This window comes from Enterobacter sp. 237C8, assembly GCF_034106865.1.
GTDB classification, from domain to species: Bacteria; Pseudomonadota; Gammaproteobacteria; order Enterobacterales; family Enterobacteriaceae; genus Enterobacter; species Enterobacter asburiae_B.
In genome coordinates, this window is sequence record NZ_JAWNDF010000005.1 from 1 (window position 1) to 230,686 (window position 230,686).

General features: G+C 57.5%; 203 protein-coding genes, 6 tRNA genes and 2 pseudogenes (1 of these 211 cut by a window edge). 125 read left to right on the forward strand and 86 right to left on the reverse strand.

The features are described 5' to 3' along the window. The 3 genes and pseudogenes from USF70_RS21755 to USF70_RS15115 form a co-directional block, all read left to right on the forward strand. A pseudogene (locus tag USF70_RS21755) lies at window positions 1-3,308 on the forward strand (hemagglutinin repeat-containing protein); the annotation flags it as partial. A 173-nt stretch (window positions 3,309-3,481) separates the two neighbouring features. Beyond that, window positions 3,482-7,048 (forward strand): annotated as a pseudogene (locus tag USF70_RS21760) (hemagglutinin repeat-containing protein); the annotation flags it as partial. Then, window positions 7,048-7,500: a hypothetical protein gene (locus USF70_RS15115; protein ID WP_033146464.1), complete on the forward strand. Its 453-nt coding sequence runs from the start codon at window positions 7,048-7,050 to the stop codon at window positions 7,498-7,500. The pseudogene USF70_RS21760 and the gene USF70_RS15115, both read left to right, overlap by 1 nt. 208 nt (window positions 7,501-7,708) lie before the next feature. Here the strand turns inward: USF70_RS15115 and USF70_RS15120 are convergent, their stop codons facing one another. The 5 genes from USF70_RS15120 to USF70_RS15140 form a co-directional block, all read right to left on the reverse strand. Next, the gene (locus USF70_RS15120) at window positions 7,709-8,779 is read right to left on the reverse strand and encodes an ABC transporter ATP-binding protein (protein ID WP_023333294.1); all 1,071 of its coding nucleotides are present in this window, start codon (window positions 8,777-8,779) and stop codon (window positions 7,709-7,711) included. Then, the gene (locus USF70_RS15125; protein ID WP_023309073.1) at window positions 8,772-10,541 is read right to left on the reverse strand and encodes an ABC transporter permease; all 1,770 of its coding nucleotides are present in this window, start codon (window positions 10,539-10,541) and stop codon (window positions 8,772-8,774) included. The genes USF70_RS15120 and USF70_RS15125 overlap by 8 nt, the downstream gene beginning before the upstream one ends. Before the next feature lie 80 nt (window positions 10,542-10,621). Beyond that, window positions 10,622-11,710: an ABC transporter substrate-binding protein gene (locus tag USF70_RS15130; RefSeq protein ID WP_023309072.1), complete on the reverse strand. Its 1,089-nt coding sequence runs from the start codon at window positions 11,708-11,710 to the stop codon at window positions 10,622-10,624. A gap of 168 nt (window positions 11,711-11,878) precedes the next feature. Next, window positions 11,879-12,574: a response regulator gene (locus USF70_RS15135; RefSeq protein WP_075202213.1), complete on the reverse strand. Its 696-nt coding sequence runs from the start codon at window positions 12,572-12,574 to the stop codon at window positions 11,879-11,881. Further along, entirely contained in the window at window positions 12,558-14,198 is a 1,641-nt protein-coding gene (locus USF70_RS15140; protein WP_232938769.1) for a sensor histidine kinase, read from the reverse strand. Before USF70_RS15140 ends, USF70_RS15135 begins: the two co-directional genes overlap by 17 nt. Window positions 14,199-14,374: 176 nt before the next feature. Between USF70_RS15140 and yjdI the strand changes: the two genes are divergently transcribed. Further along, the gene (gene yjdI, locus USF70_RS15145; protein ID WP_008499689.1) at window positions 14,375-14,605 is read left to right on the forward strand and encodes a 4Fe-4S mono-cluster protein YjdI; all 231 of its coding nucleotides are present in this window, start codon (window positions 14,375-14,377) and stop codon (window positions 14,603-14,605) included. Between the two features lie 10 nt (window positions 14,606-14,615). Continuing rightward, window positions 14,616-14,888 carry a GNAT family N-acetyltransferase gene (locus USF70_RS15150; RefSeq protein ID WP_008499687.1) on the forward strand — a complete coding sequence of 91 codons (273 nt, stop codon included), beginning with the start codon at window positions 14,616-14,618 and terminating at the stop codon, window positions 14,886-14,888. Window positions 14,889-14,915: 27 nt separating this feature from the next. Here the strand turns inward: USF70_RS15150 and USF70_RS15155 are convergent, their stop codons facing one another. After that, on the reverse strand, window positions 14,916-15,527 hold the full coding sequence (locus tag USF70_RS15155; RefSeq protein WP_217071794.1) for a LysE family translocator: 612 nt from the start codon (window positions 15,525-15,527) through the stop codon (window positions 14,916-14,918). Window positions 15,528-15,642: 115 nt separating this feature from the next. Here USF70_RS15155 and USF70_RS15160 point away from each other — a divergent pair, with 115 nt between their 5' ends. Next, window positions 15,643-16,113, forward strand: coding sequence for an Lrp/AsnC family transcriptional regulator (locus tag USF70_RS15160; RefSeq protein WP_023309067.1), 471 nt, complete (start codon window positions 15,643-15,645; stop codon window positions 16,111-16,113). A gap of 37 nt (window positions 16,114-16,150) precedes the next feature. Here the strand turns inward: USF70_RS15160 and USF70_RS15165 are convergent, their stop codons facing one another. Together USF70_RS15165 and USF70_RS15170 are read right to left on the reverse strand one after the other, a co-directional pair. Then, window positions 16,151-17,380 carry an amino acid permease gene (locus USF70_RS15165; RefSeq protein ID WP_033146458.1) on the reverse strand — a complete coding sequence of 410 codons (1,230 nt, stop codon included), beginning with the start codon at window positions 17,378-17,380 and terminating at the stop codon, window positions 16,151-16,153. 119 nt (window positions 17,381-17,499) lie between these two features. After that, a complete protein-coding gene (locus USF70_RS15170) occupies window positions 17,500-17,961 on the reverse strand; it encodes a multidrug/biocide efflux PACE transporter (RefSeq protein ID WP_032660189.1) in 462 nt (153 codons plus the stop codon). A 105-nt stretch (window positions 17,962-18,066) separates the two neighbouring features. Here USF70_RS15170 and USF70_RS15175 point away from each other — a divergent pair, with 105 nt between their 5' ends. The 7 genes from USF70_RS15175 (at window position 18,067) to USF70_RS15205 (ending at window position 25,954) form a co-directional block, all read left to right on the forward strand. Next, on the forward strand, window positions 18,067-18,933 hold the full coding sequence (locus USF70_RS15175) for a LysR family transcriptional regulator (protein WP_073001483.1): 867 nt from the start codon (window positions 18,067-18,069) through the stop codon (window positions 18,931-18,933). Window positions 18,934-19,026: 93 nt separating this feature from the next. After that, the gene (locus USF70_RS15180) at window positions 19,027-20,205 is read left to right on the forward strand and encodes an acetyl-CoA C-acetyltransferase (protein WP_038417283.1); all 1,179 of its coding nucleotides are present in this window, start codon (window positions 19,027-19,029) and stop codon (window positions 20,203-20,205) included. A 235-nt stretch (window positions 20,206-20,440) separates the two neighbouring features. After that, complete coding sequence (kduI, locus tag USF70_RS15185) at window positions 20,441-21,277, forward strand: 5-dehydro-4-deoxy-D-glucuronate isomerase (protein ID WP_320735760.1); 837 nt, start codon at window positions 20,441-20,443, stop codon at window positions 21,275-21,277. Window positions 21,278-21,340: 63 nt separating this feature from the next. Next, a complete protein-coding gene (gene kduD / locus USF70_RS15190) occupies window positions 21,341-22,102 on the forward strand; it encodes a 2-dehydro-3-deoxy-D-gluconate 5-dehydrogenase KduD (protein ID WP_064673498.1) in 762 nt (253 codons plus the stop codon). Between the two features lie 313 nt (window positions 22,103-22,415). Next, entirely contained in the window at window positions 22,416-23,831 is a 1,416-nt protein-coding gene (locus USF70_RS15195; RefSeq protein WP_032660200.1) for a sugar porter family MFS transporter, read from the forward strand. 218 nt (window positions 23,832-24,049) lie between these two features. Then, the gene (wzz(fepE), locus tag USF70_RS15200; protein WP_320735761.1) at window positions 24,050-25,174 is read left to right on the forward strand and encodes an LPS O-antigen length regulator Wzz(fepE); all 1,125 of its coding nucleotides are present in this window, start codon (window positions 24,050-24,052) and stop codon (window positions 25,172-25,174) included. 87 nt (window positions 25,175-25,261) lie between these two features. Next, complete coding sequence (locus USF70_RS15205) at window positions 25,262-25,954, forward strand: aspartate/glutamate racemase (RefSeq protein ID WP_320735806.1); 693 nt, start codon at window positions 25,262-25,264, stop codon at window positions 25,952-25,954. On the opposite strand, the gene USF70_RS15210 is transcribed toward USF70_RS15205, so the two are convergent. Further along, window positions 25,949-26,875, reverse strand: coding sequence for a LysR family transcriptional regulator (locus tag USF70_RS15210; RefSeq protein ID WP_320735762.1), 927 nt, complete (start codon window positions 26,873-26,875; stop codon window positions 25,949-25,951). The genes USF70_RS15205 and USF70_RS15210 overlap by 6 nt on opposite strands. A gap of 121 nt (window positions 26,876-26,996) precedes the next feature. Here USF70_RS15210 and lysA point away from each other — a divergent pair, with 121 nt between their 5' ends. Further along, window positions 26,997-28,259, forward strand: a complete 1,263-nt coding sequence (gene lysA, locus USF70_RS15215; RefSeq protein WP_047060034.1) for a diaminopimelate decarboxylase — start codon at window positions 26,997-26,999, stop codon at window positions 28,257-28,259. Here lysA and USF70_RS15220 read toward each other — a convergent pair. After that, window positions 28,229-29,266 (reverse strand): LacI family DNA-binding transcriptional regulator, encoded by a 1,038-nt coding sequence (locus USF70_RS15220; protein WP_320735763.1) that lies wholly within the window; start codon window positions 29,264-29,266, stop codon window positions 28,229-28,231. The genes lysA and USF70_RS15220 overlap by 31 nt on opposite strands. Window positions 29,267-29,495: 229 nt before the next feature. Between USF70_RS15220 and USF70_RS15225 the strand changes: the two genes are divergently transcribed. After that, complete coding sequence (locus tag USF70_RS15225) at window positions 29,496-29,972, forward strand: GNAT family N-acetyltransferase (RefSeq protein WP_069303922.1); 477 nt, start codon at window positions 29,496-29,498, stop codon at window positions 29,970-29,972. On the opposite strand, the gene galR is transcribed toward USF70_RS15225, so the two are convergent. Beyond that, window positions 29,933-30,949 (reverse strand): HTH-type transcriptional regulator GalR, encoded by a 1,017-nt coding sequence (gene galR / locus USF70_RS15230; protein ID WP_023309052.1) that lies wholly within the window; start codon window positions 30,947-30,949, stop codon window positions 29,933-29,935. The two genes, USF70_RS15225 and galR, sit on opposite strands and share 40 nt — an antisense overlap. Window positions 30,950-31,573: 624 nt before the next feature. On the opposite strand from galR, the gene aas reads away from it, so the two are divergent. Both aas and lplT read left to right on the forward strand, forming a co-directional pair. Next, window positions 31,574-33,733, forward strand: a complete 2,160-nt coding sequence (gene aas, locus USF70_RS15235; RefSeq protein ID WP_320735764.1) for a bifunctional acyl-ACP--phospholipid O-acyltransferase/long-chain-fatty-acid--ACP ligase — start codon at window positions 31,574-31,576, stop codon at window positions 33,731-33,733. Beyond that, the gene (gene lplT / locus USF70_RS15240; protein WP_047060028.1) at window positions 33,726-34,919 is read left to right on the forward strand and encodes a lysophospholipid transporter LplT; all 1,194 of its coding nucleotides are present in this window, start codon (window positions 33,726-33,728) and stop codon (window positions 34,917-34,919) included. Before aas ends, lplT begins: the two co-directional genes overlap by 8 nt. A 93-nt stretch (window positions 34,920-35,012) precedes the next feature. Here the strand turns inward: lplT and USF70_RS15245 are convergent, their stop codons facing one another. The 3 genes from USF70_RS15245 to mutH form a co-directional block, all read right to left on the reverse strand. Beyond that, entirely contained in the window at window positions 35,013-36,053 is a 1,041-nt protein-coding gene (locus USF70_RS15245; protein WP_023309049.1) for an NADP(H)-dependent aldo-keto reductase, read from the reverse strand. 131 nt (window positions 36,054-36,184) lie between these two features. Next, window positions 36,185-36,403 (reverse strand): YgdI/YgdR family lipoprotein, encoded by a 219-nt coding sequence (locus USF70_RS15250; RefSeq protein WP_008499668.1) that lies wholly within the window; start codon window positions 36,401-36,403, stop codon window positions 36,185-36,187. 128 nt (window positions 36,404-36,531) lie between these two features. After that, the gene (gene mutH, locus USF70_RS15255; RefSeq protein ID WP_045888654.1) at window positions 36,532-37,224 is read right to left on the reverse strand and encodes a DNA mismatch repair endonuclease MutH; all 693 of its coding nucleotides are present in this window, start codon (window positions 37,222-37,224) and stop codon (window positions 36,532-36,534) included. A 683-nt stretch (window positions 37,225-37,907) separates the two neighbouring features. Here mutH and rppH point away from each other — a divergent pair. The 12 genes from rppH (at window position 37,908) to recD (ending at window position 56,224) form a co-directional block, all read left to right on the forward strand. After that, window positions 37,908-38,438 carry an RNA pyrophosphohydrolase gene (rppH, locus tag USF70_RS15260; protein WP_013098553.1) on the forward strand — a complete coding sequence of 177 codons (531 nt, stop codon included), beginning with the start codon at window positions 37,908-37,910 and terminating at the stop codon, window positions 38,436-38,438. Window positions 38,439-38,450: 12 nt separating this feature from the next. Further along, on the forward strand, window positions 38,451-40,697 hold the full coding sequence (gene ptsP, locus USF70_RS15265) for a phosphoenolpyruvate--protein phosphotransferase (protein WP_023309047.1): 2,247 nt from the start codon (window positions 38,451-38,453) through the stop codon (window positions 40,695-40,697). 193 nt (window positions 40,698-40,890) lie between these two features. After that, window positions 40,891-41,766, forward strand: a complete 876-nt coding sequence (gene lgt / locus USF70_RS15270) for a prolipoprotein diacylglyceryl transferase (protein ID WP_023309046.1) — start codon at window positions 40,891-40,893, stop codon at window positions 41,764-41,766. 6 nt (window positions 41,767-41,772) lie between these two features. Next, window positions 41,773-42,567, forward strand: a complete 795-nt coding sequence (thyA, locus tag USF70_RS15275) for a thymidylate synthase (protein ID WP_214538918.1) — start codon at window positions 41,773-41,775, stop codon at window positions 42,565-42,567. A gap of 184 nt (window positions 42,568-42,751) precedes the next feature. Continuing rightward, a complete protein-coding gene (locus tag USF70_RS15280; protein WP_033146582.1) occupies window positions 42,752-43,216 on the forward strand; it encodes a prepilin peptidase-dependent protein in 465 nt (154 codons plus the stop codon). After that, window positions 43,207-43,767: a prepilin peptidase-dependent protein gene (locus USF70_RS15285; RefSeq protein WP_320735765.1), complete on the forward strand. Its 561-nt coding sequence runs from the start codon at window positions 43,207-43,209 to the stop codon at window positions 43,765-43,767. Before USF70_RS15280 ends, USF70_RS15285 begins: the two co-directional genes overlap by 10 nt. After that, on the forward strand, window positions 43,764-44,165 hold the full coding sequence (locus USF70_RS15290) for a DUF2509 family protein (RefSeq protein WP_087823252.1): 402 nt from the start codon (window positions 43,764-43,766) through the stop codon (window positions 44,163-44,165). Before USF70_RS15285 ends, USF70_RS15290 begins: the two co-directional genes overlap by 4 nt. Next, complete coding sequence (locus USF70_RS15295) at window positions 44,150-44,473, forward strand: prepilin-type N-terminal cleavage/methylation domain-containing protein (protein WP_047173533.1); 324 nt, start codon at window positions 44,150-44,152, stop codon at window positions 44,471-44,473. The genes USF70_RS15290 and USF70_RS15295 overlap by 16 nt, the downstream gene beginning before the upstream one ends. Before the next feature lie 12 nt (window positions 44,474-44,485). After that, on the forward strand, window positions 44,486-47,860 hold the full coding sequence (gene recC / locus USF70_RS15300; RefSeq protein ID WP_320735766.1) for an exodeoxyribonuclease V subunit gamma: 3,375 nt from the start codon (window positions 44,486-44,488) through the stop codon (window positions 47,858-47,860). A 140-nt stretch (window positions 47,861-48,000) separates the two neighbouring features. Next, the gene (ptrA, locus tag USF70_RS15305; RefSeq protein ID WP_167819065.1) at window positions 48,001-50,868 is read left to right on the forward strand and encodes a pitrilysin; all 2,868 of its coding nucleotides are present in this window, start codon (window positions 48,001-48,003) and stop codon (window positions 50,866-50,868) included. Beyond that, window positions 50,865-54,407: an exodeoxyribonuclease V subunit beta gene (gene recB / locus USF70_RS15310; RefSeq protein WP_221703011.1), complete on the forward strand. Its 3,543-nt coding sequence runs from the start codon at window positions 50,865-50,867 to the stop codon at window positions 54,405-54,407. Before ptrA ends, recB begins: the two co-directional genes overlap by 4 nt. After that, the gene (gene recD, locus USF70_RS15315) at window positions 54,404-56,224 is read left to right on the forward strand and encodes an exodeoxyribonuclease V subunit alpha (RefSeq protein ID WP_320735767.1); all 1,821 of its coding nucleotides are present in this window, start codon (window positions 54,404-54,406) and stop codon (window positions 56,222-56,224) included. The genes recB and recD overlap by 4 nt, the downstream gene beginning before the upstream one ends. 54 nt (window positions 56,225-56,278) lie before the next feature. Here recD and argA read toward each other — a convergent pair whose 3' ends face one another. Beyond that, entirely contained in the window at window positions 56,279-57,610 is a 1,332-nt protein-coding gene (gene argA, locus USF70_RS15320; RefSeq protein ID WP_039263334.1) for an amino-acid N-acetyltransferase, read from the reverse strand. A 227-nt stretch (window positions 57,611-57,837) separates the two neighbouring features. On the opposite strand from argA, the gene amiC reads away from it, so the two are divergent. Next, a complete protein-coding gene (gene amiC / locus USF70_RS15325) occupies window positions 57,838-59,091 on the forward strand; it encodes an N-acetylmuramoyl-L-alanine amidase AmiC (protein WP_029740496.1) in 1,254 nt (417 codons plus the stop codon). 87 nt (window positions 59,092-59,178) lie between these two features. Here amiC and USF70_RS15330 read toward each other — a convergent pair. Then, a tRNA-Met gene (locus tag USF70_RS15330) sits at window positions 59,179-59,255 on the reverse strand. A 208-nt stretch (window positions 59,256-59,463) separates the two neighbouring features. Here USF70_RS15330 and mltA point away from each other — a divergent pair. Then, window positions 59,464-60,561, forward strand: a complete 1,098-nt coding sequence (gene mltA / locus USF70_RS15335) for a murein transglycosylase A (protein ID WP_033146436.1) — start codon at window positions 59,464-59,466, stop codon at window positions 60,559-60,561. Between the two features lie 75 nt (window positions 60,562-60,636). Beyond that, window positions 60,637-61,443, forward strand: coding sequence for a tRNA cyclic N6-threonylcarbamoyladenosine(37) synthase TcdA (gene tcdA, locus USF70_RS15340; protein ID WP_033146435.1), 807 nt, complete (start codon window positions 60,637-60,639; stop codon window positions 61,441-61,443). Here the strand turns inward: tcdA and csdE are convergent. Together csdE and csdA are read right to left on the reverse strand one after the other, a co-directional pair. Then, window positions 61,434-61,880: a cysteine desulfurase sulfur acceptor subunit CsdE gene (gene csdE, locus USF70_RS15345; protein WP_033146434.1), complete on the reverse strand. Its 447-nt coding sequence runs from the start codon at window positions 61,878-61,880 to the stop codon at window positions 61,434-61,436. The two genes, tcdA and csdE, sit on opposite strands and share 10 nt — an antisense overlap. After that, window positions 61,880-63,085, reverse strand: a complete 1,206-nt coding sequence (gene csdA / locus USF70_RS15350) for a cysteine desulfurase CsdA (RefSeq protein WP_167819061.1) — start codon at window positions 63,083-63,085, stop codon at window positions 61,880-61,882. The genes csdE and csdA overlap by 1 nt, the downstream gene beginning before the upstream one ends. Window positions 63,086-63,277: 192 nt before the next feature. On the opposite strand from csdA, the gene USF70_RS15355 reads away from it, so the two are divergent. From USF70_RS15355 to rlmM, 4 genes are all read left to right on the forward strand, one after another. After that, window positions 63,278-63,505, forward strand: a complete 228-nt coding sequence (locus USF70_RS15355) for a YgdI/YgdR family lipoprotein (protein ID WP_008499648.1) — start codon at window positions 63,278-63,280, stop codon at window positions 63,503-63,505. 349 nt (window positions 63,506-63,854) lie between these two features. After that, complete coding sequence (gene gcvA, locus USF70_RS15360; RefSeq protein WP_023309032.1) at window positions 63,855-64,772, forward strand: glycine cleavage system transcriptional regulator GcvA; 918 nt, start codon at window positions 63,855-63,857, stop codon at window positions 64,770-64,772. A gap of 39 nt (window positions 64,773-64,811) precedes the next feature. Then, entirely contained in the window at window positions 64,812-65,207 is a 396-nt protein-coding gene (locus USF70_RS15365; RefSeq protein WP_023309031.1) for a DUF423 domain-containing protein, read from the forward strand. After that, entirely contained in the window at window positions 65,200-66,300 is a 1,101-nt protein-coding gene (rlmM, locus tag USF70_RS15370) for a 23S rRNA (cytidine(2498)-2'-O)-methyltransferase RlmM (RefSeq protein WP_023309030.1), read from the forward strand. Before USF70_RS15365 ends, rlmM begins: the two co-directional genes overlap by 8 nt. A gap of 62 nt (window positions 66,301-66,362) precedes the next feature. Here rlmM and xni read toward each other — a convergent pair whose 3' ends face one another. The 5 genes from xni to queF all read right to left on the reverse strand — a co-directional run bounded on the left by xni (window position 66,363) and on the right by queF (window position 72,796). Continuing rightward, entirely contained in the window at window positions 66,363-67,118 is a 756-nt protein-coding gene (gene xni / locus USF70_RS15375) for a flap endonuclease Xni (protein WP_167819060.1), read from the reverse strand. 112 nt (window positions 67,119-67,230) lie between these two features. Continuing rightward, on the reverse strand, window positions 67,231-68,598 hold the full coding sequence (locus USF70_RS15380) for an L-serine ammonia-lyase (protein ID WP_033146431.1): 1,368 nt from the start codon (window positions 68,596-68,598) through the stop codon (window positions 67,231-67,233). A 65-nt stretch (window positions 68,599-68,663) separates the two neighbouring features. Further along, the gene (locus USF70_RS15385; RefSeq protein WP_029741560.1) at window positions 68,664-69,959 is read right to left on the reverse strand and encodes an HAAAP family serine/threonine permease; all 1,296 of its coding nucleotides are present in this window, start codon (window positions 69,957-69,959) and stop codon (window positions 68,664-68,666) included. A 513-nt stretch (window positions 69,960-70,472) separates the two neighbouring features. Continuing rightward, a complete protein-coding gene (gene ppnN / locus USF70_RS15390; protein WP_047060004.1) occupies window positions 70,473-71,837 on the reverse strand; it encodes a nucleotide 5'-monophosphate nucleosidase PpnN in 1,365 nt (454 codons plus the stop codon). Between the two features lie 116 nt (window positions 71,838-71,953). Then, a complete protein-coding gene (gene queF / locus USF70_RS15395; protein WP_213730030.1) occupies window positions 71,954-72,796 on the reverse strand; it encodes an NADPH-dependent 7-cyano-7-deazaguanine reductase QueF in 843 nt (280 codons plus the stop codon). A gap of 69 nt (window positions 72,797-72,865) precedes the next feature. Here queF and syd point away from each other — a divergent pair, with 69 nt between their 5' ends. The 8 genes from syd (at window position 72,866) to USF70_RS15435 (ending at window position 81,179) form a co-directional block, all read left to right on the forward strand. Beyond that, window positions 72,866-73,411 carry a SecY-interacting protein gene (gene syd, locus USF70_RS15400; RefSeq protein ID WP_320735768.1) on the forward strand — a complete coding sequence of 182 codons (546 nt, stop codon included), beginning with the start codon at window positions 72,866-72,868 and terminating at the stop codon, window positions 73,409-73,411. A gap of 630 nt (window positions 73,412-74,041) precedes the next feature. After that, window positions 74,042-74,371 carry a YqcC family protein gene (locus USF70_RS15405; RefSeq protein ID WP_033146428.1) on the forward strand — a complete coding sequence of 110 codons (330 nt, stop codon included), beginning with the start codon at window positions 74,042-74,044 and terminating at the stop codon, window positions 74,369-74,371. Further along, window positions 74,368-75,144 (forward strand): tRNA pseudouridine(65) synthase TruC, encoded by a 777-nt coding sequence (truC, locus tag USF70_RS15410; protein WP_033146427.1) that lies wholly within the window; start codon window positions 74,368-74,370, stop codon window positions 75,142-75,144. The genes USF70_RS15405 and truC overlap by 4 nt, the downstream gene beginning before the upstream one ends. A 24-nt stretch (window positions 75,145-75,168) precedes the next feature. Continuing rightward, window positions 75,169-75,618, forward strand: a complete 450-nt coding sequence (locus tag USF70_RS15415) for a flavodoxin (protein WP_023333248.1) — start codon at window positions 75,169-75,171, stop codon at window positions 75,616-75,618. A gap of 295 nt (window positions 75,619-75,913) precedes the next feature. Then, window positions 75,914-77,269 carry a galactarate/glucarate/glycerate transporter GudP gene (gene gudP / locus USF70_RS15420; protein ID WP_023309021.1) on the forward strand — a complete coding sequence of 452 codons (1,356 nt, stop codon included), beginning with the start codon at window positions 75,914-75,916 and terminating at the stop codon, window positions 77,267-77,269. Then, complete coding sequence (locus USF70_RS15425) at window positions 77,269-78,609, forward strand: enolase C-terminal domain-like protein (protein ID WP_167819057.1); 1,341 nt, start codon at window positions 77,269-77,271, stop codon at window positions 78,607-78,609. Before gudP ends, USF70_RS15425 begins: the two co-directional genes overlap by 1 nt. A 15-nt stretch (window positions 78,610-78,624) precedes the next feature. Further along, entirely contained in the window at window positions 78,625-79,962 is a 1,338-nt protein-coding gene (gudD, locus tag USF70_RS15430) for a glucarate dehydratase (RefSeq protein WP_167819056.1), read from the forward strand. Between the two features lie 77 nt (window positions 79,963-80,039). Continuing rightward, window positions 80,040-81,179: a glycerate kinase gene (locus tag USF70_RS15435; RefSeq protein WP_033146424.1), complete on the forward strand. Its 1,140-nt coding sequence runs from the start codon at window positions 80,040-80,042 to the stop codon at window positions 81,177-81,179. Window positions 81,180-81,262: 83 nt separating this feature from the next. On the opposite strand, the gene barA is transcribed toward USF70_RS15435, so the two are convergent. Beyond that, entirely contained in the window at window positions 81,263-84,022 is a 2,760-nt protein-coding gene (barA, locus tag USF70_RS15440) for a two-component sensor histidine kinase BarA (protein ID WP_320735769.1), read from the reverse strand. Between the two features lie 57 nt (window positions 84,023-84,079). On the opposite strand from barA, the gene rlmD reads away from it, so the two are divergent. From rlmD to eno, 5 genes are all read left to right on the forward strand, one after another. Continuing rightward, on the forward strand, window positions 84,080-85,378 hold the full coding sequence (gene rlmD, locus USF70_RS15445; RefSeq protein ID WP_320735770.1) for a 23S rRNA (uracil(1939)-C(5))-methyltransferase RlmD: 1,299 nt from the start codon (window positions 84,080-84,082) through the stop codon (window positions 85,376-85,378). Window positions 85,379-85,429: 51 nt separating this feature from the next. Then, window positions 85,430-87,661 (forward strand): GTP diphosphokinase, encoded by a 2,232-nt coding sequence (gene relA, locus USF70_RS15450; protein WP_023309015.1) that lies wholly within the window; start codon window positions 85,430-85,432, stop codon window positions 87,659-87,661. Window positions 87,662-87,728: 67 nt separating this feature from the next. Beyond that, the gene (gene mazG / locus USF70_RS15455; RefSeq protein WP_023333241.1) at window positions 87,729-88,520 is read left to right on the forward strand and encodes a nucleoside triphosphate pyrophosphohydrolase; all 792 of its coding nucleotides are present in this window, start codon (window positions 87,729-87,731) and stop codon (window positions 88,518-88,520) included. A gap of 223 nt (window positions 88,521-88,743) precedes the next feature. Beyond that, window positions 88,744-90,381, forward strand: coding sequence for a glutamine hydrolyzing CTP synthase (gene pyrG, locus USF70_RS15460; RefSeq protein WP_023309013.1), 1,638 nt, complete (start codon window positions 88,744-88,746; stop codon window positions 90,379-90,381). Window positions 90,382-90,463: 82 nt separating this feature from the next. Continuing rightward, a complete protein-coding gene (gene eno / locus USF70_RS15465) occupies window positions 90,464-91,762 on the forward strand; it encodes a phosphopyruvate hydratase (RefSeq protein WP_023309012.1) in 1,299 nt (432 codons plus the stop codon). A gap of 53 nt (window positions 91,763-91,815) precedes the next feature. Here the strand turns inward: eno and USF70_RS15470 are convergent, their stop codons facing one another. Continuing rightward, entirely contained in the window at window positions 91,816-92,925 is a 1,110-nt protein-coding gene (locus USF70_RS15470; RefSeq protein ID WP_232938784.1) for an SDR family oxidoreductase, read from the reverse strand. A gap of 358 nt (window positions 92,926-93,283) precedes the next feature. Next, window positions 93,284-94,108, reverse strand: coding sequence for a MurR/RpiR family transcriptional regulator (locus tag USF70_RS15475; protein ID WP_029741550.1), 825 nt, complete (start codon window positions 94,106-94,108; stop codon window positions 93,284-93,286). A gap of 165 nt (window positions 94,109-94,273) precedes the next feature. Here USF70_RS15475 and USF70_RS15480 point away from each other — a divergent pair, with 165 nt between their 5' ends. The 3 genes from USF70_RS15480 to queE are packed head-to-tail and all read left to right on the forward strand — an operon-like array spanning window position 94,274 to window position 97,266. Then, complete coding sequence (locus USF70_RS15480) at window positions 94,274-95,833, forward strand: PTS transporter subunit EIIC (RefSeq protein ID WP_236902460.1); 1,560 nt, start codon at window positions 94,274-94,276, stop codon at window positions 95,831-95,833. Beyond that, a complete protein-coding gene (locus tag USF70_RS15485; RefSeq protein ID WP_058841067.1) occupies window positions 95,833-96,540 on the forward strand; it encodes an N-acetylmannosamine-6-phosphate 2-epimerase in 708 nt (235 codons plus the stop codon). The genes USF70_RS15480 and USF70_RS15485 overlap by 1 nt, the downstream gene beginning before the upstream one ends. Window positions 96,541-96,594: 54 nt before the next feature. Beyond that, the gene (gene queE / locus USF70_RS15490; RefSeq protein WP_023333236.1) at window positions 96,595-97,266 is read left to right on the forward strand and encodes a 7-carboxy-7-deazaguanine synthase QueE; all 672 of its coding nucleotides are present in this window, start codon (window positions 96,595-96,597) and stop codon (window positions 97,264-97,266) included. Window positions 97,267-97,294: 28 nt separating this feature from the next. Here queE and queD read toward each other — a convergent pair whose 3' ends face one another. Further along, window positions 97,295-97,657, reverse strand: coding sequence for a 6-carboxytetrahydropterin synthase QueD (gene queD / locus USF70_RS15495; protein WP_023309002.1), 363 nt, complete (start codon window positions 97,655-97,657; stop codon window positions 97,295-97,297). 306 nt (window positions 97,658-97,963) lie between these two features. Here queD and cysJ point away from each other — a divergent pair, with 306 nt between their 5' ends. The 3 genes from cysJ to cysH are packed head-to-tail and all read left to right on the forward strand — an operon-like array spanning window position 97,964 to window position 102,231. Continuing rightward, window positions 97,964-99,769 (forward strand): NADPH-dependent assimilatory sulfite reductase flavoprotein subunit, encoded by a 1,806-nt coding sequence (cysJ, locus tag USF70_RS15500; protein ID WP_320735771.1) that lies wholly within the window; start codon window positions 97,964-97,966, stop codon window positions 99,767-99,769. Beyond that, window positions 99,769-101,481, forward strand: coding sequence for an assimilatory sulfite reductase (NADPH) hemoprotein subunit (gene cysI / locus USF70_RS15505; RefSeq protein WP_048979255.1), 1,713 nt, complete (start codon window positions 99,769-99,771; stop codon window positions 101,479-101,481). The genes cysJ and cysI overlap by 1 nt, the downstream gene beginning before the upstream one ends. Window positions 101,482-101,496: 15 nt before the next feature. After that, complete coding sequence (gene cysH / locus USF70_RS15510; protein ID WP_320710970.1) at window positions 101,497-102,231, forward strand: phosphoadenosine phosphosulfate reductase; 735 nt, start codon at window positions 101,497-101,499, stop codon at window positions 102,229-102,231. Between the two features lie 116 nt (window positions 102,232-102,347). Here cysH and USF70_RS15515 read toward each other — a convergent pair whose 3' ends face one another. Further along, entirely contained in the window at window positions 102,348-103,391 is a 1,044-nt protein-coding gene (locus tag USF70_RS15515) for an aminopeptidase (RefSeq protein ID WP_221703023.1), read from the reverse strand. Between the two features lie 237 nt (window positions 103,392-103,628). Here USF70_RS15515 and cysG point away from each other — a divergent pair, with 237 nt between their 5' ends. The 13 genes from cysG (at window position 103,629) to rpoS (ending at window position 114,717) form a co-directional block, all read left to right on the forward strand. After that, window positions 103,629-104,987, forward strand: coding sequence for a siroheme synthase CysG (cysG, locus tag USF70_RS15520; RefSeq protein WP_414464679.1), 1,359 nt, complete (start codon window positions 103,629-103,631; stop codon window positions 104,985-104,987). Window positions 104,988-104,996: 9 nt separating this feature from the next. Next, window positions 104,997-105,905: a sulfate adenylyltransferase subunit CysD gene (gene cysD, locus USF70_RS15525; protein WP_010434549.1), complete on the forward strand. Its 909-nt coding sequence runs from the start codon at window positions 104,997-104,999 to the stop codon at window positions 105,903-105,905. Window positions 105,906-105,914: 9 nt separating this feature from the next. Continuing rightward, window positions 105,915-107,339, forward strand: a complete 1,425-nt coding sequence (cysN, locus tag USF70_RS15530) for a sulfate adenylyltransferase subunit CysN (protein ID WP_240608873.1) — start codon at window positions 105,915-105,917, stop codon at window positions 107,337-107,339. After that, window positions 107,339-107,944, forward strand: coding sequence for an adenylyl-sulfate kinase (cysC, locus tag USF70_RS15535; protein ID WP_010434543.1), 606 nt, complete (start codon window positions 107,339-107,341; stop codon window positions 107,942-107,944). Before cysN ends, cysC begins: the two co-directional genes overlap by 1 nt. A gap of 58 nt (window positions 107,945-108,002) precedes the next feature. After that, the gene (locus tag USF70_RS15540; RefSeq protein ID WP_008499610.1) at window positions 108,003-108,329 is read left to right on the forward strand and encodes a DUF3561 family protein; all 327 of its coding nucleotides are present in this window, start codon (window positions 108,003-108,005) and stop codon (window positions 108,327-108,329) included. Window positions 108,330-108,495: 166 nt separating this feature from the next. Continuing rightward, window positions 108,496-108,807, forward strand: a complete 312-nt coding sequence (gene ftsB / locus USF70_RS15545) for a cell division protein FtsB (protein WP_008499609.1) — start codon at window positions 108,496-108,498, stop codon at window positions 108,805-108,807. Between the two features lie 19 nt (window positions 108,808-108,826). Then, window positions 108,827-109,537 (forward strand): 2-C-methyl-D-erythritol 4-phosphate cytidylyltransferase, encoded by a 711-nt coding sequence (gene ispD / locus USF70_RS15550; protein WP_058841070.1) that lies wholly within the window; start codon window positions 108,827-108,829, stop codon window positions 109,535-109,537. Continuing rightward, window positions 109,537-110,016, forward strand: coding sequence for a 2-C-methyl-D-erythritol 2,4-cyclodiphosphate synthase (gene ispF / locus USF70_RS15555; RefSeq protein ID WP_029741541.1), 480 nt, complete (start codon window positions 109,537-109,539; stop codon window positions 110,014-110,016). Before ispD ends, ispF begins: the two co-directional genes overlap by 1 nt. Continuing rightward, window positions 110,013-111,062: a tRNA pseudouridine(13) synthase TruD gene (gene truD, locus USF70_RS15560; RefSeq protein ID WP_033146407.1), complete on the forward strand. Its 1,050-nt coding sequence runs from the start codon at window positions 110,013-110,015 to the stop codon at window positions 111,060-111,062. The genes ispF and truD overlap by 4 nt, the downstream gene beginning before the upstream one ends. Beyond that, complete coding sequence (surE, locus tag USF70_RS15565; protein WP_223561400.1) at window positions 111,043-111,804, forward strand: 5'/3'-nucleotidase SurE; 762 nt, start codon at window positions 111,043-111,045, stop codon at window positions 111,802-111,804. The genes truD and surE overlap by 20 nt, the downstream gene beginning before the upstream one ends. Then, window positions 111,798-112,424 carry a protein-L-isoaspartate(D-aspartate) O-methyltransferase gene (locus USF70_RS15570; protein ID WP_023333224.1) on the forward strand — a complete coding sequence of 209 codons (627 nt, stop codon included), beginning with the start codon at window positions 111,798-111,800 and terminating at the stop codon, window positions 112,422-112,424. The genes surE and USF70_RS15570 overlap by 7 nt, the downstream gene beginning before the upstream one ends. A 116-nt stretch (window positions 112,425-112,540) precedes the next feature. Next, complete coding sequence (nlpD, locus tag USF70_RS15575; protein ID WP_033146405.1) at window positions 112,541-113,665, forward strand: murein hydrolase activator NlpD; 1,125 nt, start codon at window positions 112,541-112,543, stop codon at window positions 113,663-113,665. Between the two features lie 59 nt (window positions 113,666-113,724). After that, complete coding sequence (rpoS, locus tag USF70_RS15580; protein WP_008499600.1) at window positions 113,725-114,717, forward strand: RNA polymerase sigma factor RpoS; 993 nt, start codon at window positions 113,725-113,727, stop codon at window positions 114,715-114,717. 52 nt (window positions 114,718-114,769) lie between these two features. Here rpoS and USF70_RS15585 read toward each other — a convergent pair whose 3' ends face one another. Both USF70_RS15585 and USF70_RS15590 read right to left on the reverse strand, forming a co-directional pair. Further along, the gene (locus tag USF70_RS15585; RefSeq protein ID WP_320735772.1) at window positions 114,770-115,150 is read right to left on the reverse strand and encodes a DUF4440 domain-containing protein; all 381 of its coding nucleotides are present in this window, start codon (window positions 115,148-115,150) and stop codon (window positions 114,770-114,772) included. Next, window positions 115,147-116,349, reverse strand: coding sequence for an MFS transporter (locus USF70_RS15590; protein WP_320735773.1), 1,203 nt, complete (start codon window positions 116,347-116,349; stop codon window positions 115,147-115,149). Before USF70_RS15590 ends, USF70_RS15585 begins: the two co-directional genes overlap by 4 nt. A 108-nt stretch (window positions 116,350-116,457) precedes the next feature. On the opposite strand from USF70_RS15590, the gene USF70_RS15595 reads away from it, so the two are divergent. Beyond that, window positions 116,458-117,345, forward strand: a complete 888-nt coding sequence (locus USF70_RS15595; protein ID WP_320735808.1) for a LysR family transcriptional regulator — start codon at window positions 116,458-116,460, stop codon at window positions 117,343-117,345. Here USF70_RS15595 and USF70_RS15600 read toward each other — a convergent pair. Next, window positions 117,342-117,749 (reverse strand): MarR family winged helix-turn-helix transcriptional regulator, encoded by a 408-nt coding sequence (locus USF70_RS15600; protein ID WP_023308984.1) that lies wholly within the window; start codon window positions 117,747-117,749, stop codon window positions 117,342-117,344. The genes USF70_RS15595 and USF70_RS15600 overlap by 4 nt on opposite strands. Before the next feature lie 172 nt (window positions 117,750-117,921). On the opposite strand from USF70_RS15600, the gene USF70_RS15605 reads away from it, so the two are divergent. Genes USF70_RS15605 through USF70_RS15615 form a run of 3 tightly spaced genes read left to right on the forward strand, consistent with a single transcriptional unit; the run spans window position 117,922 to window position 120,173 of the window. Next, the gene (locus USF70_RS15605) at window positions 117,922-118,524 is read left to right on the forward strand and encodes a non-oxidative hydroxyarylic acid decarboxylases subunit B (protein ID WP_008499595.1); all 603 of its coding nucleotides are present in this window, start codon (window positions 117,922-117,924) and stop codon (window positions 118,522-118,524) included. Then, window positions 118,514-119,941 (forward strand): non-oxidative hydroxyarylic acid decarboxylases subunit C, encoded by a 1,428-nt coding sequence (locus tag USF70_RS15610; protein WP_320735774.1) that lies wholly within the window; start codon window positions 118,514-118,516, stop codon window positions 119,939-119,941. The genes USF70_RS15605 and USF70_RS15610 overlap by 11 nt, the downstream gene beginning before the upstream one ends. Window positions 119,942-119,951: 10 nt before the next feature. Further along, window positions 119,952-120,173, forward strand: a complete 222-nt coding sequence (locus USF70_RS15615) for a non-oxidative hydroxyarylic acid decarboxylases subunit D (RefSeq protein WP_033146398.1) — start codon at window positions 119,952-119,954, stop codon at window positions 120,171-120,173. A 139-nt stretch (window positions 120,174-120,312) separates the two neighbouring features. Here the strand turns inward: USF70_RS15615 and mutS are convergent, their stop codons facing one another. Together mutS and USF70_RS15625 are read right to left on the reverse strand one after the other, a co-directional pair. Continuing rightward, complete coding sequence (mutS, locus tag USF70_RS15620) at window positions 120,313-122,874, reverse strand: DNA mismatch repair protein MutS (RefSeq protein WP_232938791.1); 2,562 nt, start codon at window positions 122,872-122,874, stop codon at window positions 120,313-120,315. 113 nt (window positions 122,875-122,987) lie between these two features. Beyond that, window positions 122,988-123,218: a SymE family type I addiction module toxin gene (locus USF70_RS15625; RefSeq protein ID WP_023333217.1), complete on the reverse strand. Its 231-nt coding sequence runs from the start codon at window positions 123,216-123,218 to the stop codon at window positions 122,988-122,990. A gap of 174 nt (window positions 123,219-123,392) precedes the next feature. On the opposite strand from USF70_RS15625, the gene USF70_RS15630 reads away from it, so the two are divergent. Continuing rightward, complete coding sequence (locus USF70_RS15630) at window positions 123,393-123,737, forward strand: nitrous oxide-stimulated promoter family protein (RefSeq protein ID WP_033146396.1); 345 nt, start codon at window positions 123,393-123,395, stop codon at window positions 123,735-123,737. Window positions 123,738-123,742: 5 nt separating this feature from the next. On the opposite strand, the gene USF70_RS15635 is transcribed toward USF70_RS15630, so the two are convergent. From USF70_RS15635 to hypA, 10 genes are all read right to left on the reverse strand, one after another. Next, a complete protein-coding gene (locus tag USF70_RS15635; RefSeq protein WP_033146395.1) occupies window positions 123,743-124,963 on the reverse strand; it encodes an MDR family MFS transporter in 1,221 nt (406 codons plus the stop codon). 16 nt (window positions 124,964-124,979) lie between these two features. Then, complete coding sequence (locus USF70_RS15640; protein WP_033146394.1) at window positions 124,980-125,741, reverse strand: ABC transporter ATP-binding protein; 762 nt, start codon at window positions 125,739-125,741, stop codon at window positions 124,980-124,982. Next, window positions 125,741-126,778 (reverse strand): FecCD family ABC transporter permease, encoded by a 1,038-nt coding sequence (locus USF70_RS15645; protein WP_033146393.1) that lies wholly within the window; start codon window positions 126,776-126,778, stop codon window positions 125,741-125,743. Before USF70_RS15645 ends, USF70_RS15640 begins: the two co-directional genes overlap by 1 nt. Beyond that, on the reverse strand, window positions 126,778-127,776 hold the full coding sequence (locus USF70_RS15650) for an ABC transporter substrate-binding protein (RefSeq protein ID WP_221703032.1): 999 nt from the start codon (window positions 127,774-127,776) through the stop codon (window positions 126,778-126,780). Before USF70_RS15650 ends, USF70_RS15645 begins: the two co-directional genes overlap by 1 nt. Window positions 127,777-127,929: 153 nt before the next feature. Further along, window positions 127,930-130,002 (reverse strand): formate hydrogenlyase transcriptional activator FlhA, encoded by a 2,073-nt coding sequence (gene flhA, locus USF70_RS15655; protein ID WP_320735775.1) that lies wholly within the window; start codon window positions 130,000-130,002, stop codon window positions 127,930-127,932. 63 nt (window positions 130,003-130,065) lie between these two features. After that, window positions 130,066-131,076: a hydrogenase expression/formation protein HypE gene (gene hypE / locus USF70_RS15660; RefSeq protein WP_320735776.1), complete on the reverse strand. Its 1,011-nt coding sequence runs from the start codon at window positions 131,074-131,076 to the stop codon at window positions 130,066-130,068. After that, window positions 131,073-132,194, reverse strand: coding sequence for a hydrogenase formation protein HypD (hypD, locus tag USF70_RS15665; RefSeq protein ID WP_320710947.1), 1,122 nt, complete (start codon window positions 132,192-132,194; stop codon window positions 131,073-131,075). Before hypD ends, hypE begins: the two co-directional genes overlap by 4 nt. A gap of 2 nt (window positions 132,195-132,196) precedes the next feature. Continuing rightward, window positions 132,197-132,469, reverse strand: coding sequence for a HypC/HybG/HupF family hydrogenase formation chaperone (locus USF70_RS15670; protein ID WP_023308975.1), 273 nt, complete (start codon window positions 132,467-132,469; stop codon window positions 132,197-132,199). After that, window positions 132,460-133,323: a hydrogenase nickel incorporation protein HypB gene (gene hypB / locus USF70_RS15675; RefSeq protein ID WP_039263378.1), complete on the reverse strand. Its 864-nt coding sequence runs from the start codon at window positions 133,321-133,323 to the stop codon at window positions 132,460-132,462. The genes USF70_RS15670 and hypB overlap by 10 nt, the downstream gene beginning before the upstream one ends. Window positions 133,324-133,326: 3 nt before the next feature. After that, window positions 133,327-133,677: a hydrogenase maturation nickel metallochaperone HypA gene (gene hypA / locus USF70_RS15680; RefSeq protein ID WP_320735777.1), complete on the reverse strand. Its 351-nt coding sequence runs from the start codon at window positions 133,675-133,677 to the stop codon at window positions 133,327-133,329. A 211-nt stretch (window positions 133,678-133,888) separates the two neighbouring features. Here hypA and hycA point away from each other — a divergent pair, with 211 nt between their 5' ends. The 9 genes from hycA to hycI all read left to right on the forward strand — a co-directional run bounded on the left by hycA (window position 133,889) and on the right by hycI (window position 141,697). Further along, complete coding sequence (hycA, locus tag USF70_RS15685) at window positions 133,889-134,353, forward strand: formate hydrogenlyase regulator HycA (protein WP_033146386.1); 465 nt, start codon at window positions 133,889-133,891, stop codon at window positions 134,351-134,353. A gap of 70 nt (window positions 134,354-134,423) precedes the next feature. Beyond that, on the forward strand, window positions 134,424-135,032 hold the full coding sequence (locus USF70_RS15690; RefSeq protein WP_023308971.1) for a 4Fe-4S dicluster domain-containing protein: 609 nt from the start codon (window positions 134,424-134,426) through the stop codon (window positions 135,030-135,032). After that, entirely contained in the window at window positions 135,029-136,843 is a 1,815-nt protein-coding gene (gene hycC / locus USF70_RS15695) for a formate hydrogenlyase subunit 3 (protein WP_320735778.1), read from the forward strand. Before USF70_RS15690 ends, hycC begins: the two co-directional genes overlap by 4 nt. Before the next feature lies 1 nt (window position 136,844). Further along, a complete protein-coding gene (locus tag USF70_RS15700) occupies window positions 136,845-137,768 on the forward strand; it encodes a respiratory chain complex I subunit 1 family protein (protein ID WP_284592852.1) in 924 nt (307 codons plus the stop codon). Window positions 137,769-137,783: 15 nt separating this feature from the next. Further along, window positions 137,784-139,493 (forward strand): formate hydrogenlyase subunit HycE, encoded by a 1,710-nt coding sequence (gene hycE, locus USF70_RS15705; protein WP_047059952.1) that lies wholly within the window; start codon window positions 137,784-137,786, stop codon window positions 139,491-139,493. 9 nt (window positions 139,494-139,502) lie between these two features. Further along, entirely contained in the window at window positions 139,503-140,045 is a 543-nt protein-coding gene (locus USF70_RS15710; protein ID WP_320735779.1) for a formate hydrogenlyase complex iron-sulfur subunit, read from the forward strand. Continuing rightward, window positions 140,045-140,812, forward strand: coding sequence for an NADH-quinone oxidoreductase subunit B family protein (locus USF70_RS15715; RefSeq protein ID WP_069303230.1), 768 nt, complete (start codon window positions 140,045-140,047; stop codon window positions 140,810-140,812). Before USF70_RS15710 ends, USF70_RS15715 begins: the two co-directional genes overlap by 1 nt. Continuing rightward, the gene (locus tag USF70_RS15720; RefSeq protein ID WP_033146381.1) at window positions 140,809-141,219 is read left to right on the forward strand and encodes a formate hydrogenlyase maturation HycH family protein; all 411 of its coding nucleotides are present in this window, start codon (window positions 140,809-140,811) and stop codon (window positions 141,217-141,219) included. The genes USF70_RS15715 and USF70_RS15720 overlap by 4 nt, the downstream gene beginning before the upstream one ends. Then, the gene (hycI, locus tag USF70_RS15725; protein WP_064673529.1) at window positions 141,212-141,697 is read left to right on the forward strand and encodes a hydrogenase maturation peptidase HycI; all 486 of its coding nucleotides are present in this window, start codon (window positions 141,212-141,214) and stop codon (window positions 141,695-141,697) included. Before USF70_RS15720 ends, hycI begins: the two co-directional genes overlap by 8 nt. 108 nt (window positions 141,698-141,805) lie before the next feature. Here hycI and USF70_RS15730 read toward each other — a convergent pair whose 3' ends face one another. Beyond that, complete coding sequence (locus USF70_RS15730; RefSeq protein WP_320735780.1) at window positions 141,806-143,230, reverse strand: 6-phospho-beta-glucosidase; 1,425 nt, start codon at window positions 143,228-143,230, stop codon at window positions 141,806-141,808. Between the two features lie 18 nt (window positions 143,231-143,248). After that, a complete protein-coding gene (gene ascF / locus USF70_RS15735; RefSeq protein WP_032660344.1) occupies window positions 143,249-144,700 on the reverse strand; it encodes a PTS cellobiose/arbutin/salicin transporter subunit IIBC in 1,452 nt (483 codons plus the stop codon). A gap of 214 nt (window positions 144,701-144,914) precedes the next feature. On the opposite strand from ascF, the gene USF70_RS15740 reads away from it, so the two are divergent. The 4 genes from USF70_RS15740 (at window position 144,915) to USF70_RS15755 (ending at window position 149,854) form a co-directional block, all read left to right on the forward strand. Then, a complete protein-coding gene (locus tag USF70_RS15740) occupies window positions 144,915-145,928 on the forward strand; it encodes a LacI family DNA-binding transcriptional regulator (RefSeq protein WP_045888102.1) in 1,014 nt (337 codons plus the stop codon). A 134-nt stretch (window positions 145,929-146,062) separates the two neighbouring features. Then, window positions 146,063-146,608, forward strand: coding sequence for an electron transport protein HydN (gene hydN, locus USF70_RS15745; RefSeq protein WP_023308960.1), 546 nt, complete (start codon window positions 146,063-146,065; stop codon window positions 146,606-146,608). A 5-nt stretch (window positions 146,609-146,613) separates the two neighbouring features. Next, on the forward strand, window positions 146,614-148,830 hold the full coding sequence (gene hypF / locus USF70_RS15750) for a carbamoyltransferase HypF (RefSeq protein WP_320735781.1): 2,217 nt from the start codon (window positions 146,614-146,616) through the stop codon (window positions 148,828-148,830). 1 nt (window position 148,831) lies between these two features. Beyond that, window positions 148,832-149,854, forward strand: coding sequence for a HoxN/HupN/NixA family nickel/cobalt transporter (locus USF70_RS15755; RefSeq protein ID WP_320735782.1), 1,023 nt, complete (start codon window positions 148,832-148,834; stop codon window positions 149,852-149,854). A gap of 450 nt (window positions 149,855-150,304) precedes the next feature. Here USF70_RS15755 and norW read toward each other — a convergent pair whose 3' ends face one another. Together norW and norV are read right to left on the reverse strand one after the other, a co-directional pair. Further along, the gene (norW, locus tag USF70_RS15760) at window positions 150,305-151,438 is read right to left on the reverse strand and encodes an NADH:flavorubredoxin reductase NorW (RefSeq protein WP_320735783.1); all 1,134 of its coding nucleotides are present in this window, start codon (window positions 151,436-151,438) and stop codon (window positions 150,305-150,307) included. After that, window positions 151,435-152,880, reverse strand: coding sequence for an anaerobic nitric oxide reductase flavorubredoxin (norV, locus tag USF70_RS15765; protein ID WP_033146374.1), 1,446 nt, complete (start codon window positions 152,878-152,880; stop codon window positions 151,435-151,437). The genes norW and norV overlap by 4 nt, the downstream gene beginning before the upstream one ends. A 186-nt stretch (window positions 152,881-153,066) precedes the next feature. On the opposite strand from norV, the gene norR reads away from it, so the two are divergent. Next, window positions 153,067-154,581, forward strand: a complete 1,515-nt coding sequence (gene norR / locus USF70_RS15770; RefSeq protein WP_320735784.1) for a nitric oxide reductase transcriptional regulator NorR — start codon at window positions 153,067-153,069, stop codon at window positions 154,579-154,581. Here the strand turns inward: norR and gutQ are convergent. From gutQ to srlA, 7 genes are all read right to left on the reverse strand, one after another. Then, window positions 154,578-155,543 carry an arabinose-5-phosphate isomerase GutQ gene (gene gutQ / locus USF70_RS15775; protein ID WP_320735785.1) on the reverse strand — a complete coding sequence of 322 codons (966 nt, stop codon included), beginning with the start codon at window positions 155,541-155,543 and terminating at the stop codon, window positions 154,578-154,580. The two genes, norR and gutQ, sit on opposite strands and share 4 nt — an antisense overlap. After that, complete coding sequence (gene srlR / locus USF70_RS15780) at window positions 155,536-156,309, reverse strand: glucitol operon DNA-binding transcriptional repressor SrlR (protein ID WP_032640855.1); 774 nt, start codon at window positions 156,307-156,309, stop codon at window positions 155,536-155,538. The genes gutQ and srlR overlap by 8 nt, the downstream gene beginning before the upstream one ends. A 63-nt stretch (window positions 156,310-156,372) precedes the next feature. Next, window positions 156,373-156,732, reverse strand: coding sequence for a transcriptional regulator GutM (gene gutM / locus USF70_RS15785; protein ID WP_023308952.1), 360 nt, complete (start codon window positions 156,730-156,732; stop codon window positions 156,373-156,375). Between the two features lie 67 nt (window positions 156,733-156,799). Then, window positions 156,800-157,579 (reverse strand): sorbitol-6-phosphate dehydrogenase, encoded by a 780-nt coding sequence (srlD, locus tag USF70_RS15790; protein ID WP_033146371.1) that lies wholly within the window; start codon window positions 157,577-157,579, stop codon window positions 156,800-156,802. A 14-nt stretch (window positions 157,580-157,593) separates the two neighbouring features. Further along, window positions 157,594-157,956 carry a PTS glucitol/sorbitol transporter subunit IIA gene (srlB, locus tag USF70_RS15795; RefSeq protein ID WP_023308951.1) on the reverse strand — a complete coding sequence of 121 codons (363 nt, stop codon included), beginning with the start codon at window positions 157,954-157,956 and terminating at the stop codon, window positions 157,594-157,596. A gap of 12 nt (window positions 157,957-157,968) precedes the next feature. Continuing rightward, window positions 157,969-158,928 (reverse strand): PTS glucitol/sorbitol transporter subunit IIB, encoded by a 960-nt coding sequence (locus USF70_RS15800; protein WP_023308950.1) that lies wholly within the window; start codon window positions 158,926-158,928, stop codon window positions 157,969-157,971. Beyond that, a complete protein-coding gene (gene srlA / locus USF70_RS15805) occupies window positions 158,925-159,488 on the reverse strand; it encodes a PTS glucitol/sorbitol transporter subunit IIC (RefSeq protein ID WP_023333189.1) in 564 nt (187 codons plus the stop codon). Before srlA ends, USF70_RS15800 begins: the two co-directional genes overlap by 4 nt. 252 nt (window positions 159,489-159,740) lie before the next feature. On the opposite strand from srlA, the gene mltB reads away from it, so the two are divergent. The 19 genes from mltB (at window position 159,741) to USF70_RS15900 (ending at window position 174,278) form a co-directional block, all read left to right on the forward strand. Further along, window positions 159,741-160,841 (forward strand): lytic murein transglycosylase B, encoded by a 1,101-nt coding sequence (gene mltB, locus USF70_RS15810; protein WP_221703041.1) that lies wholly within the window; start codon window positions 159,741-159,743, stop codon window positions 160,839-160,841. Window positions 160,842-161,110: 269 nt separating this feature from the next. Further along, window positions 161,111-161,764, forward strand: coding sequence for a metal ABC transporter ATP-binding protein (locus USF70_RS15815; RefSeq protein WP_087823292.1), 654 nt, complete (start codon window positions 161,111-161,113; stop codon window positions 161,762-161,764). Further along, entirely contained in the window at window positions 161,761-162,621 is an 861-nt protein-coding gene (locus USF70_RS15820; RefSeq protein WP_320735786.1) for a metal ABC transporter permease, read from the forward strand. Before USF70_RS15815 ends, USF70_RS15820 begins: the two co-directional genes overlap by 4 nt. A gap of 14 nt (window positions 162,622-162,635) precedes the next feature. Next, the gene (locus USF70_RS15825; protein ID WP_033146367.1) at window positions 162,636-163,514 is read left to right on the forward strand and encodes a metal ABC transporter substrate-binding protein; all 879 of its coding nucleotides are present in this window, start codon (window positions 162,636-162,638) and stop codon (window positions 163,512-163,514) included. Window positions 163,515-163,643: 129 nt separating this feature from the next. Continuing rightward, the gene (gene pncC / locus USF70_RS15830) at window positions 163,644-164,141 is read left to right on the forward strand and encodes a nicotinamide-nucleotide amidase (protein WP_023308944.1); all 498 of its coding nucleotides are present in this window, start codon (window positions 163,644-163,646) and stop codon (window positions 164,139-164,141) included. Between the two features lie 89 nt (window positions 164,142-164,230). Beyond that, window positions 164,231-165,289 (forward strand): recombinase RecA, encoded by a 1,059-nt coding sequence (gene recA, locus USF70_RS15835; protein WP_023308943.1) that lies wholly within the window; start codon window positions 164,231-164,233, stop codon window positions 165,287-165,289. A 68-nt stretch (window positions 165,290-165,357) separates the two neighbouring features. Further along, complete coding sequence (gene recX, locus USF70_RS15840; RefSeq protein WP_033146366.1) at window positions 165,358-165,858, forward strand: recombination regulator RecX; 501 nt, start codon at window positions 165,358-165,360, stop codon at window positions 165,856-165,858. Window positions 165,859-165,989: 131 nt separating this feature from the next. Next, complete coding sequence (gene alaS / locus USF70_RS15845; RefSeq protein ID WP_045888112.1) at window positions 165,990-168,617, forward strand: alanine--tRNA ligase; 2,628 nt, start codon at window positions 165,990-165,992, stop codon at window positions 168,615-168,617. A 241-nt stretch (window positions 168,618-168,858) separates the two neighbouring features. After that, window positions 168,859-169,044, forward strand: coding sequence for a carbon storage regulator CsrA (gene csrA / locus USF70_RS15850; RefSeq protein WP_000906486.1), 186 nt, complete (start codon window positions 168,859-168,861; stop codon window positions 169,042-169,044). 342 nt (window positions 169,045-169,386) lie between these two features. Then, window positions 169,387-169,479 (forward strand) — tRNA-Ser (locus USF70_RS15855). A gap of 4 nt (window positions 169,480-169,483) precedes the next feature. Beyond that, window positions 169,484-169,560: transfer RNA gene (locus tag USF70_RS15860), tRNA-Arg, on the forward strand. Window positions 169,561-169,624: 64 nt separating this feature from the next. Next, window positions 169,625-169,701: transfer RNA gene (locus USF70_RS15865), tRNA-Arg, on the forward strand. A gap of 29 nt (window positions 169,702-169,730) precedes the next feature. Next, window positions 169,731-169,807, forward strand: a tRNA-Arg gene (locus USF70_RS15870). Between the two features lie 161 nt (window positions 169,808-169,968). Continuing rightward, window positions 169,969-170,045, forward strand: a tRNA-Arg gene (locus tag USF70_RS15875). Window positions 170,046-170,170: 125 nt separating this feature from the next. Further along, window positions 170,171-170,737, forward strand: coding sequence for a fructose-1-phosphate/6-phosphogluconate phosphatase (gene yqaB / locus USF70_RS15880; protein ID WP_032648006.1), 567 nt, complete (start codon window positions 170,171-170,173; stop codon window positions 170,735-170,737). Continuing rightward, a complete protein-coding gene (locus USF70_RS15885; RefSeq protein WP_008499541.1) occupies window positions 170,734-171,162 on the forward strand; it encodes a YqaA family protein in 429 nt (142 codons plus the stop codon). Before yqaB ends, USF70_RS15885 begins: the two co-directional genes overlap by 4 nt. Before the next feature lie 83 nt (window positions 171,163-171,245). Further along, window positions 171,246-172,790, forward strand: a complete 1,545-nt coding sequence (gene gshA / locus USF70_RS15890) for a glutamate--cysteine ligase (RefSeq protein WP_058841097.1) — start codon at window positions 171,246-171,248, stop codon at window positions 172,788-172,790. A 153-nt stretch (window positions 172,791-172,943) separates the two neighbouring features. Further along, a complete protein-coding gene (gene luxS, locus USF70_RS15895) occupies window positions 172,944-173,459 on the forward strand; it encodes an S-ribosylhomocysteine lyase (RefSeq protein WP_014884972.1) in 516 nt (171 codons plus the stop codon). A 54-nt stretch (window positions 173,460-173,513) separates the two neighbouring features. Further along, window positions 173,514-174,278 carry a helix-turn-helix transcriptional regulator gene (locus USF70_RS15900; protein WP_320735787.1) on the forward strand — a complete coding sequence of 255 codons (765 nt, stop codon included), beginning with the start codon at window positions 173,514-173,516 and terminating at the stop codon, window positions 174,276-174,278. On the opposite strand, the gene leuA is transcribed toward USF70_RS15900, so the two are convergent. The 13 genes from leuA to USF70_RS15965 all read right to left on the reverse strand — a co-directional run bounded on the left by leuA (window position 174,265) and on the right by USF70_RS15965 (window position 189,112). Further along, window positions 174,265-175,920 carry a 2-isopropylmalate synthase gene (gene leuA, locus USF70_RS15905; protein WP_320735788.1) on the reverse strand — a complete coding sequence of 552 codons (1,656 nt, stop codon included), beginning with the start codon at window positions 175,918-175,920 and terminating at the stop codon, window positions 174,265-174,267. The genes USF70_RS15900 and leuA overlap by 14 nt on opposite strands. Before the next feature lie 182 nt (window positions 175,921-176,102). Then, window positions 176,103-177,650: a multidrug efflux MFS transporter permease subunit EmrB gene (emrB, locus tag USF70_RS15910; RefSeq protein ID WP_032660391.1), complete on the reverse strand. Its 1,548-nt coding sequence runs from the start codon at window positions 177,648-177,650 to the stop codon at window positions 176,103-176,105. 16 nt (window positions 177,651-177,666) lie between these two features. After that, on the reverse strand, window positions 177,667-178,839 hold the full coding sequence (gene emrA / locus USF70_RS15915; protein ID WP_023308934.1) for a multidrug efflux MFS transporter periplasmic adaptor subunit EmrA: 1,173 nt from the start codon (window positions 178,837-178,839) through the stop codon (window positions 177,667-177,669). Window positions 178,840-178,965: 126 nt separating this feature from the next. Further along, entirely contained in the window at window positions 178,966-179,496 is a 531-nt protein-coding gene (mprA, locus tag USF70_RS15920) for a transcriptional repressor MprA (RefSeq protein WP_023333174.1), read from the reverse strand. 313 nt (window positions 179,497-179,809) lie between these two features. After that, window positions 179,810-180,994 (reverse strand): MFS transporter, encoded by a 1,185-nt coding sequence (locus USF70_RS15925; RefSeq protein ID WP_320735789.1) that lies wholly within the window; start codon window positions 180,992-180,994, stop codon window positions 179,810-179,812. Window positions 180,995-181,208: 214 nt separating this feature from the next. Further along, entirely contained in the window at window positions 181,209-182,204 is a 996-nt protein-coding gene (gene proX, locus USF70_RS15930; protein ID WP_320735790.1) for a glycine betaine/L-proline ABC transporter substrate-binding protein ProX, read from the reverse strand. A 9-nt stretch (window positions 182,205-182,213) separates the two neighbouring features. After that, window positions 182,214-183,284: a glycine betaine/L-proline ABC transporter permease ProW gene (gene proW / locus USF70_RS15935; protein ID WP_320735791.1), complete on the reverse strand. Its 1,071-nt coding sequence runs from the start codon at window positions 183,282-183,284 to the stop codon at window positions 182,214-182,216. Continuing rightward, window positions 183,268-184,479 (reverse strand): glycine betaine/L-proline ABC transporter ATP-binding protein ProV, encoded by a 1,212-nt coding sequence (proV, locus tag USF70_RS15940; RefSeq protein ID WP_167818907.1) that lies wholly within the window; start codon window positions 184,477-184,479, stop codon window positions 183,268-183,270. Before proV ends, proW begins: the two co-directional genes overlap by 17 nt. Before the next feature lie 331 nt (window positions 184,480-184,810). Continuing rightward, on the reverse strand, window positions 184,811-185,770 hold the full coding sequence (gene nrdF / locus USF70_RS15945) for a class 1b ribonucleoside-diphosphate reductase subunit beta (RefSeq protein ID WP_023333169.1): 960 nt from the start codon (window positions 185,768-185,770) through the stop codon (window positions 184,811-184,813). A gap of 9 nt (window positions 185,771-185,779) precedes the next feature. Further along, window positions 185,780-187,924 (reverse strand): class 1b ribonucleoside-diphosphate reductase subunit alpha, encoded by a 2,145-nt coding sequence (gene nrdE / locus USF70_RS15950; RefSeq protein ID WP_320735792.1) that lies wholly within the window; start codon window positions 187,922-187,924, stop codon window positions 185,780-185,782. Then, window positions 187,897-188,307 carry a class Ib ribonucleoside-diphosphate reductase assembly flavoprotein NrdI gene (nrdI, locus tag USF70_RS15955; protein ID WP_021241965.1) on the reverse strand — a complete coding sequence of 137 codons (411 nt, stop codon included), beginning with the start codon at window positions 188,305-188,307 and terminating at the stop codon, window positions 187,897-187,899. Before nrdI ends, nrdE begins: the two co-directional genes overlap by 28 nt. Continuing rightward, complete coding sequence (gene nrdH, locus USF70_RS15960; protein WP_045889183.1) at window positions 188,304-188,543, reverse strand: glutaredoxin-like protein NrdH; 240 nt, start codon at window positions 188,541-188,543, stop codon at window positions 188,304-188,306. Before nrdH ends, nrdI begins: the two co-directional genes overlap by 4 nt. A 242-nt stretch (window positions 188,544-188,785) precedes the next feature. After that, a complete protein-coding gene (locus USF70_RS15965; RefSeq protein ID WP_023308924.1) occupies window positions 188,786-189,112 on the reverse strand; it encodes a DUF883 domain-containing protein in 327 nt (108 codons plus the stop codon). A gap of 160 nt (window positions 189,113-189,272) precedes the next feature. On the opposite strand from USF70_RS15965, the gene USF70_RS15970 reads away from it, so the two are divergent. After that, window positions 189,273-189,617: a DUF2002 family protein gene (locus USF70_RS15970; protein ID WP_023308923.1), complete on the forward strand. Its 345-nt coding sequence runs from the start codon at window positions 189,273-189,275 to the stop codon at window positions 189,615-189,617. A gap of 32 nt (window positions 189,618-189,649) precedes the next feature. Here the strand turns inward: USF70_RS15970 and alaE are convergent, their stop codons facing one another. Further along, entirely contained in the window at window positions 189,650-190,099 is a 450-nt protein-coding gene (gene alaE / locus USF70_RS15975; protein ID WP_246946573.1) for an L-alanine exporter AlaE, read from the reverse strand. A 495-nt stretch (window positions 190,100-190,594) separates the two neighbouring features. On the opposite strand from alaE, the gene stpA reads away from it, so the two are divergent. Continuing rightward, window positions 190,595-190,999 (forward strand): DNA-binding protein StpA, encoded by a 405-nt coding sequence (gene stpA / locus USF70_RS15980; RefSeq protein WP_320735793.1) that lies wholly within the window; start codon window positions 190,595-190,597, stop codon window positions 190,997-190,999. 38 nt (window positions 191,000-191,037) lie between these two features. On the opposite strand, the gene USF70_RS15985 is transcribed toward stpA, so the two are convergent. The 3 genes from USF70_RS15985 to USF70_RS15995 form a co-directional block, all read right to left on the reverse strand. Continuing rightward, window positions 191,038-191,217, reverse strand: coding sequence for a hypothetical protein (locus tag USF70_RS15985; RefSeq protein ID WP_023308920.1), 180 nt, complete (start codon window positions 191,215-191,217; stop codon window positions 191,038-191,040). Between the two features lie 79 nt (window positions 191,218-191,296). Then, entirely contained in the window at window positions 191,297-191,818 is a 522-nt protein-coding gene (locus tag USF70_RS15990; protein WP_320735794.1) for a rhodanese family protein, read from the reverse strand. Window positions 191,819-191,827: 9 nt separating this feature from the next. Then, complete coding sequence (locus USF70_RS15995) at window positions 191,828-192,127, reverse strand: ArsR/SmtB family transcription factor (RefSeq protein WP_029742056.1); 300 nt, start codon at window positions 192,125-192,127, stop codon at window positions 191,828-191,830. A gap of 179 nt (window positions 192,128-192,306) precedes the next feature. Here USF70_RS15995 and USF70_RS16000 point away from each other — a divergent pair, with 179 nt between their 5' ends. Next, window positions 192,307-192,465, forward strand: coding sequence for a YqaE/Pmp3 family membrane protein (locus tag USF70_RS16000; protein ID WP_023308917.1), 159 nt, complete (start codon window positions 192,307-192,309; stop codon window positions 192,463-192,465). Here the strand turns inward: USF70_RS16000 and USF70_RS16005 are convergent. Further along, entirely contained in the window at window positions 192,462-193,391 is a 930-nt protein-coding gene (locus tag USF70_RS16005; protein ID WP_033146353.1) for a LysR substrate-binding domain-containing protein, read from the reverse strand. The genes USF70_RS16000 and USF70_RS16005 overlap by 4 nt on opposite strands. Window positions 193,392-193,711: 320 nt before the next feature. On the opposite strand from USF70_RS16005, the gene USF70_RS16010 reads away from it, so the two are divergent. The 7 genes from USF70_RS16010 to USF70_RS16040 all read left to right on the forward strand — a co-directional run bounded on the left by USF70_RS16010 (window position 193,712) and on the right by USF70_RS16040 (window position 202,304). Further along, window positions 193,712-194,317, forward strand: coding sequence for an ankyrin repeat domain-containing protein (locus USF70_RS16010; protein ID WP_320717453.1), 606 nt, complete (start codon window positions 193,712-193,714; stop codon window positions 194,315-194,317). A 107-nt stretch (window positions 194,318-194,424) separates the two neighbouring features. Beyond that, on the forward strand, window positions 194,425-195,966 hold the full coding sequence (gene fdrA, locus USF70_RS16015) for an acyl-CoA synthetase FdrA (RefSeq protein ID WP_320735795.1): 1,542 nt from the start codon (window positions 194,425-194,427) through the stop codon (window positions 195,964-195,966). Beyond that, window positions 195,966-197,381 (forward strand): DUF1116 domain-containing protein, encoded by a 1,416-nt coding sequence (locus USF70_RS16020; protein ID WP_319876697.1) that lies wholly within the window; start codon window positions 195,966-195,968, stop codon window positions 197,379-197,381. The genes fdrA and USF70_RS16020 overlap by 1 nt, the downstream gene beginning before the upstream one ends. An 11-nt stretch (window positions 197,382-197,392) precedes the next feature. Further along, window positions 197,393-198,937, forward strand: a complete 1,545-nt coding sequence (locus tag USF70_RS16025) for a hypothetical protein (RefSeq protein ID WP_047173850.1) — start codon at window positions 197,393-197,395, stop codon at window positions 198,935-198,937. A gap of 117 nt (window positions 198,938-199,054) precedes the next feature. Further along, window positions 199,055-200,011, forward strand: coding sequence for a carbamate kinase family protein (locus tag USF70_RS16030; protein ID WP_047059377.1), 957 nt, complete (start codon window positions 199,055-199,057; stop codon window positions 200,009-200,011). A gap of 1 nt (window position 200,012) precedes the next feature. Further along, complete coding sequence (locus tag USF70_RS16035; RefSeq protein WP_320735796.1) at window positions 200,013-201,392, forward strand: amidohydrolase family protein; 1,380 nt, start codon at window positions 200,013-200,015, stop codon at window positions 201,390-201,392. A 177-nt stretch (window positions 201,393-201,569) separates the two neighbouring features. Then, on the forward strand, window positions 201,570-202,304 hold the full coding sequence (locus USF70_RS16040; protein WP_320735797.1) for a class I SAM-dependent methyltransferase: 735 nt from the start codon (window positions 201,570-201,572) through the stop codon (window positions 202,302-202,304). Here USF70_RS16040 and USF70_RS16045 read toward each other — a convergent pair. Beyond that, window positions 202,298-202,900: a short chain dehydrogenase gene (locus USF70_RS16045; protein ID WP_143346574.1), complete on the reverse strand. Its 603-nt coding sequence runs from the start codon at window positions 202,898-202,900 to the stop codon at window positions 202,298-202,300. The two genes, USF70_RS16040 and USF70_RS16045, sit on opposite strands and share 7 nt — an antisense overlap. A gap of 97 nt (window positions 202,901-202,997) precedes the next feature. On the opposite strand from USF70_RS16045, the gene USF70_RS16050 reads away from it, so the two are divergent. From USF70_RS16050 to USF70_RS16060, 3 genes are all read left to right on the forward strand, one after another. After that, entirely contained in the window at window positions 202,998-203,885 is an 888-nt protein-coding gene (locus USF70_RS16050) for a LysR family transcriptional regulator (protein WP_320735798.1), read from the forward strand. A gap of 19 nt (window positions 203,886-203,904) precedes the next feature. After that, complete coding sequence (locus USF70_RS16055; RefSeq protein WP_064673548.1) at window positions 203,905-205,086, forward strand: PLP-dependent aminotransferase family protein; 1,182 nt, start codon at window positions 203,905-203,907, stop codon at window positions 205,084-205,086. A gap of 85 nt (window positions 205,087-205,171) precedes the next feature. Continuing rightward, the gene (locus tag USF70_RS16060) at window positions 205,172-205,690 is read left to right on the forward strand and encodes a DUF6622 family protein (protein ID WP_064673549.1); all 519 of its coding nucleotides are present in this window, start codon (window positions 205,172-205,174) and stop codon (window positions 205,688-205,690) included. Window positions 205,691-205,692: 2 nt separating this feature from the next. On the opposite strand, the gene USF70_RS16065 is transcribed toward USF70_RS16060, so the two are convergent. Continuing rightward, a complete protein-coding gene (locus USF70_RS16065; RefSeq protein WP_064673550.1) occupies window positions 205,693-206,112 on the reverse strand; it encodes a nuclear transport factor 2 family protein in 420 nt (139 codons plus the stop codon). A 97-nt stretch (window positions 206,113-206,209) separates the two neighbouring features. Here USF70_RS16065 and USF70_RS16070 point away from each other — a divergent pair, with 97 nt between their 5' ends. Beyond that, window positions 206,210-206,941 carry a helix-turn-helix transcriptional regulator gene (locus USF70_RS16070; RefSeq protein WP_320735799.1) on the forward strand — a complete coding sequence of 244 codons (732 nt, stop codon included), beginning with the start codon at window positions 206,210-206,212 and terminating at the stop codon, window positions 206,939-206,941. Here USF70_RS16070 and nudI read toward each other — a convergent pair. The 7 genes from nudI to USF70_RS16105 all read right to left on the reverse strand — a co-directional run bounded on the left by nudI (window position 206,913) and on the right by USF70_RS16105 (window position 223,206). Then, complete coding sequence (gene nudI / locus USF70_RS16075) at window positions 206,913-207,338, reverse strand: nucleoside triphosphatase NudI (protein WP_033146340.1); 426 nt, start codon at window positions 207,336-207,338, stop codon at window positions 206,913-206,915. The genes USF70_RS16070 and nudI overlap by 29 nt on opposite strands. A gap of 44 nt (window positions 207,339-207,382) precedes the next feature. Then, on the reverse strand, window positions 207,383-207,730 hold the full coding sequence (locus tag USF70_RS16080) for a HigA family addiction module antitoxin (RefSeq protein WP_033146339.1): 348 nt from the start codon (window positions 207,728-207,730) through the stop codon (window positions 207,383-207,385). 10 nt (window positions 207,731-207,740) lie between these two features. Next, the gene (locus USF70_RS16085) at window positions 207,741-208,040 is read right to left on the reverse strand and encodes a type II toxin-antitoxin system RelE/ParE family toxin (RefSeq protein WP_033146338.1); all 300 of its coding nucleotides are present in this window, start codon (window positions 208,038-208,040) and stop codon (window positions 207,741-207,743) included. 251 nt (window positions 208,041-208,291) lie between these two features. After that, the gene (locus USF70_RS16090) at window positions 208,292-209,461 is read right to left on the reverse strand and encodes an HlyD family efflux transporter periplasmic adaptor subunit (protein ID WP_086374946.1); all 1,170 of its coding nucleotides are present in this window, start codon (window positions 209,459-209,461) and stop codon (window positions 208,292-208,294) included. A gap of 10 nt (window positions 209,462-209,471) precedes the next feature. Continuing rightward, window positions 209,472-211,670: a type I secretion system permease/ATPase gene (locus USF70_RS16095; RefSeq protein ID WP_320735800.1), complete on the reverse strand. Its 2,199-nt coding sequence runs from the start codon at window positions 211,668-211,670 to the stop codon at window positions 209,472-209,474. Beyond that, window positions 211,667-213,070 (reverse strand): TolC family outer membrane protein, encoded by a 1,404-nt coding sequence (locus USF70_RS16100; RefSeq protein ID WP_320735801.1) that lies wholly within the window; start codon window positions 213,068-213,070, stop codon window positions 211,667-211,669. Before USF70_RS16100 ends, USF70_RS16095 begins: the two co-directional genes overlap by 4 nt. An 80-nt stretch (window positions 213,071-213,150) precedes the next feature. Next, complete coding sequence (locus USF70_RS16105) at window positions 213,151-223,206, reverse strand: BapA/Bap/LapF family large adhesin (protein WP_320735802.1); 10,056 nt, start codon at window positions 223,204-223,206, stop codon at window positions 213,151-213,153. A gap of 761 nt (window positions 223,207-223,967) precedes the next feature. On the opposite strand from USF70_RS16105, the gene USF70_RS16110 reads away from it, so the two are divergent. Genes USF70_RS16110 through USF70_RS16120 form a run of 3 tightly spaced genes read left to right on the forward strand, consistent with a single transcriptional unit; the run spans window position 223,968 to window position 225,821 of the window. Then, complete coding sequence (locus USF70_RS16110; RefSeq protein WP_167818920.1) at window positions 223,968-224,495, forward strand: tetratricopeptide repeat protein; 528 nt, start codon at window positions 223,968-223,970, stop codon at window positions 224,493-224,495. 7 nt (window positions 224,496-224,502) lie between these two features. Next, a complete protein-coding gene (locus USF70_RS16115; RefSeq protein WP_087823324.1) occupies window positions 224,503-225,033 on the forward strand; it encodes a sigma-70 family RNA polymerase sigma factor in 531 nt (176 codons plus the stop codon). After that, complete coding sequence (locus USF70_RS16120; protein ID WP_320735803.1) at window positions 225,030-225,821, forward strand: hypothetical protein; 792 nt, start codon at window positions 225,030-225,032, stop codon at window positions 225,819-225,821. Before USF70_RS16115 ends, USF70_RS16120 begins: the two co-directional genes overlap by 4 nt. Here USF70_RS16120 and USF70_RS16125 read toward each other — a convergent pair. From USF70_RS16125 to USF70_RS16140, 4 genes are all read right to left on the reverse strand, one after another. After that, a complete protein-coding gene (locus USF70_RS16125) occupies window positions 225,813-226,370 on the reverse strand; it encodes a YceI family protein (RefSeq protein ID WP_033146331.1) in 558 nt (185 codons plus the stop codon). The genes USF70_RS16120 and USF70_RS16125 overlap by 9 nt on opposite strands. A gap of 174 nt (window positions 226,371-226,544) precedes the next feature. Continuing rightward, window positions 226,545-226,901, reverse strand: coding sequence for a hypothetical protein (locus USF70_RS16130; RefSeq protein WP_029740047.1), 357 nt, complete (start codon window positions 226,899-226,901; stop codon window positions 226,545-226,547). Between the two features lie 493 nt (window positions 226,902-227,394). Then, window positions 227,395-227,862 (reverse strand): hypothetical protein, encoded by a 468-nt coding sequence (locus USF70_RS16135; RefSeq protein WP_214539102.1) that lies wholly within the window; start codon window positions 227,860-227,862, stop codon window positions 227,395-227,397. A gap of 2 nt (window positions 227,863-227,864) precedes the next feature. Beyond that, window positions 227,865-228,587: a hypothetical protein gene (locus USF70_RS16140; protein WP_049015074.1), complete on the reverse strand. Its 723-nt coding sequence runs from the start codon at window positions 228,585-228,587 to the stop codon at window positions 227,865-227,867. 286 nt (window positions 228,588-228,873) lie between these two features. Between USF70_RS16140 and USF70_RS16145 the strand changes: the two genes are divergently transcribed. Together USF70_RS16145 and USF70_RS16150 are read left to right on the forward strand one after the other, a co-directional pair. Then, entirely contained in the window at window positions 228,874-229,092 is a 219-nt protein-coding gene (locus tag USF70_RS16145) for an ogr/Delta-like zinc finger family protein (protein ID WP_214539100.1), read from the forward strand. A gap of 28 nt (window positions 229,093-229,120) precedes the next feature. After that, window positions 229,121-229,684, forward strand: coding sequence for a phage polarity suppression protein (locus USF70_RS16150; RefSeq protein ID WP_320735804.1), 564 nt, complete (start codon window positions 229,121-229,123; stop codon window positions 229,682-229,684). A 342-nt stretch (window positions 229,685-230,026) separates the two neighbouring features. Here the strand turns inward: USF70_RS16150 and USF70_RS16155 are convergent. Next, the coding region annotated (locus USF70_RS16155; RefSeq protein ID WP_320735805.1) for a DEAD/DEAH box helicase crosses the window boundary (this coding region is incomplete at its 5' end): on the reverse strand, window positions 230,027-230,686 show 660 of its 2,014 nt. Its footprint extends 1,354 nt past the window's final position.

Sequence of the window (230,686 nt, forward strand, 5' to 3'; positions counted from 1 at the left end):
CGACATCATGGCGGGGAACAACCTGTGGATGCAGCGTGATGCGGCGGGGAATGCGAACAGCCAGGTGGTGAACACGTCGGGGAATATTGAGACGCAGAATGGGGATATTACCATCAGGACAGGAAGCCTGTTGAATGAGCGCGAGGGGATCAGTGAAACACGAAGCTATCAGGCCGCGACGGGCAGCCCTGCGGCAAGCGGCGCGACCTCCATTCGTGTAAAAGTCACAGACCTACCCCCTGATGAGTGGGGGTATATTTATACAATTTACAGTGGTGCGGGTGGCGGTAATATCTTCTCAATTGTCGCGCCGATGCCAAGTGGAGCAGTACAACGTTATCTGGTCGGATCGACCGTGGTCGATGTGACCGCAACAGGTGGCGTTGCGCGCATCGCCGCTAACCACGATCTGACTATCAATGCCGCTACGCTGAATAACCGTGCCGGTTATTTACTGGCCGGGAATGGGATGAACCTTTCCGGCAACAGCCTGAATAACCAGTCCTGGTTTGGTTATTCAGAGGATGAATATAAGGTCTATCGTTATAGTGGGAAAACAGGCAAGGTATCCAGCCTGAAAGGAAGCCCTGCCTCCGGCAACGATAACAACCGTCGTGTGACTTATACGCTGGATGGCGCGCCTCAGTACGAAACCCATACCACCGAACAAGCCCTCCGCGCGGTGATTCAGGCTGGCGGTCAGGTCACGGCGAATTTTACCAGTAATATCAGCAATACGGCGACGACCTCGAATGGCGGTGGAATAAGTCATTCGATACCTGCGCCGTCGCTGAACACCCTCAGCAACCAGAGTGTCGGCAGCGGCGTGCAAAAACAGGGGCTGAACACGACCGGCACCGTGGCGGTTAACTCGCCGCAGTGGAACGATCGGCTCCAGGGGGCGCTGCAGCAGCTTAACGGCGGCGGCTCGCTGGAAAACGGCGGCGCGTCCGGCACGCCTCTCAGCAACGTTGCCACCACGCAGAAAGGCAACGCGAACCTCGGCCAGCTGGGCGCACTGGCAAACGCCGGGGTCACCACCGCCGATCTCAGAACCGCTCAGGGTGGCGCCGTCGGGCATTATCAGGGCCAGCGCGTCGACACCAGCGCTTACCCGCTGCCGTCGGGCAACAACGGCTATTTTGTCTTCTCCGACAACCCGAAAAGCCCGTACCTGATCGGCATCAACCCGAAACTGAATGGTCTCGGACAGCTTGATCCCGCCCTGTTTGCCGATCTGAACGCGATGCTCGGGATCAAACCGTCGTCCACGGCGCCGCAGGAGACGCGGCTGGCGTTTACCGACGAGAAGCAGTTCCTCGGCTCGTCCTATATGCTCGGCCGCCTCAACCTGAACCCGGACTACGATTACCGCTTCCTCGGCGATGCGGCGTTCGATACCCGCTATGTCTCCAACGTGGTGCTCAACCAGACCGGTAACCGCTACCTGAACGGCATCGGCTCCGATCTGGATCAGATGCGCTATCTGATGGACAACGCCGCGGCGGCGCAGCAGTCGCTGGGCCTGCAGTTTGGCGTCTCGCTGACCGCCGATCAGATTGCCTCACTCGACCACAGCCTGCTGTGGTGGGAGAAAGCCACCGTCAACGGCGAAACGGTGATGGTGCCGAAACTCTACCTGTCGCCGAAGGACGTCACCGTCAACAACGGCAGCGTGATCGCGGGCAACAACGTCACCCTGAAGGGCGGCAGCATCACCAACGGCGGCAGCACGCTGCTGGCGAAAAACAGCCTGACGCTCGACAGCCAGAACAGCATCAGCAACCTCAGCAACGGCCTGATGAAAGCGGGCGGCGACCTGAACCTGAGCGCCATCGGCGATATCAATAACATCAGCTCCACCATCAGCGGCAAAACGGTCGCGCTGGAGAGCCTGGACGGCAGCATCAACAACCTGACGCAGGTTGAGCAGATTGATATCAACGCCGGCGGGAAGTACGGCAACATCGGCCTGAAGGACACCCTGCTGGGGAACGCTGCGTCGATTACCGCGCAGGATGGCCTGTCGCTTGAGGCAGGGAAAAACATCACCGTCACCGGGGCGAACCTGGCTTCCGGCGGCGATATGCTGCTGAACGCGTGGGGCGATATTGCCGTCAACGCGAATCAGATCAACGACGCATTCAGCTCCAGCCGGGAGAAAACCAGCCGTTCCTCCGTCACGTATCAGGGAAGTAACGTCAGTGCGGGCGGCAACCTGCTGGTGAATGCCGGGCACAACCTTGACGTGACCGCCAGCGACCTGAAGGCGGGCGGCAGCGCGGGGCTGAGCGCGGGCAACGATCTGAACCTGAACGCGGCACAGACAAGCGAAAGCAGCCGGAAAGGGAAAAGCGAGTCCCACAGCACCGGGCTCGACCGCACCACGATTTCCGCAGGCGATAACCTGGTCCTGAAGGCCGGGCAGGATATCAACGCCCAGGCCGCCGCGCTGGCAGCGGAGAAAAGCGTCGGGCTGCAGGCGGGTCGCGACGTGAATCTGGCTGCGGAAGAGACCACGCAGGGCGACAGTTATAAATCAGGCCGTAAAAAAGTGATTAACGAGTCGGTTCGCCAGTCGGGAACCGACATCACTGCGGGCGGGAATGTGACTGTTATCGCCGGACGGGATGTAACGGCACAGGCTGCAGATGTCTATGCCGCAGGCAATACAGCCGTGGCCGCCGGGCGGGATATCACCCTTTCCACTGCGACGGAAAGTGACTATACGTACCGGGAGGAGAAAAAGACGTCCGGTGGGTTCCTCAGCAAGAAAACCACTCACACCATCCACGAAGAGACGCATACGCGTGAGAAAGGTACGCAGCTTTCCGGTGACAACGTTGCTCTCCGGGCTGGTAACAACCTGACGGTGCAGGGCTCATCAGTTGCCGCTGAGCGCGATGTGGCCCTGAAGGCTGGAAATGATCTGACCGTGGAGGCAGCAACCAACACCGACACGTACTACGACATGAAAAAGACGAAGAAATCCGGCGTTTTCTCCAGCGGGTCGGGATTGGGTATCACCATCGGGTCGCAGTCTTCAAAAAGCACCCGACAGGGGGCAAATACAACGCAGAGCGATGCCCGCAGCACGGTGGGCACTGCTGGCGGTAATGTCATCATCAGCGCCGGAAATGACGTCCAGTTGAGCGCGGCAGATGTGGTTGCCGGAAGAGCGAAGGATGATTCCTCCCGCAAAACCGGCCATATCGATATCACTGGCGACAGCATTGCCATCCTTCCTGGACGGGATACGACCACTGAGTCCATGAAGCAGGAGTCCAAATCGTCTGGCGTCACGGTCAGTGTGAAAGCGCCATTTGAAGACACTGTGCGTAACGTGCGCGATATCGTTCGTGGTAAGGGCAACAGTGGCAACAGCACCGTCGATAAAGTGAAGGGGCTGGGGGCGGAAGGCGGTGCGCTCGCGCTTGACGGACCAGGCCAGATGATGGCCATTTCCGCAGGAAGCACCCGCTCTTCCTCTGAGTCGCACTACGAGGGCGAGTTTAACAGCGGCAGCCATCTTGCCGCCGCAGGCAATATCCAGATGACTGCCACCGGTAAACAGGGAGGCAGCAACAGCGGCAATATCCTGATTGCCGGGAGCCAGGCTAAGGCCGGTGAAACGGTGATCCTCGATGCGAAACGCGACGTTGATATCACCACCTCCACAGACAGCGAGAAATACGGCAGCAGCACTAAAAATAGCGGCTGGAATCTTTCGAGCGACCTGAGCGCCGGAAGTGCTGTTCGCGCCATCTCGGGTGGGGGTTCCCACGGCAATCAACTCCTGCCGGGTGGGATGAGCAAGGCGGAGAGCAACAGTAGCGGCACCCGGACCACACAAAACGCGTCGGTCATTCAGGGCTCAGATATTTACGTTAACAGTCGTGACGGCAGCGTGAATATCAGCGGCAGCCTGATGACCGCCACGGACGATCTTCTGCTGTCAGCCACAAATGGAGATATCTCCGTTTCTGCCGGACGCGATACATCGCGCAGTGAGAGCAGCGGCAGCAGCAAATTGCTGGGGACTCTGGGAGGCGATGGTTACAGCGCCACGGCAGGCTACCGCCATGAAAAAAACAGCAGTCGGGAAGATAGCAGCCTCGAAAACGGATTGCGCAGCCAGCTAAGCAGCAAAAACGGTAGCGTTGTCGCGCAGGCCGGTAACGATCTCTCCCTGTCAGGTACGGATATCCGTGCTGGTAAATCGGTCTCACTCAGTGGCGAAAATGTCCTCATGGGGGTGAGCCGGGATACCCGTGACGGTGAAAACCACAGCAGCAGCGCCCAGTATGGTGTGACGGCATCTGCTGGGGGCTGGGCTGTTGAGGCTGCTAAAGCCGCTGAGACGGCTGCCCGCAGCGCAGAAAACGGCGATGATCCACGGCTGACCGCCATCAGAACAGGCCAGTCGGCGGCAACCGCGGCGCAGGGCGCTATGTCGGACTCGTCGCTCATCAAGGCTAAAGTGTCTTTAACGGCGGGGACGTCATCTCAGGACAGTCGTTACCACAGTACCGACACGCAGGGCACCACCATTAATGCCGGCGAGAATGTCTCTGTTCGTGCCGGAAATGACATTGCCGGTATGGGGGTACAGATCGCGGGTAAACACGTGGCGCTGGATGCGGGGCGGGATATTCTGCTGTCTGCCTCCCAGAACACAACCCACTCTGAGAGTAAAAACAGCGGCAGCCAGTTCAGCGTCGGTGTCGGTGTGAGCCTGATTGGTGCGCAAAACGGCATCTCGGTGGAACTGGGAGCGTCACAGCATAAGGGCAAGGAAAACAGCCAGTCGCAGCGCAATACGAACAGCGTTGTCCATGCTGATGAACAGCTTACGGTGAACAGCGGACGCGACACCACCCTGAAAGGTGCGGAGCTGGAAGGTAACCGTGTGGTGGTCAACACCGGGCGCGATCTCACCATCAGCAGCGTGCAGGATACGGCCAGTTATGACAGCAAGCAGTCTTCGTCAGGCGCGTCCCTCAGCCTGTGCATACCGCCGCTGTGTTATGGTGCGTCTTCCGGTAGCGTCAGTGCATCGGGTGAGAATATCACCCAGAATGGTAAGAGCGTCGCTGAACAGAGCGGGATATTCGCAGGCAAGGGCGGCTTTGCTGTCACCACCGGAAATCATACCCAGCTTGACGGCGCGGTGATTGCATCCACGGCGTCTGCAGATAAAAATAGCCTCGACACGGGTACGCTGGGTTTCAGTAATCTCCACAACGAGAGCCAGACCAGCGGCAACGGCTATACGGTGGCGCTTTCCGGCAGCGCGGGCGGCAGCGGAAACGGTGAAAACCGCAATCTGGCACCGGCCATCGGTACGGGCCAGGCAGAAGAGAGCCACACCGGCACGACCTCATCAGCGGTGAGTGGCGGTAGCATTGTCATTCGCAACCCGGCGGGACAGAAACAGGATATTGCTGACCTGAGCCGTGATACGGCTGACGCCCACCACGGCGTGGACGTGAACGGTGATGTGCAGAAGGTCAGGGATAACCTGGCGGTCCAGAGCGAAGGCGCGGCCCTGGCTACCTCTGCGCTGGATGCTTACGGCAAGTATGCGGAGCAGAAAGCGCGGGAATCCAATGCGGCGCTGGGCGCGAAGCTGGCGTCAGAAGGAAAACTGCAGGGCGATACGCCGCAGGAGCAGGAAGCGTTCCTGAAGACGCAGCCCGGATATCAGAATACCGAATACGGTCCGGGGAGTGCCTTCTGGACGAAGGGCAGCGCAGCGGCAGGATTACTGGCAGGTGCGCTTGGCGGTAACCTGAAGGCAGGCGCGGCAGCGGGGGCGGCCCCTCTGCTGGCGACCCTGGTCAAGGAGCAGAAAGACCCGACAGCCCGTGCCGCGCTGCACGGTATTGTGGCTGCGGCGCTGACGCAGCTGAGTGGCGGGAGCACTGCGGATGGCCTGAAGGCCGGTGCTATAGGGGCCATTACGGCCTCGGCGATGACCGACCATCTGGTCAGTGCGCTGTATGGAGATAAAAAATCCAGTGACCTGACGCCAGAGGAGAAACGGCTGGTCAGTAGTCTCGTGAGTATCGCGGGTGGTCTGGCGGGCGCTGCGGTGACGGATGGTAGCGTCTCCATGGCGGCGATGGCGTCGGAAACGGCGAAGGTGGAGGTTGAGAATAACTCGCTGAGTGTCGTTATACAGGGCGGTAAACTGGCTGCACAGGGATGTCTGAAAATTTCTGCTTGCCGTGATCGCCTGGTTGCCAGTGGTCTGGGTGCTTTACTGGGGATTGGTGCATCCACATCAGCAATGGATACATTGTCACAAGATGAGCAGTTGCATCTGATCTATGTGGCCTCGCTCAATGATCCTTCCCAGCTCAGTCAGTTAAATGATGCTCAGAAAGCGGCCTATGAGTCCCTGACAGGTAAGACGATCACCAGTACTGGTGGTACGCAGGTCATCAACCCGGGACCATCAAACACTGGTGGAGACCAGACTGTAACCGGAAATACGCCCTCCAACACAGGGAATGATAGTGTAGCAACCGGAGGGATAAATCATACTGGTAATACCAACGGTGATGGAGCGTCAAACAATAATGGCTGGACGACAACTACGCCGGTTCCGGATTCTCCTTCAATGGATGATCTTTTCTATCAGAACGAGAAGATCCCCGGCCTTGAAAATGTTCGCCCTGAAAATCCCGGTTATCCAGCCAATCAGAGTGTTATTGAAAAAATGAACGAACCTAAGTTTATTGCCTGGATAGGCAATACAGATTGTACGGATTGCTCAGATATCGCACCTAAGCTTCTCGATGCAGCTGGCGGGCACGGGAAAATTATTGAAGCAAGGCCGACGACTCCGTACAATTTAAATGTGTATGAAAATGGAAAAATTGTACATGAACAAGCTTTCCATCAGGTTTATACCGATGGTCAGTATGTTTACGATCCAAGAGTGTCCTTAAAACCGATTCCTAAAGGAGATTGGGAAAAACATATCAAATCTATAAATCAGGGAAGTGTTACGATCTCTGATAAATTACAGGGGTTAAAATAATGTTTCCGATAGGTAAGAAAGAAACTATCTTGTTGGACTTCATTGGTTCTCTTGGAAAACTGGAGTGGTTACATTATCAGAGCCGTATCGAAGATGAATGGATAAATGACCATTTTGAAAAAATTGATCGCTCTAAGTACCCTCCTTATACCAGTTTTCGATTTGAAAAAGAGGTTCCAGAAGTTATTACCTTACTGGAAGATGCGATTCAATCATATAAAGGTAAAGTTGAGTGGTGTATGACCCATCATCCGAAAGAGTATGGTACTGGTGTTAATCATCGTATTTTGCCTACATTTGTTAAGAATCTCAGAGTCAGTGAAGGTATGGAAGATGTTAACGAGTATATTGAAAACCATTATCCTGATTTTGGCCCAATCGCCTATGAAGATCTTGTTGGACTGACGGAGCATGTTCAATCAGTTTTCAAAAATGCTGGATATGATGCATAAATTTTCTTTATATGCTCTGTAATAACATTTTGATATGGAGCCTTAACCCGTTATGCGTACGGACGGAAAGAAGTGTCAGGTGACTATTTTAATGAGAATGCCTTAACAATAATGGCTAGCGCCACCAATCCTGGCATCTGTCATTTCTCTATCCCGTCGACCCGGTAAGCGAAGCGCCACCGGGCCATGGCAGATTAATATTGACTCATCACCCTTTCGGGAACACCCAAACATGCTTCTCAGGCAACGAAAGATGGCAGTGCTGCGGATCCCGAACCTCATGCCCATACGCGCGGATCACAAAATCATCCCCCACCGTGCGGAAAAGGTACTCCCAGCGGTCGCCGAGATACATGCTGGTGAGCAGCGGCAGCTCAAGCTGATTTTCCCCTGGCCCCTCGACCACCGCCACGCGCTCGACGCGGATCACCGCCGTCGCTTCTTCACCGCTCTGCACCCCTTCACCGGCCTGGCCCCACAGCACCCAACCTTTTCCTTCGATACGCGCTTTGCCGTCGCGCACTTCGGTGACTTTGCCGTGCAGGCGGTTGTTGCTGCCCATAAACTCGGCGGTAAAAAGCGTTTTCGGCGAGCCGTACATCTCCTGCGGCGTGCCCTGTTGCTCAATTTTGCCGTTGTTAAGCAGCAGGATACGGTCGGAAATGGACATCGCTTCGTTCTGGTCGTGCGTCACCATCAGTGCCGATAGCCCGAGCTTAATAATCAGCTCGCGCAGGAACACGCGGGCCTCTTCGCGCAGCTTAGCGTCGAGGTTAGAGAGCGGTTCATCCAGCAAAATCACCGGCGGGTTGTACACCAGCGCCCGGCCAATCGCCACGCGCTGCTGCTGCCCGCCGGAGAGCTGGTGCGGGTGACGTTTGCCAAGATGGCCCAGACCAAGCTGGTCCAGCACGTCCTGCACGCGCTGCTGGATCTCTTTGGCCGGGACTTTGCGCAGCTTGAGCGGATAGGCCACGTTCTCAAACACGGTCTTGTGCGGCCACAGGGCATAGGACTGGAACACCAGCCCAAGGTTACGCTCTTCCGCCGGGACCTCGCTGCGCGGCGTGCCGTCGTAAACTTTATTATTGCCAATGACAATGGACCCCTGCGTCGGTTTTTCCAGACCCGCAACGGCGCGCAGGAGGGTGGTTTTACCGCTGCCGGAGGGGCCTAACAGTGAGACCACTTCGCCGCGCTTCAGGTTCATGGAGACACCTTTTAAAACAGGATTGTCGCCGTAGGTTAAGTGCAGATCGTCAACCGCTAATTCAATCATGTATTTTCACTCCGAAACGAAGGGCAATGCCCAGACCTACCACGACCAGCAGGATGTTAATGAAAGAGAGCGCCGCCACGATATCGATGGCACCCGCGGCCCAGAGGGAAACCAGCATCGAGCCGATGGTTTCCGTGCCGGGTGAAAGCAGGTACACACCCGTTGAATATTCGCGCTCAAAGATCAGGAACATCAGCAGCCACGAACCGATAAGACCGTAGCGGGAGAGCGGGATGGTGACGTGGCGGGTGATCTGCCCGCGCGTCGCCCCGGTGCTGCGCGCCGCTTCCTCAAGCTCCGGCCCAACCTGCAGCAGCGTGGAAGAGATCAGCCTCAGCCCGTAAGCCATCCACACCACGGTATAGGCCAGCCAGACGCTGAAAATGGTGCTGCGCAGCGAACGCAGCCAGACGATGACGTTTTCACGCATCCAGTCGGTCCAGGCGAACCCGGAAAGCCAGCCGGATTTCAGCGAGTTATCCAGCCACATCGGCAGGAACAGGAACACCCACAGGAACGCCAGACCCGCCAGCAGGCCAGGCACGGCGCGCGGCACCAGCACGCTGTAGTCCAGAAAACGCGTGGTGTTGTCCGGTTTACGGTGCATGGCAATGCCGACAAACAGGTAGCACACCACGGCCAGCGCGCCGCCAATCACGCCAATCGCCATGGAGTTGACGATGGCGCGCAGCAGGTTGGGCTGCGCCCAGATGGTGCGGAAGGTGTTCAGAGAAAGCTCGTCCCACAGCGAAACGCCCACGCCCCAGTTGGAGATAAACGCGCGCAATACCACGCCGAGCAGCGGAACGCCGATGGTGACGGTGAGCCAGAAGGCAATCACTCCGCCAGCCACCCAGCGCCATTTACCCAGCGGCAGCGCGCGGGCCTGCGAAGCCTTGCCCTTCATGGTGACGAAGCGGTTGGCGGTGCGCATCAGGCGACGCTGGAGCATCACCAGCGGGATGGTGATGCAGATCAGCACCACGGCAACCGCCGCCATCAGGTTATAGGATGGGGTGCCCATCTTGTTCGTCAGCTTATAGAGATAGGTCGCCAGCACCATGTTGCCTTCCGGGTCGCCGAGGACCAGCATCAGGCCGAACACTTCCAGCCCGAGGAAGAACAGCAGCACGGTGGCGTACAGAATGGACGGGCGCACCATCGGCAGGCTGACGGAGGTCATGACCTGCCAGGGCGACGCGCCCGCGGTGCGCGCGGCTTCTTCCACATCGGAGCCCACGCTGCGCAGCGCAGACGATATATACAGATAGGCGTGCGGGACGTGCGTCAGGCCGGCGATGACCACAATGCTCGACATGTCGTAGATATTCCACGGCACAAAACCAATCAGCGCCTGAGCCCACTGGGAGAGAAAGCCCACCGGACCGGCGGCCACCACGTAGCCAAAGCCCAGCACCATCGGTGAAACGAAAATCGGGACCAGGATCAGCGGCTCAATCAGCCGGCGGCCGGGCAGGTCGGTACGTACCATCAGAAACGCCAGCACGCCACCCAGCGGGATGGAGATAAAGACCAGCCCGAAAGCAAGAATAAAGCCGCTTTTCAGGGCCTTATAAAAATCAGGGTCGGTGAAAATAAATTCAAATGATTCAAAGCTCCACTCTTTTGACGGCGAAAAGAACGGGGCGGACAGGAAGCTCTGTATCACGATAAACGACAGCGGCGTATAGATAACCAGGGCGGTTATCAGCACGACGATGCCTCGCGGCAGGCTTTGCCACTTTCTGCGTAATGTATTCATGGGGTATCCCTGGTGTTGCGGCCCAGAAAAACGAACTCAGTCGATAAGGGAGCGCGGCGGCCTGCGCCGCGCTCAGACGCTTATTTACCGGCGGCGGTACGCCACTCTTTGATGTACTCCAGGCGTTTTTTCGGCTGCAGGTATTCCAGCAGCGTTTCATCAACCGGAATTGGCTTCAGCGCGTTACCGAGGATTTTGGTCAGGCCGTCGATATCATTTTTCCCTTCGATATCGTTACGAATGGAGGGAATATCCGCCTGATTGGCCAGAATGTTTTGCCCTTGTTCAGACAGCACATAGTCCAGCCACAGCTTAGCGGCGTTGCTGTTTTGCGATTGCTGGCTGATGAACGACACGCGCGACAGCACCAGGGTGTAATCTTTTGGATAGGAAATGCCGAGCGAAGGATCGTTCTTCGCGCGCGCTTCCGCGTAGGACCCGAGGATGTTGAAGCCGATCAGGTTTTCACCGGAGGAGACGCGCTCCATCATGGTGCCGGTAGACGACTGCACCGATAAGCCACCTTTGGCGACGTCGGCCAGGGTTTTGAAGTAATTAGGATCGGCGTTGTGATCCTGAACCGAGAGCATAAAGCCCAGACCCGATTTTTCGATGTCGTAGGTGGTGACTTTGCCCTTGAATTTGTCCGTCTGGCTGGCAATCAGCTTCGCCAGCGCGGCGTGAGAATCCGGCACGTCGCCAGCCGGGATCAGGCGCTTGTTGTAGATAAAGACCACCGGCTCATAGGTAGTGCCATAAGCCTTATCCTTCCAGACCGCCCATTTCGGCAGCTGGCTTTGCTCCGGCGATTTATACTCCATGGCGTAGTCGGTGGCGAGCTTCAGGCCGGTGTCCATAGAGGAGCTCCAGACCACGTCGCCGCTCACGCCACCGGAGGCCTGTTCGCTGATGAAGCGGTTGTACAGCTCGGTGCTGTTCATGTCGTTGTATTCGACTTTAATGCCCGGGTAGGTTTTTTCGAAGCCCTGGATCAGCGGTCCGGCGGCCTTGATGTCGGTGGTGGAGTAAATAACAACCTTGCCCTCTTTCGTTGCGGCATCAACAACTTTTTGATATTCAGCAGGATAGCCCTGCGGCAGGGCAGAGAGTGCAGAAGCAGAGAACAGTACAGTAGCGGTAAGCAGAGAAATTCGGAACGTGTTCGACATTATAGTTAACCTTTTAGTTACATTTGAGGAACTAATTGTCAACATAGCGTATCGGGCTCCACCCACAAGAGGGTGAAGCGGGCAATGATTCCGAAGTGTGATTGTCGCCGTCGTTTCAGCAATTAACACCATAAAATCCGCGAACGTTAGCCTGTGAACGATTCTGGATTACGGTTTATCGGGCGCTTTGCGGTATAACCTTCGCGGATGACCAATATTGCCATACAGCATTTCGACGCTGATTAACCCGCTCTCCACGCAGTATTCAAGGTAGCGACGCCCCGTGGTTTTGCTGATCCCCACGTTTTCCACCACCTCTTCAACCGACATCGCGGTATCGGGATGCTCGGCGAACAGGTTTTTAATCCGTTCCAGCGTCTGGGGTTCAATGCCCTTCGTCGACGGCGTAATGGAGGCTTCCGCGGCGGGAAGATTAAACAGGCGATCCAGCGCATGCTGGTCGACCACCTTCACCTGCTGCACGGTGTGGATGAAACGCATAAACCGCTCCAGCGAGGCGTGCAGGCGCTGGAAAAAGACGGGCTTAATCAGGTAGTCAAACGCGCCGCTGCGCATGGCGTGGCTGCAGGTCTGCATATCGCTGGCGGCGGTGATGAAAATCACCGAGCATTCGTAGCTTTTCAGTAGCGGATTATCAATTAACTCCACGCCTTTACCGTCCGGGAGATAGTTGTCCAGCAGGATCAGCCGCGGCTGATGCTGACGAATCAGGCTGCATGCCTGCTCAATCGACGCGGCGATGCCCACCACGCGCAGATGGAAATTCTGCTCGATATACTCGCGATGCAGCTCCGCCAGGTGCGGCTCATCTTCAACTATCACAACGTCAAGTGGTCGGGTCATGCTGTCGCCCATTCGGAATAAACACAGAAAAAATAGTGCCCTGCGGCGTGTTGTCGGCAATCTCAATGCTGCCGCCGGCCTTGTCGATATATCCTGCCACCAGGAACAGGCCAATACCGTGCTCGGTACCCACAATGTCGTTTTCGCTGTCCGGCTTGCTGCTGAATCCCTGGCGGAAAATGTGCGGCTTCAACGCATCGTCCACCCCGCAGCCCCGGTCAGCCACCTCGATCAGCAGCTCCTGGTTACGGTCAGAAATGTAGAGTTCTACCGGCGCGTGGACCGGCGCGTTGAGTGTCGCCTCCACGGCGTTGTCCAGCAGGTTACCAATAATGGACATCAGCTCCGTTTCACTCAGCGCGGCAGGCATCCGGGTGAGCTGGCAGGCGGGGTCAAACAGCAGCTCGATGCCTTTTTCGCGCGCGCTGACGTATTTTCCGAGCAGCAGCCCGCACAGCGCCGGGGAGACAAAATGGGCTGAGACAAAGTCCAGCACGCGCTGCGCGCCTTCTGACTGCACCTGAATGTAACGGATCGCCTCGTCATAATGTTTCATCTGCAGTAGCCCGACCAGAGTGGCGGTCCAGTTCAGCTGTTCGTGGCGCATAATGCGCAGGTTATCCGCATAGCGTTTGATCTGACTGAGCTGGCTGCTGAGCGTGTTGATGTCATTTTTGTCGCGAAAGCTGTATACCCAACCGCTTTCAACGCCCGGTTCGACCTCAATGGCTACCCGGTTGACGATCACCTCGCGCTGGTTCAGCACCGCAACCTGGTCGTGGCTGCCAGCGCTCACCGAGGCGTAGCGCTGGGATAAAAATCCCGGCGCCGTCTGCAGAATGTCTTCCAGCGGTTTCCCGATAAGTTCATTCTCACTTTGCCGAATATCCAGCATTTCGCGTGCCGCGCGGTTAATTAAAATCAGCTGCTTCTCGCCATTAACGGCAAATACCCCTTCGTACATGGCTTCTAATAGCGCGCGCTGCTGCAAAACCAGCTGAGCGATATCTTTCGGCTCCAGCCGGAACATCTGTTTTTTTAAATTGCGGGTAAACAGCCAGGAGAAAATAAAAAGCAGCAGCAGAAGCGCTGCGCCGTATAGTCCGGACTGCCAGAGAATGCGGGCGTTAATATTGGCAATATACGAGGTCAGATAGCCGACCGAGACAATACCAATCACCTGATGCTGCGCGTTGAAGATGGGCGCTTTGCTGCGTAGCGACACGCCAATCCCGCCCTGACGCACGGAAATAATGGTTTTGCCCTTTAACACCTCCGCATTATCGCCGCCGATCATCGGTAAATTAATACGCTCCGGCGATTCCGAATGATAAAGGTGCTGCTCCTCGGTATCGCCAATCACAATGTAGCTGGCATCGCTTTCGGCGCGCAGCGGCTGAATTAACCGGGCTATTCCCGGAATATCTCTGGCCGCTACCATTGTCGCCAGACCCGGCATCAGCGCGATCTGGCTGGCCTGAACCCGGGCGCGCTGGCCGAGATCGTGATGGAGCTGTCGGTCAATAAAATGGAACAGGATTGTTCCCAGCAGAACTAACAGCAGGCAGGAGAAGCACACCAGCGCTAAAAACAGCTTTACCTGAAAAGAGAGTCTGCGTTTCATTCAACCTGCGGAAGTTATGTAAAAGTGACATTTGCCGAGCCTGACATGGGCCAATAGCGGACGCAATCTGGCGAGAAAAGAGTTGTGACCTGGCTTTTCGTTTTCGGCGTTATAGCCATCAGGATCCCGTAAGGCTATGCTTCATTCAGCACGATAATAATTACAGAGGCAATGTCATGGATAAAGAACTACTGGATGCGGGTTACCGGGCCTATACCGGCGAGAAAATTGACGTTTACTTCAATACCGGGATCTGCAAACACTCAGGTAACTGCGTGCGTGGGAGCGCAAAGCTGTTTAATCTGAAACGTAAACCGTGGATCATTCCCGATGAAGTTGACGTTGAAACGGTTGTACGCGTGATTGATACCTGCCCGAGCGGTGCGCTGAAGTATCGCCAAAAATAAGCGAGGAACCATGGATATTCTGGAAGGCCATAACAAGTTTTACGTCAATGATGCGAACGGCAACCAGGTTGCGGAGATTGTCTTTGTACCGACCGGCGAGCACCTGAGCATTATCGAGCACACCGACGTGGATGAGAGCCTGAAAGGGCAGGGCGTCGGTAAACAGCTGGTGGCGAAAGTGGTGGAGAAGATGCGCGGTGAGAACCGTAAAATTATCCCGCTGTGCCCGTTCGCGAAGCATGAGTTTGATAAAACGCGGGAATATGACGATATTCGGGCGTAAATAACACCGGCGATGGCCGGTGTTTTTTTATCTTACCTGCTCAAACAGCAATACCATCGCGATCAGCACCATTATCCCTCCTGACGCCATGCTCACCATACGCGCCGCCTGTGGCCGGGTCGCCAGGACCGCTTTCGAACCATACCCCACCAGCAGATAGACCAGCGTACAGGTGATAAGGTGCATCACGCCAAGCGCGGACATCTGCATCGCTATCGACCAGCTTCCGGTCGGGTCTGTAAACTGCGGAAGCAGCGCCAGGAAAAGTAAAAACACTTTCGGGTTAAGGCCGCTAATGCAGAGCCCTTTCACCGCCCACTGTTTCCAGTTTTCCGCATGGTGGGTGGCCTTTTCCGGTGCGGCCGGGTGACGCAACAGTCCGATGCCAAGCCAGAGGAGATACACGGCCCCCGCAACGGTCAGCCCGGTTAACGCCAGCGGATGCTGAGCAATCACTACGCCCACGCCAGCCACCACAATCAGCGTAGCTAACAGATGCCCGGACATTAGCCCCATCACCGCCGGTACCACGCGTCGCCCGTTAATCCCGGCGCTAATGGCGTAGGCCCAGTCGGCGCCCGGCGTCATGATGAGCAGAAAAGAAACCACCCAAAAGCCGGCCACAATACTCATTTCCATCGTTCTGAAAACTCCCGCAGTACGTCAAACGTTGAGAAAAAGAATATCGCTAACCCTGCGAAATAGGCTTTCAATGTTATGCTCATAACACCGTGAAATTGAGAAAATCTTCCACATGGATAGCATCGATCGAAAAATTCTTGCTGAGCTACAGTCTGATGGCCGCTTATCCCTTACCGAGCTGGCGGAAAGAGTGAACCTGAGCCTCTCGCCGTGCCATCGTCGCGTGCGGGCGCTGGAGCAAAGCGGGGCCATAACGGGATACCGTGCCAGCCTCGACCCCGCCAAAATGGGATTCAACTTTCTGGCGATAGTGTTTGCGACGCTGAAGGAGGGGGACAGAAAGGCGGTTAGCGCGTTTGAAGCGGCGGTGGAGGAAATCCCGCAGATCGTGCTGGCACAGCGTCTGTTTGGCGATCCCGATTATCTGATGCACGTCGTGACCCGCGACCTGTCCGCTTTCCAGAAACTCTACGACGAGAAGCTCTCCGCCATGCCCGGCGTGCAGCACCTTCGCTCTACGCTTGTGATGAAAACGGTCGTGCAGGACAGACCTTTTCCGCTGGAATCAGCAGGGCGAGACTAAGAGGCCTGCCCGGCAGAGCGCCGGGCAGGAAAGGAAATTAGCCGACAAACATCACCGACACGCACAGCACGCCGACGATCAGCGTCAGCAGGTTGCCAATCGAGCGGTACTGTTTCAGGGAGGGGATCAGATACGTCGACAGCGTCGGCATGATAAACAGGATCATGGCGATAAGCGGGCCGCTGATGGCGTAAATCATCGAAATGGCGTTCGGGTTAATGCAGCAGACGGCAAAGGTGATTAACGACACCCCCATAATGGAAATCGCGCGGTTAAAGGCGCGGCTCTTTTTCACGCCCACCTGATTGAGCGACGACTTCACGATCTCCGTCGCCCCTTCAATCACCCCAAAATAGGTGCCGAGGAACGATTTCGACATCGCAATAATCGCCACGATAATCCCGGAAATGCCCAGCCACGCCGGAGAAGAAGGCATCATCGACAGCGCGGACAGGATCGTTACCCCTTGCTCTTTGGCGGCCACAATGTATGACGGCGGAATTGAGAGCAGGCAGCTGAAGACAAAAAACAGCACGCTCAGGCAGATGATCAGGTACGCCACCTTCATGATTTTCTTACATTTATCCATGGCGCCGTCGGCAAACTTCTCGCGACGGTCAACGGCAAACGTTGAGATAATCGGGGTATGGCTGAAAGCAAACACCATCACCGGAATCGAAATCCATACCTGATGCAGCGTATGACGATCGACGGCCATCTGGCTGGTCAGCAGCGAAGGTTGCCAGCTTCCGGTCAGATAGAGCGAGACAAACAGAAAATAGGCAATCAGCGGAAACACCAGGAAGCCCATCACTTTTATCGTGATATGGCGACCCATCAGGAAGATCAGATTCAGAACCAGCACCACGCCCAGGCTGACCAGCACGCGAACGGCGGTATCCACCGTCAGGTGTTTCGCCAGCTGCTCCGTGAGCGAGTTGGTGATGGCCACCGCATAAATCTGCACCACAACAAAGAAGGCGATGAAATAGAGCGTGGTGATCAGATTGCCAATCTTCCTGCCGTAATAGTGCGAGACGGCACCGGTGATCCCTTCGTTGCCTTTTGTTTTCGACGACAGGATAAATTGCGCCAGCGCCCGGTGCGGCCAGTAGGTTAAGGGATAGGCCACGAGGGCGGTAATAAACAGGACGATAGCGCCTGCGGAGCCCAGCTGAATGGGCAAGAACAGCGTTCCTGCGCCCACGGCCGTGCCATAGAGAGCGAAACTCCAGAGAGTCTCATCTTTTGACCAAATTTTCGACATTAGAGCAACGTATCAACTATCAAACCATCGGAATGGCGTGCAATTTACCATAGTTATGCCTGAAGAGCGCAGTTGCTTCGACGGAGTTTGGCCGGAACGGGCGTCCGGCCAGAGGCGGTTTAGCCTGCCAGGGCGCGCCGTTGCTGGCGACGCTTAAGAAATTTCTCGCGCAGGCAATCGTATGCCCAGTTATAGAACATGGTGTAGGGCAGGAAGAACAGGAAGAAACCTATTTCCAGCGTGAATGCCTGAAGCAGGGTAACGCCCAGCACGGCGGCGACAATCGACACACCAATCACAATAAACCCGCATTCGAACCCCAGCGCATGCAGCGCACGTACTTTTGCGGTACGTTTGACGCGCTGAACGGGCCAGAAACGGTCGAAGCCGAAGTTATAAAGAATGTTCCACAGCATGGCGGTGGTGGCCAGGATAATGGTCAACCCCCCCATCTCCACCACGGAACGCTGCATGAGCCACGCCGCCGTAGGGGCGAGGATCGCCGTAGCAATCCCTTCGAAACAGACAGCATGAAAGATCCGCTCCGGCAGTTTACGTTGGAGTGCATCCTGATGTTGCATAGTCATAGACCTCATTAATTCGCCGGTATGGGCGTTGATGCAGCCTATTTTTATCGCTAAAGCTGATATATTAAAGATGGTATCCATCGCTAAAGTAGATAGGTTATGCGCTATTCACCCGAAGCCCTTAAGGCGTTTGTCGAGACCGTTGCGGCGGGCTCTTTCTCTGCTGCCGCACGCCGGCTGCGTAAAAGCCAGTCGACGATCAGCACGTCGATTGCCAATCTTGAAGCCGATCTCGGTTTCGAGCTGTTTGACCGCTCGGCGCGCCAGCCGGTGTTAACGGTCCAGGGAGAACAGGTGCTGGGCTACGTGCAGGCGATCCTGGCCGCCAGCACGCGGCTGGATGAGCTGGCGGTGTCGCTAACGGCGCAAACGGAGGCGCGTCTGACGTTTGTCCTTTCCGATACCCTCAACCCGGACGTGCTGGAAGATATGATGAAGCAGTTTGACGCGCATTTTCCCCATACGGAATTCGAATGTCTGATTGGCGAGGAAGAGGACGTGATCGATCTGCTGCAAAAGGAGCGAGCGCAGATTGGCCTGACGGAAGCGCGCGACAGTTACCCTACGGATATTGGCGTCACCCGCCTGCCGATGCAGACCCGCATGGCGATCTACGTCGCGACCACGCATCCGCTGGCCGGACAACATGACGTTCAGCATGACGAGCTGCACGGCTGGCGAGAGCTGCGGCTCAGCACCTATCTTGAGCGCGAGGCTGAGATCGCGCGCGGGCCCGTCTGGTCAGCACCGAATTACCTGTTACTCTTGAGTATGGCGGTACAGGGATTTGGCTGGTGCGTGCTGCCGTGCGCGCTGGTGGATGAATTTGCCGCCGCGAAATCCCTGGTACAGCTCAATGTTCCCGGTTGGCCGCGGGCGATCGGCATCGATCTGCTGTGGAATAAACGATCCCCTCCCGGCGTTGCCGGCAGCTGGCTGCGGCAGTATCTGCAGGATGCGCGCTGATCCTTGTGATTAAACTCACTATTTTTAAACAATTAAGATAATTGCCAGTAACAATCCTCTACTATCGTCATGTCATTTAACACAGAGGTCGTGATGAAAGATGTCGTAATAGTGGGTGCGTTGCGTACAGCTATCGGCTGTTTTCAGGGAGCGCTCGCGCGTCACTCGGCGGTTGACCTGGGCAGCGTGGTGGTAAAAGCGCTGGTGGAACGCAGCGGGATCGCAGCACATGAAGTTGATGAGGTGATCCTGGGACAGGTCCTCACGGCCGGTGCCGGGCAAAACCCTGCGCGTCAGGCGGCGCTGAAGGGCGGGCTGCCCAATACCGTTTCGGCCATCACCATCAACGACGTCTGTGGTTCAGGATTAAAAGCGCTGCATCTCGCGACGCAAGCCATTCAGTGTGGTGAAGCGGACGTGATCATAGCGGGCGGGCAGGAGAATATGAGCCGCGCGCCGCACGTGTTGACCGACAGCCGGACCGGCGCACAGCTTGGCAACAGTCAGCTGCTCGACAGCCTGGTGCATGACGGGCTTTGGGATGCGTTCAATGACTATCATATGGGCGTGACGGCGGAAAACCTGGCGCGCGAGTACGGCATCAGCCGTGAGGTGCAGGATGCCTATGCGCTAAGCTCGCAGCAAAAAGCGCGTGCGGCAATTGATTCCGGTCGCTTTCGCGACGAGATTGTTCCGGTCAGCACGCAGCGTCAGAGCGGCGAGCGTATCCTCGTGGATACCGATGAACAGCCGCGCACTGACGCCAGCGCAGAAGGCCTGGCGAGGCTGAACCCCGCGTTTGAAATGCAGGGCTCGGTGACGGCGGGAAATGCTTCTTCCATTAACGACGGCGCTGCCGCCGTTATGATGATGAGCGAAAGCAAAGCCCTTGAACTCGATCTTCCGGTCCTGGCCCGCATTAAGGCGTTCGCCAGCGTAGGGGTTGATCCTGCGTTAATGGGGATCGCACCGGTCTACGCGACACGCCGCTGCCTGGAGCGCGCGGGGTGGCAGCTTTCGGATGTGGATCTGATCGAAGTGAACGAAGCCTATGCCGCGCAGGCGATCTCCGTCGGAAAAATGCTTGAGTGGGATCCTCTGCGGGTCAACGTTAACGGTGGCGCGATCGCGCTGGGCCATCCTATCGGTGCGTCCGGCTGCCGGATCCTGGTTTCGCTGGTCCACGAAATGAAAAAGCGCAATGCCCGCAAAGGGATTGCCACACTCTGTATAGGCGGCGGGCAAGGGGTGGCGCTGGCCATCGAACGCTAACCTCTTCTCATTAAAAATGACCTCCTCCGGGAGGTTTTTTTTCGCGTCCTTTTTCTCCCGGCGGTTGAATTGTGATCCGAACATCATTTTCGTTATAAACAAAAATAAAAATGAAACGTTGTTTTAAATGTAATTGAAAAGCCCACTTTATGCCGATAGTATGTGCTCATTATGAAAAACGGAACGCTGTTTCGTTTATTCCCGCCTTCGGGCATGATCACATCTGGAGGTTACCGTGGACGTCAGAGAAAGCATCCACAGTGCGCACGCCAAAACGCTGGATACTCAGGGGCTGCGCAATGCATTTTTAGTCGGGCAGGTATTCGAGGCCGACAGGTACACCATGGTTTACAGCCATATCGACCGCATCATTGTGGGCGGGATTCTGCCGGTCACGAAAAGCGTCTCCGTGGGCGGTGAGGTCGGTAAACAGCTGGGCGTGAGCTACTTCCTCGAGCGTCGCGAGCTGGGGGTGATTAACATCGGCGGGCCGGGCACCATCACCGTAGACGGAAAATGCTATGAGATTGGCCATCGCGAGGCATTGTATGTGGGTAAAGGGGCGAAAGACGTGGTCTTTGCCAGCATCGACGGCAGCAGGCCTGCGAAGTTTTACTACAACTGCGCGCCGGCTCACTCCACCTACCCAACCAAAAAAGTGACCACCGCAGACGTCGCACCCGTGACGCTGGGCGATAACCTCACCAGCAACCGCCGCACCATCAATAAATACTTCGTGCCGGACGTGCTGGAGACCTGCCAGCTCAGCATGGGATTGACCGAGCTGGCACCGGGCAATCTGTGGAACACCATGCCGTGCCATACCCACGAGCGCCGCATGGAAGTCTACTTCTACTTCAACATGGATGAGGACGCCTGCGTATTCCACATGATGGGACAGCCGCACGAAACGCGCCATATCGTGATGCACAACGAGCAGGCGGTGATTTCACCGAGCTGGTCCATTCACTCCGGCGTAGGGACGAAAGCCTACACCTTTATCTGGGGAATGGTGGGGGAAAACCAGGTCTTTGATGATATGGACCACGTTGCGGTCAGCGATCTGCGCTAGTCGCGGGCGGTGAAGCATAAACCTGCCTGTGAGTGACAGGCTCTGAAAGAGTAAGGAATAAACATGATTCTGGATGCATTCTCTCTGCAGGGGAAAGTGGCTGTGGTTTCCGGGTGTGACACCGGGCTGGGTCAGGGAATGGCGTTAGGCCTGGCGGAAGCGGGCTGCGATATCGTCGGAATTAATATCGTTGAACCGACTGAGACCATCGAACGCGTGACGGCCCTGGGCCGCCGTTTCCTGAGCCTGACCGCTGACCTGCGTAAAATCGATGCCATTCCTGAACTGCTGGACCGCGCAGTGGCTGAATTCGGTCATATCGACATTTTGGTGAACAACGCCGGGCTGATCCGCCGCGAAGACGCGATCGGCTTCAGCGAGCGCGACTGGGATGACGTGATGGATTTGAACATCAAGAGCGTATTTTTCATGTCCCAGGCGGCGGCGAAGCATTTTATTGCCCAGGGGAAAGGCGGCAAGATCATTAACATTGCCTCTATGCTCTCGTTCCAGGGCGGCATCCGCGTGCCGTCTTACACCGCGTCCAAAAGCGCCGTAATGGGCGTGACCCGCCTGCTGGCAAACGAATGGGCGAAACATAACATCAACGTGAATGCGATTGCGCCGGGCTACATGGCGACCAACAACACGCAGCAGCTGCGTGCTGACGAAGAGCGCAGCGCGGCGATCCTGGAGCGTATCCCTGCGGGACGCTGGGGTCTGCCGAGCGATCTGATGGGGCCGATTGTCTTCCTGGCCTCCTCCGCATCGGATTACATCAACGGTTACACCGTGGCTGTAGACGGCGGCTGGCTGGCGCGTTAATTCCACCTGTATTAAGAACCTCTGCCTGTGGGCGGAGGTTTTTTTTGCGCAATAATTGGCTTAGTCCATATCGATAAAGATGAAAAATCCATACTAAAAAATCGCAAATGACGGCAATCACACTTTTATTGCTTAAATATTAACTGATTAGTAAAAATACGTGATTATTCGCCACGAGTTGAAATTGTAATGTCCATCACAGAACCGTATGCCGTAGCGGAATAATCCATAACTTCGCGATTTCCTGCCTGACACTTTTCCTCGCTTTCTCGTAATTTCAGTTAACGAATTTTGCTGTTGAGGCAGGAAAAATATGACATCGATAAATGACTCTACCCTAATGCCCGCTGCGCTGCGTGATACTCGCCGCATGAACCAGTTTGTCTCCATTGCCGCCGCCGTGGCGGGCCTGTTATTTGGACTGGATATCGGCGTCATTGCCGGCGCATTACCGTTTATTACCGATCACTTTACCCTCAGCAGTCGCCTGCAGGAGTGGGTGGTGAGCAGCATGATGCTCGGCGCGGCCATCGGCGCGCTGTTCAACGGCTGGCTGTCGTTCCGCCTGGGGCGCAAATACAGCCTGATGGTCGGGGCGATTCTGTTCGTTGCCGGCTCCATTGGCTCGGCGTTTGCCGCTAATGTTGAAATCCTCCTGCTCTCCCGCGTGCTGCTGGGCGTGGCGGTGGGGATTGCCTCCTACACCGCGCCGCTTTATCTCTCCGAAATGGCGAGCGAAAACGTGCGAGGCAAGATGATCAGCATGTATCAGCTGATGGTCACGCTGGGTATTGTGCTGGCGTTCCTGTCTGACACCTACTTCAGCTACAGCGGCAACTGGCGCGCGATGCTGGGCGTGCTGGCCTTACCGGCGCTGGTGCTGATCGTCCTGGTGATTTTCCTGCCAAACAGCCCGCGCTGGCTGGCGCAAAAAGGGCGTCACGTGGAGGCGGAAGAGGTTCTGCGCATGCTGCGCGATACCTCGGAAAAAGCGCGCGAAGAGCTGAACGAAATCCGCGAAAGCCTGAAGCTAAAGCAGGGCGGCTGGGCGCTGTTTAAGATCAACCGCAACGTGCGCCGCGCGGTCTTCCTCGGTATGTTGCTGCAGGCAATGCAGCAGTTCACCGGCATGAACATCATCATGTATTATGCGCCGCGCATTTTCAAAATGGCCGGGTTTACCACCACGGAACAGCAGATGATTGCGACTCTGGTGGTCGGGCTGACCTTCATGTTCGCCACCTTTATTGCGGTATTCACCGTGGACAAAGCCGGGCGTAAACCGGCGCTGAAAATTGGCTTCAGCGTGATGGCGCTCGGCACGCTGATCCTGGGCTACTGCCTGATGCAGTTTGATAACGGCACGGCCTCAAGCGGGCTTTCCTGGCTTTCTGTCGGTATGACCATGATGTGTATCGCAGGTTACGCGATGAGCGCCGCGCCGGTGGTGTGGATCCTGTGCTCCGAAATTCAGCCGCTCAAATGCCGTGACTTTGGCATCACCTGTTCCACGACCACCAACTGGGTGTCGAACATGATCATCGGCGCGACGTTCCTGACGCTGCTGGACGCGATTGGCGCTGCCGGAACGTTCTGGCTCTATACGGTGCTGAACGTGGCGTTTATTGGCGTTACGTTCTGGCTGATCCCGGAAACCAAAGGCGTGACGCTGGAACATATCGAGCGCAAGCTGATGGCAGGAGAGAAACTGCGGAACATCGGCGTGTGATTGTTTTGCCTGTTCGAAGGCTTCACTCTATGCCGTAACTGGAAAAGAAAAAGGTGGCTTAGCCACAATAATAATGTGACTAAGATCACTACTAACTCTGGTAGGGAGTAGACACAGAGAGGGAACTGGCATTAGGATTTTTCTTAGATTGTTGAATTGTCGGGCCACCGCTATCAATTGAGCAAAGACGCGTTGCAGCCGGAAAAAGAAGAATCACTATGTCAGAAATGGATTTAAGAAAAAGCACGGACCTCGACTTTCCCCGTTTTGCCGCCCCGGCTGTAAGCGCAAAAGAGATAGATCTTCTGGGATTGTTTGAGGTCCTTCTGGCGGCGAAAAAACGTATCGCTGCCATTATCTTTACTTTCGCGCTGGTGGGGCTGGCCGTTTCATTTTTACTGCCGCAGAAATGGACCAGCAAAGCGGTGATCACCCCGGCAGAACAGCTGCAGTGGAACCCACTGCGCCAGATGATGGTGGCGTTACAGGTGCTTGATGTGGACGTGAAGATCACCCGTCCGCAAATTTTTGACCTGTTTATTAAAAAGTTCCAGTCTCAGTCATTACTCGAAGAGTATATGACAACCTCTCCTTACGTAACATCGAAGCTGCAAGGCACCACGGTGGATCCGCTTGAGCTGCATCGCGCGATAGTCAACATTTCAGATCGAATGAAAGCGGTGAATAACGCTCAGGGAAAAGAGGCGGATAAAACGCCTTATGTTTCCTGGACATTGAGCTTTACTGCGCCGACAGCTGACGATGCGCAAGCCGTCCTGGCGGGGTACATTGATTATATCGCGGCTATTGTAGAAAAAGAGACGGTGCAGAATATCCGCAACCTGATCGCCTTGAAAAAGAACGTCGTTGAGCAGCAGCTGGAACTGGATCGAGTTCGTCTGACCAATATTCACAATACCAACCTGCAGCGACTGAATTATTCGCTGGAAGTGGCAAATGCCGCAGGCATCAAGAGGCCGGTTTACAGCAACGGGCAGGCCGTAAAAGATGACCCGGATTACTCCGTTGCGCTCGGTGCTGACGGTATCGCGCAAAAGCTGCAGATTGAAAAAAATTTGAAGGACGTGACCGAGCTGAATGCGGATTTCCAGAACAGGGAATACTACCTCGCACAGCTGAAAAAGCTCTCCTTCTCCGATGTTAAACTTGAGCCATTCAGGTACCAGCTTTCTCCCTCCATGCCGGTGAAAAAGGATGGCCCGGGCAAGGCTCTGATTGTTGTTCTGGCGGCGCTTCTGGGGGGGATGTTTGCCTGCGGTAGCGTTTTACTGCGCGAGGCGATGCTCACCCGTACTTCGCCGCCAGAGCCGGTGGGGAAATAAGCTCTGCAGTTTAAAAAGGCGCTGAATACAGCGCTTTTTTTATGTACTTCGGTTGTGTTAAAAAAGAAACAAAGAAAAGGAGGGATGATGAAAACGATCGGCCTGTTAGGTGGAATGAGCTGGGAATCGACAATCCCTTATTACCGCCTGATTAATGAAGGGGTAAAGCAGCGTCTGGGTGGTCTGCACTCCGCAAGCCTGCTGCTGCACAGTGTTGATTTCCATGAAATTGAAGCCTGCCAGTCGAGCGGGGAGTGGGATAAAGCCGGAGAGATCCTGGCCCAGGCGGCGCTGGGACTGGAGCGTGCCGGCGCCGAGGGTATCGTGCTTTGTACCAATACCATGCACAATGTAGCGTCGCATATTGAGGACCGCTGCTCGCTGCCGTTTCTGCATATCGCGGACGCGACCGGGCGTGCGATTGCGGCATCCGGGATGCGCCGCGTAGCGCTTTTGGGCACACGCTACACCATGGAACAGGATTTTTATCGCGGGCGTTTGCACAGTGAATTTGGGATCGAGAGCCTTATCCCGGATGAAGACGATCGGGCGCGCATCAATCAGATTATCTTTGACGAGCTCTGCCTCGGTACCTTCAGCGAATCTTCCCGGGCGTATTACGTCAGCGTGATTGAAAAGCTGGCGCAGCAGGGGGCAGAAGGGGTGATCTTCGGCTGCACCGAGATCGGCCTGCTGGTGCCGGCCGATCGAAGCCCCGTCCCGGTATTTGATACCACCGCCATTCACGCGGCAGATGCCGTGGCGTTTATGCTGTCATGAGAGGTTTTGCAGGTCAGGTAAACGAAGCGCCACCTGACGCGCGTGCTCCATTAAGTGTTCGGTGAAAGCGTCCACCAGCGCGGAAGCCGGACGGTGCAGCGGGCGGATCAGGCTCACGGTGAACGGGACGGAGACGCTAAAGCGGCGGATGACGATCCCGCTTCCGGCATAGTCCAGCGCCGTGAGCGGATTCACAACCGCGACGCCGACGCCTGCACGCACCATCGCGCAAATCGAAGCCGCACTGTGCGTTTCCACCACCATTCGCCGTTTGACCTGATGCTCGGCAAACAGCGTATCCAGCAGCTGTCTGTAACTGTCTGTCTGCGAAAGGCTAATGTAGTTTTCCCCGTGGAAATCCTCCGGCGTGAGCACTGCCTTACCGGCAAGCCGATGTCCGGCGGGCAGAACGCACACTTCATCTAACGAGATCAGCTCCGTGCGTGCCGTTCCCGCTGGCGTGGAAAGGGTTTCGGTTAAGCCTAAATCATGGCGCTGGGCCGAAAGCCACTCTTCAAGCAGGGGGGATTCCTGAGGAACGATAGTGAGGCTGACCTCCGGGTATCGGGCCAGAAAGGGCTGCAGCAGCATCGGCAAAAAGGATTGCGAAAAGACGGGCAGACAGACGATCGACAGCTCGCCCTGGCGAAACTCGCGCAGGCTTTCCGCAGCACTCACTATTCTGTCCAGTCCGTACCAGGAGCGCTGGACTTCCTCGAACAGGCGCAACCCCTGCACCGTCGGGTGAAGCCTGCCCCGGGTGCGCTCGAACAGCTTCAGCCCCAGCACTTTCTCGAACCGGGCCAGCTCGCGGCTCACCGTCGGCTGCGAGGTATGCAGCATCTGTGCGGCTTCGGTGAGATTGCCGGTGGTCATCACGGCGTGAAAAATCTCGATGTGGCGTAAATTGACGGCGGGCATAGGGCACCTGAAAGCAGATAACTGTCCATATCATTTTTGCATAGACTCGCGATAAAACGATATTTTTTATTCTCTTCGCGCTGTGGCGTAATCTTCAAAACGCATTTACCCGGAGAAGACCATGCCACGCCCGCTGAACCAGACTGAGACCGATTTGAACGCCGACAACCTGCTGCGCCTGCCTGCCGAGTTTGGCTGCCCGGTGTGGGTCTACGACGCGCAGATCGTTCGCGAGAAGATCGCCGCCCTGCATCAGTTTGACGTGGTGCGTTTTGCCCAGAAGGCGTGCTCCAATATTCATATTCTGCGCCTGATGCGTGAGCAGGGCGTGAAGGTCGACTCCGTCTCGCTTGGCGAAATCGAGCGCGCGCTGGCGGCCGGATTCGATCCGAAAGCCGACGGCGACGCGATCGTCTTCACCGCCGATGTGATCGACGATGCGACGCTTGCGCGCGTCCACGAACTGCAGATCCCGGTGAATGCCGGTTCTGTAGATATGCTGGAGCAGCTGGGCCAGGTTTCTCCCGGCCATCGCGTCTGGCTGCGCGTGAATCCAGGCTTTGGTCATGGTCACAGCCAAAAAACCAATACCGGCGGTGAAAACAGCAAGCACGGGATCTGGTATGCCGATATGCCTGCCGCGCTGGAGGTATTACAGCGCTACGGCCTGAAGCTGGTGGGGATTCATATGCACATTGGCTCTGGCGTGGATTATGGCCACCTGGAGCAGGTGTGCGGCGCGATGGTGCGCCAGGTTGTCGACTTCGGTCAGGATCTGGAGGCGATCTCAGCCGGTGGCGGCCTCTCCATTCCTTATCGCGAAGGCGAAGAGGCGATCGATACCGATCACTATTACGGTCTGTGGAGCGCCGCGCGTGACCAAATTGCCGCGCATCTGGGCCACGCGGTGAAACTGGAAATTGAGCCGGGTCGTTTCCTGGTGGCGGAAGCCGGCGTGCTGGTTTCGCAGGTGCGCAGCGTCAAAGAGATGGGGTCTCGCCACTTCGTCTTGATTGATGCAGGCTTTAACGATCTGATGCGTCCGTCCATGTACGGCAGCTATCACCACATTACCGCCCTGGCTGCCGACGGCCGTGATTTAACGCAGGCGCCGCGCGTTGAGACGGTCGTTGCGGGGCCGCTGTGCGAATCGGGTGACGTGTTTACCCAGCAGGAAGGCGGTAAAGTGGAGACCCGCGCGCTGCCAGAGGTCAAACCGGGTGATTATCTTGTGCTGCATGATACCGGTGCCTACGGGGCGTCGATGTCATCTAACTACAACAGCCGCCCGCTGCTGCCGGAAGTGCTGTTTGATAACGGCAAGGCACGGCTGATCCGTCGTCGCCAGACCATTCAGGAACTGCTGGCTTTAGAACTCATCTGATGAAAGTACGGCCCCGTTGTGACCGAATCGCGTAACACCAGCGTGCCGGTAAACGGCGGGATAGCATTGACCGGCTGGTTTTTTGCCAGCCGGATCGCCTGATCGATGGCCGTGACAATCATATTGTCGATGGGCAGATAAACCGATGAGAGCGCAGGCTCCAGCCATTTCGCGCTTGGGGCATCGTCAAAGCCGAACAGTGAAATATCCTGCGGAATTTTAAGCCCCGCCTGGTGTAACGCTTTGGACGCCCCCAGGGCCATATCGTCGTTACAGGCAAACAGGGCGCTAAACGGCACACCGTCGGCAATCAACTCCTTGCACAGCTCGTATCCCCGCGTCATTCCCGCATCGCCGTACTTTATCCGACGCTCGTCCAGACGAATGCCGTGCTTTTCCAGCGCTTTACGGTAGCCCATCAGCCGCGCTTTCCCGGTTGGGGTATGGATCGGAACGGTGATACAGGCGATCTCCCGATGGCCCTGGGCGATCAGGTAATCCACGGCCTTAAATGCGGCATCCTGCTGTTCGAAAAACACGCAGCGATCCGGCGCCTGGCTCACTTCGCGGTTAATGACCACCAGCGGCGTTTTCACGGTGTTCATCAGTTTGACGATCGCTTTTTCGCTCATGTAGCGCGTGTAAAGCACGATGGCATCGCACTGGCGATCGGCCAGCATCTGCACCGCCTGTTCTTCCTGTTCCGGCGCGTCGTGACCGTCGGTGACGATCAGCTGTTTCCCGTGAGTTTCCGTCTGCCGCGACGCCTGCTGGAGAAGACGACCAAAGTAAAAGCCGTCGAAGGTCGAGACGACCAGGCCAATGCTGTTGCTGGTCTGGTTAGCCAGCGAACGCGCGAGAAAGTTCGGGCGATATCCCAGCTCTTCCATCGCAGCAAAGACCTGCTGACGCGTACTCTCTTTAACCTGACCTGTGCCGTTCAGCACGCGCGAGACGGTAGCCTTCGACACGCCCGCACGCAGTGAGACATCCAGCATTGTTGCCATTCTACATTCCTGCTTCCACGTAATGATTTGCAGTTTAACACAGACCTCACGGCGTATAAGCGATGCGGGAAGCGCAAAACTTCTGCCACGATCACGCTTTTTGGTCACGATTCGTCTGGCCTGCGTGAAGTAAAACTAAATAGTCTGACTCTGGTAAAATAATCGCCGAACCGAGCTGGGGCGACAGGCCAGCAAATACATGAGAAAACGCAGGTGAAACGTGAATAAGATAGCCATCCTCCCGCTTTACCAGGCACCGCACTATGCGGAGCAGGTCACCGACTGGCTCTGGCAGGCCTTTGGCGAAGGGCTTTCTCGGGAATTTTTCCACAGCATTGTTGAGCACAGCCAGACGCCGGGAGCATTACCGTTGACCTTTATCGCCGTAGAAGACGAACAGCTTGTTGGTACGGTAGGGCTCTGGCGCTGCGATTTGATCACCCGTCAGGATCTCTTTCCGTGGCTGGCGGCGCTCTACGTTGACGACGCGGCGCGAGGCAAGGGGCTGGCAGGAAAGCTACAGCAGCACGTTATTACCTGGGCCGCGCAGGCGGGATATGAAGAACTGCACCTCTGGTCTGCCTGCCGCGACTTCTACGAACGTTACGGCTGGCAGTATATCGGTGATGGGCTGGAATACCCCAACACCCGGGTTCACCTCTATCGCTATTCGCTCTGCGCTTCCGCAGGTGAAGCAACGGAGTGACGGCGAACCAGCGTCGGGCTAAACAGATGCGTAATATCCGGCGGCTGGCGCTGTTCAGCCAGCGCTAGCGCCAGCTCGGCGGCCTGCGTTGCCATGGTGATAATCGGGTAGCGCACGGTGGTCAGACGTGGGCGCACGTAGCGAGAGACCAGCACGTCATCGAAGCCAATCAGCGAAATTTCTGCCGGTACCTCAATCCCGTTGTCATTCAGCACCCCCATTGCCCCTGCGGCCATCGAGTCGTTATAGCTGGCAACCGCCGTGAAATTTCGTCCGCGACCGAGCAGCTCGGTCATGGCCTGTTCCCCACCACTCTCATCCGGTTCACCGTAGGCCACCAGACGGTCATTGCACGGCAGGCCGTTTTCGCGCAGAGCGTCGTAGTAGCCCTGCAGGCGGTCTTCCGCATCAGAAATCGGATGATTGGAACAGAGATAGCCAATCCGGGTATGGCCCTGTTGAATCAGATGACGGGTCGCAAGCCAGGCGCCGTAGCGGTCGTCGAGGGCCACACAGCGTTTTTCAAACCCGGGAATAATGCGGTTGATGATCACCATTCCGGGCATCTGCTTCATCAGGTGAATCAGCTCGGCATCCGGGATCATTTTGGCGTGAACCACCAGCGCGGCGCAGCGGTGGCGGATCAGCTGCTCGATGGCCTGGCGTTCTTTTTGCTCATTATGATAGCCGTTGCCGATCAGCAAAAAATTGCCCGTCTGATAAGAAACTTGTTCAACCGCTTTCACCATGGCGCCGAAAAAGGGGTCGGAAACATCACCCACTACCAGCCCAATGGTTTCGGTGGACTGCTGGGCGAGCGCGCGGGCATTGGCATTGGGATGATAATTCAGGGATTCCATGGCGGTTTGTACCGCCTGGCGCGATGCGTCACTGGCTTTTGGGGAGTCGTTAATCACACGAGAGACGGTTGCCACAGACACACCTGCCAGACGGGCCACATCCTTTATTGTCGCCATTCATTACCTTCTTATTGGGGGTAAGCGTTTACACACCAAATAGTGTTGCGGAAAAGCGGCGCGCATTCAAGGGGAGCGGATTTCCGCGCTCCACAAACGTGACGCAGGACAACCCTGGTAGTGTAATCGTTACACGCGCATTCGTGTCTGAAGAATGTCAATCTGAACCTTTGGTTACACTTTGCCTCAGGCTGTTGCGATTGGCCGATGGCGAGGGCGTTAAAGAGATTGATACAGTCAAAGTCCCAGAGGTATTGATAGGTGGAATCAACTCCGGTTGATTAACACGCTTTACACCAACCTGCGTTTTTACGCAGGTTTTTTTTTGCCTGATAGTTCAATCTGTAACAGCAACAGAGAATATTCACACCTGGTTGCACTTAGGCTCATTCCCTTGCGTTTTCCTGCTGGCGAAGCGCAGGACGAACGGCCACAATCAAGATCCCAGAGGTATTGATTGGTGAGAATTCTTAGTACGGTTTCGTACTCATCTCTTGCACCAACCTGCGCGGATGCGCAGGTTTTTTTTCGCCTCCACTTTTGCTGTCGCTCCCGTATCACTTCTCGTGTAATCTGCCACCATTTACTATCAACCCTCCACACTGGCTGGCAAAGGGAGTTGAGATGCTATTTGGGTTCTTCCGTACACTGTTCCGTATTCTTTTTCGCATCCGCGTCACTGGCGATGCCCAGGCGCTTCGCGGTGAACGCGTTCTTATCACACCAAATCATGTTTCCTTTATAGACGGCATTCTGCTGGCGCTATTTTTACCCGTGCGCCCGGTGTTTGCGGTCTATACCTCTATCAGCCAGCAGTGGTACATGCGCTGGCTCACGCCGCTGATTGATTTTGTGCCGCTCGACCCGACAAAGCCGATGATGATTAAGCATCTGGTGCGTCTGGTTGAGCAGGGGCGTCCGGTGGTTATTTTCCCGGAAGGGCGTATTTCAGTGACCGGTTCGCTGATGAAAATTTACGACGGCGCGGGGTTTGTTGCCGCGAAATCAAAAGCGATCGTGGTGCCGCTGCGCATTGAAGGCGCAGAGTTGACCCATTTCAGCCGCCTGAAGGGGCTGGTGAAGCAGCGCCTGTTCCCAAAAATCACGCTGCATATTCTGCCGCCCACGTCGTTACCAATGCCGGACGCGCCGCGTGCCCGCGATCGCCGTAAAATCGCCGGGGAAATGCTGCATCAGATTATGATGGAAGCGCGCATGGCCGTGCGCCCGCGCGAAACGCTGTACGAGTCCCTGCTTTCCGCGCAGCACCGCTATGGCGCGAAGAAAAACTGCATCGAAGACATCAACTTTACCCCGGATACCTATCGCAAGCTGCTGACCAAGACCCTGTTTGTGGGCCGCATTCTGGAGAAGTACAGCAAAAAGGGCGAAAAGATTGGCCTGATGCTGCCTAACGCGGGCATCAGCGCGGCGGTGATTTTTGGTGCGGTTTCCCGGGGGCGCATCCCGGCAATGATGAACTACACGGCGGGGGTGAAAGGACTGACCAGCGCCATCACCGCTGCCCAGATTAATACCGTCTTTACCTCTCGTCAGTTCCTGGACAAAGGCAAGCTCTGGCATCTTCCCGAGCAGCTCACCCAGGTGCGCTGGGTCTTCCTGGAGGATCTGAAAGCGGACGTAACCACCGGCGACAAGCTGTGGATTTTTGCTCACCTGCTGATGCCGCGTCTGGCGCAGGTCAAACAGCAGCCGGAAGATGACGCGATTATCCTCTTCACGTCGGGATCGGAGGGCAACCCGAAAGGCGTTGTCCACAGCCACAAGAGCATTCTGGCGAACGTTGAGCAGATCAAAAGCATTGCCGACTTTACCGCGAATGACCGTTTTATGTCGGCGCTGCCGCTGTTCCACTCCTTTGGCCTGACGGTGGGGCTGTTTACGCCGCTGCTGACCGGCGCAGAAGTGTTCCTCTACCCAAGTCCGCTGCATTATCGCATTGTGCCGGAGCTGGTGTATGACCGTAACTGCACCGTCCTGTTCGGCACTTCAACCTTCCTCGGCAACTACGCGCGCTTCGCCAATCCGTATGACTTCTATCGCGTGCGGTATGTGGTGGCCGGTGCGGAAAAACTGCAGGAGAGCACGCGTCAGATCTGGCAGGACAAGTTTGGCCTGCGCATTCTCGAAGGCTATGGCGTTACCGAGTGTGCTCCAGTGGTCTCGATTAACGTTCCGATGGCGGCGAAGCCGGGTACGGTGGGCCGAATTCTGCCGGGGATGGACGCGCGTCTGCTGGCCGTGCCGGGCATTGAAGACGGTGGCCGTCTGCAGCTGAAAGGGCCAAACGTGATGAACGGTTATCTGCGCGTGGAAAACCCAGGCGTGCTTGAGGTGCCGACGGCTGAAAACGTCAACGGCGAGGTTGAAACCGGCTGGTACGACACCGGTGATATTGTCCGTTTTGATGAACAAGGCTTTGTACAGATTCAGGGACGCGCGAAGCGCTTCGCCAAAATCGCCGGTGAAATGGTCTCGCTGGAAATGGTTGAGCAACTGGCGACGGCCGTGTCCGCGGATAAGATGCATGCGACGGTAGTGAAGAGCGATGCCAGCAAAGGCGAGGCGCTGGTGCTGTTTACGACCGACGCTGAGCTTAAGCGCGACAGGTTACTGAGCTATGCGCGTGAACACGGTATTCCTGAACTGGCCGTGCCGCGCGATATTCGCTACCTGAAGCAGCTCCCGGTGCTGGGTAGCGGGAAGCCCGATTTCGTGACCCTGAAAGGCATGGTTGAAGAGGCGGAACAGCAAAATGCGTGAGTCAGTACACACTAACACATCGCTCAGGTCGAAAGGCATGATGGCCGTCATCGCTGCGCAGTTTCTCTCTGCGTTCGGTGATAACGCGCTGTTGTTTGCTACGCTGGCGCTGCTGAAGGCCGAGTTTTACCCCGACTGGAGCCAGCCGATCCTGCAGATGGTGTTTGTGGGCGCTTACATTATCTTTGCTCCGTTCGTCGGGCAGGTGGCGGACAGTTTCCCCAAAGGCCGGGTGATGATGTTTGCCAACGGCCTCAAGCTGCTGGGGGCTGCCAGCATTTGCTTTGGCTTCAACCCGTTTATTGGCTACACGCTGGTGGGCATCGGCGCTGCCGCCTACTCTCCGGCGAAGTATGGCATTCTCGGAGAGCTGACCACGGGCGATAAGCTGGTGAAAGCCAACGGCCTGATGGAGTCGTCAACCATTGCCGCAATCCTGCTCGGATCCGTCGCGGGCGGCGTACTGGCCGACTGGCATGTCCTGGCGGCACTGGGCATCTGCGCGGTGGTGTATGGCGGGGCGGTTGTGGCGAACCTGTTTATTCCCAAACTGCCGGTGGCTCGCCCGGGGCAATCCTGGCGCTTTAAACCAATGACCGGCAGTTTCTTTACCGCCTGTCGCGTGCTGTGGCGTAACGGTGAAACGCGTTTCTCACTGATGGGGACCAGCATGTTCTGGGGCGCGGGCGTCACGCTGCGCTTCCTGCTGGTGCTGTGGGTGCCGGTGGCGCTGGGGATTACCGACAACGCGACGCCGACCTATCTGAATGCGATGGTGGCCATCGGTATTGTGGTGGGAGCCGGCGCGGCGGCGAAGCTGGTGACGCTCGAGACGGTAGCACGCTGCATGCCCGCAGGGATCCTGATTGGCGTCGTGGTGCTTATTTTCTCGCTGCAACATGCATTATTGCCTGCGTATGTCCTCCTCATCCTTATTGGTATTCTGGGCGGTTTCTTCGTGGTGCCGCTGAACGCGTTACTGCAGGAACGTGGCAAGCAGACCGTCGGGGCGGGGAACGCCATTGCGGTACAAAACCTGGGTGAAAACCTGGCGATGCTGTTAATGCTGGGGCTCTACTCGCTGGCGGTAAAAGTCGGTGTGCCGGTGGTGGGGATTGGCGTCGGGTTTGGCGGGCTGTTTGCGCTGGCGATTGCGGGTTTGTGGATCTGGCAGCGTCGGCGTTGATAAGTGCGGCCTGATGCCCTCACCCCGCCCCTCTCCCACAGGGAGAGGGAGCAAACCCTAAAAACGGCAACCTGCGTTGCCGTTTTGCTTTTATTACGGCGCAGGATACGTATAAACCTGATGCACCGCTTCAATCTCCGCTAACACCTCTTCACTCAGGTTCAGATGGAAACTCTCAATATTGGTTTTCAACTGTTCCATCGTTGTCGCGCCCAGCAGGGTACTGGCAACAAACGGCTGACGACGCACGAAGGCCAGCGCCATCTGTGCAGGGTCAAGACCGTGACGCTTTGCGATATCCACATAGGCTGCAACGGCTTTCTGCGTCTGCTCGCCGCTGTAGCGGGTAAAGCGGCTAAAGAGGGTATTTCTCGCCCCGGCCGGTTTCGCGCCGTTCAGGTATTTCCCCGTCAGCGTGCCAAAGCCGAGACAGGAATAGGCGAGCAGTTCCACTTCTTCATATTGCGTCACTTCGGCCAGACCCACTTCATAGCTACGGTTAAGCAGACTGTACGGGTTCTGGATGGTGACGATACGCGGCAGATCGTGTTTATCCGCCAGATGCAGATAGCGCATTACGCCAAAGGCCGTTTCGTTAGAGACGCCAATGTAGCGGATTTTTCCCGCGCGCTGGCACTCGGTCAGCGCTTCCAGCGTTTCCAGCAGCGTTACGGCGGGGGCGCTCTCATTCCAGCTGTAGCCGAGCTTACCAAAGCAGTTGGTTGGCCGCTGCGGCCAGTGCACCTGATACAGGTCGAGATAGTCGGTTTGCAGGCGCTTCAGGCTGGCGTCCAGTGCGGCGCGGATATTTTTGCGATCGAGGATCTGATTCGGGCGGATCCCGGTATCGTTGTTGCGCGCGGGGCCACTGACTTTTGAGGCAATCACCAGCTTTTCACGGTTGCCGCGTTTTGCCAGCCAGTTACCGACGTAGGTTTCGGTAAGTCCCTGCGTTTCCGGACGTGGCGGAACAGGGTACATCTCTGCGACATCAATCAGGTTAATCCCCTGGCTGACGGCGTAATCGAGTTGTGCATGGGCATCGGCTTCGCTGTTTTGTTCACCAAATGTCATCGTGCCCAACCCCAGTTGGCTTATTTCCAGAGCGCTGTGGGGGATACGGTGATAATGCATAGCCGGCTTCCTCAGTAGACTTATAGACCGCGTCAGGGCGTGCCCGACAAAGGAATATAAACATGGCAGAGGGGAAGCAAAAGGGGAAGAAAAAAATCAAAAAGGCCAGCAAGCGACTGACCTTTATCTGTTTATCGCTCGATAATTTGCGATACTTCGTCGCGATTGATCTGCATTTTATTGCCTTCCTGGTCGCGGTAGCTGACCAGGCCGGTATCATCGTCGACTTCGGGTTTGCCGTCGGTCAGGATCATTCGACCATCTTTTGTCGCCATAACGTAATCGCTGCTACAGCCCGATACGGCAAACGCTAAACCGACTGCTGAAACTAACACTGCCCATTTTTTCATCGTTATCGTCCTCATCTGGCGCGTATCAAATCATAATCTAGTATTAACCCGATAAGGCGACTTGAGGAAGCGGTAAAATCTTAAAAAGCAGTCGATTATGTTTGAGAGCTCGCAAAATAAGTAAAAAACTATGTTTTTAACAGGAAATGACGGGCAAGGAGCGCGCCGGTGAAATTCTTTTTGAGATAAAAACCGCGCGGCAACGTCAGTATCGGCTCACCCTTCGCGCCGATTGCCTCGGTAAGTGCTTTGCTGTTGGCCGCTTTCGGGCGCAACTGTAAAACTTCTCCGTGTCGGGCGGTGATGCGCTCTACCTGCCCAAGCACAATCATGTCCATCAGCTCCTCCCAGTCCAGACGCAGCTGTTGCTCCTCATCGTCGTTCGGGCTCCAGAGCAGCGGCGCGCCAACGCGACGCTCAGCCAGGGGGATCTGACGTTCACCTTCGACCGGTACCCACAACACGCGCTTCAGCTTGTGGCGAACGTGGCTGGTTTCCCACGTTACGCCGGTGTTGCCGGTTAATGGCGCAACGCAGACGAAGGTGGTCTCAAGGGGCTTGCCCTGGCTGTCTATAGGGATGGTTTTTAACTCCACGCCAAGCGCTGCAAAATCCTGCTCGGGTTTGCTTCCTGCGCTGGCACCCAGCCACAGCTCAAGCAGCATGCCGATCCAGCCTTTATCCCGTTTCAGATCCTTCGGGATCTGAAGCCCTGCCATTGCCGCCAGCTCGCCAAGCGAAAAGCCTGCAAGACGCCGTGCCTGCTGTAGCAACTGACCTTCGCTGGATGGCGGTGAGAGCAAGGGTGTAAGCGGATGCATGAAGGTAACCTTTTGATTAAAAAATAAACTAAGAAATTGTCCCCTGTGGATAGAGTTTAACTATTTCTGTACCAATATTCCATGTGTATGATTTATAGGTTTTTTTATTGGTTTGAAATCGTTTTGCCAGACTCAGAAAACCGGTTGTTCAAATCTGGTCACTGACAATGAACAGGATCTTACACCATGTTATCCACAGAAAAATGGGATAACTGGGCATAACCCTGACTACTGTTTCAATTTACAGCCTTGACGTGCGATGAAAATCGAATTTTCAAACAAATTGTGACTAACTTATTGGCACAATCTGTGGATAAAACCGACGCTGTTCGATCTTTCATCAGCATGACGATCCCTGATGTGACGATCGTCACGATATTCTGTTTTGTGCTCATGGAAATACATTTAACTATTTGAAAATAATTGAATTATATAATTAAGGTGAAAAAGGGGAAACTGCATAGTTTGAGGTTGTTCATCGGTAATCAGACACTTCTTCACAACTATATCCACAGAAAAGGTGAATAAAATTCCCTTCACCACCGCTCATCTGTTTATAACTCAGCACTTATTTGTGAGTTATTCAAATGTTATTAGGTTGCAGCCCTGTAAGAGAGTGGTTTACCGCCTCCCTGTAGTGTGAAACAATCATTCATATATAAGGTTTAGTTTGGGGTAGTCCGGTGATTGATGACGATGGCTACCGCCCGAACGTAGGAATAGTAATTTGTAATCGTCAGGGCCAGGTAATGTGGGCCCGGCGATATGGTCAGCACTCCTGGCAGTTCCCTCAAGGCGGGATCAATCCGGGAGAGTCCCCAGAACAAGCGATGTACCGGGAGCTTTTTGAAGAGGTCGGTTTAAGCCGAAAAGATGTTCGCATCCTGGCTTCGACCCGCAACTGGTTGCGTTACAAGTTACCGAAACGTTTGGTGCGTTGGGACACAAAGCCGGTTTGTATCGGCCAGAAACAGAAGTGGTTTCTGTTGCAGTTGGTGGGCAACGATTCAGACATCAATATGCAAACCAGCAGTACGCCGGAGTTCGATGGCTGGCGCTGGGTGAGCTATTGGTATCCTGTTCGTCAGGTCGTGTCATTTAAACGCGATGTTTACCGTAGGGTGATGAAAGAGTTTGCAAGTGTGGTAATGCAGCTTCAGGAGATCCCGCCTAAGCCGCAGAGCGCACCTGCCTGGCGACGTAAAAGAGGTTAAGCTACGCAAATCATGCTCACCCGCTTGCGAGAAATAGTCGAGAAGGTGGCCAGTGCTCCACGTCTGAACGAGGCGCTGAATATTCTGGTCACTGACATCTGTCTTGCGATGGAGACCGAGGTCTGTTCGGTGTATCTGGCCGACCACGATCGGCGCTGCTATTACCTGATGGCGACCCGTGGCTTGAAAAAACCACGTGGACGCACCGTCACGCTCGCATTTGATGAAGGTATCGTGGGCCTGGTTGGGCGGCTGGCTGAACCCATCAACCTTGCTGACGCGCAAAAACACCCCAGCTTTAAATACATCCCTTCCGTAAAAGAAGAGCGCTTCCGCGCTTTTCTTGGCGTGCCGATTATCCAGCGTCGCCAGCTGCTCGGCGTGCTGGTCGTCCAGCAGCGCGAGCTACGTCAGTACGATGAAAGCGAAGAGTCTTTCCTCGTCACGCTGGCCACGCAGATGGCGGCGATCCTCTCCCAGTCCCAGCTTGCCGCGCTCTTTGGTCAATATCGCCATACGCGCATTCGTGCCCTTCCGGCATCACCAGGCGTAGCGATTGCGGAAGGCTGGATGGACGCCACGCTGCCGCTGATGGAGCAGGTTTACGAAGCCTCAACGCTTGATGAAGCGCTTGAGCGAGAGCGTCTTACCGCCGCGCTGGAAGAGGCGGCGAATGAATTTCGTCGTTACAGCAAGCGCTTTGCCGCAGGCGCACAGAAAGAGACGGCGGCCATCTTCGACCTCTATTCGCACCTGCTCTCCGACGCGCGTCTGCGTCGTGAGCTGTTTGCGGAAGTGGATAAAGGCTCGGTCGCAGAGTGGGCGGTTAAGAAGGTCATCGAAAAATTTGCCGACCAATTTGCGGCATTGACTGACGGTTACCTGAAAGAACGGGCTGGCGATCTCCGCGCCCTGGGACAGCGTCTGCTGTTCCATCTTGATGACACCATTCAGGGGCCGAATGCCTGGCCAAAACGGTTTGTTCTGGTCGCCGATGAGCTCTCGGCAACTACGCTGGCTGAACTGCCCCAGGACAGGCTGGCCGGTGTGGTGGTGCGCGATGGCGCCGCCAACTCGCATGCCGCCATTATGGTGCGCGCGCTGGGTATCCCAACCGTTATGGGAGCGGATATCCAGCCGTCGGTACTGCACCGCCGTACGCTGGTAGTGGACGGCTATCGCGGTGAGCTGCTGGTCGATCCTGAGCCGGTTCTGCTCCAGGAATACCAGCGCCTTATCAGCGAAGAGAATGAATTAAGCAAGCTGGCGGAGGATGACGTTAACCTGCCCGCACAGCTTAAGAGCGGTGAGCGGATCAAAGTCATGCTCAACGCCGGTTTAAGCCCTGAGCATGAAGAAAAGCTTGGCAGCCGCATCGACGGTATTGGCCTGTACCGTACTGAAATCCCGTTCATGCTGCAGAGCGGTTTCCCCTCCGAAGAGGAGCAGGTGGCGCAATATCAGGGGATGCTGCAGATGTTTAACGACAAACCTGTCACCCTGCGAACCCTCGATGTCGGCGCGGATAAACAGCTGCCCTATATGCCGATCAGCGAAGAAAACCCGTGCCTGGGCTGGCGTGGGATCCGCATTACGCTCGATCAGCCGGAGATCTTTCTGATCCAGGTGCGTGCAATGCTGCGCGCCAACGCGGCGACGGGCAATCTCAGCATCTTACTCCCGATGGTCACCAGCATTGATGAGATCGACGAGTCCCGGCGACTGATCGAACGTGCAGGCCGTGAAGTGGAAGAGATGATCGGCTATGCGATCCCGAAACCGCGGATCGGGGTGATGCTTGAAGTGCCGTCTATGGTCTTTATGCTGCCGCAGCTGGCAAACCGTGTTGATTTTATCTCTGTCGGCACAAACGACCTAACGCAATATATTCTGGCCGTCGACCGTAACAATACCCGCGTCGCCAGTATTTACGACAGCCTGCATCCGGCGATCATTCGCGCGTTAGCGATGATTGCCCGTGAAGCGGAACAGTACGGCATTGATTTACGCCTGTGCGGTGAAATGGCCGGGGATTCAATGTGCGTTGCGATCCTGATTGGTCTGGGATACCGCCATCTGTCGATGAACGGTCGCGCTGTCGCCCGCGTGAAGTACCTGCTGCGGCATATCGACATCAACGATGCCCGCGAGCTGGCTGAACGCAGCCTTGACGCGCAGCTGGCCGCTGAGGTTCGTCATCAGGTCGCGGCGTTTATGGAACGGCGCGGTATGGGCGGCCTGATCCGCGGCGGCCGCTAATCATCTTTCTGCCTCTCCCTCCGGGAGAGGGCTCCAGCGTGCATAAAACCCTATACACATCTTTTACATCTCTGGCGCATCCTCCGCGCCAGCCTTGTGCTATGATTCGCAACTTTGGAGCCTCTGCTTACGGCAGAATCGCATTTCTACCGCTGTCCACTTTCAGCGGAATAACAACATCTTGTGGTGACAGATGAACAGTGGTTATCTGCATTTTCCGGAATTTGATCCGGTCATTTTCTCAGTAGGACCTGTTTCGCTTCACTGGTACGGTCTGATGTACCTGGTGGGCTTCATTTTTGCCATGTGGCTCGCTGGCCGTCGCGCCAGTCGTCCGGGCAGCGGCTGGACGAAAAACGAAGTTGAAAACCTGCTCTATGCGGGCTTCCTCGGCGTGTTCCTCGGTGGCCGCATTGGGTACGTGCTGTTCTATAACTTCCCGGTATTCCTGAACGATCCGCTCTATCTGTTCCGCGTGTGGGACGGCGGCATGTCCTTCCACGGCGGCCTGATTGGGGTGATCCTGGTGATGGTGATTTTTGCCAAACGCACCAAACGCAACTTCTTCCAGGTTTCAGATTTTATCGCACCGCTGATCCCGTTTGGTCTCGGCGCTGGCCGTCTGGGTAACTTTATCAACGGTGAGCTGTGGGGTCGCGTCGACCCGAGCGTGCCGTACACGATGCTCTTCCCGGGCTCCCGCGCAGAAGATATCGCGCTGCTGCCATCACACCCGGAGTGGCAGTCCATTTTCGATACCTACGGCGTTCTGCCGCGCCATATGTCTCAGCTGTACGAGCTGGCGCTGGAAGGCGTTGTGCTGTTTATCATCCTCAACCTGTTTATCCGCAAACCGCGTCCGATGGGCGCTGTCTCCGGCCTGTTCCTGATTGGCTACGGCGCATTCCGTATTATCGTCGAGTTCTTCCGTCAGCCAGACGCACAGTTTACCGGCGAGTGGGTGCAGTACATCAGCATGGGGCAGATCCTCTCCATTCCGATGATTGTCGCGGGTGCCATTATGATGATTTGGGCGTATCGTCGTCGTCCACAGCAACAAATTTCCTGAGGAACCATGAAACAGTATCTTGAATTGATGAAAAAAGTGCTCGACGAGGGCACGCCGAAAAACGACCGCACCGGCACCGGTACGCTCTCCATTTTTGGCCACCAGATGCGCTTCAACCTGCAAGAAGGCTTCCCACTGGTGACGACAAAGCGCTGCCATTTGCGCTCGATCATTCATGAACTGCTCTGGTTCCTGCAAGGCGATACCAACGTTGCGTATCTGCACGAGAATAACGTCTCAATCTGGGACGAGTGGGCAGATGAAAACGGCAACCTGGGCCCGGTTTACGGCAAGCAGTGGCGCGCCTGGCCAACGCCTGATGGCCGCCATATTGACCAGATCACCACCGTGATGAACCAGCTGAAAAACGATCCGGACTCGCGCCGAATCATCGTTTCCGCCTGGAACGTCGGTGAGCTGGATAAAATGGCGCTGGCACCTTGCCACGCGTTCTTCCAGTTTTATGTCGCTGACGGCAAGCTCTCCTGCCAGCTCTATCAGCGCTCCTGTGACGTGTTCCTCGGCCTGCCGTTTAACATTGCCAGCTATGCGCTGTTGGTCCACATGATGGCGCAGCAGTGCGACCTGGAAGTGGGTGATTTTGTCTGGACCGGTGGGGACACCCATCTTTACAGCAACCATATGGAACAGACGCATCTCCAGCTGACCCGCGAACCGCGTGCTCTGCCAAAGCTGATTATCAAGCGCAAACCGGCATCAATCTTCGACTATCGCTTTGATGATTTCGAGATTGAGGGCTATGACCCGTATCCGGGCATCAAAGCGCCCGTCGCTATCTGATGCGATAAAGCGTGACACAACCGGTGCTCTTTAGCGCCGGTTTTTTTTCGCCTTTATCCCGTTTCCCGAAGCGCTATCCAGAAAGCGTGCAACGCGCTGCAACACTCCTGATTCTCCGGATAACGCCTCGTAAAACGAGGATCCGTCGCTCGTCATGTTCACCGCGCTTCGCCACACTCCCGATATGAAAAAAGAGAACGGTTTTACGCTTATCGAAACGCTGGTCGCGATTTCGCTTGTCGTTATCCTCAGCGCCTCAGGTCTTTACGGCTGGGACAGCTGGCAGCGGCAGCAGCGGCTGTGGCAAACCGCCAGTCAGGTACGAGATTACCTGCTGTTTCTGCGCAATCATGCCAACCGCTACAACCGCGACCATCAAATTACCCATCAGCGGGTGGGAGGCATGGATTGTCTGCTGAGCTCTGCCGCGCAAGGCTGTGAGAAGGGCAATCCCTTTGTGCTGATTCCGCTCTGGCCTGAGGTCGCGATCGGCGAGGTAACGCCGTCGCTCGCGTTCTATGGATTAAAGGATACGGCTTGGGCTGGGCGGATACGCGTTCAAAGCCGCGCAGGAGAATGGCTGATTATTGTCTCAAATGGAGGACGCATCAGGATGTGTAAGGTCTCTGCGGGAGGTTCATGTCGATGAAGCAGCGAGGTTTCTCACTGACCGAAGTTCTGATTGCCACGGCGATTAGCAGCCTCCTGCTGATAAGCGCATCGCGTTTTTTACCCGGCTTGCAGCGGGCGGTCTTAGCGCAATCCGGCCAGAGACAACTTGAGGAAGAAGTCTGGCACCATCTGTTCGCCCTGGGCAAACAGCTCCAGCGTGCGGGATACTGCGCGGGAAACTGTCAGGGACAGGCGCTGGTGACAGCCAGGCAAGGAAGTTGCGTCATTGTGCGGTGGGATGCCAACAGTAACGGCAGCTGGGATAACAGCGCATCAGAAAATGACAGCACCGGTTTTCGACTGGAGTCTGGTGCGCTTGAAACCCAGCGTGGAGCGACCTCATGTGAAGGAAAAGGATGGGAAAAGCTCACGGACCCGGACAGGCTTACTATCGCGCATTTTGTGGTGAGGACAGTGGAACATGCCGGTTTTACGCCCGAGGTGAATATCGAACTGGCGGCGATTCGTAAAGGCGAGCAGGGGGAGCCCTGGCAGGCGTTGTATACGGTCACGGGGTACAACCTGTGAATCGTCAACGCGGCATGTCTTCGCTGGCGATGGTTCTGCTTTTACTGGTGCTCGGTACCCTGATCCTCACCGGTCTCAATCAGCAGCTCACAACGTTTAGCGCGCTCGTCGGCGGTGAGAGCCGTTCGCTTCAGCAGCAGGCGGCGGTGCAGTCCGCGCTTGAGTGGGGACGGGTTCAGAGCTGGTCGTCAGAGCCACAGGTTCAGTGCAAGAAGACTCCTGCGTGGCGAGCGTGTTTGCGCCCGCTGAGTGGGGCGCGTGTGCTGCTGATTGCCGGAGACAGCGACCTGCTGCTCTGGCGCTCAGGAGAGATTGTCGACGGGAACGTTCGCTTTTCGCCTCATGGCTGGAGTGATTTTTGTCCCCTTAAGGAGAGCGCGTTATGCCAGCTGCCGTGAGCAGAGAAAAAGGGTTTAGCATGGTTGAGGTACTGCTGGCGATGATGCTGCTGGTGATCGTCGTGACGGCTTTGTCCGGCTATCATCGGGCGTTGGCGGCTCGGTTTACCCTGTTTAACCAGTATCGACAGCTCTGGCATCATGCCTGGAATCAGTCTCAGCTCTCAACAAATGTTCTCCCGGCTGGCTGGCAGGCCAGTCGGGGGCAGACAACGCACGCAGGATGTGTCAGCATCACGGTCACACTTATTTCTCCTCTGGGGCGGCGCGGTGAGATAACGCGCCTGCATTGCCCGGTTAGCCAGTAGTCGGGAGCGTCTATGTTAAGGGTCTACCACTCAAATCGTCTGGATGTGCTGGAAGCGCTGATGGAATTTATCGTTGAGCGCGAGCGGCTTGACGATCCTTTTGAGCCTGAAATGGTGCTGGTGCAGAGCACCGGTATGGCACAGTGGCTGCAAATGTCGCTTTCCCGTAAATTTGGTATAGCCGCAAATATTGATTTCCCGCTGCCCGCGAGCTTTATCTGGGAGATGTTTGTGCGCGTGTTGCCGGACATCCCGGAGCAGAGCGCCTTCAACAAGCAAGGCATGAGCTGGAAGCTCATGGCCCTGCTGCCGGAAATGCTGCAGCACGATGAATTCGCCATGCTGCGCCACTACCTCAATGACGATACCGATAAGCGCAAGCTGTTCCAGCTGGCGTCGCGCACCGCCGATCTCTACGACCAATACCTTGTTTACCGTTCTGACTGGTTAATTCGTTGGGAAGCGGGCGAGTTGGTTGAAGGGCTACCGGAGGCGCAAATATGGCAGGCACCGCTGTGGAAAGCACTGGTAGAGCATACGGAGAAACTTGGGCAGCCTCAGTGGCACCGTGCCAACCTGTACGATCGGTTTATCTCCATACTCGAGAATGCGTCGGAGCGCCCGGGCCGACTGCCGTCACGCGTTTTTATCTGCGGGATATCCGCATTACCGCCTGTTTATCTGAAGGCGTTGAACGCGCTGGGTAAACATATTGATATTCATATTTTGTTCACCAACCCTTGCCGACAGTATTGGGGGGATATCCTCGACGAACGTTGGCTTGCGCGGCTGGTGACTCGCCAACGAAAGCGCCTTTTTGAAGAACGTTCCGTCCCGCTGTTTAAAGACGGCTCGACTGCCGGGCAGCTTTTTGATGAAGACGGCATCCAGAACCTGCCCAATCCACTGCTTGCCTCGTGGGGGAAGCTGGGGCGTGACTACATTCACATGCTTTCAGACATCACCTCATCAGGTGAAGGCGACGTAGATGCCTTTGTCGATATTACCCCGGATAGCCTGCTGCATCATATTCAGCTGGATATCCTCGATCTGGAAAACCGTGCCGTGATGGGCGTGACGGCGAACGAGTTCGAACGCAGCGACAGCAAGCGGAAGCTGGATGCTGACGATCGCAGCGTCACGATCCATGTTTGCCATAGCCCTCAGCGTGAGGTCGAAGTGCTTCACGACCAGCTGCTGGCGATGCTGCAGGACGATCCCGAACTCACCCCGCGCGATATCGTGGTGATGGTGGCGGATATCGACAGCTACAGTCCCTTCATTCAGGCCGTTTTTGGCAGTGCGACGGGCGAGCGATATCTGCCTTACGCTATCTCTGACCGTCGTGCCCGTCAGTCGCATCCGGCATTGCAGGCCTTTATCACTCTGCTTTCACTGCCGGATAGCCGCTTTATCTCCGAAGATGTCCTGGCGTTACTGGATGTTCCCGTGCTGGCTGCACGCTTCAACATCAATGAAGAGGGGCTGCGCTACCTTCGCCAGTGGGTGAATGAATCTGGCGTACGCTGGGGGATCGATGACGATAACGTTCAGGAGTTCGAACTTCCTCCAACCGGGCAGCACACGTGGCGTTTTGGCCTGACGCGTATGCTGCTGGGCTACGCCATGGAGAGCAGCCAGGGCGAGTGGAATGAGGTGCTGCCTTACGATGAGTCCAGCGGGTTAATTGCTGAACTGGTGGGGCATTTAGCGTCACTCCTGATGCAGCTCAACCGCTGGCGACACGAGCTGATGCAGCCGCGTCCGCTTGAAGCGTGGCTTCCGGTTTGCAGGGCATTGCTTAATGATTTCTTCCTGCCAGACAGTGACACCGAAGCGGCAATGGCACTGATTGAAACGCAGTGGCAGGCGATCGTCGATGAAGGCGTGAATTCCCACTATCAGGAGGCCATCCCGCTGTCGCTGTTGAGGGATGAGCTGACGCAGCGGCTCGATCAGGAGCGAATCAGCCAGCGTTTCCTGGCAGGCCCCATCAATATCTGCACCCTGATGCCAATGCGTTCTATCCCGTTTAAAGTGGTCTGTCTGCTTGGCATGAACGACGGCGTTTATCCGCGCGCACTGGCGCCGCTGGGGTTCGATTTGATGAGCGCAGATCCCAAGCGGGGTGACCGTAGCCGCCGCGATGATGACCGCTACCTCTTCCTTGAGGCGCTCATTTCCGCCCAGAGTAAGCTCTATATCAGCTATATCGGCCGTTCCATTCAGGACAACAGCGAGCGTTTTCCCTCCGTACTGGTGCAGGAGCTGGTGGACTATATCGGCCAGAGTCACTATCTGCCGGGGGATGAAGATCGCAACTGCGATGAAAGCGAGAAGAGGGTGAAAGCCCATATCACCTGTTTCCACAGCCGCATGCCGTTTGACCCGGTGAACTACACGCCCAGCGAGCGCCAGAGCTATGCGCAGGAGTGGCTGCCGGCGGCGAAAAAGGAGGGGAGTGCGCATACCGATTTCATTCAGGAGCTTGACCCGCGCCCTGTCGACACCCTGACCTTCGAACAGCTTCAGCGGTTTTGGGCGCATCCGGTGCGCGCCTTCTTCCAGCAGCGATTGCAGGTCAACTTCCGTTCTGAAGAGAGTGAAATTCCTGATGCAGAGCCTTTTACGCTGGAAGGGCTGGAGCGCTACCAGTTAAACCTGCAGCTGTTGAATGCGCTGGTTGAAGAGGAAGATGCGGACAAACTTTATCGCCGCTACCGTGCTGCAGGGCAGCTGCCCTATGGGGCATTCGGGGAAATTGTCTGGGAGGCGCAGTGTCGGGAGATGACCGCCCTGGCAGAGCGCGTAAGAGCGTGCCGACAGCCAGGGAAAAGCATTGAAATCGATCTCAACTGCAATGGTGTACAGCTTACGGGCTGGTTAACCCAGGTTCAGCCGGACGGGCTGCTGCGCTGGCGGCCTTCTATGCTGAGCGTTTCACAGGGTTTGCAACTCTGGCTGGAACATCTTGTCTACAGTGCGGATGGTCATAAAGGTGAAAGTCGGATTTTCGTGCGCAAAGAGGGCGAATGGCGCTTCCCGCCGATGGAGTCTGAGCAGGCGTTACGGTATCTGTCTTTGTACATTGAGGGCTACCGTCAGGGAATGAACAAACCGCTCCTGCTGTTGCCGGAAAGTGGCGGGGCCTGGATAAAAGCCTGTTATGACGCACAGAATGATGCGATGTTAACGGATGAGGCGTCACTGCAGAAAGCGCGCAGTAAATTTATGCAGGCCTACGAAGGAAACATGATGGTGCGGGGCGAAGGAGAAGATGTCTGGTATCAGCGCTTATGGCGAACGCTTGAGCCAGAGTACTTTGAGGCCATCACGGAAGAGGCGCAGCGCTACCTGCTGCCGTTGTTTAAATTTAATCAGTCCTGAGCGCTGTATAAAAATTGCGCAGCATGGGGTGTTCAATTATGATGCACTTCTTATCACGGACTGATGTACCCAATAAAGAGATGTTGGCGTGTCCAGCACGCAATGTGTTAATGATGTAGCCGTGATAAAGAGGTAGCACCTTGTTTAAAGCGTTTGTTTTGTTTTTCGCCCTCTGGGTACCTGTCACTCAGGCAGACTCCGGTTGGCAACCCGTTCAGGAAACTATTCGTAAAAGCGAAAAAGATACCCGTCAATATCAGGCTATTCGTCTTGATAACGGCATGACCGTGCTGCTGGTTTCCGATCCGCAGGCGGTGAAGTCCCTCTCGGCATTAGTGGTGCCGGTTGGATCGCTGGAAGATCCTGACGCGCATCCTGGGCTTGCACATTATCTGGAACATATGACGCTGATGGGGTCAAAAAAATACCCGCAGCCGGATAGCCTGTCCGAATTTTTGAAAATGCATGGCGGCAGCCACAATGCCAGTACGGCACCGTACCGCACGGCCTTTTATCTTGAAGTCGAAAATGATGCGCTGGAAGGCGCGGTCGATCGCCTTGCTGATTCCATCGCCGCCCCCCTGCTGGATAAAAAATATGCCGACCGTGAACGCAATGCCGTCAATGCTGAGTTGACCCTTGCCCGCACGCGAGACGGTATGCGCATGGCCCAGGTCAGCGCCGAAACCATCAACCCTGCGCACCCGGGTTCGCGCTTCTCCGGCGGTAACCTTGAGACGTTAAGCGACAAACCGAACAGCCCGGTGCTTGATGCCCTGCACGCGTTTCGCGATAAATACTACTCCGCCAACCTGATGAAAGCGGTCATCTACAGCAATAAACCGTTGCCAGAACTGGCAGGCATGGCGGCTAAAACGTTTGGCCGGGTGCCGAATAAAAATATCGACCTGCCGCAGATAGACGTACCGGTGGTCACGGATGCGCAAAAGGGCATCGTGATCCACTACGTGCCTGCGCTGCCGCGCAAAGTGCTGCGCGTGGAATTCCGCATCGATAACAACACCGCACAGTTTCGCAGTAAAACCGATGAGCTGGTGACCTATCTGATAGGTAACCGTAGCCCGGGTACGCTTTCTGACTGGCTGCAAAAACAGGGGCTGGTGGAAGGTATTCGCGCCGACTCCGATCCGGTTGTGAACGGCAATAGCGGCGTGCTGGCGATCTCCGCCACCCTGACCGACAAGGGCCTGGCAAACCGTGACGAAGTGGTGGCGGCGATCTTCAGCTACCTCTCTTTACTGCGTGAGAAAGGCGTCGATAAGCGCTACTTTGATGAGCTCGCCCACGTGCTGGATCTCGATTTCCGTTACCCGTCCATTACCCGCGATATGGATTACGTTGAGTGGCTGGCGGATACCATGATCCGCGTGCCGGTGGAACACACCCTCGATGCGGTCAATATTGCCGACCGCTATGATGCCGATGCGGTAAAAGCCCGCCTGGCGATGATGACGCCGGAGAATGCCCGCATCTGGTACATCAGCCCGAACGAACCGCATAACAAGACGGCGTATTTTGTCGATGCTCCTTATCAGGTGGAAAAAATCAGCGCGCAGACCTTCGCCGACTGGCAGAAGAAGGCCGGGGAGATTGCGTTAAAGCTGCCGGAGCTGAACCCCTATATTCCGGATGACTTCTCGCTGACCAAAACGACTAAAGATTACCCGCACCCGGCGCTCATCGTTGATGAACCGACGCTGCGCGTGGTGTACACCCCCAGCCGCTACTTCGCAAGCGAGCCAAAGGCCGATGTCAGCGTGGTGCTGCGTAACCCGAAAGCGATGAACAGCGCCAAAAATCAGGTGATGTTCGCGCTCAATGACTATCTCGCCGGGATTGCGCTCGATCAGCTCAGCAACCAGGCGGCCGTGGGCGGGATCAGCTTCTCCACCAACGCCAACAACGGTTTGATGCTCAATGCAAACGGCTATACCCAGCGTTTGCCTCAGCTGTTCCAGGCACTGCTGGAGGGCTATTTCAGCTATACGCCGACGGAAGAGCAGCTTGAACAGGCTAAATCGTGGTATGCGCAGATGATGGATTCTGCGGAGAAGGGCAAAGCTTACGATATGGCGCTTATGCCGGCGCAAATGCTGTCGCAAGTTCCTTATTTCCAGCGAGAGGATCGCCGCGCGCTGTTGCCTTCGATCACCTTAAAAGACGTGCTGGCTTACCGTGATGCGCTGAAAACCAACACGCGTCCGGAGTTCCTGATCGTTGGCAACATGAGTGAGGATCAGGCCAAAACCCTGGCAGAGAATGTACGCACTCAGCTCGGTTCGAAAGGCGACGAGTGGTGCCGCAACCAGGACGTGCTGGTTGAGAAAAAACAGAATGTGATTTTTGAAAAGGCGGGTAACAGCACGGATTCCGCGCTGGCCGCGGTATTTGTGCCAACGGGCTATGATGAATTCGCCAGCTCGGCGCAGAGTGCCGTACTGGGGCAAATTATTCAGCCGTGGTTTTATAACCAGTTACGCACAGAGGAGCAGCTTGGCTACGCGGTGTTTGCCTTCTCCATGAACGTAGGCCGACAGTGGGGGCTGGGTTTCCTGCTGCAAAGCAGCGATAAACAGCCGGCGTATCTCTGGAAGCGTTACCAGGCCTTCTTCCCACAGGTGGAAGCAAAACTGCGCGCCATGAAGCCGGAAGAGTTTGCGCAAATCCAGCAGGCCGTCATCGCACAGGTGATGCAGCCGCCGCAGACGCTGGGTGAAGAAGCCTCGCAGCTGAGCAAAGATTTCGATCGCGGTAATCTGAAATTTGATTCGCGTGATAAAGTAGTGGCCGAGATAAAACAGCTGACGCCGCAGAAGGTTGCCGACTTCTTCCATCAGGCGGTCATTAAGCCGCAGGGAATCACCATCCTGTCTCAGGTTTCCGGTAGCCAGAACGGGAAAACGGAGTACGTGAACCCGAAAGGCTGGAAAGTCTGGAAGAGCGTCAGCGCGCTGCAGCAATCGATGCCCTGGAGTAAGAAAGAATGACCGATACCGCTGAGTCCCTTGATCCCTTACGTTTACCTCTGCAGGGTGAACGATTGATTGAAGCCTCAGCGGGAACGGGAAAAACCTTCACCATTGCCGCTCTGTACCTGCGTCTGCTGCTGGGGCTTGGCGGCAACGCCGCTTTTCCACGCCCTTTGAGCGTGGAGGAGCTGCTGGTGGTGACCTTCACCGAGGCTGCCACCGCTGAGCTGCGGGGCCGTATTCGCAGCAATATCCACGAGCTGCGCATCGCCTGTCTGCGTCAGAGCACGGATAACCCTCTCTACGCGAGCCTTCTGGAAGAGATTGCCGATAAGCAACAGGCAGCCCAGTGGCTGCTCCTCGCTGAACGGCAGATGGATGAAGCGTCCGTCTTCACCATTCACGGTTTTTGCCAGCGTATGCTGAGCCTGAATGCGTTTGAATCCGGAATGCTGTTTGAACAGCAGCTCATTGAAGATGAATCAGTGCTTCGCTATCAGGCCTGCGCGGATTTCTGGCGTCGCCACTGCTACCCGTTACAGCGCGATATTGCCGAAGCGGTACATGCGTTGTGGAAGGGCCCGGAGGCGCTGCTGCGCGCTATCGATCGTTATCTGCAGGGTGAAGCGCCGGTCATCAAATCCCCGCCGCCTGCGGATGAAACCCTGGCCTCACGCCATGAAAAAATCATCGCGAGAATTGCCGATATCAAGCAAAAATGGATTGAGTCCGTTGGCGAGATTGACGCCATCATCGAAAATTCCGGGATTGATCGACGCAAGTTTAACCGCGGCAATCAGGGGAAATGGATCGACAAGATCAGCGCCTGGGCGCAGGAAGAGACGCGAGGCTACCAGCTCCCGGATGCGCTGGAGAAATTCTCCCAACGTTTCCTGGCTGAGCGGACCAAAGCCGACGGCATTGTGCCTGAGCATCCTCTGTTTGTGGCGATTGAAACCCTGCTGGCTGAGCCCTTAACGCTCAACGATCTGATGATTACCCGCGCCATGACGGAAATTCGCGACGCCGTCGCGCGTGAGAAACGCCGCCGGGGTGAGCTGGGGTTTGACGACATGCTGAGCCGCCTCGATGCGGCGCTGTGCAGTGAAAATGGCGAAGCGCTTGCCGCCGCGATCCGCACCCGGTTCCCGGTGGCGATGATTGACGAATTTCAGGATACCGACCCTCAGCAATACCGCATTTTCCGCCGTATCTGGCGCCAGCAGCCCGGTACCGCGCTGTTGTTAATCGGCGATCCGAAACAGGCCATCTACGCCTTCCGCGGTGCGGATATTTTCACCTACATGAAAGCCCGTAGCGAAGTTGATGCGCACTACACGCTTGATACTAACTGGCGCTCCTCTCCCGGCATGGTGGAAAGCGTCAACGCGCTCTTCAGCCGCATGGATACGGCGTTTATGTTCCGGGAGATCCCGTTTCAGCCGGTAAAGTTCGCCGAGAAAAATGCCTCGTTGCGCTTTGAGTTCAACGGCGAGACGCAGCCTGCCATGAACTTCTGGCTACTGGACGGGGAAGGCTGCGGCGTTGCCGACTATCAAAATGCCATGGCCCAGTACTGTGCCGCGCAAATCCGCGACTGGCTCAGTGCGGGCGCGCACGGTAAAGCGCTGCTGTGGAAGGGGGATAAACCTGCGCCGGTAAAGGCATCCGATATCACGGTGCTGGTTCGCAGCCGTCAGGAGGCCGCGCTCATCCGCGACGCTCTGACGTTACTGAATATTCCCTCCGTCTATCTCTCGAACCGCGATAGCGTCTTTGAAACGCTGGAAGCGCAGGAGATGCTATGGCTGCTGCAGGCCGTGCTGGCTCCGGAGCGGGAAAGCACGCTGCGTAGCGCATTAGCGAGCGCGATGCTCGGGCTGAACGCGCGGGATATTGATGCGCTGAACAATGACGAAGCCGCGTGGGATTCTGTCGTAGAAGAGTTTGTTCGCTACCGCGAAAAATGGCAGAAGCGTGGAGTCATGGCGATGGTGCGCGAGCTCATGGCGCAGCGCCACATTGCGGAGAATATGCTGGCGACAGCAGGCGGCGAGCGCCGTTTGACCGATATTTTACATATCAGCGAACTGCTGCAGGAAGCCGGTACGCAGCTGGAGAGCGAACACGCTCTGGTACGCTGGCTGGCGCAGCAGATTGCCGATCCGAACAGTAATTCGTCCAGCCAGCAGATGCGACTAGAGAGTGATAAACATCTGGTGCAGATCGTCACCATTCACAAGTCGAAAGGCCTGGAATATCCGCTGGTCTGGCTGCCGTTTATCGCCAATTATCGCGTGCAGGATCAGGCCTTTTACCACGATCGCGAGTCTTTTGAGGCGGTGCTCGATCTCAGCAACGCGGAGTCCAGCGTTGAGCTGGCCGAAGCCGAGCGTCTGGCGGAAGACCTGCGCCTGCTTTACGTGGCGCTGACCCGTTCGGTCTGGCACTGCAGCCTGGGCGTTGCGCCTCTGTTCCGTCGCCGTGGCGAAAAGAGCGGGGAGAGTGATTTTCATCTGAGCGCGCTGGGGCGGCTTATTCAGCACGGCGAACCCAAAGACGCGGCGGGCCTGCGCCAGTGCATCGAATCGCTTTGCACGGAGCATGTTGCCCTGCATATTCCGTCGCAGCCCGACAACAGCCGCTGGCAGATGCCGGAGCTGCGTGAGTCAGCGCTCCATGCCCGCCAGGTTGTACGTACCATTGCCGACGACTGGCGCGTCACCAGCTACTCCGGTTTACAGCAGCACGGGCAGAGTATTGCGCAGGATCTGATGCCAAAACTGGACGTGGACGCCGCAGGAGCCGGTAGCGTACCCGCTGAGCCGGTGCTCACGCCGCACCAGTTCCCGCGCGGCGCCTCGCCGGGCACGTTTTTGCACAGCCTGTTTGAAGAGCTGGATTTTACCCAGCCGGTTTCCGAAGAATGGGTGCTGAAAATGTTACAGAGTGGCGGCTACGACGCGCAGTGGCAGCCGGTTCTCACCGACTGGATCCGCGCGGTACTGCACGCGCCGCTCACGACGCAGGGGATCTCGCTGAACCAGTTGACCGCCAAAGACAAGCAGGTGGAGATGGAGTTTTATCTCCCCATCGCCAGCCCGCTCAGGGCCGAGGCGCTTGATGCGCTGATCCGCGAGTACGATCCGTTATCCGCCGGGTGCCCGCCGCTGAACTTCCGCCAGGTGCAGGGGATGCTCAAAGGCTTTATCGACCTGGTTTTCCGCCACGAAGGGCGCTACTACCTGCTGGATTACAAATCGAACTGGCTGGGTGAAAGCAGCGAAGCCTACACCCAGGACGCGATGGCATCGGCAATGCAAATGCATCGCTACGATCTGCAGTATCAGCTTTACACCCTTGCGCTGCACCGTTACCTCCGCCATCGCATGGCCGATTACCGCTACGAAGATCATTTTGGCGGCGTCATTTACCTGTTCCTGCGCGGAGTGGATGGTAACGACCCGCGTTCCGGCGTCTTTAGTACGCGTCCGGCTGCGGAACTGATTGAAAAAATGGATAACCTGTTTGCTGCAAGCACGGAGGAGGTGGCATGACGATGCAGGCGCTACTGCTGGACGCGGTTGAACAACGGTTACTGCGTCACCTGGATGTGCAGTTCGCCATGATGGTGGCAGGCGAGGAGCCTGCCGTCATGCTGGCCGCAGCCATTCTGAGTAAAGACGCGGGGGAAGGCCACGTATGTCTGCCGCTGTCGCGTCTGGCTGTGGATGAGAAAATGCCTCCGGCTTTACAGGCGTGTTTCGCGCAGCTGGGTGACGCAGTGGACTGGCAGGAGATATTACTCGGCTCGCCTGCCGTAAGCGGAGCCGATACCGGGACGCCGATGATCCTTGTCGGCGAGCGTTTGTATCTTAACCGGCTGTGGCGTAACGAACTGACGGTAGCGCGCTTCTTCAGCGAGACCAACGCCCCGCTTCCCTGCGATGAAGCGCAGCTCCGGCAAACGCTGGATACGCTGTTTACCTCTGACGACGAGACAAACTGGCAGAAAGTGGCGGCAGCCGTGGCCTTAACCCGACGGATCTCGGTGATTTCTGGCGGCCCGGGCACCGGGAAAACGACCACTGTGGCAAAACTGCTTGCCGCGCTGATTCAGTTATCGGGTGAGCAAAAGTGCCGTATTCGCCTGGCGGCCCCCACCGGTAAAGCGGCGGCACGTCTGACGGAATCGTTGGGCGGCGCGCTGCAAAAACTGCCGCTAACCGGGGATCAGCTTGCGCTTTTCCCCAATGAGGCGAGCACCCTGCACCGTTTGCTAGGCGCACAGCCGGGTAGCCAGCGTCTGCGCTATCATGCCGGTAACCCACTGCACCTTGACGTGCTGGTCGTGGATGAAGCGTCGATGATTGACCTGACGATGATGTCGCGTTTGATCGATGCGCTCCCGCCTCACGCGCGCGTCATTTTCCTCGGCGATCGCGACCAGCTTGCCTCCGTTGAGGCCGGGGCCGTGCTGGGCGATATCTGTACCTATGCCAGCCTGGGATATACCGCGGAACGCGCGCAGGAGCTGGCCCGTCTCACCGGATGTTCGCTCACGTCTGAAAACCATTCGCTCGCAGGGGCGCTGCGCGACAGCCTGTGTCTGCTGCAAAAAAGCTACCGTTTCGGCAGCGACTCCGGCATCGGCCAGCTTGCGGCGGCGGTGAACCGGGGCGACCGGCGCACCACCACAGCGGTATTTGACGGTACCTTTACGGATATTGAGAAAAAATCGCTGCAAAGCGGGGAAGAGTATCAGGCGATGCTGGACGATGCCCTGCAGGGGTACCAGCACTTTCTGACGGGCGTACAACAGCAAAGTACGCCGGAGCAGGTCATTGCCGCGTTTGGCGAATACCAGCTGCTCTGTGCGCTGAGGGAAGGCCCCTTTGGCGTCCGGGGTCTGAACGACAGGCTGGAACAGCTGCTGGCGCAAAAACGCAAAATTAACCGAACCCTGCACTCGCGCTGGTATGAAGGGCGACCGGTGATGATCTCCCGCAACGACAGCGCGCTGGGATTGTTTAACGGGGATATCGGGATTGCGCTCGACTGCGGTCAGGGCCTGCGCGTCTGGTTCCAGATGCCGGACGGGAGCGTGAAGTCCTTCCAGCCCAGTCGTTTGCCCGAGCATGAAACCGCCTGGGCGATGACGGTGCACAAATCCCAGGGCTCCGAGTTTAACCATGCGGCGCTGATCCTCCCCACGCAGCTTTCACCCGTCGTTACCCGCGAGCTGATCTATACCGCCATTACGCGAGCGCGTCAGCGTCTGTCGCTGTATGCCGATGAACGGGTGCTGGTGCAGGCGATCGCCACCCGAACGGAACGCCGAAGCGGGCTGGGCGCGATATTTGAGTCCCTCTGAACCGGGCAAGACCTATAAGCCGGGTACGCGCAGCGCGTCCCGGCAAGCGTTGTATTATCCCAGGTCAGCCATCAGCACCTTTGAACGACGCTGATAGTTGTACATCTCTTTCTTCGTTTCCGGCAGAGAATCGATATCCACCGGCGTGAATCCGCGCTCCTGGAACCAGTGAATGCTGCGCGTCGTCAGGACGAACAGCTTGCTCAGCCCCATCTGGCGCGCCTGTGCCGCCACGCGTTCAAGCAGCATTTCGCCGCGTGAAGAGCTACGGTAATCAGGATGCACCGCCACGCAGGCCATTTCACCGATCTTCTCTTCCGGGAACGGATAGAGTGCGGCGCAGGCAATGGTCAGGTTATCGCGCTGAATAATGGTGAATTTATCGATCTCCATCTCCAGCTGTTCGCGTGAGCGACGTACCAGAATGCCCTGCTGTTCCAGCGGGCGGATCAGCTCCAGAATGCCGCCGATGTCATTGATGGTGGCGCGGCGGATCTGCTCCGCACTCTCCATCACAATCTGCGTACCAATACCGTCGCGGGAGAACAGCTCCTGCAGCAGAGCCCCGTCTTCCTGATAGCTGATCAGGTGGCTGCGGCGCACGCCGCTGCGGCAGGCCTTCACGGCGCCACGCAGGAAGCGGACGGTGCCGGAGTGGTAATCGCCTTCGGCTTCCAGCGCTTCCACGCGGGCCTGGGCTTCATTCGGGAAGAGTTCCGGTACGATTGTTCCTTCACCGTCCACGACGCCCTGGGAGGAGCAGAACCCAATCATTTTTTCCGCCTTCAGCTTGATCGCCAGCTGCGTGGCGATCTCTTCGGACGTCAGGTTAAAGCTTTCGCCGGTCACGGAAACGGCGACCGGGCCCATCAGCACGATGGCACCGCTGTCCAGCTGGCGGTGAATAGCTTCTTCATCAATACGACGAATACGGCCGCTGTGGCAGTAATCCACGCCATCGTCCACGCCGAGCGGCTGGGCAATGATAAAGTTGCCGCTCACGACGTTGATATGCGCGCCCTGCAGCGGCGTATTGTTCAGGCTCATGGAGAGACGCGCGGTAATATCCAGCTGCAGCAGACCCGCCGCCTGTTTCACCAGCTCCAGGGTTTTGGCATCGGTGACGCGGGTATGTTTATGGTAAATCGGCTCGTGGTGGTGAGCGGCCAGGTTGGCGTCGATCTGCGGACGCGCGCCATACACCACCACCAGGCGGATCCCGAGGCTGTGCAGCAGGCCAATGTCATTGACGATGCTGGAAAAATTTTCATGCTCAATGGCTTCGCCGCCAAGCATGATGACAAACGTTTTTCCCCGATGGGCGTTGATATAGGGAACAGAATGGCGGAATCCCTGGACCAGTTCGGTTCTACGTTCCTTCACCATGGCACAACCCTTAATGAATGTTTATTCGTAATTTCTGTATTTTTATTCGATTGTGGCCGCGTGTGCAAGCGCAAATTTTCCGCGACCCACAGAAATTGGTAAGTAATCCGTGCGTTAGCGTATGATTGTTTACCCTTTTATAGATGACAGTTTATGCGTCATTCGTTAAAGTTTTCGGTCAATTTGGACATTTTGTATATCAGTCAGTGTTCTTGCTCGGGAGAAGCATGTCGGGATCCAATTCAGCAATAAGCCGCCGCCGTTTGTTAAAAGGGGCCGGGGCAATGTGGTTGCTTAGCGTCAGTCAGGTCGGTCTTGCCGCCACGAGTCAGGTGGTGGCGGTGCGCGTCTGGCCGTCGTCGACCTATACGCGCGTGACGGTCGAATCCAATCGCGTGCTGAAATATAAGCAATTTGCCCTCAGCAACCCGGAACGCGTGGTGGTGGATCTCGAAGGCGTTAACCTCAACTCCGTGCTGAAAGGGATGGCGGCGCAGATCCGCGGCGACGATCCGTTTATTAAATCGGCTCGCGTCGGGCAGTTTGATCCGCAAACCGTGCGCATGGTGTTTGAGCTTAAACAGAACGTTAAGCCGCAGCTGTTCGCCCTGGCGCCCGTCGCGACCTTTAAAGAGCGTCTGGTGATGGATCTCTACCCGGCCAACGCAACGGATATCCAGGATCCGCTTCTCGCTCTGCTGGAGGACTACAACAAGGGCGATCTTCAGCGTCAGGTGCCGCCTGCGCAAAGTGGCCCGCAGCCCGGAAAAGCAGGGCGGGATCGTCCGATTGTGATCATGCTCGATCCCGGCCACGGCGGCGAAGACTCCGGCGCGGTGGGGAAATACCGCACGCGTGAAAAAGATGTGGTGCTGCAAATTGCCCGTCGGCTGAAAGCGTTGATTGATAAAGAAGGCAATATGCGCGCCTATATGACGCGCAATGAAGATATCTTTATTCCGCTGAAGGTCCGGGTGGCGAAAGCGCAGAAGCAGCGCGCCGATTTGTTCGTGTCGATCCATGCGGATGCCTTTACCAGCCGCCAGCCAAGCGGCTCGTCGGTGTTTGCGCTCTCAACCAAAGGCGCGACCAGTACAGCAGCAAGATTCCTGGCAGACAGCCAGAACGCCTCTGACCTGATTGGTGGCGTGAGCAAAAGCGGCGACCGCTACGTCGACCACACTATGTTCGATATGGTGCAGTCGCTGACCATTAACGACAGCCTGAAGTTTGGTAAAGCGGTGCTGGGCAAGCTGGGCAACATCAATAAGCTGCATAAAAACAGCGTTGAACAGGCCGGGTTTGCGGTACTCAAGGCACCGGATATTCCGTCCATTCTGGTAGAAACCGCGTTTATCAGTAACGTTGAAGAGGAGCGCAAGCTCAAGACGGCAAAATTCCAGCAGGAGGTTGCGGAGTCGATTCTGGCGGGGATACGGGCGTATTTCTCTGACGGGGCGACGCTGGCGCGACGCGGATAACGCTTTCAGCCGGGTAAACGCCCGGCAAATTCACAAACGGCAGATACAAAAAAACACCCTTGAGGGTGTTTATTGTTTTAGAAGTGTTGGTTGCGGGGGCCGGATTTGAACCGACGACCTTCGGGTTATGAGCCCGACGAGCTACCAGGCTGCTCCACCCCGCGTCCGTGGATGCGCACTATACTCGGATAGGTTTGTGATGCAACCCCTTTTTCACATAAATCATGATTTTGTATGCAAATTGAACGACATGGCTCTGTTTGGACTATTTTTTGCGCAAAATTTGCCAAAGGGCATGCGATCGCATTTCATTAGCCCTGGCGGTTTGTTATCTTCATCACGCGGAAATGGGCAACTTAAAGACGAGATATAATGAAAGGACGTTGGGCGAAGTATCTGATGGCGGGCGCAATGGTAGCGATTCTTGCGGCCTGTTCTTCCAAACCGACCGATCGCGGTCAACAGTATAAAGACGGGAAGTTATCCCAGCCTTTCTCTTTAGTTAATCAGCCTGATGCCGTCGGCGCACCGATTAATGCCGGTGATTTCTCCGAGCAGGTCTACCAGATCCGCAACGCGTCGCCGCGTCTGTATGGCGCCCAGAGTAGCGTGTATAACGCGGTCCAGGACTGGCTTAAAGCAGGCGGCGATACGCGCAACATGCGCCAGTTTGGTATCGACGCCTGGCAGATGGAAGGGGCCGATAACTACGGCAACGTCCAGTTTACCGGTTACTACACCCCGGTTATCCAGGCACGACACTCGCGTCAGGGCGAGTTCCAGTATCCTATCTACCGTATGCCGCCAAAACGCGGTCGTCTGCCGTCTCGCGCTGAGATCTACGCCGGTGCGCTGAGCGAAAATTACGTTCTGGCCTACAGCAACTCCCTGATGGATAACTTCATCATGGACGTTCAGGGCAGCGGCTACATTGATTTTGGCGACGGGTCGCCACTTAACTTCTTCAGCTATTCCGGTAAAAACGGCCACGCCTATCGCAGTATCGGTAAGGTGCTGATCGACCGCGGTGAAGTGAAGAAAGAAGATATGTCGATGCAGGCGATCCGCGAGTGGGGCGAGAAACACAGCGAAGCCGAGGTGCGCGAGCTGCTGGAGCAGAACCCGTCGTTCGTCTTCTTCAAACCGCAAAACTTCGCGCCGGTGAAAGGGGCGAGTGCAGTTCCCCTGATTGGCCGCGCGTCGGTAGCATCGGATCGTTCGATTATTCCTGCAGGCACCACGCTGCTGGCTGAGGTTCCTCTGCTGGACAATAACGGCAAGTTCAACGGTCAGTATGAGCTGCGTCTGATGGTGGCGCTGGACGTTGGCGGGGCAATTAAAGGCCAGCACTTCGACATCTATCAGGGCATTGGCCCTGACGCAGGCCATCGCGCGGGCTGGTATAACCACTACGGACGCGTGTGGGTACTGAAGGCAGCGCCGGGTGCTGGAAACGTATTCAGCGGCTGATTGTGGTATTCTGAGCACAATACGGATTACTGTTCAGGGTGAGGAAAACCTCACCCTTTTTACATTTGAGGTTTTATGTCTGTGGTAATCAGCGACGCCTGGCGCCAGCGTTTTGGCGGGACGGCACGTTTATATGGTGAAAAAGCCCTGCAGCTGTTTGCGGATGCGCACGTCTGCGTCGTGGGCATTGGTGGTGTGGGGTCGTGGGCGGCAGAAGCGCTGGCGAGAACCGGTATTGGCGCAATCACGCTGATTGACATGGATGACGTTTGCGTCACCAACACCAACCGTCAAATCCACGCCCTGCGCGATAACGTCGGCCTGGCGAAGTCTGAGGTCATGGCGGATCGTATTCGCCTGATAAACCCGGAATGTCGGGTCACGGTGATTGATGATTTTGTGACGGCAGATAACGTCGCGGAGTACATGAGCAAAGGCTACAGCTATGTGATTGACGCCATCGACAGCGTGCGGCCAAAAGCGGCGTTGATCGCTTACTGCCGTCGGTACAAGGTGCCGCTGGTCACGACGGGCGGTGCGGGCGGGCAAATCGATCCGACGCAGATCCAGGTGACCGACCTGGCGAAAACGATCCAGGATCCGCTGGCGGCCAAGCTGCGTGAGCGGCTGAAGAGCGATTTTAACGTGGTGAAGAACAGCAAAGGCAAGCTCGGCGTCGACTGCGTGTTCTCGACCGAAGCGCTGGTCTACCCGCAGGCGGATGGCTCAGTCTGCGCGATGAAAAGCACGGCGGAAGGGCCAAAACGAATGGATTGCGCCTCAGGTTTTGGTGCGGCCACCATGGTGACCGCCTCCTTCGGCTTTGTGGCGGTGTCTCACGCCCTCAAGAAAATGCTGGCGAAGGCGGAACGTCAGGCCTGAGCCTGACGTGCGGCATCCAGTACCGCGTCGCTGAGCGCGATCAACCCCTGACCGCGCGAGGCGCTGAGCTGCGCGCGCAGCCCCAGCTCATCAAATAACGCCAGCGGCGAATGTGCCAGCAATTCCGCCGCGCTTTTCCCTTCCACAGCGGTCAGCAATACGGCCAGCAGGCCCCGGACGATGCGGCCTTCGCTGTCGCCGAAGAAGTGCAGCTTCCCGCCGGAGACGCTCACGCCCAGCCAGACGCGGTTTTCACAGCCTGCAATCTCTTTCGCCTGTGCTTTAAGATCGTCTGAAAGGGCCGGGAGCTGTTTACCCAGCAGGATCAGCTGTCGATATTTATCTTCCCACTGCTGGAGCGGGGCGAAGGTCTGTTTTAAGGTCTCTTCTGTGATGACCGTGCCAAACGGATGTCCGGCTAAAGCAGCGCTAGTCATTAATCCACCAGTATTTCAAGGGCGCGGTCAACGGCGGCAACCAGCGCGTCGACATCGCTTTGGGTATTGTACGGCGCAAACGAGGCGCGCAGCGTACCGTTAACGCCAAGCGCCGCCAGCAGCGGCTGGGCGCAGTGCTGTCCGGCACGCAGGGCAATGCCGTACCCGGCCAGCAGCGTCACCATGTCGCTATGGTGAACGCCCGCGAAATCAAAGGCCATCAGGCTTGAATCCTGAACGCGGAACGAGCGGAAGCCCGGGCGCTTTTTGAGTTCTTCCTCTGCCAGCGTCGCCAGCCCCCGGCTCCAGCTTTCAGCCTGAACGATGTCTGTTTCTGCCAGCCACTCCAGCGCCGCGCTTAAGCCAATCACCCCCGCCACGTTCGGCGTACCGGCTTCCAGTCGATAGGGAACATCCTGAGTTTTGAAGCCATCGAACGACACTTCGGTGATCATTTTGCCGCCACCGAGCCACGGCGTCATTTTTGCCAGCAGTTCAGGCTTGCCGTACAACGCCCCAATACCGGTTGGCCCGTAGAGCTTATGACCAGAGAAGGCATAGAAATCGATATCAAGCGCCTGCACATCAGCGGGGAAGTGCACCACGCCCTGAGCGCCGTCGACCATCACCACCATCCCGCTGGCATGGGCTATGCGAATAGCCTGAGCCAGGTCCGGGCAACCACCCGTGACGTTCGACATCTGTCCGAGCGCCAGAATGCGGCTGCGGGGGGTAATCAGCTCTGGGAGACGGGCAACGTCGGGAAGAAGGTCTGCACCCAGTGGAAGCTTCACCACGCGTGCACCCGTTTGCTCTGCCACCATCAGCCATGGCACCAGGTTGGCGTGATGTTCCGCCTCGCTGACGACGATCTCATCGCCCGGCTGAAGCAGCGGGCGCGCGTAGCACTGGGCCACCATATTGATGGCTTCGGTCGTGCCGCGCGTCCAGACGATGTTTTTCCCGCTTTCGGCATTGATCAGGCGTGCGACCTGATCGCGTGCGGCTTCATAGCGCGCGGTTAATCGCTGCGCTTCGGCAAACTGGCTGCGATGCACGTTCCCGGCGCTCAGGCTGTAGAACTGCTGCGTGGCCTCAATCACCGCCTGTGGCTTCAGGGCGGTGGCGGCGCTATCCAGGTAAATACCGGCATCGGCCAGGGCCGGAAACTGTGCGCGGAACTGCGCAGGACTGAAAGCGTTCATGGGATTCCTCATTTCAATTTAGCGATCGTCGCGCAATTTCAGCGGCAGGGCAAGGAGGTTGATATCTATCAGAATTGTCTGCTTATCCTTACGGCCTCAAAAAAGCAGGTTATGCTAAATACTGTTAGGCGGATGTTTTAGCCTGTTATAAATCGAGGTTTGAATAGCATTAATTGCTAAAGGAGAATAATCATGAATAAGACAGCTGCAATCATTTCTGCCTGTGCGTTTACTTTTGCCCTGAGCGCCTGTTCCGGTAATAACTACGTGATGCACACCAACGATGGTCGTTCTATCGTTTCGGAAGGGAAACCGACTACCGATAATGATACCGGGATGATTTCGTACAAAGATGCTAACGGGAACAAGCAGCAGATCAACCGCACGGACGTTAAAGAGATGAAAGAGATCGAGCATTAACAGATCGCAGGCGAAAAAAAAGCACCGCAAATTGGCGGTGCTACATTAATCACTATGGACAGACAGGGTAAATGTACAGGAAGTGAAAAATTGGTAGCGTTGCTACCGTGGTCTGAATCGCAGACCAATTGCAAACACAACAACACAACATCACAACCGTAAGCCAAAAGCCCTTCAGAACACGCATTCCGAAAAAAGCTCTTCGTTCCGGCTCAGGAAGTGCCGCCACTATAGGTATTTGCTGGTAGTTCCTCAACGGACAAATTATAATGGCTCAGATAAAAAAAACTAATAGGTTAAACGTTGTTTCCTGTTTGTTAAAATCCGTTAACATCTAAGCCAGATAACCATGTCAAAGCGATTGCCACCTCTTAATGCATTACGAGTTTTTGATGCAGCAGCACGTCATCTGAGCTTTACCCGCGCAGCAGATGAGCTTTTTGTGACACAGGCCGCAGTAAGTCACCAAATCAAGTCTCTGGAGGATTTTCTGGGCCTTAAGCTGTTTCGTCGACGCAACCGTTCGTTGCTGTTGACCGAAGAGGGGCAGAGCTATTTTCAGGATATTAAAGAGATTTTTTCCCAGCTTACGGAAGCCACGCGTAAGCTGCAGGCTCGCAGTGCAAAAGGTGCTCTGACCGTCAGTTTATTGCCCAGTTTTGCCATTCATTGGCTGGTGCCAAGACTCTCAAGCTTTAACTCAGCTTATCCGGGGATCGACGTTCGAATCCAGGCGGTAGATCGTCAGGAGGACAAGCTGGCCGATGACGTGGATGTCGCCATTTTTTATGGTCGCGGTAACTGGCCGGGCTTGCGCGTAGAAAAATTATACGCAGAATATCTCCTGCCGGTCTGTTCTCCTCTGCTGTTAACAGGTGAGAAGGCGCTGAAGTCACCTGCCGATCTGGCTCAGCATACGCTTTTGCATGATGCCTCTCGCCGCGACTGGCAAACTTATACCCGTCAATTAGGTCTTACACATATTAACGTGCAGCAGGGACCCATTTTTAGCCACAGTGCGATGGTGTTACAGGCTGCCATTCACGGGCAGGGCGTGGCGTTGGCGAACAACGTCATGGCGCAGTCCGAAATTGAGGCAGGCCGCCTGGTTTGCCCTTTTAATGATGTACTGGTCAGCAAGAATGCGTTTTATCTGGTTTGTCATGACAGTCAGGCAGAACTGGGTAAAATAGCCGCCTTCCGGCAGTGGATACTGGCGAAAGCGGCAACCGAGCAAGAAAAATTCCGCTTCAGGTATGAGCAATAACGTTTGTGTGCCGGGCACGCATCAACTCAGGACTTAAACATGACCAGCCGATTCATGCTGATTTTTGCCGCGGTGAGTGGCTTTATTTTTGTTGCACTGGGCGCCTTTGGCGCACATGTATTAAGCAAGTCTTTGGGCGCAGTAGAGATGGGCTGGATCCAGACCGGCCTTGAATATCAGGCGTTTCACACGCTGGCTATTTTTGGGCTGGCGGTGGCGATGCAGCGTCGTATCAGTATCTGGTTTTACTGGAGCAGCGTGTTTATGGCGCTGGGTACCGTGTTGTTCAGCGGTAGCTTGTACTGCCTTGCGCTCTCACATTTGCGCCTGTGGGCGTTCGTTACACCTGTCGGCGGCTTCAGCTTCCTGGCGGGTTGGGTATTAATGTTTATCGGAGCTATCCGTCTGAAACGCAAGGGCGTTGTTCATGAATAAGGTTGTTTTATATTGTCGCCCGGGGTTTGAGAAAGAGTGCGCCGCGGAAATTACCGATAAAGCGGCGAAGCGCGAAGTCTTCGGCTTTGCCCGCGTAAAAGAAAACGCGGGCTATGTGGTATTCGAGTGCTATCAGCCTGAAGACGCAGACAAGCTGGCGCGCGAGCTGCCGTTCAGCTCGCTGATCTTTGCTCGCCAGATGTTTGTCGCGGGTGAGCTGCTGAAGGATCTTCCGCCGGAAGACCGCATCACGCCAATTGTCGGCATGCTGCAGGGCGTGGTGGAGAAAGGCGGCGATCTGCGCGTTGAAGTGGCGGATACCAACGAAAGTAAAGAGCTGATGAAGTTCTGCCGTAAGTTCACCGTGCCGCTGCGAGCGGCGCTGCGTGATGCAGGCGTGCTGACGAACTACGAAACGCCGAAGCGTCCGGTGGTGCATATCTTCTTTATCGCACCGGGCTGCTGCTATACAGGCTATTCGTACACCACCAACAACTCTCCCTTCTTTATGGGCATTCCGCGTTTGCGCTTCCCGTCCGATGCGCCAAGCCGTTCCACGCTCAAGCTGGAAGAGGCGTTCCACGTCTTTATCCCGGCGGATGAGTGGGATGAACGTCTGGCAAACGGCATGTACGCCGTCGACCTTGGCGCGTGCCCGGGCGGCTGGACCTATCAGCTGGTGAAACGCAATATGTGGGTATCGTCCGTTGATAACGGTCCAATGGCGCAAAGCCTGATGGACACCGGGCAGGTTACCTGGCTGCGGGAAGACGGTTTCCGCTATCGCCCGAACCGTAACAACATCTCGTGGATGGTGTGCGATATGGTTGAGAAGCCGGCAAAAGTCGCCGCGCTGATGGCCTCCTGGCTGGTGAACGGCTGGTGTCGTGAGACCATTTTCAACCTCAAGCTGCCGATGAAAAAGCGCTATGAGGAAGTATCGCAGAACCTGGCCTACATTCAGGAGCAGATGGACGAGCACGGTATTAACGTGGAGATCCAGGCGCGTCAGCTGTATCACGACCGTGAAGAGGTGACGGTACATATTCGTCGCTGGTGGGCTGCGGTTGGCGGACGTCGCGACGAGCGATAGTACGTGCTTTGTTTTGCCCGGTGGCGCTACGCTTACCGGGCCTACAAAACCCTGAAGTCGCTTTAACGTTCTAACCGCAACTGCTGTAAATTCCCGTCCAGCTGTAAATCCGTCTGTAGCGTTGCGATTTCCCGGCAGATAAACGCCATCTCTTTATGCGCCTCCAGCTTCTTGCGCCACTTTTCTGGCACCTCATCCAGACGGGCGTAAATCCCTTCCAGACTCTGAAAATCCTTCAGCAGCTGCGCGGCGCTCTTCGGCCCAATACCGGCGACACCCGGAACCTTAGAGCTGCTGATGCCTGCCAGCCCCCAGTAATCCGGCAGTTGCTCAGGCGAGACGCAGAACTCGCTGGCAATAAACGGCGCGTCCAGCCAGCGTTTTTGAAAATAGTCGCGAATGCGGATAGTCGGCGAGAGCAGCTGGCAGTAGCCTTTGTCAGTTGAAACGATAGTGGCCTGATGCCCGGCGCTTGCCACCCTTACGGCCAGAGTGGCCGCGAGATCGTCGGCTTCATTTCCCTGTGCACCCCAGCAGGGAACGCCCCGCTGTTCAAATGCAGCGCGCAGCATGGGCAATTCAGCGTGAAGATCGTCCGGCATCGGGGCGCGTCCGGCTTTGTAGTCGGGCAGACGCTGGTGACGCCAGCCCGTGTTGCGGGCTTCGTCATCAAATACCGCGACCGCGTGGGTGGGCTCACTGTGGCGGATAAGCTGCTCCAGCGCGTGCAGGCAGGTGTCTTTACAAGGCGTCCCCTGTACCGCATGGATACGGCGGATCAGGTTAAGAGCATCGACGATAAGTAAATGAACGGCCACAGATAATCTCCCTTCTATCTCATGCGTGAAGGGTAACACTGTCAGCAGCGTGAAACTATGAATGGTGGGGAAAACAGGAAGAAGCCTCGCAAAACGAGGCTTCCTGAGGGGCTTAATCGCAGGTTACGATCTTCATCGCCAGGCCGCCGCGAGAGGTTTCGCGGTATTTGGCGTTCATATCTTTACCGGTTTCGTACATGGTTTCGATAACCTTATCGAGACAAACGCGCGGCTCGCTGGTGCGGCGCAGCGCCATACGTGCCGCGTTCACCGCCTTCACGGAGGCAATCGCGTTACGTTCGATGCACGGTACCTGTACCTGTCCGGCAACCGGGTCACAGGTCAGCCCAAGGTTATGTTCCATGCCGATTTCCGCAGCAATGCACACCTGTGTCGGGCTTGCACCCAGCAGTTCGGCCAGACCCGCCGCCGCCATGGAGCACGCCACGCCGACTTCACCCTGACAGCCCACTTCCGCACCGGAAATAGACGCGTTCATCTTATACAGCGAACCAATCGCACTGGCGACCAGCAGGTAGCGCGCCAGCGAATTCGCGTTCACTTCACGGATAAACTTGTCGTAGTACGCCAGCACCGCCGGAACGATACCGCAGGCGCCGTTAGTCGGCGCGGTGACCACACGGCCCCCGGCAGCGTTCTCTTCGTTCACCGCTAGCGCGAACATGTTGATCCAGTCTACGACGGCCATCGGGTCTGTCGTCGTTTTGTCGGTGCTCACCAGCATACGGCGCAGCGCAGCAGCACGACGCGGCACGCGAAGCTTGCCCGGCAGAACGCCCTCGGTGGTGATCCCTCGCTCGATACCGCCGCGCATCACTTCCCAGACGTTAGTGAAGTGCTGTTCGAGCTCCTCTTTGCTGTGAAGTGCCAGCTCGTTTTTCATCATCAGGCCGGAGAGGGAAAGGCCCGTCTCCTGGCAGTGACGCTGAAGATCCGCCGCCGTTTTGTACGGATACGGCACTTCGACAGAAGAGGTATTGGTTTGACCAAAGTGGTCTTCGTCGACGATAAAACCGCCGCCGATAGAGTAATACGTCTGGCTGTATACCGCTTTGTCGCCGGCCAGCGCGGTAATGCGCATGCCGTTTTCGTGCAGCGACAGGTTGTCCGCATGGAAATTCATGCAGTGGTCAACCGGGAATTCAACCTCATGCTCACCGTTCGCCAGCAGCAGGCGACCGTGGGTGTTCACATCCTGGATGAAGCCAGGGATCGCATCAATATCAACGGTGTCCGGCAGGTTTCCCGCCAGGCCCATGATAATGGCGATATCGGTATGGTGGCCTTTCCCGGTCAGGGAAAGCGAGCCGTATACATCGACAACCACGCGGGTAATGTCATGCAAGATGCCGCGTGCAATCAAGTCATCCGTGAACTGCTTACCGGCTTTCATTGGTCCGACGGTGTGAGAGCTGGAAGGACCAATACCGATTTTGAAGATATCGAATACGCTAATCATGATGCGTCCATTGCTTTCAGTCAGAGAGGGAGGAGTGCGCCATCCGAAGACGGCGCGGGTGATAATCAGAACATGGTGTACAGGGAGTAGAAGATCGCAGAGATTGCGATAAGACCCATGATAACCACAAACACGTTGCTCACATGACCGCTGTACTTGCGCATAGCAGGGACTTTCTGAATCGCGTACATCGGCATCAGGAACAGAATCATCGCGATGACCGGGCCGCCCAGGGTTTCAATCATGCCCAGGATGCTTGGGTTCAGGGTCGCTACCGCCCAGGTGGTGAGCAGCATGAACAGCGCAGTGATTTTGTTCAGCTTGTTGATTTCAATGCTCTTGCCTTTACCGCGCAGAGATTTAATCACCATACCGTTGAAGCCTTCACGCGCGCCGAGGTAGTGGCCCAGGAAGGATTTGGTGATGGCGATAATCGCGATGATTGGTGCCATCCACGCAATGACCGGTGCGTTAAAGTGGTTCGCCAGGTAAGACAGAATAGAGATGTTCTGCTCTTTCGCTGCCGCCAGATCCACCGGGGAAAGGCTCAGTACGCAGCTGAAGACGAAGAACATTACGGTCAGTACCATCATGATGTGAGCGCGCGCCAGGATGCTGGAGCACTTCTTCTCTGCGCCATTACCGTACTCTTCACGTTTCGCCACAGCGAAAGAAGAGATGATTGGAGAGTGGTTGAAGGAGAACACCATCACCGGAATTGCCAGCCAGAGGGTCATTAGCAGGCCGTTACCGGTTGCCGATGCGCTACTCAGGGACAGGGTTTCCAGCGCTGCACCGTTCCACTGTGGGATCAGGTAGCAAGCCAGTACCATCAGAGCAATAACGAACGGGAAGACCAGTACGCTCATTGCTTTCACAATCATCTGCTCACCGAAGCGAACGATGGTCATCATGCCCACGATCAGGATCAGCGACAGAATCGCACGCGGAGGCGGCGTCATGTGCAGCTGGTGCATCATGAAGCTTTCAACGGTGTTGGTGATCGCCACGCTGTAGACCAGCAGAATAGGGTAAATCGCGAAGAAGTAGAGCAGGGTAATCAGTTTACCTGCGCCAACGCCGAAATGCTCTTCAACAACTTCAGTGATGTCTTCGCCCGGATTTTTACCGGACAGCACGAAGCGGGTCAGACCGCGGTGTGCGAAGAAGGTCATCGGGAAAGCAATGATAGCCATGATGATCAGCGGGATCAGACCGCCGACGCCTGCGTTGATAGGAAGGAACAGTACACCAGCGCCGATTGCTGTGCCGTAAAGGCCAAGCATCCACATGGTATCCGTTTTGCGCCAACCACTTCGGGATTCAATCGAAGCAACGGTGCTGGTTTGAGTGGTTTCCATCTGTATCTCCTGGAGGAAGCAAATTGTCAGGTTTTTAGTCAAATCCGATGAAAAAGTGCCTGACGGTAATATGAAATTCGTTCAGTGACGGTTTTTTAATAATTTTCGCCCGTAACTATTGGCGGGCGAAAAGATACATTCTAGTTATGAATCTATCAGTGATCCTGATCCCAAATGCAATAATCCACTTATGATGTGGGCATCTTTAGACCATTTATCTGTTAAAAAAACGTCAAAGAGAATTTACGGGCGCGAAGGCTACCACCAACGACATGTGAGCTGAAAGACTGGCCCGTGATATAGGTGTCTTTAGCTGTAAAGAAATGGGTTTTTAGTATTTTCTGGCAGGTAATTTGGATTAAGGCTGATAATTTACGGTTGAAAAAACAAGGTAATCGTTTGCGTTTGCGCATAGTTTGTAAAAGACATAAGTGATGCGTATGAATTACCTCGTAATAAAAAAGCCGGGACGCGCAACAGGGCGACCCGGCTTTGATGAGATGCTGTTGAGCGTTATGTGCAGATTTCGTAGCAAGGAATATAGGCTGAGCCCGGCAGCTTCATGCGGTGCTGAGCGACAAAGCCCTGCAGCATGTCGTCCATGCGGCGCATCATCTCCGGGTCGCCGTGGATCTTGTACGGACCGTACTGTTCAATGGCGCGGATGCCCATCTCTTTCACGTTGCCCGCCACAATCCCGGAGAAGGCACGACGCAGATCGGCAGCCAGGACTTCCACCGGCTGGTCCGGATAGAGTTTCAGGTTCGCCATATTTTCGTGCGTTGGCTCGAACGGGATCTGCAGGTCCGGCGCGATACGGATTGACCAGTTAAAGCTGTACGCATCGCCGGTATCGCGACGGTTTTCTTTTACCAGCGGCATCGCTTTTTTCATCTGGCGCGCCACTTCTGCGGCATCGTCAATGATGATGCGATAGTGACGACGCGCGGATTCGCCCAGCGTGTGTACGATAAACTCGTCCAGCACGCGGAAGTAGTCGGCGCTCTCTTTTGGACCGGTCAGGATCAGCGGCAGAACCTGATCTTTGTTGGCCGGATTCATCAGAATACCCAGCAGATAGAGCAGCTCTTCCGCTGTCCCCACGCCGCCCGGGAAGATGATAATGCCGTGGGCGATACGGACAAACGCTTCAAGACGTTTCTCGATATCCGGCATGATAATCAGCTCGTTAACCAGCGGGTTAGGCGGCTCAGCGGCAATGATCGACGGCTCGGTCATGCCGATAAACCGTCCCTCTTTGTAACGCTGTTGCGCGTGTCCCACTGCGGCACCTTTCATTGGCGCTTCCATCGCACCCGGACCGCAGCCGGTACAGATATTCAGCTCGCGCAGGCCGAGCTGGGTGCCCACCCGACGCGCATAAAGGTATTCGGTTTCGTTAATGGAGTGGCCGCCCCAGCAGACGACCATGTTCGGCGCTTCACCAACGTGCAGGGCACGGGCGTTACGCAAAATGGAGAACACCAGGTTGGTGATATGGACCGAGCTTTCCAGGTCGAGATGCTGGAAACGGCCTGCGTTGTGGATCTGCCCGTTAACAAACAGGATGTCACGCAGCACGGCAAACAGGTTAGCCTGAAGTGAACGAATGATACGGCCGTCGACAAAAGCCTCTTCCGGCGGGTTGATGACTTCAAGCTTCACGCCACGCTCGCGGCGCAGCACGTTGATATCAAAGCTTTCGAAGCGGGACAGCAGTTCTTTACTGTTATCTGTCAGGCTTCCGGAGTTCAGTACGGCAAGTGAACAGTTACGAAACAGTTGATAAAGATCGCTGCTGGCCGTGCGCTTAAGCATGTCCACTTCCAGCTGCGACAACATATCCATTGAGCCAAGCGGGCTAATATGTGTAATCAAGTGAGCTCCTTACGGGACGATTATCGTCTTTCCCTGTTGATTACAATAGCCCTGGCGCGTGACGTTTCACAACCTAAAGCGCGGAAGATACCGCGCATATTGTGAAAATATTTATATTACTGACGCACCAGCCGCCCCGTTGCTGGCACAAAATCGGTGTTGGTGCGCCACGGGTTGATGTCCAGACCGCCACGGCGGGTGTAGCGCGCGTAAACGCTCAGTTTTTCTGGCTGGCAAAAACGCTGAATATCGCTAAAGATACGCTCCACGCACTGCTCGTGGAATTCGTTGTGATGGCGGAACGACACCAGGTAGCGCAGCAACTTTTCCCGGTCAATTTTCGGGCCGCGGTACTGGATCTGCACCGAGCCCCAGTCCGGCTGGTGGGTGATCAGGCAGTTGGATTTCAGCAGGTGGCTGACCAGCGTCTCTTCGACCACCTTTCCGCTCGCCGCTTTTTCGAGGTAATCGGCGCTGAATTCATAATTCTCCACCTCGATATCCTGATCGTCGATGCAGGTCCCGTTGAAGTGGGCGACCGGCTGCCCTTCCAGTTCGTGCAGGCGATACAGTGAAACGCTCACCTTTCCCTGCGCGCAGGCGCTTAAATCACGTTCCAGGGTGTGCTGAACGTCGTCCCAGCTGCTGAATTTTGTCTGGTTAAAACTGTTGAGATAGAGCTTAAAGCTTTTGGATTCCACGAGATTAACGCTGGCGTAATCCAGCTCAACGTGGCCCACCGCCACCTGCGGCAGACCGCGCGCGTTAAGCCACGAGAGTTCGTACAGCGTCCAGATGTCACCGCCGACAAACGGCAAGGCATCCGCATGCAGGCCCAGAGGATCGCGGTTCAGGCTGCGCGGCACGCCCTGCAGCAGGCTTGCATCGTAGGTATCGCGGTAATCGGTCGATTTCCCCAGCGTTAAGCCGGTTAACGCCTGATGATTTTCGTAAGACATGTTTCATAGCCACTTTACAGGTACACTTATGGCCTGAGTTTATCCTGTCTGACAAGAAGAGAGAAATCGGTGGACATCGAAACTGCAAATGCCCTCACTGCCTTCACGACCCGCTATTGCGACGCATGGCATGAAAAGGACCAGACATGGCCGCAAAGTGCTGATTTGTATGGCGTAGCTTCGCCGTGCATTATCTCTTCAGTCGACGATTACGTTATCTGGCAACCAAAACCTTTCGACGGCGAGCAAAATGTAAATGCGGTTGAGCGGGCAATGGACATTGTGGTACAACCAGCGGTTCATGCATTTTATACCACGCAGTTCGCAGGGGATATGCCTGCGCGCTTTGCTGATATCACGCTGACGCTGTTGCAGACCTGGAGCGAAGACGATCTGCAGCGTGTTCAGGAAAACCTGATTGGTCACCTGGTCACGCAAAAACGCCTGAAGCTTTCTCCGACGCTCTTTATTGCCACGCTGGACAGCGAACTGGACGTTATCTCCGTCTGTAACCTGTCAGGTGAAGTGGTTAAAGAGACTATCGGCACCCGCAATCGCGAGACTCTCGCCCCCTCTCTTGCAGATTTCCTTACCCGACTTGAGCCATTTCTGTAATCCATGATGCTATAGCGCGTGTGAGAGATCTCTTACAACGTTTGTGAGAGATCGCTGAAGATTCAGTATTACCTCATTTAATTCAGATTAATATCGCTCTGTTTTTCAATGAATTACCTGTTCATCGTATTGTTTTTAGGGATTTCTTACGGCTTACAACCCAGAAAGGGTGGGTTGTAAGACGAAGCGGAATAGCGGATTCTATTTCTGTCGACAGGACGCCGACACGAGAAACGAACATCAGGATGATGGCGTTTCTCACACAGGACTCGTCAGGATGGCGCTTCAGGAAGGCTTCAGGATGAAGCGAAGTGGATAACGCAGGATGCGTAAGGGACACCTCCAGGAAGGAGAACGAGAGCCGATCAGGATGGTCGGTGGGTCAGGAAGGCCAGGACGTTTCAGGATGAGACAAACACGTCAGGAAGATGTGTGCAGGATGCATCGGCTTACGGATGACCAAGCCTTCGGGCGTCAGGAAAAGTTGTCACGGATGAGCAGGGAGCACGAATTGTAGCTGGAATGCTGCGAAACGAACCGGGAGCACTGTTTTTACAGTGCTCCCTTTTTTTATTTCTGCCTTCCGCAATGCTATGCTGCGCGCCGTTCACTTTTTCAGTTGAGGTTACTATGACGCAACACGATAGCGTTCGTGCTCAGTTGCACGCCATCGAAGCCCTTTTGCGCCAACATCAGCTGTGGCAGGAGACCGCGCCGCAGCCAGAAGCGTTCGCGAGCACTCAGCCCTTCTGCCTGGATACGCTGGCCCCGTTTGAATGGCTGCAGTGGGTGTTAATTCCGCGCATGCACGCCCTGCTTGAGGGCGGTCACCCGCTTCCGCAGGCGTTTGCTGTCTCTCCCTACTATGAAATGGCGCTCGAGACGACCCACCCTGCGCGCGACGTGATGCTGGTCGAACTGGAAAAACTGGATGCCCTGTTTGCCGGTGAAGATGCATGACGCTTGAGATCCTCTATCAGGACGAGTGGCTGGTGGCGGTGAATAAACCGTCAGGCTGGCTGGTACACCGCAGCTGGCTCGATCGCGATGAGAAAGTGGTGGTGATGCAGACCGTTCGCGACCAGATTGGTCAGCATGTTTTTACCGCCCATCGTCTCGACAGGCCGACCTCCGGCGTGCTGCTGATGGGGCTTTCCAGCGAGGCGGGGCGTCTGCTGTCACAGCAGTTTGAACAGCATCAGATGCAAAAGCGCTACCACGCGATCGTGCGCGGCTGGCTGACGGAAGCCGCCACGCTGGACTATCCGCTGGTGGAGGAACTGGACAAAATCGCCGATAAATTTGCCCGCGATGACAAAGGTTCGCAGCCCGCAGTAACGGATTATCGCGGCATGGCGACGACCGAAATGCCGGTTGCAACCAGCAAATTCCCGACCACACGCTACAGCCTGGTTGAGCTTTTGCCTAAAACCGGGCGTAAGCACCAGCTGCGACGCCATCTTGCGCACCTGCGCCACCCGATTATTGGTGACAGCAAACACGGTGATTTGCGCCAGAACCGCAGTGCGGCCGAACACTTTGGCTGCCATCGTCTGATGCTGCACGCCAGCGAGCTGAGCCTGACGCACCCGTTTACCGGCGAACCGCTGACTATCCGTGCGGGGCTGGACGACGTCTGGATGCAGGCGCTGTCACAGTTTGGCTGGCTGGGACAACTCCCCGAAAATGAAAGGGTTGAGTTTGTATCGGGCAACGTTCAGGATGAACGGTAAACGCATTCATTATGGGAAAATATCATGGCTGAAGTAGGCATTTTTGTCGGCACAATGTACGGCAACTCGCTGCTGGTAGCGGAAGAGGCTGAGGCAATACTCGCCAGCCAGGGCCATAAAGCCACGGTCTATGAAGACCCGGAACTGGCAGACTGGGAAAAGTATAAAGATAAATACATTCTGGTGGTGACCTCCACCACCGGGCAGGGCGATCTGCCGGACAGCATCGTGCCGCTGTTTCAGGGCATTAAAGACCAGCTTGGCTATCAGCCGGACGTGCACTACGGCATCATTGCCCTGGGCGACAGCTCTTACGCCAACTTCTGCGGCGGCGGCAAGCAGTTCGATGCACTCCTTCAGGAGCAGAGCGCCCAGCGCGTCGGCGAGATGCTGCTGATTGATGCCGGTGAGCATCCTGAACCCGAAAGCGAATCGAACCCGTGGGTGGAGAACTGGGCAACTCTCCTTAAATAGTTATCCAGGCCGGGTAAGGCGTAGCCGCCACCCGGCGATACACCCCGCACCAAACGCCAATTCCGTGAACCACCTTCCATTCCCCTGGGCTTATGCCATAAACAACCTCTCATACACCCTTTAATACTGTGTTTCTGCACGGTGAGGTGATGAGGCACTCCTTCATATACTTTTCCGGTCACTATAAAACGGCGTCAGGCCGTACCAAAACGACAAAACACCAATCTCATTCTGATTACCCTACCGGTGCTGTACAGAATGAACCAGGCGAAAGCTATGTTTCAGGAGTGCAACAATGAGTACATTAAGCCACGCAGCGAGCAGTGCTGAAAAGCGCACTAATGCCCGCTACTGGATAGTGGTGATGCTGTTTATCGTCACATCCTTTAACTATGGTGACCGCGCCACGCTGTCGATTGCCGGTTCGGAAATGGCAAAAGATATCGGCCTTGATCCGGTGGGCATGGGTTACGTTTTCTCCGCATTCTCATGGGCCTACGTCATCGGGCAAATTCCTGGCGGCTGGCTGCTGGACCGTTTTGGATCTAAACGCGTCTATTTCTGGTCCATCTTTATCTGGTCAATGTTTACCCTGTTGCAGGGTTTCGTCGATATCTTCAGCGGCTTCGGCATTATCGTGGCGCTCTTCACGCTGCGCTTCCTGGTAGGCTTAGCGGAAGCACCTTCCTTCCCGGGGAACAGCCGTATTGTCGCTGCCTGGTTCCCGGCGCAGGAGAGGGGAACGGCGGTGGCGATTTTCAACTCCGCACAGTACTTCGCGACGGTGATCTTCGCGCCAATCATGGGCTGGCTGACGCATGAGGTGGGCTGGTCGCACGTCTTCTTCTTCATGGGCGGGCTTGGGATCGTCATCAGCTTCGTCTGGCTGAAAGTGATCCACGAACCCAACCAGCATCCTGGCGTGAACAAAAAAGAGCTGGAGTACATCGCGGAAGGCGGCGCGCTGATCAATATGGATCAGAAATCGGCAAAAGCAAAAGTCCCGTTCAGCCAGAAATGGGCGCAGATCAAGCAGCTCGTCGGCTCGCGCATGATGATCGGCATCTATCTGGGCCAGTACTGTATTAACGCCTTAACCTACTTCTTCATCACCTGGTTCCCGGTATACCTGGTGCAGGCACGCGGCATGTCGATTCTGAAAGCGGGATTTGTCGCGTCGGTCCCGGCAATTTGCGGCTTCGTCGGCGGCGTGCTCGGCGGAGTGATTTCCGACTGGCTGATGCGCCGTACCGGCTCGCTGAACATCGCGCGTAAAACCCCGATTGTGCTCGGCATGCTGCTCTCCATGACCATGGTGTTCTGTAACTACGTCAACGCCGAATGGATGATTATCGGCTTTATGGCGATGGCCTTCTTCGGCAAAGGCATTGGCGCGCTGGGCTGGGCGGTGATGGCGGATACGGCGCCGAAAGAGATCAGCGGCCTGAGCGGCGGCCTGTTCAACATGTTCGGCAACATATCCGGGATTGTTACGCCCATCGCTATCGGCTACATCGTCGGTACCACCGGCTCTTTCAACGGTGCGCTAATCTACGTAGGTGTGCATGCGCTGGTGGCGGTGCTGAGTTACCTGGTGCTGGTGGGGGATATCAAACGCGTCGAACTTAAACCTGTTGCGGAGCGTGGATAATGACAACGCAATCGAGCCCAACCGTCACGGAGATGAAGGTCATCCCGGTGGCCGGGCAGGACAGCATGCTGCTCAATATCGGCGGGGCGCATAGCGCCTGGTTTACCCGTAATATCGTCGTGCTGAAAGACAGCGCAGGGCATACCGGCGTGGGCGAGGCCCCGGGTGGGGAGGTGATCTACCAGACGCTGGTCGATGCCATTCCGCAGGTGGCGGGCCAGGAGGTCGCCCGTCTGAACAAGGTGGTTCAGCGGGTGCATAAGGGCAATCAGTCGGCAGACTTTGATACGTTCGGTAAAGGTGCCTGGACGTTTGAACTGCGGGTCAACGCGGTCGCCGCGCTGGAGGCCGCTCTGCTCGACTTGCTGGGTAAGGCGCTCAATGTTCCGGTTTGCGAGCTGCTGGGGCCCGGCAAACAGCGTGATGCGGTCACCGTGCTGGGCTATCTGTTCTACGTGGGCGATCGCAATAAGACCGATCTCCCGTATCTGGCCCGATCCACGGGCGATCACGACTGGTATCGCCTGCGCCACCAGGAAGCGCTCTCCAGCGACGCGGTGGTGCGGCTGGCCGAGGCTGCGCAGGATCGCTACGGCTTTAAGGATTTCAAGCTGAAGGGCGGCGTGCTGCCCGGCGAGCAGGAGATTGAAACGGCCCGGGCGCTGAAAAAACGCTTTGCTGATGCGCGGATCACCGTCGATCCCAACGGCGCCTGGCTGCTGGAGGAAGCGATTAGCCTGTGCAAGGGGCTGGGGGATGTCCTGACCTATGCGGAAGACCCCTGCGGCGCGGAGCAGGGCTTCTCGGGCCGTGAAGTCATGGCTGAGTTCCGTCGCGCCACCGGGCTGCCTGTCGCGACCAACATGATCGCCACCAACTGGCGTGAAATGGGTCATGCGGTGATGCTGAACGCCGTCGACATTCCGCTGGCGGATCCTCACTTCTGGACGCTTTCAGGTGCAGTGCGCGTGGCGCAGCTGTGCGATGACTGGGGGCTGACCTGGGGCTGTCACTCGAACAACCACTTTGATATTTCGCTGGCGATGTTTACCCACGTTGGCGCTGCGGCGCCGGGTAACCCGACCGCCATCGATACCCACTGGATTTGGCAGGAAGGGGAAGCCCGCCTGACGAAAAATCCGCTGGAAATCATCAACGGCAAGATTGCCGTACCGGATGCGCCGGGCCTGGGCGTGGAGATTGACTGGGATCAGATCCATAAAGCCCATGAGGCGTATAAAAAGCTACCGGGCGGCGCGCGTAACGACGCGGGCCCGATGCAGTACCTTATCCCCGGCTGGACATTTGACCGTAAGCGCCCTGTTTTTGGACGTCACTGATAAAAGGATTACACGATGAGTACTTTTACGACCCCTGTCGTCACTTCCATGCAAATCATTCCGGTTGCGGGCCATGACAGCATGCTGATGAACCTGAGCGGCGCGCATGCGCCATTCTTCACCCGCAATATTGTCATTATCAAAGACAATTCCGGGCATACGGGCGTGGGCGAAATTCCGGGCGGGGAGAAGATCCGCCAGACGCTTGAAGATGCCATTCCGCTGGTGGTGGGCAAAGCGCTGGGTGAGTATAAAAATGTCCTCAACACCGTGCGTAACACCTTTGCCGATCGCGATGCCGGAGGGCGTGGCCTGCAGACTTTCGACCTGCGCACCACCATTCACGTGGTGACCGGGATTGAATCCGCGATGCTGGATCTGCTGGGTCAGCATCTGGGCGTTAACGTTGCGTCGCTGTTGGGCGAGGGGCAGCAGCGCAGCGAAGTGGAAATGCTGGGCTATCTGTTCTTTGTCGGCGACCGCAGGCTGACGCCATTGCCTTATCAGAGCCAGCCGGGTGAACAATGCGACTGGTACCGACTTCGCCACGACGAGGCGATGACCCCGGATGCGGTGGTGCGCCTGGCGGAAGCCGCGTACGAAAAATATGGCTTTAATGATTTCAAACTGAAGGGCGGCGTGCTGGCAGGTGAAGAAGAGGCGGAAGCCGTTACCGCGCTGGCAAAACGTTTCCCGCAGGCCCGCGTGACGCTGGATCCGAACGGCGCGTGGTCGCTAGATGAAGCGATCAAAATTGGCAAGCAGCTGAAAGGCGTGCTTGCGTATGCGGAAGATCCGTGTGGGGCTGAACAGGGCTTCTCGGGCCGTGAAGTTATGGCGGAGTTCCGTCGCGCCACGGGGCTGCCGACCGCGACCAATATGATTGCCACCGACTGGCGTCAGATGGGACACACCCTGTCATTGCAGTCCGTCGATATTCCGCTGGCGGACCCGCACTTCTGGACGATGCAGGGGTCGGTGCGCGTGGCGCAAATGTGTCACGAGTTTGGCCTGACCTGGGGCTCGCACTCCAACAACCACTTCGACGTGTCGCTGGCGATGTTCACGCACGTTGCCGCCGCCGCGCCGGGCACGATTACCGCTATCGACACGCACTGGATCTGGCAGGAAGGTAATCAGCGTCTGACTAAGCAGCCGTTTGAGATCAAAGGTGGCATGGTGCAGGTGCCTTCCACGCCGGGGCTGGGGGTTGAGCTGGATATGGACCAGGTCATGAAAGCCCATGAGCTGTATCAAAAACACGGTCTGGGCGCCCGTGACGACGCCATGGCGATGCAGTATCTGATCCCTGACTGGACATTCGACAATAAACGCCCGTGCATGGTACGATAAACGCATTGGGACCGCTCCCACAAGCGGTCTTTTACGTGGTGTATGCTTAACGTAACGACTATGCGTAAGGATGGCTTATGAAAATTGTTATCGCACCGGACTCGTATAAGGAAAGTTTGAGTGCGCTTGAGGTTGCGACAGCGATAGAACGTGGTTTTCGCGAGATCTTTCCCGAGGCGGTTTACGTCAAACTGCCGGTCGCGGACGGTGGCGAAGGGACGGTTGAGGCGATGATCGCGGCAACGCAGGGACGCATTGTGCATGTTCCGGTGACCGGCCCGCTGGGTGAGCGCGTGGAAGGATTTTATGGCTTATCCGGTGACGAGCAAAGTGCCTTTATTGAAATGGCGGCGGCAAGCGGCCTGGAGCTGGTCGTTCCTTCGCAGCGTAATCCCCTGAAAACCACCTCGTGGGGCACGGGCGAACTTATTCGTCACGCGCTGGACGCAGGCGTTAAGCATATCATCATCGGCATTGGCGGCAGCGCCACCAATGACGGCGGGGCAGGGATGGTGCAGGCGCTGGGGGCAAAGCTGCTGGACGACAGCGGGCAGCCCCTTGGGCAGGGCGGGGGCGAGCTGGGAAAACTCGCGCGTATCGACCTGAGCGGGCTGGACAGACGTCTGGCGGAGTGCCGGATTGAGGTCGCCTGTGATGTGACGAATCCGCTCACCGGAAAGGATGGCGCATCAGCCGTATTTGGTCCGCAAAAGGGGGCCACTCCCGAGATGATCGTCACCCTGGACAACGCGCTGGCGCAGTATGCGAGAGTCATTGCCCGGGATCTGGATATCGACGTGCTAAACCTTGCTGGCGGCGGCGCGGCGGGTGGCATGGGGGCCGCGCTGTACGCCTTTTGCGGCGCGGAGCTGCGCCAGGGCATTGAGATCGTGACCGATGCGCTACACCTGGCCGACCAGGTGGCCGATGCGGATCTGGTGATCACGGGAGAAGGCCGCATCGACAGCCAGACGATCCACGGCAAAGTCCCGGTGGGCGTGGCGAAAGTGGCGAAACGCTTTAACAAACCCGTCATCGGCATTGCAGGCAGCCTGACGGCGGACGTTGGCGTGGTACACGATCACGGCATTGATGCGGTGTTTAGCGTGATCTACACCATCTGCTCGCTGGAGGATGCGCTGGAAAATGCCAGCGAGAACGTCAGGATGGCCGCAAGGAATATCGCGGCGGTGCTGAAGGTGGGGCAGGGAATGTAGTTCTCCCTCTCCCTGTGGGTGAGGGCATCAGGCCGCACCCGCAATCATAGGCCCGGTAAGCGTAGCGCCACCGGGCTTTTATCTCAGCTTCCCAGCAACTTCGTCGCTTCGCGCGTTACGTTATCCATCTCATCCAGCAGCTCCAGAAACTCCGGTTCAAGCTCCGATTCCGGCGTGCCGGCACGCAGCTGCTGCTCCAGCAGCTGGCAAAGATTTTTCAGCCGCGGCACGCCGCTGTACCCGCAGCTGCCGTGCAGCTTGTGGATCGCTTCCAGCAGCGCTTCCGGATTTTCACCCACCAGCTGCTCTTCTACCTTATTGCGAATTTCCGGCAGAAACGCGACCAGCATTTGCAGCATTTCGCGGGCTAAATCGGGTTTACCTGCCGCCTGGCGCAGCGCGAGCTGCCAGTCAAAGGTGGCGTTCTGGTTAACGCTGATTTCAACCGTCTCGCTGGAAACCGTGTACGTCCCGCCAATGTGACCCGGCTTGTAGCGTAACAGCAGGTTGTGAAGTTTCTCTTCATCGATGGGCTTCGCCAGATAGTCATTCATTCCGGCGCTCAGCAGCTTCTCTTTCTGACCGGCCATCGCGTGCGCGGTGACCGCAATGACCGGGGTTTGCTGCTGGTGCGGCAGCTGGTGGATCAGCTCGCAGGCCCGAATGCCATCCATGCCCGGCATCTGAATATCCATCAGGATTAAATCGAACTGCATCTGCTTCGCTTGTTCAACCGCCTGCGCGCCGCTGGTGCAGAGCTCAACGTGCTGAACCTGGTCCTCAAGCAATGCGCCAATCAGCTTCAGGTTGGCCTGATTATCATCCACCGCCATCACGCTCATCGGCAATTTTTGCTCGTCGTTAATCAGCGGGAGAGCATGCTGGCTAAGACGGCAATACTCTGTGAGCGCGGGCAGGAGGCGGGTCGAGGTGAGCGGCTTCAGCAGACACGCGGCGGCTCCGTCGTTTTTCAACTCCTCCGCATTTATCTGGGCGTGGCAGGGTAGCGCCAGCAGCAGATAGTCGGTCATTGAGGCGGCTTTCGCCAGCCGCTCCTGCTGCATGGTCAGTTCGCCGGTGAAGGTGACCGGGATCCCCATCAGCAGAATATCGTAGTGCTCAACGGCAAGCGCTGAGAAGGTTGGGCTGTAGACCACCTCCAGCGGCGTGGTGCTTAAAATATCGAGCGCGCACTGCGCTGCCGCCGCGTTAGGTTCGACGTAGGCCAGGCGCTTGCCTTTCAGGCAGTCCGTCACCGGGCCATCGGTCAAAACGTTCGGGTTGAGGTCCAGATTAATATGGAACCAGAAGGTTGAACCGCGATTCGGCTGGCTGTGGAAAGAGATATCGCCGCCCATCTCGTTCACCAGGCGCTGCGTGATCACCAGCCCCAGGCCGGTACCGCCATGACGGCGGGAGATACTGGCGTCCGCCTGACGGAACGCCTGGAACAGACGCGACTGGTCCCGCTCAGGAATACCGATGCCGGTATCGCGGATCTGGACTTCAATCTGCACCTTATTGCTGCTGATAGAGCGTTTTTCTACCAGAATGTCGATGTTACCGCTTTCGGTGAATTTAATCGCATTCCCGACAAGGTTGGTAATGACCTGCTGCAGGCGCAGCGGATCGCCAATGACGTTATCCGGCACGTCGTTTTTAATGTTGAGCGTCAGCTCAAGGCCCTTGTCGTGCGACGAGTGCGCGAGCAGCGTCACCACCTCATCGAGCGTACTGCGCAGCGGGAACGGAATGCTTTCCAGGATCAGCTTGCCCGCTTCCAGCTTGGAGAAGTCCAGCACGTCGTTGATGATCGCCAGCAGGTTGTTGGCCGAGCGTTCAATGGTGTGCAGGTGATCGCGCTGAGTCGGGTTGAGCTCGCTTTTCAGCGTCAGGCGGGTAAAGCCGATCACGCCATTGAGCGGCGTACGCAGCTCATGCGACATATTGGCCAGGAATTCCGACTTAATACGTGCCGCTTCCTGGGCGCGCTTTTTCGCCAGATCCAGCTCAACGTTCTGGATCTCCATCTGCTCCAGCGTTTCGCGCAGGTCGGACGTGGCCTGGTCAACGTTGTGCTGCATCTCTTCGTGATACGCCGCCAGCGACATGGCCATTGAGTTGATGCCGTTCTTCAGCATGTCCAGCTCGCCCAGCATAAACCCTTCCACCCGGCTGTCGAGCTGTCCCCGGCGGATGCGGTCAACCGTATTAACCATGTTGCGGATGGGGCCCGTCACGTCGCGCATCAGGCGCCAGCCGAAGATCAGCGCAATGCCAATGCAGAACAGCATCATCACGCCAGAGATAAAAATTTCTTTGTACTGCTGTAGCCGGACCGACTTGAGATCCAGCTCCAGCGCCACATATCCCAGCATATTGTTGCTGGATTTGGCGTCGGATTGCGCTGACTCATCGGGGGAATAGCTTTCCGACACGATCGGCGTGCGCAGGATCATGATATCGCCCCGCCGCAGTACGGTGAGGTGGCGCGGGAATGGTGTACCGTCCGGGATCTTCAGGGCTGCCGGATCGAGATGAAAATTCGAGGTGACAAACAGGCGGTTATGTTCGTCGTAAACGGAAATGGCGCGTACGATGTCCGAGTGACGGCGGTGGAGCACGCTGATTAACTGGCCAATGGATTCGCGGTTTTGCAGGTTCATGCCGTACTCGCTGGAAACGGCAAGCGGTTCGATAATGCTGGCGCCTGCATCCTCAAGCTGTCGCTGCAAATCGTTATAGCGGTGCACAACAAAGAAGATACTCAGCAGCAAACCGATGAGAACGGTGGGGGCGAGGATCAAAATCATCATGCGCGCGCGCAGGCTGTAGTTGGTCATGGCGTTCCGTTATGGGACAATTAAGATAATTATGTTTATGTGAGAAAAATCTCGGCGATGGCGCAATTCTACTCTGCAAAGCGACGCGTGACGACGCGTCAAATCATTACTGTTGAAGCCACGGACCTCGATCCGTTTGGTCAGGGAGTGGCACGTCACAACGGTAAAGCTCTGTTTATAAAAGGTTTATTGCCGACAGAACGAGCAGAAATTACGCTGACGGAAGATAAACGCCAGTTCGCGCGCGGACAGGTTAAGCGCCGCCTCAACGATACCCCGGAGCGCGTGAAGCCCCGCTGCCCACATTTTGGCGTTTGCGGAGGCTGCCAGCAACAGCATGCGAGCACAGAATTACAGCAAAAAAGCAAAAGCCGCGCGCTGGCGCGTCAGCTTAAACATGACGTTAACGAAATTCTCGCCGATGCGCCCTGGGGCTATCGGCGACGCGCGCGCCTGAGCCTCAGCTATCAGCCAAAAACGGCGCGGCTGGAGATGGGGTTTCGCAAGGCCGGTTCCAGTGACATCGTCGATGTGCAGCAGTGCCCCATTTTGGTGCCCCATCTTGAGGCATTGCTTCCGGAGGTGCGCATTTGTCTCTCCGGGTTGGACGGCGTTCGCCACCTCGGACATGTCGAACTGGTCATGGCAAACAATGGACCGCTGATGGTCCTGCGCCATACCGCGCCGTTGTCGAAAAAAGATCGCGAAAAACTGGAACGCTTTTCGCATTCCCACGACCTGGCGCTTTTCCTTGCACCACAAAGCGAGATACTTGAGCAGGTTACCGGTGAGGCGCCCTGGTATGCGTCAAACGGGCTACGCTTAACGTTCAGCCCGCGGGATTTCATTCAGGTGAATGACGGTGTTAACCAACTGATGGTTGAGAAAGCGCTGACGTGGCTGGATGTTCAGAAAAGCGATCGGGTGCTCGATCTGTTCTGCGGAATGGGCAACTTCACGCTGCCGCTGGCGCAAAAAGCGGCCAGCGTCGTCGGCGTGGAAGGCGTCGAGGCGCTGGTGGCTAAAGGGCAGGAGAACGCGCAGCAGAACGGCTTGCAAAATGTGACATTCTTTCATCAAAATCTTGAAGAAGATGTCACCCAACAGCCGTGGGCAAAACAGGGCTTTGATAAAATTTTGCTCGACCCGGCGCGTGCCGGTGCCCCGGGTGTGATGGCACATATTATTAAACTCGCGCCGAAGCGTGTGGTCTATGTTTCCTGTAACCCGGCAACGCTTGCCCGGGACAGCGAGGCATTAATCAGCGCGGGTTACCAGATTCAGCGTCTGGCAATGCTGGACATGTTCCCGCACACTGGACATCTGGAATCGATGGTGTTGTTCGAGCACATCTAATTTGTTTGGCTTGTCGACTTCGACAGGCCCAGGTCCCTAAAGGAGAGGACAATGGTTGCGGTAAGAAGTGCACATCTCAATAAAGCTGGGGAATTTGACCCACAAAAATGGATCGCAAGTCTGGGAATTTCCAGCCAGCAGTCGTGTGAACGCTTAACCGAAACCTGGGCCTATTGTCTGCGCACCACGCAGGGGCATCCCGACGCCGATCTTCTCCTGTGGCGCGGCGTGGAGATGGTGGAAATCTTATCCATGCTGAACATGGATATTGAAACGCTGCAGGCCGCGCTTCTCTTCCCCCTCGCGGATGCGGACGTGGTCAGCGAAGACGTGCTGCGCGACAGCGTCGGGAAATCCGTCGTCGCGCTGATCCACGGCGTGCGCGATATGGCGGCCATTCGCCAGCTCAAAGCCGCGCACACCGATTCCGTCTCCTCTGAGCAGGTCGATAACGTTCGCCGGATGCTGCTGGCCATGGTGGATGATTTCCGCTGCGTGGTCATCAAGCTTGCCGAGCGGATTGCCCATCTGCGTGAGGTGAAGGATGCGCCGGAAGACGAGCGCGTGCTGGCGGCCAAAGAGTGTACAAATATCTACGCGCCGCTGGCGAACCGCTTAGGCATTGGTCAGCTGAAATGGGAGCTGGAAGATTACTGCTTCCGCTATCTGCACCCGGCGGAATATAAACGTATTGCCAAACTCCTTCATGAACGCCGTATCGACCGCGAGCACTATATCGAGGAATTTGTCGGCGGCCTGCGCCAGGCGATGAAAGAAGAGAACGTGCGCGCCGAAGTCTACGGCCGGCCTAAGCATATCTACAGCATCTGGCGCAAAATGCAGAAGAAACACCTCGCGTTTGACGAGCTGTTTGACGTGCGCGCCGTGCGTATCGTGGCAGAGCGTCTGCAGGACTGCTACGCCGCGCTGGGGATAGTACACACTCACTTCCGTCATCTGCCCGATGAGTTCGATGACTATGTCGCCAACCCCAAACCGAACGGCTATCAGTCTATCCATACCGTTGTGCTTGGCCCTGGCGGCAAAACGGTCGAGATTCAGATCCGCACCAAACAGATGCACGAGGACGCCGAGCTGGGCGTGGCCGCGCACTGGAAATACAAAGAAGGTACCTCCGGCGGAGCGCGTTCTGGCCACGAAGACCGCATTGCCTGGCTGCGCAAGCTGATTGCGTGGCAGGAAGAGATGGCCGACTCCGGCGAGATGCTCGACGAAGTGCGCAGCCAGGTCTTTGACGATCGCGTCTACGTCTTTACCCCAAAAGGGGACGTTGTTGACCTGCCGGCGGGCTCTACGCCGCTCGATTTTGCCTACCACATCCACAGCGATGTGGGACACCGCTGCATCGGGGCGAAAATTGGCGGACGTATCGTACCGTTCACCTATCAGCTGCAGATGGGTGACCAGATTGAAATCATTACCCAGAAGCAGCCCAACCCGAGCCGTGACTGGCTTAACCCGAACCTGGGCTACGTCACCACCAGCCGCGGGCGCTCGAAAATTCACGCCTGGTTCCGTAAACAGGATCGTGACAAGAACATTCTTGCCGGTCGCCAGATCCTCGACGACGAGCTGGAGCATATCGGGATAAGCCTGAAAGAGGCGGAGAAATTCCTGCTGCCGCGCTACAACTTCAACGAGCTTGACGAGCTGCTAGCGGCCATTGGCGGCGGTGATATCCGTCTGAATCAGATGGTGAACTTCCTGCAGGCGCAGTTCAATAAGCCAAGCGCGGCAGAGCAGGACGCGGCGGCGCTGAAGCAGCTGCAGCAGAAAACCTATGCGCCGCAGCAGCGCAGCAAAGACAACGGCCGCGTGGTGGTCGAGGGCGTAGGTAACCTGATGCACCACATTGCCCGCTGCTGTCAGCCTATTCCGGGCGACGATATCGTCGGCTTTATCACTCAGGGACGCGGGATTTCGATTCACCGTTCCGACTGCGACCAGCTTGCCGAGCTGCAGTCGCATGCGCCGGAGCGCATCGTGGAAGCGGTCTGGGGTGAGAGCTATTCCGCCGGCTACTCGCTGGTGGTGCGCGTCACTGCCAACGACCGCAGCGGCCTGCTGCGCGACATCACGACCATTCTCGCCAACGAGAAGGTCAACGTGCTGGGGGTCGCCAGCCGCAGCGATACCCGCGAGCAGCTTGCCACCATCGATATGACCATCGAAATCTACAACCTGCAGGTGCTGGGCCGCGTGCTCGGTAAACTGAACCAGGTGCCGGATGTGATTGACGCGCGTCGTCTGCACGGCGGTTAAACACACTCTTCTGTAGGCCGGGTAAGGCTTTGCCGCCACCCGGCTTGTTTTTTTAATGGAAAACACTATGACTCAAATCGACCGCCTGCTCGGCATCATGAAACGCCTGCGCGACCCGGAAAACGGCTGCCCGTGGGACAAAGAGCAGACTTTCGCCACCATTGCGCCTTATACCCTCGAAGAGACCTACGAGGTGCTGGACGCCATTTCCCGCGAAGATTTTGACGACCTGCGCGGCGAGCTGGGCGACCTGCTGTTCCAGGTAGTGTTCTATGCGCAAATGGCGCAGGAAGAGGGGCGCTTTAACTTTGACGATATCTGCGCTGCCATCAGCGACAAGCTTGAGCGCCGTCATCCCCATATCTTCGGCGATGCCACCGCAGGGAACAGCGCTGAGGTGCTGGCCCGCTGGGAGCAGATCAAAAGCGCCGAGCGAGCGGAAAAATCCCAGCACTCGGCGCTGGATGATATTCCGCTGAGCCTGCCCGCGCTGATGCGCGCGCATAAAATCCAGAAACGCTGCTCCGCCGTCGGTTTTGACTGGACCTCCCTCGGCCCGGTGCTGGATAAAGTGCACGAAGAGATTGACGAAGTCATGCACGAAGCGCAGCAGGCGGTGGTGGATGAAGCAAAGCTTGAGGAAGAGATGGGCGACCTGCTGTTTGCAACCGTCAACCTTTCTCGCCATCTGGGTGTAAAAGCGGAAACCGCCCTGCAAAAAGCCAACCTAAAATTCGAACGACGCTTTCGCGAAGTTGAGCGGATTGTCGCCTCGCGAGGCCTGGAAATGAGCGGAATTGACCTCGAAGCGATGGAAGAAGTCTGGCAAGAAGTAAAGCGCCAGGAATCTGATCTCTAACGAGATTTTGCGATCAAGCGCAATTTGTGTGATTTTTTAAATGACAAGCGCTTGATTTGCGTCAAAAACATTTACCCAAAAGGGGCTATTTTCTCACTCCTTATGTTTGTCATGGCCTGGAATGGAGACGGAGAATGAAAGTTTGTGGCGCTCGCCGTGTTCGGGTATACTACTTTCCCGTCCTGGTTATTCCATCGTTTCACCCTAACTTCTCAGGTTCAGCATGACAACGAACTATATTTTTGTGACCGGCGGGGTCGTATCCTCTCTGGGTAAAGGCATTGCCGCAGCCTCCCTCGCAGCCATTCTTGAAGCCCGTGGCCTCAATGTGACCATGATGAAACTGGATCCGTATATCAACGTCGATCCGGGCACCATGAGCCCAATCCAACACGGGGAAGTGTTCGTTACTGAAGACGGCGCTGAAACCGATCTGGATCTTGGCCACTACGAGCGTTTCATCCGCACCAAAATGACCCGTCGTAACAACTTCACGACTGGCCGCATCTACTCCGACGTTCTGCGTAAAGAGCGCCGTGGTGACTATCTGGGTGCAACCGTTCAGGTTATCCCGCACATCACTAACGCAATCAAAGAACGCATTGTTGCGGGTGGCGAAGGCCACGACGTGGTGCTGGTTGAAATCGGCGGTACCGTGGGTGATATCGAATCCCTGCCATTCCTGGAAGCGATTCGTCAGCTGGCGGTAGATATCGGCCGTGAGCACGCGCTGTTCATGCACCTGACTCTGGTGCCGTACATGGCCGCCGCAGGTGAAGTGAAAACCAAGCCGACTCAGCACTCTGTGAAAGAGCTGCTCTCCATTGGTATTCAGCCAGATATCCTGGTTTGCCGCTCCGATCGCGCTGTTCCGGCGAACGAACGTGCGAAAATTGCATTGTTCTGTAACGTGCCTGAAAAAGCCGTTATTTCAATGAAAGATGTCGATTCCATTTATAAAATCCCGGGCCTGTTGAAATCTCAGGGCCTGGACGATTATATTTGTAAACGATTCAGCTTGAACTGTCCGGAAGCGAACCTGTCTGAATGGGAACAGGTTATTTATGAAGAAGCCAACCCGGCAGGCGAAGTGACTATCGGTATGGTCGGCAAGTACATTGAACTGCCGGATGCCTATAAGTCAGTGATCGAAGCGCTGAAACACGGTGGTCTGAAGAACCGTGTTTCCGTGAACATCAAGCTGATTGATTCGCAGGATGTTGAAACGCGTGGCGTTGAAATCCTGAAAGATCTGGATGCTATCCTCATTCCTGGCGGCTTCGGCTACCGTGGTGTAGAAGGCAAGATCGCCACCGCGCGCTATGCGCGTGAAAACAATATTCCATACCTCGGCATCTGTCTGGGTATGCAGGTTGCGCTGATCGAATTTGCGCGCAACGTAGCGGGAATGGAAAACGCGAACTCTACGGAATTTGTGCCAGACTGTAAGTACCCTGTTGTGGCGCTTATCACTGAATGGCGTGACGAAGAAGGTAACGTCGAAGTCCGTACCGAGAAGAGCGATTTGGGTGGCACCATGCGTCTTGGCGCACAGGCCTGCCAGCTGTCTGACGATAGCGTGGTTCGCAAGCTGTACGGCGAGCCGGTCATCACCGAGCGCCATCGTCACCGCTATGAAGTCAACAACATGTTGTTGAAACCTATTGAAGCCGCGGGCCTGCGTGTTGCGGGCCGCTCCGGGGATGATCAGTTAGTCGAGATCATTGAAGTGCCAAACCATCCGTGGTTTGTCGCCTGCCAGTTCCACCCGGAATTTACTTCAACGCCACGTGACGGGCATCCGCTGTTTGCAGGCTTCGTGAAGGCCGCCAGCGACTACCAGAAGCGTCAGGCGAAGTAAAAAAAGTTAGAACGGCAACGCGTACCTTTGGTACGCGTTGTTTGTCTGGAGTTTTAGTTTAACTTGTACTGAGGAAAATCTAATGTCCAAAATCGTTAAAGTCATCGGTCGTGAAATCATCGACTCCCGTGGTAACCCGACCGTTGAAGCCGAAGTTCACCTGGAAGGTGGTTTCGTTGGTATGGCTGCTGCTCCATCAGGTGCTTCTACTGGTTCTCGCGAAGCGCTGGAACTGCGCGATGGCGACAAATCCCGCTTCCTGGGCAAAGGCGTACTGAAAGCGGTTGGCGCTGTAAACGGTCCGATTGCTCAGGCAATCCTTGGCAAAGACGCCAAAGACCAGGCTGGCATCGACAAGATCATGATCGATCTGGACGGTACTGAAAACAAATCTAACTTCGGTGCGAACGCAATCCTGGCAGTTTCTCTGGCGAACGCCAAAGCGGCTGCTGCTGCGAAAGGTATGCCACTGTTCGAGCACATCGCTGAACTGAACGGCACCCCAGGCAAATACTCCATGCCTGTACCAATGATGAACATCATCAACGGTGGTGAGCACGCAGACAACAACGTTGATATTCAGGAATTCATGATTCAGCCAGTTGGCGCGAAATCCCTGAAAGAAGCGGTACGTATGGGTTCTGAAGTGTTCCACAACCTGGCTAAAGTTCTGAAAGCTAAAGGTATGAACACTGCTGTTGGTGACGAAGGTGGCTATGCTCCAAACCTGGGTTCTAACGCAGAAGCGCTGGCCGTTATCGCAGAAGCAGTTAAAGCTGCTGGCTACGAGCTGGGCAAAGACATCACCCTGGCGATGGACTGTGCAGCATCTGAATTCTACAAAGACGGTAAATACGTTCTGGCTGGCGAAGGCAACAAAGCGTTCACCTCCGAAGAGTTCACTCACTTCCTGGAAGACCTGACCAAACAGTACCCAATCGTGTCTATCGAAGACGGTCTGGACGAGTCTGACTGGGCTGGCTTCGCATACCAGACTAAAGTACTGGGCGACAAAATCCAGCTGGTTGGTGACGACCTGTTCGTAACCAACACCAAGATCCTGAAAGAAGGCATCGAGAAAGGCATCGTTAACTCCATCCTGATCAAATTCAACCAGATCGGTTCTCTGACCGAAACTCTGGCTGCGATCAAAATGGCGAAAGACGCTGGCTACACCGCTGTTATCTCTCACCGTTCTGGCGAAACTGAAGACGCTACCATTGCCGACCTGGCTGTAGGTACCGCTGCAGGCCAGATCAAAACCGGTTCTATGAGCCGTTCTGACCGTGTTGCTAAATACAACCAGCTGATTCGTATCGAAGAAGCGCTGGGCGAAAAAGCACCATACAACGGTCTGAAAGAGATCAAAGGCCAGGCATAATTGCTTAAGCCTTAAAATGAAAATGCCAGTCGAATGACTGGCATTTTTTTTGACTATTTAAAATCGACCGCCATTTGCTCAGGAATGGTCAGCCCCTGGGTGGTTTGCACGCAGCGGGCGATGTAGTCCGTAAACCGGGGCGGCTTCGGCATCCCCATGCTCAGCAGCTTATCGTTGCTGAAGCGCACGTTAAGCGTGGCAAATGCACCGTATAAACGCATGGCTTTCAGCATCAGACGTTCGTTGCACGGCCCAAAAATATGTTTCAGCTCACGGCGCATTCTGACCAGCGTTTCGTAGCTAACCTGCGCATATTTATCCCCGACGGGGGCTTTCTCTAGCGCCTGCGCCATTGCCTGATCGATATCCGCAAAGCGAACGCTGTTCTCTTCTCCCGCAGAAATGTGCACCACTTCTCCCGGACGAGCGTTGCTGTTGAGCAGCATTAACATCGCGTCGGCGCAATAATCCACCGGAACAACGTCAATCCGGTCTTCCATTGAGCACATAAACTTCTGCAGCATCAGGCCCATGCTAAAGACCCAGAAAATGCTGCTCGACGGCGTGCAGCCGTGACGGGTATGGCCGACAACGATGGACGGACGGGCGATGAGCAGCGGCAGGTTAGGGCACTCCTGGCGCATCAGCTGTTCGATGGTTGACTTCGAAAACGTGTATTCCACCAGGTGTTCAGCATTCTCTCTGAATTCAGCGCTTTCGGCGACCAGTGAATCCTGCTCCGGCGTGCATGACATTGCGGTGCCGACGTGGAGGAAACGCTGCAGGCCCGTGACCTGCTCCATACGGCGCGCCAGCGCGAGCGTACCTTCAACGTTGACCTTCCAGATCAGCGGGTTATTACCAAATGAGGCGACGGCCGCACAGTTAATCACGTGCGTGACCCGATCCAGACGGGGATCGTTCAGGAAGGCATCCGACTGGCTGAGGTCGCCAATCAGAATATTATCCACCTTCAAGGAGGCCAGTTTGTCCTCGGGAACGTTGAACTTGCGCATGTTCTCCAGCACGCGCTCCAGCCCGCTCTGCGGATCGCTGGCGCGCGCAAGTAAAAGGAGTTTTGCGGGTTGATCGCTGGTCAGGATTTTTTCAAGAACTGCACCACCCAGAAATCCGGTCACGCCTGTAATCAATAACATCTTCATTAATACCGTCTCATTATGATTGATGAGGCGGATTGTAGGCGTGCAAAAGTAAACGGCATTTAAATAATAAAACGCCGAAATCAATGGCGTCTTAAGCTTATTTTAAGGAAAGGAAATCAGGTGGATATATTGGACAGTATCGCAAGGGTAAAAATTCACTCTATTAATATTTAAATTTTAACTCATTGAATTTAATTGTTTTTATGAAGTCTGTACCTAATAGTGAACGTAATTCAAAATGTAATAAATATAATAATTTGTTACACCAAACATTTATTCAATAAATGTTTTAAATACCACTTAACTCAAATCAGACAACATAAATCGCAGGCCGATTTATTTAGCCTGCGAATGATTTTCAGAGCAAAAGGGGAAGCGTGGCGCTGGCTGTTTGCTGGCTAACGTCGCCGTAATGACCATCCAGCGCAATCATGGACGTGGTCAACAGCTCGACCAGCAGCATCACTCCAACCTTAGCATTGAGCGCGCCTGCACTTAGAGGGCCTTCTGGTTTGGCGGCAACCAGCTGCATGTCGCTCAGAGACGCCAGCGGGCTGCGGGGCGTATTGCTGAGCGCCAGAACCTTAACGCCGCGCTTGCGGGCAAGCTTCACCACGTGGAGTAAATCCCGCGTTGAACCCGAGCTGGAGATGGCCACAACCAGCGTATCTTTCGAAAGCGTTGTCGCATTCATGGCCGCGCGGTGCATATCGCTAAACAGCTGTGCGGGTTTTCCCAGCCGCAGCAGCTTGTAATGCAGATACTCGCCGAGGATCGCGCTGGCCGCGACGCCATAAATCTGCACGGATTGCGCCTGATGCAGCGCCAGCGCCGCTTTTTCAAGCAGCGTGCGGTCGAGGAGTCTGGCGGTATCCTGCAAAGCCTGCACCGACTCATCCACGACGTTATCAATCTCATCCCCCGCCTGACGCGCGGGCTGGCCCTGCTGAATATCCAGCGCAAGCGCCATTTTAAATTCGTTATAGCCCTTGCAGCCCAGCGTCCGGCAAAGGCGCGTGACGCTGGCTTCGCTGGTGTGGCTCTCGCGCGCCAGTTCAGTGATCGTCAGGTAGAGCACCCGGGCAGGATCGCTGAGGACAAACTCACCGAGTTTTTGTTGCGTTGGGCTGTACCCGGAAGCCTCCTGGCGGAGCTTCAGCAGCAGATTTTCATGGTCCGACATGCCACGTCCTTAATGTGTTTCGCTGCGACTAGTGTGGCGGAAAGGAGGGGAAAGATGCCAGTCATTTTGAAAAAGTATGATCGGCTTCCTGGTTTTTGATGATAATTTTCACTGAGCGATATTTATGTGGTAAAAATTTTCATCACTTAAAGGGGAGATGAAAAAATGATGCAAATGTTCAGTGGTGCTTCTTCGGGGGGATGGTTTGAAAAAGCGCAGCGCTTTGGTAAATCCTTTATGTTGCCTATCGCCGTGCTGCCCGCGGCGGGCCTGCTGCTGGGGATAGGCGGCGCGTTATCGAATCCCAATACGCTGGCGGCTTATCCGTTTTTAGATGTGGGCTGGCTGCAGGCCATTTTCACTATCATGAGCAGCGCCGGTTCAATCGTGTTTGCAAACCTCTCGGTGCTGTTTGCGGTTGGGGTAGCCGTCGGGTTGGCAAAAAGCGATAAGGGCACGGCTGGGCTGGCGGCGCTACTCGCGTTTCTGGTGATGAATGCCACCATCAACGCGCTGCTGATCCTCACCGGCAAACTGGCGCACGAGAACCCGGGTGCAGTTGGGCAGGGCATGACGCTGGGGATCCAGACGCTGGAAACCGGCGTGTTTGGCGGCGTGGTGATTGGTCTGGTGACCTGCACGCTCCATCATCGGTTTAATAAAATTGCGCTTCCGCAGTTCCTCGGGTTCTTTGGCGGCTCGCGCTTTGTTCCCATCATCAGCTCGCTGGCGGCGATACTCGTCGGCGCGCTCATGACGGTGGTCTGGCCGCATTTTCAGAAACTGATTTTTGGTCTCGGCGGGCTGGTGGATGCCACCGGCTATCTGGGCACCCTGCTGTACGGCTTCATTTTACGCATGCTGGGCCCGTTTGGTTTGCACCACATCTTCTATCTGCCGTTCTGGACCACCGCGCTCGGGGGCAGCGAGATTGTCAACGGTCACCTCGTTGAGGGCACACAGCGGATCTTCTTCGCCCAGCTGGCCGACCCGAACACGCAGCATTTCTATGAGGGCACGTCCCGCTTCATGTCCGGGCGCTTTATTACGATGATGTTTGGCCTGCTCGGCGCGTGTCTGGCGATGTACCACACGGCAAAACCGGAGAACAAAAAGCGCGTTGCCGGGCTGCTGCTCTCTGCGGCATTAACCTCGTTCCTGACCGGGATTACCGAGCCTATCGAGTTCTCCTTCCTGTTTATTGCGCCGGTGCTTTACGTCATTCATGCGCTGTTTGACGGGCTGGCGTTCATGCTCGCGCACATGCTGCATATCACTATCGGGCAAACCTTCTCCGGCGGTTTTATTGACTTCGTGCTGTTCGGCATTTTGCAGGGAGAGGCCAAAACTAACTGGATGTTCGTTCCCCTGGTGGGCGTGCCGTGGTTCTTCCTTTACTACTTCACCTTCCGCTACCTGATTAACCGCTTTGATTTTGCCACGCCAGGTCGGGAAAAGGAGGTGATGGCCAATGAGGTGACCTTCTCGCAGAGCGAGCGCGCCCTTGCGGTGATAGCGGGATTAGGCGGAAAAGAGAATCTGGAAGAGGTGGACTGCTGCGCCACGCGGCTTCGCGTCACGGTGAAGGACGGCAGCAAAGTGAATGACGCGGCGCTGAAAGCCACCGGCGCGCGCGGCGTTATCGTGCGCGGTAACGGGGTTCAGGTCATTTATGGCCCGCACGTCACGATTATCAAAAACGAAGTGGAAGAGATCTTATCGTAATGAAAACTGTACTGGATAACCTGAAGGGAAAACTGGTCGTCTCCTGTCAGGCGCTGGAAAATGAACCGCTGCATAGCCCGTTTATTATGTCGCGCATGGCGCTGGCGGCGGCACAGGGCGGAGCCGCTGCCATTCGTGCCAACAGCGTGGTGGATATCGAGGCCATTAAGCAGCAGGTCTCTTTGCCTGTTATCGGCATCATCAAACGGGATTACCCGGAAAGCGAGGTGTTTATCACCGCCACGATGAAAGAGGTGGATGAGCTCATGGCCGTCTCTCCGGAAATCATTGCGCTTGATGCGACGGCGCGGGAGCGTCCCGGTGGAGAATCCCTGGAAACGCTGGTCGCGCGCATCCGCTCGCGCTATCCCGCGGTACTGCTGATGGCGGATATTTCCACCGTGGGCGAAGCCGTGACGGCGCAGGCGCTTGGCTTTGACTGCGTCGGCACCACGCTTTACGGCTATACGGCGGAAACGGCGGGCCATTCGCTTCCGGAAAATGACTGCGCGTTCCTGAAGGCCGTGCTGGCTGCCGTGACGGTTCCCGTGGTTGCCGAAGGCAACGTGGATACGCCTGAACGCGCGGCCAGATGCCTGGCGCTGGGCGCGCATACGGTGGTGGTCGGCGGCGCCATCACCCGTCCACAGCAAATTACCGAGCGTTTTATGGCGGCGATTGGCGCGCAAAGCACCGATGGAGCATGACCATCCGGCGGGGATCTGCGATACTTATCGTTTATCCCCTTTACTGAGATGACTATGCAGTACCCGATTAACGAGATGTTCCAGACCCTGCAAGGCGAGGGTTACTTTACCGGCGTTCCCGCTATTTTCATTCGTTTACAGGGATGCCCGGTTGGCTGTGCCTGGTGTGATACCAAACATACGTGGGATAAGCTCGCAGATCGGGAAGTGTCGCTGTTTAGCATTCTGGCGAAAACCAAAGAGAGCGATAAGTGGGGCGCGGGCAGTTCAGAAGATCTGCTGGCCATTATTGGTCGTCAGGGCTGGACGGCGCGCCACGTCGTGATCACCGGCGGTGAACCCTGCATCCACGATTTGACGCCGCTGACCGAGCTGCTCGAAAAGAACGGCTACAGCTGCCAGATTGAAACCAGCGGCACCCATGAAGTGCGCTGTTCGCACACCACCTGGGTGACGGTATCGCCAAAAGTGAATATGCGCGGCGGGTATGACGTGCTGTCTCAGGCGCTGGAACGCGCGGATGAGATTAAGCACCCGGTTGGGCGCGTGCGTGATATCGAAGCGCTGGATGAACTGCTGGCCACGCTGACGGATGAAAAGCAGCGCGTCATTGCGCTACAGCCGATCAGCCAGAAAGACGACGCGACGCGCCTGTGCATTGAAACCTGTATTGCGCGCAACTGGCGCCTGTCGATGCAGACGCACAAATACCTGAATATTGCCTAAAAAAAAGCCCGGTTTAGCCGGGCTTTTTTTACTCCCCGCGATAGATACAGCCGGCGGTACAGGTCTCTTTAATCATCACCGCGCTCAGCAGCGGTACCAGCGGCTTCATCTGATCCCAAATCCATTTCGCCAGCACTTCGCTGGTCGGGTTTTCAAGGCCCGGGATATCATTCAGGTAGTAATGATCCAGACGATCGTAGGTCGGCTTAAACGCCGCCTTCAGTTCGGCAAAATCCATGATCCAACCGGTATGCGGATCAACTTCACCGGTGATCTCAAGACGCACCATGAACGAATGCCCGTGCAGACGGCCGCATTTATGCCCTTCAGGGACATGCGGAAGGTGGTGGGCGGCTTCGAAGGTGAAATCTTTAAACAGTGTGGTGGACATGATCGCTCTCAGTAATGCGGAAAAAACCGCCGCATAGTACCGGAAAGCACAATTTTTAGCATTAACTAAAACGGCTCTGAAGCCTGGCGTCTCGTTAACAGGCGTTTTTTGATGCTTTTATCGATAATTTTCAGAGGGTTAATTAATCGGTTTTATCGCTAAGTATGACAACTAAAACAGGTTAGTCCATTTGGTTATTTATTATTTCCATCCCTTCTTTAATTGTTATTATCCTCGCCGTTAACCTTATCTTCAGTTTGGATTTATTCGCTTAAAGTCCGCTTGGCTACTGGAACATAACGACGCATGACAACACAGGCCCCACCTTCAAATTTGCTTCCCCTGAACCCGGAGCAACTGGCGCGCCTTCAGGCTGCCACCTCTGATTTTTCTCCCACTCAGCTTGCCTGGGTCTCCGGTTATTTCTGGGGAATGCTCAATCAGCAGCCTGGCGCTGTGGCGGGTGCACCGGTAACGGCCGTTGAAATTCCGGCCATTACCCTGATTTCCGCCTCGCAGACGGGCAATGCGCGCCGCGTGGCCGAAGCGCTGCGTGACGACCTGCTGGCCGCCAAACTGAACGTGAACCTGGTCAACGCCGGGGATTATAAATTTAAGCAAATCGCGTCAGAAAAACTGCTGGTGGTGGTCGCCTCTACGCAGGGTGAAGGTGAACCTGCTGAAGAAGCGGTGGCGCTGCACAAGTTCCTGTTCTCGAAAAAAGCGCCGAAGCTGGATGCCACGGCGTTTGCCGTATTTGGCCTGGGCGATACCTCGTATGAATTCTTCTGCCAGTCCGGTAAAGACTTCGACAGCAGGCTGGCGGAGCTGGGCGCGGAGCGCCTGCTGGACCGCGTTGACGCAGATGTTGAATACCAGACCGCCGCCGCCGAATGGCGTGCGCGCATCGTTGAGGTGTTGAAAGCGCGCGTGCCGAAAGAGACGTCGGCGCAGGCCGCGTTCACCGCGACGGGGGCCGTCAACGACATCCACACCAGCCCGTACACCAAAGAGGCGCCGCTGACGGCGAGCCTGTCGGTGAACCAGAAAATCACCGGACGCGATTCGGAAAAAGACGTGCGCCATATCGAGATCGATCTCGGCGACTCTGGCCTGCGCTATCAGCCGGGCGACGCGCTGGGTATCTGGTATCAGAACGATCCGGCTCTGGTGAAAGAGCTGGTTGAGCTGCTGTGGCTGAAGGGTGACGAGCCCGTCACCGTTGACGGCAAAACCCAGCCGCTTGCAGAGGCGCTTCATTGGCATTTCGAGCTGACGGTGAACACCCCGAATATCGTCGAAAATTATGCCACCTTAACGCGCAGCGAATCCCTGCTGCCGCTGGTGGGCGACAAGGCGAAGCTGCAGCATTACGCCGCGACGACGCCAATTGTCGATATGGTGCGTTTCTCTCCGGCTCAGCTGGATGCCGATGCGCTGATCGGCCTGCTGCGACCGCTGACGCCGCGCCTGTACTCCATCGCCTCTTCGCAGGCCGAAGTGGAGAGTGAAGTGCATATTACCGTCGGCGTGGTGCGCTACGACATCGAAGGCCGCGCCCGTGCGGGTGGGGCATCAAGCTTCCTGGCGGATCGCGTGGAAGAAGAGGGCGAAGTGCGCGTCTTTATCGAGCACAACGACAACTTCCGCCTGCCGGCGAACCCGGAAACGCCGGTTATCATGATTGGCCCAGGCACCGGCATTGCGCCGTTCCGCGCCTTCATGCAGCAGCGCGCGGCAGATGAAGCGCCGGGTAAAAACTGGCTGTTCTTCGGCAACCCGCACTTTACCGAGGATTTCCTCTACCAGGTTGAGTGGCAGCGCTATGTGAAAGAAGGCGTACTGACCCGCATCGATCTGGCCTGGTCCCGCGACCAGAAAGAAAAAGTATACGTACAAGATAAACTGCGCGAACAGGGCGCAGAGCTGTGGCGCTGGATCAATGACGGTGCCCACATTTATGTCTGCGGCGACGCCAATCGCATGGCGAAAGACGTTGAGCAGGCACTGCTGGAAGTGATTGCCGAATTCGGCGGTATGGATGCCGAAACGGCGGATGAATTTTTAAGTGAGCTGCGCGTTGAGCGCCGTTATCAGCGAGATGTCTACTAATGAGCGAAAAACATCCAGGGCCACTGGTGGTCGAAGGTAAACTGACAGACGCCGAGCGCATGAAGCTGGAAAGCAACTATCTGCGCGGCACCATTGCTGAAGATCTGAATGACGGTCTCACCGGCGGCTTCAAAGGCGACAACTTCCTGCTGATCCGCTTCCACGGCATGTACCAGCAGGACGATCGCGACATCCGCGCCGAGCGTGCCGAACAGAAGCTGGAGCCGCGTCATGCGATGCTGCTGCGCTGCCGTCTGCCGGGCGGGGTGATCACCACCAAACAGTGGCAGGCCATCGACAAGTTTGCCGGTGAAAACACGATTTATGGCAGCATCCGCCTGACCAACCGTCAGACCTTCCAGTTCCACGGCATTCTGAAGAAGAACGTCAAGCCGGTGCATCAGATGCTGCACTCGGTCGGGCTGGACGCGCTGGCGACCGCCAACGACATGAACCGTAACGTGCTTTGCACCTCGAACCCGTATGAGTCCCAGCTGCACGCCGAAGCGTACGAGTGGGCGAAGAAGATCTCTGAGCACCTGCTGCCGCGCACCCGCGCCTATGCGGAGATTTGGCTCGATCAGGAAAAAGTCGCGACCACGGACGAAGAACCGATCCTTGGCCAGACCTATCTGCCGCGTAAGTTTAAAACCACGGTCGTGATCCCACCGCAGAACGATATCGACCTGCACGCCAACGACATGAACTTCGTGGCGATTGCCGAAAACGGCAAGCTGATTGGCTTTAACCTGCTGGTGGGCGGCGGCCTGTCCATTGAACACGGTAATAAGAAAACCTACGCCCGCACCGCGAGCGAGTTCGGCTTCCTGCCGCTGGAGCACACGCTGGCCGTGGCGGAAGCGGTAGTGACCACGCAGCGCGACTGGGGCAACCGTACCGACCGTAAAAACGCGAAAACCAAATACACCCTGGAGCGCGTGGGCGTTGAGACGTTCAAAGAGGAAGTGGAGCGTCGTGCGGGCATCAAATTTGAGCCGATCCGCCCTTACGAATTCACCGGTCGCGGCGATCGCATTGGCTGGGTGAAGGGTATCGATAATAAATGGCACCTGACGCTGTTTATTGAAAACGGCCGTATTCTGGATTATCCGGGCCGTCCGCTGAAAACCGGTCTGCTGGAAATTGCTAAGATCCATAAAGGCGAATTCCGCATTACCGCTAACCAGAATCTCATTATTGCCGGCGTGCCGGAAAGCCAGAAGGCGAAGATCGAGAAGCTGGCGCGCGATCACGGGTTGATGGATGCGGTTAAGCCGCAGCGTGAAAACTCCATGGCCTGCGTGTCGTTCCCGACCTGTCCGCTGGCGATGGCCGAAGCGGAACGTTTCCTGCCGTCATTCACTGACAAAGTGGAGGCGATTCTGGAAAAACACGGTATTCCGGACGAGCATATTGTTATGCGCGTCACCGGCTGCCCGAACGGCTGCGGCCGCGCGATGCTGGCCGAACTGGGACTGGTGGGGAAAGCGCCGGGGCGCTATAACCTGCACCTGGGCGGTAACCGTATCGGCACGCGCATTCCGCGTATGTTCCGCGAGAACATTACCGAGCCGGAAATCCTTGATTCCATCGACGAGCTTGTCGGGCGCTGGGCGAAAGAGCGCGAAGCGGGTGAAGGCTTCGGCGACTTTACGGTGCGTGCGGGCATCATTCGCCCGGTGCTCGATCCCGCAAGGGATTTCTGGGAGTAACCACGAGAGGTAATTATGTCCGTACTCGATCTAAACGCCCTTAACGATCTGCCTAAAGTCGAACGCATTCTGGCGCTGGCAGAAACCAATGCCCGCCTTGAAAAGCTGGATGCCGAAGGGCGCGTGGCGTGGGCGCTGGAAAACCTGCCGGGAGACTATGTGCTCTCGTCGAGCTTTGGTATTCAGGCGGCGGTCAGCCTGCATCTGGTGAATCAGATCCGTCCGGACATTCCGGTGATCCTCACCGATACCGGCTACCTGTTTCCTGAAACCTACCAGTTTATTGACGAGCTGACGGACAAGCTCAAGCTGAACCTCAAAGTGTACCGCGCGACGGAAAGCGCGGCCTGGCAGGAGGCGCGCTACGGTAAGCTGTGGGAGCAGGGCGTTGAGGGCATTGAGAAATACAATGAGATCAACAAAGTCGAGCCGATGAACCGGGCGCTGAAAGAGCTCAATGCGCAGACGTGGTTTGCGGGGCTACGCCGCGAGCAGTCCGGCAGCCGTGCAACCTTACCGGTGCTGGCGGTCCAGCGCGGGGTATTTAAAGTGCTGCCGATTATCGACTGGGATAACAGGACGGTGTATCAGTATCTGCAAAAACACGGGCTGAAGTACCATCCGCTGTGGGACCAGGGCTATCTGTCAGTGGGCGACATCCACACCACGCGCAAATGGGAACCGGGAATGGCGGAGGAAGAGACACGATTCTTTGGGCTGAAGCGCGAGTGCGGGCTGCACGAAGGATGATTCCTTATCCCCCCCTCACCCTAACCCTCTCCCCTAAGGGGAGAGGGGATTGCTCGGAGCCGTCTTTTCTCCCTCGCCCCTTAGGGGAGAGGGCAGGGGTGAGGGGAAAATAAGCACTAGGCTTTCCCCGCTTTCGCCAGCTCCTTCACCAGCGGCAGCATGACCTTCACCACATCACGACTGCGGTGCTCAATCCGCTGCGGCAGCGCGCTGTCAATGTGCTGCTGATTATCCAGCATCACGTTGTGCCAGCTTGTCCCGTCCGGGAAGGCTTTCGATTTAGCCCGCTGCTGATAGCCATCTTTCTTGCCCAATGCCCAGTTTGTCGCTTCCACGTACAGCACCGGAATGCCCGCTTTATCGAACACTTCCCCATCGTTGCAGCAGCCCGTTCCTCGCGGATAATCCGGGTTACCGCCAGGGTTGCTGGTGGCAAAAACGCCATGACTGCGGGCAATCGCCAGCGCCCGGTCGCGCGTCAGTTTCCGCACGGGTCCCGGCGTACTCTGCCCGCTGTTGAAATAAAGCTTATCGCCGACGATCAGGTTATCGAGGTTGATCACCAGCAGCGTATTTTTCTTCTCCTCAGCGCTCATGCGTTTAAGGAGATTCTCAGCGCCGAGTTTGCCCTCTTCTTCACCGCTGGTAGCCACGAAACGAATGCCATACTGGGTTGGAATATCTTTCATCCGCTCGGCCAGTTCGAGCATCACGCCCAGGCCCGCCGCGTTGTCGTCCATGCCCTGCAGCGTCAGCCCGCCGAGGTTGTTATCCGTATCGGCATCGCTCATCGGGGCGTAGGTATCAAGGTGCGCCATGATAATAATCTGTTCAGCCGCGCGACCTTCATGCGCCGCGATAACCGTACTGCCGGTCACGTTATGCCAGTTTTTCGTTTTATTTCGTGAGGTATAGACGTAGCGGCTGTGAAACGACCGGATATCGCTCTGGTAGCCCATCCCGGCAAACTGCTGGCGAAGATAGTCCGCGGAGAGCATCTCTGCAGGCGAGCCGGTCATGCGGCCAGGGAAGACGGTGGCAATATGCCGCGCCTGCATAGTGGCGATTTCACCATAAGCTTGGTTTTTTGCCTGGGCAGGAAGAATAAAGCAAACGCCGAGCGCCAGGGCAGCAATACGGTGGCGCGTTGCGGAAAACATAGTGAGTCCTTAAAAACTGAGCAAAATAATAACCCGCCTAGTATGAAACTGTGATCGTCCATACACAATTTGAATTGGTCTTAAATGCCCGAAATTTCGCGTGTTAAGCACTTTTTGGTATTAGCTTTTTCACGGCGTTATTCCATTGAGTAACTACTCATTCCAATTCGTAATTTCATTCGGTCTAAGCCGCCCCCTATAGTCCCTTTATTCCTCGTTGTTAGTGAGTTGTTGCTTGTGGACTATCTGCCCTTATTTGCCGCGATAAAAGAGAAGCCGGTGCTGGTTGTTGGCACGGGTGAAATTGCCGATCGCAAAATCGCGTTTCTGCAACGCGCAGGGGCGCAGGTGCGGGTAGTGTCAGAAGCGGATTTTGACGAATCACAAATCGACAGCGTAGTGCTGGTGATTGCGGCGACCGAAGATCGCGACCTGAACCGGCGGATTTCCGACGCCGCTCAGGCCCGTTACCGCCTGGTGAACGTGGTGGACGACCAGCCGTTATGTTCGTTCATCTTCCCGTCGATCGTTGACCGTTCTCCGCTGCTGGTGGCGATCTCCTCCGGCGGTACCGCACCGGTGCTGGCGCGCGTGCTGCGTGAAAAAATCGAAGCGCTGCTGCCGACCAGCCTCGGGCGCATGGCGGAAAAAGCCAGCTACTGGCGCAACCACCTGAAAACGCGCCTGACCAGCGTAACGGAGCGCCGTCGCTTCTGGGAGCGCGTGTTTCGCGGCCGCTTTGCCAGCCTGATGCATGCCGGTAATGAGACGGCAGCGCAGAAAATTCTCGAGGACGAACTGGATAACCCCGGCAGCACGGGCGGGGAAATCATTCTGGTGGGGGCTGGGCCGGGCGATGCCGGGCTTCTGACGCTGCGCGGCCTGCAGGTGCTGCAGGACGCTGACGTGGTGTTCTACGACCATCTGGTCACCGACGGCGTGCGCGAGCTGATCCGTCGCGACGCGGAGCAAATCTGCGTCGGCAAACGGGCTGGCGAGCACTCGGTGCCGCAGCACGACACCAACCAGATGCTGGTTGACGCCGCCAAAGCGGGTAAAACCGTGGTGCGCCTGAAAGGGGGCGATCCGTTCATTTTTGGTCGCGGCGGCGAAGAGCTGCAGGCGGCAGCCGAAGCGGGCATACCGTTCCAGGTGGTGCCCGGCATCACGGCGGCCTCTGCGGTAACGGCCTACGCCGGTATCCCGTTGACCCACCGCGATTACGCCCAGAGCGTGACCTTTGTGACCGGCCACTACAAGGCCGACAGCACGCCGTTCGACTGGTCGCATCTCGCCCAGAGCCGCCAGACGCTGGCGATATACATGGGCACGATGAAGGCCGCGGACATCAGCGAACAGCTTATTCAGCACGGTCGCGAGGCGACGACGCCCGTTGCCGTCATTTCTCGCGGCACGCGCGTCGATCAGCACGTGGCGACGGGCACGCTGGAACATCTTGCAACCCTGGCGAAAGACGCCCCGATGCCCGCCCTGATCGTGGTGGGTGAAGTGGTGCAGCTGCACAGCACGCTCGCCTGGTTCCAACACACAACCGATACAGAAGGCTTTGGTTCTTCTGTCGTAAATTTGGCTTAAGGAACGGTTATGGACCAAAAACGTCTTACACACCTGCGGCAGCTCGAAGCGGAGAGTATCCATATTATCCGCGAAGTGGCCGCCGAGTTTTCTAACCCGGTGATGATGTACTCCATCGGTAAAGATTCCAGCGTCATGCTGCATCTGGCGCGTAAAGCGTTTTATCCGGGCACGCTGCCGTTCCCGCTGCTGCACGTGGATACCGGCTGGAAATTCCGCGAAATGTACGAGTTCCGCGACCGTACCGCGAAAGCCTACGGCTGCGAGCTGCTGGTGCATAAAAACCCGGAAGGGGTGGCGATGGGCATTAACCCGTTCGTGCACGGCAGCGCCAAGCACACCGATATCATGAAAACCGAAGGGCTTAAGCAGGCGCTGAACAAATACGGTTTTGACGCGGCCTTCGGCGGCGCGCGCCGTGACGAGGAGAAATCCCGCGCCAAAGAGCGTATCTACTCCTTCCGCGACCGCTTCCACCGCTGGGATCCGAAAAACCAGCGTCCGGAGCTGTGGCACAACTACAACGGCCAGATCAACAAAGGCGAAAGCATTCGCGTCTTCCCGCTCTCCAACTGGACCGAGCTGGATATCTGGCAGTACATCTATCTGGAAAACATCGAAATCGTTCCGCTGTATCTGGCCGCCGAGCGCCCGGTGCTGGAGCGCGACGGCATGCTGATGATGATCGACGACGATCGCATCGACCTGCAGCCGGGCGAAGTGATCAAACAACAGATGGTGCGCTTCCGTACCCTCGGCTGCTGGCCGCTGACCGGGGCGGTGGAATCCAGCGCGCAGACGCTGCCGGAGATCATCGAAGAGATGCTGGTGTCCACCACCAGCGAGCGACAGGGGCGCGTGATTGACCGCGACCAGGCAGGCTCCATGGAGCTGAAGAAACGTCAGGGTTATTTCTAAGGAGCCGCCATGAACACCACTATTGCTCAACAAATTGCCAACGAAGGCGGCGTGGAAGCGTATCTGCACGCGCAACAACACAAAAGCCTGCTGCGTTTTCTGACCTGCGGCAGCGTGGATGACGGGAAAAGTACCCTGATTGGCCGCCTGCTGCACGATACGCGCCAGATTTACGAAGATCAGCTCTCTTCCCTGCATAACGACAGTAAGCGTCACGGCACCCAGGGTGAAAAACTCGACCTGGCGCTGCTGGTGGACGGCCTGCAGGCCGAGCGCGAGCAGGGCATCACCATCGATGTGGCCTACCGCTACTTCTCTACCGAGAAGCGCAAATTTATTATCGCCGATACCCCGGGGCACGAGCAGTACACCCGCAACATGGCGACCGGCGCGTCTACCTGCGACCTGGCGATCCTGCTGATGGACGCGCGAAAAGGCGTGCTGGATCAGACCCGTCGTCACAGCTTTATTTCGACGCTGCTGGGGATCAAACACCTGGTGGTGGCGGTCAACAAGATGGATCTGGTCAACTTCAGCGAAGAGAAGTTCGAGGAGATCCGCCAGAGCTACCTGACCTTTGCCGAACAGCTGCCGGGCAACCTGGATATTCGCTTTGTACCGCTTTCGGCGCTGGAAGGGGATAACGTCGCCTCCCAGAGCGCGAACATGCCGTGGTACAGCGGTCCGACGCTGCTGGAAGTGCTGGAAACCGTTGAAATTCAGCGCGTGGTCGATACCCAGCCGATGCGCTTCCCGGTGCAGTACGTGAACCGTCCAAACCTCGATTTCCGCGGCTTCTCAGGTACCCTCGCATCAGGCTCCGTGAAGGTAGGTCAGCGCGTCAAGGTGCTGCCATCCGGCGTGGAATCGACTATCGCCCGCATCGTCACCTTCGACGGTGACCTGCAGGAAGCGGGCGCCGGTGAAGCCGTAACGCTGGTGCTGAAAGACGAAATTGATATCAGCCGGGGCGACCTGCTGGTTGACGCGCAGGAAACGCTGGCGGCAGTGCAGGGGGCTTCCGTGGACGTGGTGTGGATGGCCGAACAGCCGCTGACCGCTGGCCAGAGCTATGACATCAAAATTGCCGGCAAGAAAACCCGCGCCCGCGTGGACGGTATTCAGTTCCAGGTGGATATCAACAACCTGACCCAGCGTGACGTCACCGAGCTGCCGCTGAACGGCATTGGTCTGGTCGATCTGACCTTCGACGAACCGCTGGTGCTGGATCCGTATCAGCAGAATCCGGTCACGGGAGGTCTTATCTTTATCGACAGGCTGACCAACGTTACCGTCGGAGCCGGTATGGTGCGCGAACCGATTAAACAGGCTGCCGCGACGTCTGAATTCAGCGTCTTCGAGCTGGAACTGAACGCGCTGGTGCGTAAACACTTCCCGCACTGGGGTGCACGCGATCTGCTGGGAGGCAAGTAATGGCCGCCCATGATGAGAACGTCGTCTGGCATCCTCATCCGGTCACCGTCGCCCAGCGCGAACAGCTCCACGGTCATCGTGGGGTTGTGCTGTGGTTTACCGGGCTGTCCGGCTCGGGCAAATCGACGGTGGCCGGCGCGCTGGAAGAGGCGTTGCATCAGCAGGGCGTAAGCACGTACCTGCTGGATGGCGACAACGTGCGTCACGGCCTGTGCAGCGATTTAGGGTTTAGCGACGATGACCGCAAAGAGAACATCCGCCGGGTGGGCGAAGTCGCCAGCCTGATGGCTGACGCCGGGCTGGTGGTGCTGACCGCGTTTATCTCTCCGCACCGCGCCGAGCGCCAGATGGTGCGCGAACGCGTGGGCCAGGATCGCTTTATCGAGGTGTTTGTCGATACGCCGCTGGAGATTTGCGAAGCGCGCGACCCGAAAGGGCTTTACAAGAAAGCGCGTGCCGGAGAACTGCGCAACTTCACCGGAATTGACGCGGTATACGAAGCGCCTGAATCGCCTGAAATTCACCTGGAAGGTCAACAATTGGTAACAAATTTAGTAAGCCAATTATTAGACCTGCTCAGACGGGACGATATTATCAGATCCTGAGGCGGTATCGTTCGGGAGCTGTCTTCCCGAACGATCAGTCACGGTCACAGGATTAGCTATGCGCAACAGTGAACATTACATCACCACCACCGGGTCGGAGCCGCTAGCGACCGACGACGAAACGACCTGGTCATTTCCTGGGGCCATCATTGGCTTCGTCTCATGGCTGCTGGCGCTTGGCATTCCGTTTCTCATCTACGGCGGCAACACGCTGTTCTTCTTTCTCTACACCTGGCCTTTCTTTCTGGCGCTGATGCCCGTGGCGGTTGTCGTCGGCATTGCGCTGCACTCGCTGCTCAACGGTAAGCTCCTGTACAGCACCGTGGTCACGATTGTGACGGTGGTTCTCATGTTTGGTCTGTTATTTTTGTGGCTCATGGGCTAACTTCAGCCATAATTCAAACCGTAACCAACTGTGTAACGATATTGAGCAGGACGATTCTGCGGAAAAAATGTGGTACATTTGCCCGCGATGTTGCGGCATCTCTGTTACCCCGGCGTAGTGCTCTGGGGAAGTCTTGGGATGATGATGCCGTTTTTCAGGGGGCAGGATGGGTAAACTAACGCTGCTGTTGCTGGCTTTGCTAATCTGGCTGCAATATTCGCTGTGGTTCGGTAAGAACGGACTGCACGACTATAGCCGGGTGAGCGATGACGTCGCGGCTCAGCAGGCAACAAACGCCAAACTTAAGGCGCGAAACGATCAACTCTTTGCTGAAATTGATGACCTCAATGGCGGGCAAGAGGCGATTGAGGAACGCGCACGCAATGAACTCAGTATGACTAAGCCGGGCGAAACCTTTTATCGTCTGGTTCCGGATGCGTCTAAACGCAATCAGGGCTCAGCACAAAACAATCGATAATCAGGCCCAGGATTACGACATGGCAGTAACTTTTTCGGACGTATGCGCCGTGGTGCCGGCCGCAGGTTTTGGCCGGCGCATGCAGACAGAATGTCCCAAGCAGTACCTCTCTATTGGCGATAAAACGATCCTCGAGCACGCCGTGGCGGCGCTGCTGGCGCACCCGCGGGTGACGCGTGTGATCATCGCTATCAGCCCTGGCGATGCGCGCTTCGCGCAGCTGCCGCTGGCAAATCATCCAAACATTACCGTCGTTGACGGTGGCGCCGAGCGCGCCGATTCCGTGCTGGCGGGCATTCAGGCCGCCGGAAACGCGTCGTGGGTGCTGGTACATGACGCAGCGCGTCCGTGCCTGCATCAGGACGATCTTGCGCGTCTGCTGGCGCTGAGCGAAACAAGCAAGGTCGGTGGGATTCTGGCCGCACCGGTGCGCGACACCATGAAGCGCGCCGAGCCGGGCAAACAGGCTATCGCCCACACCGTCGATCGCGTCGATTTATGGCACGCGCTGACGCCACAATTTTTCCCCCGCGAATTACTCCACGACTGCCTAACGCGAGCGCTTAAAGAAGGTGCGACCATCACGGACGAAGCCTCCGCGCTGGAGTATTGCGGTTTCCACCCTGAGCTTGTTGAAGGACGCGCTGATAATATTAAAGTGACGCGTCCGGAAGATTTACAGCTTGCGGAATTTTATCTTACCCGTTCGACCCATCAGGAGAAGGCATAATGCGAATTGGACACGGTTTTGATGTACACGCCTTTGGCGGAGAAGGCCCAATTATCATTGGCGGCGTGCGCATTCCTTATGAAAAAGGACTGCTGGCGCATTCTGATGGCGACGTGGCACTGCATGCGCTGACCGACGCGCTGTTGGGCGCTGCCGCGCTGGGCGATATCGGCAAGCTGTTCCCGGACACCGACCCGGCATTTAAAGGCGCGGACAGCCGCGAACTGCTGCGCGAAGCATGGCGCCGCATCCAGGCGAAAGGCTACACCCTCGGTAACGTCGACGTGACGATTATTGCCCAGGCCCCGAAAATGCTGCCGCATATTCCGCAGATGCGCGTGTTTATTGCAGAAGATCTGGGCTGCCATATGGACGACGTGAACGTTAAAGCGACGACGACCGAGAAGCTGGGCTTTACCGGGCGTGGCGAAGGAATTGCCTGTGAAGCCGTGGCGCTGCTGCTGAAGGCGAGCAAATGACAGACTTCGACAACCTGACATACCTGCACGGTAAACCGCAGGGGAACGGGGTGCTGAAAGCCAGCCCGGAAGATTTCCTCGTGGTGGAGGATCTGGGCTTTGAGCCGGATGGCGAAGGCGAACATATCCTGGTGCGTATTCTGAAAAATGGCTGCAATACCCGCTTTGTGGCCGACGCGCTGGCAAAATTCCTCAAAATTCATGCCCGCGAAGTGAGCTTTGCCGGACAGAAAGATAAACACGCCGTCACGGAACAGTGGCTCTGCGCGCGCGTTCCCGGCAATACGATGCCTGATTTAAGCAAATTTGAGCTTGAAGGCTGTAAGGTACTGGAATTCGCCCGCCACAAGCGCAAACTGCGTCTGGGGGCGCTGAAGGGAAACGACTTTACGCTGGTGCTGCGTGAAGTGTCTCACCGCGAAGACGTTGAAAAACGTCTGAACGCGATCAGTGAACGCGGTGTACCGAACTACTTTGGCGCGCAGCGCTTTGGCATTGGCGGCAGCAACCTGCAGGGTGCGCTGCGCTGGGCGCAAAGCGATGCCCCGGTGCGCGACAGGAATAAACGCAGTTTTTGGTTGTCGGCGGCCCGCAGCGCGTTGTTTAATCAGATTGTGAGCGAAAGGCTGAAAAAACCGGACGCGAATCAAGTTGTTGTTGGCGATGCGCTACAATTAGCGGGACGCGGAAGCTGGTTTGTGGCAACGGCCGAAGAAATGGCCGATGTGCAGTCGCGCGTGGACGCAAAAGCGCTGATGATTACCGCCGCGCTGCCCGGTACGGGCGACTGGGGAACGCAGGGCGACGCGCTGGCTGCCGAGCAGCTAGCCGTAGCGGATGCGCCAGAATTGCAATCCTTGCTGGTGCGGGAAAAAGTCGAAGCGGCACGCCGCGCGATGCTGCTCTATCCGCAGCAGTTAAGCTGGAACTGGTGGGATGACGTGACCGTCGAGTTACGCTTCTGGCTACCGGCAGGTAGCTTTGCCACCAGTGTTGTCAGGGAACTTATCAACACCTCGGGTGATTATGCGAATATTGCTGAGTAACGATGACGGGATCCACGCGCCAGGCATTCAGACCCTGGCGAAACACCTCCGCGAATTCGCGGACGTGCAGGTCGTGGCGCCCGATCGTAACCGCAGTGGAGCGTCTAACTCTCTGACGCTGGAGTCGTCGCTTCGCACCTTTACCTATGAAAATGGCGATATTGCCGTGCAGATGGGCACGCCAACCGACTGCGTTTTTCTGGGCGTGAACGCGCTGATGCGGCCGCGTCCGGATATCGTTGTTTCCGGCATTAACGCCGGTCCTAACCTCGGCGATGACGTGATTTACTCCGGCACCGTGGCGGCCGCAATGGAAGGGCGCCATCTGGGGTTCCCGGCGCTGGCGGTCTCGTTAAACGGCCACACGCACTACGACACCGCCGCCGCGGTGACCTGTTCGATCCTGCGGGCGCTCGGCCGCGAGCCGTTGCGTACCGGGCGCATCCTCAACATCAACGTGCCGGATCTTCCTCTCGATGAAATTAAAGGCATTCGCGTCACCCGTTGCGGAAGCCGACATCCTGCCGATCAGGTGATCCCGCAGCAGGATCCTCGCGGCAACACGCTTTACTGGATTGGCCCTCCCGGCGATAAGTGCGATGCGGGTCCGGATACCGACTTTGCCGCCGTGGATGAAGGCTATGTTTCGGTTACCCCGCTGCACGTAGATTTAACCGCGTATAGCGCGCATGATGTGGTGTCGGGCTGGCTGGATCGCGCAGGAGTGAACGCGCAATGGTAAACAAACGTGTACAAACTCTTCTGGAACAACTCCGCGCGCAGGGGATCCGCGACGAGCACGTGCTTGAAGCGCTTGCTCAGGTTCCGCGTGAGAAATTTGTAGACGAGGCGTTTGAACACAAAGCGTGGGAAAACGTGGCGCTGCCCATCGGACAGGGCCAGACGATTTCGCAGCCTTACATGGTGGCGCGCATGACGGAGCTGCTGGAGCTGACGCCTGACTCCCGCGTGCTGGAGATTGGCACCGGGTCGGGGTATCAAACCGCGATCCTGGCGCATCTGGTTCATCATGTATGCTCCGTTGAACGGATTAAAGGTTTACAGTGGCAGGCGCGTCGTCGCCTGAAACAACTTGATTTACATAATGTTTCGACACGACACGGTGATGGATGGCAGGGTTGGAAGGCGCGCGCGCCGTTTGACGCGATCATCGTGACGGCGGCCCCGCCTGAAATTCCTGCGGCCCTGTTGTCGCAGCTGGATGAGGGGGGCATTCTTGTTCTGCCCGTCGGGGACGAGCAGCAGCTTTTGAAGCGCGTTCGTCGGCGCGGCGGCGAGTTTATTATCGACACCGTGGAAGCCGTGCGCTTTGTGCCTCTGGTAAAGGGGGAGTTGGCCTGAGACTCGGAATTATCCAGGGTTATTAAGGCAAATTCAGCGTATGGTGTGGCGCGAAAGATTCGTGCCATCACGGTAAATTTTAAGTCACTGGTAGTTAACACATTCCTGGGGGATAAATGAGCGCGGGAAGCCCTAAATTCACCATCAGCCGTGTTGCGGCATTATCACTGGTTTCGCTCTGGCTGGCAGGCTGTACAAGTTCTAATAACGCGCCTGCGCCCGTCAGTTCTGTCGGCGGAAACAGCGGCTCGGGTAACACGTCCGGCGGAATGTTGATCACTCCTCCGCCTAAAATGGGTACCTCTACGGCGCAACAAAATCCGCCAATCCAGCCGGTTCAGCGTCCAATGACGCAGCCGACGCAGATTCAGCCAGTGGAACAGCCTGTTCAGACCCAGAATGGCCGCATAGTCTATAACCGTCAGTATGGGAACATTCCGAAAGGCAGCTATACCGGTGGCAGCACCTATACCGTGAAACGCGGGGATACGCTGTTCTACATTGCGTGGATTACCGGGAACGATTTCCGTGACCTCGCGCAGCGCAATAACGTCCAGGCCCCATACGGTCTGGAAGTCGGGCAAACGCTCCAGGTTGGCAACGCGACGGGCACGCCGCTTACGCCTGGCAACACCGTTTCAGCGGCCGATGTGACGGCTCAAAATAACAGCGTTAAGCCTGCACAAAAATCCACCACGGTGGTTGCTTCACAACCTGTAATTACGTATTCTGAGGATTCAGGTGATCAGACTGCTAACAAAATGTTGCCGAATAATAAAGGTACTGCGACTGTTGTCACAGCACCGGTGACGGCACCTGTGGTTAGCTCTACTGAACCGACTGCCAGCAGTATGACCTCCAGTTCGCCAATCTCTGCATGGCGCTGGCCAACTGACGGCAAGGTTATCGAGAACTTCTCTTCCTCCGAGGGGGGAAATAAAGGGATCGATATCGCAGGGAGTAAAGGACAGGCTATCATCGCGACCGCAGACGGGCGCGTTGTGTATGCCGGTAACGCTCTGCGCGGTTACGGTAATCTTATTATCATCAAACATAACGATGATTACCTGAGTGCCTACGCCCATAACGACACAATGCTGGTCCGGGAACAACAAGAAGTTAAGGCGGGGCAAAAAATCGCTACCATGGGTAGCACCGGAACCAGTTCTACACGCTTGCATTTTGAAATTCGTTACAAGGGGAAATCCGTAAACCCGCTGCAGTATTTGCCGCAGCGATAATTTGACGGGGCATGCCAGCCAGGGTGTCTCGTTCAGGGATCACGGGTAGGAGCCACCTTATGAGTCAGAATACGCTGAAAGTTCATGATTTAAATGAAGACGCGGAATTTGATGAGAACGGAGTAGAGGCTTTTGACGAAAAAGCCTTAGTAGAAGAGGAACCCAGTGATAACGATTTGGCTGAAGAAGAGCTGTTATCGCAGGGTGCCACACAGCGTGTACTGGACGCGACTCAGCTTTACCTTGGGGAGATTGGTTACTCCCCACTGCTAACGGCCGAAGAAGAAGTCTATTTCGCACGTCGTGCTTTGCGTGGTGATGTCGCCTCGCGTCGTCGCATGATTGAAAGTAACCTGCGACTGGTCGTGAAAATTGCCCGCCGTTACGGCAATCGTGGTCTGGCTCTGCTGGATCTGATTGAAGAGGGCAACTTAGGTCTCATCCGCGCAGTTGAGAAGTTTGACCCGGAACGCGGGTTCCGTTTCTCAACCTACGCGACCTGGTGGATTCGTCAGACCATCGAACGGGCTATTATGAACCAGACCCGTACGATCCGCCTGCCGATTCACATCGTCAAAGAGTTGAACGTTTATCTGCGCACCGCGCGCGAGTTGTCCCATAAACTGGACCACGAGCCAAGCGCAGAAGAAATTGCCGAACAACTCGATAAACCGGTTGATGACGTAAGCCGTATGCTGCGTCTCAACGAGCGCATTACCTCCGTGGACACCCCGCTGGGTGGCGACTCCGAAAAAGCGCTGCTGGACATCCTGGCCGATGAAAAAGACAACGGTCCGGAAGACACCACGCAGGACGATGACATGAAGCAGAGCATCGTCAAATGGCTGTTCGAACTGAACGCCAAACAGCGTGAAGTGCTGGCACGTCGTTTCGGTTTACTGGGGTATGAAGCTGCGACACTGGAAGACGTCGGCCGCGAAATTGGCCTGACCCGTGAACGTGTTCGTCAGATTCAGGTTGAAGGTCTGCGCCGCCTGCGTGAAATCCTGCAGGGGCAAGGTCTGAACATCGAAGCGCTGTTCCGCGAATAAGCAACCTTTCGTCAAAAAAGGCCCGTCGTGAGACGGGCCTTTTTCTTTTGTATTACGACTGTGCCGCCGTTTCGTGCAGCAGACGCCACGTTATTTTGTCGCCTTCCTGACTGAGCACTGCGGTCGACCAGCGCACGTTGACGGGCAGGTCCGGCCGGGTTTGCGTCTCCCGGTAGTGCAGCACCGCGCCACGATCCCAACGCTCGATCGTGGATAATTCGTCAATGACGATCTTCAGTCCGGGACGGCTTCCGCGCTGTTTTTCCAGAAAACTGATCAGACCGGCATAGTCGATATGAGCGCCGCCCGGCGGGATCATCAGAAAATCTGGACGGAAGCGGGCGAGCAGGGCGTCGGAATCACCTTCACCTTTGCCTAACCAGTCTTCGAGCGCAATGTGGAGGTCGATAATGTCGTGTTCGAAAGGCGTCATGAATTCTCCTGTCGCAGCTGGGTGAGCACCTGCGTATTGTTAAGACGAAAAACGTACGGTACAGGCAGCAAGGTCATGCCTGCGGCAAAAATAAACATCCCGTGCCATGCGGCGAGCGGTGTCAGCCAGGTCTGCGCCAGGCTCAGCGCCTGCGCCAGCAGCAGGGCACCGGCAAAAAAGCTCAGCTGCCGATTAAGATTCCACAGCGCGCTGGCATCCGGCATCTCTTCCCGGCGCGTCGTCAGAAAAGCGCTGCTCTGAGCCGTACTGCTGCACAGGCTTCCCCCCGCGCCCATTAAGGTAAACGCAACGGCAGGCAGCAGCGTAGCCGAACTGACGTTAATCAAAAGCAGAATACCCGTAGCCTGCAGCAGGCAGCCGATGACGATCAGCGGTCGGGGGCCGATACGGTTAAAATAGCGTCCCGTTGCCGTGATGGCGATAAAGGATGCCACGGACCACGGCAGCATGAGCATCCCCGTTGCGGCTGGGCTCATGTTCGCCACATGCTGAAGATAAAACATGCCCGTGACGTTCACCCCAATAAACATGCCGGGTACGCAGATATAGACAAGCATGGAAAAACGCAAAAGCGGGTCCGCGAGCAACGACAGGTTTAGCAGTCTGGCCGCTTTCATCGCGGGCATTTCGTGTTTAAGCCACAGGCAGGCCAAAACAAAGGTCACGATAGCGACCGGTAGCGTGGCGAAAAATATCCATCGCCAGCTGAGCGTCTGCACCAGCAGTCCTCCGATAGCAGGAGAGCAGGCCGGGGCAAGCAACGCCACCAGCATCACCGCCGAGGAGAGTCGGGCCCGCTCGTGAGGCCTGAACTGTTGCCAGGTCAGCGCCTGTCCGACCGGGATCAGTAAGCCTCCTCCTACGCCCTGAAGCACTCGCCAGGCGATCAGGCTTTCAAGCGTTGCAGACAGGCCCGCCGCAGCGGAGGCTGCGCTGAACAGAAAAAGCGAGAGCAGGATGACTCGCTTTGGCCCGATGCAGCGCGTGAGCACGCTGCTGAACGGGATCACCAGCGTCAGGCCGGCAATGTACCCGTTACTGACCCAGGCAAGGGCTGAAGGCGTGGTGTTAAAGGCGTGAGCCATTGCCGGGAAGGCGACGCTGGCAATGAACATGTTGATCAAATCAAGAAAAAAGCCCAGCAGGTAAACAACGGCGACTTTGCTGCGATACGTCATGGTGGATCCTCCGGTGAGGTGGCGTATCGTATCGATCCGGGAAGAACGGATAAACCTGGCAAAGCGCGATATACTGTCAAAAATATTTTGACAGTAAAGGGCGTGATGATGATTAACCTGCAGCGAGCGCAGATGTTTGTCGCGGTGGCCGATACCGGCAGTTTCACTGCCGCAGCCGAGGCAATGGGGCTGACAAAAGCCGTGGTCAGCTTCAATATTCGCCAGCTTGAAGATGAGCTGGGCGTTACGCTGCTGCTGCGCTCCACCCGCCGCCTGACGTTAACCGAGGCGGGCGCGCTCTTTCATCAGCGCAGCGTGGCGCTTCTGAAGGATGCGGAACGGCTGCAGGATGATGTCCGCGCGAATCATGCGGGGCTCACTGGCGAACTGCGGATCACGACGACGCCCGAGTATGGTTCACAGGTGGTGGTGCCGTTGCTGGCCAGGTTTAGCCAGCAGCACCCGGCTCTTCGCGTGCGGCACGTTTCGTCCTCCCTGCACGCCGACCTTATCTCGGAGCGCTTTGACGTAGCTATCCGGCTGGGAACGCTTGCCGATTCGCGCAACCACGCCGCGCTGATTTCGCACTTCTCGATTCTCCCCGTCGCGACGCCCGGGTGGCTCGTTAACCATCCGATCGAAACGCTTGCGCAGCTGGCCCACGCGGACTGGATTATTCACGAGCGCCTGGCCTCGCCGCTGCGCTGGCAGGTGAAGGATGCCAGCGGTGCGCCTGAAACGCTGGAGATAAAAAAAGCGCCGCGCCTGTTTGCCGACAGCGCGCAGGCTCTTATGGCCTTTGCACTTGCTGGCGGAGGCGTGGCGTTACTGCCGGAATGGCTGGCGCGCGATGCGCTTGATGCGGGAAAACTGGTCCCGGTTTTACCGGGATATACCTTTGCGCAGCAGGGCATCTATGCGGTTTATCCCGATGCCCGGCACGTGACGGCGAAGGTGCGCACGTTTATCGATTTTATGCGCACCAGCGTGAATTAATCGTGCATCATCTTTTTGATGAGCGCAGAGAACTGCTCGCGCTCGGCCTTGTTAAGACGTCCTAAAAACGCCTCATCCACCTCGTTGCCAACCGGTTTGCAGCCCGCAAGCAGGGCTTCACCTTCTGGCGTCAGAAAGACAAACCGGCGGCGCTTGTCAGCCGGATCGTGCTCGCGTTTGACCAGACCGCGCGCCTCCATGCGGCTGAGCATCTCCGCCAGGGTCGCTTTCGTGCTGACCGCCACTTCGGTCAACGCCACCTGTTCAATACCCGGATGCTCGGCAATGGAGCGCATCACCGCATACTGTGGCTTGGTCAGTTCCGGTAAGGCATGTTGCCACTGCGCGGTATGCTGTTGAAAAAGCTGACGTAACAGGTGGAACGCCTCTTGTCTTAGTTCCATGAACACTCCGACGGAAAAAATCTCTCCCCTATGATAGCCGCTATTGCTCTCAATTTTAACGCGGCATCTTTTAGCCATTCGTGTGATCGTATGCGAACGATCTTGTCAGGTAAACGATCCTGGAGTAGCTTATTTATAATGTTCGTACACGAACAAAATATTGAGGTGATGAATGAGATTGATAGTGGGAATGACGGGGGCAACGGGTGCACCGCTGGGCGTGGCGCTGCTGCAGGCGCTGCGGGAAATGCCGGAGGTGGAGACGCATCTGGTGATGTCTAAGTGGGCAAAAACCACCATTGAGCTGGAAACGCCCTACACCGCGCAGGACGTTGCTGCCCTGGCTGACGTTGTCCACAGTCCGGCTGACCAGGCCGCCACCATCTCCTCCGGCTCGTTTCGTACCGACGGCATGATCGTCATTCCCTGCAGCATGAAAACGCTCGCGGGGATCCGCGCGGGCTACGCCGAAGGGCTGGTGGGACGCGCGGCTGACGTGGTGCTGAAAGAGGGGCGCAAGCTGGTGCTGGTTCCGCGTGAAACGCCGCTCAGCACCATTCATCTTGAGAACATGCTTGCACTTTCCCGCATGGGCGTGGCGATGGTGCCGCCCATGCCTGCCTATTACAACCACCCACAAACCGCAGATGACATTACCCAGCACATCGTGACCCGCGTGCTCGATCAGTTCGGGCTGGAGCATAAAAAGGCGCGCCGCTGGAACGGGCTGCGGGAGGCGAAACATTTTTCACAGGAGAATAAAGATGGCATTTGATGATTTGAGAAGCTTCCTGCAGGCGCTCGATGAGCAAGGGCAGCTGCTGAAAATTGAGGAAGAGGTTAACGCCGAGCCCGATCTGGCGGCGGCAGCCAACGCGACCGGCCGCATTGGCGACGGCGCGCCCGCGCTGTGGTTCGAGAACATTCGTGGCTTTACCGATGCCCGCGTGGTGATGAACAACATCGGCTCCTGGCAGAACCACGCCATTTCGATGGGGCTGCCTGCGAACACTCCGGTAAAAAAACAGATCGACGAATTTATCCGCCGCTGGGATAAATTCCCCGTCACGCCGGAGCGTCGCGCCAACCCGGCCTGGGCGCAGAATACGGTGGACGGTGAAGACATTAACCTGTTCGATATCCTGCCGCTGTTTCGTCTGAACGACGGTGACGGCGGTTTTTATCTCGATAAAGCGTGCGTTGTCTCGCGCGATCCGCTCGACCCGGACAACTTCGGCAAGCAGAACGTCGGGATCTACCGCATGGAAGTGAAGGGCAAGCGCAAGCTCGGCCTCCAGCCGGTTCCGATGCACGATATCGCCCTGCATCTGCACAAGGCGGAAGAGCGCGGTGGAGACCTGCCGATTGCGATTACGCTGGGCAACGACCCGATCATCACCCTGATGGGCGCCACGCCGCTGAAATACGATCAGTCCGAGTATGAAATGGCCGGCGCGCTGCGTGAAAGCCCGTACCCGATTGCCACCGCGCCGCTGACCGGCTTCGATGTGCCCTGGGGTTCTGAAGTGATCCTGGAAGGGGTGATTGAAGGCCGCAAGCGTGAAATCGAGGGGCCATTCGGCGAGTTTACCGGACACTATTCCGGTGGCCGTAACATGACGGTGGTCCGTATCGACAAAGTCTCTTACCGCACCAGGCCGATTTTCGAATCCCTTTACCTCGGCATGCCGTGGACCGAGATTGACTACCTGATGGGACCGGCCACCTGCGTGCCGCTCTACCAGCAGCTGAAAGCGGAATTCCCGGAAGTGCAGGCGGTGAACGCGATGTACACCCACGGTCTGCTGGCGATTATCTCCACCAAAAAACGCTACGGCGGTTTTGCCCGCGCGGTGGGTTTACGCGCCATGACCACGCCGCACGGTCTGGGCTACGTGAAGATGGTAATTATGGTGGATGAGGATGTCGATCCGTTCAACCTTCCGCAGGTGATGTGGGCGCTGTCGTCGAAAGTGAACCCGGCAGGGGATCTGGTGCAGCTGCCGAACATGTCGGTCCTTGAACTCGATCCTGGCTCCAGCCCGGCGGGCATTACCGACAAACTGATTATCGATGCCACCACGCCTGTCGCGCCGGACACCCGGGGTCACTACAGCCAGCCGGTACAGGATCTGCCTGAAACTAAAGCCTGGGCTGAAAAACTGACCGCGATGCTGGCAGCACGCCAATAAGGAGGAAAAGATGATTTGTCCACGTTGTGCCGATGAGCATATTGAAGTGATGGCGACGTCGCCGGTAAAAGGGGTCTGGACCGTTTACCAGTGCCAGCATTGTTTGTATACCTGGCGTAATACTGAACCGCTGCGCCGTACCAGCCGCGAGCATTACCCGGAAGCGTTCCGCATGACGCAGAAGGATATTGACGAGGCGCCGCAGGTGCCGACGATCCCGCCGCTGCTGTAAAAAAAAGCCCGGTGGCGCTGCGCTTACCGGGCGATAACATCGTGCGGTCTTTTGCCCGGTGGCGCTGCGCTTACCGGGCCTACGGTTTTGTAGGTCGGGTAAGGCGAAGCCGCCACCCGACAAAACAGACCGCAGAAAACTAAACCAGACTCTTCAACCTGTAAATCCACTCCAGCGCCTGACGCGGCGTCAGTGAATCCGGGTCGAGGTTCTCCAGCGCTTCCACCGCAGGCGACGTCTCTTCCGCAGGCACCAACAGCGACATCTGCGTACCATCAATCTGCGTCGCCGCCGCATTCGGTGACAGGCTTTCCAGTTCACGCAGTTTCTGACGCGCGCGCTTGATCACCTCTTTCGGCACACCAGCCAGCGCCGCGACGGCCAGGCCATAGCTCTTGCTCGCCGCGCCATCCTGCACCGTGTGCATGAAGGCAATGGTATCGCCGTGCTCCAGCGCATCCAGATGAACGTTCGCAACCCCTTCCATTTTCTCCGGCAGTTGCGTCAGTTCGAAATAGTGGGTGGCAAACAGCGTCATGGCCTTGATTTTATTCGCAAGGCTTTCCGCACAGGCCCATGCCAGCGACAGACCGTCATAGGTTGACGTTCCGCGCCCGACCTCGTCCATCAGCACCAGGCTGTGCTCCGTCGCGTTATGCAGAATGTTTGCCGTTTCGGTCATCTCGACCATGAAGGTTGAACGACCGCTCGCCAGATCGTCCGCTGCCCCGACGCGGGTAAAGATACGGTCGATGGGGCCAATCTCCACATTTTGCGCCGGGACGTAGCTGCCGATATACGCGAGCAGCGCAATCAGCGCCGTCTGACGCATATAGGTACTCTTACCGCCCATGTTCGGACCGGTAATGATCAACATTCTTCTCTGCGGTGACAGGCTCAGCGGGTTGGCGATGAACGGTTCGTTCAGCACCTGTTCTACCACCGGGTGACGGCCTTCGGTGATGCGAATGCCGGGCTTGTCGGTAAAGGTTGGGCAGGTGTAGTTCAGCGTTTCAGCGCGTTCTGCCAGATTGACCAGCACGTCCAGCTCCGCCAGCGCGCTGGCGCTCTGCTGCAGGTCGCCCAGGTGCGGCATTAGCATGTCGAACAGCTCGTCATACAGCTGTTTTTCCAGGGCCAGCGCCTTGCCTTTCGAGGTGAGGACTTTGTCTTCGTACTCTTTCAGTTCAGGAATGATGTAGCGTTCGGCGTTTTTCAATGTCTGGCGACGCACGTAGTGGATCGGCGCCAGGTGGCTCTGACCGCGGCTAATCTGAATGTAGTAACCGTGTACCGCGTTATACCCCACTTTCAGGGTGTCGAGCCCAAGACGTTCGCGCTCGCGGATTTCCAGCTTATCGAGGTAGTCCGTCGCACCGTCGGCCAGTGCGCGCCATTCGTCCAGCTCCTCGTTGTAGCCCGGGGCAATCACGCCGCCATCACGCACCAGAACCGGAGGCGCATCGATAATAGCGCGCTCCAGCATTTCGCGAAGCTCGGTAAATTCGCCCATGGTTTCGCGGAGTTTCTGTACCGGCGCGCTGTCAACGTCACTCAGCTGCGCGCGCAGTTCCGGCAGCTGCTGGAAAGCATGACGCATCCGCGCGAGATCGCGTGGTCGTGCTGTTCGAAGTGCCAGACGCGCAAGGATACGCTCCAGATCGCCCACCTGGCGCAGAACCGGCTGCAGTTCGGTATAGCGATCCTGCAGCGCGGCAATCGTCTGCTGACGGCAAACCAGCGTCTCGGTATCGCGGATCGGCATATGCAGCCAGCGTTTCAGCATGCGGCTGCCCATTGGCGTTACCGTACTGTCGAGGACCGACGCGAGCGTATTTTCTACGCCACCCGCCAGGTTCTGCGTGATCTCCAGGTTACGGCGCGTGGCGGCATCCATGATGATGCTGTCCTGCTGGCGCTCCATGGTGATAGAGCGGATATGCGGCAGTGCGGTGCGCTGGGTATCTTTCACGTACTGCAGGAGACAACCGGCCGCACATAGCCCGCGCGGGGCGTTTTCAACGCCAAAGCCAATCAGATCGCGGGTGCCAAACTGCAGATTCAGCTGCTGGCGCGCGGTATCAATTTCGAATTCCCACAGCGGACGACGGCGCAACCCGCGACGACCTTCAATCAGCGCCATTTCGGCGAAATCTTCGGCATAGAGCAATTCTGCCGGGTTGGTGCGCTGCAGTTCGGCGGCCATCGTTTCACGGTCAGCCGGTTCACTCAGACGAAAACGTCCGGAGCTAATATCCAGCGTCGCGTAGCCAAACCCTTTACCGTCCTGCCACAGCGCTGCCAGCAGGTTATCCTGGCGCTCCTGCAACAGGGCTTCATCACTGATGGTGCCGGGCGTAACGATGCGCACGACTTTGCGTTCCACCGGGCCTTTTGAGGTCGCCGGATCGCCGATCTGTTCGCAGATGGCAACGGACTCGCCCTGATTCACCAGCTTCGCCAGGTAGTTTTCTACCGCGTGGTGCGGGATACCTGCCATAGGAATGGGCTCGCCTGCCGATGCGCCACGTTTGGTCAGCGAGATGTCGAGCAGCTGCGATGCACGCTTAGCATCGTCATAAAACAGCTCGTAAAAATCGCCCATACGGTAAAACAGCAGGATTTCCGGATGCTGTGCTTTCAGCTTCAGATACTGCTGCATCATCGGCGTATGTGCGTCGAAATTGTCGATTGTGCTCATGGAGTTATGATGTCCATTTCTTTGAAAATAAACCGTTTTGATGGGCTCAATGGCCGTTTGTTCCTTCTATTGTCGCATGAAAAAAAGGTCCGGCGCAGAAAAATGTCGTGGCTTTACGAGGCATCTTCCGCCATTAATTCGATGACAATTTTTCCATGCTCCACGCCCACCCTGACTCGGGAATGGGTCGTAAACCCCGCCTTTTCAAGCCAGTCACCTTTTAAGCTCAGCGCCGCATGTACGCTGTAGCGCTTCGGTATCTTTGTATTGCGGTCTTCATGGCGCTTTCTAAAATATCCCACTTTCAAATGGCGATAGGGTTTGCCGATCGTGAGCTCTTGCATAGGGTCTCCAGACAACACGGACAAAGGTCATTTCTGATGCTGTATAAAATACCAGTGATTGTTCGCCGGTGCAGGGCTAAAACTGGAATCAGCCTTCAGGAAACGAAATGCAACCGCTGAAATCCAGTGTTGAAAGGTGTATTATCGATGCACTTTATTATTCGGTAATCCGCTATGTCCGGTAAACGCATCTCACGAGAAAAAGAGACCATCGCGAAAATGATCGCGTTGTATGAAAAGCAGTGTCCACAGGCCTCTCAGGAGGAAGGGTATTATCAGGCGCTCAATGCGTATGCCGATAAGCGCCTGGATAAATGCGTTTTCGGTGAGGAAAAGCCGGCCTGCAAGCAGTGCCCCGTACACTGTTACCAGCCTGCCAGACGTGAAGAGATGAAGCAGGTTATGCGCTGGGCAGGCCCGCGTATGTTATGGCGTCATCCCATTCTGACCGTTCGCCATCTGATGGATGACCGCCGTCCCGTGCCGGAACTGCCGGAGAAGTACGGTCCGAAAAAGTGATCGGTTCAGCGTCTCAGCGGACGGCAAATCACCTTCAGGGCCAGCGCGCTGCAGAGCGGGAAGAGGGCCAGCAGCAGCCAGGGATACATCGCCTGCGTTGAGGGCACCAGCGCGCGGTCCAGCAGGCTGCCAAACACCAGGTTTCCTGCCAGTACCGCTATGCCTCCGGCGGTGGCGAGTGCGCCGTAGTGCGCGCCAAGCGTGGATTCCTCCGCAAACCGAGGGATCAGATCTTTAGCCGAGGGCACCAGCAGCATTTGCCCCAGCGTCAACAGCGTCACAAAACAGACAGAAGGCAGTAAGCGCAGCCAGCCTTCCGGCGGCGTCATCGGGGCAAACGTCGCCACGCTCGCAAAGGCGGCTGAAAGGAGCAAAAATCCCACCGGCAAAATTCTCACCGCGCCCACGCGACGGGCGAAGCGCGCCAGCGGCAGCTGTAAGGTGATGATCAGAACGGAGGCCAGCATAAAAAGCGGGCCGAGATCTTTCTCGTTACCGCCAGAACGCTGGATCTCCACCGGCAGCGCCAGATAAAGCTGGTTATAGCTTAACAGCCACGAGCTGTAGGCAATGATAAAGGCGACAAAGCGCGGCTGACGGAACGTTGTCCACCAGGGCTGTATTTTCAGCGTCTGTGAACGGTGGCCAGCAGCAGGCAGGCAAAAGTAGAGCACCACTAGCGCAATGATAAAGACGCCAGCTCCCGCCAGCGCCACCTGACGAAAGCCGAGGCCGGTGAGCAGGGCGCCAGCAACCGGGCCCAGTACCGCGCCGAGCTCTCCGCAGACGGCAAAGAGCGCAAACCACTCCGCGCGGCTGCGTTTGCCTTTTGCCTCACTGTGAGTGCCCGCTTTTGCCAGCAGTGCCTCAATCGAGGGGGAGAATAACGCGCCGCCAACGCCCGTCAGACACGCGCCCAGAATAATCGGCCACAGGGATTCCCCGAAGGCCAGCAGCAGATAGCCTGAAACACGAACAATACAGCCGCTCAGGATAATCACTTTCGCGCCAAACCGGTCCGAGAGCGCACCGCCAACGATAAACATCCCCTGTTGCGAGAAGGTACGCAGGCCCAGGATCAGCCCGATCAGTCCGCCGGAGAGCAGCATGTCGTCGCGCAGGAATATCGCCAGGAAGGGAACGACGGCGTAAAAGCCAATGTTGAAAACAAACTGGCTACCCAGTAAGACGGGCGGCCAGAGCGTGGCGGCAGGGCGAAGGGGCATCGTCGTTCACTCGCCCCTAAACGATAAAGTGGATGTGTTTTTTGCCATGGAACGGCGAGGTCTCGATTTTGGTTTTCACCCGGAAGACATCCCACAGCAGCGACTCGGATAAGATATCCTGCGGTGTCCCCGTCGCCACAATTTGTCCTTTCTGCATCACAATCAGCGAGTCGCAGAACATCGAGGCGTGGTTGAGATCGTGGATAGCGACAATGCTGGTGACCGGTAATTCGCTGATCAGCTGCATCAGCTGCATCTGATGATGAATGTCCAGGTGGTTGGTCGGTTCGTCCAGCAGGATTTCCGTTGGGGTCTGAGCCAGCGCGCGGGCAATATGCACCCGCTGGCGCTCTCCGCCGGAGAGGCTCAGCCAGCCCTGGCCGCTTTTATCCAGCATATCCACGCGCTGCAGGGCGGCGGTGACGGTTTCGTCATCGTGGTTGCTCCAGTTGGAAAAAGCGGAGTGGTGCGGAATACGCCCGAGTTTCACCACGTCCCGCACGCGCATGTTGGCGTCCGTCATGCCGTGCTGCTCGACGAAGGCGACCCGGCGCGCCAGCTGCTTTTTGGCGATGCGGGAGATGTCCTGGCCGTCCAGCGTCACACAGCCAGCATCCGGGCGGCGCAGACCTGCCAGAATGCGCAGAAGCGATGATTTACCGCAGCCGTTAGGGCCAAGCAGCCCTACCGTTTCGCCCCGTGACACCTTCAGCGAGACGTCGTTAACGATGACCTTTTTGCCGACCTTCCAGGTAATATTTTCAGCGCAGATACTCATCACTTATTCCTTGAACGGTAGATAATCACGGCAAAGAAAGGCACGCCAACCAGCGCGGTGACCACGCCGACGGGCAGGCTTTGCGGCGCAATCAGCATGCGCGAGGCAATGTCTGCCAGCACCATCAGGATCGCCCCTGCCAGCGCGCTGGCAATCAGCAGCGTGCGGTGCAGCGGCCCGAACAGGAAACGCATCACGTGCGGGACCACCAGCCCGACAAAGCCGATTGAGCCCGCCATGCTGACAATCGTCGCGGTAATCAGCGCGGTAGTGGTAAAGAGCGTCAGGCGCACCCACGGGACAGCAATACCTAAAGAGGCGGCAGCGTCATCACCGAACGTAAAGGCATCCAGCGCCCGGGAATAGTAGAGGCAAACGGCTAATCCAGTCAGCACCACCACCAGCGCCAGCTGGAATTCCGGCCAGCGAACGCCGCTGAAGCTGCCCAGCAGCCAGAACATCACGTCGCGCGCCTGCTGGGCGCTGGCGGAGGTGCTGATGGTGTAGGCAGTAATGGCGTTGAACAGCTGTGAGGCGGCAACGCCAGCCAGAATGGTACGTTCATTTCCCCCGCGCGCGCCGTTCGTCAGAAACGCGACAAACGCAAAGGCGGCGAACGCCCCGGCAAAGGCCCCGGCAGACAACGACACCGCACCCGTGCCAATCCCCAAAACGACGACCGACACCGCCCCGGTTGAGGCACCTGCCGACACGCCGAGCACGTAAGGTTCCGCCAGGGCGTTCTTCAGCAGGCTCTGCAATACGGCACCGCAGATGGCCAGCCCCGCGCCGCAGCAGGCCGCCACCAGCGCGCGGCTCAGGCGAAAGTCCCAGATCACGCTCTCATAGATGCGGGTGAGCGGAACCTCGGTGAGCCCCATTTTATTGCTGATGGCGTAAAACACCTTATCCAGCGGGATGGACAACTCGCCGACGCTGACGCTCAGCGCGATCGTCAGAGATAACAGTACCAGGGCGAGCAAACCCGAGGTCGTCAGAACCAGGCTCTGCCGGGCCTGAAGAACAGCGGTTGTCATCAGTTCAGCCCCAGCTTTCTGAGCTGTTCGCCGACCTGCTCAGCTCCGTAAATCGTGCGGATCGTCGGGTTCATCGCCTGGCCGTCCATCATCACGATATGGCCTTTTTTCACCGCGTCCAGCTGGCTGACCGCCGGATCGCTCTTCAGGAATTTGATTTTTTCTTCCGCGTTATCCAGCGCCCAGCGGTTGCGGTCCAGGCTGGACACCACAATGACATCCGGATTGGCGGCAATAATGCTTTCCCAGCCTACGGTTGGCCATTCGGTCTCGGACGTAATGGCGTTATGGCCGCCCATCAGGCTGGCGATAAACCCTGAGGGGCTATTTTTACCGCCGACGTAGGCGTCTGCAGAAGGGGATGAACTGGAGAACCAGAAGACAAACGAAAGGTCTTTTTTACTCTTGCCGAATTCCTTACGCAGGTCGGCCTCGCGGTTTTTGAAATCGGCAATAACGGCCTGACCGCGGTCTTCAACGTTAAAGATTTTGGCGAAATCCTCAATCTCTTTATAGAGATACGTCATATCCCACAGCTTCTGGCGGCTGCCGTACATATCGCCGGTGGCTTTTTTGGTCGCGCACATGCCCGGCGACACGTAGCTGTTCACGCCCAGTGTCATCAGGTCTTCGCGTTTTGCGACCTTACTTTCAGGCCCCAGCAGCAGCGGGGACTGCGCCGGGACAAAGTCAGGATTTTGCGCAAGAACGGATTCAAGGGTCGGGATTTCGACCGTCAGGGTTTTGATTTTTGCGTTCTGTTCCGCCAGCTGCGGCAGCACTTTGGTCGGCCAGAAGGCGCTGGCCTTCACCTTATCTTCCAGGCCCAGCAGGAGCAAAATTTCGACGGTGTTCTGGCCCAGGGCCACGACGCGTTCCGGTGCTTTGGTGAACGTCTCTTTGTAGCCACAGTTTTCAATCGTCAGGGGATAGGTGGTTGCCAGAGCAGAACCGACCGACGCAATCGCCAGGCCTAACGCGCAGATGACCTTTTTCATGAAACGCTACCCTTCATTAAAATTATTATTGATGCAAATGAAACTCATTATTAAGGCGGAATTTTATACAGAGGAAACGATTTTGTGTCAATGAGGGACAATTACGCAGGGGAACAAAAGGCGGTGTCAGAAAAACACCGCCGGAATAAGGTCTTAAATGAGGCTCTCTTTATCAATCCCGAGACGCTTCATGCGTGACAGCAGGGTGGTGCGTTTTAACCCCAGGCGCTGGGCGGCACCTTTTGGCCCGGCGACCACGCCGTTGGTCTCTTTCAGCACGCGCATAATGAGCTGATATTCATCTTCTCCCTCTTTCGCTGTCTCGGCGGCGGGCGCGGTCACGTCAGGAAGCGTAACCTCAGGCAGGGAGAGTTGCAGCACGTTACCGCGCGTCAGCAGCACCGCGCGTTCGATGACGTTTTCCAGCTCGCGCACGTTGCCGGGCCATTCCATCGATGAAAGAGTGCGCAACGTCTCGGCAGGAATACTGTCGATGTTGCGCCCCATCCGGCGTGCGATCTTCGCGGTAAAGGCTTTGACCAGCAGGGGGATATCTTCCGGGCGCTCGCGTAGCGGCGGCAGGAAGATGGGGAAGACGTTCAGACGATAGTAAAGATCGCTGCGAAACTCGCGGTCGGCGACCATTTTTTTCAGGTCACGGTTGGTGGCGGCAATCAGCCGCACGTCGGTCTGGATAAGCTTGTTGCTGCCCAGGCGCTCAAACTCCTGCTCCTGCAGGACGCGCAGCAGTTTCGGCTGTAGCTCCAGCGGCATATCTCCCACTTCGTCGAGGAACAGCGAGCTTTTGTCCGCCAGCTCAAAACGGCCCAGCCGCTGGCTGCTGGCCCCGGTGAATGCTCCGCGCTCGTGGCCGAACAGATCGCTTTCCAGCAGTCCCGCAGGCATCGCGGCGCAGTTCATCTTCACCATACGTCGGCTGTTGCGGTTGCTCAGGTTGTGGATGGCGCGGGCTATCAGCTCTTTACCCGTGCCGGTTTCGCCCAGAATCAGCACCGTGCTGTCGCTTTGCGCCACCATCTCAACCTGCTTAAGCACGCTGTACATGGCGTCGCTGCGCCCGATGATTTCACCAAACTCGCTGTCCACGTTGTTGAGCTGTTCGGTCAGGGCCAGGTTCTCATCCACCAGCCGCTCTTTCAGGCGATGAATTTCCTGATAGGCGAGGGCGTTATCCAGCGCGATGGAAATACGCTCGGCAATCTGGCGCAGCAGCTTCAGGTTGGCGGTGGTAAACACGCCCTCCTCGCACTGCGCCAGCTTTAGCACGCCCAGCATGGTGTTGCCGGACATCAGCGGCAGCAGACAAAGAGTCTGAATTTTATTGCCCCAGGTGTTAAACAGCATCCGCTCGTACGGCGCGACCGGGTCCTGCTCGTTCAGGTTGAGCAGGAGGATCTCTTTGCTCTTGAAGACCCGCTCGGAAAGGGTGCCCGCTTCGTCCACCTCGCTCTGCTCGTGCGCCGGGTTGGCTTCATCGAGATAGTGCGTGGAGTAGATGTTCAGCTTGCCCTTGCGATGGCCGCGCAGCGCAATGCTGATGGCGTCGATTTTGAAATAGTGGTGGATCTCTTTCGAGACTTCGCTGACCAGCTCGTCCATGTCCAGGCGGGAGAGCACGGCGTTGGTGATGGCGACCAGAATGCGGAAGTTGTCGCGCTCGCGGCTCAGCAGGTCGTAATCGACGTTATTGGTGACGCGGCTTTGGATCTGCTCCGCGACGACGGCCACAATCTGGGTAAAGGTGTGCAGGCGCTCGTATTCCGCCTCGCTCCAGGGCTGGTCGGTCGTGCGGATAAACTCGCAGCCGCCAAAAATCTGGCCCTCAGCCGCCAGCGGCAGCATGCAGTAATGTCCGAAAGGCTGATAGAGGTTGCTCTCCGCCAGCTTCGGCCACGCCTGGCGGAACTCCGCAAAGTTGCAGTGCAGCACTTCTGGCCGGGAGAGTATGCGGCGCACCGGGCCATGCGCCAGATACGTTTCGTCTTCGTATTCAAACGTTTTGCCATTATCACGCGTCGAGTAGTAGCTCGCGCGCTGCGTTCCGCTATGCCAGAGCACAATCGCGGCGCTGTCCGCCAGCGCCGATTGCCTGACCAGCCGCGTCAGGGCATCGCTCAGCGCGCCGAGATCGGGCTGCTGTAAAAGTGTGCGCGTGATGTCAAACAGGCCCTGCTGTCCAAGATCGCTCATCGGTGTATACGGCATATTGCTTTCCAATAGAAACTGGCAAAAAAGAGACATTCAGTGCTGACCGCTTTTGGCGCGGTTCTAGCAAATACGGGGTAAGGGTTCCGCATGCGGCAGATCCAGCGTCCGTTTAACGCCATACAGCCCGGCCAGGCGCACCCCTTTGCGCTCAACCACTTCACCAATCATCGCCGCCTCTTTTCCTGACGGATGAGCCCGCAGCTGTTCAAGAACCGCTTCCGCTGACGCGCGTTCAACGCCAATCACCAGTTTGCCTTCGTTGGCGAAGTTAAGCGGGTCAAGGCCCAGCAGTTCGCAAAGGCCGCGAACGGCAGGCTTCACGGGCAGGCTACACTCGGTGAGTTCAATCCCGTACCCGCAGCTTGCTGCAAATTCGTGGACCACGGCGTTCACGCCGCCTCGCGTCGCGTCCCGCAGGGCTTTCACGCCGGGAATACCCCTCAGCGTCTGGATCAGCGGGGTGAGCACCGCGCAGTCGCTGCGCAGTTCCCCGTCCAGCCCCAGACCTTCGCGCAGGTTTAGGATGGTCGCCCCGTGGCAGCCCAGCGTTCCGGTCACGATCAGCACGTCGCCCACGCTAAGATGCTGTGCCGCCCAGTGAATATCGGCGGGGATCGCCCCCATGCCGGCGGTGTTGATAAACAGCTTGTCGGCCGCGCCGCGCTGCACCACTTTGGTATCGCCGGTGACGATAGCTATCCCCGCCTCGCGCGCGGTGTGCGCCATGCTGTTGACCACTACCGTGAGCGTCTCCATCGGTAACCCCTCTTCGAGGATAAACCCGCAGGAGAGGTAGCGCGGAATGGCGCCGCTGACCGCCACGTCGTTGGCCGTGCCGCAGACGGCGAGCTTGCCGATATCGCCGCCGGGGAAGAACAGCGGGTCAATCACGTAACTGTCGGTGGAGAACGCCAGCCTGTCGCCCTGCGAGGTGAGGGTCGCGAGGTCAATGCGCGCCTGGTCTTCCTGTTCGGCGAGCCAGGGGTTGTTGAAGGCTTCCATAAACAGCCGGTTAATCAGCTGCTGCATCGCCTGTCCGCCGCTGCCGTGCGCCATTTCAACCGTATTCATGCTTCACTCTCCTGGTTGCGATACTGATACCACGCGGCACACGCCCCTTCGGAGGAGACCATCAGCGCGCCAAACGCCGTTTGCGGGTTACAGGTATCGCCAAATAACGGGCATTGATGCGGTTTGCATTTACCGGTGAGCACGTCGCCGCAGCGGGCCCGGGGATCGTCGCAAACCTGCTGCGGCTGCGGGCGGAAATGCGCTTCGGCGTCGAATGCGCGATAGGTCGGCGTCAGGCGCACGCCGGATTCGGCAATCAGCCCCAGACCACGCCATTCGCTGTCGCCCTCAACGCTGAACACATCGGCTATCGCCTGCTGCGCCCGCTCATTTCCCGCATCCGGTACCACGCGGCGGTACTGGTTTTCCACGGTACTCAGGGCCGCTATTTTCTGCTCAACCAGCATGGTGACACCTTGCAGTAGATCAAGTGGTTCGAAACCAGCGACCACTAACGGACGATTGTACTGTTCAGCGATAAAACCGTAGGCGTCTGTGCCAATTACCATGCTGACATGCCCCGGTGCCAGAAAGGCGTCAATGCCGTTTCCCGGCTCTTCCAGCAGGCTGCGCAGCGTGGGAATGAGCGTAATGTGCTGGCAGAAGAAGAAAAAATTCCCGACGCCGCGCGCTTTCGCCTGCTGCAGCGTGATGGCGGTGGCGGGCATGGTGGTTTCAAACCCCAGGCCAAAAAACACCACCTTGCGCGCGGGGTTGTCCTCCGCCAGCGTCAGGGCATCCATCGGCGAATAGACGATCCGGATGTCGGCCCCGCGCGCTTTCGCCTGCAGCAGCGAGCCGTTTTTCCCCGGCACGCGCATCGCGTCGCCAAAGGTGCAGAAAATGACGTCGGGCTGGCTGGCAATTTCAATACAGCTGTCGATGCGCCCCATCGGCAGCACGCACACCGGGCAGCCGGGGCCGTGGATAAACTCGATATTCTCCGGCAGCAGCTGGTCGAGGCCAAATTTGAAGATGGCGTGCGTGTGTCCGCCGCACACCTCCATGATCCGCAGCGGTCTCTCTTTGGTGTAGTCCAGCAGCGCCGCGCGCGTTTTCAGGTGCCCGATAAGCTGCAGCACCTGCTCGGGCGCGCGGTATTCATCAACGTAACGCATGGCTAACGCTCCTCGCCGTACAGCAGCGCGCCCACGTCAGGCTCCACGTCGAACATGTTTTGCAGGGCATCCAGCGTGTCGCGGGCTTCCGCTTCGTTAATCACGCTCATGGCAAACCCCACGTGGACGAGCACCCACTGGCCGAGACGCGATGCGCCCGTTTCATCGCTGCTGCCCACCAGCGTCAGGTCCACGTCGCGCAGGATGCCGCAGACCTCCACTTTGGCCTGGTTCCCGTCAATGGAATGGATTTGTCCCGGTACGCCTATGCACATCGTTCACTCTCCAGCCAGTTCAGCCAGGCGTCCATGCCGTCGCCGCGCGTGGCGGATACCAGCAGGATCTCAATCTCGGGATTCACTTCCCGGGCGCAGGACAGGCACTTATCCACGTCGAAGTTCAGGTACGGCAGCAGGTCGACTTTGTTCAGCAGCATGATGGAGGCGGCGGCAAACATATGCGGGTACTTCAGCGGCTTGTCTTCGCCTTCGGTCACCGAAAGCACCGCCACCTTGTGGCGTTCGCCCAGATCGAAGCTTGCCGGGCAGACCAGATTGCCGACGTTTTCAATAAACAGAATGCCGTTATCCGCCAGCGGCAGACGCGGGGCGGCGTCGGCAATCATCTGCGCATCCAGGTGGCAGCCTTTGCCGGTATTGACCTGAATCGCCGGGGTGCCGGTTTCGCGAATGCGCGCCGCGTCGTTAACGGTTTGCTGGTCGCCTTCAATCACCGCGCAGGAGACGCGCCCGTTCAGGCGTTTGAGCGTTTCCGTTAACAGCGTGGTTTTGCCGGAGCCGGGGCTGGAGACCAGGTTCAGAACCAGCTGTTTGCGGGCGGCAAAGCGCGCGCGGTTGCGGGCGGCGATCTGGTTATTTTTGTCCAGCACGTTGATTTCCACTTCCAGCATCTGGCGCTGGCTGATGCCCGGCGCGTGGGTACCCGCTTCGCCGTGGCCGTAGTGCAGATCGCCCGCAGCGGAGCGTTGCGGGGCGAAGGTGATACCGGTTAAAGCCGCAGCAGGACGCGGGGCAGGGGAAAAGGGCGCGGAGCGAAACGCGGAATGGGGGCGATGTTCATCCCCTTCTATATACAGGTTACCTTCGGCGCAACCGCAGGTGCTACACATACTTTACTCCTTCTCGATTTCGAGGCGTTGGATCTGCATGCCGTCGTCCGCCACGATGCGAAGACCGGTGCTCTGACACTGCGGACAGCGCTGAACCTTTGTTGACAGCAGGGTGACGTACTGCTGGCACTGCTCGCACCAGCACTCCGCCTGCTGCTCTTCAATATGGAGCTCGCAGCCTTCCGCCAGCGTGCCGCGACACACCAGCTCAAAACAGAAATTCAGGGCGCTGGGCTCGACGCAGGAAAACGCCCCGACCTTCAGCCAGACGCCGGTGATGCGCTTCGCGTGGTTTTGCACTGCCTGCTGTTCGATAAGTTCCAGAGCCCGCTGGCAGAGGGTGATTTCGTGCATGACGCCTCCTCAATGAATTGCGCCATTGAATGCAATAACGGTGCCAGCTTGATTTTTGTTAAGGCGTGACGATGTCAACGCTGTCGAAATGACACGTCGACACCACGGCGTTGACAGCGGTTTTGTAATTAAATCTATTTAAAATCAGCAATATAAAAACTGGCATGGAATCTGCTTAACAGCCGCTATCTCCATTAACCGGATACCTTCTATGACTATTTGGGAAATCAGCGAAAAAGCGGATTACATCGCGCAGCGTCATCAGCAGCTGCAGGACCAGTGGCACCTTTACTGCAACTCTCTGGTTCAGGGCATCACCCTCTCGAAAGCGCGTCTTCACCACGCGATGAGCTGCGCGGCGCAGGGCGACATGCGCTTCGTCCTGTTCGGCCATTTCACCATCAACGTTACCCTGGCGGATAACTTCAACAGCCACACCATTGAGTACCACCTCGAGACAAAAGACGGCGAAAAACAGTGTATTGCGAAGGCGCAGCTGATGGCCGATGGCATGGTGGACGGCCACGTCAGCAACCGCGATCGCCAGCAGGTGCTGGAGCACTATCTGGAAAAAATCGCGCCGGTCTATAACGGCCTGTACGCCGCCGTTGAACACGATCTCCCGGTCAACCTGAAGCAGCTGATGGATGGAAATACCTCAGCGAACGTGGCCTGACTCCTGCGTGTCGAGAAGTGTCGACAAGACAGTTTTTCGTCAAAAATGACTATCACCAGAGGATAACCCGGTGAACCGTTTTGTAATTGCTGACTCGACGGTCTGTATTGGCTGTCGAACCTGTGAGGCGGCGTGCTCGGAAACGCATCGCCTGCATGGGCTGCAGTCCATGCCGCGCCTGCACGTCATGCGTAATGAAAAAGAGTCTGCCCCGCAGCTCTGCCATCACTGTGAAGACGCCCCCTGCGCGGGCGTCTGCCCTGTGAATGCCATCACCCGCGTTGATGGCGCTGTCCAGCTGAACGAAAGCCTGTGCGTAAGCTGCAAGCTGTGCGGCATTGCCTGCCCGTTCGGCGCGATTGAATTTTCCGGCAGCCGTCCGCTGCATATTCCGGCGAACGCCAACTCGCCAAAAGCCCCGCCCGCGCCGCCGGCTCCGGCACGCGTAAGTACGCTGCTGGACTGGGTGCCCGGCATCCGTGCCGTTGCGGTGAAATGCGACCTGTGCAGCTTCGATGAGCAGGGCCCGGCCTGCGTGCGCACCTGCCCGACTAAAGCGTTGATTCTGGTTAACATTCGCGACATCGCCCGTACCAGCAAGCGTAAACGCGAGCTGACCATCAACAGTGATTTTGGCGACCTTTCTCTGCTACAGGCGCTTAACGAGGGGGCGAAATGAACGCGGCGATAATGATTACCAGCGCGGTAGCCTGTTTTGCTGGCGCCGCTGTTCTGGCGCTGATTTTCTCATTCCATAAAGCCCTCAGTGGCGCGATCGCCGGGATCGGCGGGGCAGCCGCTAGCCTGATGACGCTGGCAGCAGGCGGCGTTGTCCTGCTCGGCGGCCAGTCCGCAGAAACCGTAATGCCGCTGATTCGCCACACGGTTGAGATCACGCCCCTGAACGCCATCTGGCTGGTGACGTTTGGCCTGTGCGGGCTGTTTATCAGCCTGTTCAATATCGACTGGCACCGCCATCCGCACGCCAGGGCTAACGGCCTGCTGGTTAACCTGCTGATGGCTGCGGCGGTCTGCACCGTTATCGCCAGCAACCTCGGCGCGCTGGTGGTGATGGCGGAAATCATGGCGCTGTGCGGCGTGTTCCTGACCGGCTGCAGCACCTCCGGCAAGCTGTGGTTTGCGCTGGGACGCCTCGGGACGCTGCTGCTGACGCTGGCCTGCTGGCTGGTGTGGCACCGCTTCGGCACGCTGGACTTCGCTGCGCTCAACGGCCATCCGCTGGGGAACGACGTCTGGCTGCTGGGCGTGCTCGGCTTTGGCCTGCTCGCCGGGATTATCCCGCTGCACGGCTGGGTGCCGCAGGCGCATGCGAATGCCTCCGCGCCCGCCGCCGCGCTGTTTTCTGCGGTAGTGATGAAAGTGGGTCTGTTCGGGATTCTGGCGATTACGCTGACCGGCGGACAACCGCCGCTGTGGTGGGGCGTCGTGCTGCTGGTCGCCGGAATGATTACCGCGTTCGTCGGCGGCCTGTACGCGCTGATGGAGCACAATATCCAGCGCCTGCTGGCGTACCACACACTGGAAAATATCGGCATCATCCTGCTCGGCATTGGCGCGGGAGTGACCGGGCTAGCGCTCAATCATCCGGCGCTGATTGCCGCCGGGTTTATCGGCGGTCTTTATCACCTCGTCAACCACAGCCTGTTTAAAAGCACCCTGTTCCTCGGCGCGGGCAGCGTCTGGTTCCGCACCGGTCATCGGGATATCGAAAAGCTGGGCGGGATTGGCAAAAAGATGCCGGTGATTTCGCTGGCGATGCTGGTCGGGCTGATGGCAATGGCCGCGCTGCCGCCGCTGAACGGCTTTGCCGGGGAGTGGGTGATCTATCAGTCCTTCTTCGCGCTCGGCCAGAGCGACGCATTTATCGCACGCCTGCTCGGCCCGCTGCTGGCGGTCGGGCTGGCGATTACCGGGGCGCTGGCGGTGATGTGTATGGCGAAAGTCTACGGCGTGACCTTCCTCGGCGCGCCGCGCACCCGCGAAGCGGAAAACGCCTGCTGCGCACCCTTGTTGATGGGCATCAGCGTGGTCGCGCTGGCGCTGTGCTGCATCGCGGGCGGGGTCGCCGCGCCGTGGCTGCTGCCGCTGCTGGGCAACGCCATTCCGCTGCCGCTGACCGTGGCGAATACCACCGTCTCTCAGCCCATGATCGCGCTGCTGCTGATTGGCGCACCGCTGCTGCCGCTCGTCCTGATGCTGTTCTTCAAACGCGACCGACTCGCCTCCCGCTCGCGCGGTGCGGCGTGGGCCTGCGGCTACGAACACGAACAGTCGATGGTCATCACCGCCCACGGTTTCGCCATGCCGGTGAAGGAGAACTTCGCCGCCGTGCTGAAGCTGCGCCACTGGCTGAACCCGGTAGGCTGGGTACCCGGTTGGCAGAGCGCCGCCGCACCCGCGCTGTTCCGCCGTCTGGCGGTCATCGAGCTGGCGGTGCTGGTGGTCATTGTGATTTCACGAGGAGCCTGACATGAGTCTGTTACTGGCAATTCTTCAGGCGCTGGTGCTGTTCGCCGCTGCGCCGCTGCTGTCGGGCGTCACGCGCGTGGCGCGCGCCCGGATGCACAACCGTCGCGGGCCTGGGGTGCTTCAGGAATACCGCGATCTCTTTAAACTGCTCTCCCGTCAGAGCATCGCGCCGGACGCCGCAGGTTGGGTCTTCCGCCTGACGCCGTTTGTGATGGTGGGCGTGATGCTGACCATCGCCACCGCGCTGCCGGTGGTGACGGTGGCGTCGCCGCTGCCCGTGCTTGGCGATCTGATCACGCTTATCTACCTCTTTGCCATCGCCCGCTTCTTCTTTGCGATTGCGGGCCTGGACACCGGGAGCCCGTTTACCGGCATCGGTGCCAGCCGCGAGGCAATGCTCGGCGTGCTGGTGGAGCCGATCCTGCTGCTGGGGCTGTGGGTCGCCGCGCAGGTGGCGGGTTCCACCCACATCAGCTTTATCTCCCACACCGTTTACCACTGGCCGGTGGCGCGCTCGATCCCGCTGGTGCTGGCGCTGTGCGCCTGCGCGTTCGCGACGTTTATTGAGATGGGCAAACTGCCGTTCGATCTGGCGGAAGCCGAGCAGGAGCTGCAGGAAGGGCCGCTTACCGAGTACAGCGGCTACGGCTTCGCGGTGCTGAAGTGGGGCATCAGCCTCAAACAGCTGGTGGTGCTGCAGATGTTTGTCGGCGTCTTCTTCCCGTGGGGGCAGATGACGCACTTCTCCGCAGGCGGTCTGGTGCTGGCCGTCGTGGTTGCCGCCCTCAAGCTGCTGGTCGGCGTGCTGGTGATTGCTCTGTTTGAAAACAGCATGGCGCGCCTGCGTTTTGTGGAAACGTCGCGCATCACCTGGGCCGGTTTTGGTTTTGCATTTTTAGCGTTCGTCTCCTTGCTGGTGGCGTGATTAAAGAGAGTATTTATGTCTGAAGAAAAGAAAGGTCAGCAGTATCTCGCCGCGTTGCATCAGGCTTTCCCCGGCGTGGTGCTGGAGGAGTCCTGGCAAACCAAAGACCAGGTAACCGTCACCATTAAGGTGAACTATCTGCCGGAAGTGGTGGAGTTTCTGTACTACCAGCAGGGCGGTTGGCTGTCGGTGCTGTTCGGCAACGACGAGCGCCAGCTGTGCGGCAACTATGCGGTGTATTACGTGATGTCGATGGAGCAGGGCGAGAAGTGCTGGCTCACCGTGCGCGTGGAAGTCGACCCGGCTAAGCCGGAATACCCGTCCGTCACGCCGCGCGTGCCCGCCGCCGTCTGGGGCGAGCGCGAAGTGCGCGACATGTACGGCCTGGTGCCGGTCGGCCTGCCGGACGAGCGACGTCTGGTGCTGCCGGACGACTGGCCGGACGAACTCTATCCGCTGCGCAAAGACAGCATGGACTACCGCCAGCGCCCGGCGCCGACCACCGACAGCGAAACCTACGAGTTTATCAACGAGCTGGGCAGCAAGAAGAACAACGTGGTGCCGATCGGCCCGCTGCACGTCACCTCCGACGAACCGGGCCACTTCCGCCTGTTTGTCGACGGCGAAAACATCATCGACGCCGACTACCGCCTGTTCTACGTCCACCGCGGCATGGAAAAGCTGGCGGAAACCCGCATGGGCTACAACGAAGTGACGTTCCTCTCTGACCGCGTGTGCGGCATCTGCGGCTTCGCCCACAGCACCGCCTACACCACCTCGGTGGAGAACGGCATGGGGATCGTGGTGCCGGAGCGCGCGCAGATGATCCGCGCCATTCTGCTGGAGGTGGAGCGTCTGCACTCGCACCTGCTGAACCTCGGCCTGGCCTGCCACTTCGTCGGCTTTGACTCCGGGTTTATGCAGTTCTTCCGCGTGCGCGAGGCGTCAATGAAGATGGCGGAGATCCTCACCGGGGCGCGTAAAACCTATGGCCTGAACCTGATCGGCGGGATCCGCCGCGACCTGCTGAAGGACGACATGATCCAGACCCGCCAGCTGGCGCAGCAGATGCGCCGCGACGTGCAGGAGCTGGTGGACATGCTGCTCAGCACGCCAAACATCGAGCAGCGCACCGTCGGCATCGGCCGTCTTGATCCGGAAATCGCCCGCGACTTCAGCAACGTCGGCCCGATGGTGCGCGCCAGCGGCCACGCCCGCGACACGCGTGCCGATCACCCGTTCGTCGGCTACGGCCTGCTGCCGATGACCGTGCACAGCGAGCAGGGCTGCGACGTCATCTCGCGCCTCAAGGTGCGCATCAACGAGGTATTCACCGCCCTGAACATGATCGACTACGGCCTCGATAACCTGCCGGGCGGCCCGCTGATGGTGGAAGGCTTCACCTACATTCCGAACCGTTTTGCCCTCGGCTTTGCCGAAGCGCCGCGCGGGGACGACATCCACTGGAGCATGACCGGCGACAACCAGAAGCTCTACCGCTGGCGCTGCCGCGCGGCCACCTACGCCAACTGGCCAACCCTGCGCTATATGCTGCGCGGCAACACGGTTTCCGATGCGCCGCTGATCATCGGCAGCCTCGACCCGTGCTACTCGTGCACCGACCGCATGACCGTTGTGGACGTGCGCAAGAAGAAAAGCCAGGTGGTGCCGTACAAAGAGCTTGAGCGCTACAGCATCGAGCGTAAAAACTCGCCGCTGAAATAAGGACTCGCCATGTTTACCTTTATCAAAAAAGTAATCAAAACGGGCACGCAGACCAGCCGCTATCCGCTGGAGCCGATGCCGGTGGATAAAAATTTTCGCGGCAAGCCGGAGCACAACCCGCAGCAGTGCATCGGCTGCGCGGCCTGCGTCAACGCCTGCCCGTCGAACGCCTTAACGGTAGAAACGGATCTCAAAACCGGCGAGCAGGCCTGGCAGTTTAACCTCGGGCGCTGCATCTTCTGCGGCCGCTGCGAGGAGGTCTGCCCGACGGTCGCCATTCGCCTGTCGCAGGAATTCGAGCTGGCGGTGTGGAAGAAGGAGGACTTCCTCCAGCAGTCGCGCTTTGACCTGTGCCGCTGCCGCGTCTGCCAGCGCCCGTTCGCCGTGCAAAAAGAGATCGACTACGCCATCGCGCTGCTGCAGCACAACGGTGACGCCCGCGCGGAGCATCACCGCGAAAGCTTTGAAACCTGCCCGGAGTGCAAGCGTCAGAAGTGCCTGCTGCCGTCCGACCGCATTGATATCACCCGCCATATGAGAGAGGCCAGCTGATGGAAAATTTACTCGGCCCGCGCGACGCTAACGGCATTCCGGTGCCGATGACGGTGGAGGAGTCCATCGCCAGCATGAAGGCGTCGCTGCTGAAAAAAATCAAACGCTCGGCCTACGTCTACCGCGTGGACTGCGGCGGCTGCAACGGCTGCGAGATTGAGATCTTCGCTACGCTGTCGCCGCTGTTTGACGCCGAGCGCTTCGGCATCAAAGTGGTGCCGTCCCCGCGTCATGCGGACATCCTGCTGTTTACCGGAGCCGTCACCCGCGCCATGCGCTCGCCGGCGCTGCGCGCCTGGCAGTCCGCGCCGGACCCGAAAATCTGCATCTCGTACGGGGCCTGCGGCAACAGCGGCGGCATCTTCCACGACCTCTACTGCGTCTGGGGCGGGACCGACAAAATCGTGCCGGTGGACGTCTACATTCCGGGCTGCCCGCCAACGCCCGCCGCGACGCTGTACGGCTTTGCCATGGCGCTCGGCCTGCTGGAGCAGAAAATCCACGCGCGCGAGCCGGGCGAGCTGGACAACCGGCCTGCGGCCATCCTGCACCCGGACATGGTCCAGCCGCTGCGGGTGAAGATTGACCGCACGGCGCGCAGGCTGGCGGGCTACCGCTATGGCCGCCAGATTGCCGACGATTATCTGCGCCTGCTGAGCCAGGGCGACCATCAGGTGGTGCGCTGGCTGGAGGCGGAAAACGATCCGCGTCTCAATGAGATCGTGGCGAACCTGAACAGCATCGTGGATGAGGCGCGTATCCGATGAGTGAAACGGTGGTGTTCAGCCAGCTGAGCCGTAAGTTTATTGATGAGAACGATGCCACGCCGGATGCGGCGCAGCAGGTGGTCTATTACAGCCTGGCGATTGGGCATCACCTCGGGGTGATTGACTGCCTGGAGGCGGCGCTGAGCTGCCCGTGGCCCGAGTACCTGGCGTGGATCGCCACGCTGGAGGAGGGCAGCACGGCGCGGCGCAAGATGGAGGGCGTGCCAAAGTACGGCGAGATCGTCATCGACGCCAACCACATTGCAATGCTCGCCAACGCCTTTGACGCGGCGCTCGCCAGGCAAACCCCCGAGCAGCAGTCGTGGAGCAAAACGCTGCTCGGCATGCTGCACGATATTCACCAGGAGAGCGCCATCTACCTGATGGTGAGGAGATTACGTGACTGACGTTTTACTGTGTGTCGGCAACAGCATGATGGGCGACGACGGCGCGGGCCCGCTGCTGGCAGAGATGTGCGCCGCGAATCCGCAGGGCAATTGGGTGGTGATTGACGGCGGCAGCGCGCCGGAAAACGACGTGGTCGCCATCCGCGAGCTGCGCCCGGAGAAGCTGTTAATCGTCGATGCCACCGATATGGGGCTCAACCCCGGCGAGATCCGCCTGATTGATCCGGACGACATCGCCGAGATGTTTATGATGACCACCCACAATATGCCGCTGAACTACCTGGTCGATCAGATTAAAGACGACGTGGGCGAGGTGCTGTTTTTGGGGATTCAGCCGGACATCGTTGGATTTTATTACCCGATGACGCCGCCGGTGAAGGAGGCGGTGGAACGGGTCTATTCACGGCTTGCGGAGTGGGTTGGGGATGGAGGGTTTGAACCCCTCACCCCGGCCCTCTCCCCAGAGGGGAGAGGGTGAAAACCGCGCCGAGCAGTCCTTTATTCCCGGAGTAAAGAGGGTGAAAACCGCACCAAACGGTTCCCTCTCCCCTATGGGGAGAGGGTTAGGGTGAGGGGTAAGGACAGGCTACTCGAGATCCGCCCCGTTACTCGCAATCACCTTCTTATACCACCAGAACGATTTCTTGCGTTTTCTGTCCAGCGTGCCGTTTCCGGCGTCGTCGCGGTCAACGTACACAAAACCGTAGCGCTTGCTCATCTCGCCCGTTGAGGCGGCCACCAGGTCGATACAGCCCCAGGTGGTGTAGCCCATCAGCGGCACGCCGTCCTCAATCGCGTCGCCCATCGCGCGAATGTGCTCGCGCAGGTAGCTGATGCGGTAGTCGTCGTTGATCTCGCCGTTTTCATCAATGACGTCCTTCGCCCCGAGGCCGTTTTCCACCAGGAACAGCGGCTTCTGGTAGCGGTCGTACATCATGTTCATGGTGATGCGCAGGCCGAGCGGGTCGATGCCCCAGCCCCATTCGCTCACCTGAATATGCGGGTTACGCAGGGACTTCACGATGTTCGCCGCGCTGGTGTTGCCCGCGTTCATATCCGCCGACGCGCAGCGCGAGGCGTAATAGCTGAACGAGACAAAGTCGACGGTGTTTTTTAACAGCTCGTCGTCGCCCGGATCTTTCACAATCACCACGCCTTTTTCGCGGAACACGCGTGCGGAGTAGGCCGGGTAGCTGCCGCGCGCCTGCACGTCGATAAAGAACAGGTTCTCGCGGTCTTTCTCCAGCGCCATCCACACGTCTTCCGGCTTGCAGGAGTAGGGGTAGAAATTGCCGCCCGCCAGCATGCAGCCCACCTGGTTTTCCGGGTTCACCTCGTGGGCGATTTTGGTCGCCAGCGCGCTTGCCACCAGCTCGTGGTGCGCGGCCTGGTATTTCACCTGGTCTTCGTTTTCGCCTTCCTCAAACACCAGCCCCGCGCCGGAGAACGGGCTGTGCAGCATGATGTTGATTTCGTTGAAGGTCAGCCAGTATTTCACCAGCCCGTTAAACTCTTCGAAGCAGGTGCGGGCGTAGCGGGCGAAGAAATCGACCATCTTACGGTTGCGCCAGGAGCCGTACTCCGTCACCAGGTGCATCGGCACGTCGAAGTGGCAGAGCGTCACCAGCGGCTCGATGTTGTACTTTTTGCACTCCTCGAACACCGCGCGATAGAAGGCAACGCCCTCTTGGTTCGGCAGCGGTTCGTCGCCGTTCGGGTAGAGGCGGCTCCAGGCAATGGAAGTGCGGAACACCGTAAAGCCCATCTCCGCCATCAGGGCGATGTCTTCTTTATAGCGATGGTAAAAATCAATCGCTTCGTGGCTCGGGTAGAACTCGTCGTCACGCAGCGAAAAACGCTTTTCCTTACCGAGCTTCACCGCCAGGCGATTCGCGCCGTGGGGGATCATATCGACCGTCGTCAATCCTTTGCCGCCTTCACGGTAAGCACCTTCACTCTGGTTGGCGGCAAGCGCGCCGCCCCATAAAAATCCTTGTGGAAAAACAGACATTCTTACCTCGCTTTCAATTTATGCTTTTGCTGCGTTGTTCTGTACCGGTGCGGTCTGCAGGGCGCGTGCTTTTTCAGCCTCATCTTCGACCGGGATATCCTCAAACCCTAAAAGCAGGGTCAGAACAAAGGACAGCACCACTGCCAGCCCCATCACGCCGAACACCCAGACGATGGTCATCGGATTGGCCGGGTCAAAGAACTGCACGCTGGTGAACAGCCCCGGTGCCGCCATCGAGTGGCTGGCAAGACCGGCCATGCCGGCGACCGCCCCGCAGATAAAACCGCTTATCAGGCTCGCAATCAGCGGACGTTTCAGACGCACCGCCACGCCGTACAGGGCCGGTTCAGAGATCCCCGCCATAATGGCGGAGGCCGCCGCCGCCAGCGCCGTCTGGCGCAGCTCCGGGTTTTTGGTTTTCCACGCCACTGCCAGCGACGAGCCGCCGAGCGACAGGTTGGCGCCGATTTCCGACGGCATCACCATCCCTTCCTTGCCCGTTTCGGCAATGGTCTGAATGATGGTCGGCGTAAACACGCGGTGCATCCCGGTCATCACCAGCAGCGGCCAGAGCGCGCCCATGATGGCGACTGAGAGCCAGCCCAGGTAGCCGTGAATGGTGTAGACCAGCGCGGAGATGGCGCTACCGATCCAGATCCCCAGCGGGCCAATCAGCACGATGGCGAGCGGGGCGGCAATCAGCACGATCAGCATCGGCTTGAGGAAGTTTTTCGTCACCGCCGGGGTAATGCGATCCACCCAGCGTTCGATATACGACAGGCACCAGGTCATCACCAGCGCCGGGATGACGGTGTAGGTGTATTTCACCGCCGTCACCGGAATAAAGGCGAACTCAACGTGCTCGCCCTGCGCGGCTTTCGCCATCAGCTCGATAAAGCTCGGGTGCACCAGCACGCCGGCAATGGCGATGGCCAGCGACATGTTGGTTTTGAATTTCACCGCCGCCGAGGCCGCCACCATCAGCGGCAGGAAGAAGAAGGCGCCGTCGCCGATGACGGTCAGAATAGTGAGCGTCGGCGCGCCTTTTGGCAGCACGCCGGTCATCTCGAGGATCATCGCCAGCAGCTTGACCATCGAGCCGCCGATGATCGCCGGGATCAGCGGGGACATGGTGCCGATCAGCGCGTCGAGGATCCCGGCGCCAATGCGGCGTAAGGTCATCTTCTGCGGACCTTCCGGCACTGCGGGCTGCAGGTCCGTGGGCAGCAGGCTCACCACTTCGCGGTAGGCCTGTGAAACCGTGTTGCCAATAATGACCTGGCACTGGTTGTCGTTGCGCACCACGCCGAGCACGCCGCTGATGCTTTTCAGTCGCGCAGCGTCGGTCAGGCTTTCGTCTTTCAGTACGAAACGCAGACGCGTCATGCAGTGGGTGACGGCGACGATGTTCTCTTTGCCGCCCAGCGCGCTGATAACGTCGTTCGCCAGCGCAGCGTAATTTTTGGCCATCGGATGTGATCCTGTTATTGTTGTGAGACATGTAGGAAACCGGTTCCACATAATCATCATGAGTTTCTGTGAATGAAACAAGATCGCTTTTTGACCATTTTTTCGTTTCGTGATGCAGATCGCAATGAGGTATCGAAAGCGTGATTTCACCGCTGCGACAATTTTTTTGCAGTGCAGTACACTGCGCTCCATCAGATTCAGACGGAATAACACTATGACCACGATGCTTGAAGTGGCGAAGCGGGCAGGCGTTTCGAAAGCCACGGTGTCCCGGGTGCTGTCGGGAAATGGCTACGTCAGCCAGGAGACCAAAGACCGGGTGTTTCAGGCCATTGAAGAGAGCGGCTATCGCCCGAATTTGCTGGCGCGAAACCTGGCAACCAAACGTACCCAGACGCTGGGACTGGTGGTGACGAACACCCTCTATCACGGCGTCTACTTTAGCGAACTGCTGTTTCACGCCGCGCGCATGACGGAAGAAAAGGGGCGGCAGCTGATCCTCGCGGACGGCAAGCACAGCGCGGATGAAGAGCGCGAGGCGATCCAGTACCTGCTCGATATGCGCTGCGACGCGGTGATTATCTATCCGCGCTTCCTGAGCGTGGAAGAGATGGATGAGATCGTCGAGAAGTGCGAGCAGCCGATTATGGTGCTCAACCGCCGCCTGCGGAAAAACAGCAGCCACTGCGTCTGGTCAGATCATAAAGCCTCCAGTCAGGAGGCGGTGTCGCAGCTGATTGCGAAAGGGCACCGGGAGATCGCGTTTATCACCGGCTCGCTGGATTCCCCCACCGGGGTTGAGCGTCTCTCCGGCTACAAGGACGCGCTGGCGCAGCACGGTATTCCGCTGCGCGAGGGGCTGATTGCGCAGGGAAAGTGGAACCCCGCCAGCGGCGCGGCGGCGGTTGCCGAACTGCTTGCGCGCGGTGAACGGTTTACGGCGCTGGTGGCGAGTAATGACGACATGGCGATCGGCGCCATGAAGCAGCTCCACGACAGCGGCGTGGCCGCACCGGACGCGGTGTCGGTGATCGGTTTCGACGACGTGGCCATCGCGCCTTACATCGTGCCGTCGCTCTCCAGCGTGCGTATTCCGGTGACGGAGATGATCAAAGAGACCATCAGCCGCCTGATCTTCATGCTCGACGGCGGTGAGTTTAAGTATCAGCAAACCTTCTCCGGCGAGCTGGTGCTTCGCGACTCCGTTATTGACGGCCCGCACCGCTGATGTCGACAGCTGTCATCGTCATAAGTGACGATGACAGCACCATCGTGATTGTTAAATTCATCTAAAATCAACAGGTTAATTATTGGCACGGTTTATGAATATCTCCGCGCATAACTGTAATGCTGGAGAAGCAGATGAACCGTTTTATTATGGCCGATGCCAGTAAGTGTATTGGTTGCCGTACCTGTGAAGTGGCGTGCGTGGTTTCCCATCAGGCGGAGCAGGACTGCGCGTCGCTCACCCCTGACACCTTCCTGCCGCGCATCCACGTCATCAAAGGCGTGAATATTTCCACCGCCGCTATCTGTCGCCAGTGCGAAGACGCACCGTGCGCGAACGTCTGCCCGAACGGGGCGATTAAACGCGAGAAAGGCTTTGTGCACGTCATGCAGGAGCGCTGCATTGGCTGCAAAACCTGCGTGGTCGCCTGCCCGTACGGCGCGATGGAGGTGGTTGTTCGTCCGGTGGTACGCAACAGCGGCATGGGTCTGAGCGTACGTGCGGAGAAAGCCGAAGCCAACAAATGCGATCTTTGCTATCACCGCGACGCCGGTCCGGCCTGCATGGAAGCCTGCCCGACGCATGCGCTGGTCTGCGTGGATCGCGACAAGCTTGAGCAGATGAGCGCCGAAAAGCGCCGTCGTGCGGCATTCGACACGTCGTCATCGCTGCTGTTCTGAACCGTATGTGCAGTAACGGCGTACAGCTGCGCGTGCGCGGTAAAGTGCAGGGCGTGGGGTTTCGTCCCTTCGTCTGGCAGCTGGCGCAGGCGCTTCAGTTGACCGGCGACGTCTGCAATGATGGAGAGGGCGTGCTGGTGCGCCTCGCGGGTAATGGGGGGGCCTTTACCGCGAGGCTGCATCAGGACTGCCCACCGCTGGCACGCATTGACCACGTTGAAACGCAGCCGTTTACGTGGGCGCAGGTGCCGGAGGACTTTACCATCCGCCAGAGCGCGGGCGGGGCGATGGACACGCAGATCGTCCCCGACGCCGCGACCTGCCCGGCGTGCCTGGCTGAAATGCGCGACCCCGGCGAGCGCCGCTATCGCTATCCGTTCATCAACTGTACGCACTGCGGGCCGCGGTTTACCATTATCCGCGCGATGCCCTATGACCGTCCGGCCACGTCAATGGCCGCATTTCCCCTCTGCCTGCCGTGTGAGACGGAATACCGTAACCCGGCTGACAGACGTTTTCACGCTCAGCCGGTAGCCTGCCCGGACTGCGGGCCAGCGCTGGAATGGCGTGCGGGCGACATCACCGTTTCCCGTGAGGCTGCGCTGAGCGCGGCGGTGGCGATGCTGAAAAGCGGCGGCATAGTCGCGGTCAAAGGGCTGGGCGGTTTTCATCTCGTCTGCGATGCGCGTAATCCGCAGGCGGTCGCGACGCTTCGGGCACGCAAACAGCGACCGTCTAAGCCGCTGGCGGTAATGATCCCGAATGCGGACGGCGTGCCGGAGGCGATCCAGACGCTGTTACGCTCCTCCGCAGCGCCGATTGTGCTGACCCCAAAAGCCTCGCTTCCCGGATTTCCCGAAGGGATTGCACCCGGGCTCGATTGTATTGGCATCATGCTTCCCGCTAATCCGCTGCAACACCTGCTGATGATGGACTGCCAGCGCCCGCTGGTGATGACTTCCGCCAACCTCAGCGGCAGACCGCCTGCCATGACCAACCAGCAGGCGCTGGATGAGCTCGGCGACATCGCGGACGGCTTCCTGCTGCACAACCGCGATATCCTGCAGCGGATGGATGATTCGGTGATGGATCGCGACGGCGCGATGCTTCGCCGCGCGCGCGGTTTTGTGCCCGATGCCGTTACGCTGCCTGCGGGTTTTGAGAATATCCCCGCCATGCTATGCACTGGCGCTGAGATGAAAAACACCTTCTGCCTGGTGCGTGGCAGCCAGGCGGTGCTGAGCCAGCATTTTGGCGATCTCGGTGACGAGGGCGTCGAAGCGCAGTGGCGCGGCGCGCTATCGCTGATGCAGGACATCTACGCCTTTCAGCCGAAGCGCGTGGTGTGTGACGCCCATCCGGGCTATCACACACAACGATGGGCGCAGGCGCAGGGGCTGCCGGTCGAAACCGTACTGCACCATCACGCCCATGCGGCGGCGTGCCTGGCGGAGAACGGCTGGCCGCTCGACGGCGGAGACGCGATTGCCCTGACGCTGGACGGGATCGGCATGGGCGAGGACGGCGCGCTCTGGGGCGGGGAGTGCCTGCGGGTGAACTATCTCGCGTGCGAGCGTCTGGACGGGCTGCCTGCCGTTGCGCTGCCGGGGGGCGATCTGGCGGCGCGGCAGCCGTGGCGCAATTTACTCGCCCACTGCCTGGCGTTTGTCCCTGACTGGCAGCAGTACCCGGAAACGCGCGCGGTTCAGCGTGAAAACTGGCCGCTGCTGGCAACGGCGATCCGGCGCGGCATCAACGCGCCGCAGGCCTCGTCCTGTGGTCGCCTGTTTGATGCGGTCGCCTGCGCGCTGGGTATTGAAACCCAATCCTGGGAAGGTGAAGCGGCCTGCCGGCTGGAAGCGCTGGCCTCGCAGTGCGCGGGCGTCGACCATCCGGTGACGCTGGACGTGGATAACCTCGCGCAGTTCTGGCAGCAGTGGCTGAGCTGGCAGGCGGAATCCTGCCAGCGCGCGTGGGCGTTTCACGACGCGCTGGCAAAAGGGCTGGCGCAACTCGCCGCACGCCATGCCCGACGCCTGTCGCTGTCGACAATCTGTCTCACCGGCGGCGTGCTGCACAACCGTCTGCTGCGCGCGCGGCTGCGTCATTATCTTTCTGACTTTACGCTTCTTTTTCCTTCGCGCCTGCCCGCAGGTGACGGAGCGATCTCCTTCGGGCAGGCGGCGATCGCCGCTGCCCGGTCATGTTCACAAAGGACTTAAAATGTTACGACTCTTACGCAATGAACCTCGCGCCGCACTTCTGCTGCTGGCTCTGGTAATGGCAAACCTGCTGGCCTGGGGATGGGCATGGCACGCTTTTAGCGGCAGCACGGCGCTGATGGCCGCCAGCCTGCTGGCGTGGTGCTATGGGCTGCGTCACGCGGTGGACGCTGACCACATCGCGGCGATTGATACCGTGACGCGTAAGATGATGCAGCAGGGCAAACGTCCGTCCGGCGTGGGGGCGTGGTTCTCGCTGGGGCACTCCACCATCGTGGTGCTGGCCTCCATTGCTATCGCCGCGACCGCGACGGCGTTTCAGAAAAACATGGAATGGTTCCACGAAACCGGCAGCCTGATTGGCACCGCCGTTTCCGCCACCTTCCTGCTGGCGATGGCGCTGGTGAACATGGTGATCCTGCGCGGCGTCTGGCGCAGTTTTCAGGCGCTGAAACAGGGCAGGCCCGTGCAGGGCGACATCACGCTCCCTGCCCAGGGCGGCGTCATGAACTGGCTGTTTGGCAAAACCTTCCGCCTGGTGAATAAAAGCTGGCAGATGTACCTGGTCGGTTTCCTGTTTGGCCTCGGCTTTGACACGGCCACCGAGATTGGCGTGCTGGGGATCTCTGCCGCCAGCGCGTCAAGCGGGATGTCGGTGTGGTCAATCATGGTCTTCCCGGCGCTCTTCGCCAGCGGCATGGCGCTGGTGGATACTCTCGATAACCTGTTGATGGTCGGCGCCTACGGCTGGGCGTTCAACAAGCCGCAGCGCAAGCTCTACTACAACATGACCATCACCGGCACCTCCGTGGTGGTGGCGCTGTTTATCGGCGGGCTGGAAGCGCTGGGTCTGCTGATGGACAAATTTTCCCTCAGCGGCGGCGTGTGGGATCTGATTGGCACGGTAAACGACAATCTGGGCAACGCCGGGTTTGTGGTGGTGGGGCTGTTTGTCGCCTGCTGGCTGATCTCCATGGTCAACTACCGCTGGCGCGGCTACGACGCGCTGGTGGTACGTTCCTGAACCGGCTCCTGCACGGCGCAACCTCCGCGACTTCCTCAATGGCTGGCGCATAGCGGCATACCGATAAAAAAGATGCTGAAAATGTAGAACTTTTGCGGAATAAATATATTCCGCATTCTTCGCTTGTGTGAAATAACGAGAAAGATAATTGAGTTATTTATAAAGATTCGCCATGATTCGCCTCCTGCTGATGATGTCTTTTCAGACTGAGTCGGCTGCCAATAATAAAGCTGGATGATGTTTTTAATCTGTTTTAGATTAAAGTATTTACGAAAATAATAAATAAGGGATTGATAGCGATGATATATCTACTTTGCATTTATTTGATGAATAGAATACGTAAAAAAAAGCCCCGGAATATCGGGGCGGTGAATAATAAAATCCAAAGATTAAGACAGCGTAGACTTGCTGTTGGCCGGGTAAACGAAGCGCCGCCCGGCAAAGCGAGGGTTAAGCAGGTAACAGTTTTAGCAGAGCGAAAGCCTCCTTCATCCGGTCTTCACTAACCACAAAAGCGCGAATCTGACCCTCGTTATCCGCGCCGCGCGCGACCATTCCCTGCGGTTCGAGGGTAATTTGCCAGTTCAGATCCTGACGCTGCGTTTCACCGGCAAGATGCAGCGGTAATTCCGGCGTTTTGACTTTAATCAGCATGGCGGGTAATTTCAGCGGCGCGCTGCCGCCGAGAAGGTTTTTCGCCAGATACATCGCGCTTAATTGAATTGGCTGTAAAAAGGGCAGCACCTGACCGTTAATTTCAGCGCAGTCCCCTAACGCGTAAATATCAGGTTGCGTGGTTTGCAGGTAGCTATTTACCTTCACGCCACGCTGTATTTCGGCGCCTGCGCGATGCGCCAGCGCGGTTTCCGGGCGCAGGCCCGTTGCCGCGATTACGACATCCACCTCAACGCTGCGGCTGCGGTCGAGCGTGGCACGAATGCCGCCTTCGGTTTTGCTCAGGCTTTGCAGCTGCGATTTCAACAGCAGATGCACCCCCATGTCGGTCAGACGATGCTGTAAGCGGCTGCTTACTTCTGCCGGCATCAGCGACGACAGAATGCTCGCCGCATGGTCGACCAGAGTCACGGATTTACCCGCCCGGCAGAAATCCATCGCCAGCTCGGTGCCTATTAGCCCGCCGCCGACAATCATTATCCGCTGCGCGTCGCGAAGCGCCGTTTCGCTGGCCTGGTACTCCTGCTGGCTGTTGAGGGTGATCGTCAGCTCGCGGCCTTCAATCGGTGGCACAAACGCAGAGGCACCCGTGGCCAGCACCAGCCTGTCGTACTGCCAGGTTTTCTCTTTTGCTTTTACCACGTGGGCGGCGGCGTCGATGTCGGTGACCCAGGTGTAGGGAAACAGACGCAGGTTAAACTGTTCCGCGAACTCCCCCGCCGTCTGGCGGGTGAGGTCCTCGGCGCGCTGATTCTGGCTAATGACGTGGCTCAGATCGGGCTTGTTATACTCGTCCATGCTGTCGGCGGCGATCACCGTCAGCGGCACGCTGGCGTCCTGCTTGCGGATATTTTTCACCAGCTGGCGGGCGGCAAAGCCCGAGCCGATGATGACGATCCCGTTGCTCATTTTGCCTCCGTACCCAGTTCGTCAAAGACGTCTTTCCCGAGGGAACATTCCGGGCAGAGGAAGTTGTCCGGCACGTCACTCCAGGGTGTACCTGGCGCAACGTCCTGCAGCGGCTCGCCCAGTTCAGGATCGTAAATCCACTGGCAGACGCTGCACTGCATGCGCGGTCCGGGATCGGCGGCTGCCGCGGCGGCGCAGGCGCAGGTTTCCTGCTGTGCGGTCGGTTCGGCAGCTTGCGGAAGCGGTGCGAGCGCCCACTGGCGGGCAATGTCGCGGCCGTGCTGGCGGCAGACCTCCAGGGCGTCGATATCCGGGCGCCATTTCGCCTTCAGGCTGAGGGACATTTCAAAGCCCGCATCCTGTAAACGGGTGGAGAGACGGTCTACCGCGCCGCCGCTCCAGCCGTGGGAGCCAAAGGCGCTGGCGCGCTTGTTGCGAAAACGCAGGCCGGTCATCTCTTCTACCAGACCGGCAATTTTCGGCATCATCACGTTGTTCATGGTGGAGGTACCCACCAGCACGCCCTTGGAGCGGAACACGTTGGTCAATACCTCGTTCTTATCGCTGCGCGCCACGTTGAAGATTTTCACCGCCACGTTGGGGTCCACTTCGTTGATGCCCTGGGCAATGGCGTCCGCCATCATGCGGGTGTTGTTGGACATGGTGTCGTAGAAAATAGTGATGCGGTCTTCCTGATAGTCCGCCGCCCATTTCAGGTAGAGCTCCACAATCTGGGTGGGATTTTCACGCCACACCACGCCGTGGGAGGTGGCAATCATATCCACCGGCAGGTTAAAGCCGAGGATCTCGGTGATTTTCGGCGTCACCAGGCGGCTGAATGGCGTCAGGATGTTGGCGTAGTAGCGCTGGCACTGCTCGAACAGCTCGGTCTGGTCCACTTCGTCGTTGAACAGGCGTTCGTCGCAGTAGTGCTGACCGAAGGCGTCGTTGCTGAACAGCACCGCGTCGCCGGTCATGTAGGTCATCATGCTGTCCGGCCAGTGCAGCATCGGGGTTTCCACGAAGATCAGCTGCTTGCCGTTGCCGATATCCAGCGCGTCGCCGGTTTTCACGGTGTGGAAATTCCACTCCGGATGGTGGTGGTGGCCGTTGATCGAGTCGATGGCGTTGGTGGTGCAGTAGATCGGCGTGTTCGGAATGTAGGACATCAGCTCGGTCAGCGCGCCGGCGTGGTCCTCTTCCGCGTGGTTGATGATGATGTAGTCGATGTCGTCCAGGTCGATTTCACTGCGCAGGTTCTGCACGAACTCGCGGCTGAACTTGTGATCGACGGTATCGATCAGCACGTTTTTTCCTTCGCGGATGAGATAGCTGTTGTAGCTGCTTCCGCGCAGCGTTTTGTATTCCGTCCCGTGGAAATCGCGCACTTCCCAGTCACGTTGACCCACCCAATGAATGTTATTTTTAACAAGAATAGACATAGCAACCTCTACGTAATACAGCATTTTCAAATAAGATGGTTTGCCTATATCAAGTTGCGTGCCAGTTTTTAATTTATTGATTTAACTTAATTAATATTTTTATGATCCGTAGTGGGTAGTCATTATGACTATCAAAATCAGTGTCAATATGACAATATGAATTGTCAAAATGACAGCGAGGCCACTATGAGCTTTTCCGTAGACGTGCTGGCGAAGATCGCCATTGAACTGCAGACCGGTATCGGCCATCAGGACCGCTTTCAGCGGCTGATCTCCACGCTGCGCCACGTGCTGGCGTGCGACGCCTCGGCGCTGCTGCGCTACGAGGGGCGGCAGTTTATTCCGCTGGCTATCGACGGGCTGGCGAAGGACGTGCTCGGGCGGCGCTTTACCCTCGAAGGGCATCCGCGTCTGGAAACCATCGCCCGCGCGGGTGACGTGGTGCGCTTCCCGGCGGACAGCGACTTGCCCGACCCGTACGACGGGCTTATTCCCGGACAGGAGAGCCTGAAGGTGCATGCCTGTATCGGCCTGCCGCTGTTTGCCGGACAAAACCTGATTGGCGCACTGACCCTTGACGGCCTGTCGCCGGACCAGTTCGACACCTTTAGCGACGAAGAGCTGCGCCTGATTGCCGCCCTGGCCGCCGGGGCGCTGAACAATGCCCTGCTGATTGAACAGCTGGAGAGCCAGAACATTCTTCCCGGCAGCCCGGCGGCGTTTGAGCAGGTGACGCACACGGAGATGATCGGCCTCTCTCCGGGCATGGCGCAGCTCAAAAAAGAGATTGAGATTGTCGCCGCCTCAGATTTGAACGTGCTGATCTTCGGGGAAACCGGCACCGGCAAGGAGCTGGTGGCGAAGTCCATTCACGAAGCGTCGCCGCGCGCGGTGAACCCGCTGGTGTACCTCAACTGCGCCGCGCTGCCGGAAAGCGTGGCGGAAAGCGAGCTGTTTGGTCACGTAAAAGGGGCGTTTACCGGGGCCATCAGCAACCGCAGCGGCAAGTTCGAAATGGCCGATAACGGCACGCTGTTTCTGGATGAAATCGGTGAGCTCTCCCTGTCGCTGCAGGCCAAGCTGCTGCGCGTGCTGCAGTACGGCGACATCCAGCGCGTGGGGGATGACCGCAGCCACAGAGTGGACGTTCGCGTGCTGGCGGCCACCAACCGTGACCTGCGTGAAGCGGTGCTGGCAGGGCAGTTCCGCGCCGACCTGTTCCATCGCCTGAGCGTGTTCCCGCTTACCGTGCCGCCGCTGCGCGAGCGCGGGGACGACGTGGTGCTGCTGGCGGGCTTTTTCTGCGAGCAGTGCCGTCTCAGGATGGGGCTTTCCCGCGTGGTGCTGAGCCCGGGTGCGAGGTCGCATCTGCTGAGCTACGGCTGGCCGGGCAACGTGCGCGAGCTGGAGCATGCGATCCACCGCGCGGTGGTGCTGGCGCGGGCGACACGCTCGGGTGATGAAGTGGTGCTCCACGCGCGGCATTTTGCGCTGCAGGATGAAACCGCACCGGCAATCGCCCAGGCTCTACCAGAAACGGTGAATGAAAATCTGCGTGAAGCTACAGAGGCGTTTCAGCGTCAGATGATTACCCGCGCGCTGGAGCAGAATAACCGCAGCTGGGCGGCGTGCGCGCGGACGCTGGAGATGGACGTCGCCAACCTGCACAGGCTGGCGAAGCGTCTGGGACTGAAGGGCTAGATAATTCCGGCCTGATAGAAATCCTGCAGGTTGATGGCGCCGCACAGCCTGCCAGCGTCATCCACCACCGGTGCGGCGGTGATTTTGCGCTTCATCAGCACCTCTTTGGCTTCAACGGCGCGGCTCTCGGCATTGAGCGTCAGCCCGCCTTTGGTCATGGCGTTCGACACGTTGGTTTCCAGCCTGCCGCCGCCCACCAGCCAGCGGCGCAGGTCGCCGTCGGTGAACACGCCCTTAACGCTCCCGCTGTCATCGCAGACCGCTACCAGCCCCAGACCGGTGCGGCTGAGCTCCAGCATCGCGTCCATGACGCTGGTATCGAGTTTGACCTGCGGAATGGCATCGTCGGTGCGCATCAGGTGGTGAACCTTGTTGAGCAGGCGTGCGCCGAGCGCGCCCGCCGGATGCGAACGGGCGAAATCTTCTTCGTTAAAGCCGCGCGCCTGCATCACCGCCATTGCCAGCGCGTCGCCCATCATCAGGGTGTTAACGGTGCTGGAGGTCGGGGCGAGGTGCATCGGACAGGCTTCACGCTCAACGGAAATATCCAGCGTCGCCTTGGCGGCCAGCGCCAGCGGCGAGCGTGATTTGCCGGTCATCGCCAGCAGGGCGACCGATTTTTCCTGCAGGCGCGGAATAATCAGGTCCAGCTCTTTGGCCGAACCGGAGTAGGAGATAAACAGCATCACGTCGCGGCTTTCAATCATCCCCAGATCGCCGTGCAGCGCCTCTGCCGGATGCACGAAGAACGCCGGGGTACCGGTGCTGGCGAGCGTTGCGGCAATCTTTTTGCCGATATGGCCGGATTTACCGATGCCCGCCACGATCACTTTGCCTTCGCAGTGGATAATGGTGTTGGCCGCGCGGACGAAATCCTCGCCCAGACGTTCGGGCAGGCGGCTGGCTTCCTGCAGTTCCAGCATCAGCGTCTGGCGGCCCGTTTCTAACAGAAAATCACTCATCTCTCTCTCCGGTTACGATCACGTCGATTCCTTTCTCTTCCAGCGCTTTCTTGAACGCCGGGTCGATACCCGCGTCGGTAATCAGCTTATCAACGCTTTCAAGGCTACAGACAATGTTGGGGCTTTTGCGGCCAAACTTCGACGAGTCTGCCATCAAAATCACTTCCCGCGCGGCGTTGCACATGGCTTTACTGACGCTGAACACCTCGTTGAACGTCGTAACGCCTGCGTTCAGGTCGATGCCGTCGGTGCCCATAAACAGTTTATCAAAGCTGAAGTGGTCGAAGGCATTCTCCGCAAGCTGGCCGTGAAACGACGCCGATTTTTTGCGGAAGGTGCCGCCGGGCATCAGGATGGTCTGCTCGCTGTCGAACTCCGACAGGGCGTTGACGATGTGCAGGCTGTTGGTCATCACCGTGATGTTATTAAAGCGGCTGAGCAGCGGGATCATCTGCAGGACGGTGCTGCCTGCATCCAGAATGATGGAATCGCCATCGTGGATAAATTTGACGGCGGCTTCGGCAATCAGCGCTTTCTGGTGGGTATTGATCAGCGTTTTGTGATCGATAGGCGGGTCCGCTTCGTCCTTATTGAGCACCACGCCGCCGTAGGTTCGAATGACGGCACCAGAGTTTTCGAGCAATACCAGGTCCTTGCGTATTGTAGTGCCGGTGGTGTCAAAGTAGTGGGCCAGATCCTCTACCGAACATTTTCCCTGCTTTTGCAGATGTTCGAGAATGGCCGCCTGCCGCTGACGAGGTTTCATAGGCGCTTCGTTCCTTAGGTTGCGAAATGATAATTTCGCAAGTCTATAGCTTTCACAACGAAATTATCCATGTTTCAGATTAAGCGCTAATGATAGTGCATTCTGACAGAGTGGATCATGGGGAAAGATCACATCAGGCCGTAATTCCTGCAGCGAAATGCCGTTGATTGCCTGGATTTTCGCCGGACGGGCGAAGACGGTCATGCCGCGCATGATGAGGGAATCGCAGACGTGATTGTTTTCATCCAGCGCAACGGCGACGACCACGCGCGGTTTGAAGCGTCCGCCGGAACGCCCGACCCCGACGCGACCTTTCTGACACAGCGCGTCAAACGCGCGGTTAAACTGGTGGATCTGCCAGCCGCCAAACGCCATCTGGCAAATCCAGGCGAGGGCGGCGACGGTGATGAGTGCGGTGACCATATCGGCTCCTTGTTTTGTTCCCTCTCCCGGTGGGAGAGGGTTAGGGTGAGGGCATCAGGCCGCTCGATCAGAACATCACCTGCCCACCGGTGACGTTAATCGACTGCCCGGTGCAGTACGAGGCTTTCGGGCTGGCGTAAAACAGCAGCATGTTCAGCACGTCCTGATAATCGCACCCGCGCTTCAGCGGCACTTTATCGATGTAGTACTGCTCCACTTCCTCAGCCTTGATGCCGAGCTTGGTGGCGTACTGCGGCAGCAGGGACTGGAACATCGGCGATTTCAGCAGATTGCCCAGCATCAGCGAGTGCACGGTAATGCCGTACTCGGCCAGATCCAGCGCCAGAGACTGCGTCAGCCCCACGCCGCCAAACTTCGCCGCGCTGTAGCCGGAGTTATGCTTGCTGCCCACTTTCCCTGATTTGGAGTTGATCTGAATGATGCGCCCCTGAACGCCGTCGCGGATCATCAGACGGGAAAACTCGCGGGCGCAGAGGAAATAGCCCACCAGATTCACCTGCAGCGAGCGGTCAAAATCCCCCAGCTCGAAATCGCTGATAAAGGCCGCTTTCGCAATCCCCGCGCTGTAGACCAGCAGGTCGGTACGCCCAAAAATCTCGTCCACGCCGCGGGCCAGCGCCATCACGCTCTGTTCGCTGGTGGCGTCGGCGCCAAACCCGTACGCCATCCCTTCACCAAACTCGGTGTTAATGGTGTCCGCCACGCGGGCGGCTTTTTCACTCTGAATGTCCACTACCGCCACGCGGTAGCCCTCTGCGGCAAGCCCACGGCAGAGGAACTCGCCTAAGGTTTGTCCTCCACCAATGACAACGGCAACCTGACTCATGTGTTTCTCCTTAATTACGCAACAAATTTTAACGTGCAGCCTGGGGTGACAGCCTGCGGAACCGGGCCCGCCACGTGAACCGTGCCGGGATATTCGGCCTGCGGCTGGCCGTCGAAACGCAGGGTGATGTGGCCCAGCTCGCGCAGGTTTTGCTCGGCCACGTCGCCGACGGCGGTCACGGCATAGCGCGCCTCGCCCAGCTCCAGCTGGCTCCCGGCCTTCAGCTCGCCCTTCAGCTCGCCGTGGCAGTGGATAAAGCAAAACTCTTCGATATCCGCCGGGGCGCCTTCGCGGAAGGTGATCAGCATCTGGTCACTCAGCGCATCCGCCGCGCTCTGGCCGATGCGGGTAATGGTGGTCTGGTAAATCACGGTCATCGCAGGAACCTCTTATTGATAAATAAAGCCGGAGACAAACCAGGCAATCAGCACCGTCGGCGCGCCCGTCAGGAAGCGGCTCACCAGCACGGACGGCACGCCCACGCGCACGGTGTCCTGGCGTGCTTCCGCCAGCGATAGCCCTACGGGGATGAAATCGCACGCCGCCTGGGCGTTAATGGCGAACAGGGCGGGCAGGGCGAGGTGCGGGGGAATGTTCCCCAGACCAATCTGCACGCCAATCAGCACGCCGATGACCTGGGCAATCACCGCGCCCGGGCCGAGGAACGGCGACAGCAGCGGGAAGGAGCAGATCAGCGCCAGCGTCACCAGCCCGAGCGGGTGGCTGGCGAGCGGGGCGAGGCCGTGGGCAATCCAGTCGCCCAGACCGGACGCCATGATGATGCCGATCAGCGCCGAGACGAAAGCCATAAACGGCAGGATGGTTTTCAGCACCGTGTCGATGGTGTCGCGCCCGGACTGGAACAGTACCGCCACGGCGGAACCCATACCCATCCCGACCTTCGCCAGCAGGCCGTCGCTCTGCTCGGTGATCTTCTTGCTGGTGTCGTACTCGCGCGGGGCCGCTTTTTGCGGCGCGGCAGTGCCATTCACCAGAGTGATGTTGTCCTCCTTCACGCCTGAGACATAAATGTCCTCAAGGATGTACTGCGCCAGCGGGCCGGATTTTCCGGTGGAGTGAATATTCACTGTCGGAATGCGGCGCTTCGGATAGATACCGCAGCGCAGCGTGCCGCCGCAGTCGATCACCGCCACGCCGATTTCCGCTTCCGGCGGCTCGCCCTCCTTGAAGCCGTCGACCGCTTCCCAGCCGGTCAGCTCGCGCAGCCTGTCGACGATCGCCGGGCGCGTGCCTGCGGTGATGTAGACGATCTTTTTGCCTTCGGTGGCGTCGAACTCCAGCGGGCCGCCCCAGCCGCCCGTGCCTTTCTCAATGCGGATCCGGTTCATGCTGTGGCTCCTGAAAGATGGACTTTCTGTTCAAGCTGGATGCCCATTTTTTTCTCAAAAATGGCGGTGGTGAGGTCGGTCACCCAGCCGCGGAAGAAGTTGGTGACCAGGCCAACCAGCAGGTAGCTCACCGCCAGCGGGCCGAGCGGCAGGCCAAGGGTGGTGAGACCGCTGGCGATCCCGAGATAGACGAACAGCTCGCCGGGGTTAATGTGCGGGAACAGGCCGTTCATGGAATGGCAGCTGTAGGAGGCGGCGGCGTAGTAGCTCGGCTTGTACTTTTCCGGCATGAAGCGGCCGAGGCTTAAGGTCATCGGGTTGCAGAACACGAAGGTGCCGATGAACGGCAGTACCAGGTAGCGGGACAGCGGATTCCCGGCACAGCGCTGGGCGAAGCGTTCGATGCGCTGCTGGCCGATAAAGTTAATCAGCGCGTTCATGATCACCAGCAGGCTGATCAGCAGGGGCAGGATCCCGGTAACCATGCCGGTGAACACTTCTCCGCCTTTCTGAAACAGCCCGATGAACCACTCGGCGCCGTGGGTGATGGTTTCTATCATTCTTCTCTCCTGTGAGGCTTTTTTGTTTTTGTGTTGCGGGGCTAATAATAATCACTTTGAAAGGTTTTAAAGTGTTAGTTAGATCTCACAATGAAAGAAAAATGGATTATTTTGAAAGTTTATTGATGGGGTCAATGATTTTCGGTGGAAAAAAGGGCGGAATTGCGTGGGGGAGGCGCGTACCGCTTCCTTGAGGTGTTGCGGATGCTTTACCATACTGGGTTCTTATCGAACTCGTTAAATGGATGTCTCATGTTCAAGCGTCGTTATGCAGCGCTGTTGCCTGCGCTTATTCTGCTGTCTGCCTGTAGTAGCAAACCTAAGACCGAAGCCGTTCAGCAAACGGCGGGCGCGCCTTCCGGAGGATTCCTGCTGGAGCCGCAGCACAATATGATGCAGATGGGCGGCGACTTCGCGAATAACCCGGCGGCCGAGCAGTTCATCGATAAAATGGTGAGCAAGCACGGCTTTGACAGACAGCAGCTGCACGAAATTTTGTCTCAGGCCAGGCGTCTGGACTACGTGCTGCGCCTGATGGACAGGCAGGCGCCGACGGCCCAGGTGCCGAGCGGGCCGAACGGCGCGTGGCTGCGCTACCGCAAACAGTTTATTACCCCGGACAACGTGCAAAACGGCGTGGTGTTCTGGAATCAGTATGAAGACGCGCTCAACCGCGCGTGGCAGGTGTACGGCGTACCGCCGGAAATCATCGTCGGGATTATCGGCGTGGAAACCCGCTGGGGCCGCGTGATGGGTAAAACCCGCATTCTGGACGCGCTGGCGACGCTCTCCTTTAACTATCCGCGCCGCGCGGAGTATTTCTCTTCCGAGCTGGAAACCTTCCTGCTGATGGCGCGCAGCGAGCAGGACGATCCGCTCGATCTGAAAGGGTCGTTTGCCGGCGCGATGGGCTACGGCCAGTTTATGCCGTCCTCCTATAAACAATATGCCGTCGACTTTAACGGGGATGGTCATATCAATCTGTGGGATCCGGTGGATGCCATCGGCAGCGTGGCAAACTACTTCAAAGCGCACGGCTGGACGCCGGGCGGCCAGGTGGCGGTGCAGGCGAACGGTCAGGCGCCTGGGCTGGAAAACGGCTTCAAAACCAAATACAGCGTTGCGCAGCTGACGGCGGCGGGCTTAACACCGACTCAGCCGTTGGGCAATGTCGATCAGGTAAGTCTGTTGCGTCTGGATGTCGGGACGGGCTATCAGTACTGGTACGGCATGCCGAACTTCTACGCCATCACCCGCTATAACCACAGTACCCACTATGCGATGGCCGTATGGCAGCTGGGGCTGGCGGTATCGCAGGCCCGCGTGCCGGCGGCGTCTCCGTTTAGTCAGTAAGTCATCTTATTCCCCCTCTCCCTGTGGGAGAGGGCTGGGGTGAGGGCACCCGCGCGCACCTATTTCCTGCAGAAACATTTCGGCACACTCCCTTTTCAAACCCGCCATTTACATCTTCACCGCCTTTCATTATTGTTATGTTATAACATTTATTGCGGTGTCAAAATGTCAACGTCCCTTTTTTCTTTGTCTGCTCTGGTTCGGCTTTTGCTGGCGCTGGTGCTTGTTGCCTTTATTGGGCTGGCCGTGCGCTGGGCGGTGGCATTGCCATGATTGTGATGAATGAACTGGTCGCGGGATATGAACGTCAGCCCGTTACGCGGCCCCTCTCGGGCACGATTGAGCGCGGCAGCATGACCGCCATTATCGGCGCTAACGGCTGCGGGAAATCCACGCTGCTGAAAACGCTGGCAGGGTTTATTCCTCCCGTCAGCGGCGGCTTCCGCTGGCAGGGGAAGCCGCCGGTAATCGGCTGGCTGGCACAGCGTCACGCGCTGGAGGCGCAGTTTCCGCTGACCGTACAGGACGTGGTAAGCATGGGCTGCTGGCCGGGCATTTCGCTTTTTTCCGGGTTTCGTCACGAAACGCGGCTGCGCATTGCCAGCGCGCTTGAGCGCGTCGGGCTTGAGTCCATGGCGTTATCCACCATCGATGAACTCTCCGGCGGTCAGTTTCAGCGCATGCTGTTTGCCCGCGTCCTGGTGCAGCAGGCGCCGCTGGTGATGCTGGATGAACCCTTTACCGGGGTCGATGAAGCCACCTGCAGCGTGCTGATGGATCTGATGCTGGAGATGTATATGCAGGGGCAAACGCTGCTCGCGGTACTGCACGACAGCGAGCGCGTGTCGCGCCATTTCCCGCAGACGCTGCGGCTGGATGCTGACGTTCCCCAGTGGAAAACCGAGCGGGTGAGGGTGGCATGATCTGGCATCTCTTTTTTCAGCCGTTTATTGAGTACGGCTTTATGCGTCGCGCGCTGGTGGTTTGCCTGGCGCTCTCGGTCAGCACCACCGCGCTCGGCGTGTTTCTTCAGCTGCGTCGGATGAGCCTGATGGGCGACGCCCTTTCTCACGCCATTTTGCCGGGTGTCGCCGTGGGGTATTGGCTCAGCGGTATGTCGCTGCTGGCGATGAGTATTGGCGGTTTTATCGCGGGAATTACCGTGGCGCTGCTGGCCGGTCTGGTCAGTCGACGCACGCCGCTGAAAGAAGATGCCAGCTTTGCCGGGTTTTATCTCGGCTCGCTGGCGCTGGGCGTCACGCTGGTGTCGCTGCGCGGGTCGAATGTCGATCTGCTGCATCTGCTGTTTGGCTCCATCCTCGCCGTGGACAACGACGCCGCGCTGTTCGTCACGGGCGTCTGCATGTTCACCCTTATCACGCTGGCGCTGTTTTATCGCGGGCTGGTGACAGAAGCGTTTGATACCGCCTGGCTGCAGGTGAACGCCCGCTGGCTGCCTGGCCTGCTGCACGGACTGTTTCTGGCGCTGCTGGTGCTTAACCTGGTGGCCGGTTTTCAGGTGCTCGGCACGCTGATGGCCGTCGGGCTGATGATGCTTCCGGCCGTGGCAGCCCGCTGCTGGGTGCGCACGTTACCTGCCTTACTCCTGATGGCGGGTATCAGCGGTATCTTTTGCGCATGGCTGGGGCTGAGCCTCTCCTGGGCGATGAGTCTGCCGGCCGGGCCGTCCATCGTGCTCACCGCCAGCGCGCTGTTCTTTATTTCCATTTTACTGGGTACGCGAAGCAGGCTCGCTGGCAGCCTGCGGGCGTATTTTTAACGCAAGGGGAAACGATGAAACGTACAGGATTTGTAGTGGCGCTCGCGCTGGGGATGATGTCGCACGGCGTGATGGCGAAAACGCTGAATGTGGTGACCAGCTTTTCGATACTGGGGGATATCACGCAGGAGGTGGGCGGCGACCATGTGAACGTGACGACGCTGGTCGGGCCGGACGGCGATCCGCATACCTTCGAACCGTCGCCGAAAGACAGCGCGGCCCTGAGCAAGGCTGATGTGGTGGTGGTGAACGGCCTGGGGCTGGAAGGCTGGCTTGATCGTCTGGTGAAAGCCTCCGGGTTCAAAGGGCAACTGGTTGTCGCCTCAACAGGGGTGAAAACCCACACGCTTGAGGAAGATGGAAAGACTGTGACCGATCCCCATGCGTGGAACAGCGCGGCGAACGGGGCGCTCTATGCGCAAAATATTCTGAACGGGCTGGTGAAAGCCGATCCGCAAGATAAAGCGGCGCTCGAGGCTACCGGTAAGCCGTATATCGCGGAGCTGACGCAACTGGATAACTGGGCCAAAACGCGCTTTAGCCAGATCCCGCCGGCGAAGCGTAAAGTGCTGACCAGCCATGACGCGTTCGGCTATTTCAGCCGCGCTTACGGCGTGACGTTTATGGCGCCGCAGGGGCTGTCGTCTGAGAGCGAAGCCAGCGCGGCGCAGGTCGCCGAGATTATCAATCAGATTAAAGCCGACGGCGTGAAAACCTGGTTTATGGAGAATCAGCTCGATCCGCGTCTGGTGAAACAGATTGCGTCGGCGACGGGCGCACAGCCCGGGGGTGAGCTTTACCCCGAAGCGCTGTCGGCAAAAGGTGGGGTGGCAGACACCTACGTTAAGGCGTTTCGCCACAATGTGAACACTCTCGCTGACAGCATGAAATAACCTTTCCACCGCCGGTGCGTCCGTACCGGCTTTTTTCTGAAGCCCCCTCGTAAAACCTGAAGTCCATCCCCACATCTGACGAGAAAGTGCTATCTTGTGCAGCACGTTTTTCTGATGCCTGGAGCGAGAATGACTGACCATGAATTGATGCAGCTTAGCGAGATCGTTGGCCTTGCGCTGAAGCAGCGTGGCGCGACAATCACCACCGCCGAATCCTGCACCGGCGGCTGGGTGGCGAAAGCGATTACCGATATTGCCGGCAGTTCCGCCTGGTTTGAACGCGGTTTTGTGACCTACAGTAACGAAGCTAAAGCTCAGATGATTGGCGTGCGTGAATCCACGCTTGAACAGCATGGCGCGGTCAGCGAACCGGTGGTGATCGAGATGGCCATTGGCGCGCTCAAAGAGGCGCGGGCAGATTACGCCATTTCCATTAGCGGCATTGCGGGCCCGGACGGCGGCAGCGACGTGAAGCCTGTCGGCACCGTCTGGTTTGGGTTCGCCACGTCCAAAGGGGAAGGGATCACCCGCCGGGAGTGCTTCAGCGGCGATCGCGAAAGCGTGCGTCGTCAGGCAACCGTTTATGCGTTAAAAACGCTCTGGCAACAATTTCTACAAAACACTTGATACTGTATGACCATACAGTATAATTGCACCAACAGAACAGAAATCCACGGTGAAGCACAGTCGCTTCTCCCGGCATGACAGGAGTAATAATGGCTATCGACGAAAACAAACAGAAAGCGTTGGCGGCAGCACTGGGCCAGATCGAAAAGCAATTCGGTAAAGGCTCCATCATGCGCCTGGGTGAAGACCGTTCCATGGATGTGGAAACCATCTCCACCGGTTCGCTTTCTCTGGATATCGCGCTGGGCGCTGGCGGTCTGCCTATGGGCCGTATCGTAGAAATCTACGGGCCAGAGTCCTCCGGTAAAACCACCCTGACGCTGCAGGTGATTGCCGCGGCACAGCGCGAAGGTAAAACCTGTGCGTTTATCGATGCCGAGCACGCGCTGGACCCTGTTTATGCCCGCAAGCTGGGCGTGGATATCGACAACCTGCTGTGTTCTCAGCCGGACACCGGTGAGCAGGCGCTGGAAATTTGTGACGCGCTGGCGCGTTCTGGTGCCGTTGACGTTATCGTGGTCGACTCCGTAGCCGCACTGACGCCAAAAGCCGAAATCGAAGGTGAAATCGGTGACTCTCATATGGGCCTCGCGGCACGTATGATGAGCCAGGCGATGCGTAAGCTGGCGGGTAACCTGAAGCAGTCCAACACGCTGCTGATCTTCATCAACCAGATCCGTATGAAAATTGGTGTGATGTTCGGTAACCCGGAAACCACTACCGGTGGTAACGCACTGAAATTCTACGCCTCTGTCCGTCTGGATATCCGCCGTATCGGCGCGGTGAAAGAGGGCGAGAACGTGGTCGGTAGCGAAACCCGCGTGAAGGTTGTTAAGAACAAAATCGCTGCGCCGTTCAAACAGGCTGAGTTCCAGATCCTCTACGGCGAAGGGATCAACTTCCTCGGCGAACTGGTTGACCTGGGCGTGAAAGAGAAGCTGATTGAAAAAGCGGGCGCATGGTACAGCTACAACGGTGACAAGATTGGTCAGGGTAAAGCGAACGCGATCTCCTGGCTGAAAGAGAACCCGGCTGCGGCGAAAGAGATTGAGAAGAAGGTGCGTGAGCTTCTGCTGAACAACCAGGACTCCAAACCTGATTTCGTGGTGGATGCCGCGGATGCTGAAGAAACTAACGAAGACTTTTAATTCTTTCGTTTAAAAATGAAGGGCTGCTGATGCGGCCCTTTTTGCATTTCTGAATCAGCAGGTTTTTTATGAGTGAACCGACAACACGTCGACCCGCGTATGCACGCTTACTGGACCGTGCGGTGCGCATTCTGGCCGTTCGTGACCACAGTGAACAGGAGCTGCGGCGAAAACTGTCGGCTCCGGTGATGAGTAAAAACGGGCCGGAAGAGATTGATGCCACCGCTGAAGATTATGACCGCGTGATTGCCTGGTGCTATGAGCATCGTTATCTTGATGACGAGCGCTTTGCCTCACGGTTTCTCGCCAGCCGCGGCCGTAAAGGATATGGGCCCGCGCGCATCCGGCAGGAGCTGAACCAGAAAGGGGTGGCCAGGGAGTCCATCGAAAAAGCGATGCGCGAATGCGATACTGACTGGTGCGAGCTGGCCAGAGAACAGGCGATTCGTAAATACGGCGAACCGCTGCCGCGTGAGTTTTCAGAAAAAGTTAAAATCCAGCGCTTTTTGCTCTACCGCGGCTTTCTGATGGAAGATATTCAGGATATCTGGCGTAATTTTGCCGATTGAACGCATGCGGGATTTTACTTCCCACTAAAGAAAACTTATCTTATTCCCACTTTTTCCAGTAGCTGGTCTGTCCAACGGTTTACCGATACAGGCTGGCTACGACATTTCGTTAGCTTGATTTCAGGATAATTATGAGCAAGAGCACCGCTGAGATCCGTCAGGCGTTTCTCGATTTTTTCCATAGTAAGGGACACCAGGTTGTTGCCAGCAGCTCCCTGGTACCGAACAACGATCCGACTCTGCTGTTTACCAACGCCGGGATGAACCAGTTCAAGGATGTGTTCCTTGGTCTCGACAAGCGTAATTATTCCCGCGCCACAACCTCACAGCGTTGCGTGCGTGCGGGCGGTAAACACAACGACCTGGAAAACGTCGGTTACACCGCGCGTCACCATACGTTCTTCGAAATGCTGGGTAACTTCAGCTTCGGCGACTACTTCAAACACGATGCTATTCAATATGCGTGGGAACTGCTGACCGGTGAAAACTGGTTCAACCTGCCAAAAGAGCGTCTGTGGGTTACCGTCTATGAAACCGATGACGAAGCCTACGAAATCTGGGAAAAAGAAGTCGGGATCCCGCGCGAGCGTATCATTCGCATCGGTGATAACAAAGGCGCGCCATACGCGTCTGACAACTTCTGGCAGATGGGTGATACCGGCCCTTGCGGTCCGTGCACCGAGATCTTCTACGATCACGGCGACCACATCTGGGGTGGGCCTCCGGGCAGCCCGGAAGAAGACGGCGATCGCTACATTGAGATCTGGAACATCGTGTTCATGCAGTTCAACCGTCAGGCCGACGGTACGATGGAGCCGCTGCCGAAGCCTTCCGTCGATACCGGTATGGGCCTGGAGCGTATTGCAGCGGTTCTGCAGCACGTTAACTCCAACTACGAAATTGATCTGTTCAGCACCCTGATCAAAGCCGTTGCGAACGTTACCGGCGCGACCGATCTGAACAACAAATCGCTGCGCGTTATCGCGGACCACATTCGTTCCTGTGCGTTCCTGATTGCCGACGGCGTAATCCCGTCGAATGAAAACCGTGGCTACGTGCTGCGTCGTATCATTCGTCGTGCCATCCGTCACGGCAACATGCTGGGCGCGAAGGACACCTTCTTCTATAAACTCGTTGGGCCACTGATTGGCGTGATGGGTGCTGCCGGTGATGAGCTGAAACGCCAGCAGGCGCAGGTAGAGCAGGTTCTGAAAACCGAAGAAGAGCAGTTTGCGCGTACACTTGAGCGCGGTCTGGCGCTGCTGGACGAAGAGCTGGCGAAACTTAAGGGCGACACGCTGGATGGCGAAACCGCTTTCCGCCTGTACGACACCTACGGCTTCCCGGTTGACCTGACGGCGGACGTTTGCCGCGAGCGCAACATCAAAGTTGACGAAGCGGGCTTCGAAGCCGCGATGGAAGAGCAGCGTCGTCGTGCGCGTGAATCCAGCGGTTTTGGCGCAGACTATAACGCGATGATCCGCGTTGATAGCGCATCGGAATTCAAAGGTTATGACGCGCTGGAACTGACCGGCAAAGTGACCGCCCTGTTTGTTGACGGTAAAGCCGTGGACAGCATCAGCGCGGGCCAGGATGCGGTTGTCATTCTGGACAAAACGCCGTTCTACGCGGAGTCCGGCGGTCAGGTTGGCGATAAGGGCGAACTGAAAGGCAACGGCTTTAGCTTTAGCGTCAGCGACACCCAGAAATACGGTCAGGCGATTGGTCACCAGGGCAAACTGGTTTCCGGTTCTCTGAAAGTGGGCGAGGGCGTACAGGCTAACGTTGATGAAGCACGCCGCGCGCGCATTCGTCTGAACCACTCTGCAACCCACCTGATGCACGCTGCCCTGCGCGACGTACTCGGTACCCACGTTGCACAGAAAGGTTCTCTGGTTAACGACAAAGTGCTGCGTTTCGACTTCTCGCACTTTGAAGCGATGAAACCGTCTGAAATCCGCGCGGTGGAAGATCTGGTGAACGCGCAGATCCGTCGTAACCTGCCAATCGAGACCCACATCATGGAGCTCGAGGACGCGAAGAAAAAAGGTGCGATGGCGCTGTTTGGCGAGAAATATGACGATCGCGTTCGCGTGCTGAGCATGGGCGACTTTTCTACCGAGCTGTGCGGCGGTACGCACGCATCGCGCACCGGTGACATCGGCCTGTTCCGCATTGTTTCCGAATCCGGTACGGCGGCAGGCGTGCGTCGTATTGAAGCGGTGACCGGTGAAGGCGCAATCGCCAGCCTGCATGCGCAGAGCGATCAGCTGCACGACATCGCGCAGCTGCTGAAAGGCGATAGCCAGAACCTGGGCGAGAAAGTGCGCGTTGCGCTGGATCGCACGCGTCAGCTGGAAAAAGAGCTGCAGCAGCTGAAAGAGCAGGCTGCGGCGCAGGAGAGTGCAAACCTCTCCAGCAAGGCTGTAGACATTAAGGGCGTCAAACTGCTGGTCAGCGATCTGGCGGGCGTTGAGCCTAAGATGCTGCGTACTATGGTCGACGATCTCAAGAATCAGCTTGGTTCTACCGTTATCGTGCTGGCGACAGTGGCAGAAGGTAAGGTTTCTCTGATTGCGGGCGTCTCTAAGGATGTGACCGACCGCGTTAAAGCAGGGGAACTGATTGGTATGGTTGCTCAGCAGGTGGGCGGCAAGGGTGGCGGTCGTCCGGACATGGCGCAAGCCGGTGGTACGGATGCAGCGGCACTTCCGCAAGCTTTGGCCAGCGTTGAAAGCTGGGTAAGCGCGAAACTGTAATAACTACAAAGCACAAGCAGACGCCATAGCGGTAACGTTATGGCGTCTTGTTCACTGTGCTATCGATAACGATAAAGTCAGGTTGAGTTTGTGTATATCGGCTAAACTTACGTTTAACAGAATGTGATGCCGTGACTGCTTACACTTTACGTGTTTGTCATCGCTTACTTTTTGGCGTTATATGATGGATAATGCCGGGATACAAGAGACCCGACTCTTTTAATCTTTCAAGGAGCAAAGAATGCTGATTCTGACTCGTCGAGTTGGTGAGACCCTCATGATTGGGGATGAGGTCACCGTGACAGTTTTAGGGGTAAAGGGTAACCAGGTACGTATTGGTGTTAACGCTCCTAAAGAAGTATCTGTCCACCGTGAAGAGATCTACCAGCGTATCCAGGCTGAAAAATCCCAGCAGTCCAGTTACTGATATTGTCGCGTCTCGCTGTCGGGCGAGACGCAACCCTCCTGTCATTTTTCCTGCTCAACGTTACCGTTTAATTTCAAACGCTCTCTTTTTAACCACTCCGTTACCCTGAACTCGCCCTTACGCCGCTATTTCTGCAAAGGTTTTCTGTGAAGATGCCTGCAAAATCCGCTTATAAAACACCCTCTTTGCGGCTTTTACATGCGAATTGCGTGTGATTTGTGCAAACGATAAAAGCTTTTGGAAAATTGTTTGACTTATAAGTCCCAGAAAGTAATATATGCGCCACGCAGCGACGAGAAGCTCTTAACGAGTAACTCGAAGCACTCGAAAGAGGCGTTGTGTGGTGAGGTGGCCGAGAGGCTGAAGGCGCTCCCCTGCTAAGGGAGTATGCGGTCAAAAGCTGCATCCGGGGTTCGAATCCCCGCCTCACCGCCATTTTGCATCCGTAGCTCAGCTGGATAGAGTACTCGGCTACGAACCGAGCGGTCGGAGGTTCGAATCCTCCCGGATGCACCATCTATTACTTCATATTGCTTTAGAAGTGATATGAATATCGAGCAGTACAGTAGTAAATCCCGATGCATCCGTAGCTCAGCTGGATAGAGTACTCGGCTACGAACCGAGCGGTCGGAGGTTCGAATCCTCCCGGATGCACCATTTACTATTTCTGAAAGCAGTACCCTGATGCATCCGTAGCTCAGCTGGATAGAGTACTCGGCTACGAACCGAGCGGTCGGAGGTTCGAATCCTCCCGGATGCACCATATTCTCCGAGATAATAGCCACGCTGTTGTTTCAAGGTCTGCGAGTTAATCGCGAGCACCAGGGAGGATAACGTTGCTTCAGCAACGGCCCGTAGGGCGAGGCGCAGCCGAGTAATCCTCCCGGATGCACCATTTACTGTTTCTAAAAGCATTTCCCTGATGCATCCGTAGCTCAGCTGGATAGAGTACTCGGCTACGAACCGAGCGGTCGGAGGTTCGAATCCTCCCGGATGCACCATCTCTTCTGTTATTCCCTTCGCTGTTTATTTCTTAATCACTCTCGTAGTTATGACTTCTCAGTCAGCGACAAAAATCACCATTTACGATAAAGTAATGCTTTGTTAATCGTTTAGCGAGAGCACGATGTACGCACAGTATGACGGTTTGATCTTCGATATGGACGGCACTCTCCTGGATACCGAACCCACGCATCGTCAAGCCTGGACTGACGTCCTGGGCCGCTACGGCATGCGTTTCGATCTTCAGGCGATGATTGCCCTCAACGGATCTCCCACCTGGCGTATTGCGCAGGCCGTGATTGAACTGAATCAGGCCGATCTCGACCCGCACCTGCTCGCGCGCGAAAAAACCGATGCGGTAAAAGCCATGCTTTTAGATACCGTACGCCCTCTGCCGCTGATTGATGTGGTAAAAGAGTGGCACGGGCGCCGCCCGATGTCTGTAGGAACCGGGAGCGAAAGCGCGATTGCAGAAGCTTTGCTCAACCATCTTGGCCTGCGCCACTATTTTTCTGCCGTGGTCGCCGCCGATCATGTTAAACATCACAAGCCCGCACCGGACACCTTCCTGCTTTGCGCAGAATTAATGGGCGTCCCGGCGGCAAAATGTGTCGTGTTTGAAGACGCCGATTTCGGCATTCAGGCCGCGCGTGATGCCGGAATGGATGCGGTGGATGTGCGCTTACTGTGAGTGACGCGCTGTCACTTGCCTCATTATTCGCCAGCAGTTTTTTAAGCGCCACGCTGTTACCGGGAAATTCGGAAGTGGTGCTGGTGGCGATGCTGTTGTCCGGCGTGAGTCAGCCCTGGCTGCTTGTATTAATAGCAACAATGGGTAATAGCCTTGGAGGGCTGACTAACGTTATTCTTGGGCGTTTCTTTCCGCTGCGCGAAAAATCGCGCTGGCAGGAAAAGGCAGTCGGCTGGCTAAAACGCTATGGCGCTGCCACGCTGTTATTAAGCTGGATGCCTGTAATAGGCGATTTACTGTGTCTGCTGGCGGGATGGATGCGCATCTCCTGGGGACCGGTGCTCTTTTTTTTGTGCCTTGGCAAGGCGTTGCGCTATGTTCTCGTGGCGTGGGCAACACTACAGGGTATGACGTGGTGGCACTAATTGGTGGAATGAATACGCGACCTTCAATCGTCAACCATTACAATTATGCTGAGTAACATTACTTTGACAGGCGGGAGGTCAATTTGATCCCGGACGTATCTCAGGCGCTGGCCTGGCTGGAAAACCACCCTCAGGCATTGAAGGGTATTCAGCGTGGTCTTGAGCGTGAAACGCTGCGCGTTAACGCGGACGGTAGCTTAGCGACGACGGGTCACCCGAAGGCGTTAGGCTCGGCGCTGACACATAAATGGATCACAACCGATTTCGCTGAGGCACTGCTGGAGTTCATCACGCCAGTAGAGGGTGATATTGATCATATGCTGACGATCATGCGCGATATCCATCGCTACACCGCGCGCAACATGGGCGACGAACGTATGTGGCCCCTCAGCATGCCGTGCTATATCGAGCAGGGCCAGGAGATTGAGCTGGCGCAGTACGGCACGTCAAATATCGGCCGGCTGAAAACGCTCTATCGCGAAGGGCTGAAAAACCGGTACGGCGCGTTGATGCAGACGATCTCGGGCGTGCATTACAACTTCTCGCTGCCAATGGCGTTCTGGCAGGCGAAATGCGGTGAAACGGATAAAGACGCGATCTCTGAAGGCTACTTCCGCCTGATCCGCAACTATTACCGTTTCGGCTGGGTGATCCCGTATCTGTTTGGTGCCTCCCCGGCGATCTGTTCTTCGTTCCTGCAGGGGAAACCGACCACGCTGCCGTTCGAGAAGACCGAGTGCGGAATGTACTATCTCCCGTATGCCACCTCTCTGCGCCTGAGCGATCTCGGTTATACCAATAAATCGCAAAGCAATCTCGGTATTACGTTTAACGAATTGCACGAATATGTGGCAGGATTGAAGCGGGCGATCAAAACCCCGTCGGAAGAGTACGAGAAAATCGGCCTCGAAAAAGACGGCAAGCGCCTGCAAATCAACAGCAATGTGCTGCAGATTGAAAACGAGCTGTATGCGCCTATTCGTCCTAAGCGCGTAACGCGCAGCGGTGAAACCCCGTCGGATGCGCTGCAGCGCGGCGGGATCGAATACATTGAAGTGCGTTCGCTGGATATCAACCCGTTCTCACCGATTGGCGTTGATGAGCAGCAGATTCGCTTCCTGGATCTGTTTATGGTCTGGTGCGTGCTGGCGGATGCGCCGGAAATGAGTTCAGACGAACTGCTCTGCACCCGTACAAACTGGAATCGCGTGATTCTGGAAGGGCGTAAGCCGGGCCTGACGCTGGGTATCGGCTGCGAAACGGCACAGTTCCCGCTGACCAAAGTCGGCAAAGATCTGTTCCGCGACCTGAAGCGTGTTGCCCGCACAATGGACAGCATCGACGGCGGCGACGCGTATCAACAGATCTGCGACCAGCTGATGGAATGTTTTGATAATCCGGAACTGACGTTCTCAGCGCGTATTCTGCGTTCTATGATCGATCAGGGCATTGGCGGCACCGGGCGTTCACTCTCAGCGGAGTACCGCGAGATGCTGATGCAGGAGCCGTTAGAAGTGCTGAGCGAAGCGGATTTTGTCGCGGAACGCGATGCGTCCGTGGTGCGTCAGAAAGAGGTTGAAGCGGCGGATACCGAGTCGTTTGAGGCGTTTCTGGCGAAGCAGGCTTAAGCAGAAAAGAAAAAGGCCACATCGCTGTGGCCAAAATATACATCTCTGAATTCAGGGATGATGATAACAAATGCGCGTCTTTCATATAGTCAGACGTGCATTCTGTAGAAGAGTTCAGTTTATTTTAAAAAAAATCACTGTCGGAGGTGACGTATGCCGTTATTAGATAGCTTTACTGTCGACCATACCCGTATGGAAGCACCTGCAGTACGCGTGGCGAAGACCATGCACACCCCGCACGGCGACACGATCACCGTCTTCGATCTGCGTTTCTGCGTGCCAAATAAAGAAGTGATGCCAGAGAAAGGCATTCATACCCTGGAACACCTGTTCGCCGGTTTCATGCGTGACCATCTGAACGGCAACGGCGTTGAGATCATCGACATCTCTCCGATGGGCTGCCGTACCGGTTTCTACATGAGCCTGATTGGCCAGCCAGAAGAGAAACGCGTCGCTGATGCGTGGAAAGCGGCGATGGAAGACGTGCTGAAGGTGAAAGAGCAGAACCAGATCCCTGAGCTGAACGTTTACCAGTGCGGTACTTACCAGATGCACTCTCTGGAAGAAGCGCAGGACATCGCGCGCCACATCATCGAGCGTGATGTTCGCGTGAACAGCAACGAAGAGCTGGCCCTGCCAAAAGAAAAACTGCAGGAACTGCACATCTAGTGCACCTTTCCCCTCTCCCTCCGGGAGAGGGTAGGGTGAGGGTGGTTTAACCCCATGACCACAACCTCAACGTTCTCCTTTACCCATCGTCCCCTCGTTCCGTTTGCCCATGATTACGTTCATGGTGACAGCGAGCCGTGGCATGAACACGACTGCGCGCAGCTGTTGCACACCCTGAGCGGCGTGGTTCGGGTCGATACGGAATCGGGCTGTTGGGTTGTTCCTCCCGGTCGCGGCGTCTGGCTACCGGCGGGGACCCGCCACTCGCTTCGCATCACCGGCAACGTGGCGGCGCGAACGCTGTTTATCGATCCGCTGGCGCGGGCCGATCTCCCGGCCACCTGTCAGATCGTGCAGATCGCGCCGCTGTTGCGCGAGCTGATCCTCGTCTCTCTTGCTTTACCTGAATCGTACTCGCCCGGCAGCCGGGATGAACGCGTCTATGAACTCATTCTTGATGAAATCCGCACTATGCCTGTGCTGCCGTTTCATCTGCCGGAGCCGGAAAGCGAGGCGTTACGTCACCTGTGTCTGCAAATCCGGCAAAACGCGGGGGAGAGCTGGAGCAGCGCGCAGGCCGCGAGCATGATGAACGTGAGCGAACGCACCCTGAACCGCCATTTTCAGCAGCAGACGGGATTAAGCTACGGCGAGTGGTTGAGAAGGGCGCGCCTGCTGGAAGCCTTAGTGCGGCTGGCGCAGGGCCAGCCGGTACTACGCGTGGCGCTGGATCTGGGTTACGGCAGCCACAGCGCCTTTACGGCGATGTTTCGCCGGGTTATGGGCATCTCTCCCAGCGATTACTTTAAGAACGACTGACGGCGTTTAAAAGCGCCTGAAGCGACGCGCGCGCCACGTCGCTGTCGATGCCCACGCCCCAGCGGCTGCTCCCGTCCTGGAACAGGCAGCGGATGTAGGCCACCGAGCGGCTGTCGCTGCGTTCGCCTAACGTATGCTCGTGATAATCCTTAATCACGAACGGGGCGCTGATCCAGCGGCTTAAGCCTTGAGCGGCGGCGGAGAGCAGACCGTTACCCTGACCTTCCAGCTGACGCGTTCCCCCCTGCGTAGCGATGCTTGCCGTCAAACGCAGCTGGCCGTCCTGCTGGCTGTCGCTGCGGTAGGATTGCAGCGCAAACTGCGGCGTGGCTACCAGCCCGTAGCGGGTGCGGAACAGCTGCCACAGCGCATTCTGCGTCATCTCTTTTCCGTGGCGATCGGTTTCCTGCTGCACGTGCTGGCTGAAATCCTGCTGCAGGGCGCGAGGTAATTTCAGACCATGATTCTGTTCGATGAGCCACGCGCTGCCGCTTTTCCCTGACTGGCTGTTGACGCGGATCACCGCTTCGTAGGTGCAGCCGATATCCTGCGGATCGACGGGCAGATACGGCATCTCCCAGCGATCGCCAGGCCTGCGGGCATCAAAGCCTTTTTTGATCGCATCCTGGTGCGAGCCGGAGAAGGCGGTATAGGCCAGCCGGCCTGCCCACGGGTGGCGCGGATGCACCGGCAGCTGGTTGCAGGCTTCCACCACTTCCACGACCCGGTTCATATCGCTAAAGTCGAGATTCGGGCTGACGCCCTGGCTGTAGAGGTTCATCGCCAGCGTCACCAGGCAGACGTTGCCCGTGCGTTCCCCGTTACCAAACAGACAGCCCTCCACGCGGTCTGCCCCCGCCATCACGGCCAGCTCGGCGCTGGCGACGCCGGTACCGCGGTCGTTATGCGGATGTACGCTGATGCAGACATCCCGGCGGCGGCTGAAGTGGCGACAGAAATACTCGATCTGGTCGGCATAGACGTTCGGCGTGCTCACTTCGACGGTGGCCGGTAAGTTGATCACCATGGGCCGTTCGTCGCACGGCTGCCAGATCTCCGCCACGGCTTCACAAATCTCCAGCGCAAACTCCGGTTCGGTAAAGCAGAAGGTCTCCGGGGAATACTCATACTGCCAGCGGGTGTCCGGGTTCTCTTCACACAGCTGACGAATTAGCCGCGTGGATCGCGTCGCCAGCTCAACGATTTGCGCTTTTTCCATGCCGAACACCAGGCGGCGGAACAGCGGGGCGGTGGCGTTATACAGATGGACGGTGGCCTGTTTCGCACCGCGCAGGGATTCGAAAGTGCGATGGATGAGATCTTCCCGCGCCTGGGTTAATACCTGAATCGTGACGTCATCCGGGATGCGGTTCTCTTCAATCAGCTGGCGAACGAAGTTGAAGTCGGTCTGCGAGGCGGATGGGAAAGCCACCTCAATTTCTTTGAATCCGCAGCCCAGCAGCAGGTCCCAGAACTGCAGCTTGCGGGTGCTGTCCATCGGCTCGGCAAGGGCCTGGTTGCCGTCGCGCAGGTCGGTGGAGAGCCAACGCGGCGCGCGGGTAATGCGTTGCTCCGACCAGCGGCGGTCGGGCAGAAAAAGGGTTGGATAGGGTTGGTACTTGTCGGCGGGTGTGTTCAGCATGATGCGCTCCTGTTGTCTTTTCACTATCGTGAATTGATTTCAGGAGCGCTGCTTTATCGAAACTGTCAATCGCTGTCGCGTTCTGGACACGGTGCGGTTTTTTGCCGGATGGCGGCTACGCCTTATCCGGCCTACGTTCGTAGGCCCGGTAAGCGAAGCGCCACCGGGCAACTGTCACAGGACTAGTGCGCGCCACCGCCGCCGCTACCGGCGCCAAACGGTGGTTTAGCAAACCATACCAGCCCCAGCAGGACGATAAAGATCCCCGCCGATATCCAGAAAATCTCGTTGGCCGAGATAATCAGCCCCTGGTTGGTGATCTGCTGGGCAATCCAGCCGGACGCCTGCTGCTCCGTCATACCCATTCCCTGCAGCTGGTTGTACATCTGCTGAGAGTTCGGGTTGAACGGGTTCACCGCTTCGGTCAGCTGGGCATGGTGCATCGATTCACGGTTCGTCCACAGGGTGGTGGTGATCGACGTACCTATCGAGCCCGCCAGCGTTCGCGTAAAGTTCGACAGGCTCGATGCGGCCGCCATGCGCTCAGGCGGTAAACCGGAAAGCGTGATGGTGGTCAGTGGCATAAAGAAGCACGCCACGGCAAAGCCCTGAATAAACTGCGGCCACGCGGACGCGCCAAAGTCCATTCCCGGTTCGAACGTATACGCGCGCCAGTAGAAGCACACGGCGTACATGATAAAGCTGAACGTCACCAGCCGGCGCATGTCGAGCTTGTGGGCGAAGCGGCCAATAATCGGCGACAGCAGAACCGGAATCAATCCAACCGGCGCCGAGGCTAAACCTGCCCAGGTTGCGGTGTAGCCGTATACCTCCTGCAACAGCTGCGGCAGCAGTACAATCGCGCCGAAGTAGAGCATGTAGGCGAGGCTGATACACAGACAGCCTATGGTGAAGTTTCGCGACTTAAACAGCGACAGGTCGACTATCGGGTTATCGTCCGTCAGCTCCCAGACAATCAGGAAGCTCAGCGACACCACCGCGACAATCGTCAGGATGATGATCTCCCGGGAGTTGAACCAGTCCAGCTCTTTGCCCTGGTCGAGCATGACCTGCAGGCTACCGATGCCGACAACCAGCAGTGCCAGACCAATGGCGTCGATACGCCGCTGTTCCGTCCGGGTTTCTCTGCCGCGCAGCGACTGGAGCGTCAGCATTACCACGAGGGCGCCAATCGGTACGTTGATGAAGAAGATCCAGCCCCAGTGATAGTTGTCGCTGATATAGCCGCCTAAGATAGGCCCGCAAATCGGCGCGACAATCACGGTCATCGACCACAGCGCCAGCGCAATCGAGCGTTTGGCTGGCGGGTAGTTGTTCAGCAGTAAGCTCTGCGACAGCGGGATCAGCGGCCCGGCGACAATCCCCTGAATGACGCGGAAGAAAATCAGCATCGTCAGGCTGCTGGACATGCCGCACGCCCAGGAGGCAAGAACGAACAATACCGTTGACCAGAGGAACAGCTTCACTTCACCGACGCGCTTTGCCAGCCAGCCGGTAATCGGAATGGAGATGGCGTTTGCCACCCCAAACGAGGTAATGACCCAGGTCCCCTGGCTCAGCGACGAGCCAAGGTTACCGGCGATGGTCGGGATCGCCACGTTTGCGATGGTGGAGTCCAGCACCTGCATGAATGTCGCCAGCGACAGCGCGATGGTCATAATGACCAGCTGCGCGCCTTCCAGCGGTTTTTGCGGCTTTTGCTGTTGCATAACGCTCACCTTCGGATTAACCGGCGTTTGCCTTCACGATGTCATCGATCAGTTTGTTGACCGGATCGAGGCTAATTTCACGGGCGTTACTTTCATAAGCCGGGCTGCTGCGCACCTGGCTTGCCAGGATCTGACCGTCGCGGTTGGCGGTGTCGACCGTTACCAGCGTAGAGAGGCCGATACGCAGCGGGTGATCCGCCAGCTGTTTGGCATCCAGCTCAATACGCACGGGCAGACGCTGAACCACTTTGATCCAGTTACCGGTGGCGTTTTGCGCAGGCAGCAGGGAGAAGGCGCTGCCGGTCCCCATGTCCAGACCAACCACTTTACCGGTGTACTTCACGTCATCGCCGTAGATGTCGCTGACAACCGTCGCGCTCTGGCCGATACGCATATGGGCAAGCTGCGTCTCTTTAAAGTTGGCGTCTACCCACAGATTGTCTGCCGGCACGACCGCCATCAGCGGCGTGGTTGGGCTAATCTGCGCCCCTGGCTGGACGGAACGACGGGAGACATAGCCGGTCATCGGGCTGACGATTTTGGTACGCTGCAGGGCAAGCCACGCGTTGCGCACTTCGGTCGCCGCCTGCTGTACGGCAGGCTGGTTTTCCAGACTGGTGCCCAGCACCATCGCCTGGTTGGCGTTGTACTGTTGAATCGCCACATCCAGCTGTGCCTGAGCGCTGGCAACGGCATCGCGGGCGTGCTGCAACTCTTCACGGCCAATCAGGTTGGCGGTGCCGAGCGGTACGCGGCGGTTCAGGTCGCTCTGCGCCTGCGCCAGCGCCGTTTTCTGCACGTCGATGTTGGCCTGCAGCTGTTTGCTGTTGATCATCAGCTGGCGGGTCTGACGGACGCTGGAGGCCAGCGCGGTCTGTGCTTTTTCAAACGCCTGCTGGGCGTCGGTTGGATCGAGGGTCACCAACACATCGCCTTTTTGCACAAAGTCGGTATTGTCAGCCCAGACTTTCGTCACGCTGCCCGACACCTGCGCCATAATTTGTACCTGGTTCCCTGCCACGTACGCGTCGTCAGTCTCTTCTGCATGACGCAGTACTAAAAACCAATAGATCCCATATGCCACGGCAATAATGATAAAGAGCAAGGTCAACAGAAGAAGGGCGCTCTTACGTTTGCCTTTCTTGTTGGCCGGTTGCTGCGGGGTAGTGCTCTCCGCATTTGCGCTCATTGTTGTTCTCCACGATCTTCTTATTTTCACATCGGCTGAGCCGACCTGTTGTCAGAAAGGCCAGCACTGTGACGTGCTGGCCTGTCGGTTTTCTTATGAATCTGGAATGGTGAGCGTGTCGTCGCGTTAGCGCAGCGCCTCAAGAACGGCGCCGTCTTCATCCATCTGGTCCAGACGGGTGAGCAGCTTGCGAGTGATGTGCTCAAGCTGGTCGCGCTCGGCGGTGCTGAGGACAGACCAGAGTTTGTGCAGGCAATTGTGCTGAGGTGGCAGCACCTCGCGCAGGAACTGGTGACCTTTATCGGTCAGTTGCAGATGCAGGCAGCGGCGATCGTTGTCGCTTTCACGGCGCTCAATCCAGCCGCGCTTTTCGAGTTCATCGGCAATACGGGTCGCATTGGTACGGGAGGAGCCCAGCGCGCAGCTCAGTTCGGAAGGCTGAATGCTGTGATTTTCCTGAGACTCCAGCGTAATCAACGCCATAAACAACGTCTCGTTAATCCCTTGAGCTTTCAGCATTTTATTACGGTTTTCCAGTAGCTTACCCTGCATGTGCATGCACAGGCGAGTCAGCAGGATTTCCTGATACGGGAAGTCCTCATGGCGACTGGCGCGGAATTTAAGCATTTGTTCAATGGGCGTAAACGAACTATCCATTTGGGCATAACCTCATTAATTACAGCCGATATAGTAACGATAGTGACAAATAATGTAAATGAATTATTTGTGCGGTTATATCCGCCAAACTTATGTCACCATCAGAAAGCGCCGGGTAAGTCCGTGACCCGGTGAGCACAGAAAGCGTTGGGTGTGAACCCGCTGAAGAGAGGATGTGAGGACGGGGGTCTGAACTATTCATGCCGATTGTAAATATGTCACCCACATTAAAATTTCTGGGATAAATGATTACGTTTACATTAACAGAGTGAAGGGCCTCTTAACACCCTAAGAGGCCAACTCAATGTAAATGTTAGTTAATTGCATCCTGGCGGTGATAACCGCGCCACCATACTAGCAGGTTGAGAGTGGCGACGATGGCCCCGATCGCGCATACCCCCGACCAGCCCGCATGCTGCCACGCCGACGCTGAAATAAGCGAACCCGCTGCGCCGCCGATGAAGTAGCTGGTCATGTATCCGGCCGTCAGGCGGTTACGCGCCTCTGGCTTCACGCGATAGATGACGGTCTGATTGGTGATGTGAACGCCCTGAACGGTGAGATCGAGCACCAGGATACCGACGATCAGCGCCAGCACCGAGATGTGTCCGTACCAGATCGCCGCCCAGGAGAGCAGAAGTAAAACCAGCCCTGCTGAGGTGGTCAGGTGGGATTTGCCCTTGTCGGCCAGCCCGCCAGCGGGGCGTGCCCCCAGCGCGCCTGCGGCACCGGCCAGGCCGAACAGGCCAATCACCCCTTCGGAATAATTGAACGGCGGCGCGGCCAGCAAAAACGCCATCGACGTCCAGAGAATGCTGAAGTTAGCGAAGGTGAAACAGCCCAGCAGGGCGCGGGTACGCAGAAGCTTGTCCTGCTTAAACAGGCTGAAAACGGAGGCCAGCAGCTGAGGATAGTTCAGGTGGTTTTCCTGCTTCACTTTTGGCAGCCCGCGCCACAGCGCCAGCGCCATGACGACCATCAGCACGCTCGCCACCCAGTATACGGTGCGCCAGCCGCCGAGGCTTGCCAGCAGCCCGGCAACGGTACGCGCCAGCAAAATCCCCAGCAGCAGGCCGCTCATGATGGTGCCCACCACCTTGCCGCGTTTTTCCGGAGAGGCGAGGGTCGCGGCGAGCGGGACCAGGATTTGCGCCACGACGGAGAACAGCCCCGTAAGCGCGGTTCCGACGATCATCATCGTCAGCGACTGGCTGCTGGCGGTGATCAGCATCCCACCGGCGGCCAGCAGGGTCATGGAGACGATCAGCATTCGGCGTTCAAACATATCGCCGAGCGGCACCAGGAACAGCAGCCCGGCGGCATAGCCCAGCTGTGCTGCGGTAACGATAAAGCCTGCGGAGCTGGCGGAGAGATTGAACGCGCGGGCGATGGTGTCGAGAAGGGGTTGTGCGTAATAGTTGCTGGCGACCGCCAGACCCGTTGCCACGGACATTAAAAGGATGAGTGCGGGGCTAAGCCCTTGAGCTGTTTTTGTCATTAGTTTCAGGAATCGTTAGTTGAGTGATTATTTTTCCGGAAACCATAATAGCTAATGATTGTGAAAGTGGGGGGATTGTTGGGTGATGTATTGTGCGGTTTAGGTAGATTGTGCGGTTTGATCCCCTCACCCCGGCCCTCTCCCAAGGGGAGAGGGAGGTCATCGTGCCCTCTCCCTCTGGGAGAGAGTTAGGGTGAGGGGGAGGGTTTTGTTTTTACTTCTGCGCTTCAAGCGCCTCTTTCACCCAGCCGTCAAACAGCTGCTGGTGGGCTTTGATCCAGCCGTCGACGTGGCCTTTCACATCCGCTTCAGACGATTTGCCCGCATGCATCATTGCGTTCTGGGCATTGATGTCCGCCAGCGGCAGCTTCATCACCGAGAACAGCTTCGCCGCCGCCGGGTTTTTCTCCGCCCAGGCTTTGTTAGCCACGATATGCATGGTGTTCACCGGGAAGCCGTAGTTCATGCCGTTCGGCAGCTTGGTGTCGATATCTTTCTGCTCGCCCGGCAGGGAGGAGAACGGCACCTGCAGCCATACCACATCTTTGCCCGGCTTCAGCACGTCGCTTACCCAGTACGGCGTCCAGGTGTAGTAGATCACCGGTTTACCCTCTTTGAAGCGGGCAATGGTGTCGGCCATCATCGCTGAATAGTTGCCGTGGCTCACGTCGACCGTTTTCGCCAGATCGAATGCTTTGTTCTGGTGGTTAATCACCGCTTCACAGCCCCAGCCCGGCGAGCAGCCCATCATGTCGGCCTTGCCGTCACCGTTGGTGTCGAACAGTTTGGCGATCTTCGGATCTTTCAGCTGTTCAATGTTGGTGATGTGGTACTTATCGGCGGTTTTTTTGTCGATCAGATACCCCTGCGCTGCGCCCGTCACGAAGGTCCCTTCGCGATAGAACTTCTTGTCGCCACCGGCGGCGGCATACATGTCGTCGTGCAGCGGCTGCCAGTTCACCGCGGTAAAGGTGGCGTCACCGGAGGCAATCGACGTGTAGCCTACGTTGTAGTCCACTTCGCTCGGCGTGTTAACCGTGTAGCCCAGCTTCTCCAGCGCGCGGCTGACGATCAGGGTCTGGAAGCTCTCTTCCGAAATGGTGCTCTGCACCGGCTGTACGGTAATGCCTTTGCCAGGCAGGTCAGCCGCAAACGCGCTGGTGGAGACAAGGGTGGCAAACGCTGTGGCAAAAAGTACGTTATGTCGCATCGTTGTTCCTTATTTTGATTTCGTGAAAGGGCGGGTGAGTAACCCGACAGGACCGGTGGTATACCAGCGACGGTTGCCGCGACTGCGTGAATCACGACCGACGGCCTGGGTCAGGCGGTCAAGAATGATGGCGAGGATCACAATGCCGACGCCGCCGACGGTGGCCAGCCCCATATCGAGACGGCCAATGCCGCGCAGCACCATCTGACCCAGACCGCCAACGGCGATCATCGAGGCGATCACCACCATCGACAGGGCCAGCATCAGCGTCTGGTTAACGCCCGCCATGATGGTCGGCATCGCCAGCGGAAGCTGAACCTTAAACAGCATCTGGCGCGGGCTGGCGCCGAACGAGCGTGACGCTTCGATCAGGTCCGCAGGCACCTGGTTGATCCCCAGAATGGTCAGACGAATAATCGGCGGCAGGGCGAAGATAATGGTCACCACCACGCCCGGCACGTTGCCGATGCCGAACAGCATCACGATAGGCACCAGATAGACGAACGCCGGGGTAGTCTGCATCGCATCCAGCAGCGGGCGAATTATCTTCGCCGCTCGCGGGCTGCGTGCCAGCCAGATCCCCATCGGCAGGCCGATGACAATGCAAAAGAGCAGAGCGGTCAGCACCAGCGCCAGGGTGATCATCGCCTGCGACCATGCGCCAATCGCGCCGATAGCGATCAGAGAGATAAGCGTGGCGATCCCCATCCCTGCGCTACCGAACTGCCAGGCGATCAGGGAGAACAGGATAATCGCCACCGGCGCCGGCATGCCCAGCATCAGCTGCTGGAAGCCGTTCAGGATGTAATCCACCGGGACGCGGATCCCCTGGAAGACCGGACGGAAGTGGGTGACCACCCAGTCGATCCCTTCCGTGACCCAGCTGTCCAGCGGGATCAGCGTTTTGTGGAACGGATCCATGATGTTGAAGTGTTCTGGCGCAGGCGCGGGTGCGCTGTTGAGCCAGTCTACCGCGCCGCCGCCATCGGTCGGCGCTGGCGTGGAACCCCACGCGTCGGCAGATTGCGCAGCGCTGTCCGCTGCCTCAGTGGCGCCCCACGGGTTAGATTGATCGGTCATTGTTTGCCCCCTCGCGATCTAAAGCCTGCAGCAGCATCCTTTTTGAGATGATGCCGACGTACTGTTGTTCCTCACCCACGACCGGTACGGCGCACGGTGCCTGGCCCACGTGAGAGAGCAACTCGCTGAGCGGCGTTTCGGCGTCCACGGCAAGCGGAGCGTCAATTAACGCCGCATCGATTCCCTGGTTCTCAGTCAGAGCCGTTTTCAGGGAGTCGATGGAGACAACGCCAACAAATTTATTGCCGCGTTCAACCAGATAACCGTATTCACGGTCTTCATCCTGCAGCAGCTTCAGCGCCGAGCGCGGGCCGAAGCCTGGCGTTTTACGGATAATGCCGTTTGGCGTTCGACGGGCAATATCTTTGGCGCTAAAGACCTGGCTAATATCCACGCCGCGGAAGAAGGTGCGCACATAATCGTTCGCCGGATTATTGAGAATTTCATCCGGCGTGCCGACCTGCACCACTTCACCGTTTTGCATAATGGCAATGCGGTCGCCAATACGCATGGCTTCATCCAGATCGTGGGAAATAAAGACAATCGTTCGCTGATGTTTAGCCTGTAATTTTACCAGCTCATCCTGCATCTCGGTGCGAATTAACGGATCGAGGGCGGAGAAGGCTTCATCCATTAATAATATGTCTGGATTAATGGCTAATGCACGGGCTAATCCCACGCGCTGACGCATACCGCCGGAAAGTTCATCCGGGTACGCATGCGCATAATTTTCCAGCCCGACCTGACGCAGCGCATCAAGGGCTTTTTCCTGACGTTCCTGAGCCGGCGTGCCGGCTAATTCCATGCCGAAAGCGGTATTATCCAGCACCGTCATGTGTGGCATCAGCGCGAATGACTGGAACACCATTGCGATCTTCTTTCTGCGCACCTCGCGAAGCTCTGCGTCTGATATTCTGGCGATATCCACGCCGTCAATCAGCACCTGCCCGCGGGTGGGTTCAATCAGGCGATTGAGAAGGCGAACCATAGTGGATTTACCCGAACCGGATAATCCCATGATGACAAAAATCTCGCCTTCTTCAATGGCCAGACTGGCGTCTTTAACGCCAAGCGATAGCCCGGTTTTTTCCAGAATTTGCTCTTTCGTAAGGCCTTTCTCAATATATTTGAATGCGCGCTGCGGGTGCTCGCCAAATACTTTATAAAGATTTTTCACTTCTAATTTAATTGCCATGCAATAGAGAGTGTCCTGTTATTTGTTTATGCCGATATGATTACCATGGTAAATTGTTAACGGGCATAACCCTAACATACTGAGAATCTGAGACAACCCTGAGTCGGGCTAAGTGCGGAATTTTGACGTAAGCGAAACGGCTGAATTTCCCATGAATAAAGGGCTGAGGGCGGTTTGAATTTTTCTCATTTTTTTGCTGCTGCATCGGGAAATTTCGCCTGAATCGAAATGATTCAGGCGAATATGACGTGGAAATTACAGTGTAGTTGTTTTGTAAATATTAGAGAGGGAATTGTTGGGTTTATATTAAATTAACGAACGTTAGCGTTCATTAAAAATCCCAGTCTTCATCCTCGGTTTCCACCGCTTTGCCCATCACATACGATGAGCCAGATCCCGAGAAGAAATCGTGGTTTTCGTCGGCATTGGGCGACAGCGCGGCCAGAATCGCCGGGTTCACCTCCGCCATCTCCGGCGGGAAAAGCGCGTCGTAGCCCAGGTTCATCAGCGCCTTGTTGGCGTTGTAGCAGAGGAAGGCCTTCACATCGTCCTCCCAGCCGGTGCCGGCGTAGAGTTCCTCCGTATAGCTCAGCTCGTTGTCGTAGAGATCCATCAGCAAATCGAGCGCAAAGCCTTTAAGCTCCTCGCGCTTCGCCTCGCTGACTTTCTCCAGCCCTTTCTGATACTTATAGCCAATGTAATACCCGTGCACCGCTTCATCGCGAATGATGAGCCGAATCAAATCGGCGGTGTTGGTGAGCTTGCCCCGGCTCGACCAGTACATGGGCAGCCAGAAGCCGGAATAGAAGAGGAAAGATTCCAGGAACACGCTGGCGATCTTTTTCTTCAGCGGCTCGTCGGCGCGGTAATATTCCAGAACCAGCTCCGCCTTTCTCTGTAGTGACTCGCTCTCTTCACTCCAGGCGTAGGCTGCGTCCACGTCTTTGGTCTGGCAAAGGGTCGAGAAAATCGAGCTGTAGGAGCGGGCATGCACCGCCTCCATAAAGCTGATGTTCGACATCACCGCCTCTTCGTGCGGCGTCAGCGCGTCGCTCATCAGAGCCGGTGCACCGACGGTATTCTGAATGGTGTCCAGCAGCGTCAGGCCGGTAAAAACGCGGATCGTCAGCTGCTGTTCGGCGTGGCCGAGCGTTTGCCAGGCCGGAATATCGTTGGAGAGCGGAACCTTTTCCGGCAGCCAGAAGTTGCTGGTCAGGCGGTTCCATACCTCCAGGTCTTTATCGTCCTGGATTTTGTTCCAGTTAACGGCACTCACGCGTGACAGTTTCATCCTTTCTCCTTACAGCGCGCAGGACACGCAGCCTTCGATTTCGGTGCCTTCCAGCGCAAGCTGGCGCAGGCGAATGTAGTAGAGCGTTTTGATGCCTTTCTTCCAGGCGTAGATTTGCGCTCTGTTGATATCCCGCGTGGTGGCGGTGTCCGGGAAGAACAGCGTCAGCGACAGCCCCTGGTCCACATGTTTTGTCGCTTCGGCGTAGGTATCGATGATTTTCTCCGGGCCGATCTCATACGCGTCCTGATACAGCGCCAGGTTCTCATTGGTCATAAACGGGGCAGGGTAGTAAACGCGCCCGGTTTTGCCTTCCTTTCGAATTTCAATTTTCGATACGATCGGGTGAATGCTCGACGTGGCGTGGTTGATGTAGGAAATCGATCCGGTCGGCGGGACGGCCTGCAGGTTCTGGTTATAAATGCCGTAGCGCATCACCTCGTCTCGCAGCTGCTGCCACATCTCGCGCGTCGGCAGGGTAATCCCCGCTCGGGCAAACAGTTCGCGTACTTTTTCGGTTTTCGGCTGCCAGTCGCCTTCGAGGTACTGGCTGAAATATTCCCCGCTGGCGTAGCGGGACTGCTCAAAGCCCGCGAACCGCTGGCTGCGCTCGCGCGCCAGCATCATCGAGGTGTGCAGCGCGTGCCAGGTAATGGTGTAAAAATAGAGGTTGGTGAAATCCAGCCCTTCCGGGCTGCCGTAGGCGATGCCTTCCCGCGCCAGATAGCCGTGCAGGTTCATCTGCCCCAGGCCGATGGCGTGCGATGCGGCGTTGCCCGCTTCAATAGACGGCACGCTGCGGATGTGGCTCATGTCCGATACCGCCGTCAGCCCGCGAATGGCGGTCTCCACCGTGCGGCCAAAGTCGGGGGAATCCATGGTGTGGGCAATATTCAGCGACCCGAGGTTGCAGGAGATATCCTTGCCGATGTCCGCGTAGTCCAGGTTCTCGTCGTAGGCTGACGCGCTGTTGACCTGCAAAATTTCCGAGCACAGGTTGCTCATGTTGATGCGCCCGGCAATCGGGTTCGCGCGGTTCACCGTATCCTCAAACATGATGTACGGATAGCCGGACTCAAACTGGATCTCCGCCAGCCGCTGGAAGAAATCGCGGGCGTTGATGGTTTTTTTGCGAATGCGATCGTCGGCCACCAGTTCGTCATAAAGTTCGCTGATGGCCACGTCGCCAAACGCTTTGCCGTAAATACGCTCGATGTCGTACGGCGAGAAGAGCGCCATCTCGGCATTCTCTTTGGCCAGTTTAAAAGTGACATCCGGGATCACCACGCCGAGCGACAGGGTTTTGATGCGAATTTTTTCGTCGGCGTTTTCGCGTTTGGTATCAAGAAAACGCAGAATGTCCGGATGATGCGCATGCAGGTAAACCGCGCCCGCGCCCTGACGCGCGCCAAGCTGGTTGGCATAGGAGAAGGCATCTTCCAGCATCTTCATCACCGGGATCACGCCGGAGGACTGGTTTTCGATGCGCTTGATCGGCGCGCCCGCTTCACGCAGGTTAGAGAGCAGAAACGCCACGCCGCCGCCGCGTTTGGAAAGCTGCAGCGCCGAGTTCACCGCGCGGCCAATCGACTCCATATTGTCTTCGATACGCAGCAGGAAGCAGGAGACCAGCTCGCCGCGCTGGGCTTTGCCGCAGTTGAGGAAGGTCGGCGTGGCGGGCTGGAAGCGTCCGGAAAGGATCTCGTCGGCGAGCTGCTCCGCCAGCGCTTCATCACCCTGCGCCAGGGTCAGCGCCACCATCGCCACGCGATCTTCAAAGCTCTCTAAGTAGCGTTTACCGTCAAAGGTTTTCAGGGTGTAGCTGGTGTAATACTTCCACGCGCCGAGGAAGGTCTGGAAACGAAAGCCGCTGGCGTGGGCGCGCTCAAACAGCTTCACCACAAAGGCGCGGTCGTAGCGTGTGAGCATGCGCGCGTCGTAGTAGCCCTCGTTAACCAGATAGTCGAGACGTTCATTCTGGCTTGCAAACGTCACGCTGTTGGGCCGCACGTGGGCGGCAAAAAAGGCGTCCACCGCCTCACGATCTTTATCGAACTGAATGCGCCCCTGCCGATCGTAGAGGTTAAGCATGGCGTTTAATGCGTGGTAATCCGGTGTCGCCTGAATCACCCGTTCTGCGGTTGTCGTTGCCAAAATTCGTTCACTCCTTTACGCACGTTTTCGACGTCCTGCTGTGTCCCCATCAGCTCAAAACGATAGAGATACGGCACGCCGCATTTTTGAGAAATGACATCCCCGGCGCGACCAAAGGCATCGCCAAAATTGCGATTCCCCGCCGCGATCACGCCGCGGATTAGCCCGCGGTTATGAGGATCGTTCAGAAAGCGGATCACCTGGCGAGGCACGGCTCCTGCCGTACCGCCGCCGCCATAGCTGGGCACTACCAGAATGTAAGGTTCCTCTACCCGTATCCGCTCCCGCTCGTTCAGCGGAATGCGCACCGCAGGCAGCCCGACGCGCTCAATAAAGCGGAGCGTGTTTTCCGAGCTGCTGGAGAAGAAAACCAGCCCACTCATGCCCGGGCGGCCTGAGCGCTCAGGCGGTTAATCATGTCCGGGCGGAAGCCAGACCAGCTTGTTTCCCCGGCGACCACCACCGGCAGCTGACGAAAACCCTGCTTGCGCAGGGTATCTGCAGCCTCGGGGACCTGGTCAACATTCACCATTTCAAACGCCACGCCGCGGCTTTCCATTGCCCGTTTGGTCGCGTGGCACTGAACACAATCGTTACGAGTGTAAATAATAATGCTCATGATTCGTATTTCCATTTAAAATGAGGGTACGGCGCGAATCATCGCGTCGGGTTGTGTATATCTTGCTAAAGGAATACTAGATGTAGATGTCTTAAGTTTCAACCATACAAGATATGGGAAATTTAGATTGATATCGCCCCTGTGATGAGCACAGCGGGGCAGGGCAGGCTGTACGGGTTTTTCAGGCTAACGGGCATAAAAATGCCCCGGCGCCTGAGGCTACCGGGGCAGAATACGCGGGATTATTTACGCAGGCTGAGCAGGGCACCGACGAAGATGCCGACCGCCGCGACGGTTCCCAGAGTACATAGCGGTTTTTCACGCACGAAGGTCGTAGCACAGCTTGCCATGTCGCAGGCAGCCTGCGTGGCGCGTGAACGTCCGTTCATACGGGCGCGGGTTTCACGGAGCAGAGACTGAGCCTTACGCTTTGCGGCATCCGCTTCGTCCTTCGCGTCACTTCCCCAGGACTTCAGCACCTCTTCCAGCGTGTCCGCTAATTGGCTGACATCATTACGAATATCCTGAGCGTCGTCGTTAATATCGTTTCGGTTCGGTCTGTTAAACATACGATCCTCCGTAATTTTGTGTTCCCGTTCAGTTTAGTTCAGAAATTTAATATCTGAAGCGCATCACGCGTTATCCGGCAGTTTATGGACTATTCTGAAAGCCCTGCTATTGCTGAATACTGTAAGGTTGCCGGGCAGGAAAAGATAACGAGGAAAAGATATGTATTTACGACCTGACGAGGTGGCACGCGTTCTTGAAAAAGAGGGATTCACCATGGATGAGGTGACGCCAAAAGCGTATGGATATCGCCGCGGCGAGAATTATGTTTATGTTAATCGCGAAGCAAGAATGGGACGTACCGCTCTCATTATTCACCCGACGCTGAAAGACAGAAGTCTGTCATTTGCTGAGCCTGCCTCGGATATTAAAACCTGCGATCATTATCAGCAATTTCCGCTCTATTTAGGCGGTGAACGGCATGAGCATTATGGTATTCCGCACGGTTTCAGTTCGCGTATGGCGCTGGAGCGATTTTTGAAGGGACTGTTTGGCGACGTACAGTAAATCCGCGACTGGCGTGCGCCAGTCGCTTCACATCACGCTTTTGCCTGGCTGTACTGGCTGACCTTAAACAGGCGGCGGCAGTAGTCGAGGAAATAGCCGTAAACGGCTCCCATCAACATCGAAATAACAATATTCGAACTCACCGCCGCAGCGATCTGGTGCCAGTCTGCACCGACTGTCAGGAGAATGGCTACGTAAACCGGCGACTGGAACGTCACATACGCCAGAACGTCCGCCAGGCTTTTCACCCAGCCTGCAGGACTGATACGACGCGCGAAACGCATTACCGCATCGCGGTATAAACCGTAAGGCCATGCAATAATAATATTGACCGGGATCGCCACCAGACGAGAAGAAAGCGACTGCTCGAAGGACATTCCGGAGAGGAATATTTCGATCAGCATGTTCACGACGGAACAGTAAACAACCATCGCGAAAGTATCCGCCACCGCGTGGCGCAGGCGAGATTGCGGCGAGAACATGTCTGAACTCCTTGAGAAGAACACAAAAGAAACGATTTTCCTTCAGCGGTTAGTGCTTTAGGTTGGTTTGTTTGACGTGTATAGCGTATATCTCTGTGTTTGAACTAACAACTAGTGATTAATTTTTATTTAATCGCCTTTTGTCCACAAAATCCTCTAAAGTTGTTCGTTTTTTGTTCCGAACGTTATAATCTGTCTCGTTTGATGGTTTTTATATTAAAATCAATCACTTGTTTTTTCGGTGGCGAGAGGCAGGAATCCCCACCTGATAGCGGTGGAGTATGCTGTGGTTTGGATTAAAGTTGGCTATTTATATTAATGTGGTGATTGGATTCACCGGTGTCCTGTCAGCGCCTTGCGCTATTATTAACAGCGAGTTCTAAATATATTAACGCTGATGCCCGTACGGACCCTTGGGTAGATATTTCAACTCAAATGAATTATTCTGTCGGCGATTTATCTATTTATCCCCCAAAGAAAAGGTTTTCAAATAATATGTCTTTGACGTTACAGAATCTTAATAATATCCGAACCCTGCGCGCCATGGCGCGAGAATTATCCCTGGACGTTCTTGAGGAAATGCTGGAAAAGGTCAGGGTCGTTACTGAAGAGAAACGCAGCGAGCTGACGGAATTAGAGCAGCAGCGTGCTGAGCAGCAGGAAAAAATTAATGCGCTGCTGGAGCGGATGAAAGCCGATGGTATTTCCCCGACTGACCTGCTGGGTTCTGAACTGGCGCAGGCGGGTAAGCCAGCGAAAAAGCGTAAGCCGCGTGAAGCAAAATATCGCTTTATTGACCAGAACGGCGAAGAGAAAACGTGGACCGGCCAGGGCCGCACGCCGAAGCCTATCGCCAACGCGCTGGCAGACGGTAAATCACTGGATGATTTTCTGATCTAACGGATGAGCCGGGCGGAACACGCCGCCCGGCTGACTGTTCAGCAGACGCCGAAATCGCCTTCTTCGGTATAAGGCGCCACGTCGGCGGCTTTCAGCGTATATTTCTCGCCTTGCTCATTGCTGGCCTGGACCGCCACAATGCTGTCACCGTTCACTTCGAGCACTTTCAGTTTCGGGCCGCCTTTACGCGGTTGCACATAATCACCGACAGAAAACATATTACCTCCTCATCGTTTTAGCGATCTTCACCTTAGCCCACGCATGACGCCGGGTACAGCGTAATTCACCGATTACTGCTTATGAGGTACGCCGATTCCATGGCATCACCTTGAGCAGTCGCGCCATGCCGCAAAAACCCGTCACACCGGCGAACAGCAGCCCGGCTCCGACAAAACCGCTGAGCAGGAAAAAGCCGCTGGAGACGCTATAGCCCAGCACCACGCCACAGAGTATTAACAGCCCGGCGGCAATTTGCACCTGACGCATCAGCGGCAGCGGCTGGGACTTGTCTTCGACGGTTGGCAGCCCCGCCAGCTTCCAGCCCTGAATCCCCCCCTCGACCACAAATGCCTCTGCGGGCGCGGCGGCCTGAGCAAGGCGCTCGGCATTCCCCGACGTCCGGGCGCCGGACTGGCAGTGAAAAATCACCGTATCGCCCGCCTGCGCGTTAAGTGCGCCGGGTAAGGTATCCAGCGGCACGGACCGCGCGGCGGGAATATGCTCGCGGGCGTACTCGTCGGCATCACGAATATCAATCAGTTTTGCGCCTTCAGCGACCCGGGCATTGGCCTGGCGCGGTGAAAGAAGAGGAAGTGACATGGCGGCTCCTTACGGACAATAAAGGGTTTTCAGGGTGCTGATAAGCTGATGTACCGCATCGTTTTTAATGGAATAGAGAATGCGCTGCGCGTCGCGGGTGCTGTCGATAAGCCCTTCCTCACGCATGCGCGCCAGATGCTGCGACGTGGCGGAAGGACTTAGCCCCGTGGCTCGCGCAAGCTCCCCCGCACTGGTGCCGGGCGCTCCGCACAGGGTGCAGAGGATCAGCAGCCGACGCGGGTTGCTCATCGCTTTTAAAAGTGTGGCGGCCTGCCCGGCGCTGGCCTGAAGCTGTTCGAGTTCGGTCATGATAGTTTAGTGTTTGCTTAATTAAGTGAATGCTAAACTAATCCAGTGCATTAAACCAGCGTCAAAAGCGTAAAAGAGGGTAAACGCGAGGCCCGGAACTGGTACAGACGAATAAACTGGCTATGCTTACAGCGTTCTCTTTATTATTTTCAATGGATTAGATTGAACGGAGTGTTTATATGGGATTTTGGCGTATTGTTTTTACGATCCTCATACCGCCGCTGGGCGTGCTGTTGGGTAAAGGATTTGGCTGGGCGTTTATTATCAACATTCTTCTGACGCTGCTGGGCTACTTCCCCGGCCTCATTCACGCGTTTTGGGTACAGAGCAAAAGCTAGGCGCGCCACAGTAAATCGCTATAGATATCGGTCAGCACCCCCGCCGGACCAAACTGCTGCTTGATCCACCGCGTGACCTGGCCGGTTGCGGCATGCTGCGTGGCGAGCAGCATGCGCGAGTCCTGACGCGGGTTGTTAATCCGTCGGGTGACCAGCAGCCCCGCGTCTACCGCCTCGCGGACCATGTATTCCGGCAAAAAGCCAATCCCTTCGCCCAGGATCTGACACTGACATTTGGTGTTAAAGTCCGGGACCAGAATCGCCTCCTGCCCGTGCAGCAGCCAGCCAACCTTTTTGTTAATGGTGTGCGCGGTATCTTCCACCATGATGTTGGGATACAGGCGCAGCTGGCTTTCCGCTATTGGCTCCGGGGTGAACGCCAGCGGGTGTTCCGGCGCGATGGCAAACACCCAGCGAATGGCGCCGATCTCTGTGTAATCAATCCCGCCGCCGTCCAGCAGCGTGTCCGGCGCGCCAATCGCGATGTTGGCCTGGTTGTTGATGATGGAGTCCCAGACGCCGTTGTAGACCTCGGTGGTCACGGTGATCTGACAGGTGGGAAACTGCTTTTTCAGCACCTGCAGCAGCCGCGCCGTGTGGCGTGGGGTATACAAAAGCTGGTTGATACAGATGCGCACCCGCGCCTCAATGCCCTGAGAAATGGTATCAATCCCGCGCTTGATGGCGTGAAAGTCGTTCAGCAGGTCGGTGGCCTTACGGTAAAAGTAAAACCCGGACTCGGTCAGCTCAATGCTGCGCGTGCTGCGGACGAACAGCACCACGTCCAGCCCGGTCTCCATGCGCTTAATGGTGTAGCTGATGGCAGAGGTCGTCACGCCCAGTTCGGCGGCGGCTTTGCTGAAGCTGCCGAAGCGTGCGGCGGTAGTAAAGGCCAGCAGGTTTTCCTCGGTAAAGATGGAATTCATATCTCACTCCCTTCAGCCATCAGTTTTGAACATATTTTAACAGCGTCGTTACAACGCATTTGAAGCCGATCACAGTTCTGACTCTTTGTCGAAAGCCGCACGCAGTAAGGCTTCGTCAGGCATAAGCATAATGCAGCCAGAAGCGCTAAAAAGCGGAGAAACATAAGAAAAAGGTTGCACAGACGCACGTTTTAACCAGTTTATTGAATTTACCTCAACAATGAATTGACTGTCGATGAATCATTTTTAAGCGGATTCTTTTATGACCAGGCTGTTGCTATTCTCAGGTCAACAGAAATAAAAACATCGGGAGTCTGAATATGTCTGCGAACGAACTCGTTACTGAATTTCTGCTGGCGGCAGAAGAGGGCAATAGCGATGCGCTAAAAGCCTGTCTGGAGAAAGGCGTGGATATTAACGCCACCAATCGACAGAAAAGAACCGCCGTTATTATTGCCAGCCTGAAAAAGCATTATGACTGCGTGGAGTTATTAATTGCCGCCGGGGCGGATATTGATAAACAGGATCAGACCTGCTTTAACCCTTTCCTGATTAGCTGCCTGACCAACGATATCACCCTGCTGCGCCTTGTCCTTCCGGCAAATCCGGATCTCGATCGCCTGACGCGCTTTGGCGGCGTGGGCATTACCCCTGCCAGTGAAAAGGGGCACGTGGAGATCGTGCGCGAGCTGCTGGAAAAAACGGATATCAACGTCAACCACACCAACTTTGTTGGCTGGACGCCGCTGCTGGAAGCGATCGTGCTCAACGACGGCGGCGCAAAGCAGCAGGAGATCGTCAAGCTGCTGCTGGATCACGGCGCGAACCCGCACATGACCGACAAATACGGCAAAACCCCGCTCGAGCTGGCGCGGGAAAAAGGCTTCGATGCAATAGCTGACCTGCTGCTGGCGGCGGGCGCATAACGCATTCGGTCAGCCGCGTCCGGCTGGCCGTTAATTTAAAAAGCATTTTTACCGACGTGCATTTTGCACGACGGCGGCCCCCTTTTATCCGCGTTCAGGAGAAAATAATGCCCACAAAAATCGTCATAAAAAAGAACACCTATTTTGACTCCGTCTCATTAATGTCCGTTTCCACCAAAGCCAATAAATTACCGGGCGTCGAGCAGGCGTTTGTCGCGATGGCGACGGAAATGAACAAAGGCGTATTAAAAAACCTCGGGCTATTAACGCCGGAATTAGCGGAAGCCAAAAACGGCGACCTGATGATCGTAATTAAAGGCGACGCGGCGAATGATGAAACGCTGGCGGCCATCGAAGCGCTGTTCACGCGTAAAGAGAGCGGCGGCGCCCATGAAGCGCGCTACGCCACGATTGCCAGCGCCAAAACCCATCGGCCGGAGAGCAACCTCGCGGTGATTTCCGTCAACGGCACCTTCGCCGCCCGCGAAGCGCGCCAGGCGCTGGAAAACGATCTTAACGTGATGCTGTTTTCCGATAACGTGTCGCTCGACGACGAGCTGGCGCTGAAGCAGCTGGCGCATAAGAAAGGGATGCTGATGATGGGGCCGGACTGCGGCACCGCCATCATCAACGGCGCGGGATTGTGCTTCGCCAACGCGGTGCGCCGCGGACCGATTGGCATCGTCGGCGCATCCGGCACCGGCAGCCAGGAGCTGAGCGTGCGCATTCACGAATTCGGCGGCGGCGTGTCGCAGCTGATCGGCACCGGCGGGCGCGATCTCAGCGAGAAAATCGGCGGCCTGATGATGCTCGACGCCATCGACATGCTGGAAGCCGACGAGGGCACCCAGGTTATCGCGCTGATCTCCAAGCCGCCAGCGCCAGCCGTAGCGGAAAAAGTGCTGGTCCGCGCGCGCGCCTGCCGCAAGCCGGTGGTTGTTTGCTTCCTCGGCCGCAGCGAACCGCCCGCCGATGAAGACGGCCTGCAGTTTGCGCGCGGCACCAAAGAGGCGGCCCTGAAGGCGGTCCTGCTCACCGGCATCAAGAAAGAGTCCCTCGATCTGCATCCGCTCAACTGGCCGTTGATTGAAGAAGTGCGCGCCCGCCTGACCCCGCAGCAGAAGTACATTCGCGGCCTGTTCTGCGGCGGCACCCTGTGCGACGAGGCGATGTTCGCGGCGCTTGCGAAATTCGACGACGTCTACAGCAACATCCAGCCGGATCCGGCTAAGCGCCTGAGCGACATAAGCGTCAGTAAAGCCCATACCTTCCTCGACTTTGGCGACGACGATTTCACCAACGGCAAGCCGCACCCGATGATCGACCCGACCAATCGCATCAGCCGCCTGCTGCAGGAAGCCCGCGACCCGGAAGTCGGGGTAATTGTGATGGACTTCGTGCTGGGCTTCGGCGCGCACGAGGATCCGGTCGGGGTGATGATCGACGCTATCAAAGAGGCGCAGGCGATCGCGAAGGCCGATAACCGTCCGCTGGAAATTCTCGGCTACGTGCTCGGTACCGACCAGGATCCGCAGTCGCTGGCGCAGCAGTGCCAGCTGCTGACCGACGCAGGCGTCATCTGGGCCAGCAGCAGCACCAACACCGGATTACTGGCACGCGAATTTGTCTGCAAAGGGGAGAAAGCATAATGACGACCTTATTCAACCAGCCGCTGAACGTGATTAACGTCGGCATTGCGATGTTCAGCGACGATCTCAAAAAACAGCACGTTCCCGTCACCCAGCTCGACTGGACGCCGCCGGGGCGGGGCAATATGCAGGTCGTTGAAGCGCTCGATCGGCTGGCGGAAAAACCGCTGGCGGAGAAAATCGCCGCCGCTAACCAAATCGCCCTTGAGCGCATTATTCAGTCTCATCCGGTGCTGGTGGGCTATGACCAGGCCATTAACGTTGTGCCGGGCATGACCCGCACCACCATTCTGCACGCCGGTCCGCCTGTCGCCTGGGAGAACATGTGCGGGGCGATGAAGGGGGCGGTCACCGGGGCGCTGGTGTTTGAAGGGCTGGCGAAAGATCTGGACGACGCGGCAAGGCTCGCCGCCTCCGGAGAAATTACCTTCTCGCCGTGCCACGAGCACGACTGCGTGGGCTCGATGGCGGGCGTCACCTCCGCGTCGATGTTTATGCACATCGTGGAGAACAAAACCTACGGCAACCGCGCATTCACCAACCTCAGCGAGCAGATGGCGAAGATCCTGCGCATGGGCGCCAACGACCAGAGCGTGATCGACCGCCTGAACTGGATGCGCGACGTGCTTGGCCCGATGCTGCGCGACGCGATGAAGATCGTCGGCGAAATCGACCTGCGCCTGATGCTGGCCCAGGCGTTGCATATGGGCGACGAGTGCCACAACCGCAACAACGCGGGCACCACGCTGTTGATCCAGGCGCTGACGCCGGGGCTGATCCAGGCGGGCTATCCGGTGGAGCAGCAGCGCGAGGTGTTCGAGTTTGTCGCCAGCAGCGACTACTTCTCCGGCCCGACGTGGATGGCGATGTGTAAGGCCGCGCTGGACGCCGCTCACGGCATTGAGTACAGCACCGTCGTCACCACCATGGCGCGTAACGGATACGAGTTCGGCCTGCGCGTTTCCGGCCTGCCGGGGCAGTGGTTCACCGGCCCGGCGCAGCAGGTGATTGGCCCGATGTTCGCGGGCTATAAGCCGGAAGACTCCGGGCTGGACATCGGCGACAGCGCCATCACCGAAACCTACGGCATTGGCGGCTTTGCGATGGCGACGGCCCCGGCAATCGTTGCGCTGGTGGGCGGCACGGTAGAGGAAGCCATCGACTTCTCCCGTCAGATGCGCGAAATCACCCTCGGCGAAAACCCGAACGTCACCATTCCGCTGCTCTCGTTTATGGGCATTCCGACCGCTATCGACATCACCAAAGTCGCGGGCAGCGGCATTCTGCCGGTGATTAACACCGCCATTGCCCATAAAGACGCGGGCATCGGCATGATTGGGGCGGGCATCGTTCACCCGCCGTTTAGCTGTTTTGAAAAGGCGCTGTTGACCTTCCGCGATCGCTACTTTTTATAAGGCATGCATCCATGAAAAACATGAAGCTGGAGTGGAAAAGAGGTGACTGGGCGGCGTATTTCGGGTTGATGACCAACAACCTGACCAATTTGCTGACCATGATGGGGCTGCTCATTTTTGTCGTCGGCATCCCGAAGGAGATTGTTTATGGACGCATCGCGCCGGCCTTCGGGCTGGCGGTGCTGGTCGCGAGTATTTGCTACGCCTGGTTCGGCATGCAGATGGCGCGCGCCACCGGGCGTACGGATGTGACCGCGCTGCCGTCCGGCCCGAGCGCGCCGTCGATTTTTACCGTGACTTTCCTGGTGCTGATGCCGGTTTATCAGCAGACCGGCGATGCGGACTTCGCGATCCAGATTGGCCTGGTGTGGTGCTTCGTGGAGGCGATGATCCTCGCGGGCGGTTCGTTCCTGGGGGAAACCATCCGCAAGATGATCCCGCGCACCGTACTGCTGTCGTGCCTCTCCGGTTTGGGCCTGCTGCTGCTGGCGATGAACCCGATGCTGCAGGCGTTCGAAGCGCCGACCGTGTCGTTCATCGTGCTGCTGCTGATCTTCATCAACTGGTTCGGTAAAAAGCCGATTTTCGCCCGTATCCCGACCGGTCTGCTGCTGTTGATTGCCGGTACGGCACTGGCGTGGATCTCCGGCCTGCAAAGCCCGGAAGCGATTAAAGCGTCCATGTCATCCTTCGGCTTTAACCCGCCGGAAGTGCACGTGGACAGCTTCATGCAGGGCCTGCCGCACGCGCTGCCGTATCTGGCATCTGCCGTGCCGCTGGGGCTGGCGAACTACATCTTTGACCTGGAGAACATCGAAAGCGCCCACGCGGCGGGAGATGCGTACCCGACGCGTAAGGTGATGCTGGCGAACGGTCTGGCGTCGATGCTCGGCTGCCTGATGGGGAATCCGTTCCCGGTGACCGTCTACGTTGGCCACCCTGGCTGGAAAGCGATGGGCGCGAGCATCGGCTATACGCTGGCCTCCGGCGTGACTATGTTCATCGTGCCGCTGTTCGGGCTGGGGGCGTTTATGCTCGCCATCATTCCGATGACCGCCATCGTGCCGATTCTGGTGTTTATCGGCGTCGTCACCGCCAACCAGGTGGTGAGGGAAACGCCCAAAGTGGAGGTGCCGGTGATCTTCATCTGCCTGTTCCCGTGGATCGCCAACTGGGCGCTGACGATGATGAACAGCGTGATGGGGGCGGCGGGCACCAGCGCGGCGAAGATCGGCACCGACGTGCTGCACAGCAAAGGAATTTACTACGAAGGCCTGGTGCATCTCGGCAACGGCGCGCCGCTCGCCAGCATGCTGTGGGGCTGTATCGCCATTTTCGCCATCATCAACAAGCCGCTGCGCGGAGCCGTTGCGGCCGCCGTCGGGGCGCTGCTGGCGCTGTTTGGCGTGATCCATGCCCCGGTGGTGGGCTTTGCCGAGGGCAGTTCGCTGATGTTCGTCACCGCGTATCTGATGATGGGCGGCATGTTTGTGGTGAAGCATGTGCTGGATAGCCGCGAAGCGGCGAGCGCGGCGGCACCGGTTTCTGAATCCTGATAATGCCTGATGCCCTCACCCTAACCCTCTCCCACAGGGAGAGGGAACGTTAATCCCCCTCCCTGTGGGAGAGGGCCGGGGTGAAGGCACCAGAACGCACCTTCGAAAGGACACAAAATGAAAGAGCTTATGGTCGTCGCCATCGGCGGCAACAGCATTATCAAAGACAACGCCAGCCAATCGATTGAACACCAGGCGCAGGCGGTGAAAGCGGTGGCAGAGTCGGTGCTGGAAATGCTGGCATCCGACTATGACATCGTGCTCACCCACGGCAACGGCCCCCAGGTGGGGCTGGATCTGCGCCGCGCCGAAATCGCCCACGAGCGGGAAGGGCTGCCGCTAACCCCGCTGGCAAACTGCGTGGCGGACACCCAGGGCGGGATTGGCTACCTGATCCAGCAGGCGCTCAACAATCGCCTGGCCGCGCGCGGGGAGCAAAAAGCGGTCACGGTCGTCACGCAGGTGGAGGTGGATAAAAACGATCCGGGCTTTACGCACCCGACGAAACCTATCGGTGCGTTCTTCACCGAGGCGCAGCGCGACGAGCTGCAGCAGGCACACCCGGACTGGCATTTTGTCGAGGATTCAGGCCGTGGCTACCGTCGCGTGGTGGCTTCACCGCAGCCGCTGCGCATCGTTGAGGCCGACGCCATCAAAACGCTGACGCAAAAAGGCTTTGTGGTGATCGGCGCGGGCGGCGGGGGGATCCCCGTGATTCGCAGCGAGCAGGGCGACTACCAGAGCGTCGATGCGGTGATTGATAAAGATCTCTCCACCGCGCTGCTGGCGCGGGAGATCGGTGCCGACGTGCTGGCGATCACCACCGGCGTGGAGAAGGTGTGCATCAACTTCGGCAAGCCGAACCAGCAGGCGCTGGACACCGTCAGCGTGGCGCAGATGACGCGCTACAGGGAAGAGGGCCACTTCCCGGCGGGCAGCATGCTCCCCAAAATCGTCGCCTCGCTGGAATTTTTACACCACGGCGGCAGGCGCGTGATTATCACCTCGCCGGACAGCCTGCCCGCGGCGCTGCGCGGGGAAACCGGCACCCATATTGTTAATGAAGGAAGATAAGATGAGTGAAAACAAAAGCCGCCGCGAGTTTATTAGCCAGAGCGGCAAAATGGTCACCGCCTGCGCGCTGTTTGGCGCCACCGGATCCGTCGCGTATGCTGCTGACTCCGCGAAGCCAACCTGCGAGACGGGCAAACCGATGAGCATCACCGCGAAACATTACTATCTGGACAACGTGCTGCTGGAGGCCGGGTTCAACGTCGACGGCGGTGTGGCGACGAGCACCCGCACCGAGCTGAAAACGCTGGAAATTAACGACGGGAAGATCGTCGCCCTGCGCGATAACAAGCGCCACGCCGACGCCACGCTGCCGCACTACGATGCGGGCGGCAAGCTGATGCTCCCGGCGATGCGCGACATGCACATTCACCTGGATAAAACCTTTTACGGCGGTCCGTGGCGCTCCCTGAACCGCCCCGCGGGCACGACGATTCAGGACATGATCCGCCTTGAGCAGACGCTGCTGCCGGAGCTACAGCCCTACACCCAGGAGCGCGCGGAAAAGCTGATCGACCTGATCCAGTCGAAAGGCTCCACCATCGCTCGCAGCCACTGCAATATCGAGCCGACCTCCGGCCTGAAGAATCTGGAAAACCTGCAGGCGGTTTTATCGCGCCGTAAGCCCGGCTTTGACTGCGAAATCGTCGCTTTTCCGCAGCACGGGCTGCTGCTGTCAAACTCCGAAAAGCTGATGCGCGAGGCGATGCAGGCTGGGGCGCACTACGTGGGCGGGCTGGATCCTACCAACGTCGACGGCGCGATGGAGAAATCCCTCGACACCATGTTCCAGATTGCGCTGGACTACGACAAAGGGGTGGATATCCACCTGCACGAAACCAGCCCGGCGGGCGTGGCGGCGGTGAACTATATGGTGGAAACCGTGGAGAAAACGCCGGAGCTGAAGGGCAAGCTGACCATCAGCCACGCCTTCGCGCTGGCGACGCTCAACGAGCAGCAGGTAGATGAGATCGCCACCCGCATGGCGGCGCAGCAGGTGACCATCGCCTCCACCGTGCCGATTGGCACCTTGCATATGCCGCTGAAGCAGCTGCGCGAGAAGGGCGTGTTCGTGATGACGGGGACCGACAGCGTCATCGACCACTGGTCGCCGTACGGTCTGGGGGACATGCTGGAGAAAGCGAATCTTTACGCTCAGCTCTACATCCGCCCGAACGAGCAGACGCTCTCACGCGCGCTCGGTATTGCCACCGGCGACGTGCTGCCGCTGAACGACAAAGGCGAGCGCGTGTGGCCGAAAGCGCAGGACGACGCCAGCTTTGTGCTGGTGGATGCCTCCTGCTCCGCCGAGGCCGTGGCGCGCATTTCACCGCGCACCGCGACGTTCCATAAGGGCAACCTTGTCTGGGGCTCGGTGGGTTGACGTGCATTTCTCCCTCTCCCTGTAGGAGAGGGTTGGGGTGAGGTGCATTTCTCCCTCTCCCTGTGGGAGAGGGTTGGGGTGAGGGCATCAGGCCGCACTTCCGTAGGTCGGGTAAGGCGAAGCCGCCACCCGACAATGCAGTATACTGCTATGCACATTCTTAAAGAGCGATCTGCCATGGCACAAAATATCTACGACAATCCGGCGTTTTTTGAAGGCTACGCCCGGCTTCCACGCTCGGTGCAGGGTCTGGACGGCGCGCCGGAGTGGCCCGCGCTAAAAAGTATGCTGCCGGATTTAACCGGCAAATCGGTTGTCGATCTCGGCTGCGGCTACGGCTGGTTCTGCCGCGCGGCCCGCGAGCTGGGCGCTGCTGACATCACGGGGGTCGATATCTCAGAAAAGATGCTCGCCCGCGCGGCGGAGCTTACCGCTGACCCACAGATTCACTATCAGCGTAGCGATCTGGAATCTCTTAAGCTTAACGAGAATAGCCTCGATCTGGTCTACAGCTCGCTGGCGCTGCACTACCTGCCGGAACTGGATACGTTATTCGCCAGGGTTCAGCGAGCGCTCAAGCCAGGCGGCAGCCTGGTGTTCTCAATGGAGCACCCGATCTACACCTGCGCCGCCCGTCAGGGATGGCTGACCGACGATAACGGCGAGCGGTTCTGGGGCGTGAACCATTATCAGGATGAAGGCAAACGCGTCAGCAACTGGCTGGCGGACGGGGTGGTTAAATACCACCGCACGCTCGGCACCACGCTTAACGCGCTGATCGGGGCCGGATTAACGATAAGCGACGTCAACGAGTGGGGGCCAGCGCAGGCGCAGATTGACGCCTGGCCCGCGCTGGCCGAAGAGGCGGAGCGCCCGATGCTGGTGCTGATCGCCGCCCGTAAGGCTCAGTAACCCACCTTATACACCCGCCCGCTCTGCACGCCTTCCACGCTGCGGCGATAGGCCTGCGCCACGGTCGCGGCGGGAACGCTCTCAAAGCCCGGGAAGAAGCCGTCGTAGGTATCGACGGATTCGGTGAGTACCGTCGGGCTAATCAGGTTGATGCGGATCCCGCGCGGCAGCTCGCAGGCTGCGGCGCGGACAAACCCTTCCAGCGCCGCATTCACCGTGGTGGCATTCACGCCCTGGGCAATTGGCTCGTGCGCCACGATGCCGCTTATCAGCGTAATCGAGCCGCCCTCGTTCAGATAATGCTGGCCGGTCAACGCCAGGCGCACCTGCCCGAGCAGCTTGTCCTGCAGGCCCTGGTTGAAGTCGCTGTCCTTCATGGTCGCGAGCGGGCCAAAGTAAAGACCACCGCTGGCGGAGACAATCGCATCCACCGGGCCGATTTTCTCAAACAGCGCCTGGACGCTCGCCTGCGAGGTGATATCCACCTGCTCGTCGCCCTGCGTGCGGCCGACGCGGATGACCTCGTGGCGACGACTCAGCTCTTCCGTTACCGCACGACCGACCGTACCGCTGGCACCAATAATCACGATTTTCATAGCCGACTCCTTATGTTGTGAGCCCCCATTCTTTAATAAATAAAAATGGAGATAAACTGGGCTAAAGTTAGAAGATTGCTAACCAGGAGTTTGTAATATGGATAAGCTTCGCAGCATGGAGACCTTTATTGCCGTGGTTGAAAGCGGCAGCTTTACCGGCGCGGCGTCACGGCTGGAGATGTCGGCGGTAATGGTGGGGAAATACGTTGCGCTGCTGGAATCACAGCTCGGCACCCGCCTGCTGGAGCGTAACACGCGGCGCCAGAGCCTGACCGACGCCGGGCGGGTCTATTTCGACGAGGCGAAGCGGGTGCTGGAGCAGGTCGCGATCGCCGAAAGCGCCGTGGAACGCCTGCGCGCCGCGCCGTCCGGCACCCTGCGCGTGACCGCACCCACCTCGTTTGGCGGCAGCGCGATCGCGCCGCTTACGGCCTCTTTTTTACAACGCTACCCGGAGGTGCGCATTGAGCTGGATCTCACCAACCGGATGGTGGATCTGGTGGAGGAGGGTATCGATCTGGCCATTCGCATTGGCGACATTCACAACGACGATCTGGTGGCGAAATACCTCTGCCCTTACCGGATGGTGATCTGCGCCGCGCCGGACTACATTGCGCGCTACGGTACGCCGCAAACCCCTGCCGATCTGGTGGATCATCTCTGCTTATCCCACAGCGTGTGGACCGCACGCAACGAGTGGCGGCTGCCGGGCGTCGAAGGCGAGGTGAGCTGGAAGCGGGACGCGGTCTTAAGATGCAACGACGGCTACGGGCTGCGGATGGCCGCGAGAGCCGGGGCGGGACTGCTGCTACAGCCGGAAGTACTGGTGGCGGAAGATCTGGAAAGCGGCAGGCTGGTGCGGGTGCTGGAGGCGTATATTCCGGCGCCGAGACCCGTGCATTTGCTGTGGTGTCAGGATTTACGACCTCTCCCTAAGCTAACGGAATTTATCGCCCATATTCTGCTAAGATTGGGCACACTATAAAAAAGAAGGTATGCAAAGAATGTCTGTGAATAAACTCGCCAGCAGCGCGCAGGGCCTGCAATCATCTGCCATCCGTGAATTGTTAAAACATAGCAAAATGGCCGGCGTCATTTCGCTGGGTGGGGGTATTCCTAACCCGGCCTTGTTCGATCACGAAGGGCTGAAAATTGCCGCTGATGCCGTATTATCACAGCATTTTGGCGAGGCGTTCCAGTACGGCCTGACGGAAGGCGTACCGGGGCTGCGGGAAGAAATTCAGCGCATCTGTGAAGGGCGCGGGATCCGCTGCAAGGCGGATGATGTGGTCGTGACCTCCGGTTCACAGCAGTCCCTCGACGTGCTGGCGCGTGCATTAATTAACCCGGGCGATACCGTTGTGGTTGAGCGTCCAACCTATCTTGCTGCGCTGCAGGTATTTGGCCTGGCGCAGGCGAATTTTGAATCCGTTGGCACCGATGGCGACGGCATGAAGGTCGACGAGCTTGAAGCGCTGGCGGCAAATAAAACCATCAAAGCGGTCTATATTGTTCCGACGTTTGGCAACCCTGGCGGGGTAACCCTTTCTGAGGCGCGTCGCAAACAGCTGGTGGAATTATCGAAGCGCTATGACTTCGTCATTATTGAAGACGATCCGTACAGCGAAATTAATTATACCGATGAAGTTTTCCGCCCGTTAATTGCCCATGCCAAAGATATCGGCAACGAAGAGAACGTGGTGTATACCTCGACTTTCTCCAAAATTCTCGCTCCAGGAACCCGCGTGGGCTGGGTGCTGGTGCCGGAATGGCTGAAGCGCGCAGTAGTAAACCTTAAGCAAACCACCGACCTGCACACCAGCACGCTGTCGCAGCTGATGACGTATGAATACCTGAAAACCGGTCGCCTGCCCGATCAGATTAAAACGATCCGCGAAGCCTATCGCCAGAAATACCAGACGTTCGCAACCGAGCTGGAATCCGAGCTGGGTGATGTGATGTCGTTCCACAAGCCGAAGGGCGGCATGTTCCTGTGGGCGAATATGAAAAATGGTAGTAATACCACCCGCTGGCTGGAAAAAACGTTAAGTAACGGCGTAGTATTTGTGCCGGGCGAATTTTTCTACTGCAATGAGCCAGACCATTCAACGCTGCGTATGTCGTTTGTCACGCCTACGGATGAAGAGCTGAAGGAAGCGGTTCAACGCCTGAAAAAATCGCTGTAAAAGACCTGCGCATAATGGCTTTCCTGCCGTTATGCGCAATACGCGTTCAGGGCGGCACGGGCCGCGATCGTCCATGGAGATCTCCATGTTTGAATTTCTGTTCGGTGTCGTTACGCACACGCCTGCCTGGGTGTGGGTGCTGTTTATCTTCCTTATCTCTCGCGGCATTAAAGCCCGCAGGTCCGCCACCGTCACGCTGGAGAGGCTTGCCATCATTCCGGCAATATTTCTAATCTGGGATATCTACGATCTGGTGGTCTACCGCACGCTGACGCCCGGAACTGTTGCATTGTGGACGGCGGGGATCCTCGCCGGAGCCGCGCTGGGGTATATCCTGATTAGGCAGGCGGTTATCACCCGCGCAGATGCGCCGCGCAGCCTTTACCGCCAGGCAGACTACACCGCGCTGCCGTTTATGATGCTGGCGTTCGGCGTGAAGTATGTGCTGGGCGTGATGAGCGCGGTCTCTCCCCAGACGATGCAGCAGCCCGCCATGAGCGCGCTGGCAATCGTCTCCGGCGGCGTGTTTGCCGGCGTGTTTATCGGAAAATTTGCGCGTTACGTTGGGGTGTATAACAGTGCCGCACCGCGCCCGGCGGAGTAAGGTTATTCTGTCGCGTGTGCCAGCGTGCGATCTGCAGCATCGCCGCTGAGTGCTCGCGTGACTTCATGGATCCGCCAGATTTTCCCTTCACGCAGCGCGGCAAACAGGTAAACCTCGATCTCTGCCTGACGACCATCAGGATACGTGACCGTCACGATATGCCGGTCAGCCAGAAGTTCGTCATGGCAGGCTATCTCCACCACGGTAAAGGCGATTGCGCGGATCTGTGAGCTGACGTGGCTCACATGCTGGACAAAACCCCGGTAGTCAAGCGCGTGACCGTCCGTAAACTGCTGGTAATCGGGCGTAAATACCTCTGCCGGATCGATATCGCCGTTGAATAAGCGGGTTAACAGGCACGACATCTTTTCGCGCTGCGCGGCGTTGTCGGTGTGGGCTATCAGGGACGTGATAATGCTCATGCGGGCTCCTTATGCGGTTGAATCACCATTATCCTTGACAGCCGAAGTCGCAGTTTCTCTAATATGCCGAAGAATAACGATTTTCGGTCAAAATGATATGGTCAGTGTTGAAACGCTCCTTCATCCCGGCGGGTACCGAACGCCCTGGCACAGTCATCGCACCGGCCAGCTGTGGCGCATTGCAACGGGGCTGCTGGTCATTGAGACGCAGCAGGCGCGAGCGGTCGTACCGGCAAAACACATCGGCTGGATCCCTCCGGATCGGCAGCACGCCGCTTTTTCCGAAAGTGCGGTAGAAGGCTGCGCTATCTTTCTTGACCCCGCCGGGTGCGCAATGCTTCCCGATGCGCCCGCGCTGTTCGAGCCCGACGATCTCACCCATGCACTGTTTTCCCGTTTATGCGATGCAGAGAGCGAGTACGATCCGCGAAAGCTTGCTTTGCTGCTGGATGAGCTTGCCCTGACGCCCCAGGCTCGCTTTTCTCTGCCCGTGCCGACGGATCCGCGTCTGAAGAACGTGGTCAGCCATTTGCTGCAGTTTGTCGATGATAACCAGACGGTCGAGAGCCATGCTATTCATGCTGGGATGAGCGTGCGTACGTTCAACCGTCGGTTTAGCGCCCAGACCGGAATGAATTTTGTTAACTGGCGGCAGCTGGCTCGCGTCATGCGGGCAATGGAGTGGCTGGCGGCGGGGAAGCCGGTAGGGTGGATTGCGCTGTCCTGCGGCTACAGCAGCGTCAGCGCATTTATTGAGGTTTTCAGAGCATGGACCGGTAAAACGCCGGGGCAGTGGGCGATTAAAGAAGGCCCTTTTGGGCGAAGGTAATGCGCGTGGCTGCGTTGAGATCCAGCTCTTTTAACGATTCCGGATTAACCCAGGCGATCTCCTGAAACTCTTCATTAAACGTGACTTCCCGGTTGGCGCTGATGCAGTCGAAGATCAGATAGATCATGTAAATCTCCTCAGTGGTGCCATCGGCGTAGGTTTTCACCCTGATGTCATCGCGAAAAGCCCATGGCGTAACCGAGACAATCTCCAGCGCTTCGCCCAGCTCTTCGCGGATCTCACGGCGCAACGCCTGTTCCATGGTTTCGCCCGGCTCCATTCCACCGCCGGAGAGAGCCCACTGGCCGGGGAACACGCCGCGATCGTCGGCCATTTTACACAGGAGGTAGGCACCGTCATTCTGGATGATGGGGCAGACAATGGTTCGTTGGCGCATGATTTCTTCCTGAAAAAGTATTGATAGGTGAAGTGTTTACCGAATCAGGCTACATCCGGCTGGCCAGATTTTCGCTTAGCCATGACGTCCGCAACGGTCTTTATACGGCTTAGCTCCTCCTGCGTCCTGGGGTTGGATTGCGCTTCCCAGATATCGACGTTCAGCTGTAAGTTAAGCCAAAATTCAATCGTGGTATCAAAGGCTTTTGCCAGTTTGATCGCCATATCGGCAGTCAGCTTGCGATTGTTATTGACCAGCGCGCTGATGGTGTTGCGGTGAACATTGAGCATCTCCGCCAGATCGCTGATTTTCAGATTGAGCGGTTCAAGATACTCATACTGCAACACGTCGCCCGGCGTGGTGGGTTTGCGGAGTGCCTGTTGAAGTGTCATAGGTGATGCCTCACTTGTGTTGCGTGTACTTGTGTGGAGAGAGGTAGAGATCTTCTGCTTTACCCTCTGTCCAGCGAAATACGAGCCTGTATTGCCTGTTTACCCGGATTGAGGAATATCCCTTCAGTGGAGGATTCAATGCTTCATACATATTGCCCGGTGGCGATCGCAAATCCCTGTGCGAGGTTGCTGCCCTGATGATATCGAGCTTTCTCGCAAGCGCTGTTTCCAGATTTGCAGGAATAACATTGCTCGATCTGCCGTAAAGAAAAAAATCCTCAAGCCATTGATCCCGAAAATAACTAATCATAATGGTGCTGAGCTCCAGTCCTTGAAGCTGATTGAATAGTAATGCACTCCTGCACAGTGCGCAAGTGCGTTTTTGTCTGCTGTTAATATTACCTTGGCGATGGCTGAAGGGAAGTGGGATGTATGGCTAAAGATGAATACTCCGAGGTAGGTTCCAGTTCTGACGTGCGGTTAAATGCCCGGCGGCGCTGCGCTTGTAAGGGCCTCCGGGTATGTAGGCCGGGTAAGGCGGAGCCGCCACCCGGCGATTGACTATCGTTCCCTCAGCGCCTCTTTCGCCCGGTTAAACGGCTTGATCAGATAATCCAGCACCGTTTTCTCGCCGGTCTTAATGTCCACCGTCGCAATCATCCCCGGCACAATCGAGAAGTGCCTGCCGGCCTTATTCACCAGGTAATCCTGGCTGGTGCGGATAAACACCCGGTAATAGAACACCTCCGGCTTGGCCTCGTCCTGGATGGTGTCCGGAGAGATCGTTTCGACGACCCCGTGCAGGCCGCCGTAAATGGCGTAATCGTAGGCGGTGATTTTAACCAGCGCCTCCTGGTTCGGGTGGATAAAGGCGATATCGCGCGGCGACAGGCGGGTTTCGATCAGCAGGTGATCGTCCACCGGCACAATCTCCATCAGCTCGCCGTTGGGCGGGATCACGCCGCCGATGGTGGTGACCTTGATGTTTTTCACGATCCCGCGCACCGGGGATTTTACCGTCAGACGGGTGACGGAATCCTGGCGGCCCTTGAGGATCGCCGAAACCATATCCACCTCCGCGTTGGCCTTGGATAACGCCTCGCGCGCCTGAACGTAATACTGCGAGCGTACGTCGGTGAGCTTCAGCTCCAGATCGCTTTTCTGCCGCTGCAGGCGCAGCACCTCCACGTGGCTGGCGGCACCGGTTTTCACCAGCCGCTGGGTGATAGCCAGCTCCTTATTGGCGAGATCTAACGCGGCGCGCAGCTCCCGTTGGGTATCCTCCAGCTGCGCGCGGCGGGAGTTGTAGAGGCGCGTTTCGTCAGCAATCAGATCCGGCCACTTTGCCAGCGAAGGGGGGAACTTCAGCGGGAGATCGTTCACCTCGGCGTACAGGCGGGCGCTGGAGGCCAGTGAGGCCCGGTAGCGCGCCGCGCTTTCGCCGACGTTCGATTCGGAACGCGTTGGATCGAGCCGCGCCAGCACCTGCCCGGCCTGCACCTGATCGCCCTCGTGGACGTTCAGCTCGGTGAGGATCCCGCCGTCGAGAGACTGTAAGACCTGCTCGCGCGAGCTGGGGATCACTTTACCCGAGCCGGTTGATACCTCATCCAGCACGCCAAACCACGCCCAGACGCCCAGCACCACAAACATCAGCAGCGAGAAGATCACGATCCGACGCGCGCCGGTATAGCCGCTTTCGGAGTCGAGGGCGTTATCCAGATCGTCCATTGCCGCCACGTCACGCTGACTGATTTTCATTTTTCCACTCCCGTCCGGTTGCTGCCTGCTGCTGTTGCTGCTGCATACGGCTGTTGTTCAGCGCCTGGGCTTTTGGCGCGTCCATCACCAGCATCCCCTCTTTCAACACCACGACGCGCTCCACCAGTTCCAGCACCGGCACGCGATGCGTGGCGACAATCAGGGTGCGATGCCCGAGCCAGTCGCCCAGACGCTGGATGAATTCCCGCTCGGTGTGCTCGTCCAGCGACGCGGTGGGTTCATCCATTAGCACAATATTCGGATCGCGCAGCAGCATCCGCGCCAGCAGAATCGACTGGCGTTGCCCGCCGGATAATCCCACGCCGTTTTCCATGATCGGGTAGTCCAGCCCCTTGGGCAGCTTCTGCACGAAGCCTGCCGCGCCGGTCAGCTCCAGCGCCTCGAAAATCTCTTCGTCGGTGGCGCGCGGCATGCCGAGGGTGATGTTTTCGCGCAGGGTGCCGTAAAACAGCCGGGCGTTCTGGGTCATAAAGCCGACGTTGCGCCGGACGTCGGCGACGTCGAGATGCGGCAGGCTGAAGTTATCAAGCCGCAGCTCGCCGGCCGCCAGATCCATTCCGCCCGCCATGGCCTGCAGCATGGTCGATTTGCCCGCGCCGTTGCGCCCGAGGATCGCCACTTTTTCTCCCGGCCGGATCTCCAGCCGGTTAATGCGCAGCGCCATGCGCGGATCGTCCGGCTGATAGCGGAACTGCGCCTGCTCGAAGAGGTAATGACCGCGCAGCACGTCCTGGCGGATCGGCGTCTCCTCGCGCTGATTTTCGGTGGGAAGCTGCATGATGCTGTCCAGCCCCTCTTTTGCCGCTTTGACCTGCTGCCAGCGCGCCAGCACGCCGCACAGCGTCGCCATCGGGGCGATCATGCGGGAGGCCAGCATCGACGCGGCGACCACCGAACCGGTGGTCAGGGTGCCGTCGATCACCATCGGGGCGCCGACCACAATCACCCCGGCGTAGACCAGGCTCTGAATGGTCATCCCCCAGCTAATCAGGTTCTGCGTCAGCTCGCGGGTGCGCAGGCCGGATTCTGCGGTGATCTGGATATAGCTGTTCCACTGCTGCAAAAAGCGGTTTTCCGCCTGCATCAGCTTGATGTCCTCCAGCCCCTGCACGCTCTCCACCAGCACCGCGTTGCGCAGGGTCGATTCATGAGCCGACTGCTTTGCCAGCTCCGCCAGCTTCTTCTGCAGCAGCAGGCCGGGCAGGACCATGATCACCGCCGCGACCGGGGCGATCCACGCCAGCTGCGGGGCGATGATCGCCAGCACCACCACGAACAGGAGAAAGAACGGCAGGTCGACAATGGTCGAAATGGTGGACGAGGTGACCATCTCGCGGATCTGCTCCAGCTCGCGCAGCTGAGAGATAAAGCTGCCGGTGGAGCGGGGGATCGCGCTGTTGCGCAGCCGCAGCGCGTGGCCGAAGACGCGATCCGAAACGCGCATGTCCGAGCGCTTGCCGAGCAGATCCATAATGTGCCCGCGCGCCACGCGCAGCACAAAGCCAAACAGGGTGGCAATCAGCACCCCGATGGTCAGGACGTAAAGCGTCGGGTAGGACTGCGCGGGGATCACCCGGTCATACACCTGCATGGAAAAGACGATCCCGGAGAGCGACAGCACGTTGATAAAGAGGGCGGCCAGCATGACCCAGCTGTAGGGGCGCAGGTCGCGCATCACCAGCCGGTAGAGCCAGTCCGGGCGGTATTTTGAGATATAGGCATCCACGCGGCTGTCCTTCAGCGCGGCGAGTGGACGCAGGGCAATGACGTGGCGGATAGCGGGCAGCATCGCCGTCATCGACAGCCGGTTGGTGTAGGTCTCATCGTCGAAAAAGCTGACCTCCAGCGTATCGTCCCCGTCGAAATGCTCGATCACGCCGATCCTGCCGTCATTCATCGCCACCACCACCGGCAGACGCCAGCTGTTGATCGCCTGCCGATCGTCGGTAAGGAGCTGAAACGACAGCCCCGCTTCGCGGGCCAGCTGGGTGAGGGCGGGAACCATTGGTTTGCCTTTCAGCCACGGCGCGCCTGCGATCAGCGCGCCGGGGGAGCAGGCCACGCGGTAGCGCGTGGCGACAAAGCCAAAGGCCTGCGCCCACTGCGCCAGCGCCTCATCCGTCATCGTTTCGCCCTGCGGGATTTCGCGTTGCTTCATGGCTGGATCTCCACGGTCTGGATGGTGCGGTTATCAAGATCGAACGCATGACGCAGCTGCCCGGTGTTATACAGGCAGTTGAGTTGCAGCTGGTGCAGCTGACCGAGGGTCTGCTGCTGAGTGAAGCGCGCCTGATAGACCTCCTGCTCGGCGTTGAGCACGTCGAGCAGCGGGCGCGAGCCGAGATCGAGATACTGCTGCTGGTACAGTTCGCGGGTGCGGGCGCTGAGGGCTTCCTGGCGACCCTGGATTTGCAGCGTGCTTTGCAGGCTCATCACCTGGCTGCGGGCTTCCAGCAGTTTCTGGCGGACATCAAGGCGCGTACGCTGAACGGTGGACTGCGCCGCCTCCACCGCGTGTCCGGCAGCGTTACGCCGGGCGGTGAGGCCGCCGCCCTGGTAGAGCGGCATCTGCACTTTCACCCATGCGGAATACTGGGTGCGATCCCGGGTTTCGCTCCCCGCGTAGCGATCGTTCATGTAGTGACGCACCTCCGGCTCCAGCGAGACGGTTGGCGTCATCTGCGCGTCGGCGTAGTCGAGGTTAGCCTGGGCGACGTTAGCCTGCGCCCAGGCGGCAAGCACCGCGGGCACCAGACGGTCATCCGGCTCGGCAATGTCGCAGCTCCGGCCCAGCTTTTGCGGAAAGTCATTGCTGATTGTGTTCAGGCTGTTCCAGCCGAGAAAGCTCATCAGCGTGGCGCGGGCGCTGTCCAGGCTGGCCTGGTACTGCATCAGCTGGGCGCGGGCGCCTTCGATACGGGCATCGGTCTGCACCACGTCAGAGAGCGACGTGGCCCCTTCGTCGTTACGCTGGCGGGTCAGCGTGCCAATGGAGGAGAGGGCGTCGAGCTGCTCTTTAGCGGTCTCGACCATCTGCTGCCAGGTTTGCACCTGCACCATGGCGATGGCGGTATCGTGAGCGATGGTGTCGATACTCACCAGCACGTTGGCCTGCTGCTGGGCAACGCCCGCGCTCTCGGCCCGCACCTGGCTGTCCACTTTGCCAAAGTCGTAGAGCATTTGTGACAGAGAAAGCACCAGCGACGGGGTAAAGCCGTTCTGGTCGCCGTCATGGGAATAACCGTTGTCCACGCCGGCATTAATCTGCGGATAGTATTTTGATTTAGCGACGTCCACCTCTTCGCTCTGCTGGTAGAGTTTCCCCACGGCTTCGCTGATGGCCGGGTGCCAGGTGACGGCGCGGTTGACGGCATCGCCAAGCTGCAGCGAACCGGGGGCGGCTTTGCCAGCCGCAGGTGCGACGCGGCCATTGAGCGAGGGGAGTTCCTGCGTTTCGCGAAGCTGTCCGGTATTGATGATTGCCGCCGGGTTCGCGCAAAGAGCGGGCACAGATATCAGGCAGCACGAGAGCCACCAGTGAGGCATCTTCATTCCCATGTCATGTCCCTATTAAAAAAATACGGCTTTATTATTTATGCCCGGGCGCTGTGCGCCCGGGTCATCTCTTGCAGGTGCTATCAGGTAATGATGTGTTGCTGGTTAACAAGCTCGTCGTAGGTGGTCTGAACGCCATCAAGCGTAACGAGCGTGGTATTAGTGTAGGTGCCTCCCGCACCGTCACGGTCGATGGAGATCACGGTATTGCCATTACTATTAGTGACATGGAGATAATTCCCCAGCGTCGCGGCGCTACCGTTCCAGCCCACCAGCAGATCGCCGATGTCGATTTTGTCCCCCTGCGCCAGCGAGAAGCCAGTCCAGTGATCGCCCGCGGTGCTGCTGACGTTACCCGCCGTGGCATTCCCCACCGTACTGTTCAGCACCTGGTAAATCAGCGTATCGCCGTAGGCCGTACCGGTGATGGCGTCGTTATGTTCTGAACTGATGAACTGCGGCGCCATATTGATGGTCAGCGTGGCGCTGTCCGTTCTCCCGGTAGAGTCGGTCAGGGTGTAGTTGAAGGTCTCCTTCGACGTCATGGAAGAGAGCGATACCCCGCTGTTGAGGGTATAGGTGTAATGGCCGTCAGCGCCGATCGCCAGGACGCCGTAATGGCCGGTGATGTTCACCGTTGCGCTGCCGGTGTACGGATCCAGCGTGGTGGTCACGCCGTTGTATCCGGTCACGCTCAGACGGGTATCCACCGAGTGGAGCTGATCCAGCACGCCGCCAGAATCGGTACCGTCAAAGATATTGCCGTTGACGGTGTGGCTGCCGGTGACGTCGAAATCACTCAGCGAGTAGGTGGTGCCGTTCACGCTTGGCGTAATGGTAATGTTCCCCACGCTCAGCCCCGGTACGCTACCGGTAAAGTTCAGCGTATAGGTCCCGGCGTTCAGATCCAGCCCGGTGAGCGGGATGTCGATACTGCCGCCCAGCAGTGAGCCGCCGCTGAAGGAGCCGCTGCGGATCACGCCCGAGCCGTCGCTGATGGACCAGTTTACCGTCAGCCCGCCCAGCGCCAGCAGCGAGGCCACGTTAAAGTGGAGCGACACGTTGTGCAGCGCGGTGTTCGCGTCGACCACGAAGGTTCCGCTGCCGGAGCCCTGGGTTGACGAGAGCAGGGCCGTCGTCCAGCTGGCGGTGCCCACGGTCGTATCCGAGTATGCCGACGTGTGGTGCACCGAGGTGAGGTCCATCGTGGCGCTGACATCGTTCACCGCATCCATCGCCCGGGGGGTTGGGGTGATGTTGAGCGATGCCGTATCCTTCGAGCCGTCAGGCGCGGTAACGGTGTAGACGAAGGTATCCGGCGTGCTGATATGGTCCGCCCCCACGCCGCTTCTCAGGGTGTAGGTGTACTGTCCGGACGAATTGATGGTCAGCGTGCCGTATTCCCCCTGAATGGTGGTGGTTCCACTGCTGTTGACCGCCACGCCGTTCACTTCGGTGACCAACGTGCCCGCCGGAACTGGGTCATTCGCCAGCACGTCGCCCGTGGTGGTTTCGCTGATACTCGCCACGCTGTAGACATGATCCTGCAGGACGCTCAGCGTGTAGCCCGTCAGGACGGCGATCCCCGATGCGGTATTGAGTAAGAACAGGTACTCCCCGGCCGGCAGATTCAGCGTCAGCTGGGATGACGTGCCCCCCAGCAGCGGGGCGCGCAGCCAGCCCGACTCGACGCGAACCTGCTCGAAGGTCTGGGTGGCGTTGTTGAACTTATAGACGTACAGATCGAACACCGACGCCAGCGCCACGCCGCCCACGGAGGCCTGGATGGTCATGGTGCGGGTCGTGCCTTCCTCCACGTTGTAGATAATCGGGTTGGTCATGTCGTCCAGCAGGTTAAGCCCCAGCGTGCTGCCGAGATTAATGCCCACCAGGGTAAAACCGTTCTGAGACGAGGCGCCGTTATTAATCTCGCTCACGGTGGTGTCAAAGGTCAGCGAGGCCGTATCGTCCACCGCCACAATGCCGTTGATTACCGTACCGGCACCCAGAGACAACACCAGCTGCGCCGACGCGCTGACGCCGTTATGGGTGATGGTGTAGGTGAAGTTCTCCGTCCGGCCAACGACCGCGGCGCTGGTGTCGGTCAGGTTGTAGGTGTAGCTGCCGTCGCGGTTGATGGTCAGCGTACCGTATTTGCCCTGGATCACCGTGCCGTCGGCGTTCACGCTGGTGGTGACGCCCTGGGCGTTAGTGACTGCGGAAACGGTGGTTCCGGCCGGCGCGTTGTCGCTGCCGGCTGTCGGGTCCGTATCGAGGATCACGTTGCCGTTGAGGCTGGTATCGCCCGTGACCGTACCCGGACCGGTCTCTTTCACCGCCACGTCGAGGCTGGTGTAGGAGCCGGTCGCCAGCAGGTTGGTGTTGTAGCTGAGCACGCGATAGTTGCCGTCGGCCAGCCCGGTCAGGTTCAGCGATACGCCGGTTGCGCCGAGGGTCAGGAGATCGGCAAACTGCGGTTGGCCGGTATCCACCACGGTGGTCCAGGCGCCGTTGACGTAATGCTGAACCACCAGCTCAAGGGTGTTGAGCAGAGAGAGCACCGCACCCGTGGCGTTGGCGTTCACCACGATATCCGCGCTGCCGCCGCTGCCCACCGTGAAGTTGACCTGGGCCGTATCATTGCCCAGCAGCGTCAGGACGTTGCCCACGGCGCCAACCAGCAGGAAGCCGTAATCGCTGTACTGGCTGTTGGTCACGGTTGCCGTGGTGCTGAGGTTCAGCTCTTCGACGTTATTGCTGGCGGAGAGCGGCACCACCGGCGCAAGGGCGGAGCCCGGCAGCGAGGTGTTGCCCGCGGCGTCGGTGGCGGTGATCTGCAGCGTCTGGCCTTCGGTCTGTTTGTTAATGAAGGTGTAGGTGTAGGTGCCGTTGCTGCCCGCAATGGCGGTCACCGTCGAGCCGTCCGCAAGGCGGATCGCGACGGTGCTGCCTGCTTCCGCAGTCCCGGTCAGGACGCTACCGTCGGCGTTGAAGGTCCCGGTCGGCGCCGTTGGAGCGGTCGTATCGACGATAATCGTCGTCACGGCTGACGCCACGCTGGTGTTGCCCGCCGCATCGGTGGCCGTGGCGGTGAAGTTATGCGTGCCTTGCGCCAGCGTGGTGGTTTGCGGCAGGGTCCAGTTGCCGCTGCCGTCGGCGGTCACCGTGCCCACCAGCGTGATGCCATCGTAGATTCGCACCGTGGCATTCGCTTCGGCTGTTCCGCTCAGCGTTGGGCGCGTGTCGTTGGTCGGATTCGTACCGGTCACCGGGCCGGTAACGCTGCCGACGTCATCAATCACTGAAATGATGGCCGGTGCGCCCGGCGCGAGGGTATCGACGTTAATCACATACCCGGCGGTAGGCGCGCTCGCGTTGCCCACCGCATCGGTGGCGGTAAAGGTTAAATTGTGCGGACCGTTGCCCAGCGCCGGGGATGACGTAAAGCTCCACGCCCCGCCGGTCGCCGTCACGCTGCCGATTTGTACGCCGTTATCGAATATTTTCACCGTCGACCCGGCTTCCGCCGTACCGCTGAGGGTTGGCTGCGCGTCGTTGGTGAACCCGCCGTTCGCCACCGGCGTCGCCGCATTGCCCACGTCATCCAGAATGCTGGTCAGCACCGGCAGCGCAGGTGGCGTGGTGTCGACGGTGAGGCTAAAGCTGGTGGACGACACGCTGGTGTTGCCTGCCGCATCCGTCGCCTGCGCGGTGAAGCTGTGCGCGCCAGCGGTCAGCGTGGTGTTGAGCAAGATACTCCAGCTTCCGTTGCCATCCGCGGTGCCCGTTCCGACAAGGGTAGTTCCCTCATAGATCTTCACGGTGGCAAACGGTTCGCTGGTTCCGACAAGGCGCGGTACCGTATCGTCGGTTGTTTGCCCGGACGTAAGCGGGCCGGTGATGGTGCCCACGTCGTCTATCGCCTGGCTGATAACCGGCGCGTTCGGTGCGGTGGTATCCACAATCAGGGTAAAGTCCGGCGAGTTCAGGCTGACGTTGCCCGCTGCATCGGTGACCGTGGCGGTCCAGGTATGGCTGCCGTTGGTCAGCGGCGTTGACGGCGTAAAGCTCCATGCGCCGGTACCGTCCGCCTGAACGGTGCCGACCGGCTGCCCGTTCTCATACACGGTGACCGTGGCGTTGGCGGTCGCGGTGCCGTTTAGCGTCGGCGTGGTGTCGTCGGTGCTCTGCCCGGAAGTGAGCGGAGTTTGAATGCTGCCCGCGTTGTCACCCGCGGTCGAAATGACCGGCGCCGACGGCACGCCCGTATCCACCGTCAGGTTAAACGGTGTCGTCGTGCTGCCGGTATTGCCAGCCACGTCGGTGGCGTTGAAGGTGATGGCGTGTGGACCTTCGCCCAGATCGGTACCCGGGGTGAAGGTCCAGCTGCCCTGGGCATTCACCACCGCAGTGCCAATTTCGTTGCCATCAACGATCACGTGCACGGTAGAACCCACCTCGCCCGTACCGTTGAAGGTTGGGCGCGCGTCGTTGGTGCTGTTACCCGACGTGAGCGCCCCGGTGACCGGACCGACGTCGTCAATCACGCTGGTCACCACCGGTACGCCGGGGGCTGCGGTATCAATGGTAAAGGCGAAGACCGATGAGTTAGCCGAGGCGTTGCCTGCGGTATCCGTTGCATACGCGCGCAGGGAGTAGCTGCCGTCGCCCAGCGGCGCGGTCGGCGTAAAGGACCAGTTCCCGCTGCCGTCAACGATCGTCGTGCCAATCTGCGTGCCGTTATTCATGATGTGAATCGTGCTGCCCGCCTGCCCGGTGCCGCTGATGGTCGGGGTGCTGTCGTTGGTCACCTGGCCGCTGGTGAGGTTACCCTGGACGCCGCCAGGGACGTTGTCGCTCACATTATCCAGCGTCGGAACCGTCGGTGCCGTCAGGTCAACCACCACGCTCCAGGGAGCTGAGACCGCGCTGACGTTGCCCAGCGGATCGGTCGCCCGGACGGTGAAGCTGTGCGAGCCTTCGCTGAGCGCGGTGTCAGGAGTAAACGTCCACGCGCCGGTGCCGTCAGCCGTTACCACGGCAATCTGGGTACCGCCGTCGAAAATGGTCACCACGCTGTTTGCGTCCGCTGTCCCCGAAAGGGTTGGCGTGGCATCGTTCGTCTCGGTGCCGCTGACCACCGTGGTGGCGGCGTTACCGACGTTATCCGTGACGTTGGTGATGACCGGCGTGGCGGAAACGGAGTCCACCACGACGGTGAAGCCCGCCGAAGGACCGCTCTGATTCCCCGCCGGATCGGTCTCGCGGATGGTCAGGATATGGTTGCCTTCTGTCAGGACGGGCGTGGTGTAGCTCCAGGTGCCCGTATTGCCGACCTCCGCGGTCCCCAGCAGCACGCCGTTGTTGTAGATGGAGATGGTATCGCCGACCGCGCCGGTGCCGGTGAGGGTCGGCTGGTTGTCGTTGGTGGTCTGGCCGCTGGTCAGCGGTCCGGTGCCCGGACCGACGTCGTCAATCACCGCGCCGATAGCTGGCGTGCCCGGTGCGGTGAGGTCGACGGTGACGCTGGCCGCCGGAGAGCGGCCGCTGGTCTGGCCGTTGAGGGTCGCCGTCACCTCAAAGGTGTGCAGCCCTTCGCCAAGCGCGGCTGGCGTATAGCTCCAGTTGCCGCTGCCGTCGGCGGTCACCGTCGTCAATGGCGTCGCGCTACCGTCCTGATAGATGGTAATCAGGCTGCCCGCTTCGGCCGTACCGGTAAGCGTTGGCGTGGTGTCATTAGTGGTTTTGCCTTTCACATCGCCAGTGATCGGATCCGCGTCATCGACGATCGCCGTGATGACGGGCACCTGCGGCAGGTCGAGCGGTGAATCGACGACGACAAAAGGCACGCCCGCGCTGGCATTCCCTGCGGCATCCGTAGCGGTCACGGTCAGCGTGGTCGGATCCAGCTGCGCCGGGCTCAGCGCAATGGAGAAACTGCCGTCGCTGCCGACAACGCCGGTACCAATGACCGTGGAACCGTTTGTCACGGTAATGATGCTTCCCACGTCACCGGTACCGGTCAGCGGTGTTCCTTCATCAGCCAGCAGCATGTTGCCCGGATCTGCCGGGGCGACGGTATCTACCGTCACGCTCAGCGGTGCTGAATCACCGGAGGAGTTACCCGCTGGATCGCTGGAAGAGACGGTGAAGGTATGCGGGCCATCCAAAAGCGTCGTGTCGGCAGTCCAGCTCCAGGTGCCGCCCGGCTGGACCGTCACCAGCACCGTAGATGGCGTGCCGTCTACGGAAACGATAACGGTGGTACCGGGTTCACCTGTCCCGGTAAGGGTTGGCGTGCCGTCCTTCGTGTAGAGCACGTTATTAGACAGCTGGCTGTCAGCTACGGCGCTAATGACGGGGATCTCAGGCGCAACGGTATCGAGGGTAACGGTAAAGACCGAACTCGGCGCGCTGACGTTACCCGCTGCGTCCACGCCCGCCACGGTAATGTTGAGCGGACCGTCCGTTTGCGTTGGAAGCGTCAGGTTCCATTCCCCGTTAGCCACCACGACACGGCCCACTTCGACGCCGTTGTTGTAGACGATCACCGTCTCACCGTTGACGCCGGTTCCGCCCACGGTCGGTGTGGTATCCGTGATGTAGCCACCGTTAGGCTCACCGCCCACTGCACTAATCACCGGCGTATCCGGCGCCAGGGTATCCACGACGATCGTAATCGCTGGCGACGGGTCAGAGACGTTGCCCGCTTCATCGGTGGCGGTGGCGGTATAGGCGTGGCTGCCCTCGGCAATGTCGCTGCCAGGGCGCCAGCTCCAGTTGCCGCTGCTGTCTACCGTGACGGTGCCCACGACGGTCGATATGCCGTTGACGGTGTCAGTGATGTTGATGACGTCGTTCGGCGTGCCGGTGCCGCTCAGGACCGGGCGCGGATCGTTGGTGGTTCCGCCATCGGGTACGGGGCCGGTGATCTGGGTGACGCTGTCGGTGACGGTAGGTGCCGCAGGCGTAGCCGGCGCTTCGGTATCAATGGTGATGGTTACCGGCTGCGACGGGGCGCTTTCGTTGCCCGTGCCGTCCACGTTGGTGACGGTCAGGGTGATGTCATAGGTACCGCCGGACAGTGGTGGTGATGGCGTCCACGACCAGCTGCCGGTACTGTCCACGACAGCGTCGCCGATTTTGGCGCCGTTGTTGTAGATCGTCACGGTATCGCCCGCCGTGCCGGTACCGCTCAGGGTTGGCGTGGTGTCGCGGGTGGTTTCGCCCGGGTTTAGCGTTGTTGCTGTTCCGTCAGGATTGACGGTGATGGCCGGGACGTCCGGCGTGGCAGGCGCGACGGTATCCACCGTCAATACAAACGGGCTGGAGATGGTCGTATTGCCTGCGGCATCCGTGGCGTGAACCGTCAGCGAATGCGGGCCGTCGGTGAGCGGGGTAACGGGCGTAAAGCTCCAGCCACCGCTGCCGTCGAGGGTGGCGGTACCGAGCAGGGTGGCGCCGTCATAAACGGTGATCACCGCGTCAGCCGGGGCGGTGCCCTGCAGCAGCGGTGTGGTGTCATCCGTGGTATCGCCGCTGCTGAGCGTGCCCTGAACGCCGCCGACTTCATCGGTCACGGTGGCGATGGTGGCTGCCGCTGGCGGCGTGGTATCGACGGTCAGGGTGAAGCCACCTGACGGCTGGCTGGTGTTACCCGCCGCATCGGTGGCAACAACGGTAAAGGTATGAGGCCCGCTGCCAAGAGGCGTGGTGAGGGTATAGGTCCACGTGCCGTTGTCGTCGACCAGGACCGTGAAAAGATCGGTGCCATCCAGGCGGATGGTGACGCTTGAGCCAGGTTCAGCCGTGCCGTTAAGCGTCGGCGTGGTGTCGTTGGTGCTGTCGTTGGGGTTGAGCGCGCCGAGGCGCTCCGGCACATCATCCAGCACCTGGGTAATGACCGGGGCGGCAGGCGCGACGCTGTCAATCGTCAGAGTCCAGGTGTTGGAGACGCCGCTGATGTTACCTGCCGCATCGGTCGCGACGGCGGTCAGGGCGTGGGGGCCCTCGGCGATAGGCGAGGAAGGCGTAAAGATCCATACGCCAAGACCATTGGCGACGGTCGTACCAATAGCAACACCGTCCACGCGCACGGTGACCGTCGCGTTTGCTTCGGCGGTACCGCTGAGCGTCGGGGTGGCGTCGTTAGTGGTCTCATTAATGTCGAGCGAGCCGGTGCGACCGGGAACATCGTCCACAACTTGTGAAATCACCGGGGCGCCAGGTGCCGTGCCGTCGACGTTAATTGTCCACGGGTCTGATAACCCGCTTGGGTTACCGGCGGGATCCGTCGCCTTCGCGGTCAGCACCCAGGTGCCATCGGTCAGCGGTGCGGGCGGCGTAAAGCTCCACAGGCCGGAGGAGGGAACAACCGTCGTACCGAGGACATCGCTGCCGTTATAAATCGTGATGGTCGATCCCGCTTCGCCCGTCCCGTTCACGGTCGGGGCCCGGTCGTTGGTGAGGCCGTTCTGGCCCACGGGGCCGGTGGTGGCCTGCACGTCATCCATCACCGACACGATAATTGGCGTCTGCGGTGGGGTAATATCCGGTGACGCCGCGGAGGTTGCGGGCCCCGTGTTGCCCGCCGTGTCGGTGGCGTCAGCGGTCAGGATTTCGCCGTTGAGCTTCGGCGGGGTCAGCGTCAGGCTAAAGTTCCCTTCGCTGTCGGCAACAACAGTGCCAAGGGTGACATTACCTTCACGGATGGTCACCGTGCTGCCAGCTTCCGCGATGCCGCTGATGGTGCCGCCATCATTCGAAACCTCGAGATTACCTGGGGCAGACGGCGGCGTGGTGTCCACGGTGAAAATGACGGGCTCTGAGGTCGCGCTCAGGTTTCCGGCGGCATCGGTTTCAGTGACGGTTATGGAGTGTGTCCCGTCCGGGAGCGGGCCGTTCGGCGTGACGCTCCAGGTGCCGTTGGGCAACACCGTCGTTGTGCCAACCACCACGCCGTTATCGTAGATGGTGATGGTTCCGCCGGGCTCGCCGGTTCCCGCGAGGATGGGCAGTGAAGCATCGGTTGGCGCGACAGACGTGATGGTTCCCTTGATAAGGCCCGTATCGTCGGTCAACACAATCGCGCTCGGCGCGTCCGGCGGAGTAAGATCCTCCGTCAGGGTAAACACCGGCGAGGCTGGCCCGGTGTTGCCGGCGGCGTCGGTTGCCCGCACGGTAATCTGGTGAGTGCTTTCGCTCAGGTCAACCGACGGGGTAAAGGTCCAGGTGCCGTTGCTGGCGACGACCGCCGTACCAATGGCGACTCCGCCGTCATAAATCGTCACGGTCGAGCCCGCTTCGCCGGTGCCGGTAAGCTGCGGGCGCTGATCGTTGGTGCTGCCGCCGTTGCTGACTGCTCCCGTCTGCGGGGCGACATCGTCCGTTACGCTGGTGATTGCTGGCGCATCGGGCGCGGTGGTGTCCGGCGCGTTGAGCGTTGTGCCCGGGCTGGTATTCCCGGCGTTATCCGTGGCGGTGGCGGTCACCTGCTCGCCGTTGGTCAACGGTGTGCCGAGAGAGACGGTAAAGCTGCCGTCGCTGCCCGTTTTTCCTGTGCCAATGACGTTGCCGTTCGCGTCTTTCAGCGTGATGGTACTGCCGGGTTCTGCGGTACCGGTGACGGTTTTGCCATCTGAAGAGAACTTAAGGCCGGAAGGCGCGTTCGGCGCTGTCGTATCCGCATTGGCCGAATTGTTACTGCCGCCACTATCACCGCCGCCGGTGCTTGCCGCCGCCGCGATGCCGCCCGCTGCGGCAATGCCGCCCAGTGCCCATGGCCAGATGGCGGCACCACCGGCGTCGCTCCCGGAGGCCGCAAGCAGCACGTCCGTGGACGCGATAGATTCGTACGTGGCGGCTCCGGTCGGATCTTCAATCCACCATAATGCGCCGTTGCTGTCCTGCAGTACCAGCTGGCTCACGCCCTGCGCGTCCGTGACGTAGAAGTTTTTAAGGGTGATCACCTCGCCGGAGTGCAGCGTAACCAGCAGATCGTTACCGTTTCGCGCGAAGTGGGAGACGCTCGCTCGCTCGACATTAAGCTCAACGATAGAGGAATGGCTCAGGGTAACCTGTGTGCCTTCCGTGGTCGTTTCCACGCCAGTAAGTTTCGATATAACAGAGATTTGGCTCATTTAGGCATTACTCCAGCAGATGTGTCATGAACGGCGAGCAAGACGAGCCAACTCTGCAGAAGGTAAAGGGCGCCCCCGGCGCAGTCGCTGTTATTACGCAGCACTGACCGTTGTTTTTAGCGCGCACGATGCCCGCCAGAATTCAGAGTGGCAACATCAGAGCGAATCTAATGACTTATAAAAGAGAACAGTTTTTATGGGTGTTTTGTGTCTTGTAAAACCCTGTAATTAATAGAGGAATTATTTTTTAGAATATAAAAATGATATAGACAGAAAACGAAGGTTGTGCAAATTAAGCTTTCGTAAATAAGTGCAAAAACAATGAAGAGGGCATTAATGTATTGGGGTGGTTAATAATTTACTTGGCTCAACCTTTTGTTTTATATGATTTTAGTTTTAACCTGTGGCGTTGATTCTGAATATGATTTACGCAGTATGATAATTGGTAGGGAACATTTTTAATATAATGTAAAACGTTATTGTTTAAGCGCGCTTAATATGCATTTAAGTTAGGGTAACGTTTTTGATATAAGATATATTATGTCACCCACACAATAAAATATATTCTTATGCAGGCTTAAAACTCTGCTATCACGCGAAAATAATAGCGTTAAGTAAAGGGTGAAATAACCTGATTTATTTCCATTGGGGCTACGACGTCAGCATGATTTTGCGACAGCAAAAAATTCACGGGGAGAATGAATAAAAATCGTCAGTCGGGCGTTTACTGACGTCACTCCCTTCTTACCCTGGAGCTTTATATGAACACGACCTCGTTTCGTTTGATCCCGGTGCTGATTTTTTCCCTGCTGTCCCCCCTGGCGCTGGCAATGGGCAATAATAGTACCGAGAGCAAAACGCCCGATTGTCCTTCCGGACAGGTGTATGACAGCGTCACCCAGAAATGCGTGCCGGACAAGAGCAGCAGCCTCAGCGACCAGGACAAAACCAACTACGCGTACCATCTCGCGAAGAAAGGCGAGTATCAGGCGGCGCTGAACCTGCTTGATTCGCTGAAAAATGGCAATACGGCTGAAGCGTGGAACTATCGCGGGTTCGCCACGCGCAAGCTTGGCCGCACGGACGAAGGGATTGGTTACTACCAGCGCGCGCTGGCTATTGCACCGGATTATGCCAAAGCCCGGGAATACCTCGGTGAAGCGTGGATGGTAAAAGGACGTCCTGACCTCGCGAAAGAACAGCTGAAGGTGATTGCCGGTATTTGTGGCCAGTCCTGCGAGGAGTACCGTGACCTGCAGGCCGCCATCAACGGGCATCCGGAATCCTGATTTTCTCGTGGAGGGAAAACACATCGCTACCAGTGAGGTTCGTCAACAGTTAGCCGCACACCTGCCGCGTCTCTGGCGCTATGGGCTGGTGCTGTCGCGAAACAGGGATATCGCCGAAGAGCTGGTTCAGTCCACCTGCGTGCGTGCGCTTGAAAGGAGCAGCCAGTATACGCCGGGCACGCGCATCGACAGGTGGCTGTTCGCGATACTGCACTCCATCTGGATCTCTGAGCTTCGGGCACGACACGTGCGTCAGGGGCAGGGATTTGTGGCCAGCGACGAGCTTCTGGCGCCGGATACCCGCGAACAGGATGAGACGCGTCTGCATTATCTGAAGGTGATGCAGCGCGTCAACGCGCTGCCTGAAGCCCAGCGCAACGCAGTATTTTTGGTTTATGTCGAAGGCTTTACCTACCAGGAGGCGGCGGACACTCTGGCGGTGCCTGTCGGTACCGTGATGAGCCGGCTGGCGACGGCGCGGGCTCGGCTTGCCAGATCCGCTGACGCACTGCCTCCGGCAAAGGAGAAACGCTCTTGAACTCGCACCGTTTTGCACCGCCCTATAACGACGACGCTATCGTGGCATGGATAGATGGCGAGATGTGTCGCGTCGACGCGCAGCAATTTGAAGAACAGTTGAAAAGTGACGAACGCCTCTCCGGGCGAACTAACGAACTGATGAAAAGCAGCCAGGATTTCGCCGGGGCGTTTGCCCCCCTGCTGGATGAGGCGCCACTTGAGGCAATGCAGGCGCGTCTGGCGGCACTTCCCGATCCACAATCCTCCACGCCGGCTGGCGTCAGCAGGCGGGCGCTGATCGCCGCGTCGGCCAGCTTTTTGATGGTCGGATCCGGGCTGGGCTACCTGCTGCGGCCCGCTTCCGCGCCAGCGGATGAGAACGCTCATATTCGCGACCTCGAAGCGCAATATATGTCCCTGTACAGCGTTGAGACGCTGCTGGATATGGACAGCGCAACGCCGGTCCTGCAGCGCGGGCTGGAACGAGCCTCGCAGGACATCGGCATCAAGCTGCACATGTCGCAGCTTGTCCTGCAGGGGGCAGAGCTGAAAATGGTGCGAATGCTGCGCTATGAAACCACCTCGATCGCGCAGATTGCCTGGATCAATGCTGACTACGGTCCGATGGCGCTCTGTATCTCTCCTGTAGATGAGAAGACTATGGCCTCTCTGCGCCAGGAGCAGCGGCACGGCATGAACCTGGCGTGGTGGCAGGAGGCGGGCTACCAGTTTGTCCTGATTGGCCGCAACCCGCCGTCTCACCTGCGGGGAAACGCGGAGCAGCTACAGCGCCTCATCTCAGGATGACGGCACGTCGTTCGTCTGAATGGCAATAGCGATGGCAATACGATCGTCCACGACCAGCGCAAACTTATCCATCCCGTAGGCCGCGCGCGAGATCGCCGTCGTGGCATCCAGCGTGAGGGCCTGCGCGTGCGGGTCTTTCACGACAGCCTCCAGGATCACCGGGCGGGCGATGTTTCGTACGGTCAGCGTGCCGAACACCCTGAACCGCCCGTCGCCCTGGGCGACCACGCGAGAGCTGATGAACTCGATAGTTGGATAACGCTCGGATTCAAAAAACATATCGCTTTTCAGCTGCCAGGTGAGCAGCTTGTTTGAGGCTACGAGAGTCGCTACGGGAATGGTGACGTGAATATGGTCGTCGACGTCGTTTTCCGGGTTGAGCGTCACGGCGCCCGTCACGCCACTGAACGTCGCCCAGGAGAGGATGCCGCCGAAGGCATGCCACGACAGCCGAATGGCGGTGTTATTGGCGTCAATTATGTAGCTCTTCGGGGCAGCCATCGCCCACGGACAAACCAAAACAAGCACTATCACCAGGCGTCGCAGCATCTCAGGATCTCTTTTAGGGGGGCAGGGAGTAAACGCGTCACCCCCGGGATCTATTCGGCTTTGTTGACGTTATTTCAACCGGAGCGCGATAACCGGACCTGGTGACAAGTGTAGCCTTGAGAACGCAGAGCTGCGGAGAATAAAAAAGGCCGCGCAAGCGGCCTTTCAAAGGGATTACTCAGTGACTTTCTTTTCCAGCTCGCTGGCACCTTCTTTGGTTTTGTTCCAGCCTTTCTCAGCGCCTTCTTTGGTGGCATCCCACCCTTTCTCGGTGCCTTGTTTGGTTTTATGCCAGGCTTTCTGGGAATCTTCGCTGACCTTGCTGCCCAGGCTTTCGCTTTTACCTTCCGCAGCATGTTTTTGCTTCAGCTTCAGCTCTTCACCTTTGTTCTGCTCTTCGTGCAGTTTTTGCTTCGCCTCGTTGGCATTTGCGTTCGCCGCAGCGACGGTATCGTCAGTTGCATGTGTGGTCGCAGCAAATACTGGGGAAGCCAGCAGAACGGCAGATAATGCGATAATTGTTTTTTTCATAATATCCTCATTTAACGTTATCGGTTATGAGCGTGATTCAGCATGGCACAGGCGAAACGGGATGGCTTTAGGAAAAAACTGTAATGAGATCAATGTGCCCTGCTGAGGGATATTTCGCCTGAGGATTATCCAAAGGATAAAAAGCCTATTTCAGCAAGGGCAGCGAGAGTCAGGAGAATGAAGATAATAACGGTTATGGGTCTGTACATGGTGGGTTCCTTCCGGGTTGAGCGGCTATTCCGTAGCGCTGGGTGGTGTGGGTAATTTTGCACAGGAGAAGGGGGAAGGGGTTGATGTTTGTCAAAGGTAAAGGGAACTTAGGGTGATGGTACTAAAAAACCCGCAGGGGTTATACCGTGTGGGCTTTCAGGTTTCATCTGATGAATAGGGTTATTACCGATGGAGATTCTGGTTGGCTATCCGAGTCTGCATAATTCTCAGGTGCATTTATCCCGCTCAGCAGAAAGCTTTTTCATTCTGTTAAATAATGACTTCAGCTTACGTTTTCCGACGCCGGTGTGGCAGAGATCGTTATGTACTTTTTCAGACCAGACTCCCGTTTAACACCTTTTGGATCGGAAGCAAAAGGAAGCCGCAGGCGAGGTGAATCTGATACTTTCAGTGTCCAGATATAATCCCCAATAAACCTGAAATCCACGCTATCGTCAGAGACCTGGAGATCCGCAAAACTCCCTGTCGAGTACTCATTTCCCAAACGAACAATTTCTTTAAGCCCTTCATGAACGTCAATAAGGGCAATCGTCAGGGATTCCTCGAAAATAATGTCATCCGTCAGAAACAGGATATAACGCTGCTCGTTAACCTGGACCGCTGCTTCAAGCACTTGTCCCGGCACAATAATGCCGCTGCTTTTACCATTGAGCACAACGTCAGATTGAGCCTGGGTTACATCGGTAGCTTCGCGAAGCTTAACCAGAGATATTGAATTAACCTGTTGCATAATCAATTCCACAAACGTCCCATTTCCCATGCAGCAAGAGCGCCGCCGACGAAGCCACCGATGAGCACGCAAACAGGTGCGCCTGGCCCACACATTAATCCCGCCATTGCGCCACCAGCGGCAGCACCGGCAATACCTGCACCATTAATCGCTATTTGCCTGCCTGATTCTGAAACCTTATCATCAGCGGTATAAATTTCGTAAACAGAAATCGCAATCGAAAGAACAATCAGCCCTCTTCCAATGCGCGAGAGTTGCATCATTTTCATGTTTACTTGTGGGTTAGACTTGCCTGCGGATTCAACGATACTTGCATATATCTGATTTTTTTGTACTTCCGAAAGACTGTTAAAATTTGCCTGCGGGCCGAATAAAGCTTTCGCTTTTTTTGCTACCAACTCATTAAGCGTCTTACCTTCGCTTTTTATCCGTTCGGCCATTGCCCGTCCCAGGGGAGTGCTGCGAGAGCGCACCATCTCCATGATCAAATTTCTCGTTTCCTGAGCCTCTCGTGCCGCTTTGTCCCAAGAGATCACTCCAGCATTGGCCTTTGCGCGTAAGTCTGCGGACATTTCTTTGATTCTTTTTGAGTACTCAAGGCGTAAGCGGGGGTCGACCGACAACCTCGCCGCTGCAGCGGAAACATCGCCTTGTAAGGCATTCATAGCGCTTTCGAATTTATCGCGTCCATCGGTATCTAATGCGCTCAGCAACGTCGTATCCATATTCTCATTGTTCCTGTCATTGGCTCTGAGATGCGTTGAATAAATTTCTAGCACATTATCGGTAAAAGGTCTTTTTAATGTTTATTAATTTTGCTTTTGATTATATTTCAATGAGATAGTGATGATGTTAGGGACTTTTCGCTTGAACGATTTGCAGCTTTAAAAGAATGGAGATTGTTGTTAGTAGGGATTACTTTGCTGGTTCAGCGCACCTTGGTAGTCAGTTGGTTTTAAGTTCTTTTCAAAAAACTGATTCAAAATGACTTTCATAAGGTGGGGCATAGGCATGTTTCACTGTCCGTTCTGCAAAACTAGCGCGCATTCCCGCACCAGCCTGTATCTGTCCGATAATGTCAAACAGCGCTATCACCAGTGTATGAACATCGAATGCTCGGCCACGTTCCGCACGCTTGAATCCATCGACGAGGTGATTCGTTCACCGGTGACAGAGCCGGCCATCTCTATACCCGCACCGGCGGCCACCGTTAACCGTGCCGGTGCGTGAGCGCGGCCAGTCATCAGGAGAAACATACGTGACCACACTGACGCTACAGAAAGCCTTTGAGGCCTGTCAGGCAAACAAATCCGCCTGGCTGCAACGCGGGGAAGAACTGACGCAGGCCGAAAAGGCATACCGCGAACAGCTTGCCGGCAGTGGCCACAGTGGCCGGAGCCTGCAAACGCGGCGCGAGATTATCGACGTGAAAAAGTGGGAAATAAATCAGGTTGCCGGGCGTTATATCCGCTCGCATGAGGAGGTGCAGCGCATCAGCATCCGCGACCGACTAAATGATTTTATGCAGGCACACGGCGCGGAGCTGGCCGCCGCTCTAGCCCCTGAGCTGATGAATTATTCCGGGCAACATCCCGCCGTTCAGCGCTGCGCCATGCAGCACTCACTCGACTATCTGAGGGAGGCGCTACAGCTCTGGCTGGTCGCCGGTGAAAAAATTAATTATCAGGCGCAGGATAATGACATTTTAACGGCCATCGGATTCAGGCCTGACGCGGCTTCGCGCGATGATAGTCGTGAAAAATTCACACCTGCACAGAACCTGAATTATACCCGCCGTCGTGCAGAACTGGCCGTGCAGTAGTCCGCTTAAAAATCCCCGAAAATCCCGCCATTTTTAAGTATAAAAGCCATGCATGCATAAGGTGCATGGTTTTGCATGCGTTTTACCGACACTGAATTCCCCGCCAGCGCCAGCACTGGCGCGCCCTGAGGCCGGTCATGCACCTGCATTAAAAGCGCCCCCTTAAACGGGCAGGCGTGGCGGGGAGAGCATTGCGCGCGAAATTGCAGATGTAAAATTTAAAAAGGGTATGACGCAAGCACACACTTCTGTTCAGACTAGATTAGGTATGCTTTTAGTACGCAATTTACTTCTCAGGCTAATCCTAATATTAGGAGGTGTTAATTTCATTGCGTCATTTCATTATCGGTTATATGTCACACCTTCAAGGAAATTATTCAAGATATACTCCTCCATAGGGCTTGCATCTATTGATGCTGACAATCCTATAAGTGATTCTATAGCCTTTAAATGATCAATAATGTTATGCAAAGTTAAAGATTCACTTTCGAAATTTATTTTATAAGCAATCGATATTTTTTTCGAGAGCATGCGAGGTAGGCCGTATTCTTCTAACTGATAAACAACTGGAGGGAGAAACGCATTTGACGTTTTAAATATAAATGGAGATATGTCAGTGTTTTTATTTGGTAGTAATTCAGATAATAAAACGTTAACATCATTTAATAGTGAGGTTAATTTAAATGTTAAATTCTTCTCAAACTCAAAAAAATCATCGATTGTTATTCCGTCATTAGATAGAGTTTCTAATATTTTTGGAATCGGATGTTTCCAGTTTAAACTTGCGACCTTAATATATGAAACGAATTTAGAGTATCTACCACCCCATCCGGCAGGTTGTAGATTTATTATTTTATATAAGTAGTACTCCCATTCATCGGGGGTATTTGAATTGAGATATGCAATGTTTGCCCATTCATGTGGTTTGCTTGCTATATCAAGAGCTATGTCTCTTATAAGTAAGTAATCGCTTGATTTGAATGCCCCTTCTTTTAAAAGCTT

Coding starts and splice junctions, on each gene's coding strand:
- USF70_RS15115 (WP_033146464.1), top strand. CDS start 7,048: ATGTTTCCGATAGGTAAGAAAGAAACTATCTTGTTGGACTTCATTGGT.
- USF70_RS15120 (WP_023333294.1), bottom strand. CDS start 8,779: ATGATTGAATTAGCGGTTGACGATCTGCACTTAACCTACGGCGACAAT.
- USF70_RS15125 (WP_023309073.1), bottom strand. CDS start 10,541: ATGAATACATTACGCAGAAAGTGGCAAAGCCTGCCGCGAGGCATCGTC.
- USF70_RS15130 (WP_023309072.1), bottom strand. CDS start 11,710: ATGTCGAACACGTTCCGAATTTCTCTGCTTACCGCTACTGTACTGTTC.
- USF70_RS15135 (WP_075202213.1), bottom strand. CDS start 12,574: ATGACCCGACCACTTGACGTTGTGATAGTTGAAGATGAGCCGCACCTG.
- USF70_RS15140 (WP_232938769.1), bottom strand. CDS start 14,198: ATGAAACGCAGACTCTCTTTTCAGGTAAAGCTGTTTTTAGCGCTGGTG.
- yjdI (WP_008499689.1), top strand. CDS start 14,375: ATGGATAAAGAACTACTGGATGCGGGTTACCGGGCCTATACCGGCGAG.
- USF70_RS15150 (WP_008499687.1), top strand. CDS start 14,616: ATGGATATTCTGGAAGGCCATAACAAGTTTTACGTCAATGATGCGAAC.
- USF70_RS15155 (WP_217071794.1), bottom strand. CDS start 15,527: ATGGAAATGAGTATTGTGGCCGGCTTTTGGGTGGTTTCTTTTCTGCTC.
- USF70_RS15160 (WP_023309067.1), top strand. CDS start 15,643: ATGGATAGCATCGATCGAAAAATTCTTGCTGAGCTACAGTCTGATGGC.
- USF70_RS15165 (WP_033146458.1), bottom strand. CDS start 17,380: ATGTCGAAAATTTGGTCAAAAGATGAGACTCTCTGGAGTTTCGCTCTC.
- USF70_RS15170 (WP_032660189.1), bottom strand. CDS start 17,961: ATGCAACATCAGGATGCACTCCAACGTAAACTGCCGGAGCGGATCTTT.
- USF70_RS15175 (WP_073001483.1), top strand. CDS start 18,067: ATGCGCTATTCACCCGAAGCCCTTAAGGCGTTTGTCGAGACCGTTGCG.
- USF70_RS15180 (WP_038417283.1), top strand. CDS start 19,027: ATGAAAGATGTCGTAATAGTGGGTGCGTTGCGTACAGCTATCGGCTGT.
- kduD (WP_064673498.1), top strand. CDS start 21,341: ATGATTCTGGATGCATTCTCTCTGCAGGGGAAAGTGGCTGTGGTTTCC.
- USF70_RS15195 (WP_032660200.1), top strand. CDS start 22,416: ATGACATCGATAAATGACTCTACCCTAATGCCCGCTGCGCTGCGTGAT.
- USF70_RS15205 (WP_320735806.1), top strand. CDS start 25,262: ATGAAAACGATCGGCCTGTTAGGTGGAATGAGCTGGGAATCGACAATC.
- USF70_RS15210 (WP_320735762.1), bottom strand. CDS start 26,875: ATGCCCGCCGTCAATTTACGCCACATCGAGATTTTTCACGCCGTGATG.
- lysA (WP_047060034.1), top strand. CDS start 26,997: ATGCCACGCCCGCTGAACCAGACTGAGACCGATTTGAACGCCGACAAC.
- USF70_RS15220 (WP_320735763.1), bottom strand. CDS start 29,266: ATGGCAACAATGCTGGATGTCTCACTGCGTGCGGGCGTGTCGAAGGCT.
- galR (WP_023309052.1), bottom strand. CDS start 30,949: ATGGCGACAATAAAGGATGTGGCCCGTCTGGCAGGTGTGTCTGTGGCA.
- aas (WP_320735764.1), top strand. CDS start 31,574: ATGCTATTTGGGTTCTTCCGTACACTGTTCCGTATTCTTTTTCGCATC.
- lplT (WP_047060028.1), top strand. CDS start 33,726: ATGCGTGAGTCAGTACACACTAACACATCGCTCAGGTCGAAAGGCATG.
- USF70_RS15245 (WP_023309049.1), bottom strand. CDS start 36,053: ATGCATTATCACCGTATCCCCCACAGCGCTCTGGAAATAAGCCAACTG.
- USF70_RS15250 (WP_008499668.1), bottom strand. CDS start 36,403: ATGAAAAAATGGGCAGTGTTAGTTTCAGCAGTCGGTTTAGCGTTTGCC.
- mutH (WP_045888654.1), bottom strand. CDS start 37,224: ATGCATCCGCTTACACCCTTGCTCTCACCGCCATCCAGCGAAGGTCAG.
- ptsP (WP_023309047.1), top strand. CDS start 38,451: ATGCTCACCCGCTTGCGAGAAATAGTCGAGAAGGTGGCCAGTGCTCCA.
- lgt (WP_023309046.1), top strand. CDS start 40,891: ATGAACAGTGGTTATCTGCATTTTCCGGAATTTGATCCGGTCATTTTC.
- thyA (WP_214538918.1), top strand. CDS start 41,773: ATGAAACAGTATCTTGAATTGATGAAAAAAGTGCTCGACGAGGGCACG.
- USF70_RS15280 (WP_033146582.1), top strand. CDS start 42,752: ATGAAAAAAGAGAACGGTTTTACGCTTATCGAAACGCTGGTCGCGATT.
- USF70_RS15285 (WP_320735765.1), top strand. CDS start 43,207: ATGTCGATGAAGCAGCGAGGTTTCTCACTGACCGAAGTTCTGATTGCC.
- USF70_RS15295 (WP_047173533.1), top strand. CDS start 44,150: ATGCCAGCTGCCGTGAGCAGAGAAAAAGGGTTTAGCATGGTTGAGGTA.
- recC (WP_320735766.1), top strand. CDS start 44,486: ATGTTAAGGGTCTACCACTCAAATCGTCTGGATGTGCTGGAAGCGCTG.
- recB (WP_221703011.1), top strand. CDS start 50,865: ATGACCGATACCGCTGAGTCCCTTGATCCCTTACGTTTACCTCTGCAG.
- recD (WP_320735767.1), top strand. CDS start 54,404: ATGACGATGCAGGCGCTACTGCTGGACGCGGTTGAACAACGGTTACTG.
- argA (WP_039263334.1), bottom strand. CDS start 57,610: ATGGTGAAGGAACGTAGAACCGAACTGGTCCAGGGATTCCGCCATTCT.
- amiC (WP_029740496.1), top strand. CDS start 57,838: ATGTCGGGATCCAATTCAGCAATAAGCCGCCGCCGTTTGTTAAAAGGG.
- mltA (WP_033146436.1), top strand. CDS start 59,464: ATGAAAGGACGTTGGGCGAAGTATCTGATGGCGGGCGCAATGGTAGCG.
- tcdA (WP_033146435.1), top strand. CDS start 60,637: ATGTCTGTGGTAATCAGCGACGCCTGGCGCCAGCGTTTTGGCGGGACG.
- csdE (WP_033146434.1), bottom strand. CDS start 61,880: ATGACTAGCGCTGCTTTAGCCGGACATCCGTTTGGCACGGTCATCACA.
- csdA (WP_167819061.1), bottom strand. CDS start 63,085: ATGAACGCTTTCAGTCCTGCGCAGTTCCGCGCACAGTTTCCGGCCCTG.
- USF70_RS15355 (WP_008499648.1), top strand. CDS start 63,278: ATGAATAAGACAGCTGCAATCATTTCTGCCTGTGCGTTTACTTTTGCC.
- gcvA (WP_023309032.1), top strand. CDS start 63,855: ATGTCAAAGCGATTGCCACCTCTTAATGCATTACGAGTTTTTGATGCA.
- USF70_RS15365 (WP_023309031.1), top strand. CDS start 64,812: ATGACCAGCCGATTCATGCTGATTTTTGCCGCGGTGAGTGGCTTTATT.
- rlmM (WP_023309030.1), top strand. CDS start 65,200: ATGAATAAGGTTGTTTTATATTGTCGCCCGGGGTTTGAGAAAGAGTGC.
- USF70_RS15380 (WP_033146431.1), bottom strand. CDS start 68,598: ATGATTAGCGTATTCGATATCTTCAAAATCGGTATTGGTCCTTCCAGC.
- USF70_RS15385 (WP_029741560.1), bottom strand. CDS start 69,959: ATGGAAACCACTCAAACCAGCACCGTTGCTTCGATTGAATCCCGAAGT.
- queF (WP_213730030.1), bottom strand. CDS start 72,796: ATGTCTTACGAAAATCATCAGGCGTTAACCGGCTTAACGCTGGGGAAA.
- USF70_RS15405 (WP_033146428.1), top strand. CDS start 74,042: ATGACGCAACACGATAGCGTTCGTGCTCAGTTGCACGCCATCGAAGCC.
- truC (WP_033146427.1), top strand. CDS start 74,368: ATGACGCTTGAGATCCTCTATCAGGACGAGTGGCTGGTGGCGGTGAAT.
- USF70_RS15415 (WP_023333248.1), top strand. CDS start 75,169: ATGGCTGAAGTAGGCATTTTTGTCGGCACAATGTACGGCAACTCGCTG.
- gudP (WP_023309021.1), top strand. CDS start 75,914: ATGAGTACATTAAGCCACGCAGCGAGCAGTGCTGAAAAGCGCACTAAT.
- USF70_RS15425 (WP_167819057.1), top strand. CDS start 77,269: ATGACAACGCAATCGAGCCCAACCGTCACGGAGATGAAGGTCATCCCG.
- gudD (WP_167819056.1), top strand. CDS start 78,625: ATGAGTACTTTTACGACCCCTGTCGTCACTTCCATGCAAATCATTCCG.
- USF70_RS15435 (WP_033146424.1), top strand. CDS start 80,040: ATGAAAATTGTTATCGCACCGGACTCGTATAAGGAAAGTTTGAGTGCG.
- barA (WP_320735769.1), bottom strand. CDS start 84,022: ATGACCAACTACAGCCTGCGCGCGCGCATGATGATTTTGATCCTCGCC.
- rlmD (WP_320735770.1), top strand. CDS start 84,080: ATGGCGCAATTCTACTCTGCAAAGCGACGCGTGACGACGCGTCAAATC.
- relA (WP_023309015.1), top strand. CDS start 85,430: ATGGTTGCGGTAAGAAGTGCACATCTCAATAAAGCTGGGGAATTTGAC.
- mazG (WP_023333241.1), top strand. CDS start 87,729: ATGACTCAAATCGACCGCCTGCTCGGCATCATGAAACGCCTGCGCGAC.
- pyrG (WP_023309013.1), top strand. CDS start 88,744: ATGACAACGAACTATATTTTTGTGACCGGCGGGGTCGTATCCTCTCTG.
- eno (WP_023309012.1), top strand. CDS start 90,464: ATGTCCAAAATCGTTAAAGTCATCGGTCGTGAAATCATCGACTCCCGT.
- USF70_RS15470 (WP_232938784.1), bottom strand. CDS start 92,925: ATGAAGATGTTATTGATTACAGGCGTGACCGGATTTCTGGGTGGTGCA.
- USF70_RS15475 (WP_029741550.1), bottom strand. CDS start 94,108: ATGTCGGACCATGAAAATCTGCTGCTGAAGCTCCGCCAGGAGGCTTCC.
- USF70_RS15480 (WP_236902460.1), top strand. CDS start 94,274: ATGATGCAAATGTTCAGTGGTGCTTCTTCGGGGGGATGGTTTGAAAAA.
- USF70_RS15485 (WP_058841067.1), top strand. CDS start 95,833: ATGAAAACTGTACTGGATAACCTGAAGGGAAAACTGGTCGTCTCCTGT.
- queE (WP_023333236.1), top strand. CDS start 96,595: ATGCAGTACCCGATTAACGAGATGTTCCAGACCCTGCAAGGCGAGGGT.
- queD (WP_023309002.1), bottom strand. CDS start 97,657: ATGTCCACCACACTGTTTAAAGATTTCACCTTCGAAGCCGCCCACCAC.
- cysJ (WP_320735771.1), top strand. CDS start 97,964: ATGACAACACAGGCCCCACCTTCAAATTTGCTTCCCCTGAACCCGGAG.
- cysI (WP_048979255.1), top strand. CDS start 99,769: ATGAGCGAAAAACATCCAGGGCCACTGGTGGTCGAAGGTAAACTGACA.
- cysH (WP_320710970.1), top strand. CDS start 101,497: ATGTCCGTACTCGATCTAAACGCCCTTAACGATCTGCCTAAAGTCGAA.
- USF70_RS15515 (WP_221703023.1), bottom strand. CDS start 103,391: ATGTTTTCCGCAACGCGCCACCGTATTGCTGCCCTGGCGCTCGGCGTT.
- cysD (WP_010434549.1), top strand. CDS start 104,997: ATGGACCAAAAACGTCTTACACACCTGCGGCAGCTCGAAGCGGAGAGT.
- cysN (WP_240608873.1), top strand. CDS start 105,915: ATGAACACCACTATTGCTCAACAAATTGCCAACGAAGGCGGCGTGGAA.
- cysC (WP_010434543.1), top strand. CDS start 107,339: ATGGCCGCCCATGATGAGAACGTCGTCTGGCATCCTCATCCGGTCACC.
- USF70_RS15540 (WP_008499610.1), top strand. CDS start 108,003: ATGCGCAACAGTGAACATTACATCACCACCACCGGGTCGGAGCCGCTA.
- ftsB (WP_008499609.1), top strand. CDS start 108,496: ATGGGTAAACTAACGCTGCTGTTGCTGGCTTTGCTAATCTGGCTGCAA.
- ispD (WP_058841070.1), top strand. CDS start 108,827: ATGGCAGTAACTTTTTCGGACGTATGCGCCGTGGTGCCGGCCGCAGGT.
- ispF (WP_029741541.1), top strand. CDS start 109,537: ATGCGAATTGGACACGGTTTTGATGTACACGCCTTTGGCGGAGAAGGC.
- truD (WP_033146407.1), top strand. CDS start 110,013: ATGACAGACTTCGACAACCTGACATACCTGCACGGTAAACCGCAGGGG.
- surE (WP_223561400.1), top strand. CDS start 111,043: ATGCGAATATTGCTGAGTAACGATGACGGGATCCACGCGCCAGGCATT.
- USF70_RS15570 (WP_023333224.1), top strand. CDS start 111,798: ATGGTAAACAAACGTGTACAAACTCTTCTGGAACAACTCCGCGCGCAG.
- nlpD (WP_033146405.1), top strand. CDS start 112,541: ATGAGCGCGGGAAGCCCTAAATTCACCATCAGCCGTGTTGCGGCATTA.
- rpoS (WP_008499600.1), top strand. CDS start 113,725: ATGAGTCAGAATACGCTGAAAGTTCATGATTTAAATGAAGACGCGGAA.
- USF70_RS15585 (WP_320735772.1), bottom strand. CDS start 115,150: ATGACGCCTTTCGAACACGACATTATCGACCTCCACATTGCGCTCGAA.
- USF70_RS15590 (WP_320735773.1), bottom strand. CDS start 116,349: ATGACGTATCGCAGCAAAGTCGCCGTTGTTTACCTGCTGGGCTTTTTT.
- USF70_RS15595 (WP_320735808.1), top strand. CDS start 116,458: ATGATTAACCTGCAGCGAGCGCAGATGTTTGTCGCGGTGGCCGATACC.
- USF70_RS15600 (WP_023308984.1), bottom strand. CDS start 117,749: ATGGAACTAAGACAAGAGGCGTTCCACCTGTTACGTCAGCTTTTTCAA.
- USF70_RS15605 (WP_008499595.1), top strand. CDS start 117,922: ATGAGATTGATAGTGGGAATGACGGGGGCAACGGGTGCACCGCTGGGC.
- USF70_RS15610 (WP_320735774.1), top strand. CDS start 118,514: ATGGCATTTGATGATTTGAGAAGCTTCCTGCAGGCGCTCGATGAGCAA.
- USF70_RS15615 (WP_033146398.1), top strand. CDS start 119,952: ATGATTTGTCCACGTTGTGCCGATGAGCATATTGAAGTGATGGCGACG.
- mutS (WP_232938791.1), bottom strand. CDS start 122,874: ATGAGCACAATCGACAATTTCGACGCACATACGCCGATGATGCAGCAG.
- USF70_RS15625 (WP_023333217.1), bottom strand. CDS start 123,218: ATGCAAGAGCTCACGATCGGCAAACCCTATCGCCATTTGAAAGTGGGA.
- USF70_RS15630 (WP_033146396.1), top strand. CDS start 123,393: ATGTCCGGTAAACGCATCTCACGAGAAAAAGAGACCATCGCGAAAATG.
- USF70_RS15635 (WP_033146395.1), bottom strand. CDS start 124,963: ATGCCCCTTCGCCCTGCCGCCACGCTCTGGCCGCCCGTCTTACTGGGT.
- USF70_RS15640 (WP_033146394.1), bottom strand. CDS start 125,741: ATGAGTATCTGCGCTGAAAATATTACCTGGAAGGTCGGCAAAAAGGTC.
- USF70_RS15645 (WP_033146393.1), bottom strand. CDS start 126,778: ATGACAACCGCTGTTCTTCAGGCCCGGCAGAGCCTGGTTCTGACGACC.
- USF70_RS15650 (WP_221703032.1), bottom strand. CDS start 127,776: ATGAAAAAGGTCATCTGCGCGTTAGGCCTGGCGATTGCGTCGGTCGGT.
- flhA (WP_320735775.1), bottom strand. CDS start 130,002: ATGCCGTATACACCGATGAGCGATCTTGGACAGCAGGGCCTGTTTGAC.
- hypE (WP_320735776.1), bottom strand. CDS start 131,076: ATGAATACGGTTGAAATGGCGCACGGCAGCGGCGGACAGGCGATGCAG.
- hypD (WP_320710947.1), bottom strand. CDS start 132,194: ATGCGTTACGTTGATGAATACCGCGCGCCCGAGCAGGTGCTGCAGCTT.
- USF70_RS15670 (WP_023308975.1), bottom strand. CDS start 132,469: ATGTGCATAGGCGTACCGGGACAAATCCATTCCATTGACGGGAACCAG.
- hypB (WP_039263378.1), bottom strand. CDS start 133,323: ATGTGTAGCACCTGCGGTTGCGCCGAAGGTAACCTGTATATAGAAGGG.
- hypA (WP_320735777.1), bottom strand. CDS start 133,677: ATGCACGAAATCACCCTCTGCCAGCGGGCTCTGGAACTTATCGAACAG.
- hycA (WP_033146386.1), top strand. CDS start 133,889: ATGACTATTTGGGAAATCAGCGAAAAAGCGGATTACATCGCGCAGCGT.
- hycC (WP_320735778.1), top strand. CDS start 135,029: ATGAACGCGGCGATAATGATTACCAGCGCGGTAGCCTGTTTTGCTGGC.
- USF70_RS15700 (WP_284592852.1), top strand. CDS start 136,845: ATGAGTCTGTTACTGGCAATTCTTCAGGCGCTGGTGCTGTTCGCCGCT.
- hycE (WP_047059952.1), top strand. CDS start 137,784: ATGTCTGAAGAAAAGAAAGGTCAGCAGTATCTCGCCGCGTTGCATCAG.
- USF70_RS15710 (WP_320735779.1), top strand. CDS start 139,503: ATGTTTACCTTTATCAAAAAAGTAATCAAAACGGGCACGCAGACCAGC.
- USF70_RS15715 (WP_069303230.1), top strand. CDS start 140,045: ATGGAAAATTTACTCGGCCCGCGCGACGCTAACGGCATTCCGGTGCCG.
- USF70_RS15720 (WP_033146381.1), top strand. CDS start 140,809: ATGAGTGAAACGGTGGTGTTCAGCCAGCTGAGCCGTAAGTTTATTGAT.
- USF70_RS15730 (WP_320735780.1), bottom strand. CDS start 143,230: ATGTCTGTTTTTCCACAAGGATTTTTATGGGGCGGCGCGCTTGCCGCC.
- ascF (WP_032660344.1), bottom strand. CDS start 144,700: ATGGCCAAAAATTACGCTGCGCTGGCGAACGACGTTATCAGCGCGCTG.
- USF70_RS15740 (WP_045888102.1), top strand. CDS start 144,915: ATGACCACGATGCTTGAAGTGGCGAAGCGGGCAGGCGTTTCGAAAGCC.
- hydN (WP_023308960.1), top strand. CDS start 146,063: ATGAACCGTTTTATTATGGCCGATGCCAGTAAGTGTATTGGTTGCCGT.
- hypF (WP_320735781.1), top strand. CDS start 146,614: ATGTGCAGTAACGGCGTACAGCTGCGCGTGCGCGGTAAAGTGCAGGGC.
- USF70_RS15755 (WP_320735782.1), top strand. CDS start 148,832: ATGTTACGACTCTTACGCAATGAACCTCGCGCCGCACTTCTGCTGCTG.
- norW (WP_320735783.1), bottom strand. CDS start 151,438: ATGAGCAACGGGATCGTCATCATCGGCTCGGGCTTTGCCGCCCGCCAG.
- norV (WP_033146374.1), bottom strand. CDS start 152,880: ATGTCTATTCTTGTTAAAAATAACATTCATTGGGTGGGTCAACGTGAC.
- norR (WP_320735784.1), top strand. CDS start 153,067: ATGAGCTTTTCCGTAGACGTGCTGGCGAAGATCGCCATTGAACTGCAG.
- gutQ (WP_320735785.1), bottom strand. CDS start 155,543: ATGAGTGATTTTCTGTTAGAAACGGGCCGCCAGACGCTGATGCTGGAA.
- srlR (WP_032640855.1), bottom strand. CDS start 156,309: ATGAAACCTCGTCAGCGGCAGGCGGCCATTCTCGAACATCTGCAAAAG.
- gutM (WP_023308952.1), bottom strand. CDS start 156,732: ATGGTCACCGCACTCATCACCGTCGCCGCCCTCGCCTGGATTTGCCAG.
- srlD (WP_033146371.1), bottom strand. CDS start 157,579: ATGAGTCAGGTTGCCGTTGTCATTGGTGGAGGACAAACCTTAGGCGAG.
- srlB (WP_023308951.1), bottom strand. CDS start 157,956: ATGACCGTGATTTACCAGACCACCATTACCCGCATCGGCCAGAGCGCG.
- USF70_RS15800 (WP_023308950.1), bottom strand. CDS start 158,928: ATGAACCGGATCCGCATTGAGAAAGGCACGGGCGGCTGGGGCGGCCCG.
- srlA (WP_023333189.1), bottom strand. CDS start 159,488: ATGATAGAAACCATCACCCACGGCGCCGAGTGGTTCATCGGGCTGTTT.
- mltB (WP_221703041.1), top strand. CDS start 159,741: ATGTTCAAGCGTCGTTATGCAGCGCTGTTGCCTGCGCTTATTCTGCTG.
- USF70_RS15815 (WP_087823292.1), top strand. CDS start 161,111: ATGATTGTGATGAATGAACTGGTCGCGGGATATGAACGTCAGCCCGTT.
- USF70_RS15820 (WP_320735786.1), top strand. CDS start 161,761: ATGATCTGGCATCTCTTTTTTCAGCCGTTTATTGAGTACGGCTTTATG.
- USF70_RS15825 (WP_033146367.1), top strand. CDS start 162,636: ATGAAACGTACAGGATTTGTAGTGGCGCTCGCGCTGGGGATGATGTCG.
- pncC (WP_023308944.1), top strand. CDS start 163,644: ATGACTGACCATGAATTGATGCAGCTTAGCGAGATCGTTGGCCTTGCG.
- recA (WP_023308943.1), top strand. CDS start 164,231: ATGGCTATCGACGAAAACAAACAGAAAGCGTTGGCGGCAGCACTGGGC.
- recX (WP_033146366.1), top strand. CDS start 165,358: ATGAGTGAACCGACAACACGTCGACCCGCGTATGCACGCTTACTGGAC.
- alaS (WP_045888112.1), top strand. CDS start 165,990: ATGAGCAAGAGCACCGCTGAGATCCGTCAGGCGTTTCTCGATTTTTTC.
- csrA (WP_000906486.1), top strand. CDS start 168,859: ATGCTGATTCTGACTCGTCGAGTTGGTGAGACCCTCATGATTGGGGAT.
- yqaB (WP_032648006.1), top strand. CDS start 170,171: ATGTACGCACAGTATGACGGTTTGATCTTCGATATGGACGGCACTCTC.
- luxS (WP_014884972.1), top strand. CDS start 172,944: ATGCCGTTATTAGATAGCTTTACTGTCGACCATACCCGTATGGAAGCA.
- USF70_RS15900 (WP_320735787.1), top strand. CDS start 173,514: ATGACCACAACCTCAACGTTCTCCTTTACCCATCGTCCCCTCGTTCCG.
- leuA (WP_320735788.1), bottom strand. CDS start 175,920: ATGCTGAACACACCCGCCGACAAGTACCAACCCTATCCAACCCTTTTT.
- emrB (WP_032660391.1), bottom strand. CDS start 177,650: ATGCAACAGCAAAAGCCGCAAAAACCGCTGGAAGGCGCGCAGCTGGTC.
- emrA (WP_023308934.1), bottom strand. CDS start 178,839: ATGAGCGCAAATGCGGAGAGCACTACCCCGCAGCAACCGGCCAACAAG.
- mprA (WP_023333174.1), bottom strand. CDS start 179,496: ATGGATAGTTCGTTTACGCCCATTGAACAAATGCTTAAATTCCGCGCC.
- USF70_RS15925 (WP_320735789.1), bottom strand. CDS start 180,994: ATGACAAAAACAGCTCAAGGGCTTAGCCCCGCACTCATCCTTTTAATG.
- proX (WP_320735790.1), bottom strand. CDS start 182,204: ATGCGACATAACGTACTTTTTGCCACAGCGTTTGCCACCCTTGTCTCC.
- proW (WP_320735791.1), bottom strand. CDS start 183,284: ATGACCGATCAATCTAACCCGTGGGGCGCCACTGAGGCAGCGGACAGC.
- proV (WP_167818907.1), bottom strand. CDS start 184,479: ATGGCAATTAAATTAGAAGTGAAAAATCTTTATAAAGTATTTGGCGAG.
- nrdF (WP_023333169.1), bottom strand. CDS start 185,770: ATGAAACTGTCACGCGTGAGTGCCGTTAACTGGAACAAAATCCAGGAC.
- nrdI (WP_021241965.1), bottom strand. CDS start 188,307: ATGAGTGGGCTGGTTTTCTTCTCCAGCAGCTCGGAAAACACGCTCCGC.
- nrdH (WP_045889183.1), bottom strand. CDS start 188,543: ATGAGCATTATTATTTACACTCGTAACGATTGTGTTCAGTGCCACGCG.
- USF70_RS15965 (WP_023308924.1), bottom strand. CDS start 189,112: ATGTTTAACAGACCGAACCGAAACGATATTAACGACGACGCTCAGGAT.
- USF70_RS15970 (WP_023308923.1), top strand. CDS start 189,273: ATGTATTTACGACCTGACGAGGTGGCACGCGTTCTTGAAAAAGAGGGA.
- alaE (WP_246946573.1), bottom strand. CDS start 190,099: ATGTTCTCGCCGCAATCTCGCCTGCGCCACGCGGTGGCGGATACTTTC.
- stpA (WP_320735793.1), top strand. CDS start 190,595: ATGTCTTTGACGTTACAGAATCTTAATAATATCCGAACCCTGCGCGCC.
- USF70_RS15985 (WP_023308920.1), bottom strand. CDS start 191,217: ATGTTTTCTGTCGGTGATTATGTGCAACCGCGTAAAGGCGGCCCGAAA.
- USF70_RS15990 (WP_320735794.1), bottom strand. CDS start 191,818: ATGTCACTTCCTCTTCTTTCACCGCGCCAGGCCAATGCCCGGGTCGCT.
- USF70_RS15995 (WP_029742056.1), bottom strand. CDS start 192,127: ATGACCGAACTCGAACAGCTTCAGGCCAGCGCCGGGCAGGCCGCCACA.
- USF70_RS16000 (WP_023308917.1), top strand. CDS start 192,307: ATGGGATTTTGGCGTATTGTTTTTACGATCCTCATACCGCCGCTGGGC.
- USF70_RS16005 (WP_033146353.1), bottom strand. CDS start 193,391: ATGAATTCCATCTTTACCGAGGAAAACCTGCTGGCCTTTACTACCGCC.
- USF70_RS16010 (WP_320717453.1), top strand. CDS start 193,712: ATGTCTGCGAACGAACTCGTTACTGAATTTCTGCTGGCGGCAGAAGAG.
- fdrA (WP_320735795.1), top strand. CDS start 194,425: ATGCCCACAAAAATCGTCATAAAAAAGAACACCTATTTTGACTCCGTC.
- USF70_RS16020 (WP_319876697.1), top strand. CDS start 195,966: ATGACGACCTTATTCAACCAGCCGCTGAACGTGATTAACGTCGGCATT.
- USF70_RS16025 (WP_047173850.1), top strand. CDS start 197,393: ATGAAAAACATGAAGCTGGAGTGGAAAAGAGGTGACTGGGCGGCGTAT.
- USF70_RS16030 (WP_047059377.1), top strand. CDS start 199,055: ATGAAAGAGCTTATGGTCGTCGCCATCGGCGGCAACAGCATTATCAAA.
- USF70_RS16035 (WP_320735796.1), top strand. CDS start 200,013: ATGAGTGAAAACAAAAGCCGCCGCGAGTTTATTAGCCAGAGCGGCAAA.
- USF70_RS16040 (WP_320735797.1), top strand. CDS start 201,570: ATGGCACAAAATATCTACGACAATCCGGCGTTTTTTGAAGGCTACGCC.
- USF70_RS16045 (WP_143346574.1), bottom strand. CDS start 202,900: ATGAAAATCGTGATTATTGGTGCCAGCGGTACGGTCGGTCGTGCGGTA.
- USF70_RS16050 (WP_320735798.1), top strand. CDS start 202,998: ATGGATAAGCTTCGCAGCATGGAGACCTTTATTGCCGTGGTTGAAAGC.
- USF70_RS16055 (WP_064673548.1), top strand. CDS start 203,905: ATGTCTGTGAATAAACTCGCCAGCAGCGCGCAGGGCCTGCAATCATCT.
- USF70_RS16060 (WP_064673549.1), top strand. CDS start 205,172: ATGTTTGAATTTCTGTTCGGTGTCGTTACGCACACGCCTGCCTGGGTG.
- USF70_RS16065 (WP_064673550.1), bottom strand. CDS start 206,112: ATGAGCATTATCACGTCCCTGATAGCCCACACCGACAACGCCGCGCAG.
- USF70_RS16070 (WP_320735799.1), top strand. CDS start 206,210: ATGGTCAGTGTTGAAACGCTCCTTCATCCCGGCGGGTACCGAACGCCC.
- nudI (WP_033146340.1), bottom strand. CDS start 207,338: ATGCGCCAACGAACCATTGTCTGCCCCATCATCCAGAATGACGGTGCC.
- USF70_RS16080 (WP_033146339.1), bottom strand. CDS start 207,730: ATGACACTTCAACAGGCACTCCGCAAACCCACCACGCCGGGCGACGTG.
- USF70_RS16085 (WP_033146338.1), bottom strand. CDS start 208,040: ATGATTAGTTATTTTCGGGATCAATGGCTTGAGGATTTTTTTCTTTAC.
- USF70_RS16090 (WP_086374946.1), bottom strand. CDS start 209,461: ATGGACGATCTGGATAACGCCCTCGACTCCGAAAGCGGCTATACCGGC.
- USF70_RS16095 (WP_320735800.1), bottom strand. CDS start 211,670: ATGAAGCAACGCGAAATCCCGCAGGGCGAAACGATGACGGATGAGGCG.
- USF70_RS16100 (WP_320735801.1), bottom strand. CDS start 213,070: ATGGGAATGAAGATGCCTCACTGGTGGCTCTCGTGCTGCCTGATATCT.
- USF70_RS16105 (WP_320735802.1), bottom strand. CDS start 223,206: ATGAGCCAAATCTCTGTTATATCGAAACTTACTGGCGTGGAAACGACC.
- USF70_RS16110 (WP_167818920.1), top strand. CDS start 223,968: ATGAACACGACCTCGTTTCGTTTGATCCCGGTGCTGATTTTTTCCCTG.
- USF70_RS16125 (WP_033146331.1), bottom strand. CDS start 226,370: ATGCTGCGACGCCTGGTGATAGTGCTTGTTTTGGTTTGTCCGTGGGCG.
- USF70_RS16130 (WP_029740047.1), bottom strand. CDS start 226,901: ATGAAAAAAACAATTATCGCATTATCTGCCGTTCTGCTGGCTTCCCCA.
- USF70_RS16135 (WP_214539102.1), bottom strand. CDS start 227,862: ATGCAACAGGTTAATTCAATATCTCTGGTTAAGCTTCGCGAAGCTACC.
- USF70_RS16140 (WP_049015074.1), bottom strand. CDS start 228,587: ATGGATACGACGTTGCTGAGCGCATTAGATACCGATGGACGCGATAAA.
- USF70_RS16145 (WP_214539100.1), top strand. CDS start 228,874: ATGTTTCACTGTCCGTTCTGCAAAACTAGCGCGCATTCCCGCACCAGC.